This window comes from Salinivibrio sp. ML290, from assembly GCF_001995695.1.
In the GTDB taxonomy this organism is placed as follows: Bacteria; Pseudomonadota; Gammaproteobacteria; order Enterobacterales; family Vibrionaceae; genus Salinivibrio; species Salinivibrio siamensis.
The window spans coordinates 1-230,686 of the sequence record NZ_MUEY01000002.1 but is presented as its reverse complement, the minus strand read 5'-3'; the positions used below and the strand labels follow the sequence as shown (position 1 = coordinate 230,686).

206 protein-coding genes, 7 tRNA genes, 3 rRNA genes, 1 other RNA gene, 3 pseudogenes and 1 riboswitch are annotated in these 230,686 nt (G+C 51.1%); of the genes and pseudogenes, 89 read left to right on the top strand and 131 right to left on the bottom strand.

Annotation, left to right across the window (positions count from 1 at the left end):
- Window positions 1-172 precede the first annotated feature (172 nt).
- Complete coding sequence (locus BZG23_RS03220; RefSeq protein ID WP_046074054.1) at window positions 173-646, top strand: hypothetical protein; 474 nt, start codon at window positions 173-175, stop codon at window positions 644-646.
- A 13-nt stretch (window positions 647-659) separates the two neighbouring features.
- Here the strand turns inward: BZG23_RS03220 and BZG23_RS03215 are convergent, their stop codons facing one another.
- Window positions 660-1,142: a putative 4-hydroxy-4-methyl-2-oxoglutarate aldolase gene (locus tag BZG23_RS03215; RefSeq protein ID WP_046074053.1), complete on the bottom strand. Its 483-nt coding sequence runs from the start codon at window positions 1,140-1,142 to the stop codon at window positions 660-662.
- A 33-nt stretch (window positions 1,143-1,175) separates the two neighbouring features.
- On the bottom strand, window positions 1,176-1,598 hold the full coding sequence (locus BZG23_RS03210; RefSeq protein ID WP_077606130.1) for a DUF3293 domain-containing protein: 423 nt from the start codon (window positions 1,596-1,598) through the stop codon (window positions 1,176-1,178).
- A gap of 434 nt (window positions 1,599-2,032) precedes the next feature.
- Here BZG23_RS03210 and arcA (BZG23_RS03205) point away from each other — a divergent pair, with 434 nt between their 5' ends.
- Window positions 2,033-2,752 carry a two-component system response regulator ArcA gene (arcA, locus tag BZG23_RS03205; RefSeq protein WP_046074051.1) on the top strand — a complete coding sequence of 240 codons (720 nt, stop codon included), beginning with the start codon at window positions 2,033-2,035 and terminating at the stop codon, window positions 2,750-2,752.
- A gap of 127 nt (window positions 2,753-2,879) precedes the next feature.
- Here arcA (BZG23_RS03205) and arcB read toward each other — a convergent pair whose 3' ends face one another.
- On the bottom strand, window positions 2,880-5,234 hold the full coding sequence (arcB, locus tag BZG23_RS03200; protein WP_046074050.1) for an aerobic respiration two-component sensor histidine kinase ArcB: 2,355 nt from the start codon (window positions 5,232-5,234) through the stop codon (window positions 2,880-2,882).
- A gap of 9 nt (window positions 5,235-5,243) precedes the next feature.
- Window positions 5,244-7,037, bottom strand: a complete 1,794-nt coding sequence (locus BZG23_RS03195) for a GGDEF domain-containing protein (RefSeq protein WP_077606129.1) — start codon at window positions 7,035-7,037, stop codon at window positions 5,244-5,246.
- Window positions 7,038-7,651: 614 nt separating this feature from the next.
- Here BZG23_RS03195 and gltB point away from each other — a divergent pair.
- The 7 genes from gltB (at window position 7,652) to BZG23_RS03160 (ending at window position 17,510) form a co-directional block, all read left to right on the top strand.
- Entirely contained in the window at window positions 7,652-12,118 is a 4,467-nt protein-coding gene (gene gltB / locus BZG23_RS03190; protein WP_077606128.1) for a glutamate synthase large subunit, read from the top strand.
- A gap of 12 nt (window positions 12,119-12,130) precedes the next feature.
- Window positions 12,131-13,543 (top strand): FAD-dependent oxidoreductase, encoded by a 1,413-nt coding sequence (locus tag BZG23_RS03185; protein WP_077606127.1) that lies wholly within the window; start codon window positions 12,131-12,133, stop codon window positions 13,541-13,543.
- A gap of 138 nt (window positions 13,544-13,681) precedes the next feature.
- On the top strand, window positions 13,682-14,377 hold the full coding sequence (gene mtnN / locus BZG23_RS03180) for a 5'-methylthioadenosine/S-adenosylhomocysteine nucleosidase (protein WP_077606126.1): 696 nt from the start codon (window positions 13,682-13,684) through the stop codon (window positions 14,375-14,377).
- A 12-nt stretch (window positions 14,378-14,389) separates the two neighbouring features.
- Window positions 14,390-15,349 (top strand): cobalamin biosynthesis protein, encoded by a 960-nt coding sequence (locus tag BZG23_RS03175; protein ID WP_077606125.1) that lies wholly within the window; start codon window positions 14,390-14,392, stop codon window positions 15,347-15,349.
- Between the two features lie 12 nt (window positions 15,350-15,361).
- Entirely contained in the window at window positions 15,362-16,210 is an 849-nt protein-coding gene (gene btuF, locus BZG23_RS03170) for a vitamin B12 ABC transporter substrate-binding protein BtuF (RefSeq protein WP_108743700.1), read from the top strand.
- Window positions 16,211-16,230: 20 nt separating this feature from the next.
- Window positions 16,231-16,845 carry a TRIC cation channel family protein gene (locus BZG23_RS03165; RefSeq protein WP_046074211.1) on the top strand — a complete coding sequence of 205 codons (615 nt, stop codon included), beginning with the start codon at window positions 16,231-16,233 and terminating at the stop codon, window positions 16,843-16,845.
- A 101-nt stretch (window positions 16,846-16,946) separates the two neighbouring features.
- The gene (locus BZG23_RS03160) at window positions 16,947-17,510 is read left to right on the top strand and encodes a flavodoxin family protein (protein WP_077606124.1); all 564 of its coding nucleotides are present in this window, start codon (window positions 16,947-16,949) and stop codon (window positions 17,508-17,510) included.
- 63 nt (window positions 17,511-17,573) lie between these two features.
- Here the strand turns inward: BZG23_RS03160 and BZG23_RS03155 are convergent, their stop codons facing one another.
- The 8 genes from BZG23_RS03155 to BZG23_RS03120 form a co-directional block, all read right to left on the bottom strand.
- Window positions 17,574-18,428, bottom strand: a complete 855-nt coding sequence (locus BZG23_RS03155; RefSeq protein WP_046074044.1) for a tagatose bisphosphate family class II aldolase — start codon at window positions 18,426-18,428, stop codon at window positions 17,574-17,576.
- A gap of 62 nt (window positions 18,429-18,490) precedes the next feature.
- Window positions 18,491-19,639, bottom strand: coding sequence for an N-acetylglucosamine-6-phosphate deacetylase (gene nagA / locus BZG23_RS03150; protein WP_046074043.1), 1,149 nt, complete (start codon window positions 19,637-19,639; stop codon window positions 18,491-18,493).
- Window position 19,640: 1 nt separating this feature from the next.
- On the bottom strand, window positions 19,641-20,075 hold the full coding sequence (gene agaF / locus BZG23_RS03145; RefSeq protein WP_046074042.1) for a PTS galactosamine/N-acetylgalactosamine transporter subunit IIA: 435 nt from the start codon (window positions 20,073-20,075) through the stop codon (window positions 19,641-19,643).
- A 63-nt stretch (window positions 20,076-20,138) separates the two neighbouring features.
- Window positions 20,139-20,996, bottom strand: coding sequence for a PTS N-acetylgalactosamine transporter subunit IID (gene agaE / locus BZG23_RS03140; RefSeq protein ID WP_046074041.1), 858 nt, complete (start codon window positions 20,994-20,996; stop codon window positions 20,139-20,141).
- Window positions 20,986-21,759, bottom strand: coding sequence for a PTS N-acetylgalactosamine transporter subunit IIC (gene agaW, locus BZG23_RS03135; RefSeq protein WP_046074040.1), 774 nt, complete (start codon window positions 21,757-21,759; stop codon window positions 20,986-20,988). The genes agaE and agaW overlap by 11 nt, the downstream gene beginning before the upstream one ends.
- Before the next feature lie 24 nt (window positions 21,760-21,783).
- The gene (agaV, locus tag BZG23_RS03130; protein WP_046074039.1) at window positions 21,784-22,257 is read right to left on the bottom strand and encodes a PTS N-acetylgalactosamine transporter subunit IIB; all 474 of its coding nucleotides are present in this window, start codon (window positions 22,255-22,257) and stop codon (window positions 21,784-21,786) included.
- An 11-nt stretch (window positions 22,258-22,268) separates the two neighbouring features.
- Window positions 22,269-23,447, bottom strand: a complete 1,179-nt coding sequence (locus tag BZG23_RS03125) for an SIS domain-containing protein (RefSeq protein ID WP_077606159.1) — start codon at window positions 23,445-23,447, stop codon at window positions 22,269-22,271.
- A gap of 13 nt (window positions 23,448-23,460) precedes the next feature.
- On the bottom strand, window positions 23,461-24,753 hold the full coding sequence (locus BZG23_RS03120; RefSeq protein ID WP_046074038.1) for a D-tagatose-bisphosphate aldolase, class II, non-catalytic subunit: 1,293 nt from the start codon (window positions 24,751-24,753) through the stop codon (window positions 23,461-23,463).
- 306 nt (window positions 24,754-25,059) lie between these two features.
- Here BZG23_RS03120 and agaR point away from each other — a divergent pair, with 306 nt between their 5' ends.
- Window positions 25,060-25,839 (top strand): transcriptional repressor AgaR, encoded by a 780-nt coding sequence (agaR, locus tag BZG23_RS03115; protein ID WP_046074037.1) that lies wholly within the window; start codon window positions 25,060-25,062, stop codon window positions 25,837-25,839.
- 49 nt (window positions 25,840-25,888) lie between these two features.
- Here the strand turns inward: agaR and tyrS are convergent, their stop codons facing one another.
- The gene (gene tyrS / locus BZG23_RS03110; protein WP_046074036.1) at window positions 25,889-27,076 is read right to left on the bottom strand and encodes a tyrosine--tRNA ligase; all 1,188 of its coding nucleotides are present in this window, start codon (window positions 27,074-27,076) and stop codon (window positions 25,889-25,891) included.
- A 244-nt stretch (window positions 27,077-27,320) separates the two neighbouring features.
- On the opposite strand from tyrS, the gene BZG23_RS03105 reads away from it, so the two are divergent.
- Complete coding sequence (locus BZG23_RS03105) at window positions 27,321-28,643, top strand: peptidoglycan DD-metalloendopeptidase family protein (RefSeq protein WP_046074035.1); 1,323 nt, start codon at window positions 27,321-27,323, stop codon at window positions 28,641-28,643.
- Window positions 28,644-28,720: 77 nt separating this feature from the next.
- Here BZG23_RS03105 and erpA read toward each other — a convergent pair whose 3' ends face one another.
- Window positions 28,721-29,062 (bottom strand): iron-sulfur cluster insertion protein ErpA, encoded by a 342-nt coding sequence (erpA, locus tag BZG23_RS03100; protein ID WP_021022145.1) that lies wholly within the window; start codon window positions 29,060-29,062, stop codon window positions 28,721-28,723.
- 213 nt (window positions 29,063-29,275) lie between these two features.
- Between erpA and hemL the strand changes: the two genes are divergently transcribed.
- The gene (hemL, locus tag BZG23_RS03095; RefSeq protein WP_077606123.1) at window positions 29,276-30,568 is read left to right on the top strand and encodes a glutamate-1-semialdehyde 2,1-aminomutase; all 1,293 of its coding nucleotides are present in this window, start codon (window positions 29,276-29,278) and stop codon (window positions 30,566-30,568) included.
- 122 nt (window positions 30,569-30,690) lie between these two features.
- On the opposite strand, the gene glsB is transcribed toward hemL, so the two are convergent.
- Complete coding sequence (glsB, locus tag BZG23_RS03090) at window positions 30,691-31,611, bottom strand: glutaminase B (RefSeq protein ID WP_077606122.1); 921 nt, start codon at window positions 31,609-31,611, stop codon at window positions 30,691-30,693.
- Between the two features lie 88 nt (window positions 31,612-31,699).
- Complete coding sequence (trmB, locus tag BZG23_RS03085; protein WP_077606121.1) at window positions 31,700-32,416, bottom strand: tRNA (guanosine(46)-N7)-methyltransferase TrmB; 717 nt, start codon at window positions 32,414-32,416, stop codon at window positions 31,700-31,702.
- Window positions 32,417-32,617: 201 nt separating this feature from the next.
- Here trmB and mutY point away from each other — a divergent pair, with 201 nt between their 5' ends.
- The 7 genes from mutY to BZG23_RS03050 all read left to right on the top strand — a co-directional run bounded on the left by mutY (window position 32,618) and on the right by BZG23_RS03050 (window position 35,707).
- Complete coding sequence (gene mutY / locus BZG23_RS03080; RefSeq protein ID WP_077606120.1) at window positions 32,618-33,706, top strand: A/G-specific adenine glycosylase; 1,089 nt, start codon at window positions 32,618-32,620, stop codon at window positions 33,704-33,706.
- Window positions 33,703-33,975 carry an oxidative damage protection protein gene (locus tag BZG23_RS03075; protein ID WP_046074030.1) on the top strand — a complete coding sequence of 91 codons (273 nt, stop codon included), beginning with the start codon at window positions 33,703-33,705 and terminating at the stop codon, window positions 33,973-33,975. The genes mutY and BZG23_RS03075 overlap by 4 nt, the downstream gene beginning before the upstream one ends.
- Before the next feature lie 99 nt (window positions 33,976-34,074).
- Window positions 34,075-35,217, top strand: a complete 1,143-nt coding sequence (mltC, locus tag BZG23_RS03070; RefSeq protein WP_108743034.1) for a membrane-bound lytic murein transglycosylase MltC — start codon at window positions 34,075-34,077, stop codon at window positions 35,215-35,217.
- Between the two features lie 135 nt (window positions 35,218-35,352).
- A tRNA-Phe gene (locus BZG23_RS03065) sits at window positions 35,353-35,428 on the top strand.
- 45 nt (window positions 35,429-35,473) lie between these two features.
- Window positions 35,474-35,549: transfer RNA gene (locus tag BZG23_RS03060), tRNA-Thr, on the top strand.
- Window positions 35,550-35,551: 2 nt separating this feature from the next.
- Window positions 35,552-35,627: transfer RNA gene (locus tag BZG23_RS03055), tRNA-Phe, on the top strand.
- A 4-nt stretch (window positions 35,628-35,631) separates the two neighbouring features.
- Window positions 35,632-35,707, top strand: a tRNA-Asn gene (locus tag BZG23_RS03050).
- Window positions 35,708-35,769: 62 nt separating this feature from the next.
- Here the strand turns inward: BZG23_RS03050 and BZG23_RS03045 are convergent.
- Genes BZG23_RS03045 through BZG23_RS02990 form a run of 12 tightly spaced genes read right to left on the bottom strand, consistent with a single transcriptional unit; the run spans window position 35,770 to window position 47,635 of the window.
- Window positions 35,770-37,458: a SpoIIE family protein phosphatase gene (locus BZG23_RS03045; RefSeq protein WP_077606119.1), complete on the bottom strand. Its 1,689-nt coding sequence runs from the start codon at window positions 37,456-37,458 to the stop codon at window positions 35,770-35,772.
- A 10-nt stretch (window positions 37,459-37,468) separates the two neighbouring features.
- Window positions 37,469-37,768 carry an STAS domain-containing protein gene (locus BZG23_RS03040; RefSeq protein ID WP_077606118.1) on the bottom strand — a complete coding sequence of 100 codons (300 nt, stop codon included), beginning with the start codon at window positions 37,766-37,768 and terminating at the stop codon, window positions 37,469-37,471.
- Between the two features lie 9 nt (window positions 37,769-37,777).
- Entirely contained in the window at window positions 37,778-38,944 is a 1,167-nt protein-coding gene (locus tag BZG23_RS03035) for a methyl-accepting chemotaxis protein (protein WP_077606117.1), read from the bottom strand.
- Window positions 38,934-39,986 (bottom strand): protein-glutamate methylesterase/protein-glutamine glutaminase, encoded by a 1,053-nt coding sequence (locus BZG23_RS03030; RefSeq protein ID WP_077606116.1) that lies wholly within the window; start codon window positions 39,984-39,986, stop codon window positions 38,934-38,936. Before BZG23_RS03030 ends, BZG23_RS03035 begins: the two co-directional genes overlap by 11 nt.
- Window positions 39,986-40,636: a chemotaxis protein CheD gene (locus BZG23_RS03025; protein WP_077606115.1), complete on the bottom strand. Its 651-nt coding sequence runs from the start codon at window positions 40,634-40,636 to the stop codon at window positions 39,986-39,988. Before BZG23_RS03025 ends, BZG23_RS03030 begins: the two co-directional genes overlap by 1 nt.
- 1 nt (window position 40,637) lies before the next feature.
- Window positions 40,638-41,483, bottom strand: coding sequence for a CheR family methyltransferase (locus BZG23_RS03020; RefSeq protein WP_077606114.1), 846 nt, complete (start codon window positions 41,481-41,483; stop codon window positions 40,638-40,640).
- 2 nt (window positions 41,484-41,485) lie between these two features.
- Window positions 41,486-43,879, bottom strand: coding sequence for a methyl-accepting chemotaxis protein (locus BZG23_RS03015; protein ID WP_077606113.1), 2,394 nt, complete (start codon window positions 43,877-43,879; stop codon window positions 41,486-41,488).
- Between the two features lie 3 nt (window positions 43,880-43,882).
- Complete coding sequence (locus tag BZG23_RS03010) at window positions 43,883-44,353, bottom strand: chemotaxis protein CheW (protein ID WP_046074021.1); 471 nt, start codon at window positions 44,351-44,353, stop codon at window positions 43,883-43,885.
- An 8-nt stretch (window positions 44,354-44,361) separates the two neighbouring features.
- Window positions 44,362-44,859: a chemotaxis protein CheW gene (locus tag BZG23_RS03005; RefSeq protein WP_077606112.1), complete on the bottom strand. Its 498-nt coding sequence runs from the start codon at window positions 44,857-44,859 to the stop codon at window positions 44,362-44,364.
- A gap of 9 nt (window positions 44,860-44,868) precedes the next feature.
- Entirely contained in the window at window positions 44,869-46,974 is a 2,106-nt protein-coding gene (locus tag BZG23_RS03000) for a chemotaxis protein CheA (RefSeq protein ID WP_077606111.1), read from the bottom strand.
- A 21-nt stretch (window positions 46,975-46,995) separates the two neighbouring features.
- Complete coding sequence (locus BZG23_RS02995) at window positions 46,996-47,355, bottom strand: response regulator (protein WP_046074018.1); 360 nt, start codon at window positions 47,353-47,355, stop codon at window positions 46,996-46,998.
- 22 nt (window positions 47,356-47,377) lie between these two features.
- The gene (locus tag BZG23_RS02990) at window positions 47,378-47,635 is read right to left on the bottom strand and encodes an STAS domain-containing protein (protein WP_077606110.1); all 258 of its coding nucleotides are present in this window, start codon (window positions 47,633-47,635) and stop codon (window positions 47,378-47,380) included.
- A gap of 364 nt (window positions 47,636-47,999) precedes the next feature.
- Between BZG23_RS02990 and BZG23_RS02985 the strand changes: the two genes are divergently transcribed.
- Together BZG23_RS02985 and BZG23_RS02980 are read left to right on the top strand one after the other, a co-directional pair.
- Window positions 48,000-48,075 (top strand) — tRNA-Phe (locus BZG23_RS02985).
- 309 nt (window positions 48,076-48,384) lie between these two features.
- The gene (locus tag BZG23_RS02980; RefSeq protein ID WP_046074016.1) at window positions 48,385-49,647 is read left to right on the top strand and encodes an HD-GYP domain-containing protein; all 1,263 of its coding nucleotides are present in this window, start codon (window positions 48,385-48,387) and stop codon (window positions 49,645-49,647) included.
- A gap of 11 nt (window positions 49,648-49,658) precedes the next feature.
- Here the strand turns inward: BZG23_RS02980 and panC are convergent, their stop codons facing one another.
- The 8 genes from panC to thpR all read right to left on the bottom strand — a co-directional run bounded on the left by panC (window position 49,659) and on the right by thpR (window position 56,288).
- Entirely contained in the window at window positions 49,659-50,552 is an 894-nt protein-coding gene (gene panC, locus BZG23_RS02975; protein WP_046074015.1) for a pantoate--beta-alanine ligase, read from the bottom strand.
- Between the two features lie 11 nt (window positions 50,553-50,563).
- A complete protein-coding gene (panB, locus tag BZG23_RS02970; RefSeq protein ID WP_046074014.1) occupies window positions 50,564-51,358 on the bottom strand; it encodes a 3-methyl-2-oxobutanoate hydroxymethyltransferase in 795 nt (264 codons plus the stop codon).
- Window positions 51,359-51,393: 35 nt separating this feature from the next.
- Entirely contained in the window at window positions 51,394-51,885 is a 492-nt protein-coding gene (gene folK, locus BZG23_RS02965; RefSeq protein WP_077578745.1) for a 2-amino-4-hydroxy-6-hydroxymethyldihydropteridine diphosphokinase, read from the bottom strand.
- Entirely contained in the window at window positions 51,882-53,246 is a 1,365-nt protein-coding gene (gene pcnB / locus BZG23_RS02960; RefSeq protein WP_046074209.1) for a polynucleotide adenylyltransferase PcnB, read from the bottom strand. The genes folK (BZG23_RS02965) and pcnB overlap by 4 nt, the downstream gene beginning before the upstream one ends.
- A gap of 103 nt (window positions 53,247-53,349) precedes the next feature.
- Window positions 53,350-54,234: a tRNA glutamyl-Q(34) synthetase GluQRS gene (gluQRS, locus tag BZG23_RS02955; protein ID WP_077606109.1), complete on the bottom strand. Its 885-nt coding sequence runs from the start codon at window positions 54,232-54,234 to the stop codon at window positions 53,350-53,352.
- A 187-nt stretch (window positions 54,235-54,421) separates the two neighbouring features.
- Entirely contained in the window at window positions 54,422-54,871 is a 450-nt protein-coding gene (gene dksA / locus BZG23_RS02950; protein ID WP_046074011.1) for an RNA polymerase-binding protein DksA, read from the bottom strand.
- Between the two features lie 123 nt (window positions 54,872-54,994).
- Window positions 54,995-55,717, bottom strand: a complete 723-nt coding sequence (sfsA, locus tag BZG23_RS02945; protein ID WP_077606108.1) for a DNA/RNA nuclease SfsA — start codon at window positions 55,715-55,717, stop codon at window positions 54,995-54,997.
- A 19-nt stretch (window positions 55,718-55,736) separates the two neighbouring features.
- A complete protein-coding gene (thpR, locus tag BZG23_RS02940; RefSeq protein WP_077606107.1) occupies window positions 55,737-56,288 on the bottom strand; it encodes an RNA 2',3'-cyclic phosphodiesterase in 552 nt (183 codons plus the stop codon).
- A gap of 65 nt (window positions 56,289-56,353) precedes the next feature.
- Between thpR and hrpB the strand changes: the two genes are divergently transcribed.
- The gene (gene hrpB, locus BZG23_RS02935; RefSeq protein ID WP_077606106.1) at window positions 56,354-58,807 is read left to right on the top strand and encodes an ATP-dependent helicase HrpB; all 2,454 of its coding nucleotides are present in this window, start codon (window positions 56,354-56,356) and stop codon (window positions 58,805-58,807) included.
- Window positions 58,808-58,815: 8 nt separating this feature from the next.
- A complete protein-coding gene (gene mrcB / locus BZG23_RS02930; protein ID WP_077606105.1) occupies window positions 58,816-61,155 on the top strand; it encodes a penicillin-binding protein 1B in 2,340 nt (779 codons plus the stop codon).
- Between the two features lie 113 nt (window positions 61,156-61,268).
- Here mrcB and BZG23_RS02925 read toward each other — a convergent pair whose 3' ends face one another.
- From BZG23_RS02925 to BZG23_RS02910, 4 genes are all read right to left on the bottom strand, one after another.
- On the bottom strand, window positions 61,269-62,039 hold the full coding sequence (locus tag BZG23_RS02925) for an ABC transporter permease (RefSeq protein WP_046074006.1): 771 nt from the start codon (window positions 62,037-62,039) through the stop codon (window positions 61,269-61,271).
- Window positions 62,036-62,959, bottom strand: coding sequence for an ABC transporter ATP-binding protein (locus BZG23_RS02920; protein ID WP_077606104.1), 924 nt, complete (start codon window positions 62,957-62,959; stop codon window positions 62,036-62,038). The genes BZG23_RS02925 and BZG23_RS02920 overlap by 4 nt, the downstream gene beginning before the upstream one ends.
- A 14-nt stretch (window positions 62,960-62,973) precedes the next feature.
- On the bottom strand, window positions 62,974-64,626 hold the full coding sequence (locus BZG23_RS02915; RefSeq protein ID WP_077606103.1) for a SulP family inorganic anion transporter: 1,653 nt from the start codon (window positions 64,624-64,626) through the stop codon (window positions 62,974-62,976).
- A 338-nt stretch (window positions 64,627-64,964) separates the two neighbouring features.
- Entirely contained in the window at window positions 64,965-66,620 is a 1,656-nt protein-coding gene (locus BZG23_RS02910; protein ID WP_077606102.1) for a SulP family inorganic anion transporter, read from the bottom strand.
- Between the two features lie 208 nt (window positions 66,621-66,828).
- On the opposite strand from BZG23_RS02910, the gene can reads away from it, so the two are divergent.
- A complete protein-coding gene (gene can, locus BZG23_RS02905) occupies window positions 66,829-67,488 on the top strand; it encodes a carbonate dehydratase (RefSeq protein ID WP_077606101.1) in 660 nt (219 codons plus the stop codon).
- A gap of 103 nt (window positions 67,489-67,591) precedes the next feature.
- Here the strand turns inward: can and hpt are convergent, their stop codons facing one another.
- Window positions 67,592-68,122 (bottom strand): hypoxanthine phosphoribosyltransferase, encoded by a 531-nt coding sequence (gene hpt / locus BZG23_RS02900; RefSeq protein WP_046074001.1) that lies wholly within the window; start codon window positions 68,120-68,122, stop codon window positions 67,592-67,594.
- Window positions 68,123-68,469: 347 nt separating this feature from the next.
- Between hpt and BZG23_RS02895 the strand changes: the two genes are divergently transcribed.
- A complete protein-coding gene (locus BZG23_RS02895; protein WP_077578734.1) occupies window positions 68,470-69,075 on the top strand; it encodes a TetR/AcrR family transcriptional regulator in 606 nt (201 codons plus the stop codon).
- 59 nt (window positions 69,076-69,134) lie between these two features.
- Here the strand turns inward: BZG23_RS02895 and BZG23_RS02890 are convergent, their stop codons facing one another.
- From BZG23_RS02890 to BZG23_RS02865, 6 genes are all read right to left on the bottom strand, one after another.
- Window positions 69,135-70,181: an ABC transporter ATP-binding protein gene (locus tag BZG23_RS02890; protein ID WP_077578733.1), complete on the bottom strand. Its 1,047-nt coding sequence runs from the start codon at window positions 70,179-70,181 to the stop codon at window positions 69,135-69,137.
- Window positions 70,178-71,809: an ABC transporter permease gene (locus BZG23_RS02885; protein WP_077606100.1), complete on the bottom strand. Its 1,632-nt coding sequence runs from the start codon at window positions 71,807-71,809 to the stop codon at window positions 70,178-70,180. Before BZG23_RS02885 ends, BZG23_RS02890 begins: the two co-directional genes overlap by 4 nt.
- Window positions 71,810-71,872: 63 nt before the next feature.
- Window positions 71,873-72,889 carry a Fe(3+) ABC transporter substrate-binding protein gene (locus BZG23_RS02880; RefSeq protein ID WP_046073997.1) on the bottom strand — a complete coding sequence of 339 codons (1,017 nt, stop codon included), beginning with the start codon at window positions 72,887-72,889 and terminating at the stop codon, window positions 71,873-71,875.
- Between the two features lie 164 nt (window positions 72,890-73,053).
- Window positions 73,054-74,283 (bottom strand): ammonium transporter, encoded by a 1,230-nt coding sequence (locus BZG23_RS02875; protein ID WP_046073996.1) that lies wholly within the window; start codon window positions 74,281-74,283, stop codon window positions 73,054-73,056.
- Window positions 74,284-74,301: 18 nt separating this feature from the next.
- Window positions 74,302-74,640 (bottom strand): P-II family nitrogen regulator, encoded by a 339-nt coding sequence (glnK, locus tag BZG23_RS02870; protein WP_046073995.1) that lies wholly within the window; start codon window positions 74,638-74,640, stop codon window positions 74,302-74,304.
- A gap of 299 nt (window positions 74,641-74,939) precedes the next feature.
- Entirely contained in the window at window positions 74,940-75,323 is a 384-nt protein-coding gene (locus BZG23_RS02865; protein WP_046073994.1) for a YacL family protein, read from the bottom strand.
- Window positions 75,324-75,449: 126 nt separating this feature from the next.
- Between BZG23_RS02865 and BZG23_RS02860 the strand changes: the two genes are divergently transcribed.
- The gene (locus tag BZG23_RS02860) at window positions 75,450-76,601 is read left to right on the top strand and encodes a glycerate kinase (protein ID WP_077606099.1); all 1,152 of its coding nucleotides are present in this window, start codon (window positions 75,450-75,452) and stop codon (window positions 76,599-76,601) included.
- Between the two features lie 61 nt (window positions 76,602-76,662).
- Here the strand turns inward: BZG23_RS02860 and acnB are convergent, their stop codons facing one another.
- Window positions 76,663-79,260 (bottom strand): bifunctional aconitate hydratase 2/2-methylisocitrate dehydratase, encoded by a 2,598-nt coding sequence (acnB, locus tag BZG23_RS02855; RefSeq protein WP_077606098.1) that lies wholly within the window; start codon window positions 79,258-79,260, stop codon window positions 76,663-76,665.
- A 554-nt stretch (window positions 79,261-79,814) separates the two neighbouring features.
- On the opposite strand from acnB, the gene BZG23_RS02850 reads away from it, so the two are divergent.
- The gene (locus BZG23_RS02850) at window positions 79,815-81,728 is read left to right on the top strand and encodes a methyl-accepting chemotaxis protein (protein ID WP_046073991.1); all 1,914 of its coding nucleotides are present in this window, start codon (window positions 79,815-79,817) and stop codon (window positions 81,726-81,728) included.
- Window positions 81,729-81,779: 51 nt separating this feature from the next.
- Here BZG23_RS02850 and BZG23_RS02845 read toward each other — a convergent pair whose 3' ends face one another.
- Complete coding sequence (locus tag BZG23_RS02845; protein ID WP_046073990.1) at window positions 81,780-82,013, bottom strand: hypothetical protein; 234 nt, start codon at window positions 82,011-82,013, stop codon at window positions 81,780-81,782.
- A 171-nt stretch (window positions 82,014-82,184) separates the two neighbouring features.
- Between BZG23_RS02845 and BZG23_RS02840 the strand changes: the two genes are divergently transcribed.
- Entirely contained in the window at window positions 82,185-82,715 is a 531-nt protein-coding gene (locus BZG23_RS02840; RefSeq protein WP_046073989.1) for a TetR/AcrR family transcriptional regulator, read from the top strand.
- Between the two features lie 81 nt (window positions 82,716-82,796).
- Here BZG23_RS02840 and lpdA read toward each other — a convergent pair whose 3' ends face one another.
- The 7 genes from lpdA to BZG23_RS02805 all read right to left on the bottom strand — a co-directional run bounded on the left by lpdA (window position 82,797) and on the right by BZG23_RS02805 (window position 92,936).
- Window positions 82,797-84,221 (bottom strand): dihydrolipoyl dehydrogenase, encoded by a 1,425-nt coding sequence (gene lpdA / locus BZG23_RS02835; RefSeq protein WP_046073988.1) that lies wholly within the window; start codon window positions 84,219-84,221, stop codon window positions 82,797-82,799.
- 186 nt (window positions 84,222-84,407) lie between these two features.
- Window positions 84,408-86,288 (bottom strand): pyruvate dehydrogenase complex dihydrolipoyllysine-residue acetyltransferase, encoded by a 1,881-nt coding sequence (gene aceF / locus BZG23_RS02830; RefSeq protein WP_077606096.1) that lies wholly within the window; start codon window positions 86,286-86,288, stop codon window positions 84,408-84,410.
- Between the two features lie 12 nt (window positions 86,289-86,300).
- Window positions 86,301-88,967 (bottom strand): pyruvate dehydrogenase (acetyl-transferring), homodimeric type, encoded by a 2,667-nt coding sequence (gene aceE, locus BZG23_RS02825; protein ID WP_077606095.1) that lies wholly within the window; start codon window positions 88,965-88,967, stop codon window positions 86,301-86,303.
- Between the two features lie 89 nt (window positions 88,968-89,056).
- A complete protein-coding gene (pdhR, locus tag BZG23_RS02820) occupies window positions 89,057-89,830 on the bottom strand; it encodes a pyruvate dehydrogenase complex transcriptional repressor PdhR (RefSeq protein ID WP_046073985.1) in 774 nt (257 codons plus the stop codon).
- A gap of 236 nt (window positions 89,831-90,066) precedes the next feature.
- The gene (ampD, locus tag BZG23_RS02815) at window positions 90,067-90,615 is read right to left on the bottom strand and encodes a 1,6-anhydro-N-acetylmuramyl-L-alanine amidase AmpD (RefSeq protein WP_077606094.1); all 549 of its coding nucleotides are present in this window, start codon (window positions 90,613-90,615) and stop codon (window positions 90,067-90,069) included.
- A gap of 24 nt (window positions 90,616-90,639) precedes the next feature.
- A complete protein-coding gene (locus BZG23_RS02810) occupies window positions 90,640-91,944 on the bottom strand; it encodes a diguanylate cyclase domain-containing protein (protein ID WP_077606093.1) in 1,305 nt (434 codons plus the stop codon).
- Window positions 91,941-92,936: an ABC transporter substrate-binding protein gene (locus BZG23_RS02805; RefSeq protein ID WP_077606092.1), complete on the bottom strand. Its 996-nt coding sequence runs from the start codon at window positions 92,934-92,936 to the stop codon at window positions 91,941-91,943. The genes BZG23_RS02810 and BZG23_RS02805 overlap by 4 nt, the downstream gene beginning before the upstream one ends.
- 159 nt (window positions 92,937-93,095) lie before the next feature.
- On the opposite strand from BZG23_RS02805, the gene nadC reads away from it, so the two are divergent.
- From nadC to yacG, 8 genes are all read left to right on the top strand, one after another.
- Complete coding sequence (nadC, locus tag BZG23_RS02800) at window positions 93,096-94,001, top strand: carboxylating nicotinate-nucleotide diphosphorylase (RefSeq protein WP_046073983.1); 906 nt, start codon at window positions 93,096-93,098, stop codon at window positions 93,999-94,001.
- Between the two features lie 249 nt (window positions 94,002-94,250).
- Window positions 94,251-94,661 (top strand): pilin, encoded by a 411-nt coding sequence (locus tag BZG23_RS02795; protein ID WP_077606091.1) that lies wholly within the window; start codon window positions 94,251-94,253, stop codon window positions 94,659-94,661.
- Between the two features lie 24 nt (window positions 94,662-94,685).
- A complete protein-coding gene (locus tag BZG23_RS02790; RefSeq protein ID WP_077606090.1) occupies window positions 94,686-96,368 on the top strand; it encodes a GspE/PulE family protein in 1,683 nt (560 codons plus the stop codon).
- Between the two features lie 9 nt (window positions 96,369-96,377).
- Window positions 96,378-97,592 carry a type II secretion system F family protein gene (locus BZG23_RS02785; protein WP_077606089.1) on the top strand — a complete coding sequence of 405 codons (1,215 nt, stop codon included), beginning with the start codon at window positions 96,378-96,380 and terminating at the stop codon, window positions 97,590-97,592.
- Window positions 97,593-97,656: 64 nt separating this feature from the next.
- Window positions 97,657-98,526, top strand: coding sequence for a prepilin peptidase (locus BZG23_RS02780; protein WP_077606088.1), 870 nt, complete (start codon window positions 97,657-97,659; stop codon window positions 98,524-98,526).
- Window positions 98,526-99,140, top strand: a complete 615-nt coding sequence (gene coaE / locus BZG23_RS02775) for a dephospho-CoA kinase (protein ID WP_077606087.1) — start codon at window positions 98,526-98,528, stop codon at window positions 99,138-99,140. Before BZG23_RS02780 ends, coaE begins: the two co-directional genes overlap by 1 nt.
- 23 nt (window positions 99,141-99,163) lie before the next feature.
- A complete protein-coding gene (zapD, locus tag BZG23_RS02770; protein ID WP_077606086.1) occupies window positions 99,164-99,904 on the top strand; it encodes a cell division protein ZapD in 741 nt (246 codons plus the stop codon).
- A gap of 10 nt (window positions 99,905-99,914) precedes the next feature.
- On the top strand, window positions 99,915-100,115 hold the full coding sequence (yacG, locus tag BZG23_RS02765) for a DNA gyrase inhibitor YacG (protein ID WP_046073977.1): 201 nt from the start codon (window positions 99,915-99,917) through the stop codon (window positions 100,113-100,115).
- 43 nt (window positions 100,116-100,158) lie between these two features.
- Here the strand turns inward: yacG and mutT are convergent, their stop codons facing one another.
- Together mutT and secA are read right to left on the bottom strand one after the other, a co-directional pair.
- Entirely contained in the window at window positions 100,159-100,554 is a 396-nt protein-coding gene (mutT, locus tag BZG23_RS02760; protein WP_077606085.1) for an 8-oxo-dGTP diphosphatase MutT, read from the bottom strand.
- A 62-nt stretch (window positions 100,555-100,616) separates the two neighbouring features.
- Entirely contained in the window at window positions 100,617-103,349 is a 2,733-nt protein-coding gene (gene secA / locus BZG23_RS02755; RefSeq protein ID WP_077606084.1) for a preprotein translocase subunit SecA, read from the bottom strand.
- 484 nt (window positions 103,350-103,833) lie between these two features.
- Here secA and BZG23_RS02750 point away from each other — a divergent pair, with 484 nt between their 5' ends.
- Complete coding sequence (locus tag BZG23_RS02750) at window positions 103,834-104,292, top strand: DUF721 domain-containing protein (protein WP_046073974.1); 459 nt, start codon at window positions 103,834-103,836, stop codon at window positions 104,290-104,292.
- Window positions 104,293-104,397: 105 nt separating this feature from the next.
- Here the strand turns inward: BZG23_RS02750 and lpxC are convergent, their stop codons facing one another.
- The 17 genes from lpxC to rsmI form a co-directional block, all read right to left on the bottom strand.
- The gene (lpxC, locus tag BZG23_RS02745) at window positions 104,398-105,315 is read right to left on the bottom strand and encodes a UDP-3-O-acyl-N-acetylglucosamine deacetylase (protein WP_077606083.1); all 918 of its coding nucleotides are present in this window, start codon (window positions 105,313-105,315) and stop codon (window positions 104,398-104,400) included.
- Window positions 105,316-105,432: 117 nt separating this feature from the next.
- The gene (gene ftsZ / locus BZG23_RS02740) at window positions 105,433-106,608 is read right to left on the bottom strand and encodes a cell division protein FtsZ (protein ID WP_046073972.1); all 1,176 of its coding nucleotides are present in this window, start codon (window positions 106,606-106,608) and stop codon (window positions 105,433-105,435) included.
- A 33-nt stretch (window positions 106,609-106,641) separates the two neighbouring features.
- Window positions 106,642-107,898 carry a cell division protein FtsA gene (gene ftsA / locus BZG23_RS02735; protein WP_077606082.1) on the bottom strand — a complete coding sequence of 419 codons (1,257 nt, stop codon included), beginning with the start codon at window positions 107,896-107,898 and terminating at the stop codon, window positions 106,642-106,644.
- Between the two features lie 11 nt (window positions 107,899-107,909).
- Entirely contained in the window at window positions 107,910-108,686 is a 777-nt protein-coding gene (locus BZG23_RS02730; protein ID WP_077606081.1) for a cell division protein FtsQ/DivIB, read from the bottom strand.
- A 217-nt stretch (window positions 108,687-108,903) separates the two neighbouring features.
- Window positions 108,904-110,361, bottom strand: coding sequence for a UDP-N-acetylmuramate--L-alanine ligase (gene murC / locus BZG23_RS02725; RefSeq protein WP_077606080.1), 1,458 nt, complete (start codon window positions 110,359-110,361; stop codon window positions 108,904-108,906).
- Between the two features lie 10 nt (window positions 110,362-110,371).
- The gene (murG, locus tag BZG23_RS02720) at window positions 110,372-111,433 is read right to left on the bottom strand and encodes an undecaprenyldiphospho-muramoylpentapeptide beta-N-acetylglucosaminyltransferase (RefSeq protein ID WP_046073968.1); all 1,062 of its coding nucleotides are present in this window, start codon (window positions 111,431-111,433) and stop codon (window positions 110,372-110,374) included.
- Window positions 111,426-112,631 (bottom strand): cell division protein FtsW, encoded by a 1,206-nt coding sequence (gene ftsW, locus BZG23_RS02715; RefSeq protein WP_046073967.1) that lies wholly within the window; start codon window positions 112,629-112,631, stop codon window positions 111,426-111,428. The genes murG and ftsW overlap by 8 nt, the downstream gene beginning before the upstream one ends.
- A complete protein-coding gene (gene murD / locus BZG23_RS02710; protein ID WP_077606079.1) occupies window positions 112,628-113,980 on the bottom strand; it encodes a UDP-N-acetylmuramoyl-L-alanine--D-glutamate ligase in 1,353 nt (450 codons plus the stop codon). Before murD ends, ftsW begins: the two co-directional genes overlap by 4 nt.
- 2 nt (window positions 113,981-113,982) lie before the next feature.
- Window positions 113,983-115,065, bottom strand: a complete 1,083-nt coding sequence (mraY, locus tag BZG23_RS02705) for a phospho-N-acetylmuramoyl-pentapeptide-transferase (protein WP_046073965.1) — start codon at window positions 115,063-115,065, stop codon at window positions 113,983-113,985.
- Window positions 115,065-116,432: a UDP-N-acetylmuramoyl-tripeptide--D-alanyl-D-alanine ligase gene (locus BZG23_RS02700; RefSeq protein WP_077606078.1), complete on the bottom strand. Its 1,368-nt coding sequence runs from the start codon at window positions 116,430-116,432 to the stop codon at window positions 115,065-115,067. Before BZG23_RS02700 ends, mraY begins: the two co-directional genes overlap by 1 nt.
- The gene (gene murE / locus BZG23_RS02695) at window positions 116,429-117,895 is read right to left on the bottom strand and encodes a UDP-N-acetylmuramoyl-L-alanyl-D-glutamate--2,6-diaminopimelate ligase (protein ID WP_077606077.1); all 1,467 of its coding nucleotides are present in this window, start codon (window positions 117,893-117,895) and stop codon (window positions 116,429-116,431) included. The genes BZG23_RS02700 and murE overlap by 4 nt, the downstream gene beginning before the upstream one ends.
- Window positions 117,888-119,654, bottom strand: a complete 1,767-nt coding sequence (locus tag BZG23_RS02690; protein WP_077606076.1) for a penicillin-binding transpeptidase domain-containing protein — start codon at window positions 119,652-119,654, stop codon at window positions 117,888-117,890. The genes murE and BZG23_RS02690 overlap by 8 nt, the downstream gene beginning before the upstream one ends.
- Entirely contained in the window at window positions 119,651-119,980 is a 330-nt protein-coding gene (gene ftsL / locus BZG23_RS02685; protein WP_046073961.1) for a cell division protein FtsL, read from the bottom strand. The genes BZG23_RS02690 and ftsL overlap by 4 nt, the downstream gene beginning before the upstream one ends.
- 3 nt (window positions 119,981-119,983) lie before the next feature.
- Entirely contained in the window at window positions 119,984-120,934 is a 951-nt protein-coding gene (rsmH, locus tag BZG23_RS02680; protein WP_077606075.1) for a 16S rRNA (cytosine(1402)-N(4))-methyltransferase RsmH, read from the bottom strand.
- A gap of 16 nt (window positions 120,935-120,950) precedes the next feature.
- A complete protein-coding gene (gene mraZ / locus BZG23_RS02675; protein ID WP_046073959.1) occupies window positions 120,951-121,409 on the bottom strand; it encodes a division/cell wall cluster transcriptional repressor MraZ in 459 nt (152 codons plus the stop codon).
- Window positions 121,410-121,660: 251 nt separating this feature from the next.
- An RNA gene (rnpB, locus tag BZG23_RS02670) (RNase P RNA component class A) lies at window positions 121,661-122,041 on the bottom strand.
- Window positions 122,042-122,095: 54 nt separating this feature from the next.
- Window positions 122,096-122,953 (bottom strand): 16S rRNA (cytidine(1402)-2'-O)-methyltransferase, encoded by an 858-nt coding sequence (gene rsmI, locus BZG23_RS02665; protein WP_046073958.1) that lies wholly within the window; start codon window positions 122,951-122,953, stop codon window positions 122,096-122,098.
- 61 nt (window positions 122,954-123,014) lie between these two features.
- On the opposite strand from rsmI, the gene BZG23_RS02660 reads away from it, so the two are divergent.
- The 5 genes from BZG23_RS02660 to BZG23_RS02640 all read left to right on the top strand — a co-directional run bounded on the left by BZG23_RS02660 (window position 123,015) and on the right by BZG23_RS02640 (window position 128,657).
- Window positions 123,015-124,865, top strand: coding sequence for a penicillin-binding protein activator (locus tag BZG23_RS02660; protein ID WP_241837172.1), 1,851 nt, complete (start codon window positions 123,015-123,017; stop codon window positions 124,863-124,865).
- Window positions 124,862-125,227 carry a YraN family protein gene (locus BZG23_RS02655; RefSeq protein WP_077606073.1) on the top strand — a complete coding sequence of 122 codons (366 nt, stop codon included), beginning with the start codon at window positions 124,862-124,864 and terminating at the stop codon, window positions 125,225-125,227. Before BZG23_RS02660 ends, BZG23_RS02655 begins: the two co-directional genes overlap by 4 nt.
- A gap of 3 nt (window positions 125,228-125,230) precedes the next feature.
- The gene (locus BZG23_RS02650; protein ID WP_046073955.1) at window positions 125,231-125,821 is read left to right on the top strand and encodes a phosphoheptose isomerase; all 591 of its coding nucleotides are present in this window, start codon (window positions 125,231-125,233) and stop codon (window positions 125,819-125,821) included.
- 3 nt (window positions 125,822-125,824) lie between these two features.
- Window positions 125,825-126,370 carry a BON domain-containing protein gene (locus BZG23_RS02645; protein ID WP_046073954.1) on the top strand — a complete coding sequence of 182 codons (546 nt, stop codon included), beginning with the start codon at window positions 125,825-125,827 and terminating at the stop codon, window positions 126,368-126,370.
- A gap of 334 nt (window positions 126,371-126,704) precedes the next feature.
- Entirely contained in the window at window positions 126,705-128,657 is a 1,953-nt protein-coding gene (locus tag BZG23_RS02640) for a TonB-dependent receptor domain-containing protein (protein WP_077606072.1), read from the top strand.
- A 105-nt stretch (window positions 128,658-128,762) separates the two neighbouring features.
- Here the strand turns inward: BZG23_RS02640 and lptG are convergent, their stop codons facing one another.
- On the bottom strand, window positions 128,763-129,836 hold the full coding sequence (gene lptG, locus BZG23_RS02635; RefSeq protein ID WP_046073953.1) for an LPS export ABC transporter permease LptG: 1,074 nt from the start codon (window positions 129,834-129,836) through the stop codon (window positions 128,763-128,765).
- Complete coding sequence (gene lptF, locus BZG23_RS02630; RefSeq protein WP_046073952.1) at window positions 129,836-130,936, bottom strand: LPS export ABC transporter permease LptF; 1,101 nt, start codon at window positions 130,934-130,936, stop codon at window positions 129,836-129,838. Before lptF ends, lptG begins: the two co-directional genes overlap by 1 nt.
- Window positions 130,937-131,127: 191 nt before the next feature.
- Here lptF and pepA point away from each other — a divergent pair, with 191 nt between their 5' ends.
- From pepA to BZG23_RS02610, 4 genes are all read left to right on the top strand, one after another.
- Complete coding sequence (gene pepA, locus BZG23_RS02625; protein WP_077606071.1) at window positions 131,128-132,639, top strand: leucyl aminopeptidase; 1,512 nt, start codon at window positions 131,128-131,130, stop codon at window positions 132,637-132,639.
- Between the two features lie 151 nt (window positions 132,640-132,790).
- Entirely contained in the window at window positions 132,791-133,321 is a 531-nt protein-coding gene (locus tag BZG23_RS02620; protein ID WP_077606070.1) for a DNA polymerase III subunit chi, read from the top strand.
- 18 nt (window positions 133,322-133,339) lie between these two features.
- Complete coding sequence (locus BZG23_RS02615; protein ID WP_077606069.1) at window positions 133,340-136,198, top strand: valine--tRNA ligase; 2,859 nt, start codon at window positions 133,340-133,342, stop codon at window positions 136,196-136,198.
- A 232-nt stretch (window positions 136,199-136,430) separates the two neighbouring features.
- A complete protein-coding gene (locus BZG23_RS02610) occupies window positions 136,431-136,814 on the top strand; it encodes a DUF2061 domain-containing protein (RefSeq protein WP_077606068.1) in 384 nt (127 codons plus the stop codon).
- A 62-nt stretch (window positions 136,815-136,876) separates the two neighbouring features.
- Here BZG23_RS02610 and BZG23_RS02605 read toward each other — a convergent pair whose 3' ends face one another.
- Complete coding sequence (locus tag BZG23_RS02605; protein WP_077606067.1) at window positions 136,877-137,878, bottom strand: M48 family metallopeptidase; 1,002 nt, start codon at window positions 137,876-137,878, stop codon at window positions 136,877-136,879.
- The gene (locus BZG23_RS02600) at window positions 137,875-139,005 is read right to left on the bottom strand and encodes a YjgN family protein (protein ID WP_077606066.1); all 1,131 of its coding nucleotides are present in this window, start codon (window positions 139,003-139,005) and stop codon (window positions 137,875-137,877) included. The genes BZG23_RS02605 and BZG23_RS02600 overlap by 4 nt, the downstream gene beginning before the upstream one ends.
- A 295-nt stretch (window positions 139,006-139,300) precedes the next feature.
- Between BZG23_RS02600 and BZG23_RS02595 the strand changes: the two genes are divergently transcribed.
- Window positions 139,301-139,825 (top strand): GNAT family N-acetyltransferase, encoded by a 525-nt coding sequence (locus BZG23_RS02595; protein WP_077578683.1) that lies wholly within the window; start codon window positions 139,301-139,303, stop codon window positions 139,823-139,825.
- A gap of 69 nt (window positions 139,826-139,894) precedes the next feature.
- Here the strand turns inward: BZG23_RS02595 and rraB are convergent, their stop codons facing one another.
- Window positions 139,895-140,275 carry a ribonuclease E inhibitor RraB gene (gene rraB / locus BZG23_RS02590; RefSeq protein ID WP_077578682.1) on the bottom strand — a complete coding sequence of 127 codons (381 nt, stop codon included), beginning with the start codon at window positions 140,273-140,275 and terminating at the stop codon, window positions 139,895-139,897.
- A gap of 327 nt (window positions 140,276-140,602) precedes the next feature.
- On the opposite strand from rraB, the gene arcA (BZG23_RS02585) reads away from it, so the two are divergent.
- The 3 genes and pseudogenes from arcA (BZG23_RS02585) to BZG23_RS02575 all read left to right on the top strand — a co-directional run.
- A complete protein-coding gene (arcA, locus tag BZG23_RS02585) occupies window positions 140,603-141,823 on the top strand; it encodes an arginine deiminase (RefSeq protein ID WP_077578681.1) in 1,221 nt (406 codons plus the stop codon).
- Window positions 141,824-142,051: 228 nt separating this feature from the next.
- A complete protein-coding gene (locus tag BZG23_RS02580; RefSeq protein WP_077606065.1) occupies window positions 142,052-143,182 on the top strand; it encodes a DUF3103 family protein in 1,131 nt (376 codons plus the stop codon).
- Window positions 143,183-143,493: 311 nt separating this feature from the next.
- Window positions 143,494-143,805, top strand: a pseudogene (locus BZG23_RS02575) (transposase); the annotation flags it as partial.
- A 38-nt stretch (window positions 143,806-143,843) separates the two neighbouring features.
- On the opposite strand, the gene BZG23_RS02570 reads toward BZG23_RS02575, so the two are convergent.
- Window positions 143,844-144,620, bottom strand: a complete 777-nt coding sequence (locus tag BZG23_RS02570) for a hypothetical protein (protein WP_077606064.1) — start codon at window positions 144,618-144,620, stop codon at window positions 143,844-143,846.
- A complete protein-coding gene (locus tag BZG23_RS02565; protein ID WP_131825369.1) occupies window positions 144,610-144,864 on the bottom strand; it encodes a hypothetical protein in 255 nt (84 codons plus the stop codon). The genes BZG23_RS02570 and BZG23_RS02565 overlap by 11 nt, the downstream gene beginning before the upstream one ends.
- Window positions 144,865-145,059: 195 nt before the next feature.
- Here BZG23_RS02565 and BZG23_RS02560 point away from each other — a divergent pair.
- Window positions 145,060-146,101 (top strand): annotated as a pseudogene (locus BZG23_RS02560) (IS110 family transposase).
- A gap of 260 nt (window positions 146,102-146,361) precedes the next feature.
- Here the strand turns inward: BZG23_RS02560 and BZG23_RS02555 are convergent.
- Entirely contained in the window at window positions 146,362-147,246 is an 885-nt protein-coding gene (locus BZG23_RS02555; protein ID WP_077606062.1) for a hypothetical protein, read from the bottom strand.
- A gap of 102 nt (window positions 147,247-147,348) precedes the next feature.
- Entirely contained in the window at window positions 147,349-147,801 is a 453-nt protein-coding gene (locus BZG23_RS02550) for a hypothetical protein (RefSeq protein WP_077606061.1), read from the bottom strand.
- Between the two features lie 918 nt (window positions 147,802-148,719).
- Here BZG23_RS02550 and BZG23_RS02545 point away from each other — a divergent pair.
- The 5 genes from BZG23_RS02545 (at window position 148,720) to BZG23_RS02525 (ending at window position 153,007) form a co-directional block, all read left to right on the top strand.
- Window positions 148,720-149,958 carry a site-specific integrase gene (locus BZG23_RS02545; protein ID WP_077606060.1) on the top strand — a complete coding sequence of 413 codons (1,239 nt, stop codon included), beginning with the start codon at window positions 148,720-148,722 and terminating at the stop codon, window positions 149,956-149,958.
- Window positions 149,959-149,998: 40 nt separating this feature from the next.
- Window positions 149,999-150,895 carry a hypothetical protein gene (locus BZG23_RS02540; RefSeq protein ID WP_077606059.1) on the top strand — a complete coding sequence of 299 codons (897 nt, stop codon included), beginning with the start codon at window positions 149,999-150,001 and terminating at the stop codon, window positions 150,893-150,895.
- A gap of 91 nt (window positions 150,896-150,986) precedes the next feature.
- Window positions 150,987-151,229: a helix-turn-helix transcriptional regulator gene (locus tag BZG23_RS02535; RefSeq protein ID WP_074213514.1), complete on the top strand. Its 243-nt coding sequence runs from the start codon at window positions 150,987-150,989 to the stop codon at window positions 151,227-151,229.
- Window positions 151,222-151,485 carry a hypothetical protein gene (locus BZG23_RS02530; protein WP_077606058.1) on the top strand — a complete coding sequence of 88 codons (264 nt, stop codon included), beginning with the start codon at window positions 151,222-151,224 and terminating at the stop codon, window positions 151,483-151,485. The genes BZG23_RS02535 and BZG23_RS02530 overlap by 8 nt, the downstream gene beginning before the upstream one ends.
- Window positions 151,469-153,007: a replication endonuclease gene (locus BZG23_RS02525; RefSeq protein WP_077606057.1), complete on the top strand. Its 1,539-nt coding sequence runs from the start codon at window positions 151,469-151,471 to the stop codon at window positions 153,005-153,007. The genes BZG23_RS02530 and BZG23_RS02525 overlap by 17 nt, the downstream gene beginning before the upstream one ends.
- 697 nt (window positions 153,008-153,704) lie before the next feature.
- Here the strand turns inward: BZG23_RS02525 and BZG23_RS02515 are convergent.
- Both BZG23_RS02515 and BZG23_RS02510 read right to left on the bottom strand, forming a co-directional pair.
- On the bottom strand, window positions 153,705-154,262 hold the full coding sequence (locus BZG23_RS02515; RefSeq protein ID WP_077606055.1) for a hypothetical protein: 558 nt from the start codon (window positions 154,260-154,262) through the stop codon (window positions 153,705-153,707).
- Between the two features lie 350 nt (window positions 154,263-154,612).
- Entirely contained in the window at window positions 154,613-154,873 is a 261-nt protein-coding gene (locus BZG23_RS02510) for a hypothetical protein (RefSeq protein ID WP_077606054.1), read from the bottom strand.
- A gap of 477 nt (window positions 154,874-155,350) precedes the next feature.
- On the opposite strand from BZG23_RS02510, the pseudogene BZG23_RS16445 reads away from it, so the two are divergent.
- Window positions 155,351-155,488: pseudogene (locus BZG23_RS16445) on the top strand (IS110 family transposase); the annotation flags it as partial.
- A 22-nt stretch (window positions 155,489-155,510) separates the two neighbouring features.
- Here BZG23_RS16445 and BZG23_RS02505 read toward each other — a convergent pair.
- The 6 genes from BZG23_RS02505 to BZG23_RS02480 form a co-directional block, all read right to left on the bottom strand.
- Window positions 155,511-156,023, bottom strand: a complete 513-nt coding sequence (locus BZG23_RS02505) for a hypothetical protein (protein WP_077606053.1) — start codon at window positions 156,021-156,023, stop codon at window positions 155,511-155,513.
- Window positions 156,024-156,129: 106 nt separating this feature from the next.
- Window positions 156,130-156,570: a hypothetical protein gene (locus tag BZG23_RS02500; RefSeq protein ID WP_077606052.1), complete on the bottom strand. Its 441-nt coding sequence runs from the start codon at window positions 156,568-156,570 to the stop codon at window positions 156,130-156,132.
- Window positions 156,571-156,693: 123 nt separating this feature from the next.
- Window positions 156,694-157,329: a hypothetical protein gene (locus BZG23_RS02495; protein WP_077606051.1), complete on the bottom strand. Its 636-nt coding sequence runs from the start codon at window positions 157,327-157,329 to the stop codon at window positions 156,694-156,696.
- A gap of 144 nt (window positions 157,330-157,473) precedes the next feature.
- On the bottom strand, window positions 157,474-157,713 hold the full coding sequence (locus BZG23_RS02490) for a hypothetical protein (protein ID WP_077606050.1): 240 nt from the start codon (window positions 157,711-157,713) through the stop codon (window positions 157,474-157,476).
- A 673-nt stretch (window positions 157,714-158,386) separates the two neighbouring features.
- A tRNA-Ile gene (locus BZG23_RS02485) sits at window positions 158,387-158,462 on the bottom strand.
- A 154-nt stretch (window positions 158,463-158,616) separates the two neighbouring features.
- Window positions 158,617-158,835, bottom strand: a complete 219-nt coding sequence (locus tag BZG23_RS02480; protein WP_131825349.1) for a hypothetical protein — start codon at window positions 158,833-158,835, stop codon at window positions 158,617-158,619.
- Between the two features lie 319 nt (window positions 158,836-159,154).
- Here BZG23_RS02480 and argF point away from each other — a divergent pair, with 319 nt between their 5' ends.
- From argF to pyrI, 3 genes are all read left to right on the top strand, one after another.
- Window positions 159,155-160,162, top strand: coding sequence for an ornithine carbamoyltransferase (gene argF, locus BZG23_RS02475; RefSeq protein ID WP_077606049.1), 1,008 nt, complete (start codon window positions 159,155-159,157; stop codon window positions 160,160-160,162).
- 214 nt (window positions 160,163-160,376) lie between these two features.
- Window positions 160,377-161,321, top strand: a complete 945-nt coding sequence (gene pyrB / locus BZG23_RS02470; protein ID WP_077606048.1) for an aspartate carbamoyltransferase — start codon at window positions 160,377-160,379, stop codon at window positions 161,319-161,321.
- Window positions 161,318-161,785 (top strand): aspartate carbamoyltransferase regulatory subunit, encoded by a 468-nt coding sequence (gene pyrI, locus BZG23_RS02465; protein ID WP_077606047.1) that lies wholly within the window; start codon window positions 161,318-161,320, stop codon window positions 161,783-161,785. Before pyrB ends, pyrI begins: the two co-directional genes overlap by 4 nt.
- A 129-nt stretch (window positions 161,786-161,914) precedes the next feature.
- Here the strand turns inward: pyrI and sspB are convergent, their stop codons facing one another.
- From sspB to zapE, 8 genes are all read right to left on the bottom strand, one after another.
- Window positions 161,915-162,442, bottom strand: a complete 528-nt coding sequence (gene sspB / locus BZG23_RS02460; protein ID WP_077606046.1) for a ClpXP protease specificity-enhancing factor — start codon at window positions 162,440-162,442, stop codon at window positions 161,915-161,917.
- Window positions 162,442-163,080, bottom strand: a complete 639-nt coding sequence (gene sspA / locus BZG23_RS02455; protein WP_046073932.1) for a stringent starvation protein SspA — start codon at window positions 163,078-163,080, stop codon at window positions 162,442-162,444. Before sspA ends, sspB begins: the two co-directional genes overlap by 1 nt.
- A gap of 87 nt (window positions 163,081-163,167) precedes the next feature.
- A complete protein-coding gene (locus tag BZG23_RS02450; protein ID WP_046073931.1) occupies window positions 163,168-163,905 on the bottom strand; it encodes a cytochrome c1 in 738 nt (245 codons plus the stop codon).
- Complete coding sequence (locus tag BZG23_RS02445) at window positions 163,902-165,170, bottom strand: cytochrome b (protein ID WP_046073930.1); 1,269 nt, start codon at window positions 165,168-165,170, stop codon at window positions 163,902-163,904. The genes BZG23_RS02450 and BZG23_RS02445 overlap by 4 nt, the downstream gene beginning before the upstream one ends.
- On the bottom strand, window positions 165,170-165,760 hold the full coding sequence (gene petA / locus BZG23_RS02440) for a ubiquinol-cytochrome c reductase iron-sulfur subunit (protein WP_046073929.1): 591 nt from the start codon (window positions 165,758-165,760) through the stop codon (window positions 165,170-165,172). The genes BZG23_RS02445 and petA overlap by 1 nt, the downstream gene beginning before the upstream one ends.
- 379 nt (window positions 165,761-166,139) lie before the next feature.
- On the bottom strand, window positions 166,140-166,529 hold the full coding sequence (gene rpsI, locus BZG23_RS02435) for a 30S ribosomal protein S9 (protein ID WP_046073928.1): 390 nt from the start codon (window positions 166,527-166,529) through the stop codon (window positions 166,140-166,142).
- Between the two features lie 13 nt (window positions 166,530-166,542).
- Window positions 166,543-166,971, bottom strand: a complete 429-nt coding sequence (gene rplM / locus BZG23_RS02430; protein ID WP_046073927.1) for a 50S ribosomal protein L13 — start codon at window positions 166,969-166,971, stop codon at window positions 166,543-166,545.
- 278 nt (window positions 166,972-167,249) lie between these two features.
- Window positions 167,250-168,356, bottom strand: a complete 1,107-nt coding sequence (zapE, locus tag BZG23_RS02425; RefSeq protein WP_077578670.1) for a cell division protein ZapE — start codon at window positions 168,354-168,356, stop codon at window positions 167,250-167,252.
- Window positions 168,357-168,623: 267 nt separating this feature from the next.
- On the opposite strand from zapE, the gene zapG reads away from it, so the two are divergent.
- The 3 genes from zapG (at window position 168,624) to degS (ending at window position 171,687) form a co-directional block, all read left to right on the top strand.
- Entirely contained in the window at window positions 168,624-169,031 is a 408-nt protein-coding gene (zapG, locus tag BZG23_RS02420; RefSeq protein ID WP_069363320.1) for a Z-ring associated protein ZapG, read from the top strand.
- Between the two features lie 71 nt (window positions 169,032-169,102).
- Window positions 169,103-170,467 (top strand): Do family serine endopeptidase, encoded by a 1,365-nt coding sequence (locus BZG23_RS02415; RefSeq protein WP_108743698.1) that lies wholly within the window; start codon window positions 169,103-169,105, stop codon window positions 170,465-170,467.
- A 149-nt stretch (window positions 170,468-170,616) separates the two neighbouring features.
- On the top strand, window positions 170,617-171,687 hold the full coding sequence (gene degS / locus BZG23_RS02410; RefSeq protein WP_077578668.1) for an outer membrane-stress sensor serine endopeptidase DegS: 1,071 nt from the start codon (window positions 170,617-170,619) through the stop codon (window positions 171,685-171,687).
- A gap of 84 nt (window positions 171,688-171,771) precedes the next feature.
- Here degS and murA read toward each other — a convergent pair whose 3' ends face one another.
- Genes murA through mlaF form a run of 7 tightly spaced genes read right to left on the bottom strand, consistent with a single transcriptional unit; the run spans window position 171,772 to window position 176,347 of the window.
- Window positions 171,772-173,031, bottom strand: coding sequence for a UDP-N-acetylglucosamine 1-carboxyvinyltransferase (gene murA / locus BZG23_RS02405; RefSeq protein WP_077578667.1), 1,260 nt, complete (start codon window positions 173,029-173,031; stop codon window positions 171,772-171,774).
- A 9-nt stretch (window positions 173,032-173,040) separates the two neighbouring features.
- The gene (gene ibaG, locus BZG23_RS02400) at window positions 173,041-173,295 is read right to left on the bottom strand and encodes a BolA family iron metabolism protein IbaG (RefSeq protein ID WP_077606044.1); all 255 of its coding nucleotides are present in this window, start codon (window positions 173,293-173,295) and stop codon (window positions 173,041-173,043) included.
- Window positions 173,296-173,297: 2 nt separating this feature from the next.
- Window positions 173,298-173,612: an STAS domain-containing protein gene (locus tag BZG23_RS02395; protein ID WP_077606043.1), complete on the bottom strand. Its 315-nt coding sequence runs from the start codon at window positions 173,610-173,612 to the stop codon at window positions 173,298-173,300.
- Entirely contained in the window at window positions 173,609-174,283 is a 675-nt protein-coding gene (mlaC, locus tag BZG23_RS02390; RefSeq protein ID WP_046073919.1) for a phospholipid-binding protein MlaC, read from the bottom strand. Before mlaC ends, BZG23_RS02395 begins: the two co-directional genes overlap by 4 nt.
- Window positions 174,284-174,288: 5 nt before the next feature.
- Window positions 174,289-174,768, bottom strand: coding sequence for an outer membrane lipid asymmetry maintenance protein MlaD (gene mlaD, locus BZG23_RS02385; protein ID WP_046073918.1), 480 nt, complete (start codon window positions 174,766-174,768; stop codon window positions 174,289-174,291).
- Between the two features lie 2 nt (window positions 174,769-174,770).
- On the bottom strand, window positions 174,771-175,550 hold the full coding sequence (gene mlaE, locus BZG23_RS02380; protein ID WP_443216272.1) for a lipid asymmetry maintenance ABC transporter permease subunit MlaE: 780 nt from the start codon (window positions 175,548-175,550) through the stop codon (window positions 174,771-174,773).
- Window positions 175,550-176,347 carry a phospholipid ABC transporter ATP-binding protein MlaF gene (gene mlaF / locus BZG23_RS02375; RefSeq protein ID WP_077606041.1) on the bottom strand — a complete coding sequence of 266 codons (798 nt, stop codon included), beginning with the start codon at window positions 176,345-176,347 and terminating at the stop codon, window positions 175,550-175,552. Before mlaF ends, mlaE begins: the two co-directional genes overlap by 1 nt.
- A gap of 385 nt (window positions 176,348-176,732) precedes the next feature.
- Between mlaF and BZG23_RS02370 the strand changes: the two genes are divergently transcribed.
- The 12 genes from BZG23_RS02370 to mgtE all read left to right on the top strand — a co-directional run bounded on the left by BZG23_RS02370 (window position 176,733) and on the right by mgtE (window position 186,109).
- Complete coding sequence (locus tag BZG23_RS02370; RefSeq protein ID WP_046073915.1) at window positions 176,733-177,695, top strand: calcium/sodium antiporter; 963 nt, start codon at window positions 176,733-176,735, stop codon at window positions 177,693-177,695.
- Between the two features lie 12 nt (window positions 177,696-177,707).
- Window positions 177,708-178,682, top strand: a complete 975-nt coding sequence (locus BZG23_RS02365) for a KpsF/GutQ family sugar-phosphate isomerase (protein WP_046073914.1) — start codon at window positions 177,708-177,710, stop codon at window positions 178,680-178,682.
- Window positions 178,682-179,242 (top strand): 3-deoxy-manno-octulosonate-8-phosphatase KdsC, encoded by a 561-nt coding sequence (kdsC, locus tag BZG23_RS02360; RefSeq protein WP_077606040.1) that lies wholly within the window; start codon window positions 178,682-178,684, stop codon window positions 179,240-179,242. Before BZG23_RS02365 ends, kdsC begins: the two co-directional genes overlap by 1 nt.
- Entirely contained in the window at window positions 179,239-179,802 is a 564-nt protein-coding gene (gene lptC, locus BZG23_RS02355) for an LPS export ABC transporter periplasmic protein LptC (protein WP_046073912.1), read from the top strand. Before kdsC ends, lptC begins: the two co-directional genes overlap by 4 nt.
- A complete protein-coding gene (gene lptA / locus BZG23_RS02350) occupies window positions 179,783-180,316 on the top strand; it encodes a lipopolysaccharide transport periplasmic protein LptA (RefSeq protein ID WP_046074202.1) in 534 nt (177 codons plus the stop codon). The genes lptC and lptA overlap by 20 nt, the downstream gene beginning before the upstream one ends.
- An 8-nt stretch (window positions 180,317-180,324) precedes the next feature.
- On the top strand, window positions 180,325-181,050 hold the full coding sequence (lptB, locus tag BZG23_RS02345) for an LPS export ABC transporter ATP-binding protein (RefSeq protein WP_046073911.1): 726 nt from the start codon (window positions 180,325-180,327) through the stop codon (window positions 181,048-181,050).
- A 172-nt stretch (window positions 181,051-181,222) separates the two neighbouring features.
- Window positions 181,223-182,698, top strand: coding sequence for an RNA polymerase factor sigma-54 (locus tag BZG23_RS02340; RefSeq protein WP_046073910.1), 1,476 nt, complete (start codon window positions 181,223-181,225; stop codon window positions 182,696-182,698).
- 25 nt (window positions 182,699-182,723) lie between these two features.
- Window positions 182,724-183,011 (top strand): ribosome hibernation promoting factor, encoded by a 288-nt coding sequence (gene hpf, locus BZG23_RS02335; RefSeq protein WP_046073909.1) that lies wholly within the window; start codon window positions 182,724-182,726, stop codon window positions 183,009-183,011.
- A 3-nt stretch (window positions 183,012-183,014) separates the two neighbouring features.
- Window positions 183,015-183,458: a PTS IIA-like nitrogen regulatory protein PtsN gene (gene ptsN, locus BZG23_RS02330; protein ID WP_046073908.1), complete on the top strand. Its 444-nt coding sequence runs from the start codon at window positions 183,015-183,017 to the stop codon at window positions 183,456-183,458.
- Window positions 183,459-183,483: 25 nt separating this feature from the next.
- Entirely contained in the window at window positions 183,484-184,335 is an 852-nt protein-coding gene (gene rapZ / locus BZG23_RS02325; protein ID WP_046073907.1) for an RNase adapter RapZ, read from the top strand.
- Complete coding sequence (locus tag BZG23_RS02320) at window positions 184,332-184,607, top strand: HPr family phosphocarrier protein (protein WP_077606039.1); 276 nt, start codon at window positions 184,332-184,334, stop codon at window positions 184,605-184,607. Before rapZ ends, BZG23_RS02320 begins: the two co-directional genes overlap by 4 nt.
- A gap of 134 nt (window positions 184,608-184,741) precedes the next feature.
- Window positions 184,742-186,109 (top strand): magnesium transporter, encoded by a 1,368-nt coding sequence (gene mgtE / locus BZG23_RS02315; protein WP_046073905.1) that lies wholly within the window; start codon window positions 184,742-184,744, stop codon window positions 186,107-186,109.
- Window positions 186,110-186,192: 83 nt separating this feature from the next.
- On the opposite strand, the gene rpoD is transcribed toward mgtE, so the two are convergent.
- The 4 genes from rpoD to rpsU all read right to left on the bottom strand — a co-directional run bounded on the left by rpoD (window position 186,193) and on the right by rpsU (window position 190,651).
- Window positions 186,193-188,040: an RNA polymerase sigma factor RpoD gene (gene rpoD / locus BZG23_RS02310; RefSeq protein ID WP_046073904.1), complete on the bottom strand. Its 1,848-nt coding sequence runs from the start codon at window positions 188,038-188,040 to the stop codon at window positions 186,193-186,195.
- 93 nt (window positions 188,041-188,133) lie between these two features.
- Window positions 188,134-189,885: a DNA primase gene (gene dnaG / locus BZG23_RS02305; protein ID WP_077578660.1), complete on the bottom strand. Its 1,752-nt coding sequence runs from the start codon at window positions 189,883-189,885 to the stop codon at window positions 188,134-188,136.
- 82 nt (window positions 189,886-189,967) lie between these two features.
- Window positions 189,968-190,411 carry a GatB/YqeY domain-containing protein gene (locus tag BZG23_RS02300; protein WP_077578659.1) on the bottom strand — a complete coding sequence of 148 codons (444 nt, stop codon included), beginning with the start codon at window positions 190,409-190,411 and terminating at the stop codon, window positions 189,968-189,970.
- A gap of 24 nt (window positions 190,412-190,435) precedes the next feature.
- Window positions 190,436-190,651 carry a 30S ribosomal protein S21 gene (rpsU, locus tag BZG23_RS02295; RefSeq protein ID WP_046073901.1) on the bottom strand — a complete coding sequence of 72 codons (216 nt, stop codon included), beginning with the start codon at window positions 190,649-190,651 and terminating at the stop codon, window positions 190,436-190,438.
- Between the two features lie 253 nt (window positions 190,652-190,904).
- On the opposite strand from rpsU, the gene tsaD reads away from it, so the two are divergent.
- Entirely contained in the window at window positions 190,905-191,930 is a 1,026-nt protein-coding gene (gene tsaD / locus BZG23_RS02290) for a tRNA (adenosine(37)-N6)-threonylcarbamoyltransferase complex transferase subunit TsaD (protein WP_046073900.1), read from the top strand.
- Window positions 191,931-192,018: 88 nt separating this feature from the next.
- Here tsaD and plsY read toward each other — a convergent pair whose 3' ends face one another.
- On the bottom strand, window positions 192,019-192,618 hold the full coding sequence (gene plsY / locus BZG23_RS02285) for a glycerol-3-phosphate 1-O-acyltransferase PlsY (RefSeq protein ID WP_046073899.1): 600 nt from the start codon (window positions 192,616-192,618) through the stop codon (window positions 192,019-192,021).
- A 170-nt stretch (window positions 192,619-192,788) separates the two neighbouring features.
- Between plsY and folB the strand changes: the two genes are divergently transcribed.
- The 3 genes from folB to BZG23_RS02270 are packed head-to-tail and all read left to right on the top strand — an operon-like array spanning window position 192,789 to window position 194,439.
- Complete coding sequence (gene folB / locus BZG23_RS02280) at window positions 192,789-193,142, top strand: dihydroneopterin aldolase (protein ID WP_046073898.1); 354 nt, start codon at window positions 192,789-192,791, stop codon at window positions 193,140-193,142.
- Complete coding sequence (gene folK, locus BZG23_RS02275) at window positions 193,139-193,636, top strand: 2-amino-4-hydroxy-6-hydroxymethyldihydropteridine diphosphokinase (RefSeq protein ID WP_077606038.1); 498 nt, start codon at window positions 193,139-193,141, stop codon at window positions 193,634-193,636. The genes folB and folK (BZG23_RS02275) overlap by 4 nt, the downstream gene beginning before the upstream one ends.
- Window positions 193,637-193,641: 5 nt before the next feature.
- Complete coding sequence (locus BZG23_RS02270) at window positions 193,642-194,439, top strand: undecaprenyl-diphosphate phosphatase (RefSeq protein ID WP_077578657.1); 798 nt, start codon at window positions 193,642-193,644, stop codon at window positions 194,437-194,439.
- Window positions 194,440-194,505: 66 nt separating this feature from the next.
- Here the strand turns inward: BZG23_RS02270 and pmbA are convergent, their stop codons facing one another.
- Window positions 194,506-195,846 carry a metalloprotease PmbA gene (gene pmbA / locus BZG23_RS02265; RefSeq protein WP_077606037.1) on the bottom strand — a complete coding sequence of 447 codons (1,341 nt, stop codon included), beginning with the start codon at window positions 195,844-195,846 and terminating at the stop codon, window positions 194,506-194,508.
- A 128-nt stretch (window positions 195,847-195,974) separates the two neighbouring features.
- On the opposite strand from pmbA, the gene yjgA reads away from it, so the two are divergent.
- Window positions 195,975-196,502 (top strand): ribosome biogenesis factor YjgA, encoded by a 528-nt coding sequence (gene yjgA / locus BZG23_RS02260; RefSeq protein ID WP_046073894.1) that lies wholly within the window; start codon window positions 195,975-195,977, stop codon window positions 196,500-196,502.
- A gap of 35 nt (window positions 196,503-196,537) precedes the next feature.
- Here yjgA and tldD read toward each other — a convergent pair whose 3' ends face one another.
- From tldD to csrD, 10 genes are all read right to left on the bottom strand, one after another.
- Window positions 196,538-197,986, bottom strand: a complete 1,449-nt coding sequence (gene tldD / locus BZG23_RS02255) for a metalloprotease TldD (RefSeq protein WP_077606036.1) — start codon at window positions 197,984-197,986, stop codon at window positions 196,538-196,540.
- Between the two features lie 66 nt (window positions 197,987-198,052).
- Complete coding sequence (locus BZG23_RS02250) at window positions 198,053-198,871, bottom strand: carbon-nitrogen hydrolase family protein (RefSeq protein WP_046073892.1); 819 nt, start codon at window positions 198,869-198,871, stop codon at window positions 198,053-198,055.
- 2 nt (window positions 198,872-198,873) lie between these two features.
- Complete coding sequence (locus BZG23_RS02245; RefSeq protein WP_077606035.1) at window positions 198,874-202,731, bottom strand: YhdP family protein; 3,858 nt, start codon at window positions 202,729-202,731, stop codon at window positions 198,874-198,876.
- Between the two features lie 3 nt (window positions 202,732-202,734).
- The gene (rng, locus tag BZG23_RS02240; RefSeq protein ID WP_046073890.1) at window positions 202,735-204,204 is read right to left on the bottom strand and encodes a ribonuclease G; all 1,470 of its coding nucleotides are present in this window, start codon (window positions 204,202-204,204) and stop codon (window positions 202,735-202,737) included.
- A 47-nt stretch (window positions 204,205-204,251) separates the two neighbouring features.
- Window positions 204,252-204,818, bottom strand: coding sequence for a Maf family protein (locus BZG23_RS02235; protein ID WP_077606034.1), 567 nt, complete (start codon window positions 204,816-204,818; stop codon window positions 204,252-204,254).
- 23 nt (window positions 204,819-204,841) lie between these two features.
- Window positions 204,842-205,330: a rod shape-determining protein MreD gene (mreD, locus tag BZG23_RS02230; RefSeq protein ID WP_046073888.1), complete on the bottom strand. Its 489-nt coding sequence runs from the start codon at window positions 205,328-205,330 to the stop codon at window positions 204,842-204,844.
- Window positions 205,330-206,259 carry a rod shape-determining protein MreC gene (mreC, locus tag BZG23_RS02225; protein ID WP_077606033.1) on the bottom strand — a complete coding sequence of 310 codons (930 nt, stop codon included), beginning with the start codon at window positions 206,257-206,259 and terminating at the stop codon, window positions 205,330-205,332. Before mreC ends, mreD begins: the two co-directional genes overlap by 1 nt.
- 33 nt (window positions 206,260-206,292) lie before the next feature.
- Window positions 206,293-207,336, bottom strand: coding sequence for a rod shape-determining protein (locus BZG23_RS02220; protein ID WP_046073887.1), 1,044 nt, complete (start codon window positions 207,334-207,336; stop codon window positions 206,293-206,295).
- Between the two features lie 173 nt (window positions 207,337-207,509).
- Window positions 207,510-208,004 (bottom strand): hypothetical protein, encoded by a 495-nt coding sequence (locus tag BZG23_RS02215; RefSeq protein WP_077606032.1) that lies wholly within the window; start codon window positions 208,002-208,004, stop codon window positions 207,510-207,512.
- Window positions 208,001-209,980 (bottom strand): RNase E specificity factor CsrD, encoded by a 1,980-nt coding sequence (gene csrD, locus BZG23_RS02210; RefSeq protein WP_046073885.1) that lies wholly within the window; start codon window positions 209,978-209,980, stop codon window positions 208,001-208,003. The genes BZG23_RS02215 and csrD overlap by 4 nt, the downstream gene beginning before the upstream one ends.
- Window positions 209,981-210,100: 120 nt before the next feature.
- Between csrD and BZG23_RS02205 the strand changes: the two genes are divergently transcribed.
- A complete protein-coding gene (locus BZG23_RS02205) occupies window positions 210,101-210,988 on the top strand; it encodes a LysR family transcriptional regulator (protein WP_046073884.1) in 888 nt (295 codons plus the stop codon).
- Between the two features lie 145 nt (window positions 210,989-211,133).
- Window positions 211,134-212,294 (top strand): alpha-hydroxy acid oxidase, encoded by a 1,161-nt coding sequence (locus tag BZG23_RS02200; RefSeq protein ID WP_046073883.1) that lies wholly within the window; start codon window positions 211,134-211,136, stop codon window positions 212,292-212,294.
- A gap of 105 nt (window positions 212,295-212,399) precedes the next feature.
- Here BZG23_RS02200 and BZG23_RS02195 read toward each other — a convergent pair whose 3' ends face one another.
- A complete protein-coding gene (locus tag BZG23_RS02195; protein WP_046073882.1) occupies window positions 212,400-212,945 on the bottom strand; it encodes a single-stranded DNA-binding protein in 546 nt (181 codons plus the stop codon).
- A gap of 283 nt (window positions 212,946-213,228) precedes the next feature.
- Between BZG23_RS02195 and BZG23_RS02190 the strand changes: the two genes are divergently transcribed.
- The 5 genes from BZG23_RS02190 (at window position 213,229) to BZG23_RS02170 (ending at window position 220,641) form a co-directional block, all read left to right on the top strand.
- Entirely contained in the window at window positions 213,229-213,936 is a 708-nt protein-coding gene (locus BZG23_RS02190; protein ID WP_077606031.1) for a LuxR C-terminal-related transcriptional regulator, read from the top strand.
- Between the two features lie 62 nt (window positions 213,937-213,998).
- Complete coding sequence (locus BZG23_RS02185; RefSeq protein WP_077606030.1) at window positions 213,999-214,964, top strand: acetyltransferase; 966 nt, start codon at window positions 213,999-214,001, stop codon at window positions 214,962-214,964.
- A 181-nt stretch (window positions 214,965-215,145) separates the two neighbouring features.
- Window positions 215,146-216,009 carry a UTP--glucose-1-phosphate uridylyltransferase GalU gene (gene galU, locus BZG23_RS02180; protein WP_077606029.1) on the top strand — a complete coding sequence of 288 codons (864 nt, stop codon included), beginning with the start codon at window positions 215,146-215,148 and terminating at the stop codon, window positions 216,007-216,009.
- A 136-nt stretch (window positions 216,010-216,145) separates the two neighbouring features.
- Window positions 216,146-218,971 (top strand): excinuclease ABC subunit UvrA, encoded by a 2,826-nt coding sequence (gene uvrA / locus BZG23_RS02175; protein ID WP_077606028.1) that lies wholly within the window; start codon window positions 216,146-216,148, stop codon window positions 218,969-218,971.
- A complete protein-coding gene (locus tag BZG23_RS02170; protein ID WP_077606027.1) occupies window positions 218,971-220,641 on the top strand; it encodes a Wzy polymerase domain-containing protein in 1,671 nt (556 codons plus the stop codon). The genes uvrA and BZG23_RS02170 overlap by 1 nt, the downstream gene beginning before the upstream one ends.
- On the opposite strand, the gene BZG23_RS02165 is transcribed toward BZG23_RS02170, so the two are convergent.
- Window positions 220,638-221,771, bottom strand: a complete 1,134-nt coding sequence (locus tag BZG23_RS02165; RefSeq protein ID WP_077606026.1) for a pyridoxal-phosphate-dependent aminotransferase family protein — start codon at window positions 221,769-221,771, stop codon at window positions 220,638-220,640. The two genes, BZG23_RS02170 and BZG23_RS02165, sit on opposite strands and share 4 nt — an antisense overlap.
- 263 nt (window positions 221,772-222,034) lie before the next feature.
- Window positions 222,035-222,222: riboswitch (Lysine riboswitch) on the top strand.
- 97 nt (window positions 222,223-222,319) lie between these two features.
- On the opposite strand from BZG23_RS02165, the gene lysC reads away from it, so the two are divergent.
- Window positions 222,320-223,708: a lysine-sensitive aspartokinase 3 gene (gene lysC / locus BZG23_RS02160; RefSeq protein WP_077606025.1), complete on the top strand. Its 1,389-nt coding sequence runs from the start codon at window positions 222,320-222,322 to the stop codon at window positions 223,706-223,708.
- A gap of 38 nt (window positions 223,709-223,746) precedes the next feature.
- Here lysC and metH read toward each other — a convergent pair whose 3' ends face one another.
- Window positions 223,747-227,406 carry a methionine synthase gene (gene metH, locus BZG23_RS02155; protein WP_077606024.1) on the bottom strand — a complete coding sequence of 1,220 codons (3,660 nt, stop codon included), beginning with the start codon at window positions 227,404-227,406 and terminating at the stop codon, window positions 223,747-223,749.
- Window positions 227,407-227,589: 183 nt separating this feature from the next.
- Between metH and BZG23_RS02150 the strand changes: the two genes are divergently transcribed.
- Window positions 227,590-228,882: a cation:proton antiporter gene (locus BZG23_RS02150; protein ID WP_077578640.1), complete on the top strand. Its 1,293-nt coding sequence runs from the start codon at window positions 227,590-227,592 to the stop codon at window positions 228,880-228,882.
- 37 nt (window positions 228,883-228,919) lie between these two features.
- Here the strand turns inward: BZG23_RS02150 and metA are convergent, their stop codons facing one another.
- From metA to BZG23_RS02125, 5 genes are all read right to left on the bottom strand, one after another.
- Complete coding sequence (gene metA, locus BZG23_RS02145) at window positions 228,920-229,867, bottom strand: homoserine O-acetyltransferase MetA (protein WP_046073872.1); 948 nt, start codon at window positions 229,865-229,867, stop codon at window positions 228,920-228,922.
- A 181-nt stretch (window positions 229,868-230,048) separates the two neighbouring features.
- A 5S ribosomal RNA gene (gene rrf, locus BZG23_RS02140) occupies window positions 230,049-230,164 on the bottom strand.
- A 7-nt stretch (window positions 230,165-230,171) separates the two neighbouring features.
- A tRNA-Thr gene (locus tag BZG23_RS02135) sits at window positions 230,172-230,247 on the bottom strand.
- A gap of 96 nt (window positions 230,248-230,343) precedes the next feature.
- Window positions 230,344-230,459, bottom strand: a 5S ribosomal RNA gene (gene rrf, locus BZG23_RS02130).
- 121 nt (window positions 230,460-230,580) lie between these two features.
- Window positions 230,581-230,686 (bottom strand): 23S ribosomal RNA (locus tag BZG23_RS02125); the annotation flags it as partial.

Genomic DNA, 230,686 nt, shown 5'->3' with positions numbered 1-230,686 from the left:
AAAGTGGCAAACCGTCAATATATTGGCACCTTAGTCTATCGACCGTTATCGGCACGCATGAGGAGAGAGACAAAATTCGGCAGTAGTATCTATTTTTTGTCTACACTGATCACAACGCATCAGCGTCTTCTAAGACTGAGCTAAGCCTAAAAAGAACAATGAGGCACAGGATTTGAGTATAAAACAACTAGGACTGTTGACCCTCGTCTTACAAGCTGTGGCAGCGCCTGCGTGGGGCCAACCGTTAACTTGGCAAACGCTGCCAGCTGGGACAGCTGATCACTTCTTTATTCAGTCTATCCCATCGGCCACACAAGGTTTTGATAGCTGGACCATTCAGTCAGGCTATCGTTACCCACTCAGTAATGTATCTGTTTATATGGGCACGCAACTGAAAAGCGAAAACGACCAACACACCACGCAACAAGGGTTGTTAAGCGGGATTGAGTACCGTTTTACCGACAAGCTGCGCCTTTCGAGTCAAATTAGCCGCGATAATGACGATACCCTGATCAATCAGTGGGGCGTCAGCAGTCGCTACCAGTTGAGTGAGTCAATTGATGTGAATGCCGGGCTAGATGTCGAGTTTCGTCCCGAAACCTCCCCCGAATCGATTTACCAACTCGGGGTTGGGTTGCACTTTTAACCCGCCGCCCAGATTAACTGATCAGTGGCTCTGCACACACAATCACGCCATTTAGATCGGCATACAGATAATCACCTGCCCTCACAGACACGCCGTTTAACGCTAACGCGACATCCACATCGCCCTGATCGCGTTTTTGCGTTTTTATCGGACAGACACCCAGAGCCTTAATTCCGATCGGCAAGGTCGCTAGCGTCGCCGCATCGCGAACCGGCCCAACGATGACGACGCCTGCCCACCCATTATCAACAGCGCTTTGTGCGATAAGATCGCCCAGCAAGGCTCTATCCATCGCACCAGAGCCATCCACTACCAGCACCTGGCCCTCACCTGGGGTAGCCAGCATCGCCTTCACTTTGGAATTATCCTGATAGCAACGTACTGTACGAACTTGGCCTTCAAAGCAGCAATGAGCGCCATAGTTCTGCCACTGCAGTGGGATCCATTGCACCGCCTCCGGGTGGTTGTCACATAAGTCCGGCAATTTATCGTCCATGATGCCTTTCTCCTTTTTCGTTGTGGGAAAGAGTTAGCGAGTGGCTGCCGTGAACAAGGATGAAAAACGCACGTTCAGTGATTGCGGTGTGAACGCATCCATCAAAACAGGCAACAACCATAAACTATCATTCTCTACCCAATAGATGGCATTTTGTTGCCATTGTTGCGCCAATAACATGGCTTCGTGCTTATCCACAGCAACCGCAAAACCCGGCTCATACCAACTCCCATCCGGCGCCCCACCATTCATTGGCCAATAGCGTATCCCTTGTTGTGTCATTGCACTTTCAAGCTGAGCATTACGCGATTGATTCTCTTTCTCATATAAAGGTTGGCTACGCGGATTAAATGCGGTAAGAATAGCAAATGCTTCGGCATCTGGCGCTTGAGGAGCGTGAAACGCGATCGATTGGTAAGTTTTCCACAATTCTTGCTGGTTATCAGGATCACACATTGTTTACACCTACTCGTAACGCATACTATGCTTAGTGACTAATTATGCGTCATTATTCAGAAAGTTAAGTTAAAACGCGTCGCTAACTGACATTTAACATGCTTTTGATTGGGGTCAATAAAGGATGAAAAAAATCATCAACCCTTATCCTAATATATTGTTAGCGTGCTGTTAAATGAATACAATTGGCGATAATTAATGGATATCAGAGTGATTGGCTTGGTGGTGCACTCATACTGCCACGCCCCGTCTTAAGCTGGAACTCACGGTGCGTTGTCTAGCATCGACGAACACTTCTCTATGGATGGCGTGCCATATGTTAGTTGCGAGATTCGCGGTAGACACTCCTCGCATTTTTGTAATTTTTTTTCACAGGCTAGACAGTCTAGACTGTGAAGTGCAACCGGATTCTATTTAGATATTAGGTATCGCCAATGCAAACCCCGCAAATTCTGATTGTAGAAGATGAACAGGTCACACGTAACACGCTGAAAAGTATCTTTGAAGCGGAAGGTTACAATGTGTTTGAAGCCAGCGATGGCGACGAAATGCATCAAGTCCTGTCTAACCATCATGTTCACTTAGTGATCATGGATATTAACTTGCCAGGTAAAAACGGCTTGTTGCTCGCGCGCGAATTGCGTGAACAAGGTGACATGGCGCTGATGTTCCTCACTGGGCGTGACAATGAAGTCGACAAGATTCTCGGGCTCGAAATCGGTGCCGACGACTACATTACCAAACCATTCAACCCACGCGAACTGACTATCCGTGCGCGTAACCTGCTCACACGTGCCATGAGCAGTGTCAACGACAGCGAAGAAAAGCGTAACGTCGACGTGTATGTCTTTAACGGTTGGACACTCGACATCAACAGTCGCTCGCTCATTAACCCAGAAGGGGAAACCTTTAAGCTGCCTCGCTCTGAGTTCCGCGCCCTGCTTCACTTCTGTGAAAACCCAGGCAAAATTCAGACGCGTGCTGAGCTGCTTAAGAAAATGACGGGTCGTGAACTTAAGCCGCACGATCGTACCGTGGATGTCACGATCCGCCGGATCCGTAAACATTTCGAATCGCACAATGACACACCAGAGATTATTGCGACCATCCATGGTGAAGGTTATCGCTTCTGCGGTGAAATCGAAGAGCAATAAAGAGTCGTTGAGAGACAGTGCATGGTTTAATGACTGCGTGTCGAACTCAAGAAAAAGGCGCCGATTAAGGCGCCTTTTTTCTCTTTGTCGCTTGCTGGTTTCTCAGTGGGCTCGCCAGCCAGAAGCGCTACGCTTGCTCGTCTAACCACGCTTTTAGCACATCCAGGTCGTGCTGATAGCCATCTTTGATTTCATCAATCCAATCCGCAATGTTCTCCCACCACGCGGGGAGGTCGGGTGACTGTGCTTTTTGCGCCACTTTTTGAATATGCTTGAGTCCCACCGACCCTGCAGCGCCTTTAATTTTGTGCGCTTCAGAAACAATGCCTTCTTGATCTCGTGCCGTCATATTCGAGTCGAGGATGGCGATGTACTCTGGCATGGTTGACTCAAACATCTCAATGCTTTGTTTCACAGGGTCTATACCCACTAACTCCACATACCCAGTGAGCATATCCATATCGAGTAACCGCTCTGCTTGTTCATTCGCGATAGGACGGCTCGGCGCGGGCTCATTCACACTCTCGACGTCTGTCACCATGTTTGATGACAAAGCATACTGCTCAATCACCTGGTTAAGCGCACTCACACTAATGGGTTTGCTGATCGCATCGTCCATTCCGTTGGCAAGATAGCTATTTTTGTCATTAATAACATTGGCGGTCAGCGCAACTAAAGGTGGCAGTTGCGCATACTGCTCTCGCCAAGTAGCCGCGATATCAAAACCGGTCATATCGGGCAGTTGAATGTCGAGCAGCGCCAGATCAAACGCGTCTGGCGAGAACACATCTAACGCCGACTGCCCATCGCGAGCGACGGTCACCTGGTGCCCCAAACTCTCAAGCAAGCTGGTAGCAACAGTAATATTGAGCTCAATATCCTCCACCAATAAAATACGCAGCCTGCTTTCCACTGGGGTGAGTGCCGGTGTTTCGTCTTCTCCAGGCTCACTCAATGGCACCTTGACGGTAACCGTAAAGGTACTCCCCTCGCCCTCTTCACTGTCGAGGGTAATATCCCCCCCCATCAAACGGGCCAATTTACGCGATACCGCCAAGCCAATACCTGTCCCAACGGCATGCAGGTTTTCCCCTGCCTGTTTAACTTGGTAATACATGGCAAAAATCTTGTCTTGTTCATCCGCGGGGATCCCGATACCACTGTCTTCAACGTCAAAGCATAAATGGGCTTGGTCACCGTCCACTTCCGCGCTGACTGTAATGATCACACAGCCTTGCTTGGTAAACTTGACCGCATTACCGACGAGGTTCCATAGGATTTGCCGCAGCCTCGTCGTATCAACCGCCACATAGTCAGGGAGTTCGGTCACTCGCTCAAGTTCAAAACGTAAGCCCTTTTGCTCGGCCATCAACCCTGAAATATTGTCGATTTCGGTAACAAACTCATTTAAATCCACACTGGTGGGATGCAGAGAAAGACGTTTGCGATCAGATTTGTCTAAATCAATGATGTCGTTAAAAATATTTCCCAACGTGATCGCACTGACATAAATCGTCCGCAGATAATTACGTTGCTTATCATCCAAGTTTGACTCCAGCAACATGCGGCTTAGGCCAACAATCCCATTGAGCGGGGTGCGCAATTCATGACTAATGGTGGAAATAAACGCTGTTTTTTCTCGGCTCGCTTTTTCCAGCGCATCTTGGTAGCGCTTACGCTCGGTAATTTCTCGCCCAAAACCAAGCAGCCCAAGGTGCCGCCCATCTCGGGCAAAGAAAGGCACTTTGCGTAATTCAAAATAGGCTTTACGCCCGTCTTGATATTCAAGCCATTGCTCGTAGGTTATCGACACATTGGCGTCAAACACTTGCTGGTCGGTTTCGACCACTTTTTCAGCGATATCTTCGCGATAAACGTCCCAAGGTGTCAGCCCTTTGAGCGTTTTCTCGTCATAACCGGTTAGCTCTTCCATCGCTCGGTTACAGCCCGAGAACTGACCATCAGCGTTGCGGTAGTAAATCAAATCTGGGGAAGCATCAATGAAAGAGCGGAGTAAGGCGGTTTGCTCCGCCAGCTCCAACTGCGCTTTTTCACGCTGATAAACTTCATTTTCAAGATCTTTAATCGCCTGCTGCCGCGCACTCTCCGCTTTCTCACGCTCTTCTATTTCCGAGTTGAGTTGCTCAATATTTTCGGTGAGTTGGCGGTTAAGGCGCATATCACGCGCACGCATTTCTTCCAGCTTAGAAACCAGTTTTGATAACCGCTGACGAGACTCCTCCAGTTGATCAACCACCACCGACAAAAAATAAACCGCCCACGGCGTGATCACCAGGCCAAAGAAAACAGAGCGAATGATATCAATATTTTGAACCGTGCCCTCAAGGACTAAGGTAATCCCCACTTGCACCACTACCGCGAGCGCCACGAGCGCCAAAGCCAGTAGCATGCTAAAGCGCACTATGCCTAACTTGACTAGTAGGTCGACGTAATATTGGGCAAGGACTTTAAGTTGTTTCATATAGGCTTATTAACCGCCAGATTCGAAGTGAATTGATTCAGCCACCGAGGCTCGTTGCTTGTTTGATGGGCGAGAATGAGAGGCACCTTGCAGCACACTCACACGATTGCGGCCATGTCGCTTGGCTTGATATAACGCACGATCCGCGCATTGTACCAAATCGCCATAATCTTGATCCGGCGCTGGGATCATACACGCCGCCCCCAGGCTCATCGTCAGTTGCTGGGTGGATGCCGCGTCCAAGTGTTCGATGTTCGCCGCTAATATCGCTTGCCTCGCCCGTTCAGCCACATCCATCGCGCCGTTTAGCCCTGTCTGTGGTAAGACAATCGCAAATTCTTCCCCCCCATAACGGGCAACCATATCCATCGGGCGATGAACGGACGATTTTAGCGCCTTGGCCACTTGCTGTAAGGCCCAGTCACCCTGCTGGTGGCCATAGTGATCGTTGTAAAGCTTAAAATGATCTATATCGCAAAGAATAAACGCCAGGGGGGTCTGCTCTCTGGCGTGTGAACGCCACAGCGTGCTCAATTGCTCGTCAAGACTGCGTCGGTTAGCCACTTGAGTAAGGCTATCAACAAAGCTGAGCTCCTGCAGTGCCATGATGGCATCGGCTAACTGTTGTTGTGTCTCTTTCCGTTCGGTGATATCTCGTGCCATCAGCAGCACAGCCGGTGCCAACGTGACCGGATCTTGAATGCGTGACTTGGTCACCTCATACCAAGTTTGCTCACCTGTATCCGTTAAAATGACATCTTCATAGGTAATGGTTCCACCCGTTTCTAACACCTGTTTATCACGCGCTTTGTGTTGATCAAATATCTCCGGATCCACCACATATTGCGCCGGTGCATTCTCGAGCGCTTCAATGGTGGTGCCAAGCGCATCGGCGTACGCTTGATTACACGCCAGGTGATAATAGTCTTGATCAAAAATGCCGATAGGGTCGACACTCGCTTGGAAAATCGCACTGAGCAAGTTACTTCGCTGCTCCAGCACTTGCTCAACCGAGTGACGCTGTTGTGCTTCTTTTTGTAACCGCTCCTGCATCTGGTGCCAATTGGTCACATCATGGCTAATACTCAATGTGCCTATCACTTCCTGCTTATCATTTTTAAGCGTTGTGATATTCGTTTCCAATAAGCAGCTCTGATCATGATGTTGTGTCGCCCAGGTACGTACTGTTCGCGGCTCGGAAAGCGGCTCACAGGCTTGCCAAAGCACTGCTTCTTGCTCACGGCCCTGCCAGAAGCGGTCAAAGGCGGCGTTCGTGCCCACCACGTTTCCCTCAACATCTTGAAAGCATACGAGCTCCGCCAAGGAATTAATCACGCTTAAAAGCACACCTTGTTCTTGTTGCTGCAGGTGCCATTGCGTGTTGGACTCAGAGGCAGAAAATGAAATGAGCCAGGCACGCTTGCCGCGACAGCGGATCGGCAAGCCAGATAAGGTCACCTCAACCCGCACCCGATTCGCGCCCGGGGCTCTGACTTTGGCTTCAACATTAGAAAATGGCTGAGGCCAACGCTGCGCCACAATAAAAGCGCGCACCGCTTGCTGCTGTTTTTCATTGGCGGTTTTAAACCGGTTGTGGCTACCTACCAGCGAAAAAGACTCCACACAAGGTGCATTGGCATACAAGATGTCACCATCATCGGCCGTGACAATCGCATGTGGCGTGTCTAACCCGGCCATGTAAACCCGCCAATCGGATAACGCCAGTGTCGCTCGACGCGCGCGCCAACCGTAGCCAAGCAAAGCGCCTAACACGAAAACCAAGCTAAAACTAAAAAACGCCATGCCACTCCTGTCTGCCTTATTACTGTCCTTGATCGTATTCACGCCCTACCTCACCGGCGACGTATTCTGCCACAGTTTTGATAGAACGCGTGATTGTCCTGTTCACAGCTTTGCGAATATCATTTGTTATTTTATTACATCAATTGACAGTGCTTTTTGCTATGAAAGAGAAAGCATATAACGCACCCTTCTTTATTCATCATCAAAGCTAGGATATCTACTCGAATTCGCCTTTTATTTAATAATTATTTAACAAAATGGCATAATTGCGAATAGATATTATTCATCAAAAAAACCACAATAAATACTTTTACATCAGTCGCTTACAATAAAGACATGCTTCTATCGCTATGCATAAAGGATGCATATAAAAATTTGACCTTTGCAAGGTTTACCGTTAATTTGGAAGGTCGCTGAATAGTGCTTTGCCTGTGTATTCTCTGTCAATCCATCGATAAAACAGTGAGTTAGAGTGTAAATCACCGACTTTTCTCGTTAAAAAATCACAACATAACGAGCGCACAGTCACAAAGCGAATCTGTTCAGAGTGGTCAGGAGGATCACGACAATAAATGCAATCACTGCGCGTAACGCAGTAGCAAGGGAGAATTGCAATGTCGCTGTACAACCCAATGCTGGAAAAAGATAACTGTGGTTTTGGCCTTATCGCCCATCAAGAGGGGGAGCCCAGCCACAAACTGGTTCGTACTGCTATCGCTGCACTTGACCGCATGACCCACCGAGGTGGTATCAACTCTGACGGCAAGACAGGCGATGGTTGTGGGCTACTACTGCAAAAGCCCGACCGCTTTTTCCGCCTTATTGCTGAGCAAAACCAATGGAAGCTGAGCCGTCTATATGCGGTCGGCATGATTTTTCTCAGTGCCGATCCGGCAAAAGCCCAACAAGCCAAACAACGCTTCGAGCAAGAAATCAACGCTGAAACGCTATCAGTGGTGGGATGGCGGACCGTACCGACCAACCCAGATGTACTCGGGGATATCGCCAAACAGTCTCAACCGGTCATTGAACAAGTGTTTATCAATGGTCCAGCAGGCTGGCGCGCACGCGATTTAGAGCGACGCCTGTATATTGCGCGTCGCCGTGCAGAACAAGCCTTGGCAGACGATGCTGACTTTTATGTCACCAGCCTATCCACACAAACCATTGTTTACAAAGGGTTGTGTATGCCAGCGGATCTGCCACGTTTTTACACCGATCTCGCGGATCTGCGCTTAGAGTCATCTATCTGCTTGTTCCACCAGCGTTTCAGTACCAATACTCAACCACGCTGGCCGCTCGCACAACCCTTTAGATACCTTGCCCACAACGGCGAAATCAACACCATTGAGGGGAACCGTCAATGGGCACGCACACGTGCATACAAATTTAACTCCCCTTTGTTGCCTGACTTACATCAAGCCGCCCCGTTTGTGAATGAATCAGGGTCTGATTCCTCAAGCCTCGACAACATGATGGAAGTTTTTCTCGCCGGCGGGATGGACTTATTCCGAGCTATGCGCTTACTGGTGCCGCCCGCTTGGCAAAATCACCCAGACATGGATGATGAACTGCGCGCATTTTATGACTTTAACTCCATGCATATGGAGCCATGGGACGGGCCGGCGGGCATCGTGATGTCAGACGGCCGCTATGCCGCCTGTAATCTTGACCGAAACGGCCTGCGTCCGGCGCGCTATGTGGTTACCAAAGATAAGTTTATTACCCTCGCCTCCGAGATTGGGATCTGGGATTACGCACCTGACGAAGTGTCAGAAAAAGGCCGCGTGGGCCCGGGTGAGCTTTTAGTGATCGATACCCGCGAAGGGAAGATTTGGCACTCAGGTGAAATCGATGATGAGCTAAAAAGCCGTCATCCGTACCGTGAGTGGCTGGACCAACATGTCCGTCGTCTCACACCGTTTGAAGACTTAGATCCTGACACCAGTGAAGGCAGCCGTAACCTTAAAGATGCCCAGCTTAAGACCTATCAAAAGCTGTTTGGGATGTCGAATGAGGAAGTGGATCAGGTCGTCAAAGTGCTGGGCGATATTGGCCAAGAAGCCACCGGCTCCATGGGTGATGATACGCCAATGGCCGTACTATCGTCGCGTCCACGCTGTGTGAGCGATTACTTCCGACAAAAATTTGCCCAGGTGACTAACCCACCGATTGATCCGCTGCGTGAGAACCACGTGATGTCTCTGGCCACCTGTATTGGCCGAGAAATGAATGTGTTCTGTGAAACCGATGGGCACGCCGAACGGGTCGCGTTTAAGTCTCCGGTCCTTCTGTTCTCGGATCTGGTGCAACTGCTCGAGCTGGACGATACCTATTATCGCAACAGCATTTTAGATATTAATTACGATCCGAACGAAAAAGATCTTCATCAAGCCATCCTCGATTTATGCGATCAGGCCGAGCGTTGTGTCCGTGATGGCACCGTTCTTGTGGTGCTCTCTGACCGCAGTATCAATAAAGATACGCTTCCGATTCCTGCGGCAATGGCGGTCGGTGCGGTGCAAAAACGCTTGGTTAACCAAAACCTACGCTGTGATGCCAACATCATTATCGAAACCGGCAGTGCTCGCGACCCCCATCAATTTGCGGTGTTACTCGGGTTTGGTGCCACGGCGGTTTATCCTTACTTAGCCTATGAAACACTGGCGAACTTGGTCGATATTGGCGCCGTCGATAAGCCGTATCGCGATGTGATGGTCAACTTCCGTAATGGCATTAATAAAGGCCTTTACAAGATCATGTCAAAAATGGGGATTTCGACCATTGCCTCTTACCGTTGCTCGCAGTTGTTCGAGGCGGTTGGCTTGCACCAAGATGTGATTGAGCTTTGCTTTAAAGGCGTGGCTAGCCGCATTCAAGGGGCCAGTTTTGATGATTTCCAACAAGATTTGATCAACCTATCTCGCCGAGCATGGATCAAGCGTAAACCGCTTGAACATGGCGGTCTGCTTAAGTATGTCCACGATGGTGAATACCACGCGTATAACCCAGATGTGGTGACCAACTTGCAAAGCGCGGTGCGATCTGGCGAGGCCATGGATTACAAAACCTACGCTAAAACCGTGAATGAGCGTCCTGTGGCAACCTTGCGCGATTTAATGCAACTGAAAAAAGCGGCCTCACCGGTTGCGCTCGAACGTGTAGAGCCGGCAACGGAGCTGTTCAAACGGTTTGACTCGGCGGCGATGTCTATCGGTGCCTTGAGCCCGGAAGCGCACGAAGCGCTGGCTATTGCCATGAACCGTCTTGGTGGCCACTCAAACTCCGGCGAAGGGGGCGAAGATCCACGTCGTTTCAATAGCGAACGCAATTCACGCATCAAGCAGATTGCATCTGGCCGTTTTGGCGTCACCCCGCACTATCTGACCAATGCGGATGTGCTGCAAATCAAGGTCGCGCAAGGCGCGAAGCCCGGAGAAGGTGGACAACTGCCTGGCCATAAGGTGACAGCAGAAATTGCTAAACTGCGTTTCTCCGTCCCCGGCGTGACCTTGATTTCGCCACCGCCGCATCATGATATTTACTCGATTGAGGATTTAGCCCAGCTGATCTTCGATCTCAAACAAGTTAATCCGCAGGCACTCGTGTCGGTTAAGCTGGTTTCAGAGCCAGGCGTAGGCACCATTGCCACCGGGGTGGCCAAAGCGTACGCCGACCTAATAACCATCTCAGGGTACGACGGTGGGACAGGTGCCAGCCCGCTCACCTCGGTAAAATATGCAGGTAGCCCATGGGAATTGGGGCTCGCTGAAACTCAGCAAGCACTGGTTGAAAACGGCTTGCGCCATAAGATCCGTTTACAAGTCGACGGGGGCCTAAAAACCGGTTTAGACATTGTCAAAGCCGCTATCTTAGGCGCAGAAAGCTTTGGCTTTGGTACCGCCCCTATGGTCTCACTTGGCTGTAAATACCTTCGTATTTGCCACCTCAATAACTGTGCAACTGGCGTTGCTACTCAGGATGAAACCTTACGTAGTGAGTACTTTAAAGGCCTGCCCGAGCAAGTGATGAACTTCTTCAAAGGCCTAGGGGAAGAAGTGCGCGAGCTGCTGGCCGAATTAGGGGTGGAAAAGCTCACCGATCTGATTGGTCGAACCGACCTCCTTGAGGCGGTTGATGGCTTTACCGCCAAGCAACTGAAGCTCGACCTAAGCCATATTCTCGATGCGCCAACGCCGTGGCCAGGTAAAACCTTGTATTGCAGTGAGCCTAACACGCCATTTGACAAGGCTGAGCTTAACCAAGCCCTGCTTAGTGAACTGGGTGAAGCTATTGCGGCCAACCACAGTGCCAGTGTCTACAAGTCTGTTCGTAATACCGACCGTTCAGTCGGTGCCAGCTTGTCTGGTGCGATTGCAAAACGTTACGGCAATACCGGTATGGCTGCTAACCCACTGGATGTGCAGCTGCAAGGCACCGCCGGCCAGTCGCTCGGGGTATGGAATGCCGCGGGAGTGAACATCACCCTTATTGGGGATGCTAACGACTACGTCGGAAAAGGCATGAGCGGCGGACAGATTGTGATCCGGCCCCCTATCGGCTCAGCATTTGCCAGTCATGAGTCCACCATCATGGGTAACACCTGCCTATACGGTGCCACTGGGGGCAAATTGTTTGCGGCCGGTAAAGCCGGGGAGCGTTTTGCCGTGCGTAACTCAGGCGTCCATGCCATTGTGGAAGGCGCGGGCGACAATGCGTGTGAATACATGACGGGAGGCATTGTGGCCATTCTCGGTCGCACCGGGGTCAACTTTGGCGCTGGGATGACCGGTGGCTTCGCATACGTGCTGGATGAAGAGGGCGATTTTAACGGTCGTATCAACCCTGAGTTGGTTGAAGCCCTATCGTTGGAGGCTTTGGCTATCCATCAAGAGCACTTACGTGGCCTGATAGCCCAACACTTCGAGCTGACCGGCTCGGATCGTGCACAACAGCTGCTCGATGACTTTGACACTTGGGTACACCGTTTCTACCTCGTCAAACCGAAAGCCGCTGATGTGAATACCTTATTAGGCCACCAAAGTCGCAGCGCTGCTGAGCTGCGCGTTCAGGCGCAGTAAAAGGAGGGACCCATGAGCCAGAACATCTATCAGTTTATTGATGTGCAGCGCATTGACCCGCGCAAAAAAGCGATTGAAACGCGCAAAATTGAGTTCGTTGAAATCTATGAACCCTTCACTGAAAAAGAGGTGTCAGCACAAGCGGATCGTTGTCTTGACTGTGGCAACCCCTACTGTGAATGGAAGTGCCCAGTGCACAACTATATTCCGCAGTGGCTCAAGCTCGCCAACGAGGGTCGGATTATAGAAGCGGTTGAGCTGTCGCACCAAACCAATAGCCTGCCCGAGGTATGTGGTCGCGTGTGCCCACAAGACCGTCTCTGCGAGGGTGACTGCACCCTCAACGACGACTTTGGCGCCGTCACCATCGGCAATGTCGAAAAGTACATCACCGATAAAGCCTTTGAGATGGGCTGGAAGCCTGACATGTCACACGTTGAGTGGACAGATAAAAAAGTCGCCGTGATTGGTGCCGGCCCAGCAGGACTCGCCTGCGCCGATGTACTGGTCCGCAACGGGGTAAAACCCGTGGTCTTTGACCGCTACCCAGAAATTGGGGGCTTGCTCACCTTTGGCATTCCATCTTTTAAGCTGGAAAAAGATGTGATGCGGCATCGTCAGCGTGTCTTTACCGAGATGGGGGTTGAGTTTCGCCTCAACACCGAAGTAGGTAAAGATATCGACATGCAAACCTTGGTCGATGACTATGATGCGGTTTTCTTAGGGGTTGGCACCTAYAAGTAYATGCGTGCAGGSCTSGCYAATGAAGAKGCRCCYGGCGTCTTTGATGCSCTGCCCTTCTTAGTCTCCAACACCTATAAGGTGATGGCACTGGACAACGCTCCACCGTTCATCGATATGGCGGGGAAACGTGTCGTGGTGCTTGGAGGGGGAGATACCGCGATGGACTGTGTCCGTACCTCGATTCGTCAACAAGCCGCCAGTGTCACTTGTGCCTATCGTCGTGATGAGGAAAACATGCCTGGCTCGCGCCGTGAGGTCAAAAATGCCCGCGAAGAAGGGGTGAACTTTATGTTCAACCTGCAACCGTTAGGGATTGAAGTCGACGGTAATGGCAATGTTAGCGGCGTCACTGTGGTGAAAACCCAGCTCGGAGAGCCTGATGCTGCGGGTCGCCGCCGCCCAGAGCCAATTGAGGGCAGTGAGCATGTGCTGGAAGCGGATGCGGTGATCATGGCCTTTGGTTTCCAGCCACACGCGATGGAGTGGCTAGAACCTTACGATGTCGCCCTTGATGAGCGCGGACGAATCCAAGCGCCCGCAAAAGGTGATATCTTGTACCAAACTACGAACCCCAAAATTTTTGCCGGGGGCGATGCGGTGCGCGGCTCCGATTTGGTGGTGACAGCCATTGATGAAGGTCGCAAAGCAGCAGAAGGCATCATGGACTACCTAGAAGTATAGCGCGGGCGACGCTCCAGCGGTATCGTCCGACATCGTTCACGTAGACATCGATGCTATCTATCCAGAAGTGCCTCAAAGGAGGCACTTTTTTATTGCCTCATGTACACTAACGGCATTTACACGAACAGGATTATCAGCATGAAAATCGGCATTATTGGCGCCATGGAACAAGAAGTCACTCTACTGCGCGACAAGCTGGAAAACAGCGCCACTCACCAAGAAGGCAGCTGCACCTTTTATACTGGCACTTTGCAAGGCCATGATATCGTGTTACTTCAGTCTGGCATCGGTAAGGTTGCTGCTGCCGTTGGTACCAGCTTGCTGCTATCACAATTCAAGCCTGACTGGGTGATCAACACAGGGTCGGCCGGTGCGTTTGAGCCCTCACTCAATCTGGGTGATGTGGTAGTGTCTTCCAAAGTCTGCTATCACGATGCGGATGCCACTGCATTCGGCTATCAAATGGGACAAGTGCCGCAGCAACCGGCGGTCTTCGAGTCCGATGAAGCATTAATGCAACTCGCAGAAAAAGCAGTGGACAGCCAAACACATGTGGTGCGTGGCTTGATCTGTACCGCCGATACCTTTGTGCACACCGATGCCCACCGCCAACATATCTATACCCACTTCCCAGATGCGGTGGCCGCCGAAATGGAAGCGGCAGCGATCGCGCAAGTGTGTGCCCAGTTTGCCACGCCTTTTGTGGTAGTGCGCGCCATCTCCGATGTCGTGGCAGAAAAAGAGTCACCCATGACCTTTGAAGAGTTTCTGCCGTTAGCGGCCAAAAGCTCATCGGCCATGGTGGAAAACATGATCGCAATGATCGACGCCTGATCACTCAACCCCATGGATGATTTGCTCAATCCGCAACAATGGATGATCTACGCCGCCGACCAAGGCCGCTTATGGGCGCTGTGGTTGGCGGTATTAGTGCACTGGCTACTCCCATTGCCCAGTCAATACTCTCCGTTTCAATACTGGCGACAGTATGCCGACTTGCTCGCGAGCCAAGTCAACAAAGATACTGACCCTAAGCGCCAGCGTAAGCTTGCCGGTGCGCTCGCCTTAATGTTGATGGGTGGCACCCTCGCCATTTTTTTAATCGCCACCCGAGAGCTCGTTTGGTCGCGTCCCCTGTTCGATGCCATATTACTCTGGCTCGCACTTGATTGGCGGCCAATCGATAAGTTTGGCCACACCATCGCCCATGCGATAGACCAACATGACAAGGGCGCAGCGCGCGCGTTGCTCGCCACACGCGTCAATCGTGAAACCGAGTCTCTGTCATTGATCGGAATAGGAAAAGCGGGCGCGGAAACACTGCTTCTTGGCACAGCGCGGCACTGTGTTTGCGTGATATTTTATTATCTGCTCGCAGGGGGTGTGGGTGCCTTGCTATACACAAGCTTGGTACACCTTCACCGCGTTTGGACCCCAAGCCGCTTAAGCTATTACCCGTTTGGGCTCGCCAGCGCCCGCTTATTGAACCTGTTGGATATAGTGCCAATGGGGCTGTTTGCTGTGATCGTGGCAATGAGCCGTCAACCTTGGCCACACCTAAAAACCGGCTGGCAGCAGGGCAGACGCTGGCGAACGCCTGGTTCAGGTTGGCTACTCGCGTGTGCAGGTAGTCGCTTCCAGCTCTCTCTAGGCGGCCCGGCTGTTTATCAAGGTACTAAGACCTTGAGAACCAAAATTGGCTATGGGGTCACCCCTACTTGTTATCACCTTTTATTGCTGCGCTTGAAGTTAACCCACAGTGTTTTAATCTGGCTCGGGTTATGCTCCTTGGTTTTAATCGTTTAAGGACACTGATTGATGCCACGTTTTCGTGCCCTTTGTACCCTTTTTCGCTTGCAAGCCTGTTGGCTTGTCTTGGCCTTAACATGGATGCCTTTTGCTCACGCCACTCCGTTGCGAGTGATTAGTCTCGCCCCCCACACCACAGAGCTGGCTTATGCCGCTGGGCTTGGCCCCAATATGGTAGCTGCAAGTGCCTACAGTGATTATCCGCAGCCGGCTCAGTCGCTCGAACGCGTGGCCAACTATCGGGGAGTCAAACTCGAACGCATTATCGCCCTGCAACCGGATCTTATTTTAGCTTGGCGCGGCGGGAATCCGCCCAAGCCTCTGGAAACCTTGGCGGAATTAGGCTTTACCATCCGTTACCTCAACCCAGACACGCTCAGTGATATTGGTCAGTTTATTCGCGAGCTGGGTCATTATAGCGAGAGCCCAGACATCGCCACACGCAATGCTAACGCCTTTGATCAAAAGCTGGCGCAATTAAACGCCCAGTACCGCAGTGCAGAGCCCGTTCCCTACTTTTACTTACTCAGTGACACGCCACTGATGACCGCCAGTAACCGAGCCTGGCCGAGTCAGTTATTTCGGTTATGTGGAGGGAAAAATATCTTCGCCGACAGCCCCGCCGCCTATCCACAAGTCAATATGGAACAAGTCATCACACGTGCCCCCAAAGTGCTTTTCCACACAGGCGAGCAGCTACCAGACAGTTGGCATTCAATGGCTGAGTTGCTGCCTAAGGCGACGCGCCAGTTTACTTGGTCACTTAACCCGGATTGGCTGACTCGCGCGACCCCTCGTGCATTAAACGCCGCCGAGCAAATTTGTACCGCCCTCGATGAAGTCCGTCAGGCACAATAGGATTTAGCATGACTCAGACCATGATTTTGTATTTATTCGACTTATTCGGTACGGCCGTGTTCGCAATTTCCGGGGTGCTGGTGGCGGGCCGTCTGCGTATGGATCCCTTTGGCGTGGTCGTTCTCGCCTGTGCAACCGCCATTGGCGGCGGGACAGTGCGAGATATGGCGATGGGCGCCACACCTGCGTTTTGGATCACCGACACCACCTATATCTGGGTGATTTTAGCCACCTGTGTGGCCACTATGCTACTTATCCGTCACCCTCGTCGTCTCCCCTGGTACGTGCTGCCTTGTGCCGATGCCATTGGGTTGGCGGTCTTTGTGGGTATCGGTGTCGATAAAGCCCTGAGTTATGGCGCATCTCCCTTGGTAGCGGTGATCATGGGCGTGATCACCGCGTGTGGCGGCGGCATTATTCGTGATGTGCTCGCGCGCGAAGTACCTATGGTGCTGAGAACAGAAGTGTATGCCACTGCCTGTATTGCTGGCGGCATCGTTCATACGCTCGCCGTTCAAGTCAGCCCGGGCTCTGTCACTGCCTCTATTGTGGGTATGGTCACCACACTATTGATTCGCTTAGCGGCGATCCGCTGGCATTTGTCCTTGCCACCATTCGCGCTAGACAGGTCTTAAAAGCCATTATTGGGACAGTATGCCGAGCCTGAATAGACAGCGGTTGAAATTTAGACAACACACCCTAAGGTCTGACGTACAGTCTCAGTAAAGGAGCCACTATGATCAGCATTGCCATTATTTATCATTCTGTCGACGATCATACTCATGCGCTAGCCACCACGATTGCGGAAGGCATTCATGCCGGCGATGCCGAACCTGTGGTTTACCGCATTGAGCCAGACATGATTGAAAACGGACGCTTTGTCGATGACAAGGTGTTTGAAAAGCTTAAAGACGTTGATGCGATTATCTTCGGTGCGCCCACCTACATGGGTGGACCAAGCGCCCAGTTTAAGGCGTTTGCCGATGCCTCTAGCCCCACCTGGGAGCGCCAAGACTGGCGAGGAAAGTACGCGGCAGGCTTTACCGTAGGCACCTACCCAGGAGGTGACCAGCCACAGACACTGCAGTATTTCCAAACCTTAGCCAGCCAGCATGACATGCTGTGGTTAAGTCTGGGTCGCGCCAACATAGGGGTGGAAAAGATTAATCCAAGTGGCACAAGCCTTGGAGTGACCGCACACACGCCAGACGATGATCAACCTAACGAAGCCTGCCTACAAACGGCATTTTATCTTGGTCAACACATGGTACGTGCACTAAAAGGCGTTTGGCACACGTAATCGGATATTCATCAATAAAAAAGCCCTCGATAAATACGAGGGCTTCTAACACTGACATTTCAGCTAGATACGATTAGCGCTGCCACACATCTGTATTTTTTTCTCGACAACATGGCGCATTGCATTCATACCTGGAACTAAGTACTGCCTAGGGTCACTCGCGTCTGGGTGCGAGCCAAGATAAACTTTCATCGCATCAGAAAACGCAATTTTCAGCTCTGTGGCAACGTTTACCTTACACACGCCTAGCTCTATACAATGCCTCACATCTTCATCCGAAATACCAGATGCACCATGCAACACAAGAGGAATATCAACGCATTTATGAATCGCTTTTAACCGTTCAAAGTCTAAGTTAGGCTCTGATTTGTATAGACCATGAGCCGTTCCAATAGCAACGGCCAAAGAGTCAATACCTGTTCGTTCTGCAAACTCTCTAGCGGATACAGGATCTGTAAGCTGAGCATCTTTTTCATCAATGACTAAGTCGTCTTCTTGCCCGCCTAATAAACCCAGCTCGGCTTCAACACTCACTCCCAGCTTGTGGCAATACTCTACGACTCTTCTAACTCGAGTGATATTCTCATTAAAAGGATAATGCGAAGCATCTATCATCGCTGAACGAATACCTGCGTTAACCTTCGTTTGAATATCGTCTAAATCTTCATGGTGATCTAAATGCATCACAAGTGGTAACTGATGTTTCCTTGCCGCCGACTGGCAAATTGATATCAAATAGTCGACGCCTGCATGCTTGTATGTACCAGGAGTACCCGCAAGTATGACGGGAGAGCGTAACGCTGCCGCAGTTTCAACAATAACTTGCACCGTTTCAAGATTATGGATATTAAAGGCTGGCACCGCATAACCATTGCGCTGAGCATCTTTTAGCATTTCATGGGAAGAAATTAGATACATAACTGCTCCTTACAGCCTTAAATGACTGTACGTAAAAATTAATAGACGATTAGCAATCCGCGTTAATTAGGCCAAACCTGCTTACCATTAACCCAGGTCGCACTAACATCAAGACTCTCTGTTAACGACACGAAGCTTGCAGATTTCCCGATTGCAATACTGCCAAGGCGATCTGCAACCCCAAGAAGTTTTGCCGGTGTAATTGTTGCCATATTGATGGCATTTTCGAGAGACTCTCCCACTTCGTTAACCAGGGTACGCACTGCTTGACTAAGCGAGAGAGTGCTCCCCGCCAACCCGCCGCTTTCAGTACGAACAACCCCGTTTTTCATCATCACGGGCATTTCTCCAAGTAGGTATGGGCCGTCAGGCATACCTGCTGCCCGCATAGCATCACTGATCAAAACCAATCGATTTGGTGCACATCGACAACACACTTTCATGACAGCTGGGTGGACATGATGACCATCAGCAATAAGTTCAAGCAAAGCGCTATCGTGGCTTAACCCTGCACCTACGGCACCTGGCTCACGATGGTGAACACCTTTCATTCCATTGAAACAGTGCACAAGTCCATCAGCGCCAGCCTCCAATGCGCTAGATGTCATCTCGTAGTCTGCGGCACTGTGGCCCAACATGACATTTACCCCGCGGGACTTAAGATATTGAATGGCAGTTATTGCTCCCTTTTTTTCAGGTGCCAACGCAACTACTTTTAACGTGTTATTACTAATGTCTATCCAGTGACACAGCTCAGAAACGTCAAGCTCACGAAACAAAGACTCTGGATGAGCACCTTTGTTTTCAGGAGTAAAGTAAGGCCCTTCGAGATAGCCACCTAAAAGCTCCGCCCCATCAACCCCTTGAAAGTATGAATTTGATACTTGTTTAAGCGCCGCTTCTATATCTTCAAATGGCGCCGTCACTGTGGTGGCCAGAAAAGCCCCTACTCCTTGACTAGCCAAATAGGTCGATAGGGTATTCAATGCGTCATGATGGCCGTCCATCACATCAACACCAGCGCCACCGTGAACATGTGTATCGATAAATGCAGGCACCAAACGATCCACATCAAACTGATTGTTACCGATTGCTCCCTCATCACACGCCTTAATCGCGGTAATCACGCCATTAATAGCTGTCACGGTGCTGTTTTCAATCCAACCAAGATCGGTCAGCACCTTCTTGGCTCGTATCGATATTTCGGTCATTCTAGATACCCTCACATGCGCTCGTATCAGCTGCTTTTTTTTGCATCTCATCGGCAAGGCTCGTCATGCCTCTGTGTCCACATATCAGGGCTTGATAGCAAAATTCCTTGGGCGTTAACTCTTCTCTTTCCATCATCATTTCTAGAACTAATTGCAAATTTGCGCCCGTGATAACTTCAATATCAGCTCGAGGTATAGCCAATGTTGATGCCACGCGAAATGGACTTCCGCCCAAGAGATCAGTAATAAAAACCACTCCGTCACCTGAGTCGACCTCGTTAAGAGCCGCTACAAACTGCTGTTCTAGTTGTTGAGTCGTCGAGGAAGCAGGAAAGTCTATTGCGGCTACTTGGGGTTGATTACCCAGCACTTGCAACATCGCTTTTTCCATTCCACTAGCAAAACCGCCATGCCCAGTAATAATCACACCTAACATACTATTTCTTCCTATTCTCAGAGATATAGGGCTAATAAGAGGCCTTATTAGCCCTGTGCTAACTCATAGAAAGCCAGCAAACTTACCGACTACACCCAATATCACTGTCATAACGATTAAACGAATGGGGCTCCAACCTCGCTTGACTAATGCATACATAGCTAAGGTGTACACAAGTGGCAAAAATGCAGGCATTAACTTATCAATAACGCCTTCTTGCACTTTCACAACTGCGTCTCCTGCAGTAATTTCGAGTGTTGTGGAAAGCCTTACATAAGTCGCTACCAAAGCACCGATAACCGTCATGCCCACAATCGAAGCTGCATGACCAACTTTCTTGGTATTCGCTTTTATAAGAGGGATAGCTGCAACGCCCATACGGTAGGCATAATGTGCGAGTCCAAAACGGAGGCCAAAGTGAACGACATTGAACAGACAGAAGAAAACAACCGCCCCCATGATGGAACCTTGTAACGCTAAGTCAGCGCCAATTCCTCCACAAATAGGTAATAGCGTTAACCAGAACATCGCATCACCAATACCACCAAGCGGTGCACCAACGGCAATTTTTGTACTTTGAATACTATTAACATTCTGCTTCGAACGTTCCATGGCAAGCACGATGCCCATGACAAAAGTCACCAAAAATGGGTGGGTATTGAAAAAACCCATATGTCCTTTCATCGCTTTTGATAAATCAGAGCGATTGGTATGGATTTTTTTCAGTGCAGGCAACAAGCCATATAGCCAACCGGACGCTTGCATCCGCTCAAAGTTAAACGAGGCCTGTAACAATAAAGAGCGCCATGCCATTTTATTAATATCTGATTTCGTTAGCTCTGCACCGATGGATTTATCTTGATACTCATCAGTGGTTACGTCTTGCAATTGGCTAGCATCATTTTTTTGATTAGATTCCATCTTCAACATCCTCCGGCTGTACTGCCTGCGCAGGTTCGCTTTTGCGCATAAAATCAATCAAGGCCATAGCGACAGCTGCTGCAGCTATCGCTAACACGGGAAGCTCTAGCCAAGCAGCTCCTACAAACCCCAAAATAAAATACGGAACGTAGGCGTTCTTCATCATTATTTTCATTAGTACGGCAAAACCAATTGCCGGCATAATGCCACCTGCGACTCCTAAGCCATCGATCAATGTTTTAGGCAAAGCCTCTACAGCTACTTTCGCGTGCTCCGCCCCAAAGTAGATAGGCAGAAACGCCCATAGAAAATAGAAAGTGCCGAGTACAGCCAAAGCAAAGTAATTCACATGCTCTATGCCTTTGGTGTCAGCGTTATCTGCCATCTGGTCACACTTAGACATCATTGGTGCCATGGCAGAAAATAAGAAAGTGATCCCCATCTGCACAGCAACAGCAAACGGAACAGCCACTCCCACCGCCACATCAGCATCTACACCTGAAGAGATGGCAAACGTAGCGCCGACGATCGTACCAATAATCACATTGGGTGGCTGAGCGCCTGCCAATGGAGCAAGCCCCATCCAGACCAACTCTAAGGTCCCACCTACCAATATGCCTGTCTGAAGATCTCCAAGGATTAACCCCACGATCGGCCCTAAAACGACAGGCCGGTGGAAGTGTGTTAACCCATTAAACAGATCGAGCCCTGCAAAAAAGGCCAAGATCCCAAGCAACAATGCTTGTAGAAAACCAATATCCATCTTTACATCCTCACTTCTAAACGTTTATAGCAACGTAAAGACATCCGTTGCTGTTTCAGTTGGAACCCCTTGAACCTGACAAGACACACCTAGAGATTTCAGGGCACGTAGACTGTCGATATCACCGTCATCGACAGAAACAGTTTTGTGAATCTGACGTTTTCCTTCGGCATAGTGCATGTTGCCAATATTAAGTTTCTGAATAGGAACACCTCCCTCGATCAAAGTGACAAAGTCAGCAGGAGATTTAGCAACGAGAAGAATTTTCTGCCTATCTGCTGCCTTGCCTATGGTCTCAATCACTTTTTGTAAGGACCAAAAACGGATACCAATTCCCTCAGCCAGTACCATCTCCATTAGACTTTGCTGAATCTGATCATTAGCGACTTCATCATTGGCAACGATAACCAGGTTTGCTCCGGCAAATCCGACCCACTGCACACCGACTTGTCCATGGACAAGTCGCTCATCAACTCGACTTAAAACAATGTTTGGCATAGCGAATATCCTTAGTTCACTCTGTTGATCACATCAGCTTCAAAGGGGTAAATATTAACGCCCTGTACAACGCGGTTTACTTCTCCGCTTGGGCAAGGGTTATCAGGTCCTATCGCCAAATTCACCGAACGAAAGAAGGCATACATCTGTGCAACAAGTAGAAAGGGGAAACAAAGCGCAGCATCGTCAGCATCAAGAGCTTGTGGAACGAGTAAATGCTCTCCTTGTGTAATGCGAGGATCTGGCAAATCCGCGACAGCTATCACTCGGCGAGCTTGCCCATCGTTACGAAGTTCATGCAGCAGGTCTAAGTCATACTGACGTGTATACGTATCGTTAGAGATAAACACCATGACGAGGCTATTACTGTCGATCACAGATTTAGGGCCATGGCGAAATCCAACAGGAGAGTCATAACAAACCGATAATTTTCCAGCAGTTAGCTCTAGCAACTTAAGTGAGGCCTCTTGAGCAACACCTTGTAAGCTACCACTTCCCAAGTAAATAACCCGTTCACAAGGTTCCATGGCAATTTGAGCAATAATGTCTGATTGCTCTTTCAGTAAAAACTCGCAAGCTTGAGCTACTGATAGGAAGGAATTAGTCGTAAATCGGTTTGGCAGAAAAGCCGACAAACAGGCAAGCATCATACTAGTCAAACTGCTTGTCATCGCAAAGCCACGGTCATTGGTTTCTTCAGGCATCAATAGTGCAAACGTTCGCTTGTCATTTAGGCTACGCCGGTATAAATCACCATTCGCATTACATGTCACTACAAGGTGAAAACAGTCTTTAAGTTGATGGCTTGCAAGTTCAACCGCCGCAACGCTTTCAGGACTGCACCCAGAACGAGCAAAGGACACTAATAAAGTGGGACACGGCTCCGCAAAGTATTCGCTTGGATCAGTGACAATGTCTGTTGATGCAATCGCCTCTACACGACGTTGCATTTGACCACTCAAATAGGGAGCCAATGCTTTCCCAGCAAATGCAGATGTCCCTGCCCCCGTTAGCACAATTCTTAAGTCATTTAACCTCAAAATCGGCGCAAGAAAACCATCCAACTGAGTTCGTGATCCCTCTATGCTTGCCAAGGTTTTCATCCAACTCTGTGGTTGTTGGCAAATCTCTTTGGCTGTAGCTTCAGCTCGAATAGCCTGTAATGTTTGTGGGGTATAACCTAGGTACATCATAAACCTCGCTTTATAGCTGATACTCGGAAGCTGCACACGCCTGTGAATACATGGACGTAACTTCCATAATTTTGTCTATAACCAGTTCGTGAGCACGGTTGGCCAGCGTCCCCTCTCGAACATGATGGTATTGGATAGGTAGGTACTGACTGAGCAGCGGTAAAGGAATCTCAATTGATTCAAGATTGCGCAATAGTATTTCAACGCCTTGCGCTACGCTTGAGTCCGGCCAGTAATAGCGAATGCGATCAGAGTAGCTATAGCTTCTTGCTAAGCGCTGCTCCATTTGGGCACCATGGTAGTAATCTTGCCAGTGATCAGGTTCAGCCTGCATAGCTAGCTCTAACACTTCACGTAGTCCTGAGCATGAGCGAGCTGAAATGATTTCTTCTTCTATACATGAGAGAGCGAATAGAGCTTCACGTAGAGCAAATGTGAGAGCTGGGCCAACTTTTAAAATGGCAAAATGATCCGCTACCAGCTGACGGTATGCGCTCGCCGTTTGATAATCTGTGGAATGAGCCTCAAACACCAAATTCTCATAGCCCTCAATCCATCGACTTAGCGCCCTTGCTTTCTCCGGTTGATAGTCGATGACACCACCGTTATCGAACTCAACACCAGGTTGGACAACAAGCCCTATGACCCGAGAACAAAGATCTGATAACTGGAGTTTTTCAAAAGCAGCCCAATGCGCTTGAAGTGTTTTTTCAGCAGCCGATGAGGTGGTAATGACAAGTTCATTTAGCGTGTCATTTGCTCCCCCTGGTACAGGAACTTCAGTCCCAATCACGTACAAAAGATCACTCTCGCCAAACTGTTCTTGGCAGGTTCTCTCTGCCACCATGGCTAACCTAGCCGCCCTTTGTGCGACAATATCATCGGACAAAGGAACGGGATCGCCAGCGCAAGACATGCTGCAATCAAGATGAATTTTCTTAAATCCGGCAGAGACATAGTCCGCTATTAGGATTTCAGCTTTCTCCATCGCGACAGTGGCTGTTTCTTTCTGCCAACGATTGGGGCCAAGGTGATCCCCGCCAAGAACTATGTACTTGCTTGGAAAACCATGCTCTCGTGCTATGTCATAAACAAACTGTTTAAAATCCTCTGGTGTCATGCCTGTATAGCCACCATATTGATCAACTTGGTTTGACGTTGCTTCAATAACCAATAAGCTCCCATCTTTTTTCGATTGGCGAATCGCCGCTTCAATTACAAATGGATGGGCAGAGCAAACAGAATAGACCCCCACGTTTTGCCCTCTTTGATGTGCATTGACAACACAACGCAACATTTCCATAAATCCCCCAGCAGAAAACCACAACCATAAACTTTCATTACCTTTCGATGTCAGATTATACCCACTCACCAAAAAATAAATAAAAAGAAAACGAAAGATTGAGGTAGTTCACAAATAAAAACCGAAATGAAAGAAAGGCAAACAAAGAGGCATAAAAAAATAGACAATACGCTTCCTATGCAGCTTATGAGACTTACTCATGGATAAAATGAAAGATATAGAAAGGAAACAAAAGGAACGTCACTTTTAATTTAAAGCACAACTTTCTATAATCGCTCTCAGTAAGCACAAGAGGCGGATACTTTAATGAAGAGTACAAGTGAGAGGCGTGAACAGACGCTTGCTATGATAAGAAAGCAAGGCAGTGTACAGGTTACTGACTTAGCAAAGTGGTTTGACGTGTCGACCGTGACAATACGTAATGATCTCGCTTTTCTTGAAAAACAAGGAATCATAACTAGAGCATATGGTGGTGCTTTTTTAAACGAGAGCAATACAGCTTATCCAGAGCATTCGTTCGAGGATAAAAGCCAACTGAATCCCAGCGTCAAGTCACAAATAGGCAAAGCGGCAGCAGAGCTCATCTGTGATGGAGACACCATAATTTTGGACTCAGGCACGACAACAAATTACATCGCAAACTGTATGTCTGACCTCAAAGACGTCATTGCTATGACGAATGGACTCAACATTGCTAATACGCTGATGCCAGCTCAAGGAGTCGAAGTGATTATGTTAGGTGGGCATCTTCGCAGGAAATCAATGTCTTTCTATGGTAGCCAGGCAGAGAAAACGCTAGAAAGCTATCACTTTAATAAACTATTTCTAGGAGTAGATGGGTTTGATCTCGCAAAAGGGATTACGACACATAACGAATACGAAGCACAACTAAACCGACGCATGTGTGACGTTGCTGATGAAATCATTGTTGTCACCGATTCAAGTAAATTTGGTCGGATTAGCTTGCACAAAATTCTAGAGCCGGGAAAAGTGAGTAAAGTGATCACCGATCAAGCCATTCCTGAATTTTATCTTGAAGGGCTCCAACAGGCAGGGATTGACGTGATTCTAATCAATGTTGACTAACCGCGCCAAAAAAGGAGGCAGAGCCTCCTTTCTTATTAGCAATAAAACCTTAACCTAGCGTCACCCGAGCAAACTTGCGTTTACCCACTTGGTAAACGGCTTCACCCGCGGCAGGCACTAACTTGGTATCTTCGACTTTTTCGCCATCAATTTTCACCGCGCCTTGGCGAACCATACGCAGCGCATCCGAGGTGGAGTTAACCAACCCCGCTTCTTTTAATAGGTTAGCAATCGCCATACCTTGCTCGAAGGTGAAGCTTGGCATTTCATCCGGCATCGCGCCTTTTTGGAAGCGATTGACGAACGTTTGCTCAGCGGCATCGGCGTCGGCTTCGGAGTGGAAACGCGCGATGATTTCTTTGGCTAGCAGGATCTTAATATCACGTGGGTTTTTACCCGCTTGTACGTCCTGCTTAAATTGGACGATTTCCTCGAGGGGACGGAAAGACAGCAGCTCATAGTAATCCCACATCAGATCGTCAGAAATCGACATGATTTTACCGAACATATCATCCGGGCGTTCGCTCACACCAATGTAGTTGTGTGCTGACTTCGACATCTTTTTAACGCCATCTAACCCAACCAGCAGTGGCATGGTCATCACCACTTGCGGCTTCTGTCCTGCTTGCTTTTGTAGCTCACGCCCCATCAGCAAATTGAACTTTTGGTCAGTGCCGCCCAGCTCAACGTCAGCTTCCAATGCCACCGAATCGTGCCCTTGAAGCAGTGGGTAGATAAACTCATGGATAGCAATGGCTTGGTTGCTGGTATAACGCTTTTTAAAGTCATCACGCTCAAGCATGCGAGCCACGGTCGAGCTTGCCGCCAAACGGATCATGCCATCTGTGCCCAACTCCCCTAGCCATTTCGAGTTGAATTCGATACGCGTTTTCGCCGGATCCAGAATTTTGAACACCTGCTCTTTATAGGTCTCTGCATTTTGCAGCACCTGTTCACGTGTCAATGGTGGACGGGTAGTATTTTTACCACTTGGGTCACCCACCATACCGGTATAATCACCAATCAAGAAGATCACTTCGTGGCCAAGCGCTTGAAAAGCTCGGAGCTTATTAAGGATCACTGTATGACCCAGGTGGATATCGGGTGCGGTGGGGTCCGCGCCAAGTTTGATGCGAAGAGGACGATCCTCTTTCAGCTTTGCCACCAGCTCGTCTTCCGGGATTACTTCATCTACGCCACGTTTTAGTTCTGCTAGCGCAGCTTCCAGGCTCGCCATAGTCTCTTGCTCCTACCCAATAGGCAAAAATGTGATAAACCGACATACTACTCGAATAGCGACAGTTTTTGAAACCAGTTAAACTGATAGAGTGTGTACAGGGTGCGCGCAGCGGCTGCCGTCAAAAGATGTTTGTGGTCTTTGTGTCAGCCGTGTCAAATCTACTTCAGGGCATCATCCCCAATAAAACCGATTGGGTGTCTGACTGTCATAACTTTATTCGTAGTGATTCAACATAGTCTTCATGCCGTTAAATAAACTCGCAGCCTTACCTAAGTTACATAAACTCGTTATCGGTGCATTGAGCGCATTCATTGTCTTATTAATCTTGGTACCAGACGGCGCCGATACGCCGCGCCCTAAACCTAATTTCGAACCGGGTAAACATTACCCTTTACCGGTTAAAGCTGTCTCATTACTGCCTCCCAAAGATGAGATGCCCGCGCAGTTTAAGCGCAATATCAACTGGCAAACCTATGAAGTGCAGCCTGGCGAGAGCATGGCGCTACTGTTCAGCCGTGCGGGATTAAGCCCAACGACCCTTTATCGCCTTGTGAATGCCGACGAAAGAACGCAAACCCTCGCTTACTTAAATCCAGGCGATGAAGTACGCCTAGGGGTAGACGATGACGGCGAACTGGTGCAGCTCATTCAGCCTCGAGGCAGTAATGAAACGCTGATCGTCAACAAAATTGATGATAGCTATCAATCACGTATTGAAACCAAGCACGTGGATACGCAGCTAAACTTTGCGCGCGCGACCATCAAGTCAAACTTCTGGCAAGCAGCCTCGGATGCTGGATTAAACCCAAATCAGATCATGCAATTGGCGGGGATCTTTGGTTGGGATGTGGATTTTGCCCTTGATATTCGCAATGGTGATAGCTTCTCCGTGTTGTATGAAGAAGAGTTTGTGGAAGGGGAGCATATTGGCAGTGGTAATATCCTCGCCGCGACCTTCACTAACCGAGGAGATACCTTTACGGCAGTACGCGCAAAAAATGGTAAGTACTACACGCCGAGTGGTAAAGCGATGAAAAAAGCGTTTTTACGCTCACCGGTTAACTTCCGCTATGTTAGCTCAAACTTCAACCCACGTCGTTTGCACCCGGTCACTGGTCGTGTCAAGCCTCACCGTGGTACCGACTATGTTGCGCCAGTGGGCACCCCCATTAAAGCAGCTGGGGACGGCGTGGTGATGAAAGCCTCGTATAACCGTTTCAACGGCAACTATGTGTTTATCCGCCACAGCTCGACCTATATCACCAAATATTTGCACCTGACCAAGCGTAAAGTGAAAACCGGCCAGCGAGTCAAACAAGGGGATATCATTGGTACGCTAGGCTCAACAGGGCGCGTGACGGGCGCACACTTGCACTATGAGTTTCTCGTCCATGGGGTACACAAAAACCCGCGGACGGTAAAGCTGCCTGAGGCGAAGTCGTTGCAAGGCGAACAGAAAAAGGCGTTTGTGCGACTGGCCGAATCGCGTATGGCTCAGCTAAGTAAGTTTAATCAGTTACTGGCCACCGTGGGCAGCTTGAATCATTACAACCGAGGTGGCTAATCGCCTTGGCGCATAAAAAACGGCGCTCAAAGGCGCCGTTTTTTTATCTCAAAAAGCTCAACGTCGCCATAAAAAGGTTAGACGCTAAACGATGCACCACAGCCACAGGTGGTCGTGGCATTGGGGTTATCAATGAAAAAGCGCGATCCTTCAAGGCCCTCAGTGTAGTCGACCTTACCGCCCATCAGGTACTGTAAGCTCATAGGATCAACCACCAGCATCACGCCGCTTTTTTCGATCTCCATATCCCCTTCATTGACGTTTTCATCGAAGGTAAAACCATATTGGAAGCCGCTACAGCCACCACCGGTGATATAGACGCGCAACTTCAGGTTGGGGTTTTCTTCTTCCTGAATCAGCGTCTTTACCTTGGTTGCCGCGGCCTCAGAAAACTCTAACGGCAAAGGTGCTTCGCTCATTGTTACCTCACATGCTCTTTGTGCTAAGTATGGGATTATCTAATACCTGAGTAAAGTGTTCAAGTATTGCGCGTTTGATCGCAACTGTGATCAGTACGTATTAATTGCCAATCTTGTCTTAACGAAATCATACTCTACCTCGCCAGTGTTCCGTATCTTTGGTTAAAATACGCCAACGCAATTTAGGCCAAGCCTTACCAAACAGGATATGTCATGACCAAATCAGCACAACTTTTTCAACAAGCTAGACGCACCATTCCCGGTGGCGTGAATTCTCCCGTGCGTGCTTTTGCCGGTGTCGGCGGCGACCCTGTCTTCATGGAGCGTGCTGACGGCGCGTATATTTTTGATGCCGACGGCAAAGCCTATATCGATTTTGTCGGCTCGTGGGGCCCGATGATCTTAGGCCATAATCACAGTGCTATCCGCGAAGCCGTGGTGGATGCCGCACAGCGTGGCCTCAGCTTTGGTGCGCCAACCGAGAGTGAAACAACCTTGTCGGAGCTGGTTGCAGAGCTAGTGCCTTCGATGGAAATGGTACGCATGGTGAACTCAGGCACTGAGGCGACCATGAGCGCTATTCGTCTTGCGCGCGGATTTACCAAACGCGATAAGTTCATTAAATTTGAGGGCAACTATCACGGCCATGGCGATTGCTTGCTGGTCAAAGCGGGGTCTGGTGCCCTCACCCTCGGTAAGCCCAACTCGCCAGGAGTGCCGGCCGACTTTGCCAAGCACACACTGACCTGCACCTATAACGATCTTGAGTCGGTACGCCACACATTCGAAACCTACCCTGAAGATGTTGCCTGTATCATTGTTGAGCCGGTATCGGGCAACATGAACTGTGTGCCGCCGCAACCGGGTTTCTTACAAGGCCTGCGCGAGCTGTGCGATGAGTTCGGTGCCTTACTGATTTTTGATGAAGTCATGACTGGCTTCCGCGTGGCATTAGGTGGCGCACAAACTTACTACGACGTAAAACCTGACTTAACCACACTGGGTAAAATTGTCGGTGGTGGTATGCCGGTGGGTGCCTTTGGCGGACGTCGCGAAGTGATGGAATACTTGGCACCGACAGGTCCGGTATACCAAGCGGGAACACTGGCGGGGAACCCCGTCGCCATGGCGGCCGGGCACGCCTGTTTGTCTGAGCTACGTCAGCCAGGTAACCACGATTACTTGACCCATGTTACCAATCAGCTCGCAGAAGGGTTTAAGTCCTTGGCTGACAAACACGGTATTGCGCTGACCACCAACCAAGCAGGCGCGATGTTTGGCTTCTTCTTCACCGAGCAAGAGACCGTCACCTGCTTTAAAGATGTGCAACAGTGTGACACCGAGCGCTTCAAGCGTTTCTTCCACTTAATGCTCGAGCAAGGGGTCTACTTGGCACCTTCCGCGTTTGAGGCCTGCTTTACCTGCTTAGCTCACGGTCAAAAAGAAGTGGACGCTACGCTCGCCGCGGCTGATCACGCTTTCGCGACATTGGCGGCTGACGCGTAAACCCATTACGACATCAGCGCGTATTTGCCCAGTAAAAAGGCCCCGCAGCATGCTGCGAGGCCTTTTTAGGTTAAAGCGGGGTGAATATTGCCCTTATGATCGGCACAACAATCGGAGACACATTAGAATATCGAGCGACCAATTCTCGCCGACAATAGCTCCAACGCGGCCGTCCCTGCCAGTGAATTACCAGAAGGGTCTAGCTCCGGCGACCAGACGGCAATCGACATCTCGCCAGGTACAATGGCAATAATGCCTCCCCCCACGCCAGACTTACCCGGCATGCCTACGCGATAAGCAAATTCACCCGCACCATCATACAAGCCACAAGTGGCCAATAAGGCATTCATCTGTTTACTTTGTGTAGGACTTAAAATCGCGGGGCTGTCAGACAGCGGTGTCCCTTTATTGGCCAGATAAAAGAACGCCTTCGCTAAATCGACACAGCTCATCTCTAACGCGCAGTAATGAAAGTAGTTGGTTAATACCGGCACAACATCGTTATCAAAGTTACCAAACGCGCGCATCAGGTACGCAATCGCCGCGTTTCTGTCACTGTGCAGCATTTCTGAATCCGCCACCCCTTTGTCATAACAAAGGTGCGGGTTGTCAGCGAGATGGCGAACAAACTCTAGCATACGTTGGCGCGGCGCAGATTGGCGCGTGTGTAGCATATCGCTGACCACCAAGGCACCGGCGTTAATAAAGGGATTACGTGGGATCCCTTGCTCCATCTCAAGCTGAATTAACGAGTTAAACGCTTGTCCCGAGGGCTCTTTGCCCACACGCGTCCAGATCTCCTCGGCTTGATAGTTTTGCATCGCCAGTGTCAGGCTCAACACCTTGGAGATCGATTGAATAGAGAATACCTCATCCGCATCACCGGCACGGATCACATCGCCATCGTTATAACACACGGCGATACCGAGCTTGTGATTAGCCACATCCGATAATGCCGGAATATAGTCAGCCACCTTGCCTTGTCCAATTAATGGCCGAACATCAGCAAGAATTTGCTCGAGTAATTGCGCACTGGGTTTCACCGGCAGGATCCTTCTACAACATAGGACAAAAAAGCCAACGCTAGGTTGGCTTTAAGCGTGTCTGTGACACCGAATCACACGCGCGTTTTTATGCGGTGCGCGTGTATTTGATATCCCAAACACCGTGGCCAAGACGCTGCCCACGCTGCTCAAATTTAGTGAGAGGACGATCGTCAGGGCGTGGCACATAAAGACCATCTTGCGCCACGTTCTGATAGTGAGGCGCAGCCTCCATCACGTCAATCATATGTTCGGCATAGTTTTCCCAGTCGGTCGCCATATGAAAAACGCCGCCCACTTTCAATTTGTCGCGTACCATTTCTGCAAATGGCAATTGGACAATGCGGCGCTTATGGTGACGTTTTTTATGCCAAGGGTCAGGGAAAAACAGCTGAACCGTGTCGAGGCTGTCTTTCGGCAACATTTGCTCAAACACCTCCACCGCATCATGACACATCACACGTAGATTGCTAACGCCCGCTTCGCGCGCGGCCATCAAACAAGCACCCACGCCTGGGGTGTGGACTTCAATACCCACAAAGTTTTTCTCAGGCGCATTTTTAGCCATCTCCACCAGGGATGCGCCCATACCAAAACCGATTTCCAGCACCACTGGGTTATCGTTGCCAAACACCTGCTGCCAATCCAGTTCGGTCGCCTCGAAGTCAATGCCCATGGTCGGCCAGGACTCGTTGAGCGCTTGCTCTTGGCCTTTGGTTAAACGGCCTTCGCGACGCACAAAGCTGCGTACTTTACGAATAACTTTGCCATCCTCGGTCAGTTCGGTTTTAGTGACTTCAGTCATGATTGAGTGCCTGTGATGCAGTGTTAGTGATGGTGGTGAAAAAGACCATCGATTGTTGGAAATCTAAACGGACTGCGCATTATGCAAAGTTTTCGCCATTGCGCAAGTTGGCAGCACGGATCCTATTAGTGCGCCCTCGGGTTAGTGTACCCTGTGACCTGCCTTTGTGCACGTGTGAGCAAAACAATAAGAGAGAGCACAGTGAGTCAATCTTTTTCCGACGCCATTTTAAACTGGTACGAGCAATATGGCCGTAAAACCCTGCCTTGGCAGCAAAACAAAACCCCGTATAAGGTCTGGCTCAGCGAGATCATGCTGCAGCAAACCCAAGTGAGCACGGTGATCCCATACTTTGAGCGCTTTATGACGCGCTTTCCAACAGTCACCGATTTAGCGAATGCCGAACAAGACGAAGTGTTGCACCTATGGACAGGACTTGGCTATTACGCCCGCGCGCGCAACCTACACAAAGCGGCACAAGTGATCGCACGCGAACACAACGGCGTGTTTCCTACCACGCTTGAGCAAGTCATGGCGCTACCTGGTGTCGGGCGCTCAACTGCCGGCGCGGTACTATCATTATCGCTTAATCAGCCCCACCCTATTTTGGATGGCAACGTCAAACGCACCTTGGCACGTTGCTATGCCATCGAGGGGTGGCCGGGAAAAAAGCCGGTAGAAAACAAGCTTTGGGACATCGCTGAGGCACTCACGCCCGCCACGGATACCGATAAATACAACCAAGCGATGATGGATATGGGTGCCATGGTCTGTACCCGCAGCAAGCCTAAGTGCGAACTTTGCCCAGTCGCAGAGCGCTGTGAAGCGCGCGCGCAAGGTCGTCAGCTTGATTTTCCCGGTAAAAAGCCCAAAAAGACTCTGCCCGTAAAGCAAGTCAGCTTTTTACTCATTCAATACCAAGACGATATCTGGTTAGAGCAGCGTCCGCCCAGTGGGCTATGGGGCGGGCTATGGTGCTTACCGGAAGCATCAGAGCATACACTTGATGTCGATATTACCGACAAGCTGCAGGGGATCAAACCGACTCACACTGAGGTGCTCACCGCGTTTAGACACACGTTTAGCCACTTTCACCTCGATATTGTCCCCGTCAAGGTGCGTGTTAATGAACGGCCGCAAATCATCATGGAAGCGAACCAAGGGCTTTGGTATAACTTGTCGCAACCAGCAAAAGTTGGGTTAGCCGCACCAGTGAAAAAGCTGTTAACCTTAGTAGAACACGAGCGCCAACAACATCTCACAGGCGATGACAAGGAGCCTAGATTATGAGCCGTACCGTATTTTGCCAACGTCTACAAAAAGAAGCCGACGGGCTAGATTTCCAGCTTTATCCCGGCGAGCTCGGCAAACGCATTTATGACAACATTTCCAAAGAAGCCTGGGCTGAGTGGCAGAAAAAGCAGACCATGCTCATTAACGAGAAAAAACTCAACATGATGGATCCTGAGCACCGTAAGGTGATCGAAGAAGAAATGGTGAAGTTTCTATTCGAAGGCCAAGATGTGCATATCGACGGTTATGTGCCACCCGAGGCCTAATTAACGCGGCCCCGTCCACACTCGGGCATTGCCAAGGCTACAAAGCACCCGCATTGTGTTAATCTCGGTGCGGGTGTTTTTTATACTAATGCAATAACGATGACGCGAATACTTTGCTTGTTGGTGTGCTGTTTTAGCACCTTGCTGTCCGGTTGTAGCCGCGAAAGCGTAGAAAAATACGTGGGCGTGGATTATCAAACCACCAATCGGTTTGCTAAAAATCTAGCGCCTATCCCCGGCCAGTTCGAAAAAGACATCGACGCCCTGAATCAACTGATTAGCCAGTTCACCGGCAACATTGAGGTGCGCTGGGGCGAAAACCAAGTGTTCGTGTCAGGCAAACGGGATTACGTCAAATACACGGACAATTACAAAAGTCGGGCGCGCATTGATTTTGAACGCGGTGTTATCCGCGTGGAAACCGTCGCCACTGATGCACCGAAGTCTCACCTCAAACAAGCCATCGTCACCACCTTACTCACGCCCCGAGATCCGGCTTCCGTCGATCTGTATTCTGCGGCGAAAGTGCCACTCAATGGACGCCCATTTCTCGAAGGACAAGTGGTGGATCATGAAGGAAAAACGATTACTTGGGAGTGGCGCGCCAATCGCTTTGCTAACTACCTAATTGACAAGCGGTTAAAAAAGAAAAAAGTGCGTTTTCAAAACATGTATTACGTCACCATTCCCATGGTGAACGATCATGTTGCCAAGCGCAGTTATCAATATGCCGATATCGTCCGCCGCGCATCCAAGCGTTACGGCATCTCTGAAAAACTGATTTATGCGATCATCAAAACCGAAAGCAGTTTTAATCCTTATGCAGTGAGTTGGGCCAATGCATATGGATTAATGCAGGTGGTTCCCAAAACGGCTGGCCGCGATGTATTCAAGCTGGTAAAGAAGCGTAGTGGTCAACCTACGCCTAAGTATCTTTTTGATCCTGAGCGAAATATTGATACAGGCACCGCCTATTTTTACATTCTCAAAAACCGCTATCTTAAAGCCGTGCGCGATCCACTCTCTCTGCACTACAGCATGATCTCCGCTTATAACGGCGGAACAGGGAATGTCCTGCGCACCTTTGATAGCAATAGACGCCGAGCCATGCAGGATTTAAACAAGCTGCGCCCGAATCAAGTCTATTGGGCATTGACTCACCGCCACCCCTCTTCGGAGTCTCGGCGCTACTTGCAAAAGGTCACCCGCTATCAAAAAGCGTTTTCTAAACTCCCCCAATAAAGGGTGATGAGCGCCGATTTTTGCTTGTTTTTATCGCACTTCGCTGGGTTTTTATCCAAACAATGCGATATCAGCACTTTTTTCAAAAAAACAGTTGACGGTGACACGGAAAATCCGTTTAATAGCGCCCCGTTAGCCCGGATAGCTCAGTCGGTAGAGCAGGGGATTGAAAATCCCCGTGTCGGTGGTTCGATTCCGCCTCCGGGCACCATATAATGAAATAATGGTGTGACACACAGTATTTCGCGATTTGTGTGCCGGCTTAGCTCAGTTGGTAGAGCAACTGACTTGTAATCAGTAGGTCGCCAGTTCGACTCCGGCAGCCGGCACCATTGCCTCGATAGCTCAGTTGGTAGAGCAGGGGATTGAAAATCCCCGTGTCGGTGGTTCGATTCCGCCTCGAGGCACCATTATTCCCCCATAGTTCAGTTGGTAGAACGGCGGACTGTTAATCCGTATGTCACTGGTTCGAGTCCAGTTGGGGGAGCCACATTTAAAGAAAGCGCTAACCGAAAGGTTGGCGCTTTTTTTGTTTGGCTATCGCCAAATGTGTCACTCATTCATTTGTAATTTGAATACCACATCGACTTGACGCCCCTCATCACTGTAAATGACTTCCTCACAGATTGATTGCACCAGAGTAATCCCTCGACCGGAAAGGCTATCTGCATCATGGTTTTTTTCATATAAGTGGTGCTGATAGTCAAATCCTGCGCCGCTGTGAGAGAGGCTCATACTAAAAACGCCTTGATCTGGCTGATAGGCTAAATCGAGCTTAATATAGTTATTACCGCTCAACTCATTAAGTTTGGTTTGTCGCTCGCTAAAGTAGTGAAATAAGCCATCTACATCGTCTTTACTCACCGACTGCATGCCTAAAATGCCATAGTCAAGCGCATTGGTGATAAGCTCTGACGCCACGGTACAAATCAAATCTAAGTCAGTACTCTCCCCGACCATCCCTTTTACACGGCCGCGCAAGTCCATAACAATATCCGCTTCTTTTAGCAAAGCGGTATCAAACACGATGTGAGTTGTTGAAGGGACGACCGAATAAGTCGCGCCCTTTTCGGAAAGCGGCTCACGAGGAGGGGCTATCAGCGGGAAGGTAAGCTCGAGCATCGACACATCATCCGTGACACCATTATCACCGGCAAAGGCGGTTAAGGTGCGTTTAGCTTGTGCTATCAAACTGCCTTGACAGCCACTTAAGGTACGAATAAGCCCAACTTCGCCCAACTGCTTACCTGAGATATTACGCGCTTCTGTCACGCCATCGGTCGCAAAAAACAGGCGCTGACCTGGCTGAAGTGCTAATCGAGTGATAGTAGCATCAAACTGCCCTTTTGCTTGTGCGCCTAATGCCATATGCCGACCTTGGTATGAGGCGAGTATTTGTCCGTGTTTATCCAGACAATAGGCATCGGGTAGTCCGCCACTCCAAACGTTAACCGTCAGACCATCTGGCATCACCTCTACCAACGCGCCGGCAAGTAGGGTGCCAACTGGCATAAAAGTACAGATATGCTCATTTATTTCAATGGCCATATCACCGACAGGCAACCCTCGTTTTGCCGTGGCGATAAAGGTTTTAACCGCAGGGATAGTACTGATAGCGGCGGGTAGGCCATGCCCAGTGGCATCCGCAATCATAATATAGAGTCCACCAAATGGTCGGCGGAGAACCATGGTCACATCACCATTAAAAAGGCTAAATGCGCCTGAGAACGTCTCCACACCCGGCACGCCATCAACATTGAATGACATCAAGCGTTCAAATATCTGGCTCGCCATAGCATGTTCGTAAACGGTGGTTTCTTGGAATTGCTTGAGTTGGTCGCGTTGATGGCTCACTTCTCGGAATAAGCGAACGTGGCGCAAATGCGTGCGTACTTTGGCGATTAGCACGGCGATGTCAACGGGTTTGCTGACAAAATCATCCCCAGCTTTCAAGCAGTTGGCAAAGATATCAGAATCACTCACCCCGGTAAGGAACACAATCGGCAACAATTTTTGCGGATAGCGATTCCTTACCTCTTGCGCCATGTCAAAGCCATTGAGCTTGGGCATATTCACATCTGAGATAATAAGATCAGGAAACATTCCAGGATCAATATTCTCGAGGAGCGATAACGCTTCTTGGCCATTCATCGCCATACTGATATTGTCTGTTTCGCTCTTTAATGCCGCGGCAATATAGTGTACTAATGCCGGCTCATCATCCACTACCAAGACGTTCATAGGCGCCTACTCACTCAATGTGGAATTTCTTTTCGAACTTGGCAATCAATAGCACCCGTTTTATCGCATCAGAGCAATTGACCAGTTTTATCGCACCATTTGGCTTATCAAGATAATCTTGCATATTGAGCAATATCCCAAGTCCCGCACTGTCCATATAAGTCGCTTCCCGTAAATCGACAATCACGTCCTTCCCTTTAAGATCCACATAGGCGTTACGCACTTCCTGAACTAAAGCGAAGTTAAACTCTCCCTTAACATGCAAAATAGCTTGTTTTCCATCACTCGATATGTCGCGCTTGATATTCATGAAGCATCCTTAAAATAATTCGATGTCACCCTCGTCCAACGAGGCTTGTTTCGCTGGCGCTCGCGCCGCAGACCCCGCCTTTTCCTCTATCTCATTGACCTGTTGGTTGAGCTGCTGCCAGTCGATGGTATCGTCCGCCATGGTGTTGATAATCAGCTCGTTGAGCTCTTCTAAGATGTGCAAGTTATCAAGTATGTGGCCACCTTGTTGCGACACGATGTCGGCGAACTGGAGATTTTTGATACAGGTGTTCACTTCACTTTGCACTTGCTCACCTAAAGAGGAAACACGTTCAATCTCTTTCCCAACTTCATCATTGACCTCTTTAACCCCTTCTAGGAGTGAGTCAATATAGTCTTTCGAACGGATAGACTCGGTCATATCAAGTGAGGCAATTTCGCCCACCGTCGCCTTGGTTTTATCGACGCTATCTTGAGCCAAGTCGATGTGTTTGTGGATTTCGGTATTCAGGTCGGTCGCTTTAATTGCTAAGGAGCGAACTTCTTGCGCTACCACCGCAAAGCTGCGCCCATTCTCCCCCGCACGCGCCGCTTCAATCGCTGCGTTAAGCGCCAATAAGTTGGTTTGTTCCGACATGGCTTGTACATCATCCAACAGCTGGAAGACTTCATTGAGCTTGCCGGACATCTCTTCGATGATGTAAATCGACGCCACGCTTTTATCACTGACCTTCACCATGATGTCGATATAGCCATCAATGGCTTTTTCAGTGGCAGGCAACACCTTAGTGAGACTGTATTCACTCTCATCATTATAGAGCAGCTCATTGGCCATTTTGGTGGCAGTGTTGACCTGATCACGACAGGCGCTTTGCATCGCGAAAAAGCTGTTGTTAAGGCTTTCTACCGAGTTATCAATCACCTCACGTTGGCGTGAGAGTTGCTCACGAATAGGCACGAGCTCAATAGAAAGAATATGGTGGATACGACGTAAAATTTGCTTGGGCTCATCGCTCTTCTCAGTGCTGTCAGATGCGCCGTGCTGAGTGATGGTTTGAGCTGTGTGGCGTAATTGCCACAGGTGCCAACTCATGCTGGCGAGCACAAGCCCAGCAAGCGCCATGGTCTGCCAAGACATTGACCAAAGCGCTAACGCAACCACGCTGACCATCGTCAGCGCGGGTGGCCAAATCAATGTGTAGCGATTAGCGTCCATATACGGCCTCCACTAAAAAATTTGCCACTTCGGTTAAACACAGCGTCTTTGTCGCGCCGCCAAGTTCGATCGCGACTCTGGGCATTCCCCATACCACAGAGCTGGCTTGGTCTTGCGCGGCGGTAAGTGCACCGGTTTGATACATTTGCAGCAAACCATTTGCGCCGTCTCTTCCCATCCCGGTTAATATCACACCGATAGATTTCTCTCCCACTGACTCGGCAATGGATGAGAACATTACATCGACTGAGGGACGATGCCGCTCAACCGGGTCACTATCAGAGAGGTGACAATACAAATGTCCTTGTCGATTAACGACGGTAAGATGTTGGTTTCCCGGTGCCACATACACATGCCCTTGTACCAAAGGCATCCTTTCCGACGTCACTTCTTCAACCTGCAAACGACACGCACGGTCTAACCGCTTGGCGAAAGGGCCACAAAATGCCGCTTTAATATGTTGGGTGACAACGATAGGTGGCATATGGGGAGGTAAGCGCTCAAGTACTCCACGCAATGCCTCGGTGCCGCCCGTTGATGCCCCTAATCCAATCACTTGATAGCCCCGGCGGTTGTAATGCTGACGATCGATGGTGACATTTGGCTGTTTATGCCAATGCTTTGTTTGTCCAACATTGGCCTGGGCGGCCGTTTTTACTTTGCTGACCAGCTCATCACGCTCGTGAGTGATCGCGGTGGCGCTGTTCGCTGAGGGCTTGGGCACATAATCCACCGCGCCGATTTCCAGTGCTGCTAAAGTGACATCTGCACCATGTTGAGTCAGCGTCGAGACCATAATCACGGGCATCGGCCGCAAACGCATCAGGTTTTTAAGAAACTGAATGCCATCCATTTTGGGCATTTCAACATCGAGTGTTATCACGTCTGGATTAAGCTTTTTAATCTTTTCACGCGCCTCATAGGGGTCTGCCGCCGCGCCAACCACTTCTAACTCAGCGTCACTTTCTAGGCATTCTCTTATCAAGGTGCGATAAAGCGGCGAGTCATCGACGACTAAGACTTTGTAGCGATATTGGCTCATCAGAATAGCTCCACATCTTGCTCGTCGGCGCCATCATCATAGGATTCTTGCAGCAAGCGCTGGTTGTATTGCGTTTCTTCCGCCACCAGCTCTTGTTGACTCAATGACTGGATTTTCTTTACCCACGCTTTTCCTGTACGAGGCTCGAATAACACCCGGCGCGGGAAAGCTAGTCCTAGATCTTCAGACACTAAAGGGAGTTGTTCATTGATGACGTACTGGCGGACAAAGTCGATATTCTTACGGCCAATGGCAATGTTTTGCCCCATGATATTTCCGCCACCAAACAGCTTGACCCGCAGACGGTTTTTCACCGCGCCTTGTTGCAGCAAAGAGTTGATCAGAATTTCCATCGCGTAGTTGCCATAGCGCGCGGCACGCGACAAATGCTGTTCGGGAGTCCAGGTGGATTCCGCCTCTTCACGCTTGAGTGGCAACATAAAATGGTTCATGCCTCCGATTTGGGACAAAGGATCCCAAATACACGCGGCAATACATGAGCCTAAGCCTGTGGCAATCAGCTCATCATCAGAGCTGACGTAAACATCGCCAGGCTGTAGCTTCACCATATGCTTATCGTGCTCGGGGCTGAAAAAACGTTTTAGCGTTTTCTCTTGCGCATGGTGATGTAATTCCAACGCTTGGTGCATATCACTCCCGTTTGCGATACATGGTGTGGCCTAAGTTATCGAACTTCTCTGCCATCTTTCCGATCCCTTCCGAGTGGCCGATAAAAAGCACGCCGCCAGGGACAAGCTGCTGCCAAAACCGCTCAATAAGCCGCTGCTGTGTATCGCGCTCAAAATAGATCATCACATTACGACAAAAGATCGCATCCATCGTATGCTTATGTGGCCACTCTCCTTTTAAATTCAGCTGCTTAAAACTGATCACATCACGAAGCAGACGTTTGGCCTTGAACAAGTCTTGCTTGATGCCTTTTCCTTTTAAAAAACCGTGTTGTAAATAGTTTTTGGGAATCGTATGTGCCACTTCCAAACTGTAGGTACCATTACTGGCAGTATTGAGCACCTGGGTATCTAAGTCGGTGGCAAGAATTTGTACATCTAACTGCCCTTCTAACATCCCATGCCCCGCGAGTACCGAGGCGATGGTATAGGGCTCTTCGCCCGTCGAGCAGCCCGCAGACCAAATCCGGATACGCTTTTGCTTAGCCGCCTGCCACTGGGGGATCAGTTGATGCGCTAAAAGCTCAAAATGATGACGCTCACGAAAGAACTGGGTTTTATTGGTGGTTAGCGCATTGATGAAGGCCACACGTTCGTCCTTGCTTTGCTCAACCAACGCAAAGTAATCATCAAAGGTCGCCATCCCTGTTCGTCGTAAACAACGCGCTAACCGACCATAAACCATGCTTTTCTTTTTATCAGCCAGAGAGATCCCCGTCTCATTCGCCATAAATGTCTGTACATATTTAAAATGGCGCTGGCTAAAGTCATAAGCGCCAGCCGACGAAGCATTCACTGGCGCAGACATGATTAAAACTCCTCCCACTCATCACTGACTTCATTGCTCGGCGCTTTTTGGCTGTTCACCGCCTTAAGGCGCGCTTTCGCGGCCTCACCATTGCGGTAACTATCACTGCTCGCTCTAGGCGCTGTCTTAGTCGTGTGAGTCGGGGTCACCTTGGGTTTAGTGCTTGGCGTTTGAATATCCACGAGCTTGTCAGCATCAATATCTACTTGGAAGAAGCCAATTAAGTTAATTAACTCCGCGCCTTCTTCTCTCATCGACTGGCTCGATGCAGCAGCTTCTTCAACCAATGCAGCGTTTTGCTGTGTCATTTGGTCCATACGTGCCACTGAGCGCGTGATTTCATCAATGCCTGTGGCTTGTTCTTGGCTCGCCGCATTGATTTTATCAATCAGCTGAGACACCTCGGAGACAGAGGCAACGATTTCCTCCAGCATTTCGCCAGATTCATCCACCAGCTTCGAGCCTTGAGTCACTTTCTCGACACTGTCTTTGATCAAGTCTTTGATCTCTTTCGCGGCGCCGGCACTGCGTTGTGCCAAATTGCGTACCTCACCCGCGACAACGGCAAAGCCACGCCCTTGTTCACCCGCACGCGCAGCCTCTACCGCCGCATTCAAAGCGAGCAAGTTGGTTTGGAAAGCAATTTCATCAATCACCCCAATGATATCGGCGATTTTCTTACTGGCATCGTTAATTTCAGCCATTGCATCCACGGTCTCTTTGACCACTTCACCGCCTTTACGCGCTTTTTCGCTAGCTTTACTGGAGAGCGTGTTGGCCGATGATGCACTTTCCGCATTCTGCTTCACCGTGGCCGTCATTTGCTCCATACTTGCTGCGGTTTCTTGCAGATTAGCCGCCTGCTCTTCAGTGCGCTCACTCAAATCGTTATTCCCCTCAGCAATTTCTGCTGAGGCTGACGCCACCCGTGCCGATGAATGGGTGATCTTTTCAACCATATTGCGAACGTTATTAATCGAGGCATTGACCGCTTGGCTGAGATCTTCGAAATCGCCTTTGTAATCTTCCGGCATGGTCGCTTTGAGATCCCCTTTCGAGACCCCTCGCATCACGCGAATACACTCGTTAAGCGGGTCAACGAAGCTATCCAATAACTGGTTTATCCCCTTACCGAGTTTTGCCATCGAACCACGGTACTTACTGGTATTCATTCGGTCGCTCAGATTACCATCCGCCGCTTTGGCGATAAGACGCTCGACTTGGCGCTGGCCATCCATTTGCTCGGTAATGTCTTCCCATTGCAGCGCAGGGCCAATGTACTCATCGTCATCGTCATAAAGGGCAATACAATTGAGCGCAAATTCCAGCTCTCCAACCGTAATTTCCGCTTTAAATGGCATCCGGTCTGGGTTGGCAATCACAGACTGTTGGTGCGCCGGGTTTTTGTGGAATTGGTCAATGCTGGTACCGACCAGCTTATCGGCAGCAAAGCCTGGGAAGATCTCGCGCATTTCATCTTCACGGCTATTAAACAGATCGGTGACTGCAGGGTTAAGGTAGCGAATGATGCCGTCTTTGTCCGCGAGCATCACATTGGTGGTCATTCCCTCAACCACGGCCGCCAATAATGAACGTTCTGACTCTTTCTTACGTCTTTCAGTGACATCACGCCACTCAATCGTGGTACCAACATGCTTACCGTGACGGTCGTAGCTGGCGGTGGCATGAAACTCAAAGCGCGCATCTTTAAAGCGAATATCCCGATTGATAGGCATCTTATCAGGGGTGTGAAAGGTTTCGCGCTGCAGTTGAGGGAACAGATAATCAATGTGTTTGCCAAGGATATCGTCACGGCTGGCAACAAAGGCACTGTTTTTCGCCCGGAAGGTTTTCTCATGTTGTTTACACAGTTTCACCGCTTGCTCATTCACATGGGTGATTTCGCCATGGAGCCCTAACAATACAAAAGCACTGTGGGTGTTATCTAAGGCTCCTTTTAAGCGTTGGTGCTCCTCCGTTTGGTGGGCGCGCGCCGTCACATCGCAAAGTTCCACGCTGTAGCCTTGCCCATCAGCGACTTTACTGGCCGACACACGCAACTTGCCCGCACCTAACTCGATAGTTTGGACGGATGGTTTATCATCAATAAGCTGCTGCCACTGTTGGTAGTCCACTAAATCCGCCGCGAATATGCTGCTCATTGGCTTACCAAATAACACCTCACTTTGCGCGGTGAAATCGACATTGCCGTGCTCGCGAATCGCTGCCTGATAACATTGCAACAGTTGCAGCGCACGTCGATTAATCAAGGTGACGTGCTGCTGACTGTCGAGCATAACAAGTGCAGCAGGCGCGACATTAAGTGCCGCTAACAGCTGCACATTTTGCTTGGTCTGTTGGTTGTCTTGCTGTACTTCCCTTTTAAACCACGCCATATTCTAGTCCTCGTTTGCGCTTTCCGGTTGTGCGCTTTGTTGTAACTGATCAAAGTCGAACAACTGTTCCAAGTTAATCAACACCAGGTGCCTGTCATTCACTGACGCAATGCCTTCCATGTACCACTCATCGTGTTGATGCAGTCCAGGAGGGGCTTTAATTTGCTCTTTTTCCAAGTTGTGCACTTCAGCCACCGCATCCACCACGATACCGAGCGACACCCCTTGTTGGTTGCGAACAATAATGATGACGCTCATAGCGGTGAGCGTCGCTGGCGTCATACCAAAGCACTGGCGGATATCCATAATGGGGATGTATTCGCCCCGAAGCTCCAACACTCCCAGCATATGCGGCAGCGTGTTGGGGATTCGACGGACTTCCGACCATCCTCTGACTTCTTTCACATCGAGAATATGGACGCCGTATTCTTCATCCTCGAGTAAGAAACTTAAGTATTCTCGCGATTGCGCCATATCCTCACCTATATCCATCGCTCGATACGCAACAACTCATCCACATTCACCAACGACATCACCCGCTCGCCGACATTGAGCAGGCCACTGACATAAGCAATCACCTGAGAATCACCAAACGGAGGCATAATCTGTCCCTCCCCTTGGTCAACCACATCGGAAACGGCATCGACTACTACGCCCATCACCTTGTTATTGGCTACCTCACTGGCGCGCAAAATCAGCACCACGGTTTCTCGGTGATAATCGACCTGTTTGGCCTGAAAGCGAATACGTAAATCCATCACGGGCACTATCATTCCGCGTAGGTTGATCACGCCCAAGATAAAGGCGGGCGAGCGCGGGATCAGTGTCGGTGACTCCCACACCCGAATCTCCTCTACCGTTTGGATATCCACGCCATACAACTCACCATCGAGCTCGAAGCTCAGATAGTCACTGCCTTGCAGTTGCTCAACACGGTCATCAATATCCAGCGCATTGTCTGATTCCATTACCGTCTGCATATTCCCTCCCTAGGCTGCTGCGATATGACCGCTGGCGTCGCTAACCCGCGCTAAAAATTGCGTAATTAAGCCTTGAATATCTAAAATGAGAGAGACAGAACCATCCCCCAAGATGGTCGCGCCTGAGATACCAGGCACGCGGGCATAGTTGGACTCCAAGCTTTTGATCACCACTTGCTGCTGCCCAAGCAGCTCATCAAGTAGCAGGCCGACCTTTTTATCTCCGGCTTCGACCAAACAAAGCAGCTGTTTATCAAGATCGTCGCCACTGCTGCCGAGCTCAAACTCTTCTTTTAAACGCAGAATGGGAATGTTTTCTTCTCGCAACCGGTAAAGCTGAACACCAGAGGCGGTTTTAATTTGGCGGCTATCAATCTGAAGCGATTCAATGATAGAAATCAGTGGCACCACATACACTTGGCCTTCTACTTTCACCAGCTGACCGTCTAAGATAGCCAGGGTTAACGGCAAGCTAATTTTGAAAGTGCTGCCTTGCTCTGGCGCCGAGTGCACATCAATGTTGCCGCCCAGCTGTTCAATGTTTCGGCGCACCACGTCCATGCCCACGCCACGCCCGGAGACATCAGAGACTTGTTCGGCTGTGGAGAAACCAGGGGCAAACAAGAGGTTAAAAACATGCGTGTCCGTCAGTTCACTGAGCGGGAGATCGTCTGAAATCAGCCCCTTATCCAGCGCTTTACGCCAGATCCTTTCTTTGTGTAATCCAGCGCCATCGTCACTGACYTCAATCACTATCGAGCCGCCCTGATGGTAAGCATTCAGATGCACTTTCCCTGTTTCAGGCTTGCCTTTTTCCGCGCGGATTTCTGGGGTTTCTAAACCATGATCCACCGCGTTGCGCACCAAATGCACCAGCGGATCAGCAATTCGCTCGAGCACGGTTTTATCTAGCTCGGTGCTCTCGCCTTCAATGACTAACTCCACCCGCTTTCCCAACTGCGAGGACAAGTCTCGAATCAAACGAGGGAAACGGTTAAAGGCAAAACTGATCGGCAACATGCGGATATCGAGCACGCTTTCTTGCAACTCTTTGGTATTGAGCATCAGTTGCTCAAGGCCAGATTGCAGTTGCTCAAGCCGCTCAGGTGAAAAGTCGCTGCTTAACTCTGCCAGCATCGACTGAGTGATGACTAATTCACCTACAAGGTTAATCAAGTTATCGACTTTGTCGATTTCAACGCGAATGGAGGACACACTGGCTTCGCTTTTCGCCGGTGGCTTATTGGCTTTTTTCGCTGCCGGTTTAGCGTCGGGAGAGGAAGCGGGCGCGGAGACGTTGCCTTGCGGCTGTGATGATACGGGATGCTGCTCTACCTCAACGGGTTCAGTATCCGCATCGCTCTCATTCTCAGCGCCGATGGGGCTAATAGTGAGGTCGCATTCATCTTCCACCCACTCAAAAATCGCGGCAATTTCTTCTTCTGGGACATGACCATCAACACGAATGTGCCAACGCAAGTAAAGCTGCTCAGGGTCCAATTGTTCGAAGGTAGGCAAGTGCGTCTGATCGCACGTTACCTCTGCGCCCCCGGGTAGTGCATGAAGCTCACGCAATATACGTACAGGATCATTGCCAGAAAAAAGCATGTCTGGGTGCGGCACAAAGGTAATCGACCATTCTTCATGTCCCGTTGCCGCCGACGCTTGCTGTCCGAGATCTTCTGTGTCTGCTTCTGTTGGCTCAGAGGCTGTTGACGCAGCACTATCACTATCCATAATTGCGTTAAGCGCAGCAGTGACGGCATCTCGCTCGCTTTTGTCGTACTCAACCTCATTTTCGTAAGCTTCAAGCATCGCGAGGATACAATCACCACCACGCAGTAATACATCGATCGTGTGGCTGTCGAGCTGTCGCTTTCCTTCCCGAGCCTCGTCAAGCAAGGTTTCCATCACATGTGTGAAGTGACTAATATCGTCAAGATTAAAGGTGGCAGCCCCCCCTTTAATCGAGTGCGCAGCACGGAAAATGGTATTTATGGATTCAAGATCTGTCGCCCCCGGGTCAAGCGCCAAGAGCTCTCTTTCCAGCACTTCGAGGTTTTCACGACATTCTTCATAAAAGATGCGTCGCAACTGGTCCATATCCATGGCCATATTACCCTCCGTTGATGCGCCTTACAGCACGCGTTTGAGTGTTTTCAGTAAGGTGTCTGGGTTGAATGGTTTAACAATCCATCCTGTCGCTCCCGCCGCTTTACCCGCCGACTTTTTCTCAGCGGACGCTTCGGTAGTGAGCATCAATATCGGGGTAAATTTGTACTGCTGTACGCCTCGCACTTGTTTAACAAACTCAAAACCATCCATCACCGGCATGTTGACGTCGGAAATGATGAGGTCAAACTTTTTAGACTTTGCTTTTCGCAGTGCATCTGCACCATCATTAGCTGTTTCAACCTGATAACCCGCCTCTTTTAGCGTGTGGCTCACCATTTGCCGAATAGACACCGAATCATCCGCTGCTAGTATATTTGCCATCCTTTTACTCCCACTCCGTGTATCAAGTATTTAGCTTTAATAAAGTCGTCATGCCGGCATGTTGCGCCGATATGTGTAGGCAATCCGGTACGTTTTGCCACTGAATGTCATCACACGAAAGTACCAGCCCCAGCAGTAATTGCAGGCCTGCACCATCGACCCTGCCCAATTGGCTGGCATCTATCACGCATGACGGACTGTCCGTCTTTCTCGCCTCCCATTCCGCTTTTACCTGCTGTACTTGGGAAATATCGAGAGACTCTCCAAGTTCTATTACCATGGCAGAACCGCCCTAATCTGTTGTCAAAACAAGGCATCTCATTTACTTGTTGAATAAGTGTAGCAACATTCAATAGAACAACTGGTTTTAGTCCTTACTTTTAAAGATGGATTATCGACAGGTAGTTTTTTCGACCAAAAAGAAAAGCTAAAATTATGTATATGAAACAGAACTTTATATAAAGTTCATTTGTAAAACATAATTAAATCAACACCTTTGCATTCCTTTCTATTCATTCAAAAGAATGAGTGAGATCACAAAAAGTAACGGTTAAACAACGTGGGAATAATACTTATTCCAATGAAATGAAGCAGTTAAATATGCTTTGACACGAGCCGGTTAATGCTATTTAATAGTCGCCCTGGCCCGGATAGCTCAGTCGGTAGAGCAGGGGATTGAAAATCCCCGTGTCGGTGGTTCGATTCCGCCTCCGGGCACCATGTTTACGAAAACCCCTGCTCACATGAGTGGGGATTTTTTTATGCCGACACCGTGTCGGTGACCTTGCAGGCCGCGATCTATTCCGCCTCCGGGCACCATGTTTACGAAAATCCCTGCTCACACGAGTGGGGATTTTTTTATGCCACGACAGCAAATGCATCCCCCCTCTGGCACTTTTTGCTACCCTTTAAGTCGGCTTCCGCTCAGTGCGATAGCGATTAGGCTTTTTACTCAACATCGCCTATTTATGGTAATCTGTTGGGGTTTTATTCTTGTCTTTTACCTCATGGATCGAGTGTCATTAACGCATGTCAGCCAATAGCATCAAGCTCTCAACAGAGCGACTTCAAGCCGGTCTTTACATCAAACTCCCGCTAAAATGGCGCGATCATCCGTTTATGCTTAATCGTTTTCAAATAGAAAGTGAGGCACAAGCGAAGGTGATACGCTCGCTCCCGATAAGCTTTGTCTACTATTACCCGGATAAAAGTACGGCGGCGCCTTTACCCGCACTGGCAGAAAAAAAAGAAAACCCGGATGAAGTCGATCCACATGCGGTCAGCCGAGAAAAAGCGGCGATGGAGCAGGAGAAACAACTGCGTATAGAGGAACAACGCCGCTTTCGTGCGCGCATTCAAAAAGTGCAGAAGCATTATCAACGTTCGATGGCACAGCTACGGGCCATCAATATGAAGGCGGCCAACCGTCCACAAGCGGCTAACGAGGATGTCCGCATGCTCGTCGATAGCATGATGGTCTTTGGTAGCGAGTCGAATGTCACCCTGCATCTAATGGACGATCCTAGCCTGGCAGAAGACATGTATGCGCACTCACTGAATGTGGCCGTCCTCGCGCTGATGTTGGCACGTAGTAACGGGTACGACAATGATCAGCTTCGCGCATTGATCACCGGCGCGGTGCTGCATGATATCGGTACAAAGAAGGTGCCGTCGGCCATCGTGCGAAAAAAGGAGCGACTGACGGAGCCGGAAATGAATTACTACCGTCAACATGTTAATTATGGGGCGGAGCTGGTAGCAGAAATGAAAGAGTGTACCCCTGAAGTCGAAACCATCATTGCCCAGCACCACGAGTTTGCTAACGGCAGTGGTTTCCCCAAAGGCCTATTAGGCGATGACATTGACGAAGCGGCACAAATTGTCAGTATGGTGAACTTTTTTGACCGCTTATGTCGCCCTCAGTTTGGCGCACCAGCAAGGATGCCTTTTGCTGCCTTGTCTCATCTTTTTAAAGACAACAAAGCCAAGTTCAACCCACGTTTGTTGGCATTATTTGTCAAGATGATGGGCGTCTATCCACCGGGGACGGTGGTGAAATTGTCGAATGACGATGTCGGCATTATTATTTCGGTGAACAGCTCTGCCCTGCTTAAACCCAATGTGATGATTTATGATCCGGATATTCCTTCCGATCAAGCCACCATCATTGACATGCGCGACAGTGAGCTAGAGATAGACACGGCCGTGCCTATCTCCAAATTGCCAGAAGTGGTGAAAGAGTACCTGAAGCCACGCACTCGAATTGCCTATTTTATGGACGCTGACGGCTAAGCAACGACGCATTAGTCGCCACTGGGATCAGCTTTGTCCGCTTTATCGACGGCTCGATGCAATTCCACTGTCAGGTTATCAATAAGGCGTGTATTACCAAGATAAGCGGCGACCAAAATCACGGCTTGTCGGCTGTCTTCGTTCACGTACGCAAGAGAGGTGGCGTCACGAATATAAAATTCGTCAGGCTGTAATCCCGCCGCGCGCAATTGATCATGAGCATCTTCAATCAGATCGTCGAGATCACGACGCCCATTGCGCATTTGTGCACTCATCCAGCGCATGGTTTTTGCCAATACTGGTGCACGTTGGCGCTCATCGACGGTTAGGTTGTTATTACGAGAGCTCATCGCCAACCCATCGCTTTCACGCACGGTGGGTACACCAATAATCTCAATCTGCATGGCCATATCTGCCACCAATTTGCGGATCACCGCCAATTGCTGAAAGTCTTTTTCGCCAAAACAGGCCACCGCAGGCTGCACCAAATTAAAGAGCTTGCTCACCACGGTGGCAACACCACGAAAATGACCGGGGCGCGATGCCCCTTCTAACATGGTTGAGAGCCTTGGCACCTCGACCGTGGTGTGTGCATCGAGTCCGTGTGGATATAGCGTGTCGGCCGTTGGTGTAAACACCAGATCCACGCCCTCCTCACGCAACTTGGCCAGATCATCATCCAATGTACGCGGGTAGTTGGCTAAATCGTCCGCGCGATCAAACTGCATCGGGTTAACAAAAATGCTAACCACGACAGCATCGCCTCGCTCGCGAGCTTTGCGCACCAAGGTTAAATGCCCTTGGTGGAGATTCCCCATGGTCGGCACAAAGGCGATGCGCTTATCCGCTTTTTGCCACTGGCTGATTTGATCGCGCAGTGGCGCCACCTCAGAAATTACCTGCATACTCGGTCTCTCTATTTAAACGTGTGGGCGGAACCGGGAAATTCGCCACTCGCCACTTCCTGCACATACTTAGCCACCGCAGCGCGCGCATCACCGGCCTCTGCCAAGTAGTTTTTCGAGAACTTGGGCATATAGTTTGCCGATACGCCGAGCATATCATGCATGACCAAAATTTGACCATCGGTATCACCGCCGGCACCAATGCCAATCACTGGCACCGACACCGTCTCGCTAATACGTTTAGCCAGTGAGGCGGGCACGCATTCAAGTAGGATAATCTGTGCACCGGCCTTCTCTAGCGCGACCGCATCGGCCACCATTTGCTCGGCTTTCTCTTCCTCACGGCCTTGTACTTTAAAGCCACCAAAGATATTCACCGATTGCGGGGTGAGGCCCAAGTGCGCACAAACCGGCACGGCGCGCTCAGTCAGCATTTTCACCGTATCAACCAGCCATGATCCGCCCTCAATTTTGACCATATTGGCGCCCGCTTTGATCAACGCTGCAGCATTAGTACAGGCTTGCTCAGGGGTGGCACAGCTCATAAATGGCATATCGGCCATCAGCAAGCTGTTAGGACTGCCCGCTCGCACGCAACGGGTGTGATACGCCAGCTCGTCAACAGAGACTGACAAGGTATCGCTTTTTCCTTGCAACACCATGCCTAACGAATCGCCAACTAATAAAACAGGCACGTCCTGCTGCTCAAATAATTGAGCAAAGCTCGCATCATAGGCAGTCAAGGACGCAAACTTCTGCCCTTGCTGCTTCCAAGTGATCAGATCGGTAATTGTGATTTTTTTCATTGTGTCTCCCAAAGCCTGAAACTGGGGCCCACCGATTAAGCGTGATCGCTAATACGGGTTAAACCATTGCGATCAACGCGCGTCAGGCACGCGGCGAGGGTGCTGCCATCAGGCAGGCACAAGTCGGGGGCGATGTCGGCAAGTGGATAAAGCACGAACTCACGCACTTTCATGCCGTAATGTGGCACCGTCAGTCGCGGCTCGTCGATGACGCGATTGCCATAGAGTAGAATATCGAGGTCCAACGTTCTCGGTCCCCAACGCTCTGCTTTGCGTTCCCTGCCATAATCAAGCTCAATGGCTTGTGTTGCATCCAATAGTGTCAGAGGGTCAAGCTGAGTGTCCAGCGCCGCGACGGCATTAACATAATCGGGCTGATCGGTCGGCCCCATGGGTTTGCTGGTATAAAGGGCTGATACTGCCACAAAACGACTCTGCGGCAGTGTCTTTAACGCAGCAATCGCCTGTTTGGCTTTTTCTACAGGCTCACCGAGATTGCTGCCAATGGCGATATATACCCGATTCATGCGTCTGAATTTGACTGCGGTTTACGCCGACGTGGCGGTCCCTTACGCCGACGAGACTTGGGTTTACGCGTATTATGAACTTTATTGATCGCACGCACCATTTTTTGGCGGCCACTTTGATCTGCACGCTGAAAGTCTCGCCACCACGCACACAGCGCTTCGGTCTCTTCACCTTCGACCGCACCGCGCATCTCGAGCAAATCAAATGCCGCGCGGAATTTTTTCTCGTCCAGTGTTTTAAACGCACGCGCACCAGTGCGACGAGTCATACGCATTTGCAATTGCCACACTTCACGTATCATGGCGGTGAAGCGCCGCGGAATGGCGATGGTCTTAACTTGCTCATCCACAATGTCACTGGCGGCCACCATGAAAGCATCGTAGTAGCTCAAACCACTCTCAAATGCCATTTCTTCCGCCCGTGTCACCAAGGGATACCACAGCATGGCAGCAAATAAGAAAGCCGGATTAATGCGCTGTTCGTTAACTACCCGCTTATCGGTTGAGCGTAATACCTGCTCTAACATCTGTTCCGTTTGGCTAGATTGCGCTTCGGTAAAGTGCGCGGCCACGGCAGGGAAAAGCTGCTGAAATAAGTTATACTCGCGCAACATTTGGTACGTCGCGAACCCTTGACCGGACTGCAATAGCTTCAAGCTTTCTTCAAACATTCGCGCGGCCGGGATGTCTTGCAATAACGGCGCAAGCTCGACAATCGGCGCCGCTGTCGCGCTATTAATCGTCATATCAAGCTTAACCGCAAAGCGCACGGCGCGTAGCATCCGTACCGGATCTTCACGGTAACGCGTTTCAGGATCACCGATCAGGCGGATAACGCGGTTATTGAGATCATCAAGCCCCCCCGCATAATCCCGAATAGAAAAGTCGGCGATATTGTAATACAGCCCGTTCACCGTAAAGTCACGGCGCTGCGCGTCTTCATCGATGGTGCCATATACATTGTCACGCAATAGCATCCCATCTTCCGAGCGAGCGGTTTGCTTATCTTTTTCGCCTTTACCGTGGTGGCCTCGGAACGTGGCGACCTCAATCACATCGCGGCCAAATAAGATATGGGCAAGACGAAAACGCCGCCCAATGAGCCGGCAGTTACGAAACAGCTTTTTGACCTCATCTGGCGTTGCGTCGGTCGCAATATCGAAGTCTTTGGGTTCACGCCCCAACAATAAATCTCGCACACCGCCACCAACGAGGTACGCTTCAAAGCCCGCTTTGTGCAGGCGATAAAGCACTTTCAGCGCATTTTCGCTGATACCTTTGCGCGAAATGCCATGTGCTTTGCGGGGGATAACTTCCAACTTAAGATCCTCAATTGCGCGTGTTTTACTATCACGATTCAGAACCTTACGGCAAAAGCTGGTCACTCGATTAAAGATAGCTCACCTCGTATTTAATTGTTCGGGCCATGAAACAGCGGCATATAATATATCAGGGTGGGCCATTTTAGAATGCTGTCGTCACTTCCGTTTTTCTCGGTATCTGTGTCAACGACCAACGCTTAACCGCCAGGTCCAATAATTGGGTGGGACTAGCCACCTCTTGCTCAGCCACTGCATGCAAACCAAGAAACGTCATCGCTGCGCGTAAAGCTGGAAGCGGCGCTTGATTATCAATGGCAGGAGCCCGGTTTTGCTTAGAAAGCTTGTGTCCCTCTGCATTGACAGCCAGAGGAAGGTGTAAATAACGCGGCACGGGTTGGCCGAGTTGTTGGTACAACGCGATATGGCGCCCTGTCGGCATAATTAAATCCGCCCCACGCACGATATCGGTCACGCCTTGGTCGATATCATCCAATACCACCGCAAGGTTATACGCATACAAGCCATCGCGTCGTTTGATGATAAAGTCTTCATTGGCAAGATGCGCATCAAGACCAAGCGTACCATGCAACCTGTCCTGAAAAGCGAGCACCTCAACGGGACTTTTTAGTCTCACCGCCGCCGCTTGCGCCCCTTTACCTTTATCACGACACCAACCTGGGTAGACGCCGCCCGCCTCTTTAATCTGCCGACGCGTACAGGTGCAATAATACGCCTGTCCCGATGCAAGCCAAGCCTCTATTTGTGCTTGATAATCAGAAAGGTGCTGGCTTTGGTAACGCACCTCTCCGTCCCACTCAAAACCAAACGCCTCTAGCGTGCGCAAAATGTCACTCGCGGCGCCCGGCTGCTCCCGAGGCGGATCGATATCTTCAATCCGAACCAGCCATTGCCCATGGTGTGCACGCGCATCTAAATACGAGCCAAGTGCCGCCACCAATGAGCCAAAGTGTAGCGGGCCCGACGGGGAAGGAGCAAAACGGCCAATATAAGCGGTCTGCAAAGTCATGATAAGCGCATAGACAGTAGGTGCAACGCCTGCAGCGAGTGTGAATAGCGCAAATTGTACGGGGATCTTGCGCTAACACAAGCACCCTAAAACACAAAAAGGGAGCCGAGGCTCCCTTTTATCTGTCTGATTTTCTCTCCGCTAACCACGGCTAGGCATCGATGTGTGCAAATATAACGCGCCAGCGTTAGCCAGCCATTTGCTTTTCTTTTAGCTCAGCCAGTGTTTTACAATCAATACACAGCTCTGCTGTTGGGCGAGCTTCTAAGCGGCGCACCCCAATTTCGATACCACACGAGTCGCAAAAGCCGAAGTCATCATCTTCGATACGCTGCAATGTCTTATCGATCTTCTTAATCAGCTTGCGCTCGCGATCGCGATTACGCAGCTCTAGGTTGAATTCCTCTTCCTGTGCTGCACGATCGACAGGATCGGGGAAATTGGCCGCCTCATCTTTCATATGATTCATGGTGCGGTCGACTTCTTCCCTGAGCTGATTACGCCACGCATTGAGGATTTTACGGAAATGCTCAAGCTGAGCCTCTCCCATATACTCCTCTCCAGGTTTCTCCTGGTATGGCTCTAATCCGGCAATGGCCAGGATGCCCAGCGATTTCTTTTCTTTGCTTTCTGGCATTCAGCTTCTCCTAAAAAACCTTGACATGACCCGTGTCTGTCAAATGAGGGCGCTATCTATAGCAGAAAGCCTTTAGGGTGGCAATCTTTGATTTACGCCGCGCAACGCCCAATGTGAACATGCTTACACTTTTGCGGTATGACTAACAAAAGGTACGGAATTAACCAGATTTAGCTCACTCGGCGACATCTGAGCCTGATAGCAGATCACYTCTACCCCTGACGCCAACGCCTGATTTAATAACTGGTTATAATCCGGGTCGATATGRGGGGCGCCAGTGACTTTTTCAATCCCCGAGTGCAAAACAACGAACAATAAAACCGCACGATGTCCTTGCTCTGCCATCGCCATCAGCTCACGCAAGTGCTTTTGCCCACGCGTCGAGACGGCGTCCGGAAACGCGCCCCAGCCGTCTTCCTCCAATAATGTGACACTCTTTACTTCTATATAGCAGTCCGCTTTGTCATCGTCACGTAATAGTAGGTCTATGCGGCTGTTTTCACTGCCATAGCGTACTTCCGTCTGTAATTGTCGATACCCCACTAGTTCAGGAATACGATTCGCCTGCACCGCCTCAACCGCTAAGGCGTTGGCGCGCGCCGTGTTGACACAAATCCAGTGTCCCTGCTGGGTATGATTAAGCTCCCAACTGTGAGGGTATTTACGCTTGGTATTATCGGAGGTGGAATACCAAACGGTATCGCCTGGCGTCGCACAACCGGTCATCGCCCCCGTATTGGCACAATGCATGGTCAGCGACTCGCCATTAGCCAAGGTCACATCGGTTAAAAAACGTTTATAGCGGCGTACTAAGGTTGCCGACGCTAGTGGTGGGGAAAACTGCATCTGCCGTTCCTGCTGATGATTAACAAAGGCTGAATTGATGCAGGCATTGGTATAACGCCCGCCCCTCATTATCTCGAGGTATCGATTCATCCGACGAGGAGGAAGGCGAAGCATATAATCCAAATCGTTGACACGCAAATGTCTGGGCAGGAGGCGTCGGTAAGTCCAGCGCATCGTCATCTTTGACACCACGACGCAAGGTAATATGCGGGGTAAACGCATGACTGTCCGCTTTCGCTGGCCAAACGGGTACGGTCTGTAAATGATGAGCCAGCGCCAATAAGGCTTGCGGAGGAGACGCTAACGTTGCACAGACAATCCTCGGCTGAGCCCATACTTCAACGGTCGAGGCCGTGATGGAAAAGGCGGGCAGTTGAAGGTCTTGCACCGTGGCTTGTAGACGAGGAATATATGCATCCGGCACATCACCCAAAAACGCCAAGGTAAGATGTAAGTTTTGATCGGGCACCGCATGCCCTACTCCACTGAGGCGATTTTTATACGCCACCAGCTGCGCCCGGGCGGTTTGGTTAATGTCCTCCTCCAAACCTAGCGCGAAAAATAGTCGCATGGGCTCTCCTTTTACGCTCAGTCCGTTAAAATAGTCACTTTGATTCTGACACAAAGGGCAAATTCTTGTCGCAGCTTCCGATTGATGCCGTGATACCTGACCTGATAGACGGGCTCGCGGCCTATCCACAAATCCTCTTATCCGCACCACCAGGAGCGGGTAAGTCGACGCGCTTGCCCCTCGCGCTACTTGAGCAAGCATCACTGCCGGGAAAAATCGTGCTACTGGAACCCCGTCGGCTCGCCGCTCGCAACATTGCTCGCTTCCTCGCCCATCACCTGGATGAGCCTATTGGCCAAACCATAGGTTTACGCATGCGTGGTGAGACAAAAGTCAGTGCTAAAACGCGTGTTGAGGTGGTCACTGAGGGAGTGCTGACACGTTTGCTGCAAACCGACCCCATGCTCGATGGCGTGAGTGTGATCATGTTCGACGAGTTTCACGAACGCAGCCTGCATGCCGATCTGGCGCTCGCCTTGAGCCTAGATTGCCAAGCCGGCTTGCGAGATGATCTGCGCCTAGTGGTCATGTCTGCCACCTTAGATAATCACGCCTTGGCGCAACATTTACCCGACGCCCTGACCCTGACAACTGAAGGGCGCAGCTACCCGATTCATTATCACTATCACCCACTGTCACGGCATTCACCATGGGCCAGCGCAGTAGCGAGCGCCAGCCTTGATTTTATCGCTCAACACGCAGGGTCGGCCCTACTCTTTCTCCCCGGCATGGGCACGATTAGACAGGTTTATGCCGCCCTAGAAGGGCGCCTACCTGATGACATGGATTTGCACCGCCTCCACGGCAGCCTTGACGTCTCGGCGCAACACGCCGCGATTGCGCCTCCCTCCCCTGGAAGACGTAAGTTAGTGCTCACAACCAACATTGCTGAAACCAGTTTAACCATCGAAGGGATTCGTTTAGTCATCGATGCTGGGCTTGAGCGCTTGGTGTTGCACCAAGCCCAAACCGGTATCAATAAATTGGTGACGCGGCAAATAACGCGTAGCGCTGCCATCCAGCGTGCGGGGCGAGCAGGTCGTCTCGAAGAAGGGCAATGCCTGCGCTTATACAGTGAAGAGCAATTTCAGCGCTTACCTGCCACTCCCACCGCGCCGATCTTGCGAGAGGACTTGACCGATCTTGCCCTCAATGTCATCCAGTGGGGCTGTGATGTCAAAGATTTACATTGGCTTGACGTGCCGCCCACCAAGCATTGGCAAGCGGCCTGTACCAGACTGACACAATTGGGGCTGATTGATACGCGCCAAGGACTCACAGCGCTGGGGCAACGTGCCATCCAATTGGCTGCTAGCCCGCGCGCTGCCGCCATGTTGGCTCGGGCTGAAAAGGCGGATACCGCCGTGTTATCCACCGCCTGCTGGCTCGCCGCATGGGCCGACAAACCGATGACCTCAGGTGTATCACTGGCACTGATTGACCAATTACAGGCGGTCATGTCTCACAAAGACTATCAAGACCGCGCTCAATCGCTGGCACGGGCACTTGGGATAAAGTTACAACGCTCACTCGATGAAGCCATATTGCCACTGCTGGCCGCGAACATCTGGCCAGATAGAATCGCATTGAGACGGGGAAAAACGGGGCGCTTTATGATGGCCAATGGTCACGGCGTGACACTCGATAGCCAAGACGCACTCAGTCACAACGAGGCAATCGTGGTTTGTGATGTGATGGCCGGCGAGCAACACGACAGCCGCGCCTACAGTGCTATCGCGCTTTCACTGCGCTCGCTACAACAAATGCGCCCCGACTTATTACGTGAACATGAGGTCGTACAATGGGATGACCAACGCGGCACATTACAAGCAGAAAAACAGCAACGCCTCGGCGAATTAGTGCTTTATCGTGAGCCACTTAATACACTCAGCGCTGAGCAACAGGCGCAAGGGTTATTAAACGCCGTGCGCCAAAAAGGCATTAATACATTGAACTGGCAAAGCGGCAGCCAATCCTTGCTCACCCGCGCCCGCTGCGCACAAGCCTGGGGACTGGATATCATGCTACCGCCACTTAGCGACGACGACTTATTGGCATCGCTCGATACCTGGCTGGCGCCTTTTGTCCATGGCATGTCACGTTGGCAAGCCCTGCAGCAGCTGGATCTCAAGCCCGTGCTGGAGGCCTGGTTCGGTTTTGCGGCAACACAGCAATTAAACACCGCGTTGCCCACACACATTACTGTCCCAACCGGATCACGTTATCCGCTGCGCTATAACCCGGAAAACGCGCCCGTCTTAGCGGTAAAAATGCAGGAAATGTACGGACAGGCGGATACACCCACCCTGGCTAACGGCCAGGTGGCCGTGCAAGTGGAGTTGCTCTCTCCCGCCGGACGGCCACTGCAAATCACGCAAGATCTGGCGGGGTTTTGGCAAGGCAGCTACAAAGAGGTGCAAAAAGAAATGAAAGGGCGCTACCCTAAGCACCTTTGGCCTGATGATCCGGCCAACCATGCGCCAACCCGTAAAACCAAGCGCCATTTTAACCAGAGTTAAGCTATTGTATGGCAGAGAAAAAAACACGCTCACGCCCGAGCAACAAAAAACGTTCATCACCCAAGCGCCAGCCCAAAAAGACGTCTACTAAGCCAAGTTGGGGGAAACGCCTGTTAGGCTTGGGGCTAAAGTGCAGCCTCGTCGGGATTGCGGCCGTCGTTATGTTAGGTATCTATCTGGATGGCAAAATCCAAGACAGGTTCAGCGGCCAGATTTGGCAGCTTCCTGGGGTCGTTTATGGCCGAGTCATCAACCTGTCTCCTGGCAGCGACTTTTCCCTTTTGCAGCTGCGCCAACAGCTAGACGCCCTCAACTATCAGAAAGTGCGTACGCCCAAAAGGCCTGGCGAGTATTCGGCGTCAAGCACTCGGCTTGAGATCATTCGTCGCCCATTTGATTTTGAGGATGGGCCCGCGCCGGCGCGTCATGCGATGTTGAGCTTTGCTGACGGCCAAGTGGGTAAAATCACCGAGGTAAACAGCCAACAACCGCTAGGATTACTGCGTATCGAGCCCAAGCTGTTGGGCATGATGGAATCTGGAATTCGCGAGCAGCGTTTATTCTTACCACGAGAGCGCTTTCCCGAATTTTTAGTTGAAGCTTTGATTACCACGGAAGACAGAGACTTCTATCATCACGAAGGCGTCTCTCCTACGGGTATTTTGCGTGCCTTGGTCGCCAATATTCGCGCAGGACGCACCGTGCAAGGTGGCTCGACGCTTACCCAACAGCTGGCTAAAAACCTATTCCTCACCCGTGATCGTACCTTGTGGCGTAAGGTGCAAGAAGCCTACATGGCTTTGATCCTCGATTTTCGCTACAGCAAAGACAAAATCCTAGAGGCCTATCTTAACGAGGTCTACCTTGGCCAAAACCGCGGCGAGCCGGTGCATGGCTTTCCTTTGGGCGCGCGCTTGTATTTTGGTCGCCCTATCAGTGAGCTACGTATTGATCAACTCGCGCTGCTGGTTGGCATGGTAAAAGGGCCATCTTATTACAATCCCTTCCGCCACCCTGAACGCGCGAAAACACGACGTGATCTGGTATTACGCTTGATGCTCGAGCAAAATCTACTCACCAGTGCCAATTACGATGCTGCCGCCAGTCGTCCGCTCGATATTCAGGCCACTCCAACACTTTCGCGTCCCCAACCCGCCTATTTTGATCAACTTAAAGAGGAGATCCGCCAACATGTAGGCGATAACTACGCGGCAGGAGAAGGGCTACGTATATTTACCACACTGGATCCTGTCTCACAGCAAGCCATTGAAGGCGCGGTGGTGGATAAAGTTAAGGCGCTGAAAAATAGAGCTGGCAACAAACTTGAAGCGGCGGCCGTCATCGCAGACCGACGCAGCGGTGAAATACGCGCCATGGTTGGTGGGGCGCGCCCAGGCTTTGCAGGCTTTAATCGCGCATTAAATGCCAAACGTCCTATCGGCTCGCTCTCAAAACCAGCGGTGTATCTGACCGCGTTGAGCCACCCCGAACGTTTCCAGCTCACCAGTAAGATTGACGATAAACCGATTCGCTTGGAGGGTAGCCAAGGCAGTAGCTGGCAACCACGCAACTATGATCGCCAGTATCGAGGCCGTGTGTCCTTACTCACCGCTCTCGCCAAGTCTTATAACGTCCCGACGGTGAATCTCGGCATGCAGTTGGGGTTAGATGAGGTGATCAATACCTTTGGCAAACTGGGTGCTAATACCGATAATATCCCCCAGGTACCGTCATTGCTCCTCGGCGCGTTTAGCATGAGTCCCTTCGACGTCACCCAAATCTACCAAACGCTCGGCAGTGGTGGGCAACGTGCGCCATTAACCGCCTTACGCGCGGTCACCACCAAAGAAGGACAGAGCCTTTATCAAAACTGGCCAAAAGCCGAGCGTGTTGTCTCTCAGCAAGCCGGCTGGCTAACGCTGTATGCGATGAAACAAGTGGTGCAACAAGGCACCGGCGGTTATTTAAAACGTCATCATGGCAACGTGGCACTGGCCGGCAAAACCGGCACCACAGACGATAACCGAGACAGTTGGTTTGTGGGTATTGATGATAAAGAAGTCACCACGGTGTGGCTTGGCCGCGACGATAACCAATCGACCGGGCTCACCGGGGCCTCAGGCGCATTGCGTGTCTATGATGATTATCTCAGTCGTCGAGGCGCCAGTGCGCTGACGTTATCTTGGCCGGCTCACATCACGACGGTCGCGGTGACGCAAAAAGGCAGTCAATACCAGCTGAGCTGTCGCGGAGATGCCTCGCTGCCAGTTTGGGATATTAACGGGCAGTTTGCCAAGCGCTGTGGTCAGTCAGACCCGGTCGGCTGGCTGAAAGGTTTATTTAATTAACCGTCAGCACACCATCAGGCATCACCGTTCAAGCTCGTAATAAAAAGCCCCGGCCATCATCGCCGGGGCTTTTTTATCCAATATTAATCCGAATCACAGATACGGTGAGGTCGTTAACTACGCAAGCCTGTCCCTTTGGAAATCAAACCCCAAGCCAGCGCATACAAGCCGATAATAAACAGCGTCAGTACCCCAAACGATGTCATGATGCCGACATCTGACACGCCAAGAAAGCCGTACCGGAACGCGTTCACCATGTACACAATCGGGTTGAGCTTGGATACCCCTTGCCAAAAATCGGGCAACAGTGAGAGTGAATAAAACACCCCACCTAAGTAGGTTAAGGGCGTCAGCACAAAGGTGGGGATAAGGCTAATGTCGTCAAACGTTTTGGCGAAGATAGCGTTGATAAGCCCACCCAATGCGAACACCGCCGAAGTAAAGACCACGGTGGTAATCACGATCAACGGATGCGCTATCTGCAAGTCGACGAAGAACAAAGAGGTCATGGTCACCAAGGCGCCGACCGCTAACCCCCGACACATCCCGCCACCGATATACCCGGCAATGATCACGTAATTGGGGATCGGCGCCACCAAAAGCTCTTCAATATTATGCTGAAACTTGGCACTAAAAAATGAAGAGGCCACATTCGAGTAGGAGTTGGTGATCACCGACATCATGATAAGCCCCGGCACGATATACTCCATGTAGGAGAAACCTTCCATCTGGCCAATCCGCGAGCCAATCAGATTACCGAAAATGATAAAATAGAGGCTCATGGTAATCGCGGGCGGAACCAAGGTTTGCACCCAGATACGGGTAAAGCGCGCCACTTCTTTATGAATCAGAGTTCGAAAGGCGACCCAATACAAAGCATTCATGCACGCTCCTCCCCATTTTGCTGAATTAAGGTGACAAATAGCTCCTCAAGGCGGTTTGCCTTATTGCGCATCGACAGCACCTGCACCCCTTGTTGCGACAACTGATCAAAGACAGGGGTCAACCCGACTGACTTATTCACTTCCACTTCCAAGGTATTGGTATCGGTTTTCTGCCAGTTGACACCGTCTAAGGTGCTCAGTTTATGCCCCGGTTGTAAATCAAGGATAAACGTCTCTGCGTCCAGCTTCGCCAGCAAGGCCTTCATGGAGGTATCTTCCACCAGCTCGCCTCGATTGATGATACCGATGTTGCGACACAAGGTTTCGGCTTCTTCAAGGTAATGAGTGGTGAGAATAATGGTGATCCCTTGCCGGTTTATCTCGGAGAGAAAGTCCCACATTGAACGACGCAGCTCAATATCGACACCGGCGGTTGGCTCGTCCAAAATCAACAGACGAGGCTCATGCATCAGCGCACGGGCGATCATTAAGCGACGCTTCATGCCTCCCGACAAATTACGGGCAGGCTCGTGGCGCTTATCCCATAAATCGAGCTGCGAGAGGTATTTTTTCGCGCGTAATTTGGCTTGGTCGCGGGGCACACCATAGTAACCCGCTTGGTTCACCACGATCTGCTCCACTTTCTCAAACTGGTTAAAGTTAAACTCTTGTGGCACCAGCCCGATTTGTTTTTTGGCTTCCACTTTTTGGGTATCGAGATCGTAGCCAAAAATGCTCACCTGCCCCTGGGTTTTATTCACCAGTGAGCTCAAAATGCCAATGGTGGTGGATTTGCCCGCCCCATTTGGCCCCAATAGCGCATAAAAATCGCCCTCTTCCACAGAGAGCGATACCCCTTTTAGCGCCTTAACACTGGTCCCATAGGTTTTGACCAGGTCTTTGATGTCGATGGCTTTCATAAGCTCCCGTTCTTTTAAGGCATGACCTCGGTCACTCGGTGCGCAGCACGGAGTGCGTCATAACGGCTATCAAAAGTATGATCGTCAGTGAGCCAATTTTTAACATGCAAGCGCTCAAGCTGATCCCGTGTTTTTTGATGGGGGCAGAGCAGAAAAACTTGGCAATTGGCGTCAACCGCATCTTTGATCGCATTTTCCAGCGCGAGGCCGACGGTCATATCAATCATGGGCACGTCACTGAGGTCTAAGATCATGACATCGAATTCCTCGATTTTACTGTGCTGACGTGCAATCGCTTTCGAGACACTGAATATCATTGGGCCTGAGAGATAGAAAAACAACACTTTTCCGTTGGCGCTGTCTAGTAAAGCCCTTTCCATCTCGCTCAGGGGGACGTCATCTTCATCCGCATCACTGATCGCTTTGACCTGCTTTTCTTGCTCACGGCTTAAGTGTTCGATGGCAATAATATTGGCAATAAACACGCCCACACCCACTGCCACGATTAAGTCCACCAGCACGGTTAATATCATCACCCCATACATGATCACGGTTTGATGTAAGCTGACTTTGTGAGCACGTTGGATAAAGGTGCGGTCAAGGATATTGAAGCCCACATAGATGGCGATACCCGCCAGCACCGCCATCGGGATGGGCTCAGTCAAAAAGCCTGCGACCAAGATCACCGCCGCTAAAATGAGGGCGCGCACAATGGCCGCAAAGGGTGAGCGCCCGCCCACTTGTACATTGACGACCGTGCCCATGGTGCCACCCGCTCCCGGCAAAGCGCCAAATAACCCCGCGACCATATTGGCCAGCCCCTGACCGCGCAACTCTTTATCCGAGTCGTGCTCCTCACGCGTGAGCGAGTCGGCAATCACAGCAGAGAGCAAAGTATCAATACAGCCCAAGGTCCCCAACACTAACGCGTCCACCACCATGGTGGTCAGCACCTCACTGTCGATGTGTGGCAGCATCAAGGTTGGCAAGCCAGTTGGAATAACACCAATTCGACGAATCGCCTCGAGATCAAACCACCACATTGACAGCAAAGTCACCACCACCAAGGCAACGAGTTGTACCGGCATATAACGGCGATATTTTTGTGGGAAAGAAAAGAGGATCCCAAGCGTAAGCAGCCCCAATAAAAGCTCACTGCGCTGAGTGTGTGCAATCAGCTCAGGCAACGTCTTCAGTGTGCCCAGCACGCCTCCTTCGGGGGTCACGTGTCCCAACAAAGGCGGCAGCTGCAAAATGATCAAGATAACGCCAATACCGGACATAAACCCAGATATCACGCTATATGGCATTAAAGTAACGTACTTTCCAAGCTTCAAGGTCCCTAAAATCACTTGGAATAAGCCCGCCATCATCACCACCGTAAAGCCCATTGCCATGCCCCCTTCGGGGTAACGTGACACCATGGTGGTGAGTACCGCGGTCATGATCACTGTCATCGGGCCGGTCGGCTCTGAGATAAGGGTTGAAGAGCCACCAAATAACGCGGCAAAAAGCCCCACCAAAATGGCCCCCCACATTCCGGCTTCGGCGCCTGCACCTGACGCTACCCCGAACGCCAGCGAGAGGGGCAAAGAAATAACCGCCGTGGTGACGCCCCCAAACAGGTCCCCTTTCAGGGTCCAGTTCTTGAATCGTTCGAATTTCAAAACAGCTGATCCTTTCAAGTCGTATGCAGTATCACGGCCATGACGGCTTTACTCACTGGCACGGGGGTCCCCCAGTGCGCGCGCCAGTATATAGGAATGTGCACAAGATCAAATCAGGAGGGGAAACGCATGGTTAGTTTTCAACCAAAAAGAATAAAATGATGAGAAATGTGGCAAATATTCACTAAATACATTGTATTTAAGTGATCGTGTATGACGTAGTTTTGAGACTGAAAGTACCGAGCACCTGTCGGGATCCGTAACGACACTGGCACGCGCCAACCTAGCCCGTTGACGCGCACCAGCGTATGCGTGTGTAAGATAAATTGAACAGCGTGCTAAGGCATCACTTCTACCAAGCGGTTGGCCGCCTCGAGCGCTGGCTTGCGTGTGGTAAAAATATGCGCTTCTCTGACCCAGTCACCGATATGCAAACGCTGCAATTGCTCGCGCGTTTCATCATGCGGGCACAGCAAAAATACTGTGCAATCGGCCTCGCGCGCATCTTTAATCGCGTTCTCTAACGCCAAGCCAACCGTCATGTCTAACATAGGCACATCGCTTAAATCTAAGATCATCACGCGGAACTCGTTGATGTGCGCATGCTGGCGTGCAATCGCTTTCGAGACACTAAAGATCATTGGCCCTGAGAGATAGAAAAACAACACTTGGCCATTGCTCGCATCAAGCAGCGCACGCTCTTCGTCATCAAGCGGCACTTCATCGTCTTCGGCATCACTGATGGCCCGTACTTGCTTGGCTTGCTCTCGGCTTAGACGCTCAATGACCAGCAAGTTCGCAATGAATACCCCTAGGCCGACGGCAACAATCAAGTCGACAAACACCGTCAGCGCCATCACGCCATACATGATCCCCGTCTGCTGTAAGCTGATCTTGTGGGCACGATGCAGAAAGCTCCAATCGAGGATATTAAAACCGACGTACAAGGCGATGCCCGCCAATACTGCCATCGGGATCGGCGCGGTCAGCGCACCGGCGACCAATACCACAGCGGCTAACATCGCCGCCCGCAAAATTCCCGATAAGGGAGAACGCGCGCCTACTTGTACATTCACCACGGTGCCCATAGTCGCCCCCGCGCCAGGGAGCGCACCAAATAACCCGGCAATCATATTGGCAATGCCCTGCCCACGCAGCTCACGATCGGAGTTGTGCTCTTGCCGAGTCAGTGAGTCAGCAATCACCGCGGTTAACAAGGTATCAATACACCCTAAGGTGCCCAGCACGAGGGCATCAATTACCATCGCGGTAAAATGTTCTGTCGTGATATGCGGGATCACCAGCGAGGGTAAGCCTGTCGGTATTTCCCCAATACGGCGAATGCTGTCGGTATCAAACAGCAAAATAGAGACCAAGGTGATACTCACGAGTGCGACAAGCTGTGCGGGAATAAAACGACGATACTTGGCAGGGAAATAAAACAAGATGCCAAGCGTCAAAACACCGAGAAATACCTCTTTAATGTCGGCTTGACTGATTAAATCAGGCAATGCTTTGAGTGTGCCAAGCGCCCCGCCTGTCGGGGCCGCTTGCCCCAGCAAGGGGGCCAGCTGGAGCAAAATCAAAATCACCCCAATCCCCGACATAAACCCCGACACCACGCTGTATGGCATTAAGGTGACGTATTTACCCAGCCTTAAGCTACCAATCAGTATTTGGAACGCGCCTGCCATCATCACCACAGTGAACGCCATCGCTACGCCTCCTTCCGGGTAGCGAGACATCATCGCGGTTAGCACCGTGGTCATGATCACTGTCATCGGGCCGGTCGGTTCAGAGATCAGTGTAGACGAACCACCAAATAGCGAGGCAAACAGCCCGACTAAAATCGCGCCCCATAACCCCGCTTCCGCGCCAGCCCCAGAGGCCACACCAAATGCAAGTGCCAATGGTAAAGAGATGATCGCGGTAGTCACCCCACCAAACAAATCCCCTTTTAATGTCAGCTGCGCAAATCGTCCTTTATCAAACACTCACTACCCTCTACTGCATTGATGGTGGAAGAGACAGTATACGAATTTTCTTGGATTAACCTATCCGAGCAGTGGCTTTGAAGGTAAACAGCGTGATCTATTGGGCGCGCAAGATGTAAAAGAATGTGAAATTTGATCTCAGTATATTTCAAACCCCATCATTGCGGTATAGTGGAAATTGATAACCTTGCCAAAAGACTGAGTGGATATGGCCCAAATCAAAGCGTTGTTCGCCAACAATAAAGCCTGGTCAAAAGACATTCGTGATACCAACCCACAGTTTTTTGCCGACTTGGCGAAGGAGCAACATCCAGAATACTTATGGATTGGCTGTGCGGATAGTCGAGTTCCTGCAGAGCGCCTGACTGGCCTAGACTCGGGCGAGCTTTTTGTCCATCGTAATGTCGCCAATCAAGTCATTCATACCGATTTAAACTGCCTGTCGGTCGTGCAGTACGCCGTTGATGTGCTGCAAATCAAGCACATTATTGTCTGTGGCCACTATGGTTGTGGCGGGGTGCATGCTGCAATTGAAAACCCTGAGCTGGGTTTAATTAACAATTGGTTACTGCATATTCGTGATCTCTACCTCAAGCACAAAAGCTATCTTAGCCACCTGCCTGCACAAGCACGCGGTAATCGGCTATGTGAGATCAATGTCGCCGAGCAGGTGTATCACCTTGGTAATTCCACTATTTTGCGGGCGGCCTGGGAGCGCGGCCAAGATGTGAAGGTCCATGGCTGGTTTTACGGCACGACCGACGGGATCTTGCGGGATCTGGGGATGACTGCCAATAGCCGGGAATCACTGGAAATCAACTATCAAGCAGCAATGTGTGAACTCGTGTCTGAAAAGGTCGAGTGTTAGTCTTTCCACACCTCCCTGACAAAGCAGATTGGCACTCACCTGTTCATAGATCAAAAAAACCGAGCATCGGCTCGGCTTTCTCCTTTCGCATTCCTTGAACCTTTTAGTCCAACGGAATCACTTTACCGACGTACGGCAGATGGCGGTATTTTTGCGCATAATCAATGCCCACACCGACCACAAATTCATCTGGAATCGTAAAGCCCAACCAATCAACCTTAACGTCAACTTCTCGGCGCTCTGGCTTGTCTAACAATGTACAAATGCGTACTGAATTTGGCTCGCGCAAAGACAGGATTTCACACACCTTGCTCAGCGTATTGCCAGTATCGATGATGTCTTCGACTAAGAGTACGTCTTTGCCTTTAATATCATCATCCAAGTCTTTCAAAATACGCACATCACGCGTACTTTCCATGCTGTTGCCGTAACTTGATGCGGTCATAAAGTCGACCGCATGCGGCATATCAATCGCACGGCATAAATCCGCCATGAAAACGAACGAGCCACGCAGCAGCCCCACTAATACCAACTCAGATGAGTCTTTATAGTGCTCGCTGATCTCAGCGCCCAAGGCTTTCACTCGCGCCTGTACGTCCTGCTCTGAAATCATCACTTCAACGGTGTGTTTCATATCTGCCCCGATGGTTGTCTCTCCACAAAAGGGAGGTCACTAACAAAGGTGGCATAGTCTAGCACTAAATCGATTGCGGATCCCAGCGAGCGCGTTTTCATCGCTTATGCACCCGCACACTAGTTGGGTATCACACTGATTGATAAGAAAAAATAATCCGTGCCTTTGTTTTTTGTAATGAATGACTTTTTTTGCAGACAAAATTACGTTTTTACGGCCTAGATCAGGCTTCTAGCCGTTGTCAGGCCATAAATGGCTGGTATAAACTCAATCCCGCTAATAATAAAATCATTAGCACAAACAATAATTAATTTGTACAAACCAAAAATAAGTTGGCAGGTTTTAGGATGGCTCAATCAAATGAGAGAACAAGGACGCGGCTATCGCCCGAGCGCCGCAAAGAGCAGTTATTAGGGTGTGGCTTAGATGTGTTTGCCAAACGCGGGATTGGTCGTGCGGGGCACGCCGATATTGCCGAAATGGCAGACGTCTCCGTCGCAACGGTATTTAACTACTTCCCAACCCGTGAAGACTTGGTGGAAGAGATCTTGGCCCAGACCGAGAAACACTTCATTAAACTGATTAATGAGTGCACCGGGCAAGATCAATCAATGCGGGCATCGCTAAACTGCATTACCTCGCAAATTATTGACACAGCTCTGGCAGACAAAGCGTGGATGAAAGTCTGGTTTGAGTGGAGTACCTCTATTCGCGAAGATATTTGGCCACGCTTTGTCAAAGGCAGTCGAGACGCGATGGATCAGTTCGAGCAAGTGTTCGAGCACGGGATGGCAAAAGGTGAGATGGTCGACCGTCACCAACCGCGTGAGCTTGCCAGTATGTTGGCAGGGGTATGCTATGTGCTCTTTTTACAGGCGCATCAGCAACCAGACAAAACGGCTTTAAACGCCATGGCTCAACACTATATTGACGTATTGTGCCAACAAAGCTAGCCACGTTGTCAACGCCGTAAAAAGCCAACCCCTCGGTTGGCTTTTTTGGTTCTGGTGCCTTAATCGTCAATAAAACTCGGCCCATCATTGAACAGGACTGGCTCGTGAGGGCGAATATGTAAGCTGACTTTATCCCCTACCAATAGCGGCTCACGCGCGTGCACCGACAGTTTTTGACCATGGATATCGATGGTATAACGGCTACTATCACCCATAAACTGTTGGGATAACACCTGTCCTTCCCCCTCAGCATCCGCTCGAATGCTTAGAAATTGAGGGCGCAGTAACCACCAATGCGGGCCTGGGTGACAATGCACCGGACGTGGCCACGGACCGAGCGGTGTCTGCATTTGTTCTTGCGACGAGACCGTTACGGGCACATAAGAGCCCTGGCCAAGAAAATCAGCGACGAAACGGCTCGCAGGTTGGTAATACACGTCTGTGGTATCACCATACTGTTCAATGAGCCCCTGATTCATTACCGCTAGCTTATCGGCAAACGCGAATGCTTCCTCCCGACTGTGCGTCACAAGGATCGCCGTGACGCCTTGGGATTTAAAAATGCGTCGGATTTCTTCAATTAAATCATGACGAACCTGGGTATCAATATTCGAAAAGGGCTCATCAAGCAATAACAGATCCGGTTCATAAGCCAGCGCTCTCGCTATCGCCACGCGCTGTTGTTGGCCGCCCGAGAGCTGGTGAGGATAGCGGTCACCCAGCTCCGCCAGACGCACCAGCTTGAGCATCTCAGCCACTTTTTCACTTCGCGCTGCCGCGCTGAATCCAGACAGACCAAACCCCACATTGTCTGCCACCGTAAGGTGTGGGAACAGCGCATAGTCTTGAAAAATCATCCCAATATTACGTTGCTCTGGCGGGATTGAATGCTGATTATCATCCATGAGTTTGCACCCAATCGATAGTTTTCCTGACGATAATGGCATTAATCCTGCCATCGCTTTTAGCAACGTCGTCTTCCCGCAGCCACTGGCGCCGAGCAAGCACACAATTTCTCCCGGCGCGACTTGCAGCGACAAATCTTTTAAAACAGGGGTGCCGTTATAACTGCAGGTCAAATTCTCTATCGCGAGCGCACACTTCATTGATATTTTTGCTCCAATGACCGGTTAATCAGGATAAGGGGGACCAAGCCAACCACGACCAACAAAATGGCAGGTAAGGCGGCATACTCTAGGTGCTCATCCGAGGTAAAGTTGTACACATAAGTGGCCAGTGTTTCGAAATTAAAAGGGCGTAATAAAATCGCAGCATTAAGCTCTTTCATCGACTCAATGAACACCAACAGCATCGCAATGAGTGTCCCCCGCCGAATTAAGGGTAAATGCACACGACGAATCACCCCTGTGATGGTGCACCCCATGGTTCGCGCCGCCATATCCAATGAAGGAGGAATTTTGGCCATGCTTGATTCAATGCTGCCAATGGCGACGGCACTGAACCGCACGACAAAGGCCACCAATAAGGCCACCATGGTGCCAGATAATAGGAGGCCAGGCCGTCCCCAGCCGTAATGCGTGGCGATATCGTTAATGAAGTGATCGCCGCGCGTCAGCACTAACATCACGCCAATCGCAAGCACCGTCCCCGGCACCGCATACCCCATAGACGCCAATCGCATGGGCGCCACACTGACCCCATGCCCACGCAGGCGGCGATACACATTCACTGTCCACGCAATGCCGACGGCAATGAGCGCCGCTAAACTTGAGGTATAAAAGCTGTTATAGCTAAAAGTGGCAAACTCGCTGACCGCATTTTTTTCGTAGTAGTGCCATGCATAAACTAAAAGCTGGAGCAGAGGTAAAATAAACGCCAGTGACAGCAGACTCCAACACCAGGCTAACACCCCGACTTTACGCCAGCCTGTTAAGGGCATTTTCTCAATCGCATCACTGCTCGAGCTTGGACTAAATTGTGCTTGTTTACGTCGCCCATAACGTTCAGCACTGATCAAAAGGAAGATAGCAACCAGCATGATCGCAGAGATTTTGGCGGCAGCGGTTAAGCTCGAGTAGCTCAACCAAGTATCATAGACTGCGGTTGTCAGGGTGCTGACCGCAAAGTAATTGACCGTTCCAAAATCGCCCAGCGCCTCCATCGCCACCAAAGAGGCCCCCACCGCAATCGCCGGCCGTGCCAACGGTAAAGAAATGCGACGAAAGCTTTGCATCGGCGAGCAACCGAGCAAGCGCGCAGAGTGGGTCAAGGTGACACTTTGCTCCATAAACGCGGCACGGGTGAGCAGGTAGATATAAGGGTATAAGACTAACGCCAGCACAAAACACGCACCCGGCAAGGTACGCATATCGGGAAACCAGTAATCATTGACCGTTTGCCATTCAAACAATGCCCGCAAGCCACGTTGTAGCGGACCGGCATAATCAAACCAATCGGTATAGATATAGCCAATAATATAGCCCGGCATCGCAAGCGGAAGCACCATCGCCCACTGCAGTTGCCGGCTGCCCGGTACCTGATACATGGCCAGCATCCACGCGGTGGGCACCCCGAGGATAATCGCAATCGCCACCACGCCAGCCACTAACAAGCTGGTGTTCAAGGTATAAGTCGGCAGTACGGTCTCGAATAAATGGGGGAAAATATCCCCAGTGTCGCCCACCGCGGTATAAAAGATCGCTAAGATCGGCAAAACCAGCAATAGGGCTAAGCCCCAACTGCTGGTTTTTATCATGGGTAATCTATCTCGCATGGCCTACTACATTAAGGCGTCAGAGAAAGACAACAGGGGCGACATCCGCCCCTATGCAATGGCTTACAGGTCGAACTGAACTTCATCCAGCAGTTTCACTGACTGGCTGTAGTTATCCGCAATCGCCTCAAGCGGCATTGGGTCATGCTTGTAGTCGCCCCAAGACGCCACGAGCTCAGACTGCTCAACACCCGGCTTCACAGGCTCTTCGAAGTTCACCTCAGCATACATATGCTGTGCTTTGTCTGACGTTAAAAATTCCATTAGTTTTAGCGCGTTTTCTTCGTTCGGTGCGTACTTCGCCATCGCCATGCCACTCACGTTCACGTGCGTACCGTGCGCGTTTTGGCCAGGATAGTTCAAGTAAACCGCTTCCGCCCACGCTGTTTGTTCTTCGTCGTTCAGCATTTTGCCTAGGTAATAGCTATTACCCAGTGAGACGTCACACAGGCCTTCTTTGATCGCTTTCACTTGTGCACGATCATTGCCTTGTGGTTTACGTGCGAGGTTGTCTTTTACGCCCTCAAGCCACTCTTTGGCTTTCGCTTCACCGTGATTTTCGATGATAGCTGACACTAAAGAGACATTGTATGGGTGCTTACCTGAACGGGTGCAAATCTTGCCTTTCCATTCTGGTTTTGCCAAGTCGAGATAATCAAAATCGTCACCCAATTTGCCGACACGCTCGCGTGAAGAGTATACCGCACGAGCTCGTGTTGTCAGCGCGACCCACTTATCTTCACTATCTCGGAACTGCTCAGGCACGTTTTGATCGATAACATCACTTTGCACGGGCTGTACCACGTCTTGGTTTACCAGCTCTTTAAGGCGTGAAATATCAACGGTTAGCAGTACGTCAGCCGGGCTGTACTCACCTTCTTGCTTGACCTTTTCCGCCATGCCTTTTTTAGCGAATTTAACATTCACAGCAATGCCGGTCTCTTCGGTAAACGCATCGAACATGGGTTCAATCAAGAAAGGTTGGCGATACGAGTAAACATTGACTTCTTCGGACGCAACCGCGGCGCTGGTTCCTAATAGGCTTGCGGTGATAGCCGAGGCAATCAGTAGTTTTTTCATCGTGGCAGTCCTTAAATATGATGATAAATGATAACGAATCTCAGTTTCGTTAGTATACAACTAATGACTCAGGGCTCAATATGATCAGACGCAAAAAGAAAGAAACCTTACATCCAAAAATGTAAGGTTTCGTTTCAGAGTTTACTCGAGTTACGTGTAACTGACTATTTTACGCTAACAAATTCGGGATACGCATCAATACCACAGTCGTGAAGATCCATCCCTGACATCTCCTCTTCTTCGGTGACACGAATGCCCATGGTATTTTTCAGCACCAGCCACACGAGGAAACTTGCCGCAAATACCCAAGCAAAAATCACTGCCGCCCCCAGAAGCTGCGCACCAAAGGTCGCCCCTGTGTTGCTTAATGGCACAACCATCAGGCCAAAGAAGCCACATACACCGTGCACGGAGATAGCACCGACAGGATCATCCACTTTGACCTTATCCAGACCAACAATACTGAATACGACAATCACACCCGATACCGCACCGATGATCAGCGCTGCCACGGGTGAAGGCGATAACGGATCCGCCGTGATGGCCACTAAGCCGGCTAAGGCACCGTTGAGTACCATGGTCAAATCGGCTTTCCCCCATAGGGTTTTACACACCAGTAATGCTGCTATCGCACCAGCCGCTGCCGCTGCATTGGTATTCAAGAAGATTTGTCCGACAGCCGTGGCATTTTCAAAATCTGACACCATCAGTTGTGAGCCGCCGTTAAAACCGAACCAGCCGAACCACAAGATGAAGGTACCCAGTGTTGCCAGAGGCAGGTTTGAGCCAGGAATGGGGTTAATTTTACCATTTTTGCCGTATTTACCTTTACGCGCTCCCAAAAGCAGCACACCTGCGAGGGCTGCCGCCGCGCCCGCCATGTGAACAATCCCAGAGCCGGCGAAGTCACTAAAACCAGCCTCTGAAAGGAAGCCTCCGCCCCATGTCCAGTAACCTTCAACCGGATAAATCACTGCGGTCAAGATGACAGAGAATACGAGGAACGCCCACAGTTTCATGCGCTCGGCCACCGCCCCTGACACCACAGACATGGCGGTGGCAACAAACACCACTTGGAAGAAGAAGTCAGATTCGAGCGAATGATCCGCATCGGCGCCTTGGGTGCCAATCAAGGCCCCAAAAGAAGGGACAAAACCGCCGCCACTGTTGTCCACGTACATAATGTTGTAGCCCACCAACAGGTACATGGTACAAGCGATAGCATAGAGGCAGATATTTTTGGTCAGTATCTCAGTAGTGTTTTTCGAGCGCACCAAGCCTGCCTCTAACATGGCAAAGCCAGCCGCCATCCACATCACTAACGCACCAGATAAAAGAAAGAAAAAGGTGTCGAGCGCGTAGCGCAATTCAGTCACCGTGTTTACCAGTTCCATTGTCTTTACTCCCTGTTTTTAAATTGCTTCCAGATCCATCTCACCAGTACGGATCCGCACCGCTTGCTGAAGATCAAAGACGAAGATTTTACCGTCGCCGATCTTGCCCGTTTGTGCGGCCTTAGAGATCGCCTCCACAACACTGTCGACATGTTCGCTCTGCACAGCGATTTCTAATTTTACTTTGGGTAAAAAATCGACCTGATACTCAGCACCACGATATAACTCTGTGTGCCCTTTTTGGCGGCCGAAACCTTTCACCTCTGAGACAGTCATGCCGTCAATGCCAGCATCCGCCAACGCTTCACGTACGTCATCAAGCTTGAACGGCTTGATAATGGCGCTAATCAGTTTCATATCCTTCTCCTGAGTCCTTGTGTTTGCATCATCGTCTAACTATCAAGAGCCGTGCCAATATTTAATCTGTTTAAAATCAACAACTTAAATAAATGCGGGATAGAAAGGCGTTCATTTGCACCATATAAGTGCGAATTATTCACCAACACAGCGCATGCCAGGGAGAGCAGCATGCGATTGCACCAAGGGGGAACATCGAAACGAGAATCGGGAGAAAAAGCGGCGGGGAGGTTCAGCCATTCGAAGCACGCACACGGTGATACGTGCTCAGCCATGAAGAGTTGACTCAGAGAACCCGCTTAACGTCGACCGTAACGGGCAATGAAGTCTTGGTAGGCGTCCAGCATCACCACAAAGTCTTGGTAACCACACGCCGCGTAACTTTCTTCATCGTAAAAGGTCAGCGCTTGCTCATTGAGCGTGGTTTGCGCCTCATCCGAGGCAGGTTGCAGCATGGCATTCGCCACCACCACGACCTCATCACGATTGGCGGTAAGCGTGAACGTATGCCCGCGCCACTGCTGCTCTGACTCAAGTTGCTGCAGGGTATGTAGACAGGATGTCACTTGAGTCAGCTCAGTGCCGAGTTCATCCAATAGCCAACGTCCTATGGCTTCATGTCCCATCGAAAAAACAATCCGGTAGCTGTCATCAAAACTGTTGCGAGAAAATTCGTAATCCACACTGACCTCCAAAATTGGCCGGCTATTGTCCTGCTTTTTGTCAGAATTGCCAAGCCAGTGCTGTCATCAAAATGTCACTTCAACCATACTTAAATGGAATAACAGTAAGCAGTAAAGGATAGGCTTATGCATATCGTGATCGCGCCTGATTCATTTAAAGAGAGCCTAAATGCTCGCCATGTTGCACAGGCGATCGAGGCAGGCATGGCGCCTATTTTGCCTCACGCTCGCTTTTCACAACTGCCAATGGCGGATGGGGGCGAAGGTTATGCGCAAAGTTTTCTCGACCAAATCGGCGGTGAGCGTTATCACTGTGAGGTGACTGGACCCGACTTTCGCCCGGTGACCGCCGAATTTGTTATCAATCGCGAACATCGTCTGGCCGTTATCGATGTTGCCAGTGCTTCAGGCCTTCCCTTAGTCCCACAAGACGCACGCAACCCTCGTCATACCACCAGCTTAGGCACTGGCGAGCTTATTCGCGCCGCACTTGACCATGATATTGACGAAATCATTATCGGGTTGGGCGGCAGTGCGACCAATGATGCCGGTGCGGGGATCTTGACCGCCCTCGGTGCCAAGCTCCTTGATGGCGCAGGCCACCCCATCACGCCCACCGGGGAAGGACTCGGCGCCTTGATGACAATTGATCTTGATACGCTTGATTCACGGCTTAAGGCCGTGACACTGACCGCCGCCTGCGATGTGGATAATCCATTATGTGGACCGCACGGCGCCACCACTATCTTTGGGCCACAAAAAGGCGGGCAAGAAGAGGATATCCGTGTCTTAGAGCAATACCTGCACCGCTTTGCGAGTATCTGTCACTTGCAACTGGGACAGTCGGTTTGCCACTTTTCTGGCGCCGGCGCAGCAGGAGGTATAGGTGCTGCCTTGGGAGGGCTACTCGGGGCAAGACTCGAACCCGGGGTCGACTTATTACTCTCACGCACCCAGGCTCATTCATTATTGGCCAATGCCGATTGGGTGATCACTGGCGAGGGGCGTGTCGATGGACAAACGCAGCACGGCAAAGTGCCGGCTGCTATCGCCAGCATTGCACAAGCTTATCAGATCCCAGTCGTGGTGCTCGCAGGCAGTGTGGGCGACGATTGCGAAGCGCTTTACCAACAAGGTGTCACGGCGATATTTCCCATTCAAGCCGGCCCCTGTGAATTGAGCGACGCGCTAATGAACAGTAAAAAAAACCTCATTCGCACCAGTGAAAACATCGCACGCATGATCCGACTCTCCTCCCATCGATCCACAACGGCTTAACACACATAAAAAAAGCGCCCCACGTCTGGGGCGCTTTCAGAACGAAATGAGTCAGCAGCCGTTATACCGCTGCTTTAATAATCACATCATCCGCTTTTTTGGTGTAGGCATCCATTTGATGGAAGTTGAGGTAGCGATAGGTATCGCTGGCGGTCGCATTGATTTGCTCCGCGTACTCAAGGTACTCCTCTTTGGTCGGAATACGGCCAAGGATCGCGCCGACAGCAGACAACTCCGCTGACGCGAGATAGACATTCGCGCCTGTACCCAGTCGATTAGGGAAGTTTCGCGTCGAGGTCGACAGCACAGTCGATTTTTCTGCCACACGCGCTTGGTTACCCATACACAACGAGCACCCTGGCGTTTCGATGCGCACCCCTGCTCGGCCATAAATACCGTAGTAGCCTTCGGCGGTGAGCTGATCTCGGTCCATCTTCGTCGGTGGTGCCACCCACATACGGGTAGATAAACTCCCTCCGAACTTGTCCAGCAGTTTACCCGCCGCGCGGAAGTGACCAATGTTCGTCATACAGCTGCCGATAAAGACTTCATCAACACTGTCACCTGCCACATCTGACAAGCTACGTGCATCATCTGGGTCATTCGGCGCACACAAAATCGGCTCTTTGATGTCAGCCAAGTCGATCTCGAGCACATGCGCATATTCGGCATCTTTATCTGCTTCCATCAAACTTGGGTTTTCCAACCATTGCTGCATAGCTTGAATGCGGCGCTCGATGGTACGGCGATCGCCATAGCCCTCAGAGATCATCCACTTAAGCATCACAATGTTCGACTCGAGGTATTCAGCCACTGAATCTTGCGACAGCTTGACCGTACAGCCAGCCGCAGAGCGCTCCGCTGACGCATCTGACAGCTCAAACGCTTGCTCTACCGTCAGGTGCTCAACCCCTTCGATTTCCAAAATACGGCCAGAGAACTCGTTAATCTTGCCCGATTTCTCCACCGTCAGCAGCCCTTTTTGAATGCCAAAATAAGGGATAGCATGAACCAGGTCGCGTAGCGTTACCCCAGGTTGCATCTCACCTTTAAAGCGCACTAGGACCGATTCTGGCATATCCAGTGGCATCACGCCGGTCGCGGCCGCAAAGGCCACGAGACCTGAGCCAGCAGGGAACGAAATGCCCAGCGGGAAACGGGTGTGTGAATCCCCACCCGTCCCCACGGTATCGGGCAGCAGCATTCGGTTGAGCCATGAGTGGATCACACCGTCACCGGGACGCAGCGCCACGCCACCACGGTTCATAATAAAGTCGGGCAACGTATGGTGTGTTTCCACATCAACCGGTTTTGGATAAGCAGAGGTATGGCAGAACGACTGCATGGTCAAATCAGCGGTAAAACCAAGGCAGGCCAAATCTTTCAGCTCGTCGCGCGTCATGGGCCCGGTGGTATCTTGTGAGCCCACGGTGGTCATTTTTGGCTCACAATAGGTGTTCGGGCGCACGCCCTCAACGCCACACGCTTTACCCACCATTTTTTGTGCCAAGGTAAAGCCTTTGGTGGAATCAGCCACCGGACGTGGGCGACGGAACACCTCAGACGGCTCAAGCCCTAAGCATTCGCGGGCTTTGTCAGTCAGGCCTCGGCCAATGATCAATGGAATACGTCCGCCAGCACGCACTTCATCGTACAAGATGTCTGTTTTTAGTTGGAAGGTAGATAGGACATCATCGGTGCCGTGCTTGCACACTTTGCCGTCGGCCGGATACAGGTCAATCACATCGCCCATGTTGAGCTTGCTCACATCAAGTTCAATCGGCAGAGCACCCGCATCTTCCATGGTATTAAAGAAAATAGGCGCGATTTTGCCACCTAAACAAAAACCACCTGAGCGCTTGTTAGGGACGTTAGGAATATCGTGCCCCATAAACCACAACACCGAGTTGGTTGCCGACTTACGAGACGAGCCAGTACCGACCACATCACCGACATAAACCAGTGGATGACCTTTTTCTTCCAGCTTTTTCATTTGCTCGATCGGGCCAATCTCTCCCGGTTTGTCCGGGTGAATACCTTCACGCTCGTTTTTCAGCATGGCCAGCGCGTGCAGGGGAATATCAGGACGCGACCAAGCATCTGGCGCGGGCGACAAGTCATCGGTGTTGGTTTCACCCGAGACTTTGAACACCGTCAGTGTCACTTTTTCAGGAATTTGTGGTTTTTCCAGGTACCACTCAGCGTTCGCCCACGACTCCATCACCTGCTTGGCGTAGGCATTGCCTGCTTTCATTTTGTCTTCAACGTCGTAAAACGCATCGAACATCAATAAGGTATGAGACAGCACTTTCGCCGCAATCGGCGCGAGCTTGTCATCATCAAGTAAGGTGATCAGCGGCTCGATGTTGTAGCCACCTTGCATGGTGCCAAGTAATTCAGTGGCACGCTCGGGGCTAATCAACGGAGACTGCGCTTCACCTTTTGCCAGTGCGGCCAGAAAGCCTGCTTTCACGTAAGCGGCTTCATCCACACCGGGTGGGATTCGGTTTTCCAGTAAATAAACGAGGGTTTCTTCTTCGCCAGCGGGCGGTTTTTTCAGCAGTTCTATCAAACTGGCGGTTTGCTCAGCGTTAAGCGGTTTAGGCACAATACCCTGAGCGGCACGTTCTTCGACGTGTTTACGGTAGGCTTCAAGCACGACTATTTCCTCTTTTCTCGGTCAGACCGTATGATCCAACATCCTTGGAAAGTGTTAGTACTCGTATCACGCTTATCCGGCGAAGTTTATTAAAATTTTCCAGCAAGACGAGGGTTCGAGCACGTAACCGCTGCGTGAGGATAGCATTTTTAACCTAAAATTAAAATCTACTCGTTTTGTGAAACATAATACTTAGGTCGTAGTGACGCGGTACACTATCTTCCACCTCTGAGTACAGCTTACTCAGAGCCTATCGCGGTTGTGACTGATTCTACACCGCTTTTCGCCATAGCGCAGTGATCCCGCTACCATTGCTCGATGCACCAATGTCCCGCAAATGACAGCGCACTTTTACCGCTTTATGTTGAAATCGCGAGGAGAGTGTCATTTTTATCAATAACCCTGAACAAAGGCTTCAATTTTATTGTTTCATGGTCGATACATAACCAATCATTCACCCATATCTGCTAACTTAGATGTTAGTGCCATAAACATCATCACATTTTTGTCACGCTAACCTATCGTCTGTTAATAGACCAAATAGAGAGAAGGGCATGAAGCTAAAGCAACTCACGATTAAACAAAAACTCGTGCTGGCATTTGTCTCAGCGGTGATCGCCTCCACCGCCATCATCAGTTATATGAGCTTGAGCCAAGCACGCGACATTATGGAAAAGCGTCTGTTAGAAAATGAGCTTCCCACCACCCTCACCCAGTTTAGAGATACCATTGATAGTGAGGTCAACCAACTACAATCCGCCGCACGTCAGCTGGCTTCTAACCCGGTGATGCTAGATATCATCAACCAAGATATTACGCCCGCAGAAGAAACCCGCGTGATCAAACAGCTCAACGTATTACGTGAGCAATACGATTTGAATGATGCCTCCATTGCCAACCGCAACACCGGGCAATATTGGAATCAGAACGGATTTTTACGGGTGTTAACGCGTGAAAAAGACAGTTGGTTTTACAACTTCCTCGACAGTGGCAATGCCACCATGGCCCAGGTTTTCCAAGAAGAAAACGGCGAACTCAAGCTATTTGTTAACTTCCAACAGCTCAACGGCAAAGGGTTAGCCGGTTTCTCACGCTCGTTGGAGGACATGACCCGCTTTTTGAATCAATTTAAAATTGAGCAGTCAGGGTTTGTGTTCTTAGTCAATGCTGAGGGCTTGGTCCAATTACACCGCGACACCAATCTGATGGGTGAGCAAACCCTAAGTGATATTTATGGTGGCCAAGCACGCAGCTTGCTACAAAAAGGCGATTTTAACCTTCTCGACACCCGTATTAATGGTGAAGAAGTACTGCTCGCATCCAGTTATGTGCCCTCTATGGATTGGTTTGTTATTGCAGATGTCCCTGCCGAAGAAGTCTATGCCCCCCTCAATGAAACGCGTAATCAGATCCTGATGGTGTCGGTTGTCGTCGGTCTTATTTTTATCGTCGTCGCCGTCTGGTTAGCTGCAACCATTACCAAACCCATCCAATATGTCGCCAATGTATTCCGTGAAATCGGTGAAGGTGAAGGGGATCTGCGCCAACGTGTAGACATCAATAGCCAAGATGAAATTGGCCAACTCGCCTCTGGTTTCAATAGTTTTGTGGAGAAAATCCATCGTCTAGTCTCAGACGTTGCCCGTACCGGTGGCGAATTACGTAGTGCGGCCGAGCAAGTCTCTTCACAAGCCAGTGCTACCCAATCGCAAAGCGAGTATCAGCGGGATCGCACCGTGCAAGTGGTTACCGCCATCAATGAAATGGGGGCGACCGTTAATGAGATTGCAGGCAATGCCGCCAGTGCTGCCAGTGCCGCCAACCAAGCCTCTGATGATGCGGCAAGTGGCCAAGGCGTGGTGACCCAGGCACGGGATACAATCGCTCGCCTTGCTGATGACATGGAGAATATGTCGAAAGTGATCAGCGCCTTGGCTGAAAACACCGATTCGATCGGCGGCATTTTGGATGTGATTCGCGGGATCTCCGAGCAAACCAACTTACTGGCGTTGAATGCGGCAATTGAAGCGGCGCGAGCCGGCGAGCAAGGACGTGGCTTTGCGGTTGTCGCCGATGAGGTACGCAGCTTGGCCAGTCGCACCTCTGATTCCACCGATGAAATCCAGACCATGATTGACCGCCTGCAGCAAGAAGCGCGCAACGCCGTGGATGCCATGGAGCAAAGTCGCACCATGACTGCTGAAGGGGTCAATGCCTCCGATGAGGCGTCACAATCGCTCAATGCAATCAACGAGCAGATTGTACAAATCTCGGACATGAATACCCAGGTGGCCACCGCGACTGAAGAGCAGTCCACCGTGGTCAACGATATTAACCAAAATATCGAAGAGATTAACCACAGCTCACAGCAAACCGCTGATACCGCCAACACCATGGCAGAAGCCAGTGAGTCACTACGTGATCTTTCTAAGCGTCTTGATACCTTGGTTGGGAGCTTTAAGCTCTAAACCATTGCGATGCTACCAACTGACGCACGAAGCGGGCCTTGGCCCGCTTTTTTATTGTGCTGAACGAGGCCGCGCACTAGCAACGTCTTTTCCATCTTTCCATAGCTGACGCCATAAGGGTTTAACGCCCTCCTCAATCCCTAAAATAACGCACAAAAAGCCAACTCCACCCACTAATAATAACGGTGCCAATGTCAAACTCAGCAAACCTGAGTAAAGAAACAAAAATGGCACAAAGCATATATATCCAAACACGGTTTTTGTCATTTCCAATAATGTGTTCATTATTTCTCCTTACCTAAGACCAAAACTGAGCGCGCTCACTAACAATAAAATGAGCGTGCTCAATTTACAATATTTTTAGGCTAAAAAAAGGACAAACAGTATTAAGATCGAGGAAAGGATCATGGCGAGCACCACACCAAGTCAGTATCATGAAACAAAAAAGGAGTGAATGTGGATACACCCAAAAAACAGGCGACACGCCAGAAGATCCTCGACAGTGCATGGGCATTATTTGTGGAGCAAGGGTTTGCGGATACCACTACACGTCAAATTGCACATAAGGCGGAGGTCGCGACAGGAACTGTCTTCTCACACTTTCCGTTGAAAATTGACTTGCTAAAAGTTGGGCTGATGACACGTATTGATACCGTGCTCGAAAACGCTGCCAAATTGGATCACTCAGACACGCCAACGCAACGACTTCTCCATTATGCCGATCACCTCTATGCGTTTTATCTCACGCATCCAGACTTCAGCCGAGAGCTCTTTCGTGCACTCTTGTGGCAGCAAAAAGCCTTAGCGCATCACATCGCGCCTTTTCAAGCTCACCTTTCTATTGAGCAAAGTCCAAATCATCAGGCGAAAACTGCGTTAATGATGGATGCCTATTTCATGACCTTGTTTCAAGGCTTAAGTGAGCCTATCTCCACCAAAGAGGCCATGCTTAGCCGCCTAGCTGATAAGCTTGCGACCATCGCGTAACCATATCGCAGGTGTTGTAAATGACAGAGATAAAAAAGCCCCGCATGGCGGGGCTGAGTCAGAAAAACATAAACGTGTGGTTTATTTCTTTTTCTTCGCTTTCGGGTTAGGCATATCAGTGATTGAGCCTTCAAACACTTCTGCAGCCAAACCAACCGATTCGTGCAAGGTGGGGTGAGCGTGTACTGTCAAGGCGACATCTTCGGCATCACAACCCATTTCGATGGCAAGACCGATTTCACCCAGCAGCTCACCGCCGTTGGTACCCACGACGGCACCACCAATCACACGGTGGGTGTCTTTGTCGAAGATCATTTTGGTCATACCGTCTGAACAGTCAGACGCAATCGCACGACCTGAAGCCGCCCATGGGAAGGTCGCCACTTCGTAGTTAATGCCTTCTTCTTTACACTCTTTCTCAGTTTTGCCGACCCAAGCCACTTCTGGCTCAGTGTACGCAATCGATGGGATCACTTTTGGATCGAAGTAATGCTTCTTACCTGAGATAACCTCTGCCGCCACATGGCCTTCGTGTACACCTTTGTGCGCCAGCATAGGCTGACCCACGATGTCACCAATCGCATAGATGTGCGGCACGTTGGTGCGCATTTGCTTATCAACATTGATAAAGCCACGATCGTCGACTTCAACACCCGCTTGGCCCGCATCAAGCAGTTTGCCATTCGGGCTACGACCGATAGCAACCAAGACAGCGTCATAGCGTACAGGCTCTGCTGGGGCTTTCTTGCCTTCCATGGTGACGTAGATGCCGTCTTCTTTGGCTTCTACCGCGGTCACCTTGGTTTCCAGCATGAGGTTCATCTTCTTGCTGATGCGCTTAGTAAAGACTTTGATCACGTCTTTATCTGCCGCAGGGATCACCTGATCGCACATTTCGACCACATCAACCTGTGAGCCGAGTGCGTGGTAAACGGTTCCCATCTCTAGACCAATGATACCGCCACCCATTAACAGCATTTTTTCAGGCACTTCTTTGAGCTCAAGCGCGTCGGTGGAGTCCCAAATGCGTGGGTCATCATGCGGGATAAATGGCAGCTCGATTGGACGAGAGCCAGCCGCGATGATGGCATTATCAAAGTTGATGGTAGTGCTTTCTTCCCCTTCAACTAACAGGGTGTTGGCGCCAGTGAAACGGCCTGTGCCATTAACGACTGTCACTTTACGCTGCTTGGCCATACCGCCTAAGCCGCCCGTCAGTTGACCAATGACCTTATCTTTCCAAGAACGGATCTTGTCGATATCGGTTTGTGGTTCGCCGAATACCACGCCGTGCTCGGCCATGGCTTTGGCTTCTTCAATCACTTTGGCAACGTGAAGTAGGGCTTTAGATGGAATACAGCCGACGTTTAGACACACACCGCCAAGGTTGTTGTAACGTTCAACCAATACGGTTTCCAAACCTAGGTCGGCACAGCGGAAAGCGGCGGAGTATCCAGCAGGACCAGCGCCAAGGACGACGACTTGCGCTTTGATTTCTTTACTCATTCTGACCTCGTTATAGTCTTATTCCCTGACAGGCTAAGAGCGGTAATTTTTTTATTGTTGTGGGTATCTGGGAGCCACAGTTTACAGCCATGTTAATGGGCTGAAAAATAAAAACCCATAGCCTGTGAGCTACACAACAATTCCCGACCGACCTTTAACCGGCCAGCCGGGTTGTTGGTATTGCGATTAGAGTACCAAACGGCGAATATCAGACAGTAAGCCGTTGAGGTAGCTAATAAAGCGCGCGCCCTCGGCACCGTCAATCACACGGTGGTCGTAAGACAGCGATAGCGGCAGCATTAGGCGAGGTTCAAAGTCCTTACCGTTCCATACTGGCTTCATTTCTGACTTAGACACGCCCAAGATAGACACTTCTGGTGCATTAACGATTGGCGTAAACGCCGTACCGCCGAGACCCCCTAGGCTAGAGATGGTAAAGCAACCACCTTGCATGTCAGAGGCCGTTAGCTTACCGCCACGGGCTTTCTTCGATACCACCATCAGCTCTTCAGATAGCTCGTGAATGCCTTTCTTATTCACGTCTTTAAAGACAGGCACGACCAGACCGTTTGGTGTGTCAACCGCGATACCGATGTTGACATACTTCTTCATGATCAGGCTTTCACCATCTTCAGACAGTGACGCGTTGAATGAAGGGAAAGCTTCCAGCGCTTTAGCAGCCGCTTTCATGATGAACACCAATGGGGTGATCTTCATGCCTGACTCTTTCTTCTTCTCGATCGCGTTTTGCTCTTTACGGAACGCTTCAACTTCAGTGATATCGGCGTTATCCCACTGGGTCACGTGCGGGATCATCACCCAGTTACGTGCCAGGTTCGCACCCGAGATCTTCTTGATGCGAGACAGTGGTTTTTCTTCCGTTTCACCGAATTTGCTGAAGTCGACTTTCGGCCAAGGTAGCAGACCCAGTGCACTACCGTCGCCTGAGCCAGATGCTGCGCCAGATTCAAGACGCTTAAGCGCCTCTTTCACGTAGCCTTGCACGTCTTCTTTCAGTACACGTCCTTTACGGCCAGTGCCTTTGACTTTTGCCAAGTTAACACCGAATTCACGCGCAAGACGACGCACAACAGGTGACGCATGGGCGTACTCTTTGTTTTCGACAAACTCGTCTTTACCGGCATCAGCTTTAGCCGCTGCAGGTGCTTCCGCTTTTGGCGCTGGCGCAGATTTTTCCTCTGCAGCAGGTGCCGCGGCGGGCGCTGCTGGTGCGGCAGGTGCGCTACCGGCGACTTCGAACACCATGATGTGCGAGCCGGTAGACACTTTATCGCCCGCGGCGATTTTGATTTCTTTAACCGTACCCGCAAACGGTGCCGGCACTTCCATCGACGCTTTGTCGCCTTCAACGGTGATCAGAGACTGTTCTTCTTCAACCGTATCGCCTACAGCGACCATGATGTCAGTCACTTCAACTTCATCACCGCCAATGTCAGGAACGTTTACATCTTTTGCTTCTGACGCAGCGGCGGCAGGTGCAGCCTGTGCTGGCGCCTCAGCAGGGGCACTGCTGCCGACTTCAAACATCATGATAAGAGAGCCGGTTGACACTTTGTCACCCGAGGCAATCTTGATCTCTTTGACAGTCCCTGCAAACGGTGCCGGCACTTCCATTGAGGCTTTATCGCCTTCAACGGTGATCAGTGATTGCTCTTCTTCGACGCTATCGCCTACCGCCACCATGATCTCGGTGACTTCGACTTCATCGCCGCCGATATCAGGCACGTGCACTTCTTTGATTTCTGACGCAGCCGCTGGTGCTGCAGCAGGGGCGGCGGGGGCCGCCTCTTGCGCGGGCGCACTTGGCGCGGCGCCTTCTGCTTCAAAGATCATCATCAAAGAGCCGGTGGTCACTTTATCACCTTCGGCAATTTTAATTTCCTTGACCACACCCGCTTGTGACGCAGGGACTTCCATGGATGCTTTATCACCTTCAACGGTGATTAACGACTGCTCTTCTTCAACCTTGTCACCCACGCTGACAAGGATCTCAGTCACTTCTACTTCATCCGCACCGATGTCAGGTACATTAATCTCGATTGACATTATTTCAGCCTCTTACGCGAACAGCGGGTTTACTTTGTTGGTATCGATGTCGAATTTTTTGATCGCTTCTGCGACCACTTTTTTGTCAACATCGCCACGCTTAGCCAGCTCATTAAGTGCCGCCACAACCACATAGCCTGCGTTCACTTCGAAGTGACGACGGAGGTTTTCGCGGCTGTCAGAACGACCAAAGCCGTCAGTGCCCAGTACTTTGTAAGAGTCAGCTGGGATAAACGCACGAACTTGGTCAGCGTAGTTTTTCATGTAGTCAGTCGCAGCAATCGCAGGCTCAGATCCCATGACAGTTTGAATGTAAGGAACTTGTGCCTCTGCATCTGGATTCAACATGTTGAAGCGATCTGCATCTTGGCCGTCACGTGCAAGCTCGTTGAACGAGGTCACGCTGTATACGTCAGACGCCACACCGTACTCATCGCTAAGCAGCTTCGCGGCTTTACGCACTTCGGTCATGATGGTGCCAGAGCCCATTAGCTGGACTTTCGCTTTGTCGCCCGTGTAGGTTTCTAGCTTGTAGATACCTTTACGGATACCTTCTTCCGCGCCCTCAGGCATGGCTGGCTGATGATAGTTTTCGTTCATCAGCGTCAGGTAGTAGTAGATGTTTTCTTGGTCAGGGCCGTACATGCGACGGATACCGTCTTGCATGATCACCGCCACTTCGTACGCGAAGGTTGGGTCATAAGAGACACAGTTAGGTACAGTGCTTGCCAGAATATGGCTGTGACCGTCTTCGTGCTGTAGACCTTCACCGTTAAGTGTTGTACGACCGGCAGTGGCACCCAATAGGAAACCACGTGCTTGTTGGTCACCCGCCATCCACGCCATGTCGCCAACACGTTGGAAGCCGAACATTGAGTAGTAGATGTAGAATGGGATCATGGGTAGATCATTAGTGCTGTAAGAGGTCGCCGCGGCTACCCACGATGACATCGCACCGAGCTCGTTGATCCCTTCTTGCAGTACCTGACCGCCTTGGTCTTCTTTGTAATAAGACACCACACCGCGGTCTTCTGGAGTGTAAGTCTGACCGTGTGGGTTGTAGATACCTACTTGACGGAACAAGCCTTCCATACCAAAGGTACGCGCTTCGTCGGCAATGATTGGCACAATGTTTTTGCCAATGCTTTTGTCTTTCAGCAATACATTCAAAGAGCGTACAAAGGCCATGGTGGTGGAGATATCACGCTTCTGCTCAGACAGCAGGGCTGAGAAATCGTCCAGTTTTGGCAGTGTCAGTTCTTGCGTGAATTTAGGCAGACGCTGTGGGGTATAACCGTGTAGCGCTTTACGACGTGCGTGGAGGTATTCGTGCTCAGCAGAGCCTTCTTCCAACTTCAGGTACGTCAGGTTTTGTACATCGTCGTCAGACAACAAGTCTTGTAGGCCAAGACGATCACGCATCGCGTGAACATGGGTCATGTCCATTTTCTTGACTTGGTGCGCGATGTTTTTCCCTTCAGCCGCTTCACCCATGCCATAACCTTTTACGGTTTTCGCCAAGATCACGGTTGGACGGTCATTGCACTCTTGTGCTGCTTTGAAGGCAGCAAACAATTTAGATGGCTCGTGGCCACCACGCTTAAGTGCAAAGATCTCTTCGTCAGTCATGTCTGCAACCAAGGCTGCCGTTTCTGGGTACTTGCCGAAGAAGTGTTCGCGGACGTAAGCGCCGTCTTTCGATTTGAACGTCTGGTAATCACCGTCGATGGTTTCATTCATCAACTGCAGCAATTTACCTGAGGTGTCTTTGGCCAGCAGTTTGTCCCAGCCAGAGCCCCAAACCACTTTGATCACGTTCCAGCCAGCGCCTTTAAAGAGGCCTTCCAGCTCTTGAACGATTTTACCGTTACCCATCACAGGGCCATCAAGGCGCTGCAGGTTACAGTTAATCAAGAAGCAGAGGTTATCCAGTTTTTCGCGCGCCGCAAATGACAGCGCACCGCGTGATTCTGGCTCATCCATCTCACCGTCACCAAGGAACGCATAAACACGCTGCTCAGAGGTGTCTTTCAGGCCACGACCGTTGAGGTATTTGAGGAAACGCGCTTGATAGATAGACGCAATGGGACCCAGACCCATAGATACGGTTGGGAACTGCCAGAACTCAGGCATCAGTTTCGGGTGCGGATATGAAGACACCCCTTTGCCATCGACTTCCTGACGGAAGTTGTCGAGCTGCTCTTCGCTCAAGCGGCCTTCAACAAACGCACGCGCATAGATACCTGGAGAAATATGACCTTGATAGTACACCAGGTCGCCACCGTCTTTCTCGTTAGGCGCACGGAAGAAGTGGTTAAAGCAGGTTTCATAAAATGCCGCCGAAGACTGGAATGATGCCATGTGGCCACCCAGCTCTAAATCTTTCTTGGACGCACGCAACACGATCATGATTGCGTTCCAACGAATGATAGAACGGATACGGCGTTCCAGATTCACATCACCTGGGTAAGCAGGTTCTTGATCAGCAGGAATGGTATTTACATAGTTGGTGGTCACGCCCGTTGGCATGTCAACACCGTCTAAACGTGCTTGCCCTAATACTTGCTCCAGAAGGAACTGGGCACGTTCTACACCTTCTTCACGAACGACTGACTCAAGAGCTTGCAACCACTCTTGTGTTTCAAGTGCGTCCACGTCATGTTTCATGACTTCAGACATGGCGATCTATCCTTTCGTTGATTGACTCGTACAAAACAAACGTTGTCGCAGCTGCAGTGCCCTTCGCGTTTTTATCGGTGCGAATAAGGCTACTCCAACTCGTCCTTGCGTTGTTGAATTCGACGTAGAGACCGTTCGCGACGGCTTTCTTCTCGACCAAGATCCAACAGAGTTTCCTCAATGTAAGCCAAGTGTGCATGCGACGCTTGTCGGGCTTTTTCTGGCTCGCCAGCGGTAATCGCATCCACTATCTCAGCTCGGTGTCGGCTGACGTTTTCCACCGTCTCTTGACGGCGATAAAGTAGCTCAAAATTTTGCAAAATATTCTGTTCCAGTAACGGCGCGAGACTGCGCATGATGTGAAGTAACACCACATTATGCGCCGCTTCCGTTACGGCAACGAGATACTGCATCACAGCCGATGCTTCTGCCTCTAAGTCCCCATTTTGCTGCGCTTGGCGAATGGCGTCATGACAGTCTTCAATGCGAGAGAAATCCTCTTCTGTACCCCGAAGTGCGGCAAAATAAGAAGAAATGCCCTCCAAGGCATGTCGTGACTCCAGTAAGTCAAGCTGGGTTTCTGGATGGTCCGCCAATAACTCTAGCAGTGGCTCAGAGAAGCGTTGCCAAAGGCGTTCACTGACAAAGGTGCCGCCACCTTGCTTGCGCGTCAGTAGCTTTTTGACTTCCAGCCGTTGAATCGCTTCGCGCACTGACGGGCGAGACACATCAAATTGCGTCGCTAACTCTCGTTCAGGCGGTAACTTCTGGCCTGGAGACAAGGTCCCTTCCAGAATTAAGCCTTCGAGCTCTTTTTCAATTACATCTGAGAGTTTAGGTTGACGAATTCGCTGATATGCCATTGTATTTATTGACCATCCGCATCCTAAGCTTGGCGCTTAGTTGCAGAAACTGACTGATTGTAAATTGGTAAGACCAATTACTTTATTGATCCCTAAAGTTACCAGACAGCGGGTATTCTGTCCACCTGAACTTTGATTGACATCATGGAAACCTGTGTATTTTTAGCCTGACAGCCACGAATACTCCGCCCCTCAAAATTGGTCAGACCATTTAGATCAATCAACGCAATAGGCATTTAAATCAGCGCGTGTAACTTTTTCCAGTCAAACGCCGCGCCAGGATCCGTTTTTCGTCCTGGGGCAATATGTTGGTGTCCTGTGATTCGATCACGGGTAATGGCTGGGTAGTACTGCATCAGCGTCTGCGTGATCGCCGCTAACGATTGGTACTGCTGATCGGTGTATGGATGTGTGTCTGTGCCCTCTAGCTCAATACCGATAGAAAAATCGTTACATTGCTGCCGACCGTCAAAACACGAAGCGCCAGCATGCCATGCACGCGCACTGAATGGTACAAACTGGATCACACTTCCATCTCGTCGGATCAGTAGGTGGGCAGAGACGCGAAGCGATGCGATCTCGGCAAAGTAAGGGTGTTCAGCCGGATCGAGGTGCCCCTGAAAAAACTGTTCAATATAGGGACCGTCAAACTGACCGGGCGGCAGGCTGATATTGTGGATCACCAGCAAGGAGATATCGTTACTCTCCGGGCGTTGGTTATGATGAGGAGACAGGCAAGCGCGCGCGCCTACCAACCAATGATTGTCAATCTGTGAAAAAGACATACCCGATCCGCTTGAGCAAAATCGCTACTTTATCTGGTCAGTCGGTAGATTGGAATACAAGCAACAACGCGCTGTCGGATGGGTTTTGGCGTAATACATGGCGGCATCGGCTTGATTCATCATCTGCTGTAGCTCGAGTCCATCCGTTGGGAAGCAACTCACGCCGATACTAATGGCCAAAGACAATGAGGTCTCGGCAACCTGTATTGGCGCGTGCATTTCGTCTTGGATACGTGTGATCACTTCATTCAACGCCGATTTGTCCGCTAACAAATCCAGCCAGACAATGAACTCATCACCGCCCAAGCGGCCAACCAAATCAGAGCGGCGCACGGATTGTTTCAAGCGCTGACTGACCACCTTGAGAAGCTCATCTCCTACACCATGTCCATAGGTGTCGTTCACTTGCTTAAAGTTATTCAAATCAATAAACAGTAAGGCAGCGTTCGTTTGGGCGCGATTAGCGCGCATCAACGCCACTTCAACATGCGATTCAAACGCACGCCGATTGAATAAGCCCGTCAACTCGTCGTGTTCGGCAAGGAATTTAAGTTGGTGTTGCTGTTCACGAAGCTGTTGGGTTTGGCGTGCGACTTCTTCGCTCAACTGTTTTTTGTCCACCATGGTATGGCTCAGCGCACGCTTCATCTCATTGACATGATCAGCCAACTCAGTCAGCTCATCTTTGTCAGTCAAGGTTAATTCAGTGGTTAAGTCACCTTGCTTTATTTGTGTAATCGTCGAATGCAATGCTTTTAGGCGGTGTGTTAACCGTCGCCGCAAGCTGGTCACAAACATGGTCACCAACAAGGCTAACACCACCAGTACACCACCATGTACGACTAACAGGGTTTTCTGTTGCTGCCCCGACTGGTGCATGACTTGCTGACGCACCGAAAAAGCGGTTTCACTCATCGCCTGCAGTAACACATTAAAACGTGAAAACAACATCAAACGCCTGTCATCCACAGAGGGATCATCATCTAATTGCTCGGCGGTAATGCCCAATAGGCGATCAATGCTGTTTGCCGCGAGTCGGATCGACTGCGCGGACTGCGGCGGTAACGCCTCTTCATCACTGCTTAACTGCGCCCGCAATGCGTTGGTTGACTGATGGACATCTTGGCGTGTTTGCGTGCTGGGGTATTGGCGATATAACCACAGACGGCCTCGCAGACTATCAATCTGCGAATGCACCGCCACGATGCTGTCTAACCGTGCTTGGATTTGATTTTGCTTATAAAAAAGCTCCACCGTAATTAACAGCGTAACGAAGGTGAGCGCCGTACAAGCATACACAACGATACTGAGCTGCTGACCAATCCTCATTCTAATAAACTCACTTTTTGCGTGGCCTCAACCAAGGGGCCGGGGTTGAGTATGTGGCGGAATGACGGCGTGTTCCCTTCAACTAAACCCGCCTCTTGCGCCCATCGCGCTTGGTTTTTTAACCGCAGTAACAATGAGTCATTCAATGAAAGGCGAAATAAGTAATCTTGCCATAGCCAGCTGAGTTTATCGTCTGACATGTCAAGATACGCGGAGACCTGTGCCTTCGCTCGCTCTGGGTGCTGATGAATAAAGCTCACCGCGTCGTCTAAGGCACTGACAACCCGTTGCATGTCCTGGTGTTGCTTATTGACGAGCAAGCGATCACTGACTAACAGAAAAGAGAGGCTGTGCAAGCCTTTACTGTCAAGCGACTGTACCGGCTGGTTAGACTGCTTGAGTAGCTGATAGCCATAGGGCTCCCATATGGCTATCGCATCCACTTTCTCGTCGAGGAGCGCGTTGGGCAGTGCTTCGGGGGGATAATCAACTTTTTCCACCTGATCTCTAGGAATGTCGTGCAATTGCAGCAAGGAATCAAAGAAATATTCACTGGCACTCGACGCAACAATGCCAACGCGTGCCTTGTCGAGCGCGTCCACCAGCGAGCCACTAATCTCACGGCGAATAGACCAGAGTTTTACGTCGTTATCTGACTCGACAAAGCTGGTTAGCACATTAAAGTCATCGCGCTCAAAACTGTTAAACATCACCACCGTCTCTGAGGTAGTGGCTAAGTCCACTTCCCCTGACATCAAGGATTGAAAGCTTTTTACGCCCCCATGAACCGGCTTTAGCGTCATGTCGATGCCCTGCTTTTTAAACAAACCTTGCTCCTTAGCCACAATAATCGGTGCCGATAAGGGGGTAAGCGAGACGGCGATGGTCAGTGACGATAATGGCTCGGACACCGGAGGTCTGAGTTGCTGCCAAGCACGAAACCCAATGAACGCGATCGCTATCATGGCCACCAGCGCTAACCCTCGCTTCATGGCATCACCTCTTTGACTGTTCCTGCCTAAAGTGTAGACAAGTTAAAAGACAGAATATGATTAAAAAGATAGACGAATACGGGGAAACGAGAGAGAAAAGCTGCATTTCGTTATCACCAGCGTTATCATTCGACCACTTTTTGATGACCGCGGTAAGCCATGATGACATCGACCCCTTTTCATGCTGTCCATGACAGCGAGCGCCGCCTGGCCTATCTCACCTCTCACCTCAGCGCCGACGTGACCCGCGCGGTGACCGACGCACTGCGAGAAGATCTGGGTGGCGAGATCGACGCCAGTAAAGACATAACCGCCAGCCTCATTCCGGCAGACTCAGTATCCACAGCCACATTGATCACCCGAGAAGATGGCGTTTTCTGTGGCCGTGCCTTTGCGGATGAAGTGTTTCATCAGCTCGGTGGCGAAGTCACCTTGACGTGGCATGTCGAGGACGGCGACGCCATCACCGCCAACCAATCGCTGTGTACCTTACAGGGACCCTCGCGTGTCTTGTTGACCGGTGAACGCAATGCGATGAACTTTATTCAAACCCTCTCTGGGTGTGCAAGTAAGGTCGCCACCTATGTGGCAGCGCTCAACGGCACCCACACCAAATTGCTCGACACGCGTAAGACCATTCCGGGACTGCGCAGTGCCCTCAAATACGCCGTTGCCTGCGGTGGTGGCCATAACCATCGTATTGGTGTGTTTGATGCTTACTTGATCAAAGAGAATCATATTCTCGCCTGTGGCGGGATAGAGAACGCCGTCAAAGCGGCGCGCCGACTTAATCCTGATAAACCGGTCGAAGTAGAAACCGAAACCCTGGATGAGCTGCAACAAGCGATTAACGCAGGCGCCGATATTGTCATGCTGGATAACTTTAGTGTGCCGATGATGCGTGAAGCGGTGGCGTTAAACCAAAATCGCGTTGCGCTGGAAGTCTCGGGCAATGTCACCCTAGAGACGTTGGCAACATACGCCGCCACCGGGGTGGATTATATTTCTGTCGGCGCACTCACCAAGCACGTGACCGCACTCGATTTGTCGATGCGCTTTCAATAACACGTACGCTCACTCAGATTCGACCAGGCCGCCCACGATGGGCGGCCTTTTTTATCGCGCTTTCGTGACAAAAAATTTGTTGTCAGTCGAATACTACAGTAGAAAAAAACACCATTACATCCGGCTTTTACCCTTCACTCTCAAACTCATATTTGCTCTCTTTTTTGCGTCACACACGAGCGTAAAGTGCTGGTACTGATTGTTGCCCACTCACTTTGGGCAACTCATGATTACGAGGAGAGAAATAGGATGCAAAAGCAACAAGGGTTTAGCTTGATTGAGTTACTGGTGGTATTAGGCATTATTGGCGCCCTAACTGCCATCGCCATTCCGCAATACCAAAAGTATCAAGATAAAGCCAAAGTCACTGCCGCGATTGCCACACTCACCAATATGCGCTCCGTGGTAGAAGCAAAAATTATGGAAGATGGCGCGTTCCCAGAAGATACGGATAAAAAAGGACTTGGTATTCCTGATGATGTAAAAATCAACGCCATTAATGGCGTTAAAGGAAACATGAAACTAGCCGTTGAGGGGATGCCGAAGGGTAATGAAGTCACACTCGCACGGTCTCCTGAAGGCAAGTGGACATGCACGCAACCGTCAACCATAGAAGTCAATGGCTGCAAGCAAGCGAGTAAAAAACAGCCAACACCTTAAGCAAATATAAAACAGGGACTCACGATGATCCCAACCGCTCAGTTGTATCAATCTGGTTTGTTGAGTGATGCCCAGCGCCATGCGTTGGGCATTGGCGACGATGCGTCGCTCAGCCTCGCGCATTTACTCGATGCAGGCGTTGACCCCACCGCGCTCGCCCACACCCTCGCGAGTCAGCACCACCTTCCGTTCGTGGAGAGCCATCAGTACCCGTTTAAAGACACCTGTTATGCCCTAGATAGGCGCGATTTGATTCAGCGTCATCAAGTGTTGCCGCTTGCTCAGCAAGGCCAAGAGCTACTGCTCGGCGTCAGTGACCCAGATAACACAGAGGCGGTCGCCGACTTTCGCTTTTCTACTGGGCTCAATGTTCGTTTGGTAGTGCTCAGTCAGCCGGATTTGGATGCCGCTTTGCGTCACTTATACGGGGCTGATATCGATGGCACCGGCGATGGCATGACCATCAGTGATCAGGACTTAGCCGCCCTGACCGTCACCGATAGCCCACAAGAGGACAGYGCCGAGCTACAAAGCGATCAGGCGCCGATCAGTCGCTACATTCAACAGATCTTGGTGGATGCAGTGCGTAAAAACGCCTCCGACGTGCACTTTGAGCCCTTTGAGCAGCACTACCAAATTCGCTTTCGCCAAGACGGTTTATTGCACATCTATGCCCACCCTCCTGCGGGGGTCTCGCGGCGGCTGTCGACTCGACTCAAAATCTTAGCCCAACTTAATATTGCCGAGCGACGCTTACCACAAGACGGACGCATCAAGCTGACTCTCACCAGTGATCACACCGTCGATATGCGCGTCTCCACCTTACCGACCGTTTGGGGCGAGAAGGTGGTGGTGCGCTTGTTGAATAACGGCCAGCAGCAACTGACGCTGCATGATTTAGGCTTAACCGAGTGGCAGCGCCGGCACTATCAAGAGGCACTGGATAGACCGCAAGGGATGATTTTGTTTACCGGCCCAACCGGAAGCGGCAAAACCGTCTCTTTGTATAGCGGGCTAAGGTATCTCAATCAGCCCGAGCGCAATATTGCCACCGTCGAAGATCCGGTTGAGATCCAGCTAGAAGGCGTCAACCAAGTCAACGTCAACACGGCCATTGGTTTAGACTTTGCCACCGCACTCCGCGCCTTTTTACGCCAAGATCCCGATGTGGTGATGGTAGGAGAAATACGCGATCTCGACACCGCTGAAATCGGGATCAAAGCGGCGCAAACCGGTCATCTGGTGTTATCAACGCTGCATACCAATTCAGCGGCCGAGAGCATCACCCGTTTAGCCCATATGGGCATTGCGCCCTACAATCTTGCTAGCTCTCTGAGCTTGGTAGTGGCCCAGCGTTTAGTACGCCGTTTATGCCCTATTTGCAAACAACCGCATCCGTCTGGTGATCCTCGCCTTCAGTACTTGGCTAACCTCTATCCGTCTCTAACCCCAAGTACTCTGTACCAAGCTAACCCCCACGGCTGTTATCAGTGCTATCAGGGCTATCAAGGCCGCACAGGGGTATACGAGGTGCTTCCCGTGACCGAAGCCATTGCTGGCGCCATTTACCGCAACGCCAGTGCCATTGAACTGACCCAACTGGCTACCGAAGAAGGCATGTGGCGGTTGCCCGACTCTGGCGTTGCCAAACTCAACCAAGGGAGCACCAGTATTCAAGAACTTACCCGCGTTATTCAACTTGCCTAAGGAGTCGTCATGGCCAAACCCACCCTGTTTATCTTTCATTGGCGCCAAGCCGCCGCAAGCGGTGAAAAACAAGGGCAAGTGTTCGCCTATACCGAGCGAGATGCACGCCAAGAGCTAGCCAACCAATCTATCGTCCCCAGCCGCCTTATTCGCCGCCGACTATCGAGCTTTCAGCAGCGTCGTCATAAAGCCAAAGCAGCAGATATCACCCAATTTTCCCGCGATCTCACCACCTTGCTTGAGTCTGGCATCCCTATCGTGCAAGCCCTCAACCTCATCGCGCTCAATCAGGTCAAAGCCGAAATGCGCTTACTGGTGCGTCATATCCGCCAGCAACTGGAGGCGGGTACCAATTTGAGTGATGCGTTGGCGCACGCAAGTCCCTTGTTTGATCGCTTTTATTGCGATTTGGTCGCAACGGGCGAGCAAACCGGGCAACTGCCGGAGATCTTTGCTCGCCTGACTCTATACCGTGAAAAGCAGGCGTTGCTTCGCAGTAAAGTCATCAAAGCCATGATCTATCCCAGCATCGTGGTCAGCGTGGCATTAGGCGTCAGTGCCTACCTGCTGGTATTCGTGATCCCGAAGTTTAAACATATTTTTGACTCCTTCGGGGCAGAACTGCCTTGGCTCACCCAACAAGTGCTCGCCTTATCTGATATCGTCAGTCAGCACGCCTTAACCATGACTGTTGTCGTAGCGGGCCTTGCCGCTGCGCATCAATTACTGCAGCGTAAAAACGCGACCTACCGATATCACTATGACCGCTGGCTGCTCAAATTCCCCGTCATTGGTGAAGTGATTAGCAAAGCCTGCATTGCCAAATTTTCTCGCACCTTAGCCACCACCTTTAGTGCCGGTATTCCGTTACTCTCTGGCTTGCAAGCCGCGACGAAATCCATGACCAACGCGTATTATGTTCACGCGCTTAACGCCGTGTATCAGCACACGGCCACTGGTATTCCGCTTTACCAAGCCTTGCGCGACAGTAATAGCTTCCCTGTGATGGTGACGCAAATGGTGATGATTGGCGAAGAGTCGGGATCGCTCGATGATATGCTCAATCGCATCGCACAAATCTATGAAGCCGAGGTCGACAACACCGTGGACAATCTCGGCAAAATCATCGAGCCCCTGTTAATTTTAGTGCTAGGGCTATTAATTGGCGGCTTAGTGGTGGCCATGTATCTACCCATTTTTAATCTGATGTCTGTTCTTGGCTAGCCAAGATAGAGTCTCTCGCGACAAGGCGCTATGATGCGCACAAGGTTCATGCCCAGAAGGTACCATGTTGATATTCTCATCACCGTTATTCATTTTTTTTGCTGGCTTATTTGGTCTGATTGTCGGTAGCTTTTTAAATGTGGTCATCGCGCGCGTGCCAATCATGATGGAACGCCGTTGGCGGCAAGAATGCTTGGCCACGTTTCCCGATGCTAATATTGACGCCCCTAACGCGCAGCGCTTTGATTTGTGTCTTCCCGCCTCACACTGCCCAGATTGTCAGCAGCCGATTGCGTGGTACGATAATATTCCTTTGCTCAGTTGGCTGATGTTAAAAGGCCGCTGCCGTCAGTGTGGCACGATGATTAGTCCGCGCTACCCACTGGTCGAGGTCACCAGTGCTATTGTCTGTGTGTTACCGGCATGGCTTATTTCCTCACCGGCGTGGGCTGTCGCGGTGATGGCGGCCAGCCTCACTTTGCTGGCGCTGACCCTCATTGATTGGGAAACCCTGTTGCTGCCCGATCAGCTTACCCTGCCACTCCTTTGGGCTGGGATCGCTCTCGCACTCTTGGGGATCAGCCCGGTCTCACTCACAGACAGTGTCATCGGCGCCATGACAGGCTACCTCAGCCTATGGAGCCTCTTTTGGGCATTCAAGCTCACCACTGGCAAAGAAGGCATGGGCTATGGTGATTTTAAACTGTTTGCTGCACTGGGCGCTTGGGTCGGTTGGCAAGCCTTACCGCTACTGATTTTACTCGCCTCACTGAGTGGCGCCATCGTCGGGGCACTATTACTGCGCCAACAACAAAAAAGTCTGCAACACGCGTTTGCCTTTGGCCCCTTTATTGCTGTCGCAGGCTGGCTAAGTCTGCTTTGGGGCGATAGCCTGTTACACTGGTACCTTTCACAAATTCTAGGAGTGCGCTAATGGCCGTTGTGGTCGGGTTAACCGGAGGGATTGGCAGTGGTAAAAGCACGGTTGCCAACCGTTTTGCCGCCAAGGGCATTGATATTATTGATGCCGATGTGATCGCCCGTGAGGTGGTTGCTCCCGGTAGTGATGGTCTGGCCGCGATTGTCGCGCGTTTTGGCACGCCGGCATTAACCCCAGATGGCAGCCTAGATCGTGCCTGGCTTCGTGAGCGAGTGTTTAGTCATCCAGACGACAAGCAATGGCTCGATAACCTGCTTCATCCCATGATCCGCCAACGCATGATCCAAGCCTGTGCGCAGGCCAGTTCAGCGTATTGTTTGCTTGTGGTGCCCTTGTTAGTAGAGAATAACCTGACGTCATTGGCGCAACGGGTGTTGGTCGTCGATGTTGACGAGCAAACACAAATCGCGCGCACGCTCGCGCGTGATCACGTGAGCGAACAACAAGTTCACGCGATTTTGGCCGCACAAGCCAGTCGCTCACAACGCCTCGCCGTCGCCGATGATGTGATCGATAATACGCAAACCGAAGCGGAACTTGATCGGCAAGTTGATGCCTTACATCACACGTATTTAACCTTGGCAACCCAGGCAAACGTCGACCCATAGTCGGACAGGACAGCTAAACGCTTATGACCAGCCTCACTTTGTATGAACACCCACTCAATGAACAGGTGCGAATTTACTTGCGCCTGGAGTACCTGCTCTCTCAACTGGACGAAGTGAGCGGGCTTTCTGCGCCCTGCCACCATATTCAATTTTTCCGCAGCCTGTTTGACCTACAGGAGATTTTAGAGCAGGTGCAAGTGAAAGCGGATCTCGCCAAGGATTTGGACAAACTCAAGAAAAAACTCAAAGCCTGGGCTGACGTCCCCCAGGTCGATCAGACACAGCTCAACCAGCTACTCGATCAACTCGCCGCACACCAACACGCGGTATTGCAAGCCAAACGCTTCGGCCAAGCGTTAAAAGAAGATCGCTTTTTAACCAGCATCAAGCAGCGCTTTTCGATTCCAGGGGGGAGCTGTAGCTTTGATCTCCCCAATTTCCATTACTGGCTCCATCAACCGCTTGCCGCACGGCAAAGTGCGATTCAGGCCTGGATGGAAACCCTGGCACCATTACGCCACGCTTTGGCGTTCTGGCTGCAGCTCACGCGTGAAAGCGCACACGGGGGAACCGCCAACGTCCAACAAGGCTTTTACCAGCAAGAGGCGGATGGAGCCTGCTTAATTCGGCTTAAGATATCCCCTGATCTCGGGGTTTACCCGTTAGTGTCTGGGCACAAAAACCGCTTCGCGATCCGCTTTATGCCATTTGACGACGATCACGAGGTCGCCGACAATATGTCTGTTCATATCAGTGTTTGTTAAGGAGATCCACGTGAGTGATGCCCCTACCGTTGTCAAATGCCCAACATGCCAACAGCCTGTGGTTTGGGGAGAGGTCAGCCCACATCGTCCATTTTGCAGTAAACGCTGTCAGTTGATTGATTTGGGAGAATGGGCCAGTGAAGAAAAAGCCATCCCCGGGGCCCCTGACCTTTCTGATGATGATCTCTGGTCAGAAGGGCAGCACGATTAAACGCTCTGCCCCTATTCACTTTTCTACAACGCCTCTCTCGCGCTCAGAACCGAGCGCGAATTTTTTCTAATACCGCATCGTTGGCCTCGGGAAACGGATAGTTATCCAATTCGGCAATCGGTGCCCAAATACCCTCTTGCCCCTCACAGCCTTGGGGCTCACCCTCAAAGTCACAGACCAAGAAAAAATCCAAACTTAATGCTTTGTCGGGAAAGTCAAAGTCCAACGATATAAAGGGGCTGACCGCTTTTGCAGTAATCCCGACTTCTTCGTTTAATTCACGCAGCAGTGCCCGTTGCGGGGTTTCACTCCCCTCAATTTTTCCGCCAGGAAATTCCCACTTTCCCCCTTGATGCGCGTGAGCATGGCGGCGAGTGATAAAGACTTTGTCTTGTGTCGGATTAACAATAATGCCAGCGGCAATACTTACCCGTTTCATGGTCTCTCCTGATAATAAAAAAAGGCCGATAAACGGCCTTTTTGATAATGCATGGTCAGGGCTTAGATTCTACCGTGACATTGCTTAAATTTCTTCCCTGATCCACAAGGACAAGGCTCATTACGACCAACTTTACGTCCATCACGCACCACGGTTTCGTTGCCGCTGCCACCTTGTTCGGCGCTGTCGCTATCATCAAACTGGTTATCGGCTTGCGCATGGTTAACTTGCTGCTTTTGCGCGGCCTGCTCTGCGCGCGCTTTGCGCTCGGCTTCCATACGCTCAACGTCATCCGGCTGCTGAACACGCACTCGACTAAGCGTTGTCACCACATCGGTTTTCAGCGCTTCTAGCATGCCCTCAAACAGCTCAAACGATTCGCGCTTGTACTCTTGTTTCGGGTTCTTCTGCGCATAGCCACGTAAGTGAATACCTTGACGGAGGTGATCCATCGCCGCGAGGTGCTCTTTCCAAAGCGTATCCAAGGTTTGCAGCATCACTGCTTTTTCAAAGTTACGCAGGGTTTCTGCCCCTACCGCCTCTTCTTTGCCTTTATAAACCTCGATCAAGGCCGTCAGAATGCGCTCGCGCAACAACTCTTCATACAGCTTGTCGTCTTCATCTAGCCATTGCTGAATCGGCAATTCGAGATCAAAATCCGCTTTAAGGCGCTTTTCAAGGCCAGCAATATCCCACATTTCTTCTAGCGATTGTGGCGGAATGTACTGGTTCACAATGTTATTAACCACATCCTCGCGGTTGTGCTCGATCATTTCGCTGATATCTTCTGACACCAGTAACGCGTCACGCAGCTCGTACACCACTTTGCGCTGATCGTTGGCGACATCATCAAATTCGAGCAGTTGCTTACGGATGTCAAAGTTACGCCCTTCTACTTTTCGTTGTGCGTTTTCAATGGCTTTATTGACCCATGGGTGCTCAATGGCTTCGCCTTCGGCCATCCCTAATCGTTTCATCATGTTAGAGACTTTTTCAGAGGCGAAGATCCGCATCAAAGAATCTTCCATCGACAAATAGAAACGGGTTGAGCCTGGGTCACCTTGACGACCAGCACGACCACGCAGCTGGTTATCGATACGACGTGATTCATGACGCTCAGTACCAATGATATGCAGGCCACCCGCTTCAACGACCTGGTCATGAAGCTGCTGCCATTTTTCTTTCGCCGCTTCTACTTGCGCATCGGTCGGGTTTTCAACATCACCCAGCACTTGTTTCCAGCTACCACCCAACACGATATCGGTACCACGACCGGCCATGTTAGTGGCGATCGTTACCGTGCCTGGGTAACCGGCTTGCTCAACAATATCGGCTTCATGGGCGTGGAATTTGGCGTTGAGCACTTGGTGCTTGATGCCATCTTTTTTCAAGGCATTCGATAACAATTCAGATTTTTCAATCGATACCGTTCCGACCAATACCGGTTGACCGGCTTTGGCACGTGTTTTGATGTCTTCCGCAATCGCGGCAAACTTTTCTTTTTCGGTCATGTAGACCTGATCGGCGTGATCTTTACGCACCATTGGGCGGTTAGTCGGGATAACCACGGTGTCTAGGCCATAGATAGACTGGAATTCGAACGCCTCGGTGTCCGCGGTCCCTGTCATGCCTGAGAGTTTGTCATACAAACGGAAGAAGTTTTGGAAGGTGATCGAGGCCAGCGTTTGGTTCTCGTTTTGAATTTTCACCCCTTCTTTGGCTTCCACCGCCTGGTGTAAGCCTTCTGACCAACGACGTCCCGGCATGGTACGCCCAGTGTGCTCATCCACGATGATGACTTCATCGTCTTTAACGATGTAATCAACGTCGCGCTCAAACAAGACGTGCGCGCGTAATGCGGCGTTAATATGATGAATCAGGCTGATATTTGCCGGTGAGTACAGCGTATCGCCGTCTTCCATCAAGCCGTTTTTCTTGAGCAAGTCTTCGACAAACTCTTGACCATTTTCGGTCATGTACACTTGCTTGGCTTTTTCATCGACCGTGAAGTGACCATCACCTTGATAGTCTTCGGTATCTTCTTGCTCTTGCTGTTTCAGGCTTGGGATCAAGGCATTGATACGCTGATACATCTCCGAGCTGTCTTCTGCTGGCCCAGAAATAATCAGAGGCGTACGCGCCTCATCAATGAGGATCGAGTCAACCTCATCGACAATCGAGAAATAGCGATCGCGTTGCACACGGTCTTCTGCTCGAAACGCCATGTTGTCACGCAAATAGTCAAAGCCGAACTCGTTATTGGTACCGTAAAGTACATCACACGCATAAGCGGCTTTTTTCGCCTCCGGCGGCATGTTGGGGACATTGACGCCCACCGTCATTCCTAAAAACTCAAACAACGGACGGTTGGTTTCGGCATCACGTTCCGCCAAATAATCATTCACCGTCACAATGTGAACCGCTTTTCCGGTCAGGGCGTTCAAATAAGAAGGTAGCGTCGCGGTCAGGGTTTTACCTTCACCGGTGCGCATTTCCGCAATCTGACCATTGTGGAGTACGATACCGCCGACCATTTGCACGTCAAAGTGGCGCAGGCCAAATACACGCTTAGAGGCTTCTCGTACAGTGGCAAAGGCTTCAGGAAGGAGGTCATCAAGCTCGGCACCTTGATCAAGGCGCTCGCGGAATTCAACGGTTTTCGCTTTCAGCGCATCATCATTCAATGCTTCAAATTGGGGTTCGAGTTTGTTGATTTCATCAACAACTTTTCTCAGCCGACGCAAGGTGCGGTCATTACGGCTTCCGATAACTTTAGTCAGGACTTTCGATAACATGGCGTTGCCGGTACTCTTTTTAATGGTTTTCCCACATGGGCGGCCGCTACACTGCCTCTATGCTGGCGTGTTTCAGTTCAAACGCGGGTTGGCTTAAGCTCATCGATTCAACACAAGATGCCAAAACGCATCTATCTTAAGTGGAGCCAAATCGGACAGAATTCAAGGGCGATGACGCCACTTCACAACGATTTCCACGTGACTGAATGTAAATGTGGTAGATGGCACGGAAAAAATACGCCGCCATCGCCTTACCCATGCGACACTTACCTGTGAATGGTTTTTTCACTCTACGGTGATCACCTCAGGACATACCGATATATCAACCCGGTAGGCTACATGCCGAGGTGGAGCATGTATGATAAGGTAAATTACTTTCACATCCTATGACAAATCCAACACTCAAGGGATCAATTAGCGAAAATTAGACGCTGTGCGCCCGTTCAGGCGCCGAATTGATGACAAAAAAGGCAGTTATTGCGCGATGAGAGACCACCGTCCCCGCTCTACCCTCCATCTGTTGGAGAGCGACCCCAATAATATTGCTCAGCGAGCGGTTGAGCTCGCCAAGCTAAACAAGCTGATCTTAGCCTTGTTACCCGGTGAGACATCAAAAGCTTGCCGCGTCGCCAATTATCGTGATGGCGTATTGGTGGTAGAAGCCGGTAGCGCCGCCTGGGCGATGCGACTGAACTACGAACGACAACATTTATTGTCGGTATTACGTCAAAAAGGGCTGGCAAGCCTAACAACCATTGAAGTGAAAATTAACCCGGCACTCGCCGCCGCCGATCGAGAAGACAAAGAAACCGCGCCGTCCCGCCACCTTAGTCAAGCCTCGGGTGAGTTACTGCGTGCACTAGGTGACAATGCCTCTCCCAAACTAAAAGCACGGTTCGAGGCGTTGGCCAAACTCGCCGAGGATCAAAAAAAGCCAGAGTGAGCTCTGGCTTTTTATCTATCAATCTCTGGGTATTAGCGGTTTATTCTGCCTCAGTATGGTGCATTGCGCTGTTACCGTGCAACCGCCTACCGTATCAGACAGGGCTTAGGCCAAGACCATCCCCGGCTCAGCAAATGCGACCGGTGAGGTGTCGGTTTCTTCAAACGTGACCCACTCCCAAGCTTCTTGATCGGCCAAGACCGCGCGCAACAGTTTGTTGTTCAGTGCATGGCCCGATTTGTACGCGCGCATCTCACCGAGGATACTGTGGCCACACATGTAAAGGTCACCGATAGCGTCCAACACCTTATGCTTGACGAGTTCGTTGTCAAAGCGCAGGCCTTCTTCATTCAAGATACGATAATCGTCCAGCACGATGGCACAGTCAAAGCTGCCGCCCAGACACAAATTTTGTGACTGCAGGTACTCGATGTCACGCATAAAACCGAAGGTACGAGCCCGGCTCAAGTCTTTAATAAAAGACTGGCTTGAAAAGTCTAGTACCAGGTTTTGTTGCTCAGATTCAATCGCGGGGTGGTCGAATTCGATAGCAAAATCAAGACGGAAGCCGTTATACGGCAGCAACTCCGCCCATTTGTCATCGTCTTCAATGCGAACAGGCTTTTTAATGCGAATGAACCGTTTTGGCGGGTTTTGGACGTCGATACCCGCAGACTGCAGCAAAAAGATGAACGGGCTTGAACTGCCATCCATAATTGGAATTTCTGGCGCGTCCACTTCGATAATAATGTTATCGATCCCCATGCCTGCAATTGCTGCACTGAGATGCTCAACGGTTGAGATGCGAACACCCGCGTCATTGACTAAGGCGGTGCACAACATGGTGTCGCGCACATCCTCAGGGTTAGCCGGAAAATCGACCGGTGGCTCCATGTCTGTGCGACGGTAAATCACACCGGTATTGGCAGGAGCCGGACGCAGAGTAAGCGTAACCTTACGCCCAGAGTGGAGACCCACACCAGTCGTTTGGACCATACTTTTCAATGTTCGCTGTCTAATCATCGGCTTATCTCAACTTTTTCTCAAAAAAGTGTGCTCTGCGTCACTCATTACCCTGTCACCTTAGACAAGGGGAGCGTGATGGTAGCACATCACTGGCTACAAACCAAGCAATTGCGATTAGTCAGCTTGTTTACGCAAAAACGCAGGAATATCGAGATAATCATGCTCGGTCTGCGATTTTGGTGCTGCATTCGAAGACGATGCAGCAGGCTGCTCTTTCGCCGCAGGGTTTGCACTTGCCGCCTGAGGTTTCTCTTGCAAAGGCTGTGCCTTTTTCGGCTCTGCCTGTGCTTGCCCAGACTGTGAGTTGGTCACCAAGGTGATATCTGGCTTACGCTCATTACCAATTCCGGTGGCCACGACAGTCACACGCAGCTCATCGCTCATCTCTGGGTCCATCGATGTCCCAATCACCACAGTCGCATTGTCTGATGCAAACGCTTTGACGGTGTTACCCACGGTCTCAAATTCATCAAGACGCATATCAAAGCCTGCGGTAATATTCACCAGCACACCGCGCGCACCGGCTAAGTCGATGTCTTCAAGAAGCGGGCTAGAAATGGCCATTTCTGCTGCCTCTTCCGCGCGATCTTCGCCGGTTGCCACGCCGCTGCCCATCATCGCGTGTCCCATCTCTGACATCACAGTGCGGACATCCGCAAAGTCGACGTTGATGTGACCTGGGCGCGTGATTAACTCGGCGATCCCTTGCACGGCGTTGCGTAGCACGTCGTTTGCTTTGGCAAAGGCATCGAGCAATGTAATCCCACGACCTAGCACTTTAAGCAGTTTTTCGTTCGGGATCGTAATCAGCGAGTCAACATGTTTTGACAGCTCTTCGATACCTTGCTCTGCAAAAGCGAGTCGCTTTTTACCCTCAAAGCTGAATGGTTTAGTGACCACAGCAACGGTCAGGATTCCCATTTCTTTCGCGATTTCCGCAATAATGGGGGCTCCGCCGGTTCCTGTACCACCGCCCATTCCGGCTGCGATAAATACCATATCGGCACCTTCGAGCTCAGCTTTAATCGCATCGCGATCTTCAAGGGCAGAATCTCGACCTACTTGTGGGTTAGCCCCCGCACCTAAGCCTTTAGTGATATCACCACCAATTTGAATGACCGTGCCTACGCTGCTTTTACGTAGTGCTTGGGCATCCGTGTTAATGCTAATAAAGTCAACCCCTTCGATTGACTCACGCACCATATGCTCAACGGCGTTACCACCGCCACCGCCAATGCCGACGACCTTAATCACCGCATCGTCAGACATTTCCATCATCGGTTCAAACATGAGTTCTCTCCGTCCTTCCTGTTCGCATCAGGGTTAAAATTCTTTCTTAAACCAGCTACTCAGCTTGTTTATCCAGCTAGCCACAGCCCGCTTTTGTTCTGGTTCACTCGTTTCTGTCAGCAAGCTCTCTTTGCCGTAGTGTAAAAGCCCAACCGCGGTTGCATAACAAGGCGCTTGCACATAGTCGGTCAATCCGGTGACATTCACAGGTTGCCCCACTCTTACTTGGTTTTGGAATACGCGTTCTGCACATTCCACCAAGCCATGCATTTGTGATGCGCCCCCAGTGAGCACAATTCCCGCTGCCATTTGATGTTTAACACCATCGCTACGCAGCTTTTCTTGGATAGCGATCAGCTTTTGGTTCACCAGTCCCAAAAGCTCTGAGCAACGCGGCTCAATCACCTCTGACAAGGTTTGTCGCTGCAATGTCCTTGATGGGCGTCCTCCCACACTTGGGACATTCACTTTGGCATCCTTGTTCACCAACTCACTCAATGCACAGCCATATTTCACTTTAATGTCTTCTGCATCGGCCAGTGGTGTGCCAAAGGCATAGGCAATATCACTGGTAATCACATTGCCCGCATAGGGGATCACTTCGGCATGGCGGAGGGCACCTCCTGTCCACACGGCAAGATCCATGGTGCCGCCGCCGATATCGACGACACAGACACCTAGCTCTCGCTCATCCGGTGTGATCACGGCATGACTTGCTGAAAGCCCGGAGAAAATCAGTTGATCAACGCTAAGACCACAACGTTCGACTGCTTTCTCAATATTTTTTGCGGTGTCATTGTGACATGTGATGAGGTGCACACTCGCTTCCATCCTCACCCCGGATAACCCGAGCGGATTTTTGATCCCTTCTTGATAATCAATTTTGTATTCTTGTGGGATCACATGCAGCACGCGCTGCTCATCACTGATTTTGACCGACTTCGCGGTATGAATCACATTGTCTATGTCGTCTTGGGTAACATCTTCATCCGATATTGTCCCCATCCCTCTCTCAGTTTGGCAGTGAATATGCTTCCCTGACAAAGAAAGATAGACTGAGCTGATTTGGCAATCTGCCATCATCTCGGCTTCATTCACCGCACGCTGAACAGATTTAACCACAGACTCTAAGTCGTTAACGCCACCTTTATCCATGCCGCGAGAGGGACTACTGCCCACACCCAGCACGTTGATCGTGCCATCTGGCAGCACTTCACTGACCAGGGTAGACACTTTGGACGTCCCTATATCGAGCCCAACTATCAGTGACTTGTCTGTCGTTTTATTCATTCAACCATCTCTTAATTTTGGCGATTCGCGTCGTCTGCCTCTGTTTTCCAGCCTACCGCAGCCCCGGTGTCATAACGTAAATCGACATACGCAATGGCTTTGTCTTGTGCCTTTATCCGCGGATATAAACGGACCAATCGCGCTAGCCTTTCTTGTCGCGCCTTTCGCCCTAACTCAATCCGTACGYCATCTCGTGTCACGATACGCCATGAGCGCCGTTTATTGAGTGATAACGCCTGAATCGATAAGCCAATTCGCTGTAATTTACGTTCGAGCTCTCGACTCGTATGCAATACTTCTTCCGACGTGCCGGTATTGCCGTGTAGCGACACCAGCTTTTTATCGGCGACATCTTGCGGGGCGCCATTGAATACCGTCCCGTCTGGCGTCAGCAACTTTTGCCCATTCCAAATCGCGCTCGCCCGGTATTCAGTAATATGTACCTTTAAGGTGTCGGGCCACTGCTTTCTTACCGCGACCTGTTTCACCCATGGGAGCGCCTCAATGTTCGCTTGGATGCGATTTACATCCTGCAGCATAAAGCTTTTTAGCTCGCCGCCTGACAACACCGCTTGGCGAACTTGATCAACACTGACATGTGTTTGGTCACCTTCCATCACCAGTTGTGACAAGGGGAGCTGCTGCTCATCACTCATCCAATCAATCACACGGACGATCCCTAGCAACATCAGGGTGATCACCCCAACCAGGAACGCGAGTGAGGCGCCTGTTTGCCGATCCAGTTTTATCACTGCTTGTACGCGTGTCAGGGCATTGACCATGCTCATACCTATCTTATCGCCTTGTGTCGATGCGACTTGACACTCACAGCGAAAAAACCGACTGATTATAGCGATCCCGCGTGACGCTCTCCAACCTAGAGATGCACTTTCATCAATAAGCTGGGATCGATTGCGCGTCATTTTCCCACAAAGACGATAAAAACCGATGTTTATTCTCGCAACAACCGATGTTGACCGCTATTTTTATCTCGCCAGCTACTTTTTATTGCGCCATTTTAGCCTTGTCTAGCTGCTTTGCCGCTAAATTTTTTGCTACTTTACCAATATCACCCGCGCCTTGTGTTAAAACCAAGTCATTAGGTTGCAGCACGTTGGCTAACGCCGGGGGTAATGCCTCAGCATTAGGCACAAAAATAGGATCCAGCTTCCCGCGCGCGCGAATGCTACGACACAAGCTTCTACCGTCAGCCCCCGCAATCGGCGTTTCACCCGCTGAGTACACATCCAGCATCAGCAAAACATCCACTTTTTCCAACACATTGGCAAAGTCATCATAAAGATCGCGCGTACGGCTGTAACGGTGTGGCTGAAAAATCATCACTAAACGATGGTCTTGCCAGCCAGCGCGTGCCGCTTTGATGGTCACGTCCACTTCACTGGGGTGATGACCATAATCATCCACCAGCAAGGCGGTGCCATCCTCCACGGCAAACTCACCGAGTTGGTCAAAACGCCGCCCTGTACCCGCAAAATTGGCTAAAGCACGTAAAATAGCCTCATCGTCGACACCATCTTCTGTGGCGACAGCAATCGCCGCTGCCGCGTTGAGCGCATTGTGCTGGCCTGGCGTATTTAAACGAATCGTCAGTGTCTCGCGGTGAGGGCGTGTGACTTTAAACACCCCACACTGCCCATGCTGTTGGTAATCATGTAAACATACATCGGCATCTTGCGAGAACCCGTAAGTGATCACTTGCCGTCCAATCGACGGGATCAGCTCACGAACGACCGGATCATCAATACACACCACCGCCAATCCGTAAAAGGGCAGATTATGGAGAAAGTCGATAAACGTCTGCTGCAATTTCGCGAAGCTACCACCATAAGTGTCCATGTGGTCCGCTTCTATGTTGGTGACAATGGCGACCATTGGCTGCAAGTGTAAAAAGGAAGCATCACTTTCATCTGCTTCGGCAATCAAATAGCGACTGCTACCTAACCGCGCATTGGTGCCTGCACTTTTTACCAACCCTCCATTGACGAAAGTGGGATCTAACCCTGCCTCAGAGAAAATTTGTGTGACCATCGCGGTGGTGGTGGTTTTGCCGTGTGTACCGGCAACGGCAATTCCGTGCCGGTAGCGCATTAACTCGGCAAGCATTTCCGCCCGACGCACCACAGGAATACGCGCCGCCTTTGCCGCTTCCACCTCTGGGTTATCCTGCTTGATGGCCGTCGATACCACCACGACACTGGCTTGTTCAATATGGCTGGCTTGATGACCGATAAAAATCTGCGCCCCCATGGATGCCAATCGCTCTGTGACGATATTCTGTGCAAGATCCGAGCCGGTTATTTGGTAACCTTCATTAATCAGCACTTCAGCAATACCACACATGCCTGCACCGCCGATCCCCACAAAATGGATCCGCTTAACCCGGCGCATTTCCGGGATCATGGTGCGAATTTTTTCCAGCTGCTGATTATCCAATTTACCCATTCTCTGTTCTCTATTTGTTGGCGTGCGTGACGATGACGTCCGCGACACGGGCATCTGCATCAATAATGGCCGCCTCTCGCGCTGCCGTGGCCATCGCTAACAAGCGCGGACGGTCAAGCTGATTGATTGTCTCAGCCAATGTGCTTGCTGTCAGTGATGGCTGTTCAATCATTAAAGCCGCACCGCGGGCGACTAAATAATCACCGTTGAGTGCTTGTTGCCTATCGGCATGCATAAAGGGGACGAAAATCGCCCCAACGCCAGCCGCCGCCAGCTCAGAAACCGTCAATGCTCCACTGCGGCAAATCACTACATCGGCCCACGCATAGGCCTCGGCAACATCGTCAATAAATTCGCTGACAACCACATCGCTAACACCGGTTTGCTGATAAGCATCCCGTGTCAGGTCGGCGTTATGCTTGCCTGCTTGGTGGCGAACCGTCACCGCTTGCTCGGTGAGCGCGACCGCCTCGGGGACCGTTTGGTTAAGAATACGCGCCCCTTGGCTGCCTCCCATCACCAAAATCCGCAACGGCCCTGCTCGTTCATGCAACCGGTGTTCAGGCGCCGGAATATCACACACATCTCGGCGCACCGGATTACCCACCACTGTCTTGCCATCGAATGCGCCAGGAAACGCTTGTAACACCTGTTTGGCTACCTTCGCCAACCAGCGGTTGGTTAACCCCGCGACCGCATTTTGTTCATGTAAGATAACGGGCACACCGCTTAACCACGCCGCAATGCCACCTGGACCACTCACATAACCGCCCATGCCTAACACAGCATCCGGTTTAACCCGTTTAATGACTTGTCGCGCTTGCCAAATCGCACTGACAATCATCCAAGGGGCTCGTAGCTTGCGCATCAGCCCTGAACCAATCAAGCCTTTAACGCGAATAAATGCGATCTCGATGCCATATTTAGGCACCAAATCGGCCTCCATGCGATCCGCAGTGCCCAACCAACAAACGTCCCAGCCTTGTTTCTCTAAATACTTGGCGACCGCGAGCCCCGGAAAAACATGCCCACCGGTGCCACCTGCCATCACTAATAATCGTTTTTTACGCATTGTTAGGGTCTTTATCTTGATAAGGGTTTCTTTGATGTGCTTGCGATGTGGCTAAGCGATATTCATGATCAATGCGCAATAACAGCGCCACGGCCACCGCCATGATCACCAAGCTGGAGCCCCCGTAACTGATCAACGGTAAGGTCAAGCCTTTAGTGGGGAGCATACCAGCAGCAGCCCCCACATTGACCATGGTTTGGAACGCAAACCAGATCCCAATCCCGAAGGCAAGAAAGCCACCAAATAGTTGGTTTTGCTCGAGGCAACGCTTACCAATAAACAAGGCTTTAAACACCAAGTAAAAAATCAAACACAAAATGACGCTGACGCCCACCAACCCAAGCTCTTCGGCAATCACCGCAAACACGAAATCAGTATGGGCTTCTGGCAGATATTCCAGTTTTTGGATGGAGTTACCGAGCCCTTGTCCAAACCAATCTCCGCGACCAAATGCCATCAAAGACTGGGTTAGCTGATAACCACTGCCAAACGGGTCTTGCCATGGGTCTAAAAAGGCAGTGACACGGCGCACTCGGTAAGGCTCAGCGACAATCAAGCCGCCTACCAAAGTCAACCCGGTGATCAGCAACGCAATAAACTGCCACAGCTTGGCCCCTGCAATAAACAACATGCCCACAGTGGTGACAAACATCACCACCACCGAGCCTAAATCAGGTTGTGCCAACAGCAAGCTCGCAAACAGCAACAAGACAGCCAGCGGTTTGGCAAAGCCGCGGAAATGCTCACGCACCTCACCATGACGACGCACTAGATAACCGGCTAAAAAGACAAACAAAGATAACTTGGCGATCTCCGCAGGCTGAATATTGATCCCAGCCACAGAGATCCAGCGCGCGGCACCATTGACAGACCGACCCACAGCAAGCACCGCCAGTAACAATAGCGACGAGAGCAATAACATGTAGCCGCTATAGCGCTGCCACCAATGCACGGGAATGTACATCACTACCACTGCGGCGACGATGGCGACGGTCAGATAAAAAGCATGACGCTTGGCAAACAAAAAAGGCGCATCCGCCAGCCTAAGCCCCACAGGCAAAGATGCCGACGTCACCATGACTAACCCGATGACCATCAACAGCAACGACGTCCACACTAACTGGCGGTCGTATAACACGCCAGGAGACGGTGTCCGAAGCCACTGCCAGCAGTATTGAGGGAGTCTGCGCACGGTCATGTCTGCCTCGCAATCATCGATTCTACGCCCGCGATAAAAGCGTCACCACGGGCAGCAAAATTAGCAAATTGATCCAGACTCGAGCAGGCGGGCGATAACAACACCATATCACCGGCTGTCACTTGATTAGCAGCGGCCGTCATCGCTTGTTGCAGAGTATCGACACAGTGCGCCTGCTTATCGAGCTGTGCTAACTGGGCTTTATCCTTACCAAAGCAATAAAGCGATACCGAGAGTTTCGCCAACGCCGGTTGTAAAGCGCGAAAGTCGGCGCCTTTACCATCGCCACCCACCAAAAGGTGTAACCGCCCGTCGAGATCCAAACCATCAAGCGCCGCCAGGGTACTGGCCACATTGGTGGCTTTTGAATCATTGACCCATAGCACGCCCTGATGCTCGGCGACTTTTTGACAACGGTGCGGGAGGCCAGCGTACGTACTGAGTGCTGCTTTTTGCCCTTGCTGACTAATGCCGACACTGTCAGCCAGCGCCATGGCCGCCAGCCCATTCGCCACGTTATGATGGCCCACCAGTCCCAGTGAAGAGACGGGAAGCAGTGGCTGGCCGTGTGCCGCTAACCAAGCTTCACCTTGGTGACTGATGAGGCAATAATCGCCTTGGTGGAAACCAAACAGACGCGTGGAGGAGGCGCTGTTCGTTTGCAGATCATCGTGCGTTTGCGGATCATCGGCATTGGCAATCAGGGTAGTCGCATGGGTGAAAATACGGCACTTGGCGGCACGATAATCGGCCAAGCTGTCGTATCTATCCATGTGATCTTCTGAGAAATTCAAAAAGGCCGCGCCATCTAGAACCAGCGACTCGGTGGTTTCGAGTTGAAAGCTCGACAGCTCCAACACATACAGCGCGTGACCGCGGTCGAGCAAGTCTAACGCCGCCACACCAATATTGCCGCCGACGCCAACATTCATACCTGCCGCTCGAGCCATTTCGCCCACTAGTGCCGTGACGGTACTTTTGCCGTTGGAGCCGGTGATCGCCACCACGGGCTGGTCGCAATACCAAGCAAACAACTCAATATCCCCTACAACAGGGGTGCCTGCTGCATGGACTGGCAGCAAGGCGGGTGTCTGCAGCGATATCCCAGGGTTAGTGACCACCAAGTCGGCGTCCGCTAACCACGTGGGTTGCCAGCTGCCTGTGTGCAACTCGACGTTATCCGGCAGTTGGTCTTGCCCCGGAGGCTGCGTGCGAGAGTCCATCACGCGAATGCATGCCTTGGGATGATGGCGGGCAATAAAGCGCACCACTGACAATCCGGTCACGCCCAAGCCCATCACCACGATATGATGAAATTCGGTTAATGAACGCTGGCTCGCGGCTGGCATGATTAGCGTACCTTAAGTGTGGCCAGTGCAATGAGCACTAGCATCAACGAAATGATCCAAAAGCGCACGATTACCCGCGGCTCCGGCCAGCCTTTTAGCTCATAGTGATGATGAATCGGTGCCATACGGAAAATACGTTGGCCGCGCAATTTATAGGAGCCAACCTGCAAGATCACCGACACCGTCTCCATCACGAACACCCCGCCCATGATGATCAGCAACAGCTCTTGACGCACCAGTACCGCAATCGTGCCTAGCGCACCGCCTAATGCCAGCGAGCCCACATCCCCCATAAACACTTGAGCTGGGTAAGTGTTGAACCACAAAAAGCCTAGGCCAGCCCCAACAATCGCGGCGCAAACAACCACCAGCTCACTGCTGTATTGGATATACGGAATATGCAGGTAGCTGGCAAAGTTCACATTCCCTGTCGCCCAAGCAATAAAGGCAAACCCACCGGCGACCATCACGGTGGGCAAGATCGCTAACCCATCGAGGCCATCCGTCAGGTTCACCGCATTGCTGGTCCCCACAATCACAAAGTAGGTAAAGACCACATAGAACAGGCCAAGTTGCGGCATCACATCTTTGAAAAACGGTACCACCAACTGAGTGGCTGCGGTGTCCTTGCCGTGCGCATAGAGGGCAAACGCCACGCCTAACGCAATGGCGGATTGCCAGAAATACTTCCAGCGCGCGACCAGCCCATCCGTATTCTTGCGTACCACTTTGCGGTAATCATCAACAAATCCCACCGCGCCATAGCCAAGCAGGACAACCATCACCGCCCATACATATGGGTTGGCCAAGTCCGCCCACAAAAAGACCGTCAGACTGATGGCCGCGACGATCAGTACCCCGCCCATGGTCGGTGTACCGCGCTTGCTAAAATGAGATTCAGGGCCTTCTTCACGGACCACTTGGCCAATTTGCATCGATTGTAGGCGTTTAATCAAACGCGGCCCGGCCCATAGCGAGAACAATAGTGCGGTTAATGCACTCACAATCGCTCGGAACGTCAGGTATTCAAACAACCGCATCGAGGGTAAAAGGTTTTGTAGCGCTTCCGCTAACCATAAAAGCATTAGCAAGCCTCCTTGATGGCGGCAACAACGGCTTCCATCGCCATCCCGCGAGCGCCTTTAATAAGAATGGTGTTAGGTGTCTGTGTATTTATCATGGCTACGACATGCGCAATGAGCGCCTCTTTACTATCAAAATGGTTACCGCCACAGCATTCGCTGATCACACGGCTATCGTTTCCCGTCGTGAAAACTTGGTGTAACTGCGCTTGCGCGGCATGCTCTCCCACTTCACGATGCATTTGTTCACTGTATTGCCCAAGCTCAGCCATATCGCCCACAATGAGCCACTTTTCGCCTGGGTAGCTGGCCAGCACATCAATCGCGGATTTCATTGCCGGCACACTGGCGTTGTAGGTGTCATCAATCAACCTCAAGCCTGGTCGAGGCTCAGTGACCTGGGTACGTCCCGCAGCATTTTCCATCGCCGCTAAGCCACTCACCACATCATCCAACGCCACGCCTGGTAATTGCATGGCCGCACAGCCTGCCATCAGCGCATTGGTAATATTGTGTAATCCGGGCAGAGGCAAGGTCACGGTTCTTTGTATCTGGCCGTCACTCAAGGTCATGTGATAACAGCCCGAATCAGTGAGCGTGCTATCTAGCAACCTCAGTGGTGCCGCCTCAGTGTCAGTGACGGTGATCACCTGCTTGTCAGCCAAGACCGCTTGCCACTTTTCGCCGCCGTGGCTGTGCTGATTGACCAGAGCAATGCCACCTTCTGGTAAGCCTTGGTAGATCTCTCCTTTGGCAATCGCCACTCCTTCCAATGAGCCAAATCCCTCAAGATGTGCCGCGGCCAAGTTAGTCACCATAGCAATATCGGGTTTAACCAACGCGGTGGTATAAGCGATTTCGCCAATATGATTCGCGCCCAGCTCAATCACCGCATACTGGTGCTCAGGCGTCAGTCGAAACAGGGTCAGTGGCACACCGATATCATTATTGAAATTACCCGCAGTGGCTAACGTGGGTCCTTTTTGCGCGAGGATCGCCGCCAACATCTGCTTCACGGTGGTTTTACCGCAGCTGCCGGTAATGGCAATGGTGGACACCTGACACTGGCTTTTCACCCACGCCCCGAGTTGGCCAAGGGCAATACGCGTGTCCTCCACCAGCAATTGAGGGATCGCCACATCCAGCGGACGATCGACCACTATCGCCGCCGCACCGGCCTCTTTGGCTTGAGCCGCAAAGTCATGGCCATCAAAGCGCTCCCCTTTCAGGGCAACAAACATCGCCCCTTCGCCAAGCTCGCGGGTATCCGTGGTAATGGCATCAACTTGCGGGCTCGCCGGTATCAACTCACGTTGTAAAATCGTCGCGTTCACCGCGTGCGCGAGGGTATCGAGTGAGGTCCGAATCATGATAACTCCTTGAGTTGCGCCGCCACCGTCTCTCGGTCGGAATAGTGCACCTTGCCGTGCGCCAACACTTGATAATCTTCATGGCCCTTGCCTGCGACCAAAACAATGTCCTCGGCTTTCGCTTGGCGAATAACCTGGCTCACCGCGTCGGCGCGATCATGTTTTACCCATGCGCGCTCTGGCGCCTCCATGCCCGCAAGCATGTCTTGAGTAATGGCTTCAGGCGCTTCGCTGCGAGGGTTATCATTGGTTAACACCGTATGATCGGCATGCTGTTCGGCGAGGCGGGCCATTAACGGCCGCTTGCGTGTATCACGGTCTCCGCCACAGCCAAATATGCACCACAGCGCGCCTTTACAATGACGTCGCAACGCAAGCAGCGCTTTCTCCAGCGCATCGGGAGTGTGAGCATAGTCAACCACGACTGTCGGTTTGTCAGCGGCGAGAAAAACCTCCATCCGCCCTGTGACAGCTTGCAGCTGCGGGCTCACGGCCAATAACGGCGCTAACGGATAGCCCAGCCCCAATAAGGTGGCCAAGCTCACCAGCAAATTGCTGACATTAAAATCTCCCACTAATGCCGCTTGGATCTCGCCTTGCCCCCACGATGAGTCGACCTGTACCCGCACACCGTCGCTGGCATAGGCGACCGAGGTTGCGCGCACAAACGGGCCTGTATGTCCATCTAATGAGGAGGTGGTCATGGCGACAGCGATAGCGTCTGGCCATTGCTTGAGCCAAGTGCGACCCACCGTATCATCCGCATTGATGACTTTAAGTGGCGAGCCTAACTCAAACAGTTGCTTTTTCGCCTCGGCGTAGGCGTCGAGGGTGCCGTGATAATCAAGGTGATCATGACTTAAATTTGTAAACACCGCGGCATCAAAGGCAAGGCTGGCCACGCGCCCTTGCACCAAGCCGTGCGATGACACTTCCATCGCCACATGCCGGGCACCTTGCTCAACGAAATCGGCTAATTGGGCTTGAATGCTAATCGCGTCCCCAGTGGTGTTGTCAGCGGCTTTAAGCGCGCCAATAAAGCCGTTCCCCGTGGTGCCCATCACGGCTGTGCGTTGATCTAAAGCGTCTAGCCATTGGGCAATCAGTTGCGACACCGTGGTTTTGCCGTTGGTTCCGGTGATACCAATCAACCCGAGGTTTTGCTGAGGATCCTGATAAAAGCGCGCCGCCATCGCCGAGAGGGCATGAGGTAACGCGCGCAAGCTGATCACTGGCACCTGATCGCGCCAGGCTATCTGGTCGTTTTCACCTTGTTGCACCACGGCCGCCGCGCCTGCCTCAATCGCTGCTTGAATAAACTGGCGACCGTCAACCTGGTGACCTTGAACCGCCACAAATACATCACCGGCACCGACTTGGCGACTGTCTAATGTCATTTGCTGGACCGAGAGGCTGGGCACATCCGCCAGCCACGGGCTCAGCCATTGGTTTAAATCATTCATTCCGGTTCACTTCACTTGCATATTTTGCCACTTGCAGCCCAGGGCCTGTGCCCGCGTCCGGCGCAATGTTTAAGATCTGGAGCGCACTTTTCATCACATCCGAAAACACCGGCGCCGCCACTTGGCCACCGTAATACTTGTCACCTTGTGGCTCGTTGATCACCACCACCATCGCCAGCCTTGGGTTGCTGATCGGCGCAAGGCCCGCGGTATAGCCGATATACTCATCGCCATAACCGCCCGCTACCGCCACTTTGGCCGTACCGGTTTTCGCCCCGACTCGGTAACCGTCCACCGCAGCACGGCGCGCACTTCCGCCCTCTTGCGTCACGCCTTCTAACATTTGCAGCACTTTATAAACGTTCTCACGCGACGCAACCTGCTTGCCTTCGGTCACCCCTTCACGCTTTAAAATACTCAGCGGTCGATTGATCCCCAAGGCGCCGAGGGTAGCGTAAGCGCGTGCAAGCTGCGTCGGGGTCACCGACAGGCCATAACCAAAAGCCAAGGTGGCTCGTTCAAAATCGGACCAACGACGGCGAGAAGGAAAATGGCCCACCGACTCACCCACAAGCTCGACACCGGTACTGGCTCCCAAGCCAAAGCTGCCGTACTCGCCCAACAGGGTCTCCACTGGCATCGCTAAGGACAGCTTACTCACACCAATGTTGCTCGACTTTTTGAGGATCCGCGCGAGATTGGCTTTACCCACTTTGGACACATCCCGCACGCGGCTTCCGCCGATTTGCATGATGCCATTGCCGGTATCAATTACGGTGTCCATATCCGCGACACCGTTTTCCAACGCGGTAAGCACCACAAAGGGCTTCATGGTGGATCCAGGCTCAAACACATCGGTGATCGCGCGGTTGCGCATATTAAAACTTTTCAGCGAGCTACGATTATTAGGGTTATAAGAGGGGGCGTTAACCATCGCCATCACTTCGCCAGTTTTCACATCCACCATCACCAACGAGCCAGACGTGGCGCGATAGTCGGCCACCGCTTGCTTAATCGCCCGGTAGGCGATGGCTTGCAAACGCTGGTCGATACTAAGCGTGAGTGATTGGCCTTCTTTTTTGTCTTCAGTGGCAATATGTTCAACCACACGACCAAACCTGTCTTTACGCACGGTACGTTTGCCATGCTCACCGGCCAACCAGTCGTCAAACCGGCGTTCAATGCCTTCCAGGCCATGGCCGTCAATCCCAGTCATTCCCACTAAGTGGGCACTCACCTCCGCACTAGGATAAAAACGGCGAGACTCGGCTTTCAGTCCCACACCGGGCAAGTCGAGCTTGTTCACATACGAGGCCATTGCTGGACGCACTTGACGCTGTAAATAAATAAAACGCCGCTTGCGGTTCGCTTGAATCTTGTCAATCAACGCCTGGCGGTCTAGACCCAGCACGTCGGCCAGCGCATACCAGCGCTCAACGTTGTTCAGCCCTTGGTGTTTAAACACAGTCACCGGATCGGCCCACACCGCTTGCACGGGGACACTGACCGCCAACGGCTCACCTTGGCGGTCTTCAATCATCCCACGCGCGGAATGCACCTGCTCCACGCGCACTGAGCGTAAATCCCCTTCATGACGCAGCCTGTCTGGCTCAATCACTTGGATATACGCCGCACGCGCCACCAACGCCACTAAGGCAAATGCAATAAACACGCAAATAAGGCCAAAGCGCCACTGGATGAGCACAGGTGGCGCTTTTGGCGTACGGCGATTGGCTGGCTTACTAGAACGTTTTTTCACCGGCTATTACTCAAAGACCGTTTTACGATCACTTCGTTATCACTGGTTGGTCGAATCATGCCAAAATCCTCACGCGCGACCGACTCAACATGGCTGTGCTCAGACAACGCATTTTCTTCCAGCAATTGATTTCGCCACTCCACTTCAAGCGTTTCGCGCTGCTCAAGCAGTGCATCTTGTTTGGCAATCAAACTGCGCGTCGATTGCGTCATTGACACCACAGCGATCGCTGATATCAGCACCGCGACCAACAACCCCAACGGCAACTTACCGATGGCCAGCACGTCCTGACGAATTTGTTTGGCGAGGCTGGGACGCGGCTCCATGATTTACCCTAATTTCTCCGCCACGCGTAACACCGAGCTACGCGCACGCGCATTGTGTTCCACCTCTTTCGCAGAGGGCTTAACCGCCTTACCAATCGGTTTCATCGCGGCTGAGCCCATCTCGGCAATTTGTGCTTCGGTTAAAGGCACCCCTTTAGGCACGTCTGGGCCTTTGCTTTGTTTGCGAATAAAGCGCTTCACCATCCGATCTTCTAACGAGTGAAAGCTGATCACAGACAAACGGCCACCGGGGGCGAGGCTTGCCAACGCGCCTTGCAGCGCTTGCTCAATCTCATCAAGCTCGCTGTTGATATAAATGCGGATCGCTTGGAAACTGCGCGTCGCCGGGTGTTTTTTCTTTTCTCGAAACGGCACCGCATTATCAATCAACTTGGCCAGTTGGTTGGTCGTAGACAGCACCGGCGCCTCCTCGTCCTCGCGATGGCGGACAATCGCATTGGCAATCCGGCGAGCAAAGCGCTCTTCGCCAAACACTTTTAACACCCATGCAATGTCATCTGGGCTGGCAGTTTCTAACCACTGCGCCGCTGACTGACCAGAGCTCGGATCCATGCGCATATCCAAAGGGCCATCATGCATAAAGCTGAATCCGCGGCTAGGATCATCCAACTGCGGAGACGACACGCCAAGATCGAGTAAGATCCCATCGACTTTTTCACTCAAGCCACGTTCACTCAAGTAAGTTTCAATGTCAGAAAACGGCCCATGGATAATATGAAAGCGGGGATCGTCGATGGTTTTGGCTTCTTCAATCGCACGAGGATCGCGATCAATGGCGTACAAGCGCCCCTTGTCTCCCAGTTGAGACAAAATATGACGGGAGTGACCGCCGCGACCAAAGGTACCATCGACATAAATGCCGTCTGGCTTTATCGCAAGGCCGTCTACCGATTCGTTCAATAGGACGGAAACATGGGTATATTGTTCTGACATAAGTTCACTTCATTATTTACAGAGAGAGGTCTGCTAACCGCTCACTGATCATCGGGGTTGATTCCGCCTGTGTGTCCATATCCTGGCGAATTTGTGCCTGCCATGTTTGCTCATCCCAAATCTCAAACTTGTTGAGTTGGCCCACCAGCATCGCTTTGCCCTCAAGCCCCGCATATTGACGCAACGCCGCGGACAGCAAGAGTCGCCCTTGGCTATCCATCTCACAATCAAACGCATGACCGAGTAGCAACCGCTGTAAACGCCGTTCTGCTGGCTGAAAGCTCGATAGCTGTGCAAGCTTATCTTCTATCACTTCCCACTCCGGGACGGGATACAAGGCCAAACAAGGGAGCTGGTGATCGATCGTGCACACAAACTGGCCGTCACAATGGTTAATTAAGCCATCGCGATAGCGAGTGGGTAGGGCAAGCCGCCCTTTCTTGTCGACCGATATGGCACTGACGCCGCGTAGCATGGCGCTATTTTCCCTTTTTCACCAAGATTATCCACTTTACACCACATTTTCCCACCCAGAAGTGTACGTAGCAGGTAAAAAGAAAGTCAAGCAAGCCATGACAGTGATAAGGATCACACTTAGGGAGATTAAAGAGATATTTCAGCGGGTTAATCCTTGAGTTAGCCAATCTGCTACATGAGGTTATAACCAAATCGTCTGACTCAAACGCTGAAAAAGAGAGGGCGAGCCCAAAAGGCTCGCCCGATAATGAGGTGAGTTGGCCTGTAAGCCGGGTTCTGTACCGTAAAAACGGCGGTAACCATTCGTCTAGGCCTGCAATTGCTCACAGGCTCCAGCAACCTACCCGTCCCCAAACGCGGGCCGCGCCAATAGGGACCTATTTGGTCTTGCTCCGGGTGGAGTTTACCGTGCCACGAACTGTTGCCAGTCGCGCGGTGCGCTCTTACCGCACCCTTTCACCCTTACCTGTGCTCCGAAAAGCCATCGGCGGTCTACTCTCTGCTGCACTGGTCGTAGGCTCGCGCCTCCCAGGCGTTACCTGGCACCCTGCCCTGCGGAGCCCGGACTTTCCTCCCCTTCATCAGTCTCCCGTGGGACATCAATAAAGCAGCGGTTACCCGGCCAACTCGAGCGGGGGAGTATATAGAAGAATACCCACGCAAGCCAGGGTAAATCACGCTCAGCTACAAATTCTCTAGGCCCCATTTATAGAGTGCGTTCTTTTTAACCGAATACAATTCCGCCACCAATGCCGCTGCTTTTTTGAGTGGTAACTCAGCTGCTAATAAACTCAGCGCGTGACAGGCTGCTGACGGCAACGCGTTTTTATCGGCGCGGTGGCCCGCGACCAGTAACACCATTTCACCGCGAAGCCGATTGGCATCTTCGTTTAACCACTCAATCAGTTCGCCCAATGGCGCCCCATGAATGGTCTCAAAGGTTTTGGTCAACTCACGCGCCAATACCACGCGGCGCGCCTCACCCAGCACTTCACGCATATCCGCCAAACTATCGCGAATCCGGTGCGGCGATTCATAGAAAATCAAGGTGCGAGGATCATCGGCCAACGCGCGGAACGTATCTTGACGTGCTTTTGTTTTCGGGGGCAGGAACCCTTCAAAACTAAAGCGGTCTGAAGGCAAACCAGAGGCACTTAATGCGGTGACCACCGCGCAAGCGCCAGGTAAAGGCACCACTCTCACGCCAGCTTCACGGCATTGCGTGACAAGGTGGTAGCCTGGGTCGCTAATCAGTGGTGTCCCCGCGTCCGAGACTAGTGCGACCGACTGACCTTGTTGTAAACGCGCTAATAACGCTGCCGCTTTTTGCTGTTCATTATGCTCATGTAAGGCAAACGTTTTGGCATTAATAGAAAAATGCGAAAGCAATCGTGCGGTATGCCGTGTATCTTCGGCGGCAACCAGATCCACGCTGGCTAATACATCGAGAGCACGCTGGGTAATATCCGCCAAGTTGCCTATCGGTGTCGGCACAATGTACAGCGTGGGGTGAGCATGGTCGGATAGATTTGCATCAGTCATTTGTTTAACAACCCTTCGGCGATTAAGATAGGGGCAACGTTGTCACGGTTGAAACATGTTCATGGTTAAACTTACCCAGAAGCGTCAAAGTGTAACACGACTTATCACCCCTGTAGCCCTAGCGTTAGCGCTGGCTGCATGTAGTGCGCCGTCCACCACGCCAACCGCGCGTGATGTCATCAGTCAGCCAGCAACAGAGAACTCGACATTTTACCTGTTGCAAGCGGAAACCAGCCAAGGCGAGAAGCAAAACGACTGGTATCTACTGGCGATCAAAGCGCTGATTAACGAGCAGCAGTTTAACCAAGCGGACGTGCTATTGCAGCGCTTGTCAGAACGCCAACTCAATACCGAGCAGCGTATTGAGTGGACACTGGCTCGGGCGCGCTTTTACGCACAAACCGGCCAACTTGCCGACGCCAATCAGGTGCTGGCGCTTTCACCTGACTGGCAACTTAACGACAGTCAGTATGTCCGCTTTTACCAGCAAAAGGCCAAGATTGCCCGCCAGCAAGATCAGGTGCTCGACGCGGTAAAAAACCAGTACCAATTAGCGAATTATGCCAACGCCGATGACGCGCAGCAGGCATGGAATACCTTGTGGCAAGATTTACAGCTACTGAGTCAAAGTGAAATCAAACAGTTGCAAAGCAGCGACGATGACATTCTCGCCGGCTGGGTTGATTTACTTGATATCGCTCGCCGTTACACCGGCGATGTGGCTGAGATGCAAAACCAACTGGATGCGTATTTAGCGTCGCATCCTGCCCATCCAGCAAACCAATATCTCCCTGATAACTTGGCCGATATCCAAGCGTTGACCATCACCCAACCAACACGTGTTGGTGTGATGCTGCCATTGACCGACAAATTCTCCGAGCAAGGGGATGCGATCCGCGATGGTTTTGTCGAAGCCATGCTAGATGCTGATAGCGAGCAACGCCCTGAAGTCCGTTTTTACGACACCAACGCCCTAGACGTTAAAACGCTCACCCAACGCATTACCCATGACGGCGTTGATTTTGTGGTTGGGCCGCTGCAAAAACATAAAGTCGCCGCCGTCAGCAACGCCATTGCCGGGCAAGTGCCTTTGTTAGCACTGAATGAACCCACGGATGAAAACTATCAGCAAGGGGTATGCTATTTTACCTTGTCGCCCGAACAAGAAGCGGCGCAAGCAGCTGATCGCTTGAACCAGCAAGGGTATCAATTCCCACTGGTGCTCTATCCTGACTCTGCCTTTGGTCAGCGGATGCGTGATGCGTTCTCCGCGCGCTGGCAATCATTGACGGATACAGACGTAGAGCGCGCACCGCTGGGTGATCGTGATAAGATGCAAGCACGCATCCGTGATATTTTCGGCTTAGACGCGAGCCAGCGCCGAATCGCCCAAATGAAACAGCTCACCGATTTGCCTTTGCAATCGCAAGCGCGCAGTCGGCGTGACATTGATGCGGTTTATATGGTTGCCGGCGCCGCTGAGCTCACCTTGCTCAAGCCATTTATCGAAGTCGCTATCAACCCAGATGTCCAGCCACCCAAGCTGTACGCGAGCTCGCGCAGCAACAACCGTGCAGACGGCATGGGACAACTAGCCGAACTACAAGGCATAGAGTTTAGTGATATTCCGCTGCTGATTAGCCCGCAAAGCGCAGCGTACCAGCGTTACCAACAGCGCCACCCATCGCCGAGCAATAACACCACACGTTTACACGCGCTTGGGATGGACGCATACGGCCTACTAAAAGGGTTGCCACAGATGCAGGCACAGCCCGGTTATCAGTTTAGCGGCCAGACCGGTCAGCTCTCACTCGCTGAGCACTGTGTTATTCATCGACAACTAGACTGGGCGCGCTTTGGTAAAACAGACATCGAGCCGGTTAACCACCAAACGAGACAGGACGGGCAGTGACAGGTTCGCCGACTAGGGCGACAGGGCAAGCTTACGAAGCACAAGCTTGCCAATACCTCGTTCGTCATGGGCTCCGTGTTTTAGATAAAAACGCGCACAGTCGCCGCGGGGAAATCGATCTGGTGATGCAAGACGGCACCTGCTTGGTGTTTGTTGAGGTTCGTTTTCGCCGCGGACGTGGTTTTGGTGGCGCAGCGGCCAGTATTACCGCTGCTAAGCAAAAGCGTTTAATTCTCGCGGCAGAGCGCTGGATGCAGTGCCACGGGGTGAAAAGTACACAAACAGAATTTCGCTTTGACGCCGTCACCTTTGATGGCAGTGTTGAGGCGGTTAACTGGATTAAAAACATTGTTCAAGGGTAAGTCATGCTAGAGAGCATCAAAGAGAGCTTTACCGAAAGTATTCAAACCCAGATTGCTGCTGCCGAAGCGATCCCTGAGTATCTGTCACAATCGGCACAGGTGATGGTACAAAGCCTGCTTAACGGCAACAAAATTCTTTGCTGTGGCAATGGCGGATCCGCGGCCAACGCGCAACATTTTGCCTCTTGCCTGCTTAATCGCTTTGAAACCGAGCGTCCGAGTTTGCCAGCGTTAGCACTGACCACAGACACCACCACCTTAACGGCGGTGGCCAACGATTACAGTCATGATGAAGTGTTTTCTAAGCAAGTTCGTGCGTTGGGACAAGCTGGCGATATCTTGCTGGCGATTTCCACTAGTGGTAACAGCAAAGACATCATCAAAGCCATGGAAGCGGCCGTTACCCGTGATATGACGATTATTGCAATGACCGGCAAAGACGGGGGAGAGATGGCCGGTTTGCTCGGACAGCGCGATGTAGAAATCCGTATCCCATCACAACGCACGGCACGGATCCAGGAAGGGCACTTACTCACTGTGCATTGCTTGTGCGATCTCATCGATCAGGTGCTCTTCCCCTCTCACGGAGAATAAATCATGCGCCTGATAGTCACCTTGATGTTTGCGCTTGCCTTGCAAGCGTGTTCCACCGTGTATTCTTCCGATCCACGCACCACTGGCGAGGAGTGGCAGGACACGCAAATTGGCCTAAACACCGCTGGGATTGTCAACAAGCCACCGTTTAGGAACAAAATTCGAGCAAAAGCGGCCGCTTTTCAAGGGCAAGCGCTGTTAGTGGGACAAAGCACCGATCCGGCACTCACCGAGCAACTGGTTGAGCGCATTCGCGCGTTAGATAATGTCGACGTGGTCTATAACGAAGTGCGCGACGCACCGATGATTGGCCTTGCCGATATCAGCACCGATGGCTGGCTCACAACCCGCGTCAAAGCAGCATTCGTGGCTGATGATCAGTTGCGTTCGGTCAACATCAAGGTGATCACTGAAGCCAGAGAAGTGTTTTTAATGGGGGCAGTGACCCAAGCGCAAGCGGACAAAGCGGTGGATATCGCCCGCAATGTGCGTGGCGTTGAGCGCGTGATCAAAGCTTTCCAATATGTGGGTGACGACAACTCGCCATAAGGCGCGCCTCACACTCACGATAAACGGTCTATCTATCAGCCGGCCTCTTGTTGCCGGCTTTTTTACGCCGGGACGTTTTCTACTGCTGCGTCACTCGCACTCCCCCACTCGTTATCTTGTTTGTCGTCAACCGCGTTGCTTTCTCTTTACTCTTTTCTTTCTTTTTTATCTTCAAGAAAAAACATCAGCGCTACATCTCTTCCCTAATCACATACAAAACAGTTACAAACACTAATGATAATGGTTGTTATTAGAATTTTTGATAGTGAATCCTATTTGCGCCTGATATAGTCCCGACACAAACAAATGAGAACTATTTGCATAGGAGTATGACATGCATTTACGTTTAAACCCGCTTACCGTTGCTCTCATCACGGCAGGCACGCTAAGCCTCCCCACACACGCCCAAGACGCACAGCCCGTGGAAACGGTGACGGTCACCGCCGATAGCCTACAGGGCAAGATGGCGGTCAGTGCTGAAGAGCTAGAAGCCCGTCAGGCACGAGATCTGGAAGACATGTTTCGCGACAACGCCAGCATCAACGTCGGTGGTGGCGTAGGTGCCGGACAGAAGGTCTATCTACGGGGTGTTGAAGACACTAACCTCAACATCACCGTCGATGGTGCCGCACAAGGGGGTTACTTATTCCACCACCAAGGACGTTTAAGTATTGAGCCCGAGCTTCTCAAGCGAGTCGGGGTCGAGTCAGGTCCAGCGAGTGCCGACAGTGGCCCCGGCGCGCTGGGCGGCAGTGTACGTTTTGAAACCAAAGACGCACAAGATATGCTGCGCGCCGGCCAAACTATCGGTGCCCGACTTTCAGGTGGTCTTGAAAGTGCAGCCAATGCCACCTCTGGCAGCTCTGCCGTCTATGGTCGCTTGGGAGAGTCGCTCGGTATTCTTGCCTACATGAAAGGCCGTAATAGTGATGACTATCGCCACGGCGGCGGCGATCTGCAGCCGGCAACGGCGAGCCAACAACGTAGCTACCTAGTTAAGTTATCACTGTTAAATCACGGTGATCACGATGTCCGTGTCAGTGCCGAGCGTCGCACCGATCAGGGCGATTACTTTGTCCGTGCTCATATGCCCTACTTCAGCCGCCAGTCTCGCAGCTATCAAGAGACCGAGCGCGAAACCCTCTCTTTTCAACATCGCTGGGCACCGGATTCTGACTGGATCGAATTGACCACCAAGTTGTATCAAAACACCTTAGATCTGGATCGGATTGAAAGCGAAACCTTTAGCCGGGCCCGTCAAATCGGCGGCGATATTCGTAACCAAATGCGCTTTGATACCGGCGCGGTACAACATGCGCTCACCGCGGGTATCGATATGTTCGAGCAAAAAACCGAAAACCTCGATTACGATGAAGCCAGCGGCGCTAATAACCAAGATAAAGCGCGCAATATCGGCCTGTTTTTACAAGATAGAATGACAGTCGGCGATCTTGGCATTGCATGGGGCGCACGCTTTGACGACTACCACACCGATTATGGCCAAGCGGGTGAAGTCGATGGCAGTGAGGTTTCACCCAACGTGCAACTGAGCTATCAAGCGACGGACAACCTACGCCTCCATGCTGGCTACGGTGAAGCGGTGCGCGGTGCCAAAACGCGGGAAGTGTTGCTGATTGGCGGTGCCGTTGAAGTAGATAAAGATTTACAGCCCGAGCACGCTAAACAAGCTGAAATCGGTGTTGAGTGGCAAGGCTATGGCATGTTGACCAAGCAAGACACCCTGAATCTGGCGGTCACCGGCTTTAATACCCGCATAGAAAACTTCCAGGCGTATGATCGCCGCAGCGACCCGAATTACCTTTACAACCTCGAGGATGAGGTCACGAGCCAAGGTATCGAGGCGCGCGTGGGCTGGGCACTCAATCAATTCGATACGCAGCTTAGCTATAGCCATGTCAACATGGAAGATGAAAACGGCGATCCTCTAGGCGACGAAATGGCAATCGGCGCATCAGTCGGTAATACTTGGGTGTGGGATACGCAATATCAATTGGTCGATACGGATGTCAGCTTAGGTTATACCCTGACTGGCGTTGAGCGCTTGACCGATGTGCAAGACGGCGATCACGAGAAGCCTGGCTATGTAGTGCATGATGTACGCGCGCAGTGGCAGCCAGCGGCCTACCAAGGGCTCACGGTTTCATTAGCGGTCAACAACCTGCTCGACAAGGAATACAGCGAGCACAGCTCGTTCACCTTAAGCAGCGGCAGTAGCATGCCTGAGCCAGGACGAGACCTACGTTTAGGCATGAGCTACAGCTTCTAAGCATTGACTCTCCTATCCGTGATACACAAAGGGCCGACAGCATGTCGGCCCTTTTTAGATCCTTTTCGATGGCTCACTGCCAAGCGATAATTTGCACCTGACCAGTTACAGTTTACGCCGGAGCAGCAGTAAGGTGATCACTAAGAAAATCACACTTGGGGTAATGGCACCAATCGCTGGCGGTAATTTGTATACCAAGCTCATTGGCCCAAAGACCTCATTGGCAATATAAAAGCCAAAGCCAAAAATCACCCCAGAGAGCACGCGTGCCCCCATGGTAACGCTCCGCAGTGGGCCAAACACAAAGCTGAGCGCCAGCAACATCATGACCGCAATCGACAAGGGTTGGACGGCTTTTCGCCATAAGGCGAGTTCATAGCGTGAGGCATCTTGCTGAGAAGCTCGTAAGTAAGTCACATAACTGTACAAGCCTGATAAGGATAACTCCTCGGGTTTTACCGTCACGACCGCCAGCTTGTCTGGCGTGAGGGTGGTTTTCCACACCAGTTGATCTTGCTGCACGTTAGAAATCGCTTCGCGCTTTTGCATCCGAGTAATGGTGACGTCTTTGAGCATCCAGCTATCTTGGTTGAGATAATCGGCACTTTCAGCAAACACCACATTGGTCATGTTTTGCTGATCGTCAAACTTCCAGATGCTCACACCCGTGAGATTATCTTGCTCATCGGCACGAGCGATATAAATAAAGTCATTGCCGTCTTTCGCCCATACGCCGCGCCGTACCGACATCACATTGCCGCCTGATTTAGCGATGGCACGTAACTCACGCGCGGCTTTTTGCGCATCGGGCGCGCCCCATTGGCCCAGCACCATCACGATTAGCATCAAGGGAATCGCCGTTTTGAGCACCGACATGCCAATCTGCAGTTTAGAGATCCCCGCTGCCTGCATCACCACCAGCTCGGAGCTGGATGCCAGCATCCCCAAGCCAATCAAGGCGCCCAGCAATACGGCCATCGGGAAGAACATTTCAATATCACGCGGCATGCTCAATGCCACGTATAAAATCGCCTTGCCCATGGTGTAAGTACCATCTCCCACCGAGCGCAGCTGCTCAACAAATTTAATGATGGCTGATAATCCCACCAGTGTCGCCAAACACAAGGAGGAGGTGCCAATCAGGGTGCGACCAATATACCAATCAAGAATGCGAAACATCAGGCAGATCCTTTTACGCTAGCTTTGAGTTTTCGCACCGGTAGCGAGTCCCAACCGGCAAGCACGACGGCCAATAACAAGGCGGCGACATTAACACTCCAAAGCCCAATTTGTGCCGGGAGATCGCCGTCTTCGACCGCTGATTTAGCCGCACTGATCGACAAAAAGTACGCCAAATAAATCAAAATAGCGGGGAAGAGCTTGGCAAATCGCCCTTGACGCGGATTCACCGCCGACAATGGCACCACAATCATGGTCATCAATGGAATACACAGTACCAAGGAAATACGCCACTGTAGCTCAGCGCGTGCTTTCAAGCTCGACTCACCAAACAGCTGCAAGGTAGGCACCGCGTCCCAATCGCGGCTTTTCTCGCGCACCTCGCGTTGACCAATTAAGACCTGATAGTTCTCGTAGGTGGTCACGCCATAGTTAAGCTGGGTCGGCAGCCCCTCAGTGCGGGTGCCATCGACCAAGTCCAGTACTTGGCGGCCATCGTCGAGCTCAGAAACATAGCCTTTATCCGCCACCACCACGTTGGGCAACAAGGAGTCACGCGGCACGGGCTGGGCAACAAATACCTGATTCAGGGTTTGACCATCATCTTCAATATTATCAACAAAAATCACCGCCTCGCCCGAGGGGGCGCTTTGAAACTGTCCTTGCACCAGCAACTCAAGCCCTGATTTAGCTTCCAGCTGCTCCATGACTTCTAACTCTTGGTTATTGGCCCACGGTGTTAGCCAGAGTGCGTTAAAAGCGGCCACCGAGCCAGTAATGATGGCCAAGTAAAGCGCCGCGCGGATCAGAAACTCATTGCCGATCCCGGTGGCATTCATCACGGTGATCTCACTCTCAGCATACAGACGACCAAAAGTGATCAAGATCCCGATATACAAACTGAGCGGCAACATCAACATGGCCATGGACGGCATGTACAAACCCACTAAGGTAATAATTTGATCACTGGGGATCGATCCTTCTGTGGCATTGGCCAGCACACGGATGAACTTTTGGCTGAAAAAGACCAGAAATAACACAAATAAGACTGCAACTTGCGTCTTAACCGTCTCCCGGATCAAATATCGAACAATTATCAAAGCGAAGGCACCTATGGAAAACTTGTTTTTTTACTCGAATAACTATAGTTTCTGGTTTAATTAGTTGTTTTCTAATCTTTCGGCCATTTGTTGACCGCCGGCTAATCCGGGCGCATCTAGAGCGTTCAACAACATAGAGGCGGCATTATCCAACATTTGGTCTCAATTGTCTTTAGGATCTAGGAGTACAAATGGAGTTCAGTGTAAAGAGCGGTAGCCCCGAAAAGCAACGCAGTGCCTGTATTGTCGTCGGTGTGTTTGAGCCTCGCCGCCTCTCCCCAGTGGCCGAGCAGCTTGATAAAATCAGCGACGGCTACATCAGTGCCCTGCTGCGCCGCGGTGATCTGGAAGGTAAACCCGGCCAGGTGCTCCTGCTGCACCATGTCCCGAATGTCCTATCAGAGCGCGTATTGTTGGTCGGCTGCGGCAAAGAGCGTGAGCTCGGTGAACGTCAGTATAAAGAAATTATCAAGAAAACCATCAGCACCCTCAATGAAACCGGTTCAATGGAAGCGGTCTGCTTCTTAACCGAGCTGCATGTTAAAGGCCGTGACACTTATTGGAAGGTGCGCCAAGCGGTTGAAAGCACCAGAGACAGCCTGTACACCTTTAACCAATTCAAAAGCGTGAAGCCAGAAATTCGCCGCCCACTGCGCAAAATGGTGTTCAATGTGCCAACGCGTCGTGAGCTGAACCTGGGTGAGCGCGCCATCGCGCACGGTTTGGCGGTTGCCTCTGGTGTTAACGCCTGTAAAGACTTGGGTAACATGCCACCAAACGTGGCCAACCCGGCATACCTTGCCTCGCAAGCGCGTCGCCTTGCCGACGATTATGAAACGGTCACAACCCGTATCATCGGCGAGCAAGAAATGGAAAAACTGGGCATGCATTCGTACTTGGCGGTTGGCCGAGGCTCAAAAAATGAGTCGATGATGTCGATCATGGAGTACAAAAATAACCCTGACCCAGACGCCAAACCGATTGTATTGGTGGGTAAAGGTCTAACCTTTGACTCGGGCGGCATTTCCATCAAGCCTGGCGCCAACATGGACGAAATGAAGTACGACATGGGTGGCGCTGCCTCCGTGTTTGGGGTAATGCGCGCGCTGGCCGAGCTCAACCTACCGATTAACGTTGTTGGGGTGCTGGCAGGCTGCGAAAACATGCCAGACGGCCAAGCCTATCGCCCGGGTGATATTCTCACCACCATGTCAGGCCAGACAGTAGAAGTGCTCAATACCGACGCCGAAGGCCGCTTGGTACTGTGTGACGCCCTCACCTATGTCGAGCGTTATGAGCCAGAGTGTGTGATCGATGTGGCGACCTTAACGGGCGCGTGCATCATGGCCTTGAGCCACCACATCAGCGCCTTGATTGCCAACCAAAACCCATTGGCGCACGATATTATTAACGCCTCAGAGCAAGCCGGTGACCGAGCGTGGCGTCTGCCAATGACTGACGAGTTCCAAGAGCAGCTCGACAGCCCGTTTGCCGATATGGCCAACATTGGCGGTAAAGGTGGCGGCACCATCACCGCCGGGTGCTTCTTGTCACGCTTTGCCAAGAAATACAACTGGGCGCACCTGGATATCGCGGGTACCGCATGGAAAAGCGGCGGTAAAGAAAAAGGCTCAACCGGCCGCCCCGTGCCATTGTTGGTGCAATTCCTACTTAACCGCTCTGGCCTAGAAGTGGAAGAGTAACGAACACAAGGAGGCCAACCGGCCTCCTTTTTTTGTTCACGCTTTATTCAATACTGGTGTCAGTGCGCACAATCGGCTATGTTGTTGGGCTCGCGCTACCCGGACACCCTGCTTTTGGGACGGAGGCCGTTTCTCATATTTAGGAGCGTATATGCCCACCGCCACCTTTTATTTGCTATCGCCGACTGATTCAGCCGACGATACCGAACGCCCGGGGCTAACACCCGAACAGCAAGCGCGTGAAAGCAAAGACAGTGACACGCAACAACGTGACACACAAATCATAGTAGCAACCGCTATCGAACTGGCTTTTTACTACTATCAACAAGGGCAACGCATTTACCTGGCCGCGCACGACCAAGCCCAAGCGCATCAACTCGATGATCTACTGTGGCAACGTGACCCGGATGTATTTTTGCCCCATAACTTGGTCGGTGAAGGGCCGCGAGGCGGCGCACCGGTGGAAATCGGCTGGCCTGGCGTACGTCATACGGGTCATCGCAGCGTGCTTATCAATTTGGCGACAGAGCCATCAAATTTTGCGCCTTCGTTTGCACAAGTGGTAGACTTCGTCCCTTGCGATGAGACGCTCAAACAGCACGCGCGTCACCGATATAAAGCATACCGACTGGCAGGCCTGCAACTTCATACCCTGGCCATCGACCAATCGCCCAAACCTTGACGATCTTTCAAGAGCGCTATGGAAAAGACATATAATCCACAATCAATCGAAAAAGCGCTGTATCAGCGCTGGGAAGAGGCGGGCTATTTCCGACCTCATGGTGATACCAGCAAAGATGCATTCAGCATCATGATCCCGCCTCCAAACGTGACCGGTAGCCTGCATATGGGCCACGCGTTCCAGGATACCATTATGGATACCCTGACCCGTGCCGCACGGATGAAGGGCAAAAATACCCTATGGCAAGTGGGAACGGACCACGCCGGTATCGCGACGCAGATGGTCGTGGAGCGCAAGATCGCCGCCGAAGAAGGCAAAACCAAACACGATTACGGTCGTGAGGCCTTTGTTGACAAAATTTGGCAATGGAAAGGCGAATCTGGTGGCACCATTACTCAACAATTGCGCCGCTTAGGGGCCTCTGTCGACTGGGATCGCGAACGCTTCACCATGGATGAAGGCTTTTCCAATGCCGTCAAAGAAGTGTTTGTTCGCCTGCACCAAGAAGACTTGATTTACCGCGGTAAACGCCTGGTGAATTGGGATCCTAAGCTGCACACGGCCATTTCTGACTTGGAAGTGGAAAACAAAGATAAGAAAGGCCACATGTGGCATTTCCGTTATCCACTTGCTGATGGCGCCCAAACCGCCGAAGGCAAAGACTACATCGTGGTGGCCACCACCCGTCCAGAAACCATGCTGGGCGATACCGGTGTTGCGGTCAACCCAGAAGATCCGCGCTATAAAGACCTGATTGGCAAGCACGTATTGCTGCCTGTGGTCAATCGTCGCATCCCAATTGTGGGCGATGAGCACGCCGACATGGAAAAAGGCACCGGCTGTGTGAAGATCACCCCTGCGCACGACTTTAACGACTACGAAGTCGGCCAGCGCCACCAGCTACCGATGATCAACATCCTGACCTTGAACGCCGACATTCGCGATCAGGCTGAAGTGTTTGACCATAAAGGCCAGCCAAGTGATGCTTTCGATAGTGCCCTGCCAGAAAACTACCAAGGCCTGGAGCGTTTTGCCGCACGTAAAGCGATCGTGGCCGAATTTGATGCGCTGGGCTTATTGGATGAAATTAAAGATCACGATCTGACCGTGCCGTATGGCGATCGCGGCGGCGTAGTGATTGAGCCAATGCTGACCGATCAGTGGTATGTGCGCACCGCGCCATTAGCAGAGCCGGCGGTAAAAGCTGTTGAAGACGGCGATATCCAATTTGTGCCTAAGCAGTACGAGAACATGTACTTCGCGTGGATGCGTGATGTGCAAGATTGGTGTATTTCACGTCAGCTTTGGTGGGGTCACCGCATTCCTGCGTGGTACGACGATCAAGGCAATGTCTATGTGGGCCGTGACGAAGACGAAGTGCGTCGCGATAACCAGATTGGCGACGACGTCGCGCTGCGCCAAGACGAAGACGTGTTGGATACTTGGTTCTCCTCCGCGCTTTGGACGTTCGGTACGCTAGGCTGGCCAGAAAACACCGATGCACTGAAAACCTTCCACCCCACCGATGTGTTGGTGTCAGGTTTTGATATCATTTTCTTCTGGGTGGCGCGCATGATCATGATGACCATGCACTTCATCAAGGATGAAAACGGCAAGCCACAAGTGCCGTTTAAGACCATTTACATGACCGGTCTTATCCGCGATGAAAGTGGCGCCAAGATGTCAAAATCCAAGGGTAACGTACTCGACCCGCTCGATATGATTGACGGCATCAGTGTTGATGACTTGGTTGCCAAGCGCACCGGCAACATGATGCAGCCGAAGCTGGCAGAAAAGATTGAAAAGGCGACCCGTAAAACCTTCGAGAATGGCATCGAGGCCCACGGCACCGACGCACTGCGCTTTACCCTCGCGGCATTGGCCTCAACCGGTCGTGACATCAACTGGGATATGAAGCGCCTTGAAGGGTATCGCAACTTCTGTAACAAGCTGTGGAACGCCAGCCGTTACGTGCTGATGAACACCGAAGAGCAAGATTGCGGCATGAGCGGCGGCGAGATGCAATTCTCATTGGCCGATCAGTGGATCGAGTCTCAGTTCCAGCAAGCGGCGAAAGACTTCAATACTCACCTCGACAACTATCGTCTCGATATGGCGGCCGGTGTCTTGTATGAGTTTATCTGGCACCAGTTCTGTGACTGGTACTTAGAGCTCACCAAGCCCGTACTGTGGAAAGGTGACGACGCACAGCAACGTGCGACCCGTTACACCCTGATCACCGTCTTGGAAAAAACCTTGCGTCTAGCGCACCCTGTGATCCCATACATCACGGAAGCGATTTGGCAGAGCGTCAAACCACTGGTTGACGGTGTCGACGGCGACACCATTATGAACCAGCCGTTGCCGCAATTTGATGCCAGCCGTGTTAACGCGCAAGCCTCAGAAGACATTGAGTGGGTGAAGCAGTTTATTGTCAGCATCCGTAACCTGCGCGCAGAATACGACATTGCGCCAAGCCAGCCGCTTGAAGTGATGCTAAAAGCCGCGGATAGCCGTGATGCTGAGCGTGCCACCCGCAACCGCACCACCTTGAATGCCTTGGCAAAACTCGGCAACTTCACCGTGCTTGACGGTAGCGAAACCTTGCCTGCGTGTGCCTCTGCGTTGGTCGGCAGCTCGGAGATCTTGATCCCGATGGCGGGCTTGATTGATAAAGACGCCGAGTTAGCACGTCTGGATAAAGAAATCGCCAGAGTCGAAGGTGAAATCAAGCGTGTTGAAGGCAAGCTGGGCAACGAAAGTTTCGTCGCCAAAGCACCTGAAGCCGTGGTGGCGAAAGAGCGTGAAAAGCTCGACGGCTACCGTGAGAGCCTCACCAAGCTTGGCGAGCAAAAAGCGACGATCGCCGCGCTATAATCGTCGGCTCACTCAGCCTATCAAGCCACACCGCTCGGTGTGGCTTTTTTATATCCCACCTCAGCGCAACCTTGGCTTGGTCAGCTTTTAATCGCTTGTTATCCCTAGCACTGATCGCCGTTGATAGCTCTGCTCTATGTAAAAGATAGTGAGAACCGTTTTTATTTATCGACACAGACACGACATACTGTCAGTGTTGATTAAACGCGTGTTGCCAATAAGGATCTACAACATGAAGAAGACACTCAGTTTTGCGGCTATCCACTTTTCTATCGCCTTTACCGTGGCCTATGTGCTAACCGGCGATATCATCATTGGCAGCCTGATTGCGATGACCGAGCCCACTGTCAATACTGGCGCGTTTTATCTTCATGAAAAACTCTGGCAGCTTAGCCGCCAAGCGCGCCCAGCGGTCAAAACGGCCAGCTTTGCGGTGATACACTTTAACGTTGCCTTTTTGGTGGGCTATTTAATCAGTGGCGATTGGCTAGTCGGTGGCGCACTGGCGCTGGTTGAGCCGAGCATCAACACCTTGGCGTACTTCTTCCATGAAAAGGTTTGGCAGCGTCGCCATGCGGTAAAACCGGCACCGCTTCACTTGGGGCATCATCATTAAAAAACCACCGGCACGCTGAAGGTGCCGATGGTTTTTTATTGTTTACGCTTGCTCACGAGCATTTAACGCGCGTTTTCAATCGCCTCAATCCGCGCTTTCATGCCAGGGTGCGTACTTAACCACTCTAGCTGTTTACCCGTATTATTTGCCTCACCGAGCCGCTCAAACATCACCTTCATCGCATTCGCATTCCCATAGATAGCCGTCATATGTTGCTGGGCATACGCATCGGCTTCTCGCTCATCGTCGCGTGAGTAGCCTTGCGTCAGCAAAAACACGCCACCTCCCAATAAGTTGTCAGCTAACCCCGTGCTTTCACCGGTTAGCAAGGCAACGGTGGTCGAGATCAGGGCGGCACGCACCAGGGACTTCAGCGAGTGTTGGTATGCCAAATGCCCCACCTCGTGCAACAAGATGCTATTCAGTTGTGCGGGGGTATCCGCTAACGCGACAAGCGCATCGGTCACAATAATAGTGCCATCAGAGAGTGCTAACGCATTCGCAGTGCCTTCCCACTGCCGAAACTCGAGCCTTGGCTCAACAGGAAGCGTCGGCAACTGTCCGACCAAAGCGTCAAACTGTTGCTGCACCTGCACTTGCGTTGCCTGACTCAACTCAGTCGGCGCTAGCATATGCTCATCCAAGGTCTCCTGAGTTTGCTGACCAATCTGGCGGGAGACCTCATCAGGCACCCAGGGCACCAAGCTACGACTCAGAGCAGGCAAACCATGGCTAAACAGCAGCACCACCAATAACACGACCACCAGCAAGCTTGCCAGAATCGCTAACTTGTGCTGCTCCAACCAATGCAACCACTTTCCGCGCCGCGAAGGTCCAAGCGCAGTGGCCAGAGACTGACTCTCATCAGGGATGAATGTTTGCCCGTCAGGAAAGGTCAGTACCAATGGCAGATTCCCCACCGGTACCGACACATCCATGTCTACAAGTGGCCAAGTATGTTCACCCTGCTCAGTGGTGACATACACATGGCGATCAGCCAGCGTTAGCTCAGCATCGAGCTTTGTCGCACTGTGGGGAGGGTGATAGATGCCTCGCCAACTCATCCAATACCTACACCTAAATCAAAGGCATTAGCCACCTCGTCAGCCACGGCATTGTTATTGGTCACCGCCTCGCCTTCAGCGTGCAGCTGAGACAAATCACCGATAACAAAGGTCACATTGGCAAGATAGGCCGCAGTGCGCACTTTTACCCATGGTGTGGCAATACCAATGGTGACAATCAGCAACGCCAAGTTCGTCATCAGTAAGTACAAAAGCCCCCCCACTGTCATGCGAGACGCCAATTGATAGGCAGGGCTATCGCCGATTTCGACTTGACCAAAGAGATAGTTGCGGATCCTAGTACGAATAAAAGCGTTAATAATGATGACCGTCAGCGCTAAGAATAGGTAGGCGCCGATGATTAACAACTGGAAGCTGCCGCTGCTTGGCGATGTGAAGGCACTGACATCGGTTCCCATCACAATGGCCACTGCGATCCCAGCCACCGCCGAAAGGCCAAACCAAATAAGGCCGGCTTGCAGATAGGTTTTGGCAAATATTTTCCAGCTTACCTCAGCCTTAAATTTTTGATTTCCATAGGTAGAGTGATTGAGGTAATAACGTGCTACTTGCGAGGCAATCCATGCATAAGACAAAAAGCCAACCACAATGGCAAGTAAAAGGAGTGTGATGCCTAAGCCAAAATGGCCACCAGTCAGTTGCGAGCCGCCAAAGAACGACACCACGCCTATGCTGAGGTAGCACAATACCGGCAGCCCCAAGAAAACCAGGTACGCGGTTGACAGTTTGCCCGTAAAGTCGAACCGAACATTACGGTAGCTGGTCATTCTGGCATCAAAGCGCATATTGTTGCGAATTAACCAGGGCATCAAGGCTACCCCTATCGCTAGCAAAGCCAGTGATGCAATGGGGAAAAGCTGATTAGCAATCACCCAAACCAATACACACACCGCTGCGATAATCCGGCCAATCAAAATTTGTTTAGGTAAGGCGTGATAGCCAAAACGATCGCCCGCAATGTCTGTATTACCGTAAAAATATTGATTGGTTCGTACTTTTGCCCATGCCGAGTAAATCCCCAAAGTCACACAAGACAACAATATATTTACAATCCATATGCCGAAGAACTCTTTTCCCTGACCATGAAATTTAACCTGATTTTCCATTCACTTATCTCTTAATCAATAATAAATGCTAATTAACATTACAACGTCCAAAAAACCGGCAGGAATTATGGCACAAGCTTGAGTTTTTTGGTTAAAAAAATAGACAGAAATACAACCAATATCCCGCAACGGGGGGAGAACAAGAGAGCACTGAAAAAATAACACAAGGCAATCTTAAGAATGAGGCGGAATAATAAAAGACGACCATAAACGCATCTTGCTGCGGCGGCACTCAGTTGTGAAAAGCCATCTGGTGAGGTAATTTATTGATACATATATAATTCGGAGTGTATTCATGGCCCAGGATAGGCCCCAAGACTTACACGAGCCAAGCTCACACGCACCTTTAACCGTGCGTGTAATGACACCAAACGATAACCCTGCGATTGCCGATGTGATTCGTCGCGTCTCTGCCGAGCATGGTCTCAGTGCCGATGCCGGGTTTAGCGTCGCTGATCCCACCCTTGACTGCCTTAGCGAGCAATATACGCACCCGCAAGCGGCCTATTGGGTGATTGAAGCCGATGGGGAGATCCTCGGCGGTGGCGGTATTGCCCCTTTGCCTGGACACGATAGCGTATGCGAGCTGCAAAAAATGTATTTTTTGCCAGCACTGCGAGGCAAAGGGATGGCGAAACAATTAGCGATTCAGGCGATGGAAACAGCGCGTGCATGGGGCTATCAACGCTGTTATCTCGAGACCACCGCCAACCTCACCGCCGCCATTGCCTTGTATCAATCACTCGGCTTTACCCCGTGTGCGCGCATGGGCAACACCGGTCACGATAGCTGTGAAGTCACCATGATAAAGACGCTCTAACCCCACTAGGCACAAAAAAAGCCACGTTAACGTGGCTTTAATCAGTATGTTTTATTCGGCGATCGCGCGTTACTCGCTCTCGGGAGCGTCGTCTTCATCCGATTCGAAGTAAGTGCCCCAGCCGTCGTAATCAATGTTGTGCTTATCAGCTAACGCCACCAACTTTTCAACTTGCTCATCAATGCGCTCAGCATTCAAGGCCGTTTCCATCACTGCATCAAAGCAAACAATAGTGCCGCCCTCTTCCAGCTCAAGCTCTTCAGCCTCGGCCACTTCAAAGCCCATTTTAAAGGCTTCTACCGCCGCATCTTCCAGCGCTTCAAAGGTATCGGCACACAGATGGTGCTCAATGGTATACAGCGCATCAGGATCACTGCCATCGGCGAGAAGCTCCTCGATGATCATCCGCGTTTCTTGGTGTTGTTGTTCGATAAGTTCAGCCTGTGACATAGACGCGACTCCAGAAAATGAATACGGGCGCAATATGGCACGGTTTAGCAAAAAATGCCACGTTCCATCACTGTGTCATTGATGAGAAAACCGCCAAGTTAATGAAATTTCTGTGACCTTGTTAGTCCGGCGAGATTGTTAGTGATTTGTAACATTGACCTCCCCCGAGAAGGTTGTCATTATTCGAGCATCCAAGGAGGAGATGAGACACGCCCACCCTGTGCAAACGGCCTGCATTCCCACCTAACCGGTGAGCACACCTCCCGTGTGTGTAAAGCGCTGTTTGTCTCATTACCTGGCCCGTATTAAGGAAAAAGAGGACCTACCATGAGTGAGTTTTACGTTGGATCCGAAGTTGGGCAACTGAAGCGTGTACTGCTTCACCGCCCTGAACGAGCGTTGAACCACCTGACGCCATCTAACTGCCATGAACTGCTGTTTGATGATGTATTGGCCGTTGAGCGCGCAGGCGAAGAGCATGATATGTTCGCCCGCACACTGACCGACCAAGGCGTACACGTTTACCTACTTCACGATTTACTGGTCGAAACCCTCGCGGTGCCAGAAGCCAAGCAATGGCTGCTCGACACCCAACTCAATCAATATCGTCTCGGTTATCAGTTCGCCAGTGATGTACGCGCTTATATGGCGGACATTGACCACAACACCCTGGCTGACATTTTACTTGGCGGTTTAAGCTATATCGACTTGCCCGTGCAATCATCCTCGATGATGCAGGCCATGCACGATAAGACCGACTTTGTGATTGAGCCGCTGCCTAACCACCTATTTACCCGCGACACCTCGTGCTGGGTGTATGGCGGCGTATCACTCAACCCCATGGCCAAGTCGGCGCGCCAACGTGAAACCAACCACCTACGTGCCATTTACCGCTGGCACCCTGAATTTGCCGATAACCCGTTTATTAATTACCTCGGCGATGAAGTACGTGACTACGACAACGCCATGATTGAAGGCGGCGATGTGCTAGTTATTGGCCGCGGCGCGGTGTTAATTGGTATGTCCGAGCGCACCACCCCACAAGGGGTTGAGCAGCTGGCACGCAGCCTGCTGTTTAGTGGCCAAGCCAAAGAAGTGATTGCCGTGCAACTGCCGAAAAACCGCTCGTGCATGCACCTAGATACGGTGATGACCCACATGGACGTGCATACCTTCTCGGTTTACCCCACTGTGATGCGCCCCGACTTGCCATGCTGGCGCCTAACTCGCAAAGGCGAAGACAGCCTTAACGTGGAAGCGCAGTCTTGCTACCTTACCGCGATTGAAAAAGCGCTCGACGTTGGCCCGCTGAACATCATTACCACCGGCGGTGACAGCTATGCTGCCGAGCGCGAACAATGGAACGATGCCAACAACGTGCTCACGGTCAAACCTGGGGTGGTGATTGGTTATGAAGGCAACACCTACACCAATGAGAAATACGACAAAGCCGGAATCAAGGTGCTCTCGATCCCGGGCGACCAGCTGGGTCGTGGTCGCGGTGGCGCGCGCTGTATGAGCTGCCCGCTTGAACGCGACGGCATTTAACCTCACGCCTTTTCGCTTTAACGCCCGGCCACTTGGCCGGGCGTTTTTTTGCCACTCGCACACCTTGGTACCAAAAGTGACTAATTTCATGCCGCAGTTGCGCCTTTTTTATGAACTCGGCTCACATCACATTATTTTCTAAATAGCATTATTTCTCATTTACGTCGCATGATGGCCTTAGTCAGCATCCGCTGGCGTCAGTTGGAAACACAACAAAAAGGAAACGCGATGAAGAAAAATACGCTCATTGCCCTATTATTGGCTGGCATCACCCAAGCTTTGACTCCCGCTTTTGCGACCAATGCCGATAATTCAGTGGTTGATATTAAACGCGACACCGCCAAACAACTTAGCCAAGATTATGCGCTATTAGCGCCTGTGCTCCACCGTAGCATTAATGCCTATGGCCTGAATGCGTCGCTACAAAGTCTCACCCAAACGCGCGCACATCAGCTTAATGATCAACTGCGCGCGGCCGACCGCGCCTTGCGAGAGGCACAAGGGGTCGAAGAGGTCGCCGAACAGTTGCTTGAAGTGCGTCTGGCAGACCCCAGCATGCTCGCACGCTGGCAAGCTGGCCAAGCGCCACTGTTTGCCTTTGAGCCAGCAGGCGATGATAAAACCTGGACCCAAATTGAAGCCTACGACACCAACGGCAAGGTACACTGGCTAGACGTTAATCAGTTGCCTGACCGTCCTATTTTGGTAGTGGATGCCAATGGTGAAGCCTCACTTAAAGCTGGCCTAGAAGTGATGCGCCGCACCCTGGCCGAGCAAGCCCCAGCGCCCCGTCAGCGTCGTCACGCGCCAATGATGGCACAAGGCCCAGCCGAGCCCATTGACACCACAGTGCTCAAATCAATCCGCCTTGAAGACGACCAAGAGCCTTGGATCTCCGGCGCGGCCGAGGTATACGCGATTGTCACCGGCGTGAACCCCAGCCGTGACGAGCCCACGCTCGATATTGTCGATATGCCTTATTTGGATTACGACCAAACCACCTATCACCCTAATCAAGTGATGATCCACTGGGAGCGTTATCGCTGGGGCGCGGCGGACGTGATCTTGATGGAGCAAGACGACGGCACCAACTACAAAGAATTGGCCTTGAAACTTAACGAGGTGGCGAGCGACATCATTGCCGCCATTCCAGATTTAGAGGTGCAAGCCTATGGCGTGATCACCAAGATCACCGGCAAAATCATTGAAGCCATCCCCGACGGCTGGCTCACCAACGATGATGACTTTGTGGACGTGTACTACACCCTACTCAAAGACCGCGAATACCGCGACCACCCCAGCGCCGGCGGCAACACCACCGCCACCTGGGAACCACTGACCATCGAACCGACAGAATAATCTTGGGTTGGGGATAGAAAGCCAAAACGCAGCCATAGGGCTGCGTTGCTTGTCTCTGTTTTTTTATTTTACTCGTTCCCACTCTCCCGCGTGGGAATGCATACGAGACTTGAACCATGAACTGAAATCGTTACAAAATCATCAAGCCGAACTTGTCGAGTTTGGTTACTCTGATTCTGCTGAACGGATCTCTGTTCTTACACGCTCTAACATCGTAGCCAATGTTAGTTGGCCACTACAAGATTATTTAGCAAGGCATGAAAATAGGAAAATCTAATTTAGAGTGCCACTAAAATAGGGAGGGTTACACTGAGCTGGGCTATATAACTAACAAACAAGCGGCATCACTCATTGGTGTTGCACCCGTAACAAAAGAAAGTGGGCGATATAAAGGCAAACGGGTGATTCAAGGTGGACGTAATCAAGTTCGTACCGTGTTGTATATGGCGATGATGCCTGCGATGCAATGTAATCCTGTTTTTAAAGCCACGTATACCCGATTAGTCGCCGCCGGAAAGCCGAAAAAAGTCGCCATTATTGCCTGTGTGCGTAAGATGGTGGTGATCTTAAACTCGATGCTCAGAGACGGCGTAATGTGGGATAAAAATCTCGCTAAAATTTAGGATTGACGACATACTCGTTTGTTATGTGCTTAGTTCTCTTATGTATAAGCTAAACTATTAACCCCATCGGTATTGAAGTTATTAACCGTTGGCATATCAGCAGGGTTAGCAAAGTACAAAGTAAAAAATATGGCTATAGTTCCCAAGGCAGTAATAGCCAATCCAGGAATATTAATCTTTGCTTGAATTTTCTCCTTAGCAATACCGGTAAATAAAAAAGCAACACTAAGGCTAATTAATATTCTCGAAAAGAAATATTTCATTCCTGTATCTATATCCATAAAAAACACTAGCAAGCCTGAAATAGCAAGTAACACACTACCAGTCACCAATGATACCCAATCAATCTTTGTTGATGTCAACTTATAGCTTCCCTTTGAATCAAAACCTACTGTAGGTATATTGTGTGCAATAAACCTATCTTTCAATTTCATTGCTTGTTCTTTGTTATGTGTTTTAAGAACTAGTTGCGACGTCTTTAAAAAATTAAGTTCAGGAGAGTATGGCACAGATACAATACCATCTGAGGTAGAAGTCAATACTTCCCAATAATCAACCGAATAATCCAATACATTTTCAATGCTAGTTAAAACATCTTTAACTTGGGTCTTTGAAAGCGACTCACTTTCAGAGGAAATACTTGAGATGAAAGACTCAAATTTAGAAAAGAACTTAGCACCTTTCAAATGCGCCTCATTAAGTAACTGAGCAGAAACATTTGGCATTTGGTTTAAAACGTTTTGCAAGCAACAATCAAGAGCTTCTTTCGTTTTTGAAACTTCAGCTTCTAAGTCGCTAAACTTCTTAGGATCCATTGCTGTCTGACTTACCTGAAGCTTTCTTTATCTGTAGTAGTAGGCTTTTTGATGCGCTCATATCAAGACTCTCAAAAGAATACGATGTTTTATTTTTGACAACATCGTGTACTATTTCGTGAAACTCTTGCTCCGTAGTTTTGTCTGAAAGGCGAAATACTATTTCATTTACTTCACTTTCAGTAGGTGTTTCTACAAAGTTAAAATGCTCTCTAATTAAACCCGCAACATCTTGTTGATTCATAAAGTTTTTACCCTTACTAAAATGGCTATCTGAACTATCTTTGCATTTTACAGCTTTATGAAAGAAGTACAACATCGATACAGCACTTTTACAATGTCACAGAACGTGAGGTACTCGGGCACATAACGAATGACATGGATTCCCCCTCTTGAAGATCTGCCACACTTAAGTGCGGCCTTAATACCGGAGGTAACCATGTCTACTCAATTCTTTTGTGGCGTTGATCTCGCCAAGCACCACTTTTCTCTTCACGCGGTGGATGACCACGGAAAAGTCATTCTCCATAAATCTGTTTCACGCGCTAAACTACTGGCTACATTAGCAAATATGCCCACGATGTGCATAGGTATTGAGGCCTGCAGTGGGGCACATTATTGGGCTAGAGAATTCAACAAGCTCGGTCACGATACCCGCATCATGGCCGCAAAGTACGTCGGTCCTTATCGCACAAAAGGAAAAAATGACCTGAACGATGCCGTTGCCATTTGTGACGCTGTTCAGCGTCCAAACAGCCGGTTCATTCCTGTTAAGTCACCCGAACGCCAAGCGATTCTCGCGACTCATCGTATACGTGAGCATTGGGTCAATGAACGTACCGCCCTCATTAATCGTATTCGTGCATTACTGGCAGAGTTCGGCATTATTATTCCAACGGGACGAGCCGCCATTCACAGAGAAGTACCACTCATTCTCGAGGCAGCAGAGAATGGCCTGCCTGATATTGCTCGTGCTGTCGTGGCAGATTGTTTTGACCACCTACAAACACTTAATCAGCGTATCGCCGATACCGAGCAGTGTTTCGATATGGTTACCAAGGCCAGTCCTAATGCCCAGCGTATTCTTAATGTTCGCGGCATTGGCCCACAAACAGCAACGGCGATTATCGCCACTATCGGAAAAGGCGAACAGTTTGATTCCGGTAGAGATTTTGCTGCTTGGCTTGGATTAGTGCCCAAACAGTACTCAACCGGAGGAAAGCCTCGATTAGGTCGTATTAGTAAACGAGGAGATAAATATCTCAGAACACTCTTAGTGCATGGCGCGAGAGCCGTCATCACGAACCTAGGCGATAAGCAAGATAGGCTCAGTGTTTGGGGGCGAAATGTCCTTGAGCGACGTGGCATGACTTGAGCGACGTGGCATGAATCGCGCCATTGTCGCTCTCGCAGCCAAAAATGCACGCATTGTGTGGGCGTTATTGCACCATCAAACGGATTATCAAGACTACGCGGCCTAACTCGTCGCTGTCGTAAGGAGAAATACACCAACCGGGTCATTGCACACGCAAGTTGATGAGTATCGGTGAAGACCATTTGCAGAGAGCCTGTTAATGCGGCGGGCACCTTGATGCCTTCTAACGAATTAGGCACTGCAACCGCGCAATGTCATCAGGGCCATGACGTGAGTCAGTAAAAGGCCGAATGTAGAGCGGCAGTCCAACCAAACTCAATACGCTTCGCGGATGCTTGACGAACGGGGGAATCCATGTAGCCGCATTCAGCGGCTTGTCCGCTGCAATGCTTTGTTATGAGAATTTTCTGCTTCGGTACTTTTCATCAAAGGCCTCATAATAACCTCCGATAAGGTGCTACAATTACCACAACGGATATTAAGAATTTGATTGAATCGTAAATCTTTAAAAGCTCTAATCGGTACTTCTAATTCTTCATTGCAGCCCAAACACGTAAATTTTATAACGTTTCTAATCACTTCAAAATTGTCATGCTTATCTTTCTGTATGACGTAGCTTTCTTGGCACTTTGGATTTATGCAGCTTAACGCTGTCTTTTGCTGTAAACTGCTTACAGGGCGTTTTATTTTAGTATCACAAACAAAGCAATTGAAACTGTACTCTTTTCCAAAGGAACCACTCACCAACAGGTTCCCCTTTATGTTCGATAGAAACACAACAACTTCAGAAACTTTTTCCCTAATTTTATCTTTGTCGCCATAAATATTTATACTATCGGACGATATGCTTGGTACTGGAATATGCAAAGCAACATTAGAAACACTATTCCATAACTTATGTAACTTATTCAGATTAAGTTCAGGTTGATTACCCAGAGGAGTGTATTTTATCGATTCAAACTCTTCTTTCGTTTCTGGCAACCTACCATCTATTCTTTCATCCGAGATTGAGATCGAGAACTCCCTAGCAACATTATCGTCAACTTCACCTGAAATCTGTTTGATAATGTGTTTTGGCTGCCAATTTTTTAAGTCACTCTCTGATAAGTATGAGAAGTATAGCCTAAATCTCTCGTAGCACAAATATTCCAGCGTAAGTCTACTTTCCAACGCAGCATATGTAAGACTTTGCTCAGTATCTTGTTCTAAAAGAGAGTTAATGAGTTCGATTCTTTTTGATATATCCAGCACGATCAAACTCCTAGTTTAAATACTCATAACGCTGAGCTTTGCGGAAATTTTGTAGCCGCACAGCGGTGGAAAAATTGTCCGGCAACAGCGACTTGTTATATTTCAATTAATTACTTTCACGATAGTACTTGTTCTGCCTCGACTTTTTTGACCTTTTATTGGCGGGTATGAATCGTGTAGATACCCCTCAAATTCGGAATACTTTTCAACAAAAATAGCACCGAACAGAAGTGGTTTTCCTTGTATCTCCTCAATGCTTCGGAGATCAGCATTTCCCGTAGATTGATGATTTTGAACATGAGCCTTCAACCTGCTTACTGGGGCGATATCCTTTCCCCAATACACAGGATAAAGATTGGGAAAGCCTTTAATTGGCTTTAAACCCTTTAGGGGAGGCGTTTTTGATTTAACTAACACGCCATAGACAGCACCTGTAGATTGCACTATCGAATAAGGCTGATTTTTAAGACACAATTCACCGAATATCGCAGACCTAGTCTTGAATCCCTCTGATCTAGCTTCTTCTACTAAAAAATTTACAACTTCATTTGTCATGACTGACCTTTATATAACATTGTATTAGTGCACATGCGCGATTTCCCAAAACCGTTATCCGCACTCTCTTCTACCTAAATATCTGTTACCAATAGAATTTTTAACCTCTAATGAATACTGCCTTCCGTGAAAATGTGCGTACCTCCTATCTCAACTCAGGCATTCACACTATCCCCAAACGCCAAGCTGTAAATGCATGACTAATGGGCTCTTTTTGTCATCCATTTTGGGATAGTGTGAATCTGTCACGGATAGACGCGCACGCTTTTGGCAGTCTCTAGCTGATAAGCTGGTTAACCGTCCAGTGTTAGCCATGCTACCGCCGATCAGTTGTCGGCACCTAACACGCCATCGAGTTGGCAGATTTGGGATTAGTGTATCAAGGGCTGTTTTGGTTTTCGTGCGCTATTGTCCAAAGTGTTAGATAAACCATATTTTGTGAGGTGGGTGCAAGAAGTTACCTAGGGCAAAACGGATGAATCGTTTTAGTGGACGTTTGGATCAGGCCGGGGAAAGAGGGCTGCTAGCAGGATCGGGATGTCGAACACCTCTCAGTGTTACCCGCTGATTTTTTCTAATGCGAAAACGGGAGTTGTACCCGTTCCTTGTTTGACTAAGTGTTTGACTAAAAATCAGCAGGCACAAAAAAGGCGTAGTAGGTACTAACCTGCTACGCCTTGCTATGACTGGTGGCCCCTCCCAGACTTGAACTGGGGACCAATCGATTATGAGACGCTTTTTGGGTGTTTTTGCATGAATCGCAGTGAACAAAGAAGAACAATTTAATCCAACAATATCATGTATTTATATCGTTTTATTTGTTTTTCCTTGTTCATCAAAATTCATGGAAGTATGATTGATTTGCTACATATATGCTACACAGAAATCGATGGGTAGACACCAAGGACGCAAAGCATCATGCCTCTTAAAAAGAAGATCACCGCGAGCAGTATCAAGCAGTTTTCGGTTGAGGATAAACGCATCAACGATACCGAGATTCATGGCTTTCATGCTCGTATCTCAGCAACGGGGCGCATTGTTTACTACCTCTACTACCGACATGATGGCAAACAGGTTAACTACAAGCTCGGAACGGCGCACGACCTAACCCCAGCTCAAGCGCGTGACCTTGCCAAACAAAAGGCAGGTGACGTTGCCAAAGGGAACAACGTGCATGATGAAAGGAAGCAAGCGCGCCAAGAAAGCCAACGCCGCAAACACCTCAAACTCCCCGTTTACCTAGACGAGCGATACCTACCCTACTTGCAAACCCGTAACCCGAAAACGGCCCAGCGTATTGTGAACCACATTAAAAGCCGCTTTGCGTTTTTGATGGATAAAGAGCTAGACCAAATTACCGCATGGGAAGTTGAGAAGTGGCGAAGTGAGCAACGGAAAAAGGGTAAAGCCGCGTCGACCATTAATCACAGTGTGAACTCACTTAAAGGCGCATTATCTCGCGCCGTTGAATGGGGGTTAATCGAATCACACGAACTCACCAAAGTGAAAGCTATCAAGGCCGACAATACCCGCCTACGCTATCTCACCGACATGGAAGAGAAGCGATTACGGCATGCTATCAAGCATCGAGACCAAGATATTCGCCTAGCTCGCCGTTCGGCCAATGAGCATCGGGCTATACGTAATTATTCGTTGTATCCGTGCTTAGATGATGCCACGTTCGTAGATTATGTAGAGCCTCTCATCCTGCTAGCTATCAACACCGGACTACGCCGAGGCGAACTACTCAGCCTTGAATGGCGTGATATCTACTTTTCTGAGCGCTACCTACAAGTGCGCGGCGGGAATGCAAAATCGAAAGAAGGCCGCATAGTACCACTCAACAATGAGGCCTATAACACACTGGCAAGCTGGCGCGAGCAAAACCCCGAGGCCACCTACCTCTTTGAGGGCAAAAACGGCCAACCGCTTACCGACGTTAAAAAGCCGTGGGGAACCGTATTAGGGCTTGCAAATATTGAAGGCTTTAACTTCCACGACCTCCGACACCATTTTGCCAGTAAGCTAGTGATGGCAGGCGTCGACCTCAATACCGTTCGGGAGCTACTAGGCCACGCCGACCTAAAAATGACGCTAAGATATGCCCACTTAGCACCAGAGCATAAGGCAGCGGCTGTTAGCCTTATTGGGGGCTAATAGATGTTAATTGAACTAACAGATAAAGAAAGAGTATTGGATGCAAAACCGTCGCTTTTACCGCCTAGATGAAATCCACGATGTCACCCCTATTACCAAAGGCGACCTATTAGCCGCTGTCGAGCAAGGGGAGCTTTCCCTGTGCGCATGGGTAGATGAAAAGTCGATGGGGGCGATGCTTGCGGCCAAAGAGGGCCATAGGCCTGCTCTGGCAAACCTGTTCGCCTACAAGGGCGTAATAGGCCTAACACAAGACCAGTCAATAGCCTGTATTCATTCAAAAACCGCCCCAATTCGTCACGCCCTGATACTGGAACCTGACCGCGTTAGCCACTGGCGGGAGGTCAAAAACGATTTCCCAGACGCCGAGAACGGCCCATTTACTCAGGTATCCTCCCTGCCCCAGAGGCCTATGGCCCCCTTTACGGCCTATGGGGCCATAGGCACTAAGGCGACCTATGGGCAAGAAGCGAGGCAACTGGCCCAAGCAGGCCCAGAGGAATGGAATCGTCAGGGGTTTTCAGGCCTATGGGACGCCCTAGCCAAAACAGGTAGGGCGTTAGAGGCCAAGCCATTAGCAATAGAGGCTGACCAATTGCGGTTTGATTTGCAGGCCGTCAATGCCGCCTTTGACCTACGCCCTGAGGGCGAAACAGGCCGAAGCATTTCTGTCCCTGATATGAGCAAAATTGAAACCAACCCCTTCAAAATCATGATTCGAAAAGTATTGGCAGGGGATCGCGACGCTGACGCTCTCAAGATATGGTATGCCGTTAGGCGAGATCATGAAAACAACGCTCACCAGATTGACGAAGACGGCATCATTTCGGAAATAAACCATGACGATATCGAATGGTTTGGCCGAGGAGATAAGACGAGAAGGTTGCGTTACAAAACCTTCTGCAACTACGTCTCAGCGGTACGTAAAACGCTTTAGCTAAAAACTCTCCCAACCAGCGTCCCAACCAGCGTCCCAAGCTAGTTGGGACGGTTACGGTATCTCCCAACGAACACACGGAGATATCGTTATGCACACTGAACACACCCAAAAACGCGCATACACAGAACAAGAAACCGCTGCTTATATCGGCATGAGCCGTTCTTTCCTGCGTCAATCACGCATGGAGGGCCACCGACTCAACCGCACCGAAGCGCCACCATTTATCAAAATTGGCCGAGCGGTACGTTACCTAAAAGAAGATTTGGATAACTGGTTAGATCAGCACCGCAAACAGGCTCACCTCAGCTATGGAGAGCGTGAGCATGCCTAAGCTGAATAAACATCAACAATCGGTTATCCGTGCGATGCAAGCGGGGCATTGGTTTCAGCTATGTGCCGATTATCGCGTCAATCAGGCCGGATACATTGGCTCAACAGGGTTTGATATGAAATTAAACCCACGCACTGTCTTTAAGCTTTATCGAGAAAAGCTCATCACGTACCGAACCACCTACCCCTACGGTATCAAGTGGTATGTTTTTGAGCTCACAGCAGCAGGGAGGGCATTGGATGTTAGCCATTCCTGAAACTGAATTTGCTCAAATTGACTGGGATGATAAGGCGTTCGTGAAAGAGCGCCTTTGTCGCTTGCCGGATAAAGCCCAAAAAATCCTGTTCAAACACTATCGCGCCATTTCCAACAAGCAAGCGCGAAACACCTACCTACGCGAGCTCACCGACAGCCTGATGAGCAAGCTCACCGTGTCGCCCGAAAAGCTAAACCTCAATATTTCAGAAGACGCCTTGCGAGAAGAAGCGGAAAACCTTGTTGATTCCGCACTGGCGATTAGGCGTGAGTTAATGGGTGACGAACAGCAAACAATCACAACCCTTCACGCCCTATGTGCCAGCTTTGGCGTGCTGCCTCCCGATGAGGAGAAATACACCCTAGAGGGTCGGCTACGTCGTATGTCCGATAAATCATGGTGGCTGCGCAAACTTCGAAAAGCCCAGCGCAAGAACATTGAAACCGTGATGCGACACCTCAATGAGGTAAACCGTCGCAAATCTATCTACTGCTCCGAAGAAACCCTAAGCGCCCGCGCTTCTCAAAAGTTTCATCAAGAGCAATACCTTGCGAACACGACAGTTACCAATCAACTAGGGCAAAGCTTTAGCCTGCTGGAGTTATCGAAAAAAGGCGTCGCTGATCCGAAAATTCGCAAAACCGAGCTCATGGTGAGGGCGCGAGGCTTTGAAGACCTAGCCAATGAGCTCGGCCATGTGGCGACCTTTCTCACCATCACGTGCCCGTCTAAATACCACCGCAGCTATGCGACAACGGGCGATGAAAACCCAAAATGGGGAGGCTATACGCCTGCTGAGGCTCAGGATTATCTCAATGATATTTGGAAGCTTATGCGTGCCAAGCTACAGCGCGAGGATGTGCGATTCTATGGTTTTCGAGTTGTGGAGCCACAGCACGACGGTACACCCCATTGGCATTTGCTGTTGTTCGTCGAACCTGCGCATTACGACACCCTCATCACTACCATGAGAGATTACGCTTTACGGGAAGATGGCGACGAAATAGGCGCTGAGCAGCACCGCTTTACGGAAGTGAAGATTGACCCTAACAAGGGCTCAGCGACGGGGTATATCGCGAAATACATCTCAAAAAACATCGACGGTGATCATCTTGATGCAGGTATCTACGGTGAAGACCCGAAATGTGCAGCGGCGCGCGTCGATGCATGGGCGGCGTGCTGGAGCATTCGCCWATTTCAACAGCTGGGAGGGTGTTCGGTGACGGTTTGGCGTGAATTACGCCGCTTAAAGGCAATGATGGCAGAAAGTCAGCTAGTGCAGGATATTCACGACGCAGCCGACAAAGGCAACTGGAAAAGCTTTACAGATCTGATGGGTGGCGTATTCTGCAAGCGCACAGAGCAAGCTATAGCCCCTCATTATGAGCTGGCTTTTGATAGTGATACAGGCGTGGTGAAAACGTCCATGTATAGCGAAGACGAGCTTTTAAAGGTGCTTAAAGGCATCTCTGCAGGCGGAAAGGCCATCATCACCCGCACCAACGAATGGCATCTGTCATGAAGACAGATGCGCTTTTACTTGGAGTTCTGTGAATAACTGTATTTTATCGGAAATTTGATAGGGTCAACGCCGAACAAACCCTAACGCCTCGCACAGGCGAAGATGAAATGGGGAAGCTTTAGATATATGCTGGCAACGCCAAGCAAGAAAAGACTCAGAGCGTGGACTACCTTAGCAGGAGGGGTTGCAGAAGCTTTTTAAGTGCTTTTCTTGATGTAAGCACGTAGATGAGCCTTTGCCGTTGATTCAGGCTTAAGGCCTCTTAGCTCAGTGTCTCTAGTGGTCCCATCTGGCAGATAAACCGTGAGTACATCATCAAAGATTGAATATTCTGCCGTATGGACGACGCCTTCGTGTTCTATCGATATTTCTTCGTTCATTTCTTTCTCGAATGTTCTGCATGAAGGAGTTGCCACCTTTTTAGGAACTTGACCATACAAAACCCTCCATCTCGCTACGCTTTACGCCATTTTGATAGCATGAATGGATGGATATCAAGCGCCTATTTAACCGACTTCACTGTTCGATCCGTTCCATCGCTCCATTCAACCACTTTCAGTTTGAAGTCTAGTGAATATTGCGCTGTCTTTTTATCTGTTTTTTTTAGGCTGGTATACTGACCTCATCAGGTCGTCGAGACGTGTCCAGTAAAACGGAGCAAGTCCAGCCCCCATATGCGTTGCTTGTTATAGTATAATTATTCCGATTCTTTTAGTGAGTCAAGATAGTTAATTAGTTTTGGATAAAACTGAATCAAAATATCCTTAATTTGCACTATTGTGTAATTTTCATCTTTGTAACGAATAAACAAGCTTTCTCCAACCGGAGTAAAGAAATAATCGTAAAGATTATTTATCGGTGCTTCAGTGCTAATGGTACTAATTCCACTAGAGCTTCTCCACTCATAGTGTTTAGTAGCATTTGTAGTGTGCCAACAAATCCTAACACTGTTGATAATATGCCTACTAGCATCTTGGCCCGAATTAGGCAAACAATTTCTGTCCTCTATCCAGCTATCAGATTCTAGTGGTAATCCTGTATCTGAACAGCCTTTTAATGTTTTTTTTAAATCAACTGGAATTACTGACCCATAATATTTGCAAACCCACTCACTTAAAATAGCAGCAGTCACCACAAAATTAAAGAAGTCATGTTTATCTGGAACTCCAGAAATTTTACCAGCCTCAAATAACAATTTATTTAACAGCTCACTCGGATCTTTTATTATGTAATTTCCATCAACTAAATTTGACATTTATATCACAAACCATTTAATAATTTCACGCTTAACTGTTGCCTCTAACACTAGAGGTAACTATGTCTACTCAATTATTTTATGGTATTTATCTCGCCAAACACCATTTTTTCTTCGCTCACTTTAAGACCTAGGAAAGGTAATTCCTTCATAAGAACATCTAGGGATCAAAGAGGCATTTCCGTTCTATTTTTACACTTTTAAATTAACATTTAATCGATTATTTATCACACGAGAAAAGTGGTCGTTAAATTAAACACTTAGTATACGGCACAATACGGAATGAAAACCTCGTCAAAATTTAACGATTGACGATATACTCTTTTTTATACATTCTCTCTCAATTAACGCTAATCATTACTCCAGCCAACAGGAAACTCTTGCTTTTCAATTTCAGTTTTCCTTAGGTCAGATTTAATTCTAAACACTTCAGAGTTTTGTCTATTTCCTTCATTACATACTGACTCTTTCGATTTAAAATACTGAATATTTACTTCTGCCACTTTTTCTATTAGCTTTAAATAAGCCTGAATTAACTCCGAGTTATCAGAGTTACTTTCGATAAGTCTCTCTAAAAACTCCGCTCGTTCTATATAAAATTGTAAACTCACATTCCCTCCAAAAGTATAACGCCAAACCAAGGTGATAAAATCCTGAAACCTAACCTAACCTAACCTAACCTAAACCACTATGCTACAAACACTGTCAAAGAAATGCGCCAAAATTCACAAAAACGGCTTATTTCTCTTACTTTTGCCACTAAAACCTTACTCGAAGCGACGGCGCTGATTTACCCTTTACCAAGCTTGGGCGTGCGCTTGAGACGCAAACCTCAGTTAAACATGCGATTAAACGTACAGACCGTCTGTTGGGTAATACGCTGTTGCATCAGGAGAAAAATATGATTTATCGCTGGCATGCGCACCTGATTGCGCGCGCCAACCCTTGTTCCATCATCTTGGTTGATTGGTCGGATGTACGTGAGCAACTGCGCTATGTAACACTGTATACTTTCACTTTTTCACTTTCTCACTAGCTCCTACGTAAGAACGATCATTAGCGGTGATGTCTACGATGCAATGTAATATTCGACGTATACCCGATTATTCGCCACCGGAAAGCCGAAAGAAGTCGCCATTATTTCCTCTGTGAGTAAGATGGTAGTGATCTTAAATTCGATGCTCGGAGATGGCGTAATGTGGGATAAAAACCTCGCCAAAATTTAACGATTGACGACATACTCGTTTGTTATGCATCACGTTCTCGACCTTCAACAGCTTCTTTTTTAGATTTCTGCCATTCGCTCTTTAACAATTTTTGAGCACACTTTTCTAAATTTGCAATTTCACTCTTGAGCTTTGCTGCGTTTAATCGCTCTTTCTCACAGGTCGCATAAATTGAATTGACGGATTTTAGAACAGCATGATCAAGCGTATGCTCTGAGCTATAAGACCAAGCTTTAGGGTTAAGGCGCATAATAATTAGAGATTTCAAGCTACTCAGTTCCGAGAGTTTGCCCGTATTCTCGATAAATCTGAATGAGCATTCTATGTATTTACCAATACCCTCGCGCAGCTCGCTACGCCAAACGGCTCGTTCATTAGTAACCGAAGAGGTAAAAACAGTTTTATCTGTATCTTTTGTAGCCTCTGAAAATTTTCTTGCTGCTGATTTATAGCCGTACATAGCGCCAACAGCACCTATTGCAAGTTGAGCGACGATCTTAAGACCTTCAAAATACCAATTTACTTCTGAGCTCAAACTTATACCTCTATCTAATGGTGCTGCATAACGCCCGGCTCACGCGCCGGTTTGGAGCCGCAAAGCGGCGGAAAATCGGTCGCCGTGCAGCCGATTGTTAGGTTTATCACTTAACCAGCTCGGCATTGCCCCCCCAAGGAAGCTCTCCGTCGCGAGAACCGAGTCTCCGCTTTATTTCGGTGCTCGTCATGCCCGTACTCTTTAGCTCGCGAATGATTTTCACAATCTCTCGTGATAAATCATTTCTTGTGAAACCGAAGCGATTATTAGCACGGGCATGAGCTTCTGATTGAGCACCTTCAGCACAGGCTTTATAGCGTTCATAGTTTCTAATTCCATCGCAAGGCCGAACAAGGAGTTGGATTTGCTTGTTTAAATAACTGAAGTATTCGTCATTTCTTTCTATCACATCATCAATTTGAGTAAAAAGCTCATTTCTCAGTTGTGTTCTTTCCAATTCGGCTTGTTTCGCTTGATACTCGTTCCAGCCCCAAAACGCACCGACAGCGATTAAGCTACCGAGAATCACTAGCAAAATATTTTTCATTCTTACTCCTTGTGTTAAATGAACGCCAATATTCAGCGGCGGCCTTTGCGTAGCGAAGCGGAGAAAAGGCCGTCCGGTGAAGGCCCGCAAGGGCCGAAACGAACTGGAATGATTTGTTAGATCTTACTTCCAGATCGAGTAGATGCTTGCGACAGAGCCCAAAACACCAAGCACACCCCATAACCAGTGAGACAAAAGAAACTTCATAAAACCACGTCCGTCTGTGGATTTTTTGCTTCGAAACTCAAGATAGTGCACCCGAATCCTTGCAGCCAGGCCCTCTGAGAATAGAGTGCTGGATACTCTCATGTACGTAAAGAAATCTTTAATCGCTGCATCCAAGACCGCATCAGTTATTTGATCAGGTGATGAGTAGATTCTCCAAACGATATTTTGCAAATGCCGATAGTGATTTTCAGATGAGAATGGATACAGTATTACAGCAACATTTCCGGAACCGGCCTGAGAAACTACTAAAGCCGCTCCACCCTCTGCATGAAGCTTAAAACCTGATTTTTCGCCATTACGATCATAAGTGGGCTCCGATGTACCTACGGGGTGTTTCCCAGAAAAAAGCTGTATCTGCCTGTGTTCATCGTTGCGCGAAACGTAAAGATTCTCAAAAAATCCTTGTTCCTTCGCTTGCGTACAGACCGTAGCAAATTTCGTCTCAATTTTTTCGACCTTCACTCGCCAATTAATCATCTTAAATGATCGAAGACGGGCAGCCTTTTCATCTTTTCGGGTGTGAATCTTCATCTAGACCGCCATGAATCTAACGCCAAATTAAGGTGTGAACAACGCTAACCACCTACCTAAAGCATTGTGCCATAAACACTAAAATTGCTTGAAGTAAGAGCGATTAGCGTTGTGAATCACCCTTAAATTTTATTGTTATACAAGCTAAGCTTTGTTGCGATTAGTCAAAAAATCTGCTTCTAACTTTGAGAATAACTCAGCTGTTACTTTTCCTCTGTAGTCTTTTATTGCGTTAAGATCTACACCCTGAAACGTTTTTTTCTCTATTTGAAAAATCATCAAATTAACTTCAATCAATTGATCTTTTAACTCTTGAATTGATAGTTTTTCAACTGGTTGCCAGATTTCAAATGTAGTACCTGTAAAATTTTTATATATTGACATTCTCAATTTCCTTTCGTTGATAAAATTCTAAACCGTTTGGTATAACATTGTATTAGTGCGCATGCGCGATTTCCCAAAACCGTTATACGCCCTCTTTCCTAGCTAACTCACTGTTATAAATGTAATTTATTGCCGATACGGACATCTCTTTTCAGCAAAAGTGTGCATGCCTCCTATCACTACTCAGGTATTCACACTATCCCCAAACAAAAATCTGTAACTATATGACTAATAGGCTCTTTTAATCATTCGTTCTGGGATAGTGTGAATCGGTCACGGATAAACGCGCACACTATTGGGTATCTCTGCCCGATAAACTGGTTAGGTATCCAGTGTTTAGCAATGCTACCGCCGATCAGTTGTCGGCACCTAACACGCCATCATATTGGCAAATTTGTAGATGAGTGTATCAAGCCGTGTGTGGGTTTTCGTGCGCTGTTATCCAAAATGTTAGATGGCACATGTTTTGTGATATGGGTACAAAAGGTGAACTGTTCGAAAGCTGTGCTTAAGCGAGCTATCACTAATATCGAACCTGAGAATGGGTATGGCAGGTGGGGAGTGCGAATCAAAAGGACGTTTAAGAGCGATTAATTTGCTACATATATGCTACACAGCAAAATAAAAAGCAAAAGGCCTGAGTGGTTACTAACCTCTCAGGCCTTTCTATGACTGGTGGCCCCTCCCAGACTTGAACTGGGGACCAATCGATTATGAGTCGACTGCTCTAACCACTGAGCTAAGGGGCCGAATGGAATGGGATTATAGGGGAAGGCTCACAGGGTGTCTAGCTGTAAGGGGGGCGAATTCAGTATGCTTTTTGAGCACTTAGCGTATGGTGGGATAAACAAGCGCCGCCAATGTGGCGGCACTCACGCTTTGCTTGCTTAGGAGGCTGCCACCTTATTGCATGGCAGGGTCTTGGCTGTCTTCAGCCGGCCAGGTGCTGTTGTCGTCTTCTGGCATTGGCTGCGTGTCGCAATCCGTGCCGCCGTCTGGGCAGGTTACCACGGGTTGGTCGCCTTGTGGTTGGCTGGCTTCGTTGGCCATCGCGGGGCCGGCGAGACCAACCATCATCATGAGTGCGCTAAGAGTCAGTGCTTTGTTTTGTGTTTTCATCATGTTCTCCTTCCTAGTATTGTCGTTGCCCTTGAGGACATAAACACTATCTCGCACTCATCGCGCGGCCCTGTCATTCCCCCGCTATAAGGCAGTAAAAGGATTGTCTAGTTTGTCGCCAATTTATCAGCATTGTCAGTGCTTGATTAAATCCCCCTCCCGCGGTCAGAAAACCATCAAAACGGTGTATTATTGGTCAATTTATGGCCTTTACGCTCGGATTTGTCGCTTGCATATTGCTAGCACGCGCTTTACCATCAGAGAATAATTAAACATAAATATCGATTTAATATTCATTTTGGCGAGTTATTTAGGGATAGATATGAAAAGCGACCTCTACCAGCAATCACTGCTCACCTTACTCGACTTGTCACCTCAGCAAATCCACGATCTGATTGATGATGCCGCCGCACTTAAAGCGGCCAAAGCTCGCGGTGAGGAAACGCCGCAGCTAACAGGCAAAAATATTGCGCTGATTTTTGAGAAAACCTCGACCCGTACGCGCTGTGCCTTTGAGGTGGCGGCGTTTGATCAAGGCGCGCAAGTCAGTTACCTCGGCCCTAGCGGCACCCAAATTGGCCATAAAGAAACCATGAAGGATACCGCGCGGGTATTAGGGAGAATGTACGATGGCATTCAATACCGTGGCTTTGGTCAAGAAGTGGTCGAGACGCTCGCCGCGCATGCCGGGGTGCCAGTGTGGAATGGCTTAACCGATGATTTTCACCCTACCCAGGTGTTGGCCGATCTGCTCACCATGCAAGAGCACAGTGACAAACCGCTTGATCAAATCGCGTTTGCGTATGTGGGGGATGCGCGCAATAACATGGGCAATTCGCTATTGGTCGGCGCGGCGAAAATGGGCATGGATCTGCGCCTGATTGGCCCCAAAGCCTATTGGCCTGAGGCTGATTTGATTGCCGCCTGCCAAGATATCGCCGCCAATACCGGCGCGACGATCACCTTAACCGAAGACACCGCAGCGGTGAACGGCTGTGATTTTGTGTACACCGATATCTGGGTGTCGATGGGTGAGCCCGAATCGGTCTGGGCGCAGCGCGTGGCCGATCTCACCCCTTATCAGGTTAACCCCGGTTTGATGGCCGCCACTGCGAATCCACACGCTAAGTTTATGCACTGTTTGCCTGCCTTTCATAACGATGAGACTGGTGTGGGTAAACAAATCGCCGATCAATACGGGCTGAATGGCTTGGAGGTGACCGACGCGGTGTTCGAATCTGAGCAGTCGATCGTCTTTGACCAAGCAGAGAACCGTATGCATACCATCAAGGCTGTGATGGTTGCCACACTCGTCAACGCAAGCACGTAAACGATTGCACTTTTGCTTGCACGACATAAATAGGGGCGTATAATTCGGCCAGATTTCACTACACGGCCAGAAGTTATGTTGGTTATTCCACCCACAAACAGCGATTTATCCGCCCCATTGCGGGACGGTATCCGCATTGGTCGTGATCGTAAAAACCTCCGTTTCGGAGGTTTTTTTTTGCCTGTAGCACACTGCAAAGAAAGGGACTCGCGTTATGGCCAATACGCTTTATAACAAACATATTATTTCCATTCCCGAGCTCAGCCGCGACGAGCTGGAGTTAATCGTCGCCACGGCGGGCGAGCTAAAAGCGCGCCCTAACCCGACGCTGTTGAAGAATAAAGTGATTGCCAGCTGCTTTTTTGAAGCGTCGACGCGCACACGTTTGTCGTTTGAAACCGCGATTCAGCGCCTTGGCGGCTCAGTGATCGGCTTCCCCGACGGTGGCAATACCTCGTCAGGCAAAAAAGGCGAAACCTTGGCCGACTCAGTGCGGGTAATTTCCTCGTATGTCGATGGCTTTGTGATGCGCCACCCCAAAGAAGGCGCGGCGCGGTTAGCCTCGGAGTTCTCTGAAGGTGTGCCAGTAGTGAACGGTGGTGATGGCGCTAACCAGCATCCAACCCAAACCCTGCTCGACCTGTTCTCGATTTACGAAACCCAAGGCCGGCTCGATAACCTCAACATTGCCATGGTGGGCGATCTGAAATATGGCCGAACCGTGCACTCACTGACGCAAGCCTTGTCAAAATTCGAGGGTAACCGCTTTTTCTATATCGCCCCGGATGCCTTGGCGATGCCTGAGTATTTGTTAGATGAGCTGACTGCCGCGGGCCACCCGTATAGCCTGCACAGTAGCATCACCGATGTGGTGCCTGAGCTGGATGTATTGTATATGACGCGGGTACAAAAAGAGCGCTTTGATGAATCAGAGTATGCGCACATTAAAGCGGCGTTCATTTTAAATGCGGGGATGCTGCGTGATGCCAAACCCAACATGAAGGTGATGCATCCCCTGCCCCGTGTGGATGAAATTACTGTGGATGTCGATAAAACCCCGCACGCCTATTACTTTGAGCAAGCTGAGAACGGCGTCTATGCGCGAGAAGCCCTGCTGGCACTGGTATTAAACGAACAGGTTGAAGGAGTTGCAAAATGAGCACGGATAACAAACTACAAGTTGAAGCCATCTGTCACGGCACGGTGATCGATCATATCCCCGCGCACATTGGCTTTAAGATCTTAAACCTGTTTCAAATGCACGGCAGCGATCAGCGGATCACCATTGGCCTTAACTTGCCATCGTCGGCGTTAGGCTGCAAAGATCTGATCAAAATCGAGAACGTGGTGATCAGCGAAGATCAGGCCAGCCAACTCGCGTTGTACGCCCCACAGGCAACCGTGAATCAAATTGAAGATTACCAAGTGGTCGCCAAGTTGCCGCTGACCTTGCCTGAGGTGATTCAAGGCGTGTTCCGCTGCCCAAATTCTAACTGTATTACTCACGGTGAGCCGGCGGTCGATAGCTCATTCCGCGTGCTGAGTGAAGCAGACGATGTGAAGTTGCGCTGTAAATACTGTGAGAAGGTGTTCTCGCGCGAGATCATGACCGAGCGTCATTGATTCAGACGCCTTACATTGAGGGCGTCGAGTCGGGCGCCTTTTCTGTGCGGCAGGCCCCTGCGCATAAAAAAACCAGCACTTGGGTGCTGGTTTTTTGTGTCTTACCTTCAGGTAGAACTTGCGACGCGGTTATTTCACCACGGTTAGCGTCGGCTTGCCTTTTTTGCTTGGCGTAGCCGGCGTGTCGTCTTCGTCATCGGCTTGCGGCAACGCGTCTGGATCGTCAACGCTGTCAACCGACACCAAAGGCGGCTCTTCGTCGTCTTCTACCTCGCTGGATGAGGGGGATTGTTCAAACATTTCCTCCTCATCAGCCTGCGCGTAGGCGGGCTCCATATCAAACATGGTGCCGGCACCATTTTCACGCGCATAGATGGCGAGCACTGCGGCCATAGGCACGAGGACTTGTTGAGGCTTGCCACCAAAGCGGGCATTAAAGCACACATGGTCGTTGCTAAGCTCTAAGTTTCCCACCGCTCGCGGGGCAATGTTGAGAACAATTTGTCCGTCTTTGACGTAGTCAAACGGGACTTGTACCCCAGGTAACGTCGCGTCCACCACCATGTGTGGGGTGAGATCGTTATCCAGTAACCAATCATAGAACGCGCGAACCAAATAGGGGCGGCGTGGTGTCATCGCAAATTCTGATGTAGACATTATTGACCTGTTAGTCGCATTTCACGTTCAGCTTCTGTCAGTGAGGCGAGAAACGAATCACGCTCAAACAGACGCGTCATGTAGTCTTTTACTTGCTTCGCGCCTGGGCCAGTTAGCTCAATACCCAGTGCCGGCAAACGCCACAGCAGCGGGGCTAAGTAGCAATCCACCAAGCTAAACTCTTCGCTTAGGAAGTAGGGATCTTCGGCAAATACCGGTGCCAGCGCCAGAAGCTCTTCACGCAGCTGCTTACGCGCTTTGTCGGCGTCGTCAGCACTGCCTTCCATAATTTGGTCAACCAAGGTATACCAGTTGCGCTTAATGCGATACATCATCAAACGACTTTGTGCACGGGCAACAGGGTATACCGGCATCAATGGCGGGTGAGGGAAACGCTCATCCAAGTATTCCATGATGATATCCGCGTTGTACAACGCTAACTCACGGTCTACCAAGGTTGGAACAGAGTTATAAGGATTTAAGTCAACCAGATCTTCTGGCAGATTATTCGGATCCACCAGCTCGATTTCTACACTGACACCTTTCTCTGCGAGGACGATGCGTACCTGATGACTATAGAGATCAGATGCGTCAGAGAATAACGTCATCACCGAGCGTTTATTGGCAGCAACAGCCATCAACCCCTCCAGGATGTTCAATAACAATAGAAAGCAATGGGGACCTAAAGTCCCCATTGCGGATTAGCAACACACTAGATTAACCGATCAGTGCACATCGCGCCAATATTCTTTCTTGAGGAAGTACGCCAAAATCAAGAATACCACGAAGAAACCAATCACCCACCAGCCCAGTTGCTGGCGCTCTAGCTTCACAGGTTCCCCTGAATATTCAAGGAAGTTAACCAGATCGCGCACCGCATTATCGTACTCGCTAGCACTGAGTTCGCCGTTGCCGTCAGACTTGAGACCCACAAACTCTTCCACCGGCTCACCGTCCACCATACGTGTTTCGTACACTTTACGGGGTGTCCCTTGCAGCTCTTCAAGCACGTGTGGCATACCCACGTTCGGGAACACGGTATTGTTCACGCCAAATGGGCGAGATGGGTCGACGTAGAACGAACGTAAATAGGTATATAGCCAATCCACACCACGCACACGTGCCACCAAGGTCAGATCGGGAGCGGGTGCACCGAAGTACTGCGCGCCCGCCTCTTGCGTCATGGCGTTTTTCATCAACTCGCCGTAATCGGCATTCTTATCGACAATCAGGTTGTCTTCCATCAAGTCTTTAGGAATATTGAGATCTTCGGCCACACGCTGATAGCGCTGATACTGCGTAGCATGGCAACCAAAACAGTAGTTCATGAACAGTTTGGCGCCACGTTGCAATGAGGCTTTGTCCGTCAAATCATTGTTGGCTTCGTCCAAGTGGACATTGCCACCGGCGGCCATCGCCAAAGAGGGCAACAGCGCGCACAAGATTACAATCCATTTTCTCATTTGAATGTCACCCTCTCTGGTAGCGGTTTTGTTGCCTCATTTTTGCTGTAGAAGAACAACAGCACGAAGAACATGAAGTAACAGAAGCTGAAGATCTGCGCCAGCAAGGTGTACGTTGGGGTTGCTGGCAACGCGCCCAGAATACCCAGAGCAATAAAGGCAATCACAAATTGGACGATGTTCGCCAAGTGCAGCTTGCTGCGGTAGCGGTATGAGCGCACACGGCAGCGGTCAAGCCACGGCAGGATGAACAGCATCACAATCGACGCGCCCATGGCAATAACACCAATTAGCTTGTCTGGGATCGCACGCAAAATCGCGTAGAACGGCGTGAAGTACCAAACAGGGGCAATATGCTCAGGGGTCTTCAGCGGGTTAGCCGCTTCAAAGTTGGGTGGCTCAAGGAAATAACCGCCCATTTCGGGATTAAAGAAAATCACGTAGGCGAACAAGATGCCGAACACACCCACACCAATCAAGTCTTTCACTGTCCCATAAGGGTGGAAAGGAATCGAGTCAATGATCTTATATTTCTTGGTGTAATCCGGGTGGAACTTGAACTGTGACTGCTGGCCATCGTCATCTGCCTCACCTTTCGGTAGTTTAGTGTCGATACCATCCGGGTTGTTTGAGCCCACTTCGTGCAGTGCAAGCACGTGCAATGCCACCAACAGCAAGAGCACAATCGGCAGTGCAATCACGTGGAGGGCAAAGAAACGGTTCAAGGTCGCGCCAGAGACAACGTAGTCACCACGAATCCACAGTGTTAGGTCATCACCAATCACTGGGATGGCTCCGAACAAGGAGATGATAACCTGTGCGCCCCAGTACGACATTTGTCCCCATGGCAGCAGATAGCCCATAAAGGCCTCAGCCATCAGCACCAGGAAGATCAGCATACCAAATAGCCATAACAGCTCACGTGGCTTTTGGTAGGAGCCGTAGATCAGGCCACGGAACATATGCAGGTAGACCACCACAAAGAAGGCCGAGGCCCCGGTGGAGTGCATATACCTCAAGAGCCAGCCGTACTCCACATCACGCATGATGTATTCAACAGACGCAAATGCGCCTTCCGCTGAAGGTACGTAGTTCATGGTTAGCCAAATCCCAGTAAGAATTTGGTTAACCAGAACCAGCATTGCGAGCACACCAAACATATACCAGAAGTTGAAGTTCTTCGGCATGGGGTACTCAGTCATGTGTTTGCGATACGCATTCATCGCTGGAATGCGTTTCTCAACCCAGTTCAGCAAGTTTTCCATTACGCAGTCCCCTCATCTTGTCCCACGAGTACCCGTTTGTCGTCCAAGTACATGTAAGGTGGAACGACCAGGTTTAGTGGTGCAGGAACGCCTTGGAATACGCGTCCTGCCATGTCAAATTTGGAACCATGACACGGACAGAAGAACCCGGCTTTCACCCCACTCACTTGCTCACTGAAACTGTCAGGCAGGTAGGTTGGCGAACAACCTAGATGGGTACAGATACCAACCGCGACAAAAATTTCAGGTTTAATAGAGCGGGTCTGGTTGGCTGCGTATTCTGGCTGTTGCGGCTGTGCCGAACCGGGATCACGAAGCTGGTCCTCGAAGCTAGACAGCTCTTCGACGACCGCGTCACTACGACGCACGATCCATACAGGTTTTCCTCGCCACTCAACACGGATCATTTGTCCGTCTTGTAGCTTACTGATATCGACTTCGACAGGCGCGCCCGCCGCTTTGGCTTTCGCGCTTGGGTTCCAAGACTTAATAAAAGGTACGGCAACTGCTACGGCCCCTAAACCGCCAACAACTGACGTCGTCGCAGTCAGGAAACGGCGTCGGCCGGTATTCACTGGCGCATTGCTCATCCAACATTCTCCCATGTGCTCCCGCTTGGATTTTTATTGTGTCCTTTGCGTCCATGGAGCGTACGGCTTACTTAAAAACGAATATGTAATAACGGCTGACTGGGATCAGTTCGATTAAATCTTAGCTGCTATTACGTCGGCTAGATGATAGAGAAAACCCTACTTTTTGACAAGATAAAGCTACCTTTTTGTAACAAATGTGAGCGGTGTGCACAGAATTGAGGAAAGGGTAATAAAAATGTTGGAAAGTGAGTGCTTATACACTGTTTTGAAAGGAAATAAATGAGTATTGCACCCAAGAATGACGGATAAATTGATGGATAAAAAAAGCCTGGCGTTGCCACCAGGCTTTTTGCAGCAAATCTGACTGGAACGTCGATTAACGCTTCGAGAACTGCGGGCTGCGACGTGCTTTGCGTAGACCCACTTTTTTACGCTCAACGCGACGAGCGTCACGCGTAACAAAGCCAGCTGCACGTAGCGCAGGACGTAGTGACTCGTCATACTCCATCAGGGCACGAGTGATGCCGTGACGGATTGCGCCAGCTTGACCAGAGATACCACCACCAGAAACGGTGATGTACAGGTCTAGCTTCTCGGTCATTTCTACCAGCTCAAGCGGCTGACGAACGACCATGCGAGCGGTTTCGCGACCGAAATAAGTCTCGAGAGAACGCTTGTTGATCTCGATGTTACCGCTGCCCGGCTTGATGAAGACACGCGCTGCGGAGCTTTTGCGACGGCCGGTGCCGTAGTATTGTTCTGCCATTGCTTTATTCCTCTTAGATGTCTAGTACTTGCGGTTGTTGTGCCGCGTGCTTGTGCTCAGAACCTGCGTAAACTTTCAGTTTACGGTACATAGCACGACCTAGAGGACCGCGTGGCAACATACCTTTAACGGCTTTTTCAATAACCAGTTCAGGTTTTTCCGCGATCAGTTTTTCAAAGCTGATTGACTTGATGCCACCAATGTAGCCAGTGTGGCTGTAGTACATCTTGTCAGACTTTTTGCGGCCAGTAACAGCCACTTTCTCAGCGTTGATAACAACGATGTAGTCACCGGTGTCAACGTGAGGAGTGTATTCTGGCTTGTGCTTGCCACGCAGACGCGTTGCAATTTCAGTGGCCAGACGGCCCAGCGTTTTGCCTTCAGCGTCTACAACGAACCAGTCGCGTTTTACAGTTTCTGGTTTAGCAACGAAAGTTTTCATGCTAATGATTACCCGATTAATAAGTTTCACTTCAGGAGCCTAAGCTCCCACTGTTAAGCGCCCATACATCACCCCTTCGAGTGGTGGTACACTCGGCCTAAGCCTTTCAACAGTAACGGTGGGTCGCGAGATTATAGGGAAGAGTGGAGAAAAAATCACCTCCTTTTGGCAAAAAAATTCGGTGGATTTTTTTCAGTTGGTGATTGTTTGGCTACTGCACACCATTGTGTTGCGGGACGCGCGCCGTTAGCGAGCTTGCGCCCTGCGTTCTATCCGATTTAGGGCAAATGCGGCAACGCAAGATAGTCATGGCTTTGCATCTCAATCAGGCGTGATTGGCAGCGCTTAAATTCAAACGCCAACCGTTCGCCTTGATAGAGGCTATCCATGGGTACCGCCGCCGAGATGATTAGCTTCACGCTACGCTCGTAAAACTCATCCACCAAGGCAATAAAGCGCCGTGCGGCGTCGTCTTGCGCCCCGGTTAGCTGAGGCATATCAGCCAGCAGCACCGTGTGGTAAAGGCGTGCCAGTTCCATATAGTCGGTTTGACTACGTGCCGATTGGCAAAGCTCAGCAAAACTAAAGTGCACCACGCCGTCGCCATTTTCGAGGGTTTGCAGCGGCCGATGATTCACTTCAATCACATCCTGTTTCACCCCGCCCTCGCCATTGAGCTTTTTAAAGTAGGCATGCATTTGCGCGGTGGCGGCGTCATCTAAAGGATGATGAAAGATCTCCGCTTGCTCTAGCGTGCGTAAGCGGTAATCAACCCCTGAGTCGACATTGACCACCTCACAATGCTGATTAATCAAGGCGATCGCAGGTAAAAAACGCGCACGTTGCAATCCATTCCAATAAAGCTCATCGGGCACGATGTTGGAGGTGGCCACTAGGGTAATACCACGCGCAAATAGGGCTTCCATTAAGGTGCCCAAAATCATCGCATCGGTGATGTCAGAGACAAAGAACTCATCAAAGCACAATACTCGGGTTTCTTGAGCAAACTTATCGGCGATTTGTGGCAGAGGGTCAACCTCGCCATCCAAGGTTTTGAGCTCTTGATGAACGCGATGCATAAAGCGGTGAAAGTGCATCCGCATCTTGTTCTCAAACGGCAAAGCGTGGAAAAACGTATCCATTAGGTAGGTTTTGCCGCGCCCCACCCCACCCCAGAAATATAAGCCTTTTACTGGGGTCACTGGCGCGGGTTCGCGCTTACGCCAAGGCAGCCAGCTGCGCTTTTCGGGCATGGTGGGGACAATGGGATTGGCGACCAAGCGATGGTAGAGATCATCGAGTTTCTCCACTGCCATACGCTGCGCCGGGTCTTCAATAAAATCGTTGTGGGTCAGATCGTTATTATAATGCTCGAGTGGCGTCATTCCGTGAAAGCCTCATTGGTTATCGCCTCGCACGCATAGTAACACGCCCCGTGAAAACGTCACACGTCGGGCGTCACCTCGCACAACAGACCAAACACGTAAGACAGTATCCCAAGCGGAAAGCGACGTGTATAGTGAGCTAAATCTTCCCTTGCTGAGTCATTGGGGAATGTACGATATTATTAGGTAGGCAAGTGATTTTACTTGTCTTGACTGACCCGTCAGTGGTATCTGTGGACAGTCAACTTGTGACTACAAGGAGCAGTTATGGCCTGGATTAATAGCCTGATCTTTCTCGTCATCGGTATCGCGGTAGGCTTCTTTATTGCCCGCATGACGACGCGCGATCTCAAACAACAAAAAAACATGAAAAGGGAGCTAGAAAAGTCACGTTACGAGCTGGAGCAATATCGCCAAGAGTTGGTGGATCATTTTGCCCAAAGCGCAGAGCTGCTCGATACGCTATCCAAAGATTACAACAAGCTCTATCAGCACATGGCAAAGACCTCGACCGATTTGATGCCGAATTTGCCCGATCAGGACAATCCATTTGCTAAACGGCTGGGTAAAATCACCGAAGTGAAAGCCGAAACAACCAGTGAGCCGCCCAGAGACTACTCAGGTAGTGCCTCAGGGCTGCTCAAAAGCGGTGAAGGTTCACGCGCGACGAGTTGATGGAGGATTGAACTTTTTCAGATTGCCCCCACTCTCACTTCATACCTCGACAATCGGAGTGTGAGTCTATGATGAAGAAGTCTTTACTAGCGATGAGTATCGCCGCGCTGACTCTTGGCGCGGCCTTTTCCCCTCTCCCAAGCCACGCTGCCCTACCGCAAACCGTAAACGGCGAAGCCATGCCGAGTTTGGCACCCATGTTGGAGAAGGTCTCTCCGGCCGTCGTCAGTATTGCCGTTGAAGGCAATAAAGTCGCGAAGCAGCGTATTCCAGAAGCCTTTCGTTTTTTCTTTGGCCCCAATCTACCGCCCGAACAAGCCCAAGAGCGCCCATTTCGCGGATTAGGCTCGGGAGTGATCATTGATGCGGATAAAGGCTATATCGTCACCAACCACCATGTGATTGATGATGCAGACCAAATCCGAGTACAACTAAAAGATGGTCGCGAGTACGACGCCACCTTGATTGGCAGTGACGAAATGTCTGACATTGCCCTCCTCCAGTTGGATGAAGATGCCGATAACCTCACACAGATCCCACTGGCCAACTCTGACGAGCTCCGCGTGGGCGATTTTGCGGTGGCGATTGGTAACCCGTTTGGACTGGGACAAACCGTTACATCAGGGATCATCTCAGCACTGGGACGCAGTGGTTTGAATTTGGAAAACTTTGAGAACTTTATTCAAACCGATGCGGCGATCAACAGTGGTAACTCGGGGGGCGCCCTGGTGAACCTTAATGGCGAGTTGATGGGGATCAACACCGCCATTTTAGGCCCCAATGGCGGGAACGTCGGGATTGGCTTTGCGATTCCGGTGAATATGGCGAAAAGCCTTGTCGATCAAATTATCGAGTATGGCTCGGTGCGCCGTGGCATGCTGGGTGTCACCGGGCGCGAGCTAACATCGGAGCTCGCCGATGCCTTTGGTCTTGCCACGCAACACGGCGCGTTTGTTAGCCAGGTGATGCCGGAATCGGCCGCGGAAGAAGCGGGGTTAGAAGCCGGTGACATCATCGTCTCGGTCAACGGCAAAAGTATTCGCAGCTTTGGTGAATTACGCGCCAAAATTGCCACCTTGGGCGCGGGCAAGCCTGTCACCTTGGGGGTTATCCGTGACGGTGAAAACCTAGAAATGGACACCACCCTCAAAGAAGCGAGCCAGACGCAAACCAAGGCCGACAACTTACACAAAGCCCTCACCGGTGCCGAGCTGAAAAATCACGACACCGAGCCGGCTGGGGTAGAAGTGACGGCCATTGAAGAAGGTTCACTCGCCGCGCGCTACGGGCTGCGTGAGGGGGATGTGATTGTCGGCCTCAACCGCCACAAGATTGAGAACCTCGGCGATTTGCGCAAGTTGCTTGAAGACAAGCCCAGCGTGTTAGCGCTCAATATCGTCCGCGACAACAGTTCCTTGTATCTGGTGATCCGCTAGTCCGCGCACGCGCGCCTGGCGCACACCGATTGATGCCTGCCTCCTCGGCAGGCATTTTTTTGCCCAGAGCGCGGTGATGATTTCCCCAACCCTCGCTGACAATGCTATTCTCTAGCTCCGCGTTAAGTTGCTTGAGGATGGCATTATTTATGCTGGCGTTATTGATTCGCTCTGTGATTATTGGCTTGGTGACGGCTGCCTTATTGTTGGTGGCGGTGCCGGACTTACGCTCGGGTCTGCTATCAGGCTTTTCAATTGCAGACAGCATCGAGGACGATCCCGTGGAGCTGGTGTCGTTTAATTACGCGGTTAAGCGCGCATCGCCGGCGGTGGTCAATATTTACACCCGCAACTACACCGGCAACGAACGATTAGCCCTCAACACTCAGGGGTTAGGCTCTGGGGTGATCATGAGCGCCAAAGGCTATATTGTTACTAACTACCACGTGGTCGCCGAGGCCGATCAGGTGATTGTGGCTTTGCAAGATGGCCGTATTTTCACCGCCCAAATGGTGGGCAAAGATCAACGCACCGACTTAGCGGTGATCAAGGTACAAGCCGATAACTTACCCGTGATCCCGGTCAACGAGCGTTATCAGCCTGCGGTGGGCGATACGGTGCTCGCGATTGGCAACCCCTATAACCTCGGCCAAACCACCACTTATGGCATTATTTCCGCGACTGGGCGTACCGGGATGAGCTTTTATGGCCGCCAAGACTTTTTACAAACCGATGCCGCAATTAACCGGGGCAACTCCGGCGGCGCCTTGGTCAACAGTCGCGGCGAGTTAGTGGGGATTAATACCGCCTCGTTCCAGCAAGCCACCGATTTGGAAACCTACGGCATCTCCTTTGCTATCCCCTACGGCTTGACCGAGAAGATCATGAATAAACTGATTGCCGATGGCCGAGTGATCCGAGGCTATATCGGGATTGATGGTCGCGATGTCAACCCAGTGATGGCGCGATTGCTGGATGCCGAGCAGCAACGAGGCGTCATGGTGTCTGGTGTTGATCAAGGGGGACCGGCGGATAAAGCGGGGATCCAACCGCAAGATTTAATCATTAAGATTGATGGTCAGTCCGTACGCGGGGCGCGCAGTGCCATGGATATGGTCACCGATACTCGCCCAGGCTCAACGCTAGATGTGACCCTTATTCGTGATGGTGAGACCCTGACACTGCCGGTCAAAGTGGGCGATGAAAGGCAGCGCCGCTAATACAATCGCTCTCGACGCTTATCGCGTCACGCCATAAAAAACGCCAGCAAGATGCTGGCGTTTTTGTGTCGAGTGAGTGGCAGGTTACTCCGCGTCAATCCGCTCTATTTTGGCTCCCAAGGCTTGGAGTTTATCCTCGATACGCTCATAGCCTCTATCGATATGATAAATCCGATCAACAATGGTCTCACCTTTGGCAATGCAGCCAGCAATCACGAGGCTTGCTGAGGCGCGTAAGTCGGTGGCCATCACCTGTGCCCCGCTTAAGCTGTCGGTATCACCACAGATCACTGTGTTGCCCTCAATTTCTGCATGTGCGCCCATGCGCTGCAGTTCAGGCACGTGCATAAAGCGATTTTCAAAGATGGTTTCGGTGATAATGCCCGTGCCTTTTGCCACCAAGTTGAGCAAGCTAAATTGGGCTTGCATATCGGTCGGAAAGCCCGGATGTGGCGCCGTGCGCACATTGACCGCTTTTAGCTCGCGATCGGTCATGTCGAGCTCAATGAAGTCATCACCGGTCACCACTTTAGCCCCCGCCTCTTCGAGCTTGTGCAATACCGCTTCGAGCAACTCCGGCGAAGTATGGCGACAAGTAATATGCCCGCCAGACACGGCCGCGGCGACCAAGAAGGTGCCGGTTTCAATCCGATCGGCCACGACTGAGTGCTTGCCGCCGCCGAGGCGCTCCACCCCTTCAATTTCAATCCGGTCAGTGCCTGCACCTGACACCTTCGCGCCCAGCATATTGAGGAACTTCGCGGTATCAACAATCTCTGGCTCACGGGCGGCATTTTCGATCACTGTGGTACCGTCAGCCAAGGTGGCTGCGCTCATGATGGTGACCGTCGCGCCAACGCTGACTTTGTCCATCACAATATGCGCCCCTTGCAAGCGGCCATCCACGGTCGCGCGCACATAGCCCTCATCCAAGGTGATGGTGGCACCGAGTTGCTCTAGACCATTGATGTGCAAGTCGACCGGTCGGGCACCGATGGCACAGCCACCAGGCAATGACACTTCGCCTTTACCAAAACGCGCCACTAAGGGCCCTAACGCCCAAATAGACGCGCGCATGGTTTTGACCAAATCATAAGGGGCACACAGCTCAGTAATGTCACTGGCATCGACATGCACAGAGCCGTTGCGATTAACCTTGGCACCTAAGCGAGATAACAGTGCCATAGTGGTATCAATGTCACGCAGCTTAGGGACATTCGCCACTTCGACCGGCTCTTCGGCCAGTAGTGAAGCAAATAAAATCGGGAGGGCGGCATTTTTCGCGCCGGAAATGGCCACATCACCTTTTAGCGGGCCATTGCCCGTCACTCGAAACTTTTGCATCAGACCCTCTTACAACTGCATCAGCTTTTTATCGCGCGCCCATTCAGTTGGGGTCATCGCTTTAATACTGACGGCATGGATATCATTGCGTGCAATATGCGCCATCAGCGGTGCATAAATCGTTTGTTGCTTTTTCACACGTGACATCCCGTCAAACATCTCTGCCACGGCAATCACTTCAAAGTGGCTGCCATCACCTTTCACGTGCAGCTCGTCCACTGACAAAGCTGCCTCTAAAATGGCTTTAACTTCGCTTGCTTCCACGTTTAAACCCCTTTTTGATGCTCAGCATCGTCCAAAAATGTCTCTACATTGCTCAGCGATAAGAGCAACTTAAGTTGCTCTGGCACCCCTTGATAACGCACCTGTTGCCCTTTCTCACGCAGTTGCTTATCCAGGTGTAGGAACATCGCCATGCCGGCGGAATCTACACGTGATAGCGCGCTTAAATCCAGGCTCAAGGCAGTGTCAGTGGGGAGCCACTGGTCACGCTGGCGCCAAAAGTCAGGCACTGTGTCACGATCTAGCCGCCCTGACAAGTGATACTGTTGCCCGTCGCCGGCGGTGAAGCTCACGCTCATGAGGCGTCCTGCTTTTGTTTGTCTTCGCGACGGATGGGACGTTCAGCCAAGGTTTTTAATTGCTCGATGACCGAATCAATACCATCGCGACGTAGCGGTGCTTTCCATTCCGACTGCTTAGACTGGATCATACTCACGCCCTCGGCGGTGACGTCATAGGCTTGCCAATTTCCTGTCCGAGTATTTTTACGTAAGCTAAAGTCGAGGCGAATCGGTGGCCGTGACGGATCGGTAATATCGACCCGCACTTTGACAATCTTATCGTCAGGGGCAATCGGCTGATCTTTTTGTACCTCGACATCTTGGTCATCGTACTCAAGCAAGATCTGCGCGTAAGAGGCAATCATGTATTCCGTGAATGCCTCGGTAAAGGCGTCACGCTGCGCGGGCGTGGCTTTGCGATAGTACTGCGCGCCCAACACCAGTGATGCGGCATACCGAGTATGAATGTAAGGCAGTAACTCATCTTTGACCACATCACGCAGCAAGTCAGGATCAGCGCGGAATAAGGTGCGGTCTTTACGCAGGCGGGTAAAGGTGTTGTCCGCCACTTGCTCGATGAGCTGATAAGGGTTGGATTGATCAACCGGCTCGCTCGCCTGTGCCACAGTGCCAAGGCTTGAAACCAGCAGGCAAACGGCGCTGCTCAGTGCGATCCATGTCTTTTTCATGCTGTTTACTCCTTGTCACCAACGCTATAGAGGAACTGACCAATCAAATCTTCGAGTACCAGTGCCGATTTGGTGTCCTGAATCTTGTCGCCGGCGTCTAAATAGCCAATACCCAGCGCTTCATCCACGAAGCCTGGGGTGATACCAATGTACTGTTCACCCAATAAACCTGCGGTATAAATCGATGCCGAGCTTGATTCCGGAAAACGTCCGGCGTCAGCATTGATTTGCAGGGTGACTTGGGGGACATAAGTCTCGGCGTCCAACGCAATGTCGGTCACTTGGCCAACGGTCACGCCACCCACTTTGACCGGTGAGCGCACTTTTAAGCCACCAATATTGTCGAACTCAGCGGTTAGCGTGTAAGTATCCGCCCGTCCCCAACGCTGGACATCGGCCACTTGAAACGCCAAGACCAATAACGCTGCAATGCCAGCAATGACAAAACAACCTACCCAAAATTCTGTTTTACGACTCTGTTGCATGATTAATTCCCAAACATGAGTGCAGTAAGGACAAAGTCTAGGCCGAGCACGGCCAACGATGAATGTACCACAGTACGCGTGGTGGCGCGGCTGATCCCTTCCGATGTCGGCGTGGCATCATAGCCGTTAAAAAGCGCAATCCAGGTCACAGCCACCGCAAACACCACACTTTTGATCAGTGCGTTGCCCACGTCATAGCCCAGATCGACCGACGCTTGCATCACCGACCAGAAACTGCCGTGGTCAATGCCTTTCCAGTCGACGCCGACCAGCTCGCCGCCCCAAATGCCCACCAGCATAAAAATCACTGCCAGCAGTGGCATGGCAATCACACCCGCCCAAAAGCGCGGTGCTATCACTCGGCGTAGCGGGTCAACCGCCATCATCTCTAGGCTTGATAACTGCTCGGTGGCTTTCATTAAGCCAATTTCTGCGGTCAGTGCTGACCCAGCTCGGCCAGCAAATAGCAAGGCAGTCACCACAGGGCCAAGCTCACGTAGCAGCGACAAGGCCACCATTTGTCCAAGGCTGGTTTCCGCGCCAAAGTCTGACAACACCAGATACCCTTGCAAGCTCAGCACCATACCAATAAACAGGCCAGAGACCATGATGATCGCCAGTGACCGAACTCCTACCGAATAGAGCTGCTTGACCAATAGCGGGAAGGTTTTGCTCGGTTGCGGACGGCCAATCAGTGAGCCTGTCATCACAAAGGTTGCGCGGCCCATGGATTCGGCCACGCGCATGGCCCGGCGGCCCACGTCTTCGATGTGTGTTCTGATCACCGGAAAATCTCCTGGGTTAACTCGCCAGCGGGATAGCGAAAAGGTACCGGCCCATCAGCATGCCCTTCTAAAAACTGTTTTACCCATGGGTCAGGATTGTCACGCAGCGATTGGGGCGAACCACTGGCAATAATGCGGCTATCGGCGAGCAAATATACCTGATCGGCAATACTCATGACCTCTGGCACATCGTGCGAAACCACCACACAGGTCAATCCCAGTGCTTGGTTAAGCTGACGAATCAAGGTCACCAGCACCCCCATGGTGATCGGGTCTTGGCCGACAAAGGGCTCATCAAACAAAATCAATTCAGGGTCAAGCGCAATCGAGCGTGCGAGAGCCGCACGACGTGCCATCCCGCCCGATAAATCACTGGGCATTAATCCTTGCGCGCCACGTAAGCCCACCGCTTCTAGCTTGAGCATCACGATGGTGTGAATAAGCGACTCGTCCAAGTCGGTATGTTCGCGCAGCGGGAAAGCGACATTATCAAACACCGACATATCGGTGAATAACGCCCCTGATTGGAACAGCATGCTCATACGCTGACGGACTTCAAACAACTTGCGTCGTCCTAGGGAAGGAATGGCGTGGCCATCAAACACAATCTCGCCCGCATCGGGTTTAAGCTGACCGGCAATCAAACGCAGCAAGGTGGTTTTGCCTATCCCTGATGGCCCCATGATCGCGATTACTTGGCCACGTGGCACTTGCAAATCAATATTGTCAAAAATGCATCGATTGCCCCGTGAGAAGGTCATCCCACTGATATCTATCAGGCTCTGTGCTGCCATGGCCGCATCTCATGGTTAGAAAGGAACAAAATTAAGTGGCTGATAATAAGGCGTCACCCACCCTAACACAAGCCACGCCGCACCTCAGCGCCCACAGGACGTGACTTATCCCTGATAATAGCAGCTTATCTTCGCTTTTCTTGTCAGACATAGGTCAGCTTACGTCCGACTCATGTAACGCTGCCATTCATAGCGACTGTTTCACGATGACTGTTTCATGGCGACCGTTTCACGGCGACCATTTCATGGCGACAACCCTCATGTTGATGAATGAAATCACCGATTTCATCGCTAAAGCACGGGCTTTTCGCTTCACATTTACCCCGTTAGCCGTCAGAATTGCACCTCATTTGTACCCAATCAAAAAACGCAAAGGATAGGTGTCATGGTCATAGCGGTTGCCATACTCATTGTTGGACTCATCGTGCTAGTGTGGAGTGCCGACCGATTAGTGTTCGGCGCGGCAGCAATCGCGAAAAACTACGGGGTCTCTCCGCTGGTGATCGGGATGACTATTTTGGCCATGGGCTCCTCTGCCCCAGAGATGATGGTCTCGGCCAACGCCGCCTTAGCGGATAAAACCGACACCGCCGTGGGTAATGTGTTGGGCTCCAACATCGCTAATATTGCGCTGATCCTCGGTTTCACCGCACTGATCAAGCCCCTTTCTATTGGCTCGACTATTATTCGTCGCGAGCTGCCTCTGATGCTAGGGGTCACCGTATTGGCTGGGGTGCTGCTTTGGAACAACCACCTAGGCTTTTTTGAAGGCGTGGGGCTGTTCACCCTGTTTGTGATTTTCATCCTAATGATGCTAAAAATCGGCAAAGACTCGGGTGGCACCGATCCAATACTGGCCGACCAACAATCGGATATTCCTAATGATGTCAGTAACCTGAAAGCGGTGCTGTGGATCATCATTGGTTTGCCATTGCTGCTGGTCTCTTCCGATCAAGTGGTTGACTCGGCGGTGACCATCGCGCAGTACTTTGGCATGAGCGATTTGGTGATCGGCTTGACCATCATCGCCATTGGCACCAGCTTGCCTGAGCTCGCCGCGTCGATAGCGGGGGTAATGAAAGGGGAAGATGATTTGGCCGTCGGCAATATTATCGGCTCAAACGTGTTCAATATTCTCGCGGTGATGGGGATCCCAGGATTACTCAACCCCTCAGCGATCAGTGAGTATGCCATGAGCCGCGATTATTATATTATGTTGGTGCTTTCCATCATGTTGCTGATTTTTGCGCTCGGTAAATCACGTAGCATCAACCGCATTGAAGGCGCTGTTTTTCTCCTTTGTTATATCGGCTATCAAGGCTACCTGTTTGTTAACGCAGCAGCCTAAACGGACACAAGTATGAGTGATTACAGTTTTGATTTTCGCCGCGCAGGGCTTGATGTGCTCAACATTGAGCAAGACGCGATTGCGCAGCTAAAAACGGCGATCGATGACCACTTCGCGGCCGCTTGCCAACTCATCTTACATGCCACGGGGAAAGTGGTGGTGATGGGCATGGGTAAATCCGGCCATATTGGTAAAAAAATCGCCGCGACATTGGCCAGCACGGGGACGCCCGCGTTTTTTGTCCATCCAGGGGAAGCCAGCCACGGCGATCTGGGAATGATAAACCAAGGTGATGTGGTACTGGCCATTTCCAACTCAGGGGAAGCCGGTGAAATCTTAACCTTGCTGCCCGTGATTAAACGCCTCGGGATCCCCTTGGTCTGTATGACCGGCAACCCTAATTCCAGCATGGGTCAGCTCGCGAAAGTGAATCTTAATATTCATGTCCCGCAAGAAGCCTGCCCATTGGCCTTGGCCCCCACCTCCAGCACCACCGCCACCCTAGTGATGGGCGATGCCCTCGCGATGGCGTTGATGCAAGCCAGAGGCTTTACCGCGAACGACTTTGCCCTCTCCCACCCCGGCGGCGCACTGGGGCGTAAGCTATTATTACGTATCAGTGATTTAATGCACCAAGACGAGCGCTTACCCGTGGTTGAGGACTCCGCCACCGTCCGTGATGCGCTTTTAGAGGTGTCAGAAAAAGGCCTAGGCATGACAGCGATTGTTGATAGCCACGGGCAACTGACGGGCGTGTTTACCGATGGCGATTTGCGCCGCTTGCTGGATATGCGCATTGACCTGCATACCACCACCATTGGCTCAGTGATGTCGACAAACCCGGTGACCATTGAACCGGAACTGCTCGCGGCAGAAGGACTCAAACTCATGGAAGAGCGTAAAATTAACGGACTGCTGGTTGCTAAAAACGGCCAGCTGCTCGGCGCCCTTAACATGCATGACCTTTTAAAAGCCGGAGTTATCTAATGGCCTCCACTGTGATTGACACCCTCTATGGCCCTGTGGCTGCCGACGTTTTTCAACGTGCGGCGGCGATAAAACTGCTGATTTGCGATATTGACGGCGTCTTCTCCGATGGCCGCGTATACATGGGCAATCAGGGTGAAGAGCTCAAAGCATTTCATACCCGTGATGGGTATGGCATCAAGTCGATCATGAATGCCGGCATCGAGGTCGCGGTGATCACAGGCCGCCAATCGCAGATTGTCGCGAACCGAATGCACGCCCTCGGTGTCCAACATGTTTATCAAGGACAAAGTGACAAACTCACCGCGTATCAAGACTTGTGCCGCCATGTTGATGTTTTACCCGCACACACGGCCTACATTGGCGATGACTTAATTGATTGGCCGGTGATGGAGAAAGTCGGGCTTGCCTGCTGTGTGGCCGATGGTCATCCACTCCTTAAGCGTCGCGCGCACTTTGTCACGCAAACAGGCGGTGGCTTTGGTGCCGTGCGTGAAGTGTGTGATCTGATGTTAGAGGCGCGTGGCGAACTCGACCAACACAAGGGCTTGAGTTTATGATCCGGCGGCTTGGCCTGCTTCTATTGGTCGTGCTTTGTGCGGTAACCGGTTACTATTTATTGGTTCAGCATGGCTGGCAGCGGGTACAGCAGGTCACGCCTGATGCCGAAAAACCGCTGTTTACTGGCGAAGCGATTCAAACCGTGCAATATGATGCGGACGGCGTGCGCAGCTACACGGTGCACGCCAAACATCTTGAGCATTATGCCAAGATTGATGAAACCCACTTTAATGAGCCCGTTCTGTGGACGTACAAAGCAGGCAAAGAGGAAGAATGGCGCGTGAGTGCAGACTACGCGATATTGTCCGATGACCACCTGTTGACCATGACGGGCAACGTGCGCATTTTTAACCTACTACCGAATGCGCAAATTGATTCGGTAGCCACTGATTCGGTGACCCTGAATCTCACCACACGAGATTTTTGGTCAGAGAGTCCGACGACGATCACCGGCACCCGTTTTCAAACCAAAGGTAAACGGGTGAAAGGAAATTTCGGTAACCACCAGATGGAATTGTTAGACGATGTTAGAGGCCGATATGAAACGACCCCTCGTTAAAGCACTGGCAGGTGCCATGTTGCTGCTGTCGCATTACTCACTGGCTCTGAGCAGTGATACTGAGCAACCTATTTATATAGAGTCAGAAAGCCAACACCTGGATATGGCGACCAACACGGTAACCTTTACCCAAAACGTGGTCCTGACCCAAGGCAGCATTAAAATCTTGGCCGATAAACTGATCGTGATTCGCCCAGAAGGCCAAGAAGGTGATGAAACCATCGAGGCGTATGGCAAGCCGGCGACGTTTGAGCAAACCATGGACGATGGCAAAGAGATTCATGGCGAAGCCAACAAACTGCGCTACGAAGTGGGCAATGAATTTCTTAAAATGTCGACCAATGCGATGCTTGAGCAAAGTGGCAATCAGGTGGAAGGCAACGTGATCACCTATGAAATCGACAAGCAACAACTTGTAGCGGAAAGTGATAGTACCAAACGCGTGACCACGATTTTGCAGCCGAGCACCAAATCGTCATCCTCTCAGGATGCATCCACGTCAGACGAGCAATAAGAGGCGACATGGCAACACTCACAGCAGCCAATTTGGCCAAAAGTTATAAAGGGCGAAAGGTGGTCGCCGATGTCAGCTTGGAAGTGAAATCCGGTGAAATTGTTGGTCTTCTAGGCCCTAACGGTGCGGGAAAAACCACGTCGTTTTACATGATTGTCGGCTTGGTCGCTCGTGACGAAGGGGCCATCTATATCGATGACAAAGACATTAGCATTCAGCCGATGCATAACCGCTCACGCCTGGGGATTGGCTACTTACCACAAGAGGCCTCGATATTTCGCAAGCTGAGCGTCTACGATAACCTAATGGCGGTGCTACAAACCCGTAAGTCGTTAAGCAAAGAAGAGCGCCAAGACAAGGCAGAAGATCTGTTGGATGAGTTTAATATTCAGCATATCCGTGACAGCCTGGGGATGGCCTTATCCGGTGGTGAGCGTCGTCGGGTAGAGATCGCGCGTGCATTGGCCGCCAACCCAAAATTTATTTTGCTGGATGAGCCGTTTGCAGGGGTCGACCCGATATCGGTGATCGATATTAAGAAAATCATCGAGCACTTACGTGATCGTGGCTTAGGCGTTCTGATTACCGACCACAATGTGCGCGAAACACTCAGTGTCTGTGAACATGCTTACATTGTCAGCCAAGGACACTTGATTGCACACGGTACCCCTGATGAAGTGCTTAATGATGAGCATGTCAAACGGGTCTATTTGGGTGATCAGTTCAAACTCTAATGCACCTGATTACGCCAACTCGGTGAGCGTGTTCGGATAAAATATAGTGGACTGGCTCACGCTACAAACTGCCAATCAAGGCTATAGTTAATAAAGAGCGCTTGCCCTGTTAGCCAGAGCAAGCGTTTTTAACCTCTTCGGTCGTTGAAATAAGGAAAGGTGTACCGCCTCTATGAAACCCACGCTTCAGCTTAAGCTTGGACAACAGCTCGCAATGACACCGCAATTGCAGCAGGCTATCCGTCTGCTGCAATTGTCGACGCTGGACTTGCAACAGGAGATCCAAGAAGCGTTGGAAACCAACCCGCTGTTGGAACATGACGAAGGCCAAGAGCAGGAGGCCAGTCAGCACGAGCAATCCCATGATCAAGATACCGCTGAGCAAGAAACAGCAACCGCCAGCGCGGACACCATGGAAACCTCGGACGCGTTTGAAAAGAACGAAATGCCGGACGATCTCCCGGTCGATACGACTTGGGATCATCTCTACTCTGCCGGTACCGGCAACACAGGCGCAGGGGCCAGCGGATACGACGACCAACCCGTTTACCAAGGGGAAACCACCCAAACGCTCTACGACTATTTAAAATGGCAGCTCGAACTGACGCCCTTTTCGGAAAACGATCAGGTGATCGCCATGGCGATCATTGATGCGGTGGACGATCAAGGTTACTTGTCGGTCAGCACCGAAGAGATCCTCGACAGCTTAGGAAGCGAAGAGATTGAGCTTGACGAAGTCGAAGCGGTGCTCAAACGCGTGCAACATTTTGATCCGCTGGGGGTGGCGTCTCGCTCACTGCAAGAGTGTTTGATGCTGCAACTGGCAACCTACGACGCCGATACCCCTTGGCTCAACGAGGCTCGTAAAGTGCTCACTGAACACATGGACTTACTCGCCAACCGTGATTATCGCCAGTTGATGCGTGAAACCCGGCTAAAAGAGCCTGAGCTTAAGTCAGTGATGCAATTGATTCATAGCCTCGAGCCACGCCCAGGTAACTTGATTGTGACCAACGAGGCCGAATATGTGGTGCCTGATGTCTCCGTGTTTAAGCATCAAGGGCAGTGGGTGGTCCAAATCAACCCAGATAGCGTGCCCAAACTGAAAGTGAACGAGCAATACGCTGCCTATGGTCGTAATGGTTGTAGCCCCTCTGATAGCCAGTTTATTCGCTCACACCTACAAGAAGCCAAGTGGCTGATCAAAAGCCTGGAGAGCCGTAATGACACCTTGCTGAAGGTGGCACGCTGTATTGTCGAACATCAACACGACTTCTTTGAGTACGGGGAAGAGGCCATGAAGCCGATGGTGCTTAACGACATCGCCTTGGATGTCGATATGCATGAGTCAACCATTTCCCGTGTCACGACACAAAAGTTCATGCATACGCCGCGCGGTATTTTCGAGCTGAAGTACTTTTTCTCTAGTCACGTCAGTACCGACAATGGCGGCGAGTGCTCATCCACAGCAATTCGCGCACTGATCAAAAAATTGGTCGCTGACGAGCCGGCTAATAAGCCGCTTAGCGACAGTAAGATTGCCACATTGCTGGCCGAGCAAGGCATTAAAGTTGCACGACGGACCATTGCTAAGTACCGAGAGTCACTGGGTATTGCGCCGTCAAACCAGCGTAAGCGTCTGCTATAGGCGCCTCAACAGAAGGAAAGTGTGTATGCAAATCAATCTGACCGGACAGTCTGTCGACGTCACGCCACCACTACGCGAGTATGTGGAGACCAAGTTTGCTAAACTCGAGCGCTTTTTCGAGCACATTAATAATGTCCATGTTGTACTGAATGTCCAAAAGCTCGACCAGATTGCAGAAGCAACGCTCCACGTGAACAACGGGGAGATCCATGCAAAAGCACAATCGCATGATATGTATGCGGCCATCGATGGGCTGACCGATAAGCTGGTCAAGCAACTGAGTAAACACAAAGAAAAGCTCAAACAGCACTAAGCTATGGAACTGAAAGAAGTACTGTCAGTGGACTGCACCCGCAGTGCCGTCCACTGCTCTAGCAAGAAACGCGCCCTGGAAATCATCAGCCAGGTTGCTGCGGACAAGCTGGGCACCAACGCACAAACCTTGTTTGAATGCATGCTAAGCCGCGAAAAGCTGGGGACGACCGGCATTGGGGCGGGCATTGCCATTCCCCATGGTCGTACGCTCGACAGCCAACATGCCGTAGGCGTGCTGCTACAATGCGCCGAGCCCATAGAGTTTGATGCGGTGGACAAACGGCCTGTTGATCTGCTGTTTGCGCTGCTAGTGCCTGACGAACAGTGCAAGGTACACCTGCAAACCCTGTCTGCGATTGCCGAGAAGTTGAATGACAAAAAGCTGTGTCGTCAGCTGCGCAATGCCAATTCAGACCAAGAGCTGTACAATATCATTACCCAATAATGGGCAACGCTGACGGGAGCGAACTATGATGCTAAAAATTGTCAGTGGCCGTTCCGGCTCAGGAAAGTCAGTGGCATTGCGGGTACTGGAGGATCTTGGTTATTACTGCGTGGATAACCTGCCCGTCAACTTACTGCGTGACTTTGTTGTCTCGCAAGACGATGCGGACGCAAAAATTGCCGTCAGTCTCGATATTCGCAATCTCCCTAACGCCAAAGAGCCGGTTGCCGACACCTTGGCTGCACTGCGCGAAATCTGCGATGTCACTGTGTACTATTTAGACGCCGACGATAAAGATCTGATTAAACGCTTCAGTGAAACCCGCCGTCTGCATCCCCTTTCTCGACACAACCTCTCATTAGAGCAGGCCATCCAAGCTGAAAAGCAGCAAATGGCGCCAATTAAAGAGCACGCGGATCGGGTAATTAACACCACGGGCTTGTCGATTCACGACTTGAGTGAGTCCGTACGTTCACTGGTACTGGGTCGCACCAGCAGCGATTTGGTGATGGTGTTTGAATCCTTTGGCTTTAAGCATGGTTTGCCCGCCGATGCCGATTATGTCTTTGATGTCCGCTTTCTCCCCAATCCACACTGGGAGCCCGCGCTTCGCCCTCATACTGGGCTCGAGAAGCCCGTGCGTATGTTTCTCGCCGCCCAACCTGACGTGGCCATGTTGGTGGCGCAAATAAAAGGTTTCCTCGAGTCGTGGCTACCTGCACTTAAAAACAATAACCGTAGCTATGTGACCGTGGCGATTGGCTGTACCGGGGGCAAACACCGCTCGGTGTATGTCGCGCAATACTTGTCGGATTATTTTCAGGAGCTGGGCGAGCAAGTGCAAACGCGTCACCGTACCTTGGAGCAAAAACAGTGACTTCGGTATCGACTCAAGTGTGTATTCGTAACCGTTTAGGCTTGCATGCACGCGCCGCCATCAAGCTGGTTGAACTGGTGCAAGAGTATGATGCCGATGTGGTGCTGCAAAGCACAGATAAATCCGCCACTGCTGACAGTGTAATGGCCATGCTGATGCTGGAATCAGCGCAAGGCGAAACCATTACGGTATCGGCCAGCGGCCCGCAAGCAACAACAGCGCTTGATGCGGTGAAAGCTTTATTTGAGTCGGGCTTCGACGAAGACAGCTAACGGTCCCGCCTCCTCAACCACTGCGCTGATCAGCGCGGTGAATGGCGCTAAATCCCCTCTATCACCGATTTGTCATGCGACAGACTCCCCTGATTAGGTTAGAATTTTAGTCATTGCATTTGGGGGAGTGGCCGATGGCAGACACATTAGAGCAAGAACAAAGTAACCTAACCCACCAACGGCTCCAAGAAGTCACTCAATTGCTTGAGCAAGGCATGTTTGTGCGCGTACGCCGTATGCTCGAGGACATGGAGCCAGAAGACACTGCTCACCTTTTAGAGGCCTCTCCGCCGAAAGGACGTCTGGTACTTTGGCAGCTCACCGACCCGGAAGATCAAGGTGAGATCCTTGATGAGCTCTCAGAAGATGTGAAAGACGGCATCATGGTTCGCATGGCCCCTGATCAGCTCGCGGCAGCGACGGAAGGGATGGAAACCGATGATGTCGCTTACTTACTCCGTAGCCTACCGCAAGACGTTTCCCAAGACGTGCTGGCGGAAATGGATGCCCAAGACCGGACGCGCGTACAGCAAGCCCTCTCCTACCCCGAGGAGTCCGCGGGCGGGATCATGAATACTGACGTCATCACCATTCGTGATGATGTGACCGTGGATGTGGTATTACGCTATTTGCGGATGCGCGGTGAGTTACCCGACACCACAGATACCCTGTATGTGATCGACCCAAACGGCCGCTTAATTGGTAATTTGCCGATCAGTGCCCTGTTGGTTAACCAACCGGATACCGATATCGCTGACATCATGGATGCACCGGATGAGGCTATCAGTGTCACCATGGACGACGGTGATGTCGCCAGCCTGTTTGAACGCCGTAATTGGGTCTCAGCCCCCGTGGTGGATGAGCACAACCACTTGGTCGGTCGAATCACCATTGATGATGTGGTGGACATTATTCGTGAAGACGCTGAACACTCGATGATGAGCATGGCAGGCCTTGATGACGAAGAAGACACCTTTGCCCCCGCGTTTAAAAGTGCGCGTCGTCGTAGCATCTGGCTGGGGATCAATGTATTGGCGGCCTTAACCGCGGCATCGGTCTCCAACATGTTTGAAGGCACCTTGGATAAAATGGCAGCCATCGCGGTATTGATGACCATTGTTCCTTCCATGGGCGGCGTGGCCGGCAACCAGACCGTCGCCTTGGTGATTCGCGGCCTGGCAGTTGGCCATATTGGTGACTCCAATACCCGCTGGCTGCTGGCCAAAGAAGCCACCGTCGGCATGATTAACGGCCTTGTCTGGTCGCTGATCATTGGCGGTGTGGTGGTGTTATGGAAAGGCAGTCTTGAGCTGGGGTTGATCATTTCAGGCGCGATGATGGTCAACTTGTTTGTCGCAGGTATTGCTGGGGTGGCGATCCCCACGTTACTGAAAAAGTACAATATCGATCCGGCATTGGCCGGTGGGATGGCCCTGACCACCGTCACCGATGTGGTTGGCCTGCTCGCGTTTTTGGGGCTGGCCACCTTATTTATTACCTAGCCTCTATTAACTAGCCTCGGTAGGATAAAAAAAGGCGAGCCATCTGGCTCGCCTTTCTCATCAGGTCGCTTGAAACCGAGCTATTACTCGTCCAAGAAGCTACGCAATGTCTCAGAGCGGCTTGGATGACGTAACTTACGCAGCGCTTTCGCCTCAATCTGGCGAATACGTTCACGGGTCACATCAAACTGCTTACCCACTTCTTCCAGCGTATGGTCGGTATTCATTTCAATACCAAAGCGCATACGCAGTACTTTCGCTTCACGTGGTGTCAGGCCAGCTAGCACGTCATTGGTTGCCATTTTTAGGTTGTTCGACGTTGCCGAATCCATCGGTAGCTCCAACGTCGTGTCCTCGATAAAGTCACCCAGGTGTGAATCTTCATCATCACCAATTGGGGTTTCCATCGAGATCGGCTCTTTGGCGATCTTCAGTACCTTGCGAATTTTATCTTCCGGCATCAACATCCGCTCAGCCAGCTCTTCAGGCAGCGGCTCACGCCCCATTTCCTGAAGCATCTGACGCGAAATACGGTTGAGCTTGTTGATAGTCTCAATCATGTGTACCGGAATACGGATGGTTCGCGCTTGGTCCGCAATCGAACGCGTGATTGCCTGACGGATCCACCAGGTCGCATAAGTTGAGAACTTATAGCCACGGCGATATTCAAACTTATCGACCGCTTTCATCAAGCCAATGTTACCTTCCTGGATAAGGTCCAAGAACTGCAGGCCACGGTTGGTGTATTTCTTAGCAATCGAAATAACCAGACGTAGGTTGGCCTCAACCATTTCTTTTTTCGCACGGCGTGCTTTCGCTTCACCGATAGACATACGACGGCTGATGTCTTTGATCCGCTCGACCGACAAGCCCGTCTCTTCCTCGATGATCTTCAGCTTCTGCACACAGCGGCGAAGATCTTCTTCGTAACGCGCCACACGCTCTGCGTAAGGCTTGCCAGAGTTCAGTGCTTCGTCAATCCATGCATCCGATGACTCATTGCCCGCAAACAATTGAACGAAGGTTTTCTTCGGCATTTTGGCCTGATCGACACAAAGACGCATCACCAAACGCTCTTGGGTGCGCACCTTGTCCATGGTTTGACGCATGTCATTAACCAGACGATCAAACTGTTTGGGGATCAGACGGAACTGCTTAAACGTTTCAGACAGCGCATCGATCGACTCTTTCGTACGCTCATCATAACGGCCGTACTGTTGGATCGCCGTTTCCATCGCCGCATAGGTGCGACGAAGCTCGCTGAACTTCTCACGCGCCAGTTCAGGATCGATACCAACATCTTCATCACTCTCATCGTCTTCGTCGGTATCGTCTTTGTCTTCGTCTTCATCATCTTCGTCATCAAGCTCTTTTTCGCTGAGCTCGGAGCCGATATGGGTCGCCGTAGGTGCGACGTCATCCTGGTCTGGATCGATAAAACCAGAAATAATGTCGGTTAAGCGAAGCTCTTCTGCTTCCACTTTATCGAACTGATCGAGCAGTGAGGCAATCGAGGCCGGATATTCTGCCACCGAACACTGCACCTGGTTGATGCCGTCTTCGATACGCTTGGCGATATCGATCTCACCCTCACGGGTCAACAGCTCAACCGTGCCCATTTCTCGCATATACATGCGAACAGGATCCGTGGTGCGACCGATTTCACTCTCCACGCTAGAAAGTGCTGCCGCCGCTGCTTCGGCTGCGTCTTCGTCGGCCACGGTTTCTGACATCATTAGCTCATCGGCATCAGGGGCGGCTTCCACCACTTGAATGCCCATGTCGTTAATCATCTGAATGATGTCTTCTATTTGGTCGGAATCGACAATGTCTTCCGGGAGGTGGTCATTAACTTCGGCATAGGTCAGATAGCCTTGCTCCTTGCCTTTTGCGACAAGCAACTTTAGCTGTGACTGCGGATTTTGATCCATAGACGATATCCAACTTCGGGTCTGAGTGAAGAATTTAGTATGCGGAAACGCAAACCGCCAATTTTAACAAATGTCACCTTTGCTGGCTACTTTCTAAACGGACTGGCTCTGTATCAGTAGCATCAGTTCCCGCTTCTCTTCGACTGATAAGCCGACGGTATTTGACTTCGCTTGCAACTTGGCTATTTGTTGTTCGACACACTGGGCGAGTATTTTATCCAGTGAATCGCAAAAAAGTTCTGACGCATTTTCATCGTCAACATGTAGATCCCAGCCAGCCAAGCGGGCTAGCAAGGGCTCTTGTTTGGTTCCCCGCCAGCGCTCAAGCAACTGACCGGTAGTGATATGGGGGCGCTGTCGACAAATCTCAAGGATGGGGTTTAACAACGCTAACCCAGGTAAATCAATGGTGTCGGCCGATGGTAACGGCGGCACTTCTTGGCCGAGTTTAGGGTACTGCACTAATAGCGCAATCACCTCACGCATCGGCGTGCGTTTAATATCCTGCTGACCATGGACTTTTACCGGCTGGCCCTGACGACGAATCAGAGTATCGAGCTGATGGTCATCCATGATACCCAGTTTCTGTCCTAGGGTATTTCGCAAGTAAAGACGTAAGGTATCACCCGGCACCTTTTCAATCAGCGGCACCGCCAAATTCGCCAGCTTGGCTTTGCCCTCTTGGCTACTGGTGTCCACCTGCTTGAGCAACGTATTAAACATAAAGGTCGATAGGCTTTGTGCCTCACCTAAACGTTGCTCAAACCCCTCTTTGCCTTCTTGGCGAATCATGGAGTCAGGGTCGTCACCATCCGGCAAAAACATAAATTTTAATTGGCGACCATCATGAATATACGGCAACGCTTGCTCCATCGCCCGCCAAGCGGCATCGCGCCCGGCTCTATCGCCGTCGTAGCAACACAGTATAGTACCGGTTTGCCGGAAAAGGGTTTGAATATGTTCTCCCGTGGTCGAGGTGCCCAAGGAGGCGACCGCATAATCCACGCCAAATTGCGCCAATGCGACCACGTCCATGTACCCTTCTACCACGAGTATACGCTCTGGATGGCGATAGCGTTGCATCACCTCATACAAGCCATATAGCTCACGGCCTTTATGGAAAATCGGCGTTTCTGGCGAGTTGAGGTATTTAGGGGTGCCATCGCCTAATACACGCCCACCAAAACCGATTACTCGCCCGCGGCGGTCACGGATCGGGAACATCACGCGGCCACGGAACCTGTCGTAGCTATGGCCGTTATCGTTCTCAATCAACATGCCTGCGGTAAGCAACTGGCGAATATCGGCTTGATTGCGACCAAAGCGGCGCTTAATGGTGTCCCATTTATCAGGGACAAAACCGATACCAAACTGTTTAACCACTTCGCCGGATAGACCACGCTGTTTGAGGTAATCAATGGCCACTTGCCCTGCATCAGTGCGTAATTCCCCACTGTAGGTTCGGGCAATGGCTTCCATCATCTCGTAGATCTGACGCTTGTCATCACTGGGCATACTCGGACGCGTGTTACCGCCTCCTGTTTGCTCACGAGGTACCTCTAAGCCTAACGTGCTGGCGAGCTCTTCGATGGCATCAGGAAATTCGAGTCGTTCAAACTCCATCACAAAGTCGATGGCATTGCCGTGCACACCACATCCGAAGCAGTGATAAAACTGCTTATCTTGGCTTACACTGAATGAAGGCGTCTTTTCGTTATGGAAAGGGCAACAGGCACTGTAGTTTTTGCCTTTTTTCTTGAGCTTGACCCGTGCATCAATGATCTCAACGATGTCGAGACGTGAAAGCAAGTCATCAATGAATGCGCGCGGGATTCTGCCTGCCATAACCTGAAATTTATAGGGAGAGAAGCAAACAAGCCGCGCCGTCCAAATAGGAAAGCACGGCTTGTTATAGAGTGGGAAAAGGCTAGCCTAGGTGTGCTTTAACACGCTGGCTTACTTTTCCCATATCAGCACGGCCTTGAACTTGGGGTTTTAATACCCCCATCACTTTGCCCATGTCTTGCATTGACGATGCACCGGATTGTTCAACCGCTGCTTTCACCAATGCATCGACCTCGTCATCGCTTAGAGGTTGGGGTAGAAATTCTTCTATCACCGCAATCTCAGCGAGCTCTGTCTCGGCAAGATCATCACGACCGGCTGCTTGGTACTGGGCTACGGAATCACGGCGCTGCTTAACATTTTTGGTCAGCACAGCCAGGATCTCGTCGTCGCTCAGCGACTGACGGGTATCCACCTCTTGCTGCTTAATGGCTGCCATAACAAGGCGAAGCGTCCCTAGACGTGCCTTGTCTTTTTGTTTCATCGCCGTTTTCTGGGCGTCTTTTAGACGTTCAAGCAATTCCATAGCACCTTCCTGAATCTGTCTTTATTAGTACAGACGTACGCGGCGTTGGTTTTCGCGTGCCAACTTCTTCAGGTGACGCTTCTGAGCGGCAGCTTTAGCGCGTTTGCGAACGGTAGTTGGCTTTTCATAGTTCTCACGACGGCGAACTTCAGAAAGAATACCGGCTTTTTCACAAGAGCGCTTAAAGCGACGCAGTGCTACGTCAAATGGTTCGTTTTCACGTACTTTAACTACTGGCATGTGCCTTTCACCTCGGGGGTTGTCAGTTACTGCTGGCGAACAATTGGCCAGCCTTGATTAAAAATGGTGCGAAATTCTAATCCGAAGAAGGGGTGAATGTAAAGCGCATCTGGCGAATTACTTCTAAGCCATGTAAGATTGCGCGCACGGTCAGTCTGTTCTGACCCTCTCTTCTCCACTTCGATTGTCACATTATATCATGTGGGCAATGATCTTAAATACACAATCTATCGGCTGTTAACCTGAGGTTATGATGCGCATTTTAGGCATAGAGACATCTTGTGACGAAACCGGCATTGCGATCTACGATGATCACGCAGGTCTCTTGTCACACCAACTTTACAGTCAGGTAAAACTGCATGCCGATTATGGCGGCGTGGTACCCGAGCTGGCCTCGCGCGATCATGTTAAAAAAACCTTGCCACTGATTAAAGCGGCCATGGCAGAAGCCAACCTCACCCCCGCCCAGATTGACGGTATTGCCTATACCGCCGGTCCAGGATTGGTCGGTGCCTTACTGGTTGGCTCCACCATTGGCCGAAGCCTCGCCTATGCCTGGCAAGTCCCCGCGGTGGGCGTTCACCATATGGAAGGTCACCTTCTCGCCCCGATGCTAGAAGACAACCCGCCGCCGTTCCCGTTTATTGCCTTGTTGGTCTCTGGCGGACACACACAATTGGTCGAAGTGAAAGGGATTGGTCAGTATCGCATTCTTGGCGAGTCAATTGACGACGCCGCCGGTGAGGCGTTTGACAAAACCGCCAAGCTGATGGGCCTTGACTATCCGGGAGGGCCCTTGCTGTCGAAACTGGCAGAAAACGGCACCCACGGCCGCTTTACCTTTCCACGCCCGATGACCGACCGTCCCGGTTTAGACTTTAGCTTCTCAGGGTTAAAAACCTTTGCCGCCAATACCATTGCCGCCAATGAGACGGATGCGCAAACCCGTGCTGATATTGCCTATGCGTTTCAGGATGCCGTGGTCGATACCCTGGCTATCAAGTGTAAGCGTGCGCTAGACCAGTGCGGACTAAATCGCTTAGTGGTTGCGGGCGGCGTGAGTGCCAACCGTCATTTGCGGGAAAAGCTCGAAGCGCTGACGCAAAAACGGGGGGGCGATGTGTTCTATCCTCGCCCTGAGTTTTGTACCGATAATGGCGCGATGATCGCTTATGCGGGCATGCAGCGGCTTAAAAACGGCGAGCATATGGGGCTGGGTGTGAAAGCGCAGCCACGTTGGCCACTTGACACGCTTGCCGCGGTCGACAACGACGCCTAACATTGGTCAAACTAGGTAGACAAAAGGCAGCCTTACGCTGCCTTTTTGCTACTAACGCGCCAGCGTATAACCTGCCTCTCACCTGTCGCTAACGTCGCCACCAACCAAGAAGCACGGGTTTTTCGTCACCATCCAACAAGCGCCGGATATTGTCGTAGTGACGAAACAAAATCAAACACGAAAGCATGGCGACGGGCATGGTAAATTGCGGCTTGATCCACCAGGTAAATAGGGGGGCGACGATCGCTGTTACAATCGCACTCAGTGAGGAGTAGCCCGTCAACACAAGCACCAGTCCCCAGGTCGCCACCAGCAAGCCGGTTAGACTCAAACCAATCGGCGCCATCGCGCCCAGTGCGGTCGCCACCCCTTTGCCGCCACGGAAATGGAAAAAGACCGGATAAATATGTCCAAGACAGGCAGCAATCGCAATCAGGCCCAGCAGGAATGGGTTAATGCCAATCAGGTAGCTTAGCCAAACGGGGATCATCCCTTTTAGCATGTCACACAGCAGCACCCATGCCGCGGCAAAACGCCCACCAAGGCGATAAACGTTAGTCGCACCTGGGTTTTTCGACCCTTGATCTCTTGGGTCTGGCAGGCCAAACGCTCGACAAACCAACACGGCACTGGACACAGAGCCAAGTAAGTAGGCAGCGATGATGATGGCAATGGCCAGTGCAGTCATGTGAAATCCCTAGAGTTTGTGCCGCATTCGTTGCTATAGTGCGCCGACGTTCATCGATAAACCTATCATGGATCGGAACGCATTGCGTATCCATCTGTCAATGAACACATCCAATAATACGAACTTTCTTACCACAGTGGTATCCGACCTGTCACGGAGTGTGAAAAAACATGGATTCCGTATTCATAGAGCAACTCGACGTGTACACCACTATCGGTGTCTACGATTGGGAACAAACCATCCAGCAAAAGTTGGTGTTGGATATTGAAATGGCGCACGATAATCAACCCGCCGCCCAACAGGATGACGTGGCGCTGGCGCTTGATTATGCCAGTATCAGTGAGGCGGTCATCGCCCATGTACAAGCCAGCCGCTGTGCGTTGATCGAACGTGTCGCGGAAGAGGTCGCTCACTTAATCCAAACCCAGTTTGGCGTCCGCTGGATTAAAGTGCGGGTAGCCAAGCCAGGCGCAGTCGCGCAGGCCAACAACGTGGGTGTAGTCATAGAGCGAGGCACACGGTGACACAAGCATTACTTAGTATTGGCTCTAACATTGAGCGCGATCGTCATATCGAACAGGCCGTTCAWGCCTTACGTCAACTCGACCCTCACTGTCGCTTTTCACGCATTTTTGAAGCCGAACCGGTAGGATTCGACGGCCCCAATTTTTATAACCTCATTGCCGAGCTTCACACCTCGCTTTCGTTGCAGGACTTTTGGCAAGCCGTTCGTGACGTTGAATCGCAACAAGGCCGCGAGCGCAACGATCCTAAATGCCGCGATCGCACCATAGACATCGACTTACTCACGTTTGGCGAGCATTGCCAGGCAAAAGGGCCCATGTTGCCTCGAGACGATATCTATAAGTTTGCCTTCACGCTCCGTCCGCTCGCCGAGCTCTGCCCTGACCAAGCTATTCCTGGCGATGGCCGTACCTTCGCCCAGCTTTGGCAGACCTTTGACCAAGACCAACCACTATGGCCGATTGAGACACCAACGTATTTGAAGGATATTTAAGCACCATGAGCCTCTTTGAAGCCTTTTTTCTGGCCTTGATTCAAGGGTTAACCGAGTTTCTTCCTATTTCCAGCTCCGCACACCTTATTCTGCCTTCACAGCTTTTTGGCTGGGCCGATCAGGGGCTCGCCTTTGATGTTGCCGTACACGTCGGCACACTGGCCGCAGTGGTGGGGTATTTTCGCCGTGAAGTGTGGCGTCTGCTTAAGGCCTTTTTTGCCTCACTCAAAGGGGAGCACAGTTCGGATAGTCAATTGGCATGGATGATCGTGTTAGCCACGATCCCGGCGTGTGTGGCCGGTTTGTTCTTAAAAGACGTGATCGAGCTTTACCTGCGAGCAGCCTGGGTGATCGCGGCAACCACACTGATTTTTGGTGGTTTATTGTGGTGGGCGGATCGCAAAGCGACCCAAACATGCGATGAATATCAAACCACGCCCTACCGCGCGGTACTGATAGGCGTTGCGCAAGCCCTTGCCCTCATTCCTGGCACCTCGCGCTCGGGGGCGACCATTACCGCAGCCTTAATGCTCGGTTATACACGTGAAGCCGCGGCACGTTTTTCATTTTTGATGTCGATTCCTATCATCACACTCGCCGGCTCCTATCTAGGCCTACAGCTTGCGACCAGCCCAGAGCCGGTGGCGATGGACGCGATTGGGGTTGGGTTATTGGTATCGTTTGTCAGTGCTTATGCGTGTATTCACGCCTTTTTAAAGCTGGTGACACGGGTGGGCATGTTACCCTTCGTGATCTATCGCTTGGTATTGGGTGTGCTATTACTGGCATTTATCGCCGGATAAAAAAACACCAAGCACGATATATGTGCTTGGTGATCTCACACTGAGGGGGGATTAGCGACCTAAGCGTTATTCCCCCGCGACTTTCATTGCATCAATGATCACTGAGCCAGTTTGAATTTGGCTGCGCGTCTCGATATCGGTGCCAATCGCGACAATGTTAGCGAACATCTCGTTGAGATTACCGGCAATGGTGATCCCACTCACCGGGTATTGGATCTCACCGTTTTCCACCCAAAAGCCTGCCGCGCCCCGTGAGTAATCCCCAGTCACTGGGTTCACCCCTTGTCCCATCAACTCAGTCACCAATAATCCCGTGCCTAAGGTTTTTAGCATGGCATCGGCATCTTGGCCGGTGTGGCTAACGTACCAGTTGTGAATACCGCCTGCATGGCCGGTTGGTTCCATGCCCAGCTTACGCGCAGCATAACTGGTGGCGAGATACGTGTTTAGTACACCCTTTTCAATGATACGCCTGTCTTGCGTGATCACCCCTTCGCTATCAAAAGGCGCACTGGCGGATCCTTTTCGTACATGAGGCAGCTCATTGATGGTGAGCCAATCTGGGAAGATCTGCTCGCCTTTCTTATCGAGCAAGAAAGAGGACTTGCGGTAAAGTGCTGAACCGCTGATGGCCATCACCAAATGGCCAAACAGCCCGGTCGCCACACCGCGATCGAACATCACTGGCACTTGGCATGTGGAGACACTGCGTGGATTTAAGCGCGCCACGGCGTGTTTGGCCGCTTCGACTCCCACAAAGGTCGGTGTCCATAAGTCCGCTTTGTCACGCGCCACGGTGTAGCTCATATCACGCTCCATCCCTGCATCACTTTCCGCAATCACTGAGCAGCTTAACGCTTGGCGGCTCGAGGGATAGCTGCCCAGCATGCCATGGCTGTTGCCATACACTCGCACACCATAATGACTGTCATAGCTGGCACCATCACTGAATTTGATGCGGCTGTCGTGATTGAGCGCCGCTTGCTCGGCTTCAATCGCCAAGGCGGCGGCGGTATCAGGCTCGGGCTCATCGGGATAGAACAAACCGAGATCAGGATAGTCAAACGCCATTAACGCTTTAGGCGCAGGGCCGCCAAAGGGGTCAGGCGAGGTATAGCTTGCAATCTCAAGCGCCGCTTCAACGGTTTTCGCAATCGCTTTTTCTGACAAATCAGTCGTGGATGCGCTGCCTTTGCGCTGCTCACAGTATACGGTGATCCCAAGGGCACCGTCTTGATTAAACTCCACGTTTTCGACTTCGCCCATCCGCGAGCTGACGCTGATGCCGGTACTTTTGGTAATCGCCACTTCCGCCTGGTCACTTTTGGCCGATGCCATGTCGAGCGCACGGCTGACAGCTTGACGAAGTTGCTGCTCTTGCTCGGCGACTTGTTGTTTCACACTCATAGTTGACCTTTTTGATTCGCATTCAAGTTCGACACACTCAGCGCCACGCGCCTATGATAAAAAAGCCCGCGTTTGGGCGCATTTCTTGTTAACATACGTGTCATTGCACATTCTCACTGAGGTTGAACATGGGCCGTAAAAATAAACCCGCTCCCTGGGAGGAAGAGGAAGAGATCATCTGGGTCAGCAAGTCCGAGATGAAACGCGATATGCTTGCCTTGCAAGAACTTGGCGAAGCACTGGTCAAACTCAAACCAGCCGTGTTAGAAAAATTCCCGCTCGACGATGACTTGCTCAGCGCGATTACCGACGCACAACGCTTGAAAAACGAAGCACGCCGTCGCCAACTGCAATATGTTGGCAAGCTTATGCGCTCTCGCGACCCTGAACCGATTCAGGCTGCGCTTGATAAGTTGCAAAACAAGCATGCTCAGCAAACGGTCGAGCTTCACAAGCTTGAGCAGCTCCGTGACCGCATCATTGACCAAGGCGACAGTGCGATTAGCGATGTGCTTTTGCAGTATCCTGATGCCGATCGTCAACGATTACGTCAACTGGCTCGTCAGGCGAAAAAAGAGCAGCAACAAAACAAACCGCCGAAGGCGTATCGCGAAATTTTCCAGTATCTCAAAAGCTTTTACGACCAAAGCCTGTAAACTGCCACGCCAGTGCCCCGCACTGGCGTGCAGACTTAGGACTCAGTGCCTCCAACCGTCATCGCATCCAGTTTCAAGGTCGGCTGTCCAACCCCCACAGGGACGCTTTGTCCGGCTTTACCACATACCCCCACACCTGGGTCAATGGCCAAATCATTCCCCACCATTGAGACTTGCTGCATCGCTTCGATACCGCTGCCAATTAAGGTCGCCCCTTTCACTGGGGTGGTAATTTCACCGTTTTCAATCAGGTAAGCCTCTGAGGTGGAGAACACAAACTTACCCGAGGTAATATCGACCTGACCGCCACCAAAGTTTGGCGCATATAAGCCACGCTCCACACTGGCAATCATCGACGCTGGCGAGCTCTCGCCACCCAGCATGTAGGTATTGGTCATCCGCGGCATAGGCAGGTGCGCATAAGACTCTCGTCGGCCATTGCCAGTGGGCGCAACGCCCATGAGACTGGCATTGTGCTTATCTTGCATATAGCCTTTGAGCACACCGTTTTCGATTAACACATTGTACTGGCCCGGGACCCCTTCATCATCGATGCTCAGTGAGCCGCGGCGATCATTCATGGTGCCATCATCGACTATGGTGCACAGCGAAGAGGTCACCTGCTCGCCAAGGCTACCGGTAAATACCGATGACTCTTTTCGGTTAAAGTCCCCTTCAAGGCCGTGACCAACGGCTTCATGTAGAAGTACGCCCGGCCACCCCGCACCCAATACCACGGGCATGGTGCCTGCCGGTGCCGCGCCGGCGCGCAGGTTGACCAGGGCTAAACGAATCGCTTCATCGGCAAATTGCAGCGCGCGTGACTTACCTGCATGCTCTTGCAAGAATACGTCATAGCCATAACGGCCACCGCCTCCCGCACTGCCGCGTTCACGGCGTCCATCTTGTTCAACCAACACAGAGACAGATAAGCGAACCAACGGGCGAATATCGGCGCCATAAGTACCATCAGTAGCCGCCACCAGCACTTGCTCATACAGGCCATTCAAGCTGGCATTTACCTCTTTCACTCGAGGCTCTTTGGCACGGATATAGCTGTCTATTTCTTTAAGTAGGGCGATTTTTTGCTCGCGCGTTAAACTTGCAAGCGGATCCGTCGGGCCATAATAAGGTTTGGCTTGTACGGCTGAAAAAGCACGCACTTTGCCTTGTCCCCCTGTCGGGGCAATACCGCGTGCTGCGGTGGCACTTTGCATCAAGGCGTCCGGGGTGAGCTGATCCGAGTAGGCAAACCCGGTTTTTTCACCGCTGATCGCTCTGACACCGACCCCACGGTCGATATTAAATGAACCGTCTTTGATGATGCTGTCTTCCAAGGCGAGGGATTCATGCCAGGTGGATTGGAAGAAAATATCACCGTAGTCAATCTGGCGACCGCTCAGGTGCGCCAGTGTCGCATGCAGTTGCGACTCACTTACGCCCGCCGGGCGCAGCAAGGTTTCTTCGACCTGTTCCAGACTCATTCGTTTACTCTTGGTTGTGGCTGCCGAACTGGCAGCCGAGAAAAAAGATAACGCGCCGAGGGTGCGCTATTTCAGTTGGCTTTGCAACCGGGTATGAGACAGTACGGGCATCTTATGCCGAATGGATTCCCCCACACTTAAATCAAGTTCAGCCCAGGTAACGCCTGGCTCACTCCCCAGCGACGCCACGACCTGCCCCCAAGGGTCGATGATCATCGAGTGCCCCCAAGTTTGGCGCCCTTTGCTGTGCTCACCACACTGCCCTGCCGCAATCACCCAGCATTGGGTTTCTATCGCTCGCGCCCGCAACAAGGTTTCCCAGTGCGCTTGACCGGTCACGCGTGTAAAGGCCGCCGGCACAGTGATAATGTCGGCACCTTGGGCACGTAGCGCTTGATACATGGGGGCAAAGCGCACATCGTAGCAGATACTTAATCCAAGGCAGCCAAAGGGGGTATCGAGTGTCGCGAGACGGTCACCCGCTTCAAAGTAGTCAGACTCACAATACCGCCCGTGGGCATCGGCCACTTCCACATCAAACAAGTGCAATTTGTCATAGCTGCCGCGTAAATGCCCAGCGTTATCAAACACCAAGCTGGTACTGCTTAACATGCCGTTGTCGTTTTGAATTGGAAAGGCGCCGACCACCAGCCAAAGGTCATAATGATGGGCCAATTCAGCAAGTTGTTGCTGCAATGGACCGTGACCCAATCGCTCGGCATGGCGCTGATAATCTTGTTTACTGCCAAACACCAGGGCATTTTCTGGGGTAAGCACCAGTTTGACGCCTTGTTCACTCAAGCGATGTAAACTGGCTTGCAATGCCTTCATGTTGTGGCTGGGATCGGCGCTGGATGTCATCTGGACAACACCTGCTTTCATCATGCTCACTCCTTGGCGTTTTCTGCTTGTTGGCGCAATCGTTCCGTCGCGTCGGCCGGCAATGCGAGTGCCTCTTTATCACGCGACACTTCCCTGATATCGGGCGTCCCTATCGGGCCGCTTACTTGATAACGGACTTGGGTGAAAACGTCCACCACGGGTGAAATGGCGGTGGTGACCGCTAACACATACAGCGCCGTCTGCGGCGTGACCGCAAACGCGCTCAGTACTGGGATCCCAGAGGTAATATCCGGCGTAAACCGCACATCGGCGTTGACGCGATTGGTCACCAAATTGGCAATCCCTTTAATAACCATATCACCGGCAATCCCATCCATGCGGATATTATCCGTCACAACCACGCCATTTGTGATCACAGCCCGTCCGGTAATGTCATCAAAGGCCAAACCATCTTCAAATACGCCCGAGAAATCGAGCTGGATTTTACGTAAGATAGAATCAAGGCTGAACAGCCCCAACAGTTTACCGGCGCCCCCCACTCCGCTTAAATAGCCGTCTTTTACATCCGAGCGAATGTCACCATTAAGGCTGGCAATATCGACCTGCCAAGGCAGGCCGGCGTAATCTAACGAGGCTTGAGTCGAAAAGCTGGCGTCTTGGATCCCACCACTGATGCCAAATCGTCCCATGAGATCTGAGGTACTCTCCCCGCCTAACGCGAGGGTCAATGCGGTTTGATTGTGGCCTTGCTCGTCAATTAGCCAATGGCCGCTGATGGACGCGTGGTTTTTCCCACTCTCCAGCGTCAGAGAAGACAGGTCGACCTGAGAGGCTTTCTTATCAAGTACCGCCTCAATGCGTCCGAGCCGATACCCTTGTAACCACAGATCCTCAATCACCAAGTGTGTCGGCGGAATGGCGGCAAGTAAGGCTTTATCTTCCGGGGTCGCCCGTGTATCCACAGGTTCAAAAAGGGGGGTATCCGTCGGTTGCTCGTCGTCGGTCAACTGGCGATTGATATGCCAATGGTCAATCTCAACATTCAAGCGCCCTTGTGTCGGCCACATGGCTTGCCCGCTAAGCTCACGACTGCCCATTAACACATCCCAGCCATCGGCTTTGTGTCGCGCGGCTAAAGACACATCATGAAACGCTAAAGGGTCGGCACTGACAGCATCAACCTTGGCATTAATACGCTGAGGCATGGGTAAAGCAGGGTATTGTCCGCTTCCGCTCGGCCAAGATTGACGGGCTTGCTCCCAGACGTTTTTCCAAGCCGCGAGATCGAGTTGTTCAAGCGTTAGATCAAAACGATGACCACGCGTTGCCAATAGCCGGGTCCCTGGCTCTCCAATCTGCCATTGACTCGCGGTAAACTGCGGGCGCTGACCTTGGGTATCAATCCGTGCGTGATAGCTCACTTTGGGCAGGACCACGCGCCCCGTCAAGCCTTCACTGTTTCCCGTCGCCTCGATACGCGCCTGCCCTTTTTGCCAGCGTGGCTTGTTAAGCGGGGCTGGCAACGTCGACTGCAGCGGCGTGGTATCAACATCCACACCGAGCCGATAATCAAAACCGGTGTCATTTAAGGTTAAATCGAACCCCGCCTGCCAACGTGCACCGCCCGCCAGATAGGGGGCAAGTGGCAACGAAAGCGTGTCCAGCAATGGCACTACATCCCAATCAGCGTCGAGATCTAAATCAAGCTGATACCCGGCCTCCACCGTTTCTCCGCTAAAGCCAAGACTGATCGGCTGCCCTAACCACTGCGCCTGCATCGATCGGGTAGTCAGGGTATCGTCACTAAAAGCCAGCTCGCCGGACAGGTTATCCAGTTGCATATCGGGTGCCTGAATCGATACCTGGTTGCCGGTAAAGCGAACCCTCCCCTCGGCATGAGGTTGCTCACCATTGAGCGGGATATCGAGTCCTAGGTCAGCGTTGACAAGCCCATCGACTTGCACATGGGTCAAGGCCGCTCCCACCGTATCGACCAAAGGCGTCGCCAGCATGTATTGACGGACAGCCGATCCGGTTGCCGCCAATGACGCGTTAATATCGAGGTAACTGTCCGGCTGGGTCATATCGGCAATCTCAGCCTGCACTTGGCGACTGATGGCGTCGCCCAAACGAACATGATCACCTTCAATCGCTAAGCGCGCATTTTCAAACAGTAAACGGGCGTCGAGCTCCGTCAACGTCGGCCAAGCAGTGTTAAAGCTAAATGCCCCGCCGCGAAGTGGCACCATGGCTTGGAAAATACCGCTGTGATCCGAGTAAGGGAAAGCGTCGAGGGCACCAAACCAAAGAATTTCACTGTCTTTGGCCCGTCCGGCTTGAATGGCGCGAGAAAGGTAATCGGTTAAGGAGTCTGGCAATGCTCGGGTGGGGAGATAGCGCCATGTCTGTCCAGCATCAGATACGTCAGCCTGCACGTATAACGCCAAAAAAGGCGCGCCTTTTGAGGGAATATCCAGACGAAATGCGCCTGAGCCTTGCACGTCTGTCCCGCGCACCTTGGCCTTATCACTCCAGACACTCAGGCCACGATCCGTTTGCTGCCAATTCAGGGTTAAACTGCCGTGCTCAAGCGGGAGCGGTGCTTGAAAAAAGTCCCCGTACGGCAGAGGTTGTGCCCCCAGCGCCAGCTCAGCTTGGCCTTGTCGGCCTTGCCCAGAAATCGTCGCGCTCAAGCCTTTGAACGCCGGCAGGTAGCCCCAGCGCTTGGCTGAGACCGCTTCGAGCTTGGCTTGATAACGTAACGGGGCGTCGGGTGCTTTACTCAACGCTAAGGAGCGGATCTGACCTGATGGGGACAACGCGGCCGCCACATCGTGCTGTTGCGCCGATTGACTGGCAAGCCCAAGCAAAGGCCGTAAAGAGGCAATATCGACGCCGGCCGCATTGAGACGCCAATTGTCCAACGCCCCCTGCCAAGAAAGCTGTGACATCGCCGCTTGCGTGGTCGTGCCGGTTTGTACCCATAGTCCATCCGTGTCGAGGCGCCATGTCTGTTCATCCAAGGCCTGCAACTGAACATGGCTATCTTTTATCGCCCATTGCTTCGCTTGACGCTCATCCTCTTGCCACGCTAACGCGAAATGATCAATCGACAACAGTCCATTGTCGACACGACCCTGCTCCACCCTGACCCAGGCTTTTGCATCTAAACGCGCGGTGTTGATGGTGGCGGATGGCGTGAGCTGTTGGGTCAGCCAAGGGGCAATATCCATCGCCTCACTGGCCAAATAAAAATCTCCCGTTAACGTACTCAAGCCGTCGGTTTCGCGGAAGGCAGCATTAACACGCACCTTTTCCAGTTGCGTGCCTTGCATGCCTAGTCGCCCTTGTACTTGGTGCTCACCTTGGTTATTGCGCCAAAACAAGTCACTGATCACCAGCGTCTGCGTTTCCAGCGAAGGGGTGACCAGGATCACCTTGGCATTGGGGATCGAAAATTGCCCTAACCGCGCCAAGAATAAGTCTTCTAGCCGCTCGCGTACGCCCGCTTGGGTATTTTTATCTGGTAGCTGACCGGTATCAAACACCAAGCCGTCGAGTGTGACATGGGAGAATACCGGCTGACGCCGAATGAGGGTGGCAGAGACATCCAGTTGCAAACTGATTGCGCGAGCGGTTAACAGCGGGGGGCCGTTGTCGCTGGTGGCGAGCGCGACGTTTTCGAGTCGCAGTGACGGCGTCAGATTGCGCCACTGGCCCGCAATACCATCCAGTTGTGCGCTAAAGCCGGTTTGCGCCGATACCCACTGCCTGAGCGGCGCTTGCAAGATCTCCATATTGGGCAATAGAAAGCGCAAACCGCCGACTAGCAGGGCGGTTATCACTATCACACTGATCACGCTGACCGTAAGCCAGCGCATACCCCTTCTCACCCAGGTCATGGATTACATCATTACTACGTCAAACTGTTCTTGCGTGTATAACGGCTCGGATTTCACTTTCACTTGCTTACCGATAAACACTTCTAACTCCGCCACAAGGTGCGAGTCTTCCTCTGCCAATGCCTCAATCACCGCAGGGGCCGCGTACACCACAAATTTATCCGCTTCATAAATGCGGTTAACGCGAGTAATTTCACGTAGCACTTCATAGCAGACGGTTTCCACGGTTTTAACCGACCCTCGCCCATCACAGGTTGGACAGCCACCACACAGTACATGTTCAATACTTTCTCGCGTGCGTTTGCGTGTCATTTCCACCAGCCCTAGCTGAGTGAAACCATTGATGTTGGTTTTCACTCTGTCTTGGCTGAGCGCTTGCTCAAGAGAGTGCAACACGCGACGCCGATGCTCATCCGTGCTCATATCGATAAAATCGATAATGATGATCCCACCGAGGTTTCTCAGCCGTAATTGGCGAGCAATCGCGCGTGTGGCCTCAATATTGGTATTAAAGATAGTCTCATCCAGATTCCGCCGCCCAACAAACGCGCCTGTATTGATGTCAATGGTGGTCATCGCCTCGGTCTGATCGATAATCAGGTAGCCGCCAGACTTGAGCTGGACTTTGCGCTCCAACGAGCGTTGGATTTCATTTTCGGTATCATACATATCGAAAATCGGCACCTGACCGTCGTAATACACCAGCTTGTCGGCCAGCTCCGGCACAAACTCAGAGGTGAACTCTTGGAGCTTTTCATAGGCTTGCTTGGAGTCAACCCGAATTAAATCCAGCTCGGTACCCACAAAGTCACGCACGATGCGCTGTGCCAGTGCGAGCTCACCATACAGCATGGATTTGGCTGGATAACGCGTGCGGCGCTCTAACACCTTGTTCCACAAACGCTTTAAAAAGGCAGCATCTTGCGCCATTTCATTGTCTGTTGCCCCTTCAGCGGCGGTACGGATAATAAAGCCACCGAGCTCGTCGCAATAATCACTGACAATGCTTTTGAGACGTTTACGCTCGTCTTCACTTTCAATGCGTTGTGATACCCCAACATGGGCCGCACCTGGCATGAAGACCAGATAACGCGAAGGCAAGGTAATATCGGTGGTAAGGCGCGCGCCCTTGGTGCCCAGCGGATCTTTGACCACTTGCACCACAATATCTTGCCCTTGGCGAACCAGCTCGGAGATATCGCGCACTTGGAATTGTTGCTTCTCATTTTCCGACACACACTCGGTATGGGGAACAATATCTGAGGCATGTAAAAACGCGGCCTTCTCTAGGCCAATATCGACAAAGGCTGCCTGCATGCCAGGCAACACACGACTGACTTTGCCTTTGTAGATATTGCCTACAATACCGCGTTTGGCTTCTCGCTCGATATGGATCTCTTGGAGGTTCCCCCCCTCAATCATCGCCACCCTGGTTTCGCTGGGGGTGACGTTTATTAGCAGTTCCGCACTCATGGTTTCCCCGAATCTCTCAAAAGTGGGGTCTAGCGACAGATGTGCGCTCAGACCGAAAATTGTTTGAGCAGCTGCTCGGTTTCATACAGTGGCAAACCAACCACGGCGTGATAGCTTCCATCAATCCGGGTGACAAATTTACCGCCCAGCCCTTGAATCGCATAGGCGCCAGCCTTATCGACTGGCTCGCCCGATTGCCAATAAGCCTCAATCTGTTCATCACTTAGCGTACAAAACCACACCTTGGTGGTCACCACAGTGGTGATCTGCTTCATGGCATTGGCGACAGTGACCGCTGTCATCACTTGGTGTTCGCGCCCTGACAGTTGCTTAAGCATTCGGATCGCCTCCGCTTTATCATGAGGCTTTTCGAGGACCTGTTCACCGTCAACCACAATGGTATCAGCACCGAGCACTGGGCTATGGCCACCGGTTTGCACGACCCCTGCCCGCGCCTTGTCTTGCGATAAGCGAGACACGTAAGCATAAGGCGACTCACCGGCCTGTTGTTGCTCCTCCACATCGACCACGACACGGGAGAAATTCACGCCCATCTCGGTGAGCAGTTCATGACGCCGAGGCGACCCCGAGGCCAGATATAAATCAAAGCTCATGATACCTCTTTACGATTAGTGCGTTAGCGAATGGCAAAGCGACGACGTAAACGGCGCAATAATAGGAAGATCCAAGGCCAGAGTATAAAGTTAAGCACACCCGCCCAAAGCTGCTCTGGGTTAAACTGTACGTTAGACACCAAGTACTCCGCCCAGAACTCGATCAATTTTCCCGCCAAGGTCAGCAATGCCAATAAGAGTGCCTGCTGCCAATACGACATGTTGCGTAACAATTGAAAGTTCAGCGCGACGATGTAAACCAAAATCGCCATCATCAAGCCACGCACCCCAAGGGTCGAGCCCAACATCAAATCCCATAAGAGGCCGAGTACTAACGCGGTACCGACATTAACCCGGTGGGGTAATGCCAGCACCCAATAAAACGTCACCAGCAATACCCAAGAAGGACGAAAGGGTGCAAGCTCCCCCGGCCAGGGCGCGGCTTGCAAAATCAGCGCAATGATAAAAGAGAGCCAAATTACAAACTGGCCGCGAAATGTCACATTTGCCATTACGGCGATTCTCCCTCACCATCTGGAGATGGCGCTGTATCAGGTGATGGTGCGGTGTCTGATGGCGGCTGCGCGACAGGTTGATCCGGGCGCGCATTCTCGCCCTTTTCAGGTGTTGGCCACACCAAAAGCAGATAACGCAGGCGATCAAACTTCACTGCTGTGGTGGCTCGCACTTGCGCAAATGGGCGCTTATTATCAAACGAAAACTCCGTCACCGTACCAACCGGGTAGCCTTCAGGAAAGACACCGCCCAGTCCCGAGGTAACTAACTTGTCACCCACCTTGATATCCGTGCTGCTAGGAATATTGTCTAAACCAATGTAGTGGGTCGACCCGCGCCCAGAGGCAATCACCCGTATATCATTACGCATGACCTGAACCGGGATCGCATGGGTGGGATCGGTCAGCAGCAGAACGCGGCTATTGTGGGCGCCCACATACGCAATTTGGCCAACCACCCCGTGCTCGTTGATTACCGGTTGCCCTTCATAAACCCCATTGGTCCGCCCTTTATCTAGCATGACTTGATGTTTATAAGGGTCCGAGTCAACGGCCATGACTTCAGCCACCATTTTCCGTTCGTCACGAATAAACGACGAGCCCAGTAGCTCGCGTAGGCGCTGATTTTCGCGCTCTGTCTGCGCTAAAAGAAGCTGGTCACTTTCCAGTTGTAACACCTGTTTTCGCAATGCGCGGTTCTCTGCCACTAAACGTTGATGAGAGCGAAACTGCATCACCAGTTCATCTAAGGTGTCGCGCGGGACGTTGGACGCATACTGTAGCGGTGCCACCAGCGTGTTTAGGAAATAACGCACTCCTGCGAACGCATCAAGACGACTATCAGCCAGCATAAGGCTGACTGATAGTAAAAGAGCGAAAAACAGGCGCAGTTGCAGAGAGGGTCCTCTGCCAAACATAGGTTTCATAATGAAAACGACCTGTTTGTAGGCGCAGTCACGTTAATCTTCGCTAAAAAGATCACCGCCGTGCATATCGATCATTTCTAGCGCTTTACCTCCGCCACGTGCGACACAAGTCAGCGGATCTTCGGCAACGACGACTGGAATGCCGGTTTCTTCGGTAAGCAAACGGTCAAGATCGCGCAGCAGCGCACCACCACCGGTGATCACCATGCCACGCTCAGAAATATCAGACGCCAGCTCGGGTGGGCATTGCTCTAGTGCCACCATCACCGCAGAGACAATCCCAGTCAGGGGCTCTTGCAGCGCTTCTAGGATCTCATTGGAATTAAGTGTGAAGCTACGCGGCACCCCTTCAGCAAGGTTACGACCACGTACCTCAATTTCACGCACTTCATCGCCTGGGTAAGCGGAGCCGATTTCATGCTTGATGCGCTCTGCGGTGGCTTCACCAATCAAGCTGCCATAATTTCGGCGAACATAGTTGATAATCGATTCATCGAAACGGTCACCACCAATACGTACCGACGATGAATACACCACGCCATTAAGCGAAATGACCGCCACTTCTGTGGTACCACCGCCGATATCGATCACCATCGAACCCGTTGCTTCTGATACCGGCAAGCCTGCGCCAATCGCCGCTGCCATGGGCTCATCAATTAAATAGACTTCACGTGCACCGGCACCTAATGCCGACTCACGGATGGCTCGGCGTTCAACTTGGGTTGAGCCACAAGGTACGGCCACCAAGACGCGCGGGCTTGGACGCATGTAGCTGTGATCGTGCACCGATTTAATAAAGTGCTGCAGCATTTTTTCGGTGACGTAGAAATCAGCAATCACACCGTCTTTCATTGGACGAATCGCGGCAATATTCCCCGGTGTTCGACCCAGCATCTGCTTCGCATCATGACCCACAGCAGCCACACTCTTGGGAGAGCCTGCACGGTCTTGGCGAATAGCGACAACAGACGGCTCATCCAGAACAATGCCCTGTTCTTTTACGTAAATCAGTGTATTGGCGGTTCCCAAGTCAATGGATAGATCGTTGGAAAACATCCCGCGAAGTTTCTTAAACATGATGGTCGATTAATCCTGCAAGCTATGAAATCAGACAAATTGAGCTAAATGTATCAACGCGCAAGGTAAGCGGCAAGATACGGTGCTGTAAACCTGAATGAGATCTGTGTTTTTTTTCAATGCGCTGTCATTTTGATGGTTTTTCCATCAAAAACGCATTATTCCTTTTATCTTTATCGGGTCGGTGATTGGCATGACTGATGAATCACCAACTGCGTCGATGCCTTCGTTGACGCCGTTGCCTCGTAATACGTTAAGTAACAATCCGTCGCTGGCTGATCAGGAAGCCGCCAGATAAAGTCGACCCGATTTTTCTCTGGATAGCGTCGCAACTGCCAACGCGTTGCATCCTTCAGCGCCGTCACTAACTCAGGCAAAGCACTTGCCTCAGGGTAGCCATAAGACACACGAATGGACGTGCCGTTGACGGTCAGTGATTGTTCCGCCTGATCACTGACTTTTTTCTTCTCGGCCAACGCGTGTGTTTGCGTCATGGCGCTGTCGATGCCGCTTTTTAAACCTTTTAACGCGGACACATTAGCATCCGCCTCATAATCGTAGAACTTAGGGATCGCAATCACCACCAGCACCGACAAAATACTGGCCACTAGTAAGGCTTCTAACCACCCGCGTCCTTGTTGATGGGAGAGCTTGATGACTTGACTCATCGCTTCCCCCATCGGCGGCGTTTTTTCTGTGCTGGGTGCGGAGACATTTCCGCCCCAAGCAGCCGCCCTTGTCCGCCTGCGACACCCAGTTCTTTCACCACTGACCATTCCTCATTGGTTTCCACGCCTACCGCCAGTACCTCGGTGGTGGTAGCCTCACAAGCACCTAACACGCTGCGCAAATACAGCTGGTTCTCTGGCCGTTGGTGGATATTGCGCACCAAACTACGATGAAGCTTAATATAAGCGGGTTGAATATCTTTAACATAGTGAGTGCTTACTATCGTTCTACCTGCTTGGTCAACAACTAGACGGCACCCTAACGCGGCAATCATTCGTAAGCAAGGCCGCGCCGCATCAAAGTGTGAAACCAAAGCGCCTTCAGACACTTCCACCAGTAAGCGATTCAATGTACTTCTTGGCGTTTGTAACAACATATCGCGCAACCACACCACAAACTCACGTTGACAAAGTGAGTACGCACTTACATTGACGGCGTAGTTATCGATGTAATCACGCGTTTTTAGCCACCACAGCGCGCGACCCACGGTCGCCTTGTCAAACGCCACGTCCATGCCAACCCATTCGACCCCTGGCCAAAAGCGCGAGGCCTTAAGCACCTTGCCTTTTTCGTCCTTAATTCGGCCTAAAAGTTCATAATGAAGGCGGGTTTTGCCATCTCGCGCAAACACCGGTTGGCGATAAAGCATCGGTCCCTCTCCTGCCATCACCGACTCGAGTAAGGTGCGCCAACGTACACTACCACGTTTATCCAGTTGGCTTAGTTGTTTGTCGAACTGTGACCAACCATTCTGGCCGGTTAGCGCCGCCGCTTTAAGTGCACGTTCAGCTTCATCCATTAGTCGCCCACGTCGCTCACTGGCGCCAAATGAGGTCATCCCAAGGTGGAACCAATTATCTTGATCCAACGCCTCGGGTGGCGCGAGTTTATCTAACGCATTGGTGATTTGCGCTAAAAAGGGATGCACTTCTTCTCCCGCTTGGTTGACCAGCAAAATGGCAAAATCCGAGGCAAAATAACGTGCCAACACGGCATCCGGAAAACGCTGAATCGCATTCGACAGAACATTGCCAATCGCTTGAATCAATTGATCGGCGGCTTCTTGCCCGTGCTGCGCCACCAGATCTTCCCATTCCGCCACCCTCACTAGGATCACACTGCCTTGGCTGGCATCATCACTGGCTAGTGTGTGCAAGCGATTATCAAACATCACGCGATTCGCGGCGCCGGTGAGTTGGTCTAAGAAGGTGTTGGTGCGAATAAAGGTGTCAAAACGACTACGCTCTTGGCGCGCTTCTTTAAGCTCTTCGATCAGTTGCGTTAACGCCGCGCTTGCCGGGATCGGCCACTCGCGGCTATCACCTTGCTGCGCATCATCGAGTCGCCCCGCTAAGATCAGTCGGCCACGCTGCTCAAGCACCTCACTGCCATACAGCTGACGCCGGAGCCAACGGATCCCCCATGTGAGCCCCAAGACAATCACCAAAATCGCCGCCGATAAGGAGGACAATGGACCAATGGAATAGGCAAACTCCGCATACGGCGGCACAAAGGTCAGTTTGACCGCAAACCCTGGGTTGCTATCGAGCGGTATATCACGAGAGATTACCTGTTGATTGGTCACCGCCTGGTATTGAATTTGCTCATATTGATACAAGATCCCAGCGTCCGAGTAGATAGTGAGGGACGTCACGTCACTGGCTTTAAGCATCTTGGGAAGCCAGCGCGAAAAGTATTGGTTATCACGCTGGTCACTGGCCATCTCTTGATCAATCACCTCAACCATGCCGTCAACATAATGCGAGATGAAATCAATCCCCAATTGGCGGAAGCTGATCGCACCGCCGATAAACAACACAAAAATGGCACACACCACAATAAGCGTGACAAATGCAACGAGTCGGTTGGTCAGCTTCATACCGCTGACTTTGATCGCACTGGCTGTTCTATCCATGATTCTCTGCTGACTTGGGTCGCCTTTGGGGGCTAGTAGCCGCTATTATCAGGCTTGGTTATCATAATGTGAATGCCTAGACCACGAATCGGTGGCTGTCTTTTTACGCAACGAGGACTCATGGACTGGATTACCTGTACACAAAGCTTTATCTGCGTGGTGGATCATGGCTCGTTGGCCCAAGCGGCCACCAAGCTACACACCTCAAGTTCTGCCCTGTCAAAACGCCTAAGCTGGCTAGAACGCCAACTGGGGGTTCAATTGCTCAAACGCACTACACGCAGTTTGTCGATGACAGATGCGGGTGATCTCTTCTACCACCGCGCCAAGACGTGGGTCGATGACTGGCAACAATTAGTCAGTGAGACCACCTCCACCTTTGGTGAGGTCAGTGGTGTATTGCGTATCGGTGCGCCATTGGTGACAGGGAACCGCTTTCTGGTCAACTTTATTGCTGAGTTTCTTGAGATTTATCCGAAAATCAAAGTCGAACTCACCACCCTCACCCCTGGCCAGCTGCCGGATCTGAATCTGGACGTGGTGATCAGTCGTGAACTCGAGTACTTTAACTCCGCCAGCTACATCGCCGCCAAATTATTTGATTTTCAACCTGGCTTTTTTGCTGCCCCTGCCTACCTCGAGCGCCATCCGCCCATCACCACGCCAGCGCAACTTACCCAGCATAATATTTTGCTTTACGGTAATTCGCATCAGCCTCAAGAGCGGGTGTTTGAAGATGGCACCCGCTTACAATTGTCCGGTAATTTTGTCTCACCCAACCCTGAAGCCTTGGTCAGTGCCGCGGTGATTGGCATGGGGATCATTTTAGGGGGCGCCGGGACGGTGCAAAAAGAAATCGACCAAGGCTTATTGGTCCCGGTGCTACCAGCCCTAAAGCAACCACGATTATCGGCCTACGCCTACTACCCTAAGCTGGAATACAACCACACCAAAACCAAATTATTTATCGATTTTATTAAACAGAAAGTTAAAGATTTGTACGTTTAGTGTGCAGATAAAGCAAGAGGTAACGCCAACTATCATCGGGGCTTAGCCGATTTTGGAAAAAGTATTTTATCTTTTATCTATATATCGATAACAATCACTGCGCTAGGGTGAGACAAGACACTCACCTCAACAACGTGCAATATTCATGGCCTATTATAATCCTAAGTACCCCGATACCCCCTCGCTTAAACGTGCAGCAAAACGGCGTATCCCAGCCTTCGCCTTTGATTATCTTTGCGGCGGTTGTCACGATGAAATTGGCGTGGCGCACAATGCCGGGGCGTTTGAACACGTAAAACTGCAGTCTGACTTGCTTGCGCCTACCCCAGAGATCGACTTATCCGTCGAGTTATTTGGCCAACGCTATGCCGCGCCTTTTGGCGTCGCCCCCGTCGGACTTCAAGGGTTAATGTGGCCCAAGGCGCCGGAAATTTTGGCAAAAGCGGCCTATCAAGCAAAGCTTCCTTATGTGCTCAGCACCGTATCCTCAGCGAGTCTTGAGACCATCGCCGAGATCTCTGAGGGAACGGCGTGGTATCAACTCTATAACCCAACGGATGCCAAGATCCGTAAAGATCTCATGGGTCGCATTAAAAGTGCAGGGTATAAAGTGCTGGTCGTCACTGTGGATGTGCCGACCTTCGGTTATCGCCCGCGCGATATAAAAAATGGCTTGGCGATGCCGCCGAAAATGAACCTGCGCAATATCGTGCAAATGATGCAGTGTCCGGCATGGAGCTGGCAGACGTTACTGGCTGGCGTGCCTGAGATGCAAACCCTCAAGCCTTACATGCCAAAAAACATGCCCACCAGCGAACTGGCGAACTTTATGAACAATACGGTGATGGGCGCCGTCGACTTCGACAGCCTCAAGGTGATCCGCGATAACTGGGACGGCCCCTTGGTATTAAAAGGCTTGGTCAACCCAGACGATGTCAAACAAGCGGTTGCGCTCGGTGCCGACGCGGTGGTCTTATCCAACCATGGGGGACGTCAGTTAGATGTTGGCGAGTCGCCACTGGATACCATTCAAACCATCAAGCGCTTATATGGTGACAAGATTAAACTGCTGATGGACAGTGGCGTACAAAGCGGCGGAAATGTGGCCCAAGCGATGGCCATGGGCGCCGACTTCACCCTGCTGGGCCGCACTTTTGTCTATGCCTGTGGCGCGTTGGGCCATCATGGGGGGGAACATGCGATAGACATGCTCACCCAACAAATGACCCAAGTAATGGGCCAGTTAAAATGCCCAACGCCGGCGCAATTGCCGCACTTTTTAAAAGCGGGCCCTGGTGTCGCCTAACCCAGCCCGTTCAGTAACCGACCACGTCAAAAAGCAAAAAGCCCCAACAGGGGCTTTTTCGTTTCAACCACGTTGGCGTTGACTCGCCACTTAACGCAGTCCGTTTTAGAACGGAATATCGTCGTCAAAATCAGGCAGATCGTTGTATTGCTGCTGAGGTTGCGACTGTGGCTGTGGTGCCGACTGCTGCGGTGGCTGTTGGTTAAAGTTTTGCTGTGGTTGTTGAGGCTGCTGAGGCTGTCCCCATCCACCTTGCTGCTGCGGTGACTGCTGCATGGGCTGACCTTGGCTCTGACCACCACGGCCACCCAGCATTTGCATGCTGCCACTAAACGGTTGTACCGCGACTTCCGTGGTATAACGGTCTTGCCCGTTTTGGTCTTGCCACTTGCGTGTCTGCAGTTGGCCTTCGATATACACCTGAGAGCCTTTGCGCAGATACTCACCCGCGACTTCGGCGGTTTTACCGAACAGCACAACACGGTGCCACTCTGTTTTCTCACGCATCTCACCGGTGTTTTTATCACGCCATGACTCTGAGGTCGCGAGGCTGAGGTTCGCCACCGCACCGCCGTTGGGGAGGTAACGGATTTCCGGATCGTTGCCCAAATTACCAATCAAGATGACTTTGTTTATGCCACGGCTGGCCATAGGTGACTCCCACTGTTCTTGGTTGCGCGCGAAACGATTTCGCAAACTGGATAAATAAGGAGGAAGTCTAGCACGAGCACCCCAGAGGTTCGAAGCTTTTCCACGCGATCTGTTTCCATATTCTGCAGTTAAAGCGTCAGCACAATGGGTTATCACTCGCAGCGTATACCTTAAAGATAAAAATGGTTTAGACTGATGGAAAGCTTGCCCAGCCTTGACGTCGGTGATCACCCCACTGACGTCACACGGATACGCATGTTGAGTCATCATCAGTAGGATGCTTATGAACCAGGCCGAAACCACCTCAGATAGTTACACACTGCTTCTTATTTCTCAGCCCAGCATGTCTGTGTCTGCACTGATGACATGCTTAGAAAAAGCAATTCATAGCGAGGTTGAGCTCGTGACGCCCGATGCGATCACTGACAAGCTCACCGCACGACCCGGTTTAGTGTTGGTAGACTTAAACGCCTTTGATGACATTGCCACCGAGCAGCTAAAACAATCGCTGATCCCCTTTGCCGACCAACATGTCTTTGCGCTGCTCAATGCACATGACTTAAGTGCCAAAGAACTCGCCAGCTGGCCATTTATCAAAGGGGTCTTTAAAAAAGAAGATGAGATCCGCCACCTATGTTATGGCATCGAAAAAATGTTCTCTGGCGAGTACTGGCTACCCCGTCACAAAATGGCCGCGTTAATTCACTATTATCAGCAGCACCACCAACAAGCGATCGATGAGCAGGCCATTGTCCTGACCAACCGCGAGCAACAAATCCTACGCCACCTTGTCACGGGCGCCTCTAACCAAGACATTGCCCGTGCATTGGACGTCAGTGAGCATACCGTTAAGTCGCACCTTTATAACGTGTTTAAGAAAATCAATGTTAAAAACCGAGTACAAGCCGTGTTTTGGGCGAAAAACAACTTATCCCTAATTGGCTCCACGGGGCTTGAGGCCTATCCTGGCACCGACGACGATCACCGCTAGTTGGGTCAAGCTCACCCATCAAGGTAGGATGTCACGTTACTCAGTTAAAAAGGAATCACAGGATGGGATTTGATGTCTTTAACGGTGATGCCGATGGGCTTACCGCGCTGGTGCAATGGCGCTTAGCACACCCACAAGCCACCACGTTAATTACGGGGGTTAAACGCGATATTGCTCTGTTAAAGCAAGTGCCCACAGGCCCCGAGCAGGCCACAGTACTCGATGTTTCTATGGCGAAGAACCAAGACGCACTCGCGAGATTACTCGCGGCTGGCACGCGCGTGTTCTATGCTGATCACCATCAAAGTGGTCCCATCCCAGATTCGCCTTTGTTAGACGCACATATTCATACCAGTGCTAACACCTGTACCGCGCTTATTATCGATAAACTTCTCGGTGGGCAGTATCGAGAATGGGCGTTAGTTGGCGCGTATGGCGATAATCTGGATCGCACTGCAAATGCCCTTGCTCGACAGTCGGGTATTGACGAGCAAACGCGCGCGCGGCTGGCACAGCTCGGCCACTATCTCAACTACAACAGCTATGGCGCGAGCTTGGATGACCTCATTATGCCCCCCGCGGTGTTATATCGTCACCTGTGTGGTTTTTCGACCCCCGATGCTTTTATGCACGCTTATCCGGACATCGTGGTGGCACTGGCTGACGCGTATCAAAGCGACCGGGCGCATGCGCAAACCCTAACCCCGGCGCTGGGCGATGAAAACGCACAGGTGTATCAGCTTCCCGATGCCGCTTGGGCACGCCGAATAAGTGGCATGTTTGGCAACCAATTAGCCAACCGCCATCCTGATAGAGCCCATGCCGTGCTCACGCCGATGCCAGGAGGAGAATGGATGGTCAGTATTCGTGCCCCGTTAAATCGTCCTACTGGGGCGGCGCAGTTGGCCGAGCAATTCACAACAGGCGGTGGCCGCGCCGCGGCGGCGGGAATTAATGCCCTCCCACCGGCGTCCTTATCAACCTTTACCGATGCATTTATGGCGTATTTTTCCGCCCATGCGGACTAAGCAACGCGGGGACGGTCACGCTATCTGGCCGCGTTGGCGCGCAGTACTTGCTTAGCCGCACTGAACCCAGCAAACTATTGACCCAGATAACATTGTTAGCAGCCGCTTGCTAACAACCCGCTTAGGGGTGTCGACCGCGTCATAAACCGCTCGCCACCCAACAAAAACGAAAGGATCTGAGATGATAAAAAAATGTCTGTTCCCAGCGGCTGGCTATGGCACCCGCTTTTTACCGGCAACCAAGTCGATGCCGAAAGAAATGATGCCAGTGGTCAACAAGCCTTTGATTGAATACGGCGTGGATGAAGCCTTGGAAGCGGGTATCAACGGCATGTGTATTGTCACCGGTCGTGGCAAGCATGCCATCATGGATCATTTTGATAAAAACTATGAGCTTGAGCATCAAATCAGTGGCACCAACAAAGAAGTGTTACTCGATGACATTCGCAATACCATAGAGAAAGCGTCATTCACTTACATTCGCCAACACGAAATGCGTGGACTCGGACATGCGATTTTAACTGGTCGCGATCTGGTCGGCGACGAAGCGTTTGCTGTCGTGCTCGCCGATGATCTTTGCATCCATCCTGACAATGGCGTTCTCAAGCAAATGGTCGCCCTATATAACCAGTTCCGTTGCTCGATTGTCGCGGTGGAAGAAGTCCCGGAAAATGAGACCCATAAATATGGTGTCATTGCCGGTCAAGAGATCAAAGATGACCTTTTCCGCGTAGACAACATGGTGGAAAAACCCGATCCCGGCGATGCGCCAAGCAATCTTGCTATTATTGGCCGGTATATTTTAACGCCAGATATCTTTGATCTGTTAGAAACGACCCCGCCAGGTAAAAACGGCGAAGTCCAGATCACCGATGCGCTGCTCAAACAAGCACAGTCAGGGTGTGTACTGGCGTATAAATTTAAAGGCGAGCGCTTTGACTGTGGCAGCGTAGAAGGCTTTATTGAAGCCACCAATCACTGCTACAAGCACCACTACCTTGGCGGAAGCAACAAAGACGAAGCGACGGTCAAAAACCGTCGATAACGTTAACCGCGTCGGATCGCGCGTTTTTCCCTTCGAGTAAAGGCTGTGTAAATATACAGCCTTTTTATTTGGTCATGGTCATGTCTGTGCCATACTAGGCGACCAACCAGTGAGCTGACTGAGTAGTAGGATAATAATGGACAATATCGACGTCAGAGGCGCGCGCACGCATAACCTCAAAAACATCAACCTCACCATTCCTCGTGATAAACTGATTGTGATCACCGGCCTATCTGGCTCGGGAAAATCATCGCTGGCCTTCGACACCCTATACGCCGAAGGCCAGCGCCGTTACGTTGAATCCTTGTCAGCGTATGCGCGCCAGTTTCTCTCCTTAATGGAAAAACCCGATGTTGACCATATCGAGGGTCTGTCACCTGCGATCTCGATAGAGCAAAAGTCCACCTCGCATAACCCGCGCTCAACGGTCGGCACCATCACTGAAGTGTATGACTACTTACGCTTACTGTATGCGCGAGTGGGCGAGCCACGCTGTCCCACTCATGATGTGACCTTAGCGGCTCAGACCGTCAGTCAGATGGTCGATAAAGTGCTTGCGCTGCCGGAAGGAAGCAAGCTGATGCTGCTCGCGCCGATCATTAAAAACCGTAAAGGGGAGCATGTTAAGACTCTGGAGAACCTCGCTGCGCAAGGGTTTATCCGTGCCCGAATCAATGGCGAAGTGTGCGATCTATCCGATCCGCCGACACTCGAGCTGCAGAAAAAGCACACCATTGAGGTGGTGGTCGATCGCTTTAAAGTGCGCGATGATCAGCAACAGCGTTTGGCAGAATCTTTTGAGACCGCGCTCGAGCTAACAGGCGGCAGCGCGGTGATCAGTTGGATGGACGGTGAAGGGGAAGAGATCATTTTTTCCGCCAACTTTGCCTGCCCACACTGCGGTTACAGCATGCAAGAGCTTGAACCGCGCCTGTTCTCCTTTAATAACCCAGCCGGTGCCTGTGGTACCTGCGACGGCTTGGGGGTGCAACAGTATTTTGATCCTAAGCGCGTTCTCCAAAATCCAGCCGTCAGCCTCGCGGGTGGGGCGATCCGCGGCTGGGATCGGCGTAACTTTTATTACTTCCAAATGCTACGCTCGCTGTCTGAGCATTATGGCTTTGATTTGGAAACGCCGTGGCAGGATCTGTCGGGCACCGTTCAGGACATTCTCTTGTACGGTTCCGGCCCAAAAGAGATCGAGTTCAAATACGTCAACGATCGGGGCGATATTCGCGTACGTAAGCATCCCTTTGAGGGGATCCTCAATAACATGGAGCGTCGCTATCGCGACACCGAATCGAATGCTGTGCGCGATGAGCTTGCCAAATATATCGCCACCAAACCCTGTGCCAGCTGCGGTGGCTCACGCTTACGCCAAGAAGCTCGTCATGTGTTTATCGACGGCCACAATCTACCCGAGATTTGTGAGCTGAGCATTCAACAGGCGCTGGACTTCTTTGAACAACTGACCTTGACCGGGCAACGCGCCAAGATTGCCGAAAAAGTGATGAAAGAGATCCATGACCGGCTACGGTTTTTGGTCAATGTGGGGCTTAACTACCTGAATTTATCGCGCAGTGCCGATACCCTCTCTGGCGGTGAAGCACAGCGTATTCGACTGGCCAGCCAAATTGGCGCGGGCTTGGTGGGGGTCATGTACGTACTGGATGAGCCCTCTATTGGTCTGCACCAGCGTGACAATGCCCGCTTGCTCGATACCTTGGAGCATCTGCGCGATCTGGGGAACACTGTCATGGTGGTCGAGCATGATGAAGATGCCATTCGCGCGGCCGACTACATCATTGATATTGGCCCGGGGGCCGGGGCACATGGTGGTCAAATTGTTGCCGAAGGCAGTTTAGAGGACATACTCGCCAGTGAGTCGTCACTGACAGGTCAGTATCTAAGTGGAAAGCAAGCGATCGAGGTTCCCGCAAAGCGTATTGAGCGCGACCCAAACAAAATGTTGACGCTGAAAGGGGCGACGGGCAACAACCTGAAAAACGTTGATCTCCACCTACCTGTCGGACTCCTTACCTGCGTGACGGGCGTGTCAGGCTCAGGCAAGTCAACGCTTATCAATGACACCTTTTTTAAAGTGGCCCACCAGCAATTAAACGGCGCGACCACCGCCGATCCCGCGCCTTACGAGTCGATTGATGGGTTGGGACATTTCGACAAGGTGATCGATATTGATCAAAGCCCCATTGGCCGTACCCCACGCTCAAACCCAGCCACCTATACGGGGATCTTTACCCCGATCCGTGAGCTGTTTGCCGGTACCCAAGAGGCACGGGCACGCGGATATAAAGTGGGCCGCTTTAGCTTTAACGTGCGCGGCGGTCGCTGCGAAGCGTGCCAAGGTGATGGCGTGATCAAAGTGGAAATGCATTTCTTGCCCGATGTGTATGTACCTTGTGATGTGTGTAAAGGTAAACGTTATAACCGGGAAACATTGGAAGTACGCTATAAAGGCAAAACCATCGATGAAGTCCTTGAGATGACCGTCGAGGACGCACGTGAGTTTTTCGACGCCGTGCCCGCTATCAAGCGTAAACTGCAAACATTGATGGATGTCGGCCTGAGCTATATTCGCCTTGGCCAAGCGGCCACCACCTTATCGGGGGGTGAAGCACAGCGGGTCAAGTTAGCACGAGAGCTGTCTAAGCGTGACACGGGTAAAACGCTTTACATCCTCGATGAACCAACCACAGGACTTCATTTCCATGATATTCAGCAACTGCTTAATGTCCTGCACCGCTTGCGCGAACAGGGCAACACTATCGTGGTGATTGAGCATAATCTGGATGTGATAAAGACCGCGGACTGGATCATCGACTTAGGGCCAGAGGGCGGTAATGGCGGCGGTGAAATCATCGCGCAAGGTACACCGGAAGCGATCGTGGATGTGGTGGGTAGCCACACCGCTCACTTCCTCAAACCGATGTTGGAGCGATAATGACCTCAGCGCTGCCGCAGAGTCGCGTGATACGAAAGCCGCTAACAACCCCATTTCTACTAACGTTAGCGGCCTTGTGGTTGATCTGCTTACCACTGTACTCGGTGTCTCTCCCGCTGGTTGGCATACGCCACCCTGCAGCGGCGCTTTCCTTGTTAACGCTCGCGTTCACCTTGGGGTTTGCCTGCTTAGAAGTCGTGCGTCAGCATACTTGGCGGGCAAGCCGACTAACCTGGATGCTTGGTTTGGCAACGGGCCTGGCGATTATTCCTTATTACTATCCACACGCTGAGGCACTCAATAGCGGCTATGCCATGGCCGCCTTGATACTTAGCCTCGGTTTCTTCTCCAGCCTTCAACAGTTTGTTTTTAACCATTCGCAGCGGCAAAAGCTACTCGGGGTATTTTTACTCGCCTCTTGGCTAGCGGTACTGTCGGTGTTGGGCAATCAATCACCACCGGGCATGGCGCCTTTTATGTTTAACAACTGGGTGCCTCACTTGCCCCCTGCGGTCACGCACACACTGCTACTTACAGGTCTCACCTTAGCGGCGTATATTCTCGCCAGAGAGCCGAGTGGCCGCTACCGCCATCCCATCAGCCAAAGCTTATTAGCCGTCACCCCCTTGGTTTTTATTCCAGTGTTAGCGATGCAAGGCCAGCCCCTGCTGCTGCTCTTTGCGTTGTGTGCCATCGTGTTACAGCAAGCCTATTTGAGTCGCTTTGCCTCCAGGCGCCAGCACAAAGCTTGGCTTGTGGCAGTCTGTCTCGGCGCGATCCTGGCGATATTTGCCCTCAGTGGTCAAGATAGTTGGCAATGGCTAAGCGACGGCGAGCGACGTGCGTTGATATTAGCGTGGCAACAATGGCAAACAACGCCCTTTTTCGGCGTGGGCATGGGCAATGGTAAGCAGGCCTTGCTGTTGCTTTCTGCTTCACAACCCGGCCATCTTGGTCCAGTGAACCTGCCCAGTGCACTGCTGTTTTGGCTGTTGGAAGGAGGCTTATTGATTGGATTGGGCTATGTGTTGGTGATCATGGCGCTCGGCGTCAGGATCCTTCGTGCTCCCTCAGGGACACGGCGGATCTTGATTGCTTTAGTGCTACCTCCGCTCACTGGACTGATGATCTATCCGGTAAGCGGCACCCAGTGGTTCAATGGGGTATTGTTACTCCTTTGGCTATACTGGCTTGATAACCTCACCAGCAAATATCGCCGCTACCCGGTACTCACTCATGGTTACAGCCAACGTGTGGCCAGTCGCACCGTGATCACTGCCCTCGTCATCACGACACTCGTGTGCCTGTCGTCCGTATATTTGGCCAATCGTTATTTGCGCGACTCTTTACTCAGCTCGCAACGTTTTGCCTTATACCAGCAACATCCATGGTGGCAGCAAAAGCTGGCCCACGCACAACAAAGCCGTCACTTTCAGGCTAATTTAGCAACTCTGTCTGACACTGAGCGCCAGCAACACCTTAACCAATTATTGCGCCAAGTCGCACAACGACCACGCTTTGCTGGCTATCAGCATGCCTATCAAGTGGCCCTACAAATCGGTGACCGTCAGCGGGCTCGCGATATCCAGCAAGAAGCACGTTACTTGTATCCAAACGCGGCGAAGGTATGGACAATCCGCCATACCCTACCGGATCATTCGACGCCCTAGCGCAATGCCTCTTCAAGGGCTTTAAGGCACAGGGCAATGTTCTCATCCCTTGCGCCGTAGCCCATTAAGCCGATTCGCCAAGCTTTACCCGCCAAATCACCGAGGCCAGCGCCAATTTCCAAGTTATAGGTGTGAAGTAAATGCTGGCGCACGGCGGCATCATCCACGCCCTCAGGAATATAAACGGCGTTAAGCTGGGGCAAACGATAAGGTTCATCGACCACAAAGCCAATCCCTAAATTGTCCAATCCCGCTTTCAAACGCTGATGCATGGTATCGTGGCGTTGCCACGCGTTCTCAATCCCTTCGTGATACAGTTTGAGCAGGGCTTCATGTAGGGCATATAAACTATTCACGGGTGCCGTATGGTGGTAGCTACGTTTGCCGTCGCCGCTCCAATACCCCAGCACCAAACTTTGATCGAGAAACCAGCTTTGCACCTTGTGAGTCCGCGCCTGCATTTTTTCTACTGCACGGGGCGAGAATGTCACTGGCGACAAGCCCGGTACACACGACAAACATTTTTGACTGCCTGAATAGACTGCATCTAATTGCCACTCGTCCACCTTCAACGGCACTCCACCTAGTGAGGTCACCGCATCGACAATAGTGAGGCAGCCGTGTTCACGTGCCAAGGTGGCAAGGGCCTGTGCATCAGAGCAAGCGCCTGTGGACGTCTCCGCGTGGACAAATGCGACTATGCTAGCCTCCGGGTGCGCCTTCAAGGCCGCTTCAACCTTTTCAGGATTAACCGGAGCGCCCCAGGCATCATCAACCATCACCGCATGTGCACCACAACGCTCCACGTTTTCTCGCATCCGGTCGCCAAACACGCCATTGCGACAGACGATCACTGTGTCGCCAGGCTCCACCAAATTGACAAAACAGGCTTCCATCCCCGCACTTCCAGGTGCAGAGACCGCAATGGTAAACGGATTGTCGGTTTGAAAAGCGTACTGCAGTAGCTGCTTGACCTCATCCATCATGCCAATGAATAAGGGGTCAAGATGCCCCAATGTCGGCTTGCTCAATGATTGCAGCACCGACGGGTAAATGTCAGAGGGCCCTGGCCCCATCAATGTGCGAGCGACGGGTTGAAAAGACTGAATATCGGAAATTGCACGAGCCATCACGAATCCTTGTTGTTGGTACCGAGGCTCACCGTTATAGCATATTTTTTCGCCATCCCCCTAGCCTCTGGCACATGAACTGTGTGATCGCTAGCGGCGATTTATGTTTCTTTTCAGTGCCGATAGGGCGCAATGGCCTCCTTTTACTCATTCAAAGCGGGGGCTGGGCAGTGCTCCCCCATCAAGAGCAAAAACACGGTTGACACCCTGCGACCACACCCGTAATGTTAAAACTGTTCATGCGGTCACCAACCCATGACTGAACATGCAGAAGAGGTGCATTTCTCAGGCAGTTATCAGGCGGAGCCCCACTCCTAAGCGTGATAACCAGGGGAGACAATGCCGAGGTGGCGTAAGAGCGGGGTCGATACGCTGCCGGCCTTGAAGGCTGAATCCTTCAGGCTGTCACTTGTCATCCATATGGACAGACAGGTGGAGCGCTTCTGGCAGAATGCCTGCCGTTTGCTCTTCCTACCTTGTCGCGGTATTTATCGCGGTCACGATGTGACTTCTGATGTTCCCCACTGACTTTTGAATATATTGAATCAATGAGCACGAGCTCAAAAGGGGAAAAGGACGTGAACCCGTTACCATCAATTTCAGTCGCTAAGTTTGGCGGCACCAGTGTCGGGACGCTAGAGGCGATGCAGCAAAGCGCCGCGGTTATCGAGCAAAACCCGCAAACCCGTTTAATCGTGATCAGTGCGTGCGCCGGAGTGACCAATCATTTAGTCGCGCTCGCAAAAGGGATCAACGACCCTGACGTGCGCCAAGCCAAGTTGGACGCCATTAATGCCATTCACCAAGCAATATTGCAGCAACTTCCTGATTGCCAAAACACGCAAGCAGCCGTCGAACACTGGCATCTCGCCATTGCCGAGTATGCCGAAAAAGCGGCCATCATTCCTGACACAGCGCTAACGGATGCGTTAGTTGCCTGCGGCGAGCTGATCTCAACCCATATTTTCACCCATTTGCTCAACAGCCGAGGTATAACCGCTTTGAGAGTAGATGCGCGTGAATTGCTGCGCACCGACAGCCAGTTTGGCTGTGCCCAGCCTGACCCACAACAGACGCGAACACAGTGCCACGACCAATTGCTTCCGCATTTAGCCACACATCGAGTGATCACCCAAGGGTTTATCGGCGCGGATGCCCACGGACAAACCACCACCTTAGGCCGTGGTGGTAGCGACTACAGTGCAGCACTGTTCGCCGAAGCCGTGGACGCAGAGAGTTTGGCCATTTGGACCGATGTGCCCGGGATTTATACCACCGACCCGCGGATTGCCGAACAAGCGCGCCCAATCAGTGAGATTAGTTTTAGCGAAGCCTCAGAAATGGCCACGTTTGGTGCCAAAATCCTGCACCCGTCCACCTTACTGCCTGCAGTGCGCCAACATATACCAGTGTTTGTCGGGGCCGCGAGAGCGCCTGAGCAAGGCGGCACCTGGATCCGCGAGCAAGCGCGCTCGGCACCGCTGTTTCGTGCCGTCGCCTTACGACGAAACCAAACCATGGTGACACTAACCAGCTTAAACATGTTCCATGCATATGGTTTTTTGGCCAAAGTCTTTGAGGTTTTGGCACGATTTGAAATCTCGGTGGACTTGATCACCACCTCGGAGGTCAGTGTCGCTTTAACCCTTGATCAAACTAACACTCAGGGCGACGCGCCGCAGCTGCCACAAGCGGCTATCGCCGAGCTGACCCAGTTATGTCATGTCGAGATCTGCGAGAACCTAGCGGTGGTAGCGCTGATTGGCAATGATATGAATCATACTGCTGGCGCGACAGCGCCGGTGTTCAGTGCCTTAACACAACATAAACTACGCATGATTTGCTACGGTGCCAGCAACCACAATGTATGTGTTGTGGTTGAAGATGACGATGCCACCCAGGTGGTGCAGCGGTTACACGCGGACTTATTTGAATAATAAAAAAGCCAGCACAGCCAATGTGCTGGCTTCTTTCGTTAGCCGTTTAAGTTCGGCCCTAGCCATTTTTCCGATTCTTCGCTGCTCCACCCTTTGCGTGCTGCGTAGCTGTCTCGCTGATCGTTTTGGATCTTCGCCACCGCAAAGTAACGTGACTCAGGGTGGGAAAAATACCAACCTGAGACCGACGCCCCCGGCCACATGGCATAGCTTTCGGTAAGTGTCATCCCCGTATGCGCTTCTACCGACAGCAATTGCCAAATTTTGTCTTTCTCACTGTGTTCAGGACAGGCGGCATAACCCGGCGCTGGCCGGATCCCTTGGTATTGCTCGCGGATCAGCGCATCGTTATCGAGCGTCTCATCGGGCGCATAGCCCCACAAGGTAATCCGAATTTGCTGATGGAGGTACTCTGCAAAGGCTTCTGCGAGTCTATCGGCGACCGCCTGGATCATGATCGCGTTATAATCATCCCCTTTCGCTTTGTATTCTTCCGCCAAGGCATATTCGCCAATACCACCTGTCACCGCAAATGCGCCAATCCAATCCGGCTGGCCACTGCTTTTTGGCGCAATAAAGTCCGACAAGCAATAGTTGGCACCACGTGGCTTTTTCGTTTGCTGCCGCAAGTGGTTCAGTACGGTGAGCGTCGCTTGGCGAGACCCATCATCATAGACTTCAATATCATCCTCAACGCTGTTGGCAGGAAAAAGGCCACACACTCCCTTCGCGGCGACCAAGCCTTCTGCCTCGAAACGATCGAGCCAAGCATTGGCGTCTTGATACAAACGGCGCGCTTCCTCACCCACTAGTTCGTGATCCAAAATCGCCGGGAATTTGCCACTGAGTGACCACGTCATAAAGAAGGGTGTCCAGTCGATATACTGACGTAAGGTCGCTATCGAGACATCATCGTAAACATGCACGCCCGGCTTCAACGGCTGCGGAGGAGCATAGTTTGCCCAGTCCGTTTGCCACTTATTGTCCCGCGCCTGCTCAAGGGTGACGGGAGCGGTTCGAGGCGTTTTGCGTTGATGTTGCTCACGCACCGCCGCATAGTCTTTGGCTAAACGGGCCACAAAATCCGGCCGCTGAGTCTGTGACAGCAACGATGAGCACACCCCCACGGCACGTGACGCGTTGGGCACATAGACCACGGGCGCATGGTAATGCTGTTCAATCTTCACCGCGGTATGGGCTTTGGACGTGGTCGCGCCGCCAATAAGCAAAGGAATATCAAACCCTTGGCGCTCCATCTCTTTCGCCACGTTCACCATTTCATCTAACGATGGGGTAATCAGGCCTGATAAACCAATAATATCGACGTTTTCCTCACGCGCCACCGACAGGATTTTATCGGTCGGCACCATCACGCCGAGATCAATAATCTCGAAGTTATTACATTGCAGCACCACGCCAACAATGTTTTTGCCAATGTCATGCACATCCCCTTTGACCGTGGCGAGCAAGATCTTGCCATTGGTCTGTCCTTGCTGCTTTTCAGCATTGATGTAGGGCTCAAGGTAAGCCACCGCCTGCTTCATCACCCGTGCCGACTTCACCACTTGTGGTAGGAACATCTTGCCTTCACCAAACAAGTCCCCGACCACGTTCATGCCAGCCATCAGTGGGCCTTCAATCACTTCTAGAGGTTTACTTGCCGCGGCGCGAGCCAGCTCGGTGTCTTCAACAATAAACTCTGTAATGCCTTTGACCAGTGCATGTTCCAACCGCTTTTCCACCGGCCAACTGCGCCACTCCGCAGTTTCCGCGACCTCGTTCTCCCCACTATCGCGATAGCTGTCGGCGATCTCCAATAAACGCTCCGTGGCGCCATCATCTTTGTTGAGCACCACATCTTCTACTGCCAAGCGCAAAGACTCGGCTAAATCATCATAGATGGCTAACTGACCGGCGTTGACGATCCCCATATCCATGCCATTTTTGATGCAGTGATACAAAAACACCGCATGAATAGCCTCACGGACGGGGTTGTTACCTCGAAACGAAAACGACACATTGGAGACACCGCCCGAGATCATGGCATGCGGCAGGGTTTGTTTAATGTCGGCCACGGCGTTGATGAAATCGACTGCGTAGTTATTGTGCTCATCAATGCCGGTAGCAACCGCAAAAATGTTGGGATCGAAGATAATATCTTCCGGCGGAAAGCCGACTTGCTCGACCAGAAGATGATAAGCGCGCGTACAGATTTCCACTTTCCGCGCTTGAGTATCGGCTTGACCTTGTTCGTCAAACGCCATCACGATCACCGCCGCGCCATAGCGACGGACTAAACGTGCTTGGTGCAGAAAAGCCTCTTCTCCTTCTTTGAGCGAAATAGAATTGACAATGCCTTTTCCTTGAATGCACTTGAGGCCAGCTTCAATCACTTCCCATTTAGAGGAGTCAATCATCACTGGCACACGGGCAATATCCGGCTCGGCCGCGCATAAATTGAGGAATCGCACCATAGCCTTTTCGGCATCCAACATGCCTTCATCCATATTGATATCGATGATTTGGGCGCCGTTTTCCACTTGCTGCAATGCCACTTCCAGCGCCTCGTCGTATTGCTCTTCAACGATTAAACGTTTAAAGCGTGCTGAGCCAGTCACATTGGTGCGCTCACCCACGTTAACGAACAAGCTATCGGCATTAATGGTCAGGGGCTCGAGCCCAGATAAGCGACAGGCCACAGGGTGGTCAGGCAGAGAGCGTGGCGAATGTTTTTTCACCGCGTCGCTAATCGCTTGAATATGTTCAGGCGTGGTGCCACAACAACCACCGACCAAATTGATAAAGCCTGACGCCGCCCACTCATCAATGTGTGTCGCCATCTCTTCGGGAGAAAGGTCATACTCACCAAACGCGTTGGGCAACCCCGCATTAGGGTGGACGGAGACAAAGCCCTCACAAATGTCGCTCAGCTCTTTGACATACTGGCGCAATTCAGCCGGCCCCAGTGCGCAGTTTAAGCCAAACGACAGTGGCTCAACATGGCGCAGCGAGTGATAAAAGGCGGCGGTCGTTTGTCCGGATAAGGTGCGTCCAGACGCATCAGTGATGGTGCCGGAGATCATAATGGGTAAGCGAAACCCACGGGCATCAAAGACCTTTTCAACCGCAAACGCACAGGCTTTGGCATTCAAGGTATCAAAAATGGTCTCCAACATGATGATATCAACCCCACCCTCAATGAGCGCTTCGGTGGACTCGGCATACACGTCGACTAACTGATCAAAGCTGACATTGCGAAACCCAGGGTCATTCACATCTGGTGAGATTGAGCACGTTCGGTTGGTCGGCCCCAACACACCCGCGACAAAACGGGGTTTATCCGGCGTTTTCGCCGTCCACGCATCAGCGACCTCACGCGCAAGCCGGGCTGCCGCTACGTTGATTTCCGCACTCAGCGCCTGCATGTCGTAATCGGCCATCGCAATTTGGGTGGCGTTAAAGGTGTTAGTTTCAATAATGTCCGCGCCCGCGGCCAGGTAATCACTGTGTAGCGAAGCGATCTTATCAGGCTGAGTCAGCACCAAAAGATCATTGTTGCCTTTCACATCACAGTGCCAATCTTTAAAACGTTGGCCACGATAATCGGCCTCATTGAGCCCTAACCCCTGAATCATGGTGCCCATGCCACCATCGATCACTAGAATACGGTCGCGCAGTTGCTGTGTCAGTCGGTCCATACTATTACGCTTATCATCTTCCTCGTTGCAGTCATTTCATCCTACCACAGCGAAAATGGAAATCTAGACGTCTATAAATAACAATTTATTTTGATCTATTTCAATTCAGCTGTTCGTTTTGACAACGATTTCTATTAATATTTTGACACATTTTTTCATTCCCTCGTTGTACTAGGAAGCGGCATGTCAACTTACGCAATCCTCAGCTTTATGGCTGCTGCAGCCATCTTTATCGCTTTTATTAATAGTAAAATCAGTCGAGTACAAACCACCATCGCCATCACCGCCAGCTCGCTCCTACTGTCTTTGTTGATAGTGGTCGCCGGTCAATACCAAGCCATTCCACTCAAAACCATGGCCGAGCAAATACTGACAGATATCCACTTCGATACCTTTTTGCTCAAAGGCGTCCTCGGCTTTTTGCTCTTCGCGGGGGGAATTGGTGTCAAGCTTCCCTCTTTCTCCGACCAAAAGTGGGAGATCACGACCCTGGTGATCGGCGGGCTATTGGTCTCTGTGTTTTTAATCGGCACCGGTATCTGGGGCGTGTTTCAGCTGATCGGTATTCCTTTCGATTATCTCTACTGCCTGCTATTTGGCGCGCTGATCTCGCCGACCGATCCCATTGCTGTTCTCGCCATTGTGAAAAAACTGCAAGCACCGATGCGGATCACGACACAAATAGAGGGAGAATCGCTATTTAACGATGGCGTGGGTATCGTGATCTTTGTGACTCTTTTTACCCTAGCCTTTGGCGACAACAACCCGACGGTGGGCGGTACCATTGCCTTGTTTTTACAAGAAGCCGTTGGCGGGATTTTATATGGCCTGGTGCTTGGCTATCTTTTCCATCGCTTGATTTGTGCCACCAACGACCACTCGATGGAATTGCTGTTAACGCTGGCTATCCCCAGCGCTGGCTATGTCCTGGCCGATATGCTGCATGTCTCTGGCCCGCTGGCAATGGTGGTTGCCGGGATTATGATTGGCAACTGGACCCGCTTTATTGGCTTTTCTAAAGAAAGTGAAGATCACCTCGACCACTTCTGGGAACTGGTCGATGAATTTCTTAACAGCCTACTCTTTCTCCTCATCGGGGTTAGCTTGCTGCAAATCAGTTTCCATAAAGAAGACTGGATCATTATGGCGGCGGTGGTGCCTATTGTGCTTCTCGCCCGGTTTATTAGCGTGAAAGTGTGTTACCTCGGCTTTAAGCGCTTTCGAACCTATAACCCTTGGGCAGTACGTATATTAAGCTGGGGAGGCTTACGCGGAGGGCTTGCGTTGGCCATGGCAATGGCCGTGCCCGCTGGCATCATGGTGGTGCCGGAAAAAAATATCGATGTTCGCGAGCTGATCCTCATCATGACCTATGCGGTGGTGGTGTTCTCCATTTTGGTGCAAGGCTCAACCATGACAGGCATGGTTGATAAAGCAAACGCAGCACAAGACGAAATGGATAAACATCAAAGCTAACCGAGTCCCTAACCCAAAAGCGCCCGCGGGCGCTTTTTTATTCATCAAGGGTAAAGTTAGACGCGGAAAAGGCATCCAAGTCGAAGGGCGTTTGCTGGTAAACACAATAGTTTAGCCAGTTGGCAAACAGTAAATGCCCATGGCTGCGCCAACTCACATACGGTGGCTGCGAAGGATCGTCATCTGGGTAATAGTTAAGGGGGACCGCGGGCTCCATGCCTTCTTCTAAATCCCGATGGTATTCATGATGCAGGGTATGAGAATCATACTCAGGATGACCGGTGACAAACACATTGCGCTTATCTTTCGTCGCCGCCAGATAGGTACCCGCTTCATTGGACGTGGCTAAAATATCGAGGTCGGTATGTTCGGCCAGATAACTCGGAGAAAAATCCGCATAGCGTGAGTGGGGCGCTAAGAAGCTATCATCAAAGCCGCGTAATAGCGGGTGTTTGCATAACTCAGCATTAATGTGGTGACGGTAAACCCCTGACAACTTCTCTTTGCGGGTTTTCTTGGGTAAATCATACAGCAACTTTAACCCTGCTTGCGCGGCCCAACAAATATATAAGGTTGAGGTAACGTGCTTATGCGCCCAATTCATCACATCTTGAAGGTGCTCCCAATATATCACGTCCTCAAACTGCACCAGTCCTAACGGTGCCCCCGTCACGATCAGACCATCAAAGTTGCGCGTTCGTACAGTCTCAAATTGACGATAGAAGGTATCAAGATGCTCGGTAGGCGTATTTTTGCTTGGTCGATTATCTATCCGCAGTAACTCCACATCCACTTGCAAGGGACTGTTAGAAAGCAGACGCATAAATTGCGTTTCGGTCTCGATTTTTTTCGGCATCAGGTTAAGTAGCAGCACCTTCAGCGGGCGAATGTTTTGACTCACCGCACGGGTTTCTGTCATCACGAAAATATTTTCGCGCCGCAGGATATTGGTCGCGGGGAGTTGATCCGGGATTTTAATCGGCATCACTGCCTCCTAGGGATGTTTAGACGTCCAGATATCTAATAACATAACGCAGCCACTGACCGAGCTCAAGCAATAATCAATCATTGCACAAGTGTTGTTTAAGCATAGGAAAAGACAGGATCAATGAGGAGAGGCAAAAACGAAAAAAGCCCCCCGCAAATGCGGAGGGCTTATAAATAACTCTTGGCAGTGACCTACTCTCACATGGGGAGACCCCACACTACCATCGGCGCAGCAACGTTTCACTTCTGAGTTCGGCATGGGTTCAGGTGGTGCCGTTACGCTATGGCCGCCAAGAAAAACCTGGTGCTGATAGGCAGATTTGAACTGCCGACCTCACCCTTACCAAGGGTGCGCTCTACCAACTGAGCTATATCAGCGAAAACGCTTCATCAAAGTCTTACGTCAGTCTGCTTTGATGATTAAATCCTTTTTTGCCCTCAGATTTTTCCAAAAATCTGTAAACAAGAAAGCAAGCCTGGCGATGTCCTACTCTCACATGGGGAGACCCCACACTACCATCGGCGCTGCTTCGTTTCACTACTGAGTTCGGCATGGAGTCAGGTGGGTCCAAAGCGCTATGGTCGCCAAGCAAAATTTTGTTTTGTCTTCACTTTTTTAAAAAGTGAAAACCATCAACCTAGAAAGCTGTTCGTTCTCGCCACAATCAACTGGCTTATTTTAAGTCCAACCCAAAACCTCTTGGGTGTTGTATGGTTAAGCCTCACGGGCAATTAGTACAGGTTAGCTCAACGCCTCACAGCGCTTACACACCCTGCCTATCAACGTTCTAGTCTAGAACAACCCTTTAGAGAGCTC

Bases quoted from the DNA above. Each gene is read 5' to 3' on its own strand.
- BZG23_RS03215 (WP_046074053.1), bottom strand. From the start codon at position 1,142: ATGGACGATAAATTGCCGGACTTATGTGACAACCACCCGGAGGCGGTG.
- BZG23_RS03210 (WP_077606130.1), bottom strand. From the start codon at position 1,598: ATGTGTGATCCTGATAACCAGCAAGAATTGTGGAAAACTTACCAATCG.
- arcA (WP_046074051.1), top strand. From the start codon at position 2,033: ATGCAAACCCCGCAAATTCTGATTGTAGAAGATGAACAGGTCACACGT.
- arcB (WP_046074050.1), bottom strand. From the start codon at position 5,234: ATGAAACAACTTAAAGTCCTTGCCCAATATTACGTCGACCTACTAGTC.
- BZG23_RS03195 (WP_077606129.1), bottom strand. From the start codon at position 7,037: ATGGCGTTTTTTAGTTTTAGCTTGGTTTTCGTGTTAGGCGCTTTGCTT.
- gltB (WP_077606128.1), top strand. From the start codon at position 7,652: ATGTCGCTGTACAACCCAATGCTGGAAAAAGATAACTGTGGTTTTGGC.
- mtnN (WP_077606126.1), top strand. From the start codon at position 13,682: ATGAAAATCGGCATTATTGGCGCCATGGAACAAGAAGTCACTCTACTG.
- BZG23_RS03175 (WP_077606125.1), top strand. From the start codon at position 14,390: ATGGATGATTTGCTCAATCCGCAACAATGGATGATCTACGCCGCCGAC.
- btuF (WP_108743700.1), top strand. From the start codon at position 15,362: ATGCCACGTTTTCGTGCCCTTTGTACCCTTTTTCGCTTGCAAGCCTGT.
- BZG23_RS03165 (WP_046074211.1), top strand. From the start codon at position 16,231: ATGATTTTGTATTTATTCGACTTATTCGGTACGGCCGTGTTCGCAATT.
- BZG23_RS03160 (WP_077606124.1), top strand. From the start codon at position 16,947: ATGATCAGCATTGCCATTATTTATCATTCTGTCGACGATCATACTCAT.
- BZG23_RS03155 (WP_046074044.1), bottom strand. From the start codon at position 18,428: ATGTATCTAATTTCTTCCCATGAAATGCTAAAAGATGCTCAGCGCAAT.
- nagA (WP_046074043.1), bottom strand. From the start codon at position 19,639: ATGACCGAAATATCGATACGAGCCAAGAAGGTGCTGACCGATCTTGGT.
- agaF (WP_046074042.1), bottom strand. From the start codon at position 20,075: ATGTTAGGTGTGATTATTACTGGGCATGGCGGTTTTGCTAGTGGAATG.
- agaE (WP_046074041.1), bottom strand. From the start codon at position 20,996: ATGGAATCTAATCAAAAAAATGATGCTAGCCAATTGCAAGACGTAACC.
- agaW (WP_046074040.1), bottom strand. From the start codon at position 21,759: ATGGATATTGGTTTTCTACAAGCATTGTTGCTTGGGATCTTGGCCTTT.
- agaV (WP_046074039.1), bottom strand. From the start codon at position 22,257: ATGCCAAACATTGTTTTAAGTCGAGTTGATGAGCGACTTGTCCATGGA.
- BZG23_RS03125 (WP_077606159.1), bottom strand. From the start codon at position 23,447: ATGTACCTAGGTTATACCCCACAAACATTACAGGCTATTCGAGCTGAA.
- BZG23_RS03120 (WP_046074038.1), bottom strand. From the start codon at position 24,753: ATGGAAATGTTGCGTTGTGTTGTCAATGCACATCAAAGAGGGCAAAAC.
- agaR (WP_046074037.1), top strand. From the start codon at position 25,060: ATGAAGAGTACAAGTGAGAGGCGTGAACAGACGCTTGCTATGATAAGA.
- tyrS (WP_046074036.1), bottom strand. From the start codon at position 27,076: ATGGCGAGCCTGGAAGCTGCGCTAGCAGAACTAAAACGTGGCGTAGAT.
- BZG23_RS03105 (WP_046074035.1), top strand. From the start codon at position 27,321: ATGCCGTTAAATAAACTCGCAGCCTTACCTAAGTTACATAAACTCGTT.
- erpA (WP_021022145.1), bottom strand. From the start codon at position 29,062: ATGAGCGAAGCACCTTTGCCGTTAGAGTTTTCTGAGGCCGCGGCAACC.
- hemL (WP_077606123.1), top strand. From the start codon at position 29,276: ATGACCAAATCAGCACAACTTTTTCAACAAGCTAGACGCACCATTCCC.
- trmB (WP_077606121.1), bottom strand. From the start codon at position 32,416: ATGACTGAAGTCACTAAAACCGAACTGACCGAGGATGGCAAAGTTATT.
- BZG23_RS03075 (WP_046074030.1), top strand. From the start codon at position 33,703: ATGAGCCGTACCGTATTTTGCCAACGTCTACAAAAAGAAGCCGACGGG.
- mltC (WP_108743034.1), top strand. From the start codon at position 34,075: ATGACGCGAATACTTTGCTTGTTGGTGTGCTGTTTTAGCACCTTGCTG.
- BZG23_RS03045 (WP_077606119.1), bottom strand. From the start codon at position 37,458: ATGAACGTCTTGGTAGTGGATGATGAGCCGGCATTAGTACACTATATT.
- BZG23_RS03040 (WP_077606118.1), bottom strand. From the start codon at position 37,768: ATGAATATCAAGCGCGACATATCGAGTGATGGAAAACAAGCTATTTTG.
- BZG23_RS03035 (WP_077606117.1), bottom strand. From the start codon at position 38,944: ATGGACGCTAATCGCTACACATTGATTTGGCCACCCGCGCTGACGATG.
- BZG23_RS03030 (WP_077606116.1), bottom strand. From the start codon at position 39,986: ATGAGCCAATATCGCTACAAAGTCTTAGTCGTCGATGACTCGCCGCTT.
- BZG23_RS03025 (WP_077606115.1), bottom strand. From the start codon at position 40,636: ATGCACCAAGCGTTGGAATTACATCACCATGCGCAAGAGAAAACGCTA.
- BZG23_RS03020 (WP_077606114.1), bottom strand. From the start codon at position 41,483: ATGTCTGCGCCAGTGAATGCTTCGTCGGCTGGCGCTTATGACTTTAGC.
- BZG23_RS03015 (WP_077606113.1), bottom strand. From the start codon at position 43,879: ATGGCGTGGTTTAAAAGGGAAGTACAGCAAGACAACCAACAGACCAAG.
- BZG23_RS03010 (WP_046074021.1), bottom strand. From the start codon at position 44,353: ATGGCGCAATCGCGAGAATACTTAAGTTTCTTACTCGAGGATGAAGAA.
- BZG23_RS03005 (WP_077606112.1), bottom strand. From the start codon at position 44,859: ATGCAGACGGTAATGGAATCAGACAATGCGCTGGATATTGATGACCGT.
- BZG23_RS02995 (WP_046074018.1), bottom strand. From the start codon at position 47,355: ATGGCAAATATACTAGCAGCGGATGATTCGGTGTCTATTCGGCAAATG.
- BZG23_RS02990 (WP_077606110.1), bottom strand. From the start codon at position 47,635: ATGGTAATAGAACTTGGAGAGTCTCTCGATATTTCCCAAGTACAGCAG.
- BZG23_RS02980 (WP_046074016.1), top strand. From the start codon at position 48,385: ATGTCAGCCAATAGCATCAAGCTCTCAACAGAGCGACTTCAAGCCGGT.
- panC (WP_046074015.1), bottom strand. From the start codon at position 50,552: ATGCAGGTAATTTCTGAGGTGGCGCCACTGCGCGATCAAATCAGCCAG.
- panB (WP_046074014.1), bottom strand. From the start codon at position 51,358: ATGAAAAAAATCACAATTACCGATCTGATCACTTGGAAGCAGCAAGGG.
- folK (WP_077578745.1), bottom strand. From the start codon at position 51,885: ATGAATCGGGTATATATCGCCATTGGCAGCAATCTCGGTGAGCCTGTA.
- gluQRS (WP_077606109.1), bottom strand. From the start codon at position 54,234: ATGACTTTGCAGACCGCTTATATTGGCCGTTTTGCTCCTTCCCCGTCG.
- dksA (WP_046074011.1), bottom strand. From the start codon at position 54,871: ATGCCAGAAAGCAAAGAAAAGAAATCGCTGGGCATCCTGGCCATTGCC.
- thpR (WP_077606107.1), bottom strand. From the start codon at position 56,288: ATGCGACTATTTTTCGCGCTAGGTTTGGAGGAGGACATTAACCAAACC.
- mrcB (WP_077606105.1), top strand. From the start codon at position 58,816: ATGGCAGAGAAAAAAACACGCTCACGCCCGAGCAACAAAAAACGTTCA.
- BZG23_RS02925 (WP_046074006.1), bottom strand. From the start codon at position 62,039: ATGAATGCTTTGTATTGGGTCGCCTTTCGAACTCTGATTCATAAAGAA.
- BZG23_RS02920 (WP_077606104.1), bottom strand. From the start codon at position 62,959: ATGAAAGCCATCGACATCAAAGACCTGGTCAAAACCTATGGGACCAGT.
- can (WP_077606101.1), top strand. From the start codon at position 66,829: ATGGCCCAAATCAAAGCGTTGTTCGCCAACAATAAAGCCTGGTCAAAA.
- hpt (WP_046074001.1), bottom strand. From the start codon at position 68,122: ATGAAACACACCGTTGAAGTGATGATTTCAGAGCAGGACGTACAGGCG.
- BZG23_RS02895 (WP_077578734.1), top strand. From the start codon at position 68,470: ATGGCTCAATCAAATGAGAGAACAAGGACGCGGCTATCGCCCGAGCGC.
- BZG23_RS02890 (WP_077578733.1), bottom strand. From the start codon at position 70,181: ATGAAGTGTGCGCTCGCGATAGAGAATTTGACCTGCAGTTATAACGGC.
- BZG23_RS02885 (WP_077606100.1), bottom strand. From the start codon at position 71,809: ATGCGAGATAGATTACCCATGATAAAAACCAGCAGTTGGGGCTTAGCC.
- BZG23_RS02880 (WP_046073997.1), bottom strand. From the start codon at position 72,889: ATGAAAAAACTACTGATTGCCTCGGCTATCACCGCAAGCCTATTAGGA.
- BZG23_RS02875 (WP_046073996.1), bottom strand. From the start codon at position 74,283: ATGGAACTGGTAAACACGGTGACTGAATTGCGCTACGCGCTCGACACC.
- glnK (WP_046073995.1), bottom strand. From the start codon at position 74,640: ATGAAACTGATTAGCGCCATTATCAAGCCGTTCAAGCTTGATGACGTA.
- BZG23_RS02860 (WP_077606099.1), top strand. From the start codon at position 75,450: ATGCATATCGTGATCGCGCCTGATTCATTTAAAGAGAGCCTAAATGCT.
- BZG23_RS02850 (WP_046073991.1), top strand. From the start codon at position 79,815: ATGAAGCTAAAGCAACTCACGATTAAACAAAAACTCGTGCTGGCATTT.
- BZG23_RS02845 (WP_046073990.1), bottom strand. From the start codon at position 82,013: ATGAACACATTATTGGAAATGACAAAAACCGTGTTTGGATATATATGC.
- lpdA (WP_046073988.1), bottom strand. From the start codon at position 84,221: ATGAGTAAAGAAATCAAAGCGCAAGTCGTCGTCCTTGGCGCTGGTCCT.
- aceF (WP_077606096.1), bottom strand. From the start codon at position 86,288: ATGTCAATCGAGATTAATGTACCTGACATCGGTGCGGATGAAGTAGAA.
- aceE (WP_077606095.1), bottom strand. From the start codon at position 88,967: ATGTCTGAAGTCATGAAACATGACGTGGACGCACTTGAAACACAAGAG.
- pdhR (WP_046073985.1), bottom strand. From the start codon at position 89,830: ATGGCATATCAGCGAATTCGTCAACCTAAACTCTCAGATGTAATTGAA.
- ampD (WP_077606094.1), bottom strand. From the start codon at position 90,615: ATGTCTTTTTCACAGATTGACAATCATTGGTTGGTAGGCGCGCGCGCT.
- BZG23_RS02810 (WP_077606093.1), bottom strand. From the start codon at position 91,944: ATGAGGATTGGTCAGCAGCTCAGTATCGTTGTGTATGCTTGTACGGCG.
- BZG23_RS02805 (WP_077606092.1), bottom strand. From the start codon at position 92,936: ATGAAGCGAGGGTTAGCGCTGGTGGCCATGATAGCGATCGCGTTCATT.
- nadC (WP_046073983.1), top strand. From the start codon at position 93,096: ATGATGACATCGACCCCTTTTCATGCTGTCCATGACAGCGAGCGCCGC.
- BZG23_RS02795 (WP_077606091.1), top strand. From the start codon at position 94,251: ATGCAAAAGCAACAAGGGTTTAGCTTGATTGAGTTACTGGTGGTATTA.
- BZG23_RS02785 (WP_077606089.1), top strand. From the start codon at position 96,378: ATGGCCAAACCCACCCTGTTTATCTTTCATTGGCGCCAAGCCGCCGCA.
- BZG23_RS02780 (WP_077606088.1), top strand. From the start codon at position 97,657: ATGTTGATATTCTCATCACCGTTATTCATTTTTTTTGCTGGCTTATTT.
- coaE (WP_077606087.1), top strand. From the start codon at position 98,526: ATGGCCGTTGTGGTCGGGTTAACCGGAGGGATTGGCAGTGGTAAAAGC.
- zapD (WP_077606086.1), top strand. From the start codon at position 99,164: ATGACCAGCCTCACTTTGTATGAACACCCACTCAATGAACAGGTGCGA.
- mutT (WP_077606085.1), bottom strand. From the start codon at position 100,554: ATGAAACGGGTAAGTATTGCCGCTGGCATTATTGTTAATCCGACACAA.
- secA (WP_077606084.1), bottom strand. From the start codon at position 103,349: ATGTTATCGAAAGTCCTGACTAAAGTTATCGGAAGCCGTAATGACCGC.
- BZG23_RS02750 (WP_046073974.1), top strand. From the start codon at position 103,834: ATGAGAGACCACCGTCCCCGCTCTACCCTCCATCTGTTGGAGAGCGAC.
- lpxC (WP_077606083.1), bottom strand. From the start codon at position 105,315: ATGATTAGACAGCGAACATTGAAAAGTATGGTCCAAACGACTGGTGTG.
- ftsZ (WP_046073972.1), bottom strand. From the start codon at position 106,608: ATGTTTGAACCGATGATGGAAATGTCTGACGATGCGGTGATTAAGGTC.
- ftsA (WP_077606082.1), bottom strand. From the start codon at position 107,898: ATGAATAAAACGACAGACAAGTCACTGATAGTTGGGCTCGATATAGGG.
- murC (WP_077606080.1), bottom strand. From the start codon at position 110,361: ATGGGTAAATTGGATAATCAGCAGCTGGAAAAAATTCGCACCATGATC.
- murG (WP_046073968.1), bottom strand. From the start codon at position 111,433: ATGCGTAAAAAACGATTATTAGTGATGGCAGGTGGCACCGGTGGGCAT.
- ftsW (WP_046073967.1), bottom strand. From the start codon at position 112,631: ATGACCGTGCGCAGACTCCCTCAATACTGCTGGCAGTGGCTTCGGACA.
- murD (WP_077606079.1), bottom strand. From the start codon at position 113,980: ATGCCAGCCGCGAGCCAGCGTTCATTAACCGAATTTCATCATATCGTG.
- mraY (WP_046073965.1), bottom strand. From the start codon at position 115,065: ATGCTTTTATGGTTAGCGGAAGCGCTACAAAACCTTTTACCCTCGATG.
- BZG23_RS02700 (WP_077606078.1), bottom strand. From the start codon at position 116,432: ATGATTCGGACCTCACTCGATACCCTCGCGCACGCGGTGAACGCGACG.
- murE (WP_077606077.1), bottom strand. From the start codon at position 117,895: ATGAATGATTTAAACCAATGGCTGAGCCCGTGGCTGGCGGATGTGCCC.
- ftsL (WP_046073961.1), bottom strand. From the start codon at position 119,980: ATGGAGCCGCGTCCCAGCCTCGCCAAACAAATTCGTCAGGACGTGCTG.
- rsmH (WP_077606075.1), bottom strand. From the start codon at position 120,934: ATGTCAGAACAATATACCCATGTTTCCGTCCTATTGAACGAATCGGTA.
- mraZ (WP_046073959.1), bottom strand. From the start codon at position 121,409: ATGCTACGCGGCGTCAGTGCCATATCGGTCGACAAGAAAGGGCGGCTT.
- rsmI (WP_046073958.1), bottom strand. From the start codon at position 122,953: ATGACTGATGCAAATCTATCCGACCATGCTCACCCCACGCTGTACATT.
- BZG23_RS02660 (WP_241837172.1), top strand. From the start codon at position 123,015: ATGGTTAAACTTACCCAGAAGCGTCAAAGTGTAACACGACTTATCACC.
- BZG23_RS02650 (WP_046073955.1), top strand. From the start codon at position 125,231: ATGCTAGAGAGCATCAAAGAGAGCTTTACCGAAAGTATTCAAACCCAG.
- BZG23_RS02645 (WP_046073954.1), top strand. From the start codon at position 125,825: ATGCGCCTGATAGTCACCTTGATGTTTGCGCTTGCCTTGCAAGCGTGT.
- BZG23_RS02640 (WP_077606072.1), top strand. From the start codon at position 126,705: ATGCATTTACGTTTAAACCCGCTTACCGTTGCTCTCATCACGGCAGGC.
- lptG (WP_046073953.1), bottom strand. From the start codon at position 129,836: ATGTTTCGCATTCTTGATTGGTATATTGGTCGCACCCTGATTGGCACC.
- pepA (WP_077606071.1), top strand. From the start codon at position 131,128: ATGGAGTTCAGTGTAAAGAGCGGTAGCCCCGAAAAGCAACGCAGTGCC.
- BZG23_RS02620 (WP_077606070.1), top strand. From the start codon at position 132,791: ATGCCCACCGCCACCTTTTATTTGCTATCGCCGACTGATTCAGCCGAC.
- BZG23_RS02615 (WP_077606069.1), top strand. From the start codon at position 133,340: ATGGAAAAGACATATAATCCACAATCAATCGAAAAAGCGCTGTATCAG.
- BZG23_RS02610 (WP_077606068.1), top strand. From the start codon at position 136,431: ATGAAGAAGACACTCAGTTTTGCGGCTATCCACTTTTCTATCGCCTTT.
- BZG23_RS02605 (WP_077606067.1), bottom strand. From the start codon at position 137,878: ATGAGTTGGCGAGGCATCTATCACCCTCCCCACAGTGCGACAAAGCTC.
- BZG23_RS02600 (WP_077606066.1), bottom strand. From the start codon at position 139,005: ATGGAAAATCAGGTTAAATTTCATGGTCAGGGAAAAGAGTTCTTCGGC.
- BZG23_RS02595 (WP_077578683.1), top strand. From the start codon at position 139,301: ATGGCCCAGGATAGGCCCCAAGACTTACACGAGCCAAGCTCACACGCA.
- rraB (WP_077578682.1), bottom strand. From the start codon at position 140,275: ATGTCACAGGCTGAACTTATCGAACAACAACACCAAGAAACGCGGATG.
- arcA (WP_077578681.1), top strand. From the start codon at position 140,603: ATGAGTGAGTTTTACGTTGGATCCGAAGTTGGGCAACTGAAGCGTGTA.
- BZG23_RS02580 (WP_077606065.1), top strand. From the start codon at position 142,052: ATGAAGAAAAATACGCTCATTGCCCTATTATTGGCTGGCATCACCCAA.
- BZG23_RS02570 (WP_077606064.1), bottom strand. From the start codon at position 144,620: ATGGATCCTAAGAAGTTTAGCGACTTAGAAGCTGAAGTTTCAAAAACG.
- BZG23_RS02565 (WP_131825369.1), bottom strand. From the start codon at position 144,864: ATGAATCAACAAGATGTTGCGGGTTTAATTAGAGAGCATTTTAACTTT.
- BZG23_RS02550 (WP_077606061.1), bottom strand. From the start codon at position 147,801: ATGACAAATGAAGTTGTAAATTTTTTAGTAGAAGAAGCTAGATCAGAG.
- BZG23_RS02545 (WP_077606060.1), top strand. From the start codon at position 148,720: ATGCCTCTTAAAAAGAAGATCACCGCGAGCAGTATCAAGCAGTTTTCG.
- BZG23_RS02540 (WP_077606059.1), top strand. From the start codon at position 149,999: ATGCAAAACCGTCGCTTTTACCGCCTAGATGAAATCCACGATGTCACC.
- BZG23_RS02535 (WP_074213514.1), top strand. From the start codon at position 150,987: ATGCACACTGAACACACCCAAAAACGCGCATACACAGAACAAGAAACC.
- BZG23_RS02530 (WP_077606058.1), top strand. From the start codon at position 151,222: ATGCCTAAGCTGAATAAACATCAACAATCGGTTATCCGTGCGATGCAA.
- BZG23_RS02515 (WP_077606055.1), bottom strand. From the start codon at position 154,262: ATGTCAAATTTAGTTGATGGAAATTACATAATAAAAGATCCGAGTGAG.
- BZG23_RS02500 (WP_077606052.1), bottom strand. From the start codon at position 156,570: ATGAAAAATATTTTGCTAGTGATTCTCGGTAGCTTAATCGCTGTCGGT.
- BZG23_RS02495 (WP_077606051.1), bottom strand. From the start codon at position 157,329: ATGAAGATTCACACCCGAAAAGATGAAAAGGCTGCCCGTCTTCGATCA.
- BZG23_RS02490 (WP_077606050.1), bottom strand. From the start codon at position 157,713: ATGTCAATATATAAAAATTTTACAGGTACTACATTTGAAATCTGGCAA.
- BZG23_RS02480 (WP_131825349.1), bottom strand. From the start codon at position 158,835: ATGATGAAAACACAAAACAAAGCACTGACTCTTAGCGCACTCATGATG.
- argF (WP_077606049.1), top strand. From the start codon at position 159,155: ATGAAAAGCGACCTCTACCAGCAATCACTGCTCACCTTACTCGACTTG.
- pyrB (WP_077606048.1), top strand. From the start codon at position 160,377: ATGGCCAATACGCTTTATAACAAACATATTATTTCCATTCCCGAGCTC.
- pyrI (WP_077606047.1), top strand. From the start codon at position 161,318: ATGAGCACGGATAACAAACTACAAGTTGAAGCCATCTGTCACGGCACG.
- sspB (WP_077606046.1), bottom strand. From the start codon at position 162,442: ATGTCTACATCAGAATTTGCGATGACACCACGCCGCCCCTATTTGGTT.
- sspA (WP_046073932.1), bottom strand. From the start codon at position 163,080: ATGGCTGTTGCTGCCAATAAACGCTCGGTGATGACGTTATTCTCTGAC.
- BZG23_RS02450 (WP_046073931.1), bottom strand. From the start codon at position 163,905: ATGAGAAAATGGATTGTAATCTTGTGCGCGCTGTTGCCCTCTTTGGCG.
- BZG23_RS02445 (WP_046073930.1), bottom strand. From the start codon at position 165,170: ATGGAAAACTTGCTGAACTGGGTTGAGAAACGCATTCCAGCGATGAAT.
- petA (WP_046073929.1), bottom strand. From the start codon at position 165,760: ATGAGCAATGCGCCAGTGAATACCGGCCGACGCCGTTTCCTGACTGCG.
- rpsI (WP_046073928.1), bottom strand. From the start codon at position 166,529: ATGGCAGAACAATACTACGGCACCGGCCGTCGCAAAAGCTCCGCAGCG.
- rplM (WP_046073927.1), bottom strand. From the start codon at position 166,971: ATGAAAACTTTCGTTGCTAAACCAGAAACTGTAAAACGCGACTGGTTC.
- zapE (WP_077578670.1), bottom strand. From the start codon at position 168,356: ATGACGCCACTCGAGCATTATAATAACGATCTGACCCACAACGATTTT.
- zapG (WP_069363320.1), top strand. From the start codon at position 168,624: ATGGCCTGGATTAATAGCCTGATCTTTCTCGTCATCGGTATCGCGGTA.
- BZG23_RS02415 (WP_108743698.1), top strand. From the start codon at position 169,103: ATGAAGAAGTCTTTACTAGCGATGAGTATCGCCGCGCTGACTCTTGGC.
- degS (WP_077578668.1), top strand. From the start codon at position 170,617: ATGCTGGCGTTATTGATTCGCTCTGTGATTATTGGCTTGGTGACGGCT.
- murA (WP_077578667.1), bottom strand. From the start codon at position 173,031: ATGCAAAAGTTTCGAGTGACGGGCAATGGCCCGCTAAAAGGTGATGTG.
- BZG23_RS02395 (WP_077606043.1), bottom strand. From the start codon at position 173,612: ATGAGCGTGAGCTTCACCGCCGGCGACGGGCAACAGTATCACTTGTCA.
- mlaC (WP_046073919.1), bottom strand. From the start codon at position 174,283: ATGAAAAAGACATGGATCGCACTGAGCAGCGCCGTTTGCCTGCTGGTT.
- mlaD (WP_046073918.1), bottom strand. From the start codon at position 174,768: ATGCAACAGAGTCGTAAAACAGAATTTTGGGTAGGTTGTTTTGTCATT.
- mlaF (WP_077606041.1), bottom strand. From the start codon at position 176,347: ATGGCAGCACAGAGCCTGATAGATATCAGTGGGATGACCTTCTCACGG.
- BZG23_RS02370 (WP_046073915.1), top strand. From the start codon at position 176,733: ATGGTCATAGCGGTTGCCATACTCATTGTTGGACTCATCGTGCTAGTG.
- BZG23_RS02365 (WP_046073914.1), top strand. From the start codon at position 177,708: ATGAGTGATTACAGTTTTGATTTTCGCCGCGCAGGGCTTGATGTGCTC.
- kdsC (WP_077606040.1), top strand. From the start codon at position 178,682: ATGGCCTCCACTGTGATTGACACCCTCTATGGCCCTGTGGCTGCCGAC.
- lptC (WP_046073912.1), top strand. From the start codon at position 179,239: ATGATCCGGCGGCTTGGCCTGCTTCTATTGGTCGTGCTTTGTGCGGTA.
- lptA (WP_046074202.1), top strand. From the start codon at position 179,783: ATGAAACGACCCCTCGTTAAAGCACTGGCAGGTGCCATGTTGCTGCTG.
- lptB (WP_046073911.1), top strand. From the start codon at position 180,325: ATGGCAACACTCACAGCAGCCAATTTGGCCAAAAGTTATAAAGGGCGA.
- BZG23_RS02340 (WP_046073910.1), top strand. From the start codon at position 181,223: ATGAAACCCACGCTTCAGCTTAAGCTTGGACAACAGCTCGCAATGACA.
- hpf (WP_046073909.1), top strand. From the start codon at position 182,724: ATGCAAATCAATCTGACCGGACAGTCTGTCGACGTCACGCCACCACTA.
- ptsN (WP_046073908.1), top strand. From the start codon at position 183,015: ATGGAACTGAAAGAAGTACTGTCAGTGGACTGCACCCGCAGTGCCGTC.
- rapZ (WP_046073907.1), top strand. From the start codon at position 183,484: ATGATGCTAAAAATTGTCAGTGGCCGTTCCGGCTCAGGAAAGTCAGTG.
- mgtE (WP_046073905.1), top strand. From the start codon at position 184,742: ATGGCAGACACATTAGAGCAAGAACAAAGTAACCTAACCCACCAACGG.
- rpoD (WP_046073904.1), bottom strand. From the start codon at position 188,040: ATGGATCAAAATCCGCAGTCACAGCTAAAGTTGCTTGTCGCAAAAGGC.
- dnaG (WP_077578660.1), bottom strand. From the start codon at position 189,885: ATGGCAGGCAGAATCCCGCGCGCATTCATTGATGACTTGCTTTCACGT.
- BZG23_RS02300 (WP_077578659.1), bottom strand. From the start codon at position 190,411: ATGGAATTGCTTGAACGTCTAAAAGACGCCCAGAAAACGGCGATGAAA.
- rpsU (WP_046073901.1), bottom strand. From the start codon at position 190,651: ATGCCAGTAGTTAAAGTACGTGAAAACGAACCATTTGACGTAGCACTG.
- tsaD (WP_046073900.1), top strand. From the start codon at position 190,905: ATGCGCATTTTAGGCATAGAGACATCTTGTGACGAAACCGGCATTGCG.
- plsY (WP_046073899.1), bottom strand. From the start codon at position 192,618: ATGACTGCACTGGCCATTGCCATCATCATCGCTGCCTACTTACTTGGC.
- folB (WP_046073898.1), top strand. From the start codon at position 192,789: ATGGATTCCGTATTCATAGAGCAACTCGACGTGTACACCACTATCGGT.
- BZG23_RS02270 (WP_077578657.1), top strand. From the start codon at position 193,642: ATGAGCCTCTTTGAAGCCTTTTTTCTGGCCTTGATTCAAGGGTTAACC.
- pmbA (WP_077606037.1), bottom strand. From the start codon at position 195,846: ATGAGTGTGAAACAACAAGTCGCCGAGCAAGAGCAGCAACTTCGTCAA.
- yjgA (WP_046073894.1), top strand. From the start codon at position 195,975: ATGGGCCGTAAAAATAAACCCGCTCCCTGGGAGGAAGAGGAAGAGATC.
- tldD (WP_077606036.1), bottom strand. From the start codon at position 197,986: ATGAGTCTGGAACAGGTCGAAGAAACCTTGCTGCGCCCGGCGGGCGTA.
- BZG23_RS02250 (WP_046073892.1), bottom strand. From the start codon at position 198,871: ATGATGAAAGCAGGTGTTGTCCAGATGACATCCAGCGCCGATCCCAGC.
- BZG23_RS02245 (WP_077606035.1), bottom strand. From the start codon at position 202,731: ATGACCTGGGTGAGAAGGGGTATGCGCTGGCTTACGGTCAGCGTGATC.
- rng (WP_046073890.1), bottom strand. From the start codon at position 204,204: ATGAGTGCGGAACTGCTAATAAACGTCACCCCCAGCGAAACCAGGGTG.
- BZG23_RS02235 (WP_077606034.1), bottom strand. From the start codon at position 204,818: ATGAGCTTTGATTTATATCTGGCCTCGGGGTCGCCTCGGCGTCATGAA.
- mreD (WP_046073888.1), bottom strand. From the start codon at position 205,330: ATGGCAAATGTGACATTTCGCGGCCAGTTTGTAATTTGGCTCTCTTTT.
- mreC (WP_077606033.1), bottom strand. From the start codon at position 206,259: ATGAAACCTATGTTTGGCAGAGGACCCTCTCTGCAACTGCGCCTGTTT.
- BZG23_RS02220 (WP_046073887.1), bottom strand. From the start codon at position 207,336: ATGTTTAAGAAACTTCGCGGGATGTTTTCCAACGATCTATCCATTGAC.
- BZG23_RS02215 (WP_077606032.1), bottom strand. From the start codon at position 208,004: ATGAGTCAAGTCATCAAGCTCTCCCATCAACAAGGACGCGGGTGGTTA.
- csrD (WP_046073885.1), bottom strand. From the start codon at position 209,980: ATGGATAGAACAGCCAGTGCGATCAAAGTCAGCGGTATGAAGCTGACC.
- BZG23_RS02205 (WP_046073884.1), top strand. From the start codon at position 210,101: ATGGACTGGATTACCTGTACACAAAGCTTTATCTGCGTGGTGGATCAT.
- BZG23_RS02200 (WP_046073883.1), top strand. From the start codon at position 211,134: ATGGCCTATTATAATCCTAAGTACCCCGATACCCCCTCGCTTAAACGT.
- BZG23_RS02195 (WP_046073882.1), bottom strand. From the start codon at position 212,945: ATGGCCAGCCGTGGCATAAACAAAGTCATCTTGATTGGTAATTTGGGC.
- BZG23_RS02190 (WP_077606031.1), top strand. From the start codon at position 213,229: ATGAACCAGGCCGAAACCACCTCAGATAGTTACACACTGCTTCTTATT.
- BZG23_RS02185 (WP_077606030.1), top strand. From the start codon at position 213,999: ATGGGATTTGATGTCTTTAACGGTGATGCCGATGGGCTTACCGCGCTG.
- galU (WP_077606029.1), top strand. From the start codon at position 215,146: ATGATAAAAAAATGTCTGTTCCCAGCGGCTGGCTATGGCACCCGCTTT.
- uvrA (WP_077606028.1), top strand. From the start codon at position 216,146: ATGGACAATATCGACGTCAGAGGCGCGCGCACGCATAACCTCAAAAAC.
- BZG23_RS02170 (WP_077606027.1), top strand. From the start codon at position 218,971: ATGACCTCAGCGCTGCCGCAGAGTCGCGTGATACGAAAGCCGCTAACA.
- BZG23_RS02165 (WP_077606026.1), bottom strand. From the start codon at position 221,771: ATGGCTCGTGCAATTTCCGATATTCAGTCTTTTCAACCCGTCGCTCGC.
- lysC (WP_077606025.1), top strand. From the start codon at position 222,320: ATGAGCACGAGCTCAAAAGGGGAAAAGGACGTGAACCCGTTACCATCA.
- metH (WP_077606024.1), bottom strand. From the start codon at position 227,406: ATGGACCGACTGACACAGCAACTGCGCGACCGTATTCTAGTGATCGAT.
- BZG23_RS02150 (WP_077578640.1), top strand. From the start codon at position 227,590: ATGTCAACTTACGCAATCCTCAGCTTTATGGCTGCTGCAGCCATCTTT.
- metA (WP_046073872.1), bottom strand. From the start codon at position 229,867: ATGCCGATTAAAATCCCGGATCAACTCCCCGCGACCAATATCCTGCGG.